158 protein-coding genes, 1 other RNA gene and 5 pseudogenes (2 of these 164 running past the window's edge) are annotated in these 230,686 nt (G+C 61.8%); 80 read left to right on the top strand and 84 right to left on the bottom strand.

All coding sequences use genetic code 11. The features are described 5' to 3' along the window. On the top strand, positions 1-292 hold the 3' end of the coding sequence (locus QMK55_RS23420; protein ID WP_320330053.1) for an AAA family ATPase. Its footprint begins 1,076 nt before the window's first position; the window shows 292 of its 1,368 coding nt (coding positions 1,077-1,368); its start codon lies beyond the left edge, outside the window; it ends in the stop codon at positions 290-292. Beyond that, a complete protein-coding gene (locus QMK55_RS23415; RefSeq protein ID WP_102355810.1) occupies positions 285-905 on the top strand; it encodes a retron system putative HNH endonuclease in 621 nt (206 codons plus the stop codon). Before QMK55_RS23420 ends, QMK55_RS23415 begins: the two co-directional genes overlap by 8 nt. A gap of 86 nt (positions 906-991) precedes the next feature. Here QMK55_RS23415 and QMK55_RS23410 read toward each other — a convergent pair whose 3' ends face one another. Then, on the bottom strand, positions 992-1,564 hold the full coding sequence (locus tag QMK55_RS23410) for a DUF4174 domain-containing protein (protein WP_320330052.1): 573 nt from the start codon (positions 1,562-1,564) through the stop codon (positions 992-994). A gap of 208 nt (positions 1,565-1,772) precedes the next feature. On the opposite strand from QMK55_RS23410, the gene QMK55_RS23405 reads away from it, so the two are divergent. After that, positions 1,773-2,237: a GNAT family N-acetyltransferase gene (locus tag QMK55_RS23405; RefSeq protein ID WP_320330051.1), complete on the top strand. Its 465-nt coding sequence runs from the start codon at positions 1,773-1,775 to the stop codon at positions 2,235-2,237. 16 nt (positions 2,238-2,253) lie between these two features. On the opposite strand, the gene QMK55_RS23400 is transcribed toward QMK55_RS23405, so the two are convergent. From QMK55_RS23400 to QMK55_RS23385, 4 genes are all read right to left on the bottom strand, one after another. Beyond that, on the bottom strand, positions 2,254-2,568 hold the full coding sequence (locus QMK55_RS23400; protein ID WP_320330050.1) for a hypothetical protein: 315 nt from the start codon (positions 2,566-2,568) through the stop codon (positions 2,254-2,256). Positions 2,569-2,577: 9 nt separating this feature from the next. After that, the gene (locus QMK55_RS23395; RefSeq protein ID WP_320330049.1) at positions 2,578-3,363 is read right to left on the bottom strand and encodes a sulfite exporter TauE/SafE family protein; all 786 of its coding nucleotides are present in this window, start codon (positions 3,361-3,363) and stop codon (positions 2,578-2,580) included. A 229-nt stretch (positions 3,364-3,592) separates the two neighbouring features. Beyond that, positions 3,593-4,807: an MFS transporter gene (locus tag QMK55_RS23390; RefSeq protein ID WP_320330048.1), complete on the bottom strand. Its 1,215-nt coding sequence runs from the start codon at positions 4,805-4,807 to the stop codon at positions 3,593-3,595. Positions 4,808-4,886: 79 nt separating this feature from the next. Beyond that, positions 4,887-5,636 (bottom strand): hypothetical protein, encoded by a 750-nt coding sequence (locus QMK55_RS23385; RefSeq protein ID WP_102355805.1) that lies wholly within the window; start codon positions 5,634-5,636, stop codon positions 4,887-4,889. A gap of 280 nt (positions 5,637-5,916) precedes the next feature. On the opposite strand from QMK55_RS23385, the gene QMK55_RS23380 reads away from it, so the two are divergent. From QMK55_RS23380 to QMK55_RS23370, 3 genes are all read left to right on the top strand, one after another. Continuing rightward, positions 5,917-7,065, top strand: a complete 1,149-nt coding sequence (locus tag QMK55_RS23380) for an aldose epimerase family protein (protein WP_102355804.1) — start codon at positions 5,917-5,919, stop codon at positions 7,063-7,065. 206 nt (positions 7,066-7,271) lie between these two features. Beyond that, positions 7,272-8,093, top strand: a complete 822-nt coding sequence (locus QMK55_RS23375; protein ID WP_102355803.1) for an aldo/keto reductase — start codon at positions 7,272-7,274, stop codon at positions 8,091-8,093. Positions 8,094-8,121: 28 nt separating this feature from the next. Beyond that, positions 8,122-8,592: a DUF1810 domain-containing protein gene (locus QMK55_RS23370; RefSeq protein ID WP_320330047.1), complete on the top strand. Its 471-nt coding sequence runs from the start codon at positions 8,122-8,124 to the stop codon at positions 8,590-8,592. On the opposite strand, the gene QMK55_RS23365 is transcribed toward QMK55_RS23370, so the two are convergent. After that, complete coding sequence (locus tag QMK55_RS23365) at positions 8,557-10,917, bottom strand: DNA polymerase II (protein ID WP_320330046.1); 2,361 nt, start codon at positions 10,915-10,917, stop codon at positions 8,557-8,559. The genes QMK55_RS23370 and QMK55_RS23365 overlap by 36 nt on opposite strands. A 221-nt stretch (positions 10,918-11,138) precedes the next feature. Between QMK55_RS23365 and QMK55_RS23360 the strand changes: the two genes are divergently transcribed. After that, a complete protein-coding gene (locus QMK55_RS23360; RefSeq protein WP_102355800.1) occupies positions 11,139-11,579 on the top strand; it encodes a CBS domain-containing protein in 441 nt (146 codons plus the stop codon). Between the two features lie 123 nt (positions 11,580-11,702). Here QMK55_RS23360 and QMK55_RS23355 read toward each other — a convergent pair whose 3' ends face one another. Further along, positions 11,703-12,326: a glutathione S-transferase N-terminal domain-containing protein gene (locus QMK55_RS23355; RefSeq protein WP_102355799.1), complete on the bottom strand. Its 624-nt coding sequence runs from the start codon at positions 12,324-12,326 to the stop codon at positions 11,703-11,705. 70 nt (positions 12,327-12,396) lie between these two features. Continuing rightward, a complete protein-coding gene (locus tag QMK55_RS23350; RefSeq protein ID WP_320330045.1) occupies positions 12,397-13,485 on the bottom strand; it encodes a DUF1615 domain-containing protein in 1,089 nt (362 codons plus the stop codon). Between the two features lie 337 nt (positions 13,486-13,822). On the opposite strand from QMK55_RS23350, the gene QMK55_RS23345 reads away from it, so the two are divergent. Next, positions 13,823-15,358: an FAD-dependent oxidoreductase gene (locus tag QMK55_RS23345; protein WP_320330044.1), complete on the top strand. Its 1,536-nt coding sequence runs from the start codon at positions 13,823-13,825 to the stop codon at positions 15,356-15,358. Between the two features lie 122 nt (positions 15,359-15,480). On the opposite strand, the gene hemB is transcribed toward QMK55_RS23345, so the two are convergent. Together hemB and QMK55_RS23335 are read right to left on the bottom strand one after the other, a co-directional pair. Continuing rightward, a complete protein-coding gene (hemB, locus tag QMK55_RS23340; protein WP_003223551.1) occupies positions 15,481-16,455 on the bottom strand; it encodes a porphobilinogen synthase in 975 nt (324 codons plus the stop codon). 246 nt (positions 16,456-16,701) lie between these two features. Continuing rightward, positions 16,702-17,400 (bottom strand): glutathione binding-like protein, encoded by a 699-nt coding sequence (locus QMK55_RS23335; protein ID WP_102355796.1) that lies wholly within the window; start codon positions 17,398-17,400, stop codon positions 16,702-16,704. 318 nt (positions 17,401-17,718) lie between these two features. On the opposite strand from QMK55_RS23335, the gene QMK55_RS23330 reads away from it, so the two are divergent. Further along, entirely contained in the window at positions 17,719-18,393 is a 675-nt protein-coding gene (locus QMK55_RS23330) for a histidine phosphatase family protein (RefSeq protein WP_102355795.1), read from the top strand. A 463-nt stretch (positions 18,394-18,856) separates the two neighbouring features. Here the strand turns inward: QMK55_RS23330 and mnmH are convergent, their stop codons facing one another. The 3 genes from mnmH to QMK55_RS23315 all read right to left on the bottom strand — a co-directional run bounded on the left by mnmH (position 18,857) and on the right by QMK55_RS23315 (position 31,786). Next, on the bottom strand, positions 18,857-19,960 hold the full coding sequence (gene mnmH, locus QMK55_RS23325) for a tRNA 2-selenouridine(34) synthase MnmH (protein ID WP_102355794.1): 1,104 nt from the start codon (positions 19,958-19,960) through the stop codon (positions 18,857-18,859). Continuing rightward, positions 19,960-20,994 carry a selenide, water dikinase SelD gene (gene selD / locus QMK55_RS23320; RefSeq protein WP_320330043.1) on the bottom strand — a complete coding sequence of 345 codons (1,035 nt, stop codon included), beginning with the start codon at positions 20,992-20,994 and terminating at the stop codon, positions 19,960-19,962. Before selD ends, mnmH begins: the two co-directional genes overlap by 1 nt. 268 nt (positions 20,995-21,262) lie before the next feature. Continuing rightward, positions 21,263-31,786 carry an autotransporter-associated beta strand repeat-containing protein gene (locus QMK55_RS23315; RefSeq protein ID WP_320330042.1) on the bottom strand — a complete coding sequence of 3,508 codons (10,524 nt, stop codon included), beginning with the start codon at positions 31,784-31,786 and terminating at the stop codon, positions 21,263-21,265. Between the two features lie 452 nt (positions 31,787-32,238). Between QMK55_RS23315 and QMK55_RS23310 the strand changes: the two genes are divergently transcribed. Together QMK55_RS23310 and QMK55_RS23305 are read left to right on the top strand one after the other, a co-directional pair. After that, entirely contained in the window at positions 32,239-33,198 is a 960-nt protein-coding gene (locus tag QMK55_RS23310; protein WP_102355791.1) for a nucleoside-specific channel-forming protein Tsx, read from the top strand. Between the two features lie 15 nt (positions 33,199-33,213). Continuing rightward, on the top strand, positions 33,214-34,236 hold the full coding sequence (locus tag QMK55_RS23305) for a purine nucleoside permease (protein WP_320330041.1): 1,023 nt from the start codon (positions 33,214-33,216) through the stop codon (positions 34,234-34,236). A gap of 252 nt (positions 34,237-34,488) precedes the next feature. Here the strand turns inward: QMK55_RS23305 and QMK55_RS23300 are convergent, their stop codons facing one another. The 3 genes from QMK55_RS23300 to QMK55_RS23290 all read right to left on the bottom strand — a co-directional run bounded on the left by QMK55_RS23300 (position 34,489) and on the right by QMK55_RS23290 (position 36,544). After that, on the bottom strand, positions 34,489-35,445 hold the full coding sequence (locus QMK55_RS23300) for a zinc-binding alcohol dehydrogenase family protein (protein ID WP_320330040.1): 957 nt from the start codon (positions 35,443-35,445) through the stop codon (positions 34,489-34,491). 31 nt (positions 35,446-35,476) lie between these two features. Then, entirely contained in the window at positions 35,477-35,650 is a 174-nt protein-coding gene (locus QMK55_RS23295; protein ID WP_081794837.1) for a DUF1427 family protein, read from the bottom strand. Between the two features lie 126 nt (positions 35,651-35,776). After that, complete coding sequence (locus QMK55_RS23290) at positions 35,777-36,544, bottom strand: helix-turn-helix transcriptional regulator (protein WP_320330039.1); 768 nt, start codon at positions 36,542-36,544, stop codon at positions 35,777-35,779. 145 nt (positions 36,545-36,689) lie between these two features. On the opposite strand from QMK55_RS23290, the gene QMK55_RS23285 reads away from it, so the two are divergent. Both QMK55_RS23285 and QMK55_RS23280 read left to right on the top strand, forming a co-directional pair. Continuing rightward, positions 36,690-36,917: a DUF6555 family protein gene (locus QMK55_RS23285; protein ID WP_102355787.1), complete on the top strand. Its 228-nt coding sequence runs from the start codon at positions 36,690-36,692 to the stop codon at positions 36,915-36,917. Positions 36,918-36,955: 38 nt separating this feature from the next. Continuing rightward, positions 36,956-37,221: pseudogene (locus tag QMK55_RS23280) on the top strand (hypothetical protein). A gap of 23 nt (positions 37,222-37,244) precedes the next feature. Here QMK55_RS23280 and QMK55_RS23275 read toward each other — a convergent pair. The 4 genes and pseudogenes from QMK55_RS23275 to QMK55_RS23265 form a co-directional block, all read right to left on the bottom strand. Then, the gene (locus QMK55_RS23275; protein ID WP_102355785.1) at positions 37,245-37,412 is read right to left on the bottom strand and encodes a metallothionein; all 168 of its coding nucleotides are present in this window, start codon (positions 37,410-37,412) and stop codon (positions 37,245-37,247) included. 310 nt (positions 37,413-37,722) lie between these two features. Beyond that, positions 37,723-38,316: pseudogene (locus QMK55_RS28665) on the bottom strand (methyl-accepting chemotaxis protein); the annotation flags it as partial. Positions 38,317-38,628: 312 nt separating this feature from the next. After that, positions 38,629-39,405, bottom strand: a pseudogene (locus QMK55_RS28660) (cache domain-containing protein); the annotation flags it as partial. Positions 39,406-39,605: 200 nt separating this feature from the next. Beyond that, the gene (locus tag QMK55_RS23265; RefSeq protein WP_025108857.1) at positions 39,606-40,922 is read right to left on the bottom strand and encodes a Na+/H+ antiporter family protein; all 1,317 of its coding nucleotides are present in this window, start codon (positions 40,920-40,922) and stop codon (positions 39,606-39,608) included. A 384-nt stretch (positions 40,923-41,306) separates the two neighbouring features. On the opposite strand from QMK55_RS23265, the pseudogene QMK55_RS28655 reads away from it, so the two are divergent. Then, positions 41,307-42,596 (top strand): annotated as a pseudogene (locus tag QMK55_RS28655) (HAMP domain-containing protein); the annotation flags it as partial. Between the two features lie 102 nt (positions 42,597-42,698). Continuing rightward, positions 42,699-43,454: a methyl-accepting chemotaxis protein gene (locus QMK55_RS28650; RefSeq protein WP_371859056.1), complete on the top strand. Its 756-nt coding sequence runs from the start codon at positions 42,699-42,701 to the stop codon at positions 43,452-43,454. A gap of 139 nt (positions 43,455-43,593) precedes the next feature. On the opposite strand, the gene QMK55_RS23255 is transcribed toward QMK55_RS28650, so the two are convergent. From QMK55_RS23255 to QMK55_RS23240, 4 genes are read right to left on the bottom strand one after another with little or no spacing between them, the layout of a single operon-like run. After that, on the bottom strand, positions 43,594-44,907 hold the full coding sequence (locus QMK55_RS23255; RefSeq protein ID WP_320330037.1) for a sensor histidine kinase: 1,314 nt from the start codon (positions 44,905-44,907) through the stop codon (positions 43,594-43,596). Further along, positions 44,904-45,572, bottom strand: coding sequence for a response regulator transcription factor (locus tag QMK55_RS23250; RefSeq protein ID WP_102355781.1), 669 nt, complete (start codon positions 45,570-45,572; stop codon positions 44,904-44,906). The genes QMK55_RS23255 and QMK55_RS23250 overlap by 4 nt, the downstream gene beginning before the upstream one ends. Before the next feature lie 3 nt (positions 45,573-45,575). Next, positions 45,576-45,896, bottom strand: a complete 321-nt coding sequence (locus tag QMK55_RS23245; protein ID WP_102355780.1) for a PepSY domain-containing protein — start codon at positions 45,894-45,896, stop codon at positions 45,576-45,578. Beyond that, positions 45,896-46,204, bottom strand: coding sequence for a PepSY domain-containing protein (locus tag QMK55_RS23240; protein ID WP_320330036.1), 309 nt, complete (start codon positions 46,202-46,204; stop codon positions 45,896-45,898). Before QMK55_RS23240 ends, QMK55_RS23245 begins: the two co-directional genes overlap by 1 nt. Positions 46,205-46,366: 162 nt before the next feature. Here QMK55_RS23240 and QMK55_RS23235 point away from each other — a divergent pair, with 162 nt between their 5' ends. From QMK55_RS23235 to codA, 5 genes are all read left to right on the top strand, one after another. Then, positions 46,367-47,446 carry a patatin-like phospholipase family protein gene (locus QMK55_RS23235; protein ID WP_102355778.1) on the top strand — a complete coding sequence of 360 codons (1,080 nt, stop codon included), beginning with the start codon at positions 46,367-46,369 and terminating at the stop codon, positions 47,444-47,446. A gap of 95 nt (positions 47,447-47,541) precedes the next feature. Continuing rightward, entirely contained in the window at positions 47,542-47,898 is a 357-nt protein-coding gene (gene queD, locus QMK55_RS23230; protein ID WP_007955941.1) for a 6-carboxytetrahydropterin synthase QueD, read from the top strand. Between the two features lie 204 nt (positions 47,899-48,102). Next, positions 48,103-48,915: an alpha/beta fold hydrolase gene (locus QMK55_RS23225; RefSeq protein ID WP_102355777.1), complete on the top strand. Its 813-nt coding sequence runs from the start codon at positions 48,103-48,105 to the stop codon at positions 48,913-48,915. Positions 48,916-49,158: 243 nt separating this feature from the next. Further along, a complete protein-coding gene (codB, locus tag QMK55_RS23220) occupies positions 49,159-50,430 on the top strand; it encodes a cytosine permease (protein ID WP_320330035.1) in 1,272 nt (423 codons plus the stop codon). Positions 50,431-50,444: 14 nt separating this feature from the next. After that, entirely contained in the window at positions 50,445-51,692 is a 1,248-nt protein-coding gene (gene codA / locus QMK55_RS23215) for a cytosine deaminase (RefSeq protein ID WP_320330034.1), read from the top strand. A gap of 135 nt (positions 51,693-51,827) precedes the next feature. On the opposite strand, the gene QMK55_RS23210 is transcribed toward codA, so the two are convergent. Beyond that, complete coding sequence (locus tag QMK55_RS23210) at positions 51,828-52,808, bottom strand: diaminopimelate epimerase (RefSeq protein WP_102355774.1); 981 nt, start codon at positions 52,806-52,808, stop codon at positions 51,828-51,830. A 1,313-nt stretch (positions 52,809-54,121) separates the two neighbouring features. On the opposite strand from QMK55_RS23210, the gene QMK55_RS23205 reads away from it, so the two are divergent. Next, positions 54,122-55,273 (top strand): MFS transporter, encoded by a 1,152-nt coding sequence (locus tag QMK55_RS23205; protein WP_320330033.1) that lies wholly within the window; start codon positions 54,122-54,124, stop codon positions 55,271-55,273. An 84-nt stretch (positions 55,274-55,357) separates the two neighbouring features. Here QMK55_RS23205 and QMK55_RS23200 read toward each other — a convergent pair. Both QMK55_RS23200 and QMK55_RS23195 read right to left on the bottom strand, forming a co-directional pair. Then, positions 55,358-55,683 (bottom strand): annotated as a pseudogene (locus QMK55_RS23200) (TonB-dependent siderophore receptor); the annotation flags it as partial. 40 nt (positions 55,684-55,723) lie between these two features. Then, positions 55,724-56,101, bottom strand: a complete 378-nt coding sequence (locus QMK55_RS23195) for a c-type cytochrome (protein ID WP_102355772.1) — start codon at positions 56,099-56,101, stop codon at positions 55,724-55,726. 234 nt (positions 56,102-56,335) lie between these two features. On the opposite strand from QMK55_RS23195, the gene nhaA reads away from it, so the two are divergent. After that, a complete protein-coding gene (gene nhaA, locus QMK55_RS23190) occupies positions 56,336-57,544 on the top strand; it encodes a Na+/H+ antiporter NhaA (protein WP_320330278.1) in 1,209 nt (402 codons plus the stop codon). A 139-nt stretch (positions 57,545-57,683) separates the two neighbouring features. Here the strand turns inward: nhaA and QMK55_RS23185 are convergent, their stop codons facing one another. The 3 genes from QMK55_RS23185 to QMK55_RS23175 all read right to left on the bottom strand — a co-directional run bounded on the left by QMK55_RS23185 (position 57,684) and on the right by QMK55_RS23175 (position 65,236). Continuing rightward, positions 57,684-62,153 (bottom strand): hemagglutinin repeat-containing protein, encoded by a 4,470-nt coding sequence (locus QMK55_RS23185; protein WP_320330032.1) that lies wholly within the window; start codon positions 62,151-62,153, stop codon positions 57,684-57,686. A gap of 113 nt (positions 62,154-62,266) precedes the next feature. Next, positions 62,267-63,994, bottom strand: coding sequence for a ShlB/FhaC/HecB family hemolysin secretion/activation protein (locus QMK55_RS23180; RefSeq protein WP_320330031.1), 1,728 nt, complete (start codon positions 63,992-63,994; stop codon positions 62,267-62,269). A gap of 108 nt (positions 63,995-64,102) precedes the next feature. After that, positions 64,103-65,236 carry an MFS transporter gene (locus tag QMK55_RS23175; RefSeq protein ID WP_102355768.1) on the bottom strand — a complete coding sequence of 378 codons (1,134 nt, stop codon included), beginning with the start codon at positions 65,234-65,236 and terminating at the stop codon, positions 64,103-64,105. A gap of 98 nt (positions 65,237-65,334) precedes the next feature. Here QMK55_RS23175 and QMK55_RS23170 point away from each other — a divergent pair, with 98 nt between their 5' ends. From QMK55_RS23170 to QMK55_RS23160, 3 genes are all read left to right on the top strand, one after another. Further along, positions 65,335-66,099 (top strand): AraC family transcriptional regulator, encoded by a 765-nt coding sequence (locus QMK55_RS23170; protein WP_102355767.1) that lies wholly within the window; start codon positions 65,335-65,337, stop codon positions 66,097-66,099. 96 nt (positions 66,100-66,195) lie between these two features. Then, complete coding sequence (locus tag QMK55_RS23165; RefSeq protein ID WP_102355766.1) at positions 66,196-67,317, top strand: HlyD family secretion protein; 1,122 nt, start codon at positions 66,196-66,198, stop codon at positions 67,315-67,317. After that, on the top strand, positions 67,314-68,906 hold the full coding sequence (locus QMK55_RS23160) for a DHA2 family efflux MFS transporter permease subunit (RefSeq protein ID WP_102355765.1): 1,593 nt from the start codon (positions 67,314-67,316) through the stop codon (positions 68,904-68,906). The genes QMK55_RS23165 and QMK55_RS23160 overlap by 4 nt, the downstream gene beginning before the upstream one ends. Positions 68,907-69,044: 138 nt before the next feature. On the opposite strand, the gene QMK55_RS23155 is transcribed toward QMK55_RS23160, so the two are convergent. The 5 genes from QMK55_RS23155 to QMK55_RS23135 all read right to left on the bottom strand — a co-directional run bounded on the left by QMK55_RS23155 (position 69,045) and on the right by QMK55_RS23135 (position 73,503). Continuing rightward, positions 69,045-69,485 carry a carboxymuconolactone decarboxylase family protein gene (locus tag QMK55_RS23155; RefSeq protein ID WP_102355764.1) on the bottom strand — a complete coding sequence of 147 codons (441 nt, stop codon included), beginning with the start codon at positions 69,483-69,485 and terminating at the stop codon, positions 69,045-69,047. Between the two features lie 96 nt (positions 69,486-69,581). Then, a complete protein-coding gene (locus tag QMK55_RS23150; protein ID WP_320330030.1) occupies positions 69,582-71,024 on the bottom strand; it encodes a mechanosensitive ion channel domain-containing protein in 1,443 nt (480 codons plus the stop codon). A 160-nt stretch (positions 71,025-71,184) separates the two neighbouring features. Continuing rightward, positions 71,185-71,811, bottom strand: coding sequence for an isochorismate family cysteine hydrolase YcaC (gene ycaC, locus QMK55_RS23145; RefSeq protein ID WP_320330029.1), 627 nt, complete (start codon positions 71,809-71,811; stop codon positions 71,185-71,187). A gap of 56 nt (positions 71,812-71,867) precedes the next feature. Continuing rightward, positions 71,868-72,551: an isochorismatase family protein gene (locus QMK55_RS23140; RefSeq protein WP_102355761.1), complete on the bottom strand. Its 684-nt coding sequence runs from the start codon at positions 72,549-72,551 to the stop codon at positions 71,868-71,870. An 85-nt stretch (positions 72,552-72,636) separates the two neighbouring features. Then, a complete protein-coding gene (locus QMK55_RS23135; protein WP_102355760.1) occupies positions 72,637-73,503 on the bottom strand; it encodes a pirin family protein in 867 nt (288 codons plus the stop codon). A gap of 105 nt (positions 73,504-73,608) precedes the next feature. Here QMK55_RS23135 and QMK55_RS23130 point away from each other — a divergent pair, with 105 nt between their 5' ends. Together QMK55_RS23130 and dkgB are read left to right on the top strand one after the other, a co-directional pair. Continuing rightward, a complete protein-coding gene (locus QMK55_RS23130) occupies positions 73,609-74,517 on the top strand; it encodes a LysR substrate-binding domain-containing protein (protein ID WP_102355759.1) in 909 nt (302 codons plus the stop codon). Between the two features lie 228 nt (positions 74,518-74,745). Further along, on the top strand, positions 74,746-75,549 hold the full coding sequence (dkgB, locus tag QMK55_RS23125; protein ID WP_320330028.1) for a 2,5-didehydrogluconate reductase DkgB: 804 nt from the start codon (positions 74,746-74,748) through the stop codon (positions 75,547-75,549). A 4-nt stretch (positions 75,550-75,553) separates the two neighbouring features. Here dkgB and QMK55_RS23120 read toward each other — a convergent pair whose 3' ends face one another. The 9 genes from QMK55_RS23120 to QMK55_RS23080 all read right to left on the bottom strand — a co-directional run bounded on the left by QMK55_RS23120 (position 75,554) and on the right by QMK55_RS23080 (position 88,065). Then, positions 75,554-78,772 carry a transporter substrate-binding domain-containing protein gene (locus QMK55_RS23120; protein ID WP_320330027.1) on the bottom strand — a complete coding sequence of 1,073 codons (3,219 nt, stop codon included), beginning with the start codon at positions 78,770-78,772 and terminating at the stop codon, positions 75,554-75,556. Between the two features lie 8 nt (positions 78,773-78,780). Further along, positions 78,781-79,407: a response regulator transcription factor gene (locus tag QMK55_RS23115; protein ID WP_320330026.1), complete on the bottom strand. Its 627-nt coding sequence runs from the start codon at positions 79,405-79,407 to the stop codon at positions 78,781-78,783. 143 nt (positions 79,408-79,550) lie between these two features. Continuing rightward, positions 79,551-79,985 (bottom strand): chemotaxis protein CheY, encoded by a 435-nt coding sequence (locus QMK55_RS23110; protein ID WP_102355755.1) that lies wholly within the window; start codon positions 79,983-79,985, stop codon positions 79,551-79,553. 87 nt (positions 79,986-80,072) lie between these two features. Continuing rightward, positions 80,073-81,281 carry an EAL domain-containing protein gene (locus QMK55_RS23105; RefSeq protein ID WP_102355754.1) on the bottom strand — a complete coding sequence of 403 codons (1,209 nt, stop codon included), beginning with the start codon at positions 81,279-81,281 and terminating at the stop codon, positions 80,073-80,075. Positions 81,282-81,375: 94 nt separating this feature from the next. Further along, positions 81,376-81,741, bottom strand: a complete 366-nt coding sequence (locus tag QMK55_RS23100; RefSeq protein ID WP_320330025.1) for a hypothetical protein — start codon at positions 81,739-81,741, stop codon at positions 81,376-81,378. Between the two features lie 236 nt (positions 81,742-81,977). Further along, the gene (locus QMK55_RS23095) at positions 81,978-82,694 is read right to left on the bottom strand and encodes an MgtC/SapB family protein (RefSeq protein ID WP_007968289.1); all 717 of its coding nucleotides are present in this window, start codon (positions 82,692-82,694) and stop codon (positions 81,978-81,980) included. A gap of 143 nt (positions 82,695-82,837) precedes the next feature. Next, positions 82,838-85,537, bottom strand: coding sequence for a magnesium-translocating P-type ATPase (mgtA, locus tag QMK55_RS23090; RefSeq protein ID WP_102355752.1), 2,700 nt, complete (start codon positions 85,535-85,537; stop codon positions 82,838-82,840). 573 nt (positions 85,538-86,110) lie between these two features. Continuing rightward, positions 86,111-87,448, bottom strand: a complete 1,338-nt coding sequence (locus QMK55_RS23085; RefSeq protein WP_320330024.1) for a lysine N(6)-hydroxylase/L-ornithine N(5)-oxygenase family protein — start codon at positions 87,446-87,448, stop codon at positions 86,111-86,113. Between the two features lie 134 nt (positions 87,449-87,582). Continuing rightward, positions 87,583-88,065 carry a sigma-70 family RNA polymerase sigma factor gene (locus tag QMK55_RS23080; RefSeq protein ID WP_045122005.1) on the bottom strand — a complete coding sequence of 161 codons (483 nt, stop codon included), beginning with the start codon at positions 88,063-88,065 and terminating at the stop codon, positions 87,583-87,585. Between the two features lie 323 nt (positions 88,066-88,388). On the opposite strand from QMK55_RS23080, the gene QMK55_RS23075 reads away from it, so the two are divergent. From QMK55_RS23075 to QMK55_RS23065, 3 genes are read left to right on the top strand one after another with little or no spacing between them, the layout of a single operon-like run. Next, positions 88,389-89,561: an efflux RND transporter periplasmic adaptor subunit gene (locus tag QMK55_RS23075; RefSeq protein WP_102355750.1), complete on the top strand. Its 1,173-nt coding sequence runs from the start codon at positions 88,389-88,391 to the stop codon at positions 89,559-89,561. Then, positions 89,562-91,535 carry a MacB family efflux pump subunit gene (locus QMK55_RS23070; protein ID WP_102355749.1) on the top strand — a complete coding sequence of 658 codons (1,974 nt, stop codon included), beginning with the start codon at positions 89,562-89,564 and terminating at the stop codon, positions 91,533-91,535. 7 nt (positions 91,536-91,542) lie between these two features. After that, positions 91,543-92,934: an efflux transporter outer membrane subunit gene (locus QMK55_RS23065; protein ID WP_320330023.1), complete on the top strand. Its 1,392-nt coding sequence runs from the start codon at positions 91,543-91,545 to the stop codon at positions 92,932-92,934. A 291-nt stretch (positions 92,935-93,225) separates the two neighbouring features. On the opposite strand, the gene QMK55_RS23060 is transcribed toward QMK55_RS23065, so the two are convergent. Next, on the bottom strand, positions 93,226-94,845 hold the full coding sequence (locus QMK55_RS23060) for a PvdJ/PvdD/PvdP-like protein (RefSeq protein ID WP_102355747.1): 1,620 nt from the start codon (positions 94,843-94,845) through the stop codon (positions 93,226-93,228). A gap of 317 nt (positions 94,846-95,162) precedes the next feature. On the opposite strand from QMK55_RS23060, the gene pvdM reads away from it, so the two are divergent. The 5 genes from pvdM (at position 95,163) to QMK55_RS23035 (ending at position 103,133) form a co-directional block, all read left to right on the top strand. Continuing rightward, positions 95,163-96,533 (top strand): pyoverdine-tailoring dipeptidase-like protein PvdM, encoded by a 1,371-nt coding sequence (pvdM, locus tag QMK55_RS23055; protein ID WP_102355746.1) that lies wholly within the window; start codon positions 95,163-95,165, stop codon positions 96,531-96,533. Further along, positions 96,530-97,810, top strand: coding sequence for an aminotransferase class V-fold PLP-dependent enzyme (locus QMK55_RS23050; protein WP_320330022.1), 1,281 nt, complete (start codon positions 96,530-96,532; stop codon positions 97,808-97,810). The genes pvdM and QMK55_RS23050 overlap by 4 nt, the downstream gene beginning before the upstream one ends. Positions 97,811-97,848: 38 nt before the next feature. Then, positions 97,849-98,757, top strand: coding sequence for a formylglycine-generating enzyme family protein (locus QMK55_RS23045; protein WP_102355744.1), 909 nt, complete (start codon positions 97,849-97,851; stop codon positions 98,755-98,757). A 147-nt stretch (positions 98,758-98,904) separates the two neighbouring features. Next, positions 98,905-100,554 carry a cyclic peptide export ABC transporter gene (locus QMK55_RS23040; protein WP_320330021.1) on the top strand — a complete coding sequence of 550 codons (1,650 nt, stop codon included), beginning with the start codon at positions 98,905-98,907 and terminating at the stop codon, positions 100,552-100,554. Positions 100,555-100,670: 116 nt separating this feature from the next. Beyond that, positions 100,671-103,133, top strand: coding sequence for a TonB-dependent siderophore receptor (locus QMK55_RS23035; protein ID WP_320330020.1), 2,463 nt, complete (start codon positions 100,671-100,673; stop codon positions 103,131-103,133). 903 nt (positions 103,134-104,036) lie between these two features. On the opposite strand, the gene QMK55_RS23030 is transcribed toward QMK55_RS23035, so the two are convergent. The 4 genes from QMK55_RS23030 to QMK55_RS23015 all read right to left on the bottom strand — a co-directional run bounded on the left by QMK55_RS23030 (position 104,037) and on the right by QMK55_RS23015 (position 133,350). Continuing rightward, on the bottom strand, positions 104,037-104,996 hold the full coding sequence (locus tag QMK55_RS23030; protein WP_102358289.1) for an alpha/beta hydrolase: 960 nt from the start codon (positions 104,994-104,996) through the stop codon (positions 104,037-104,039). Between the two features lie 67 nt (positions 104,997-105,063). Beyond that, complete coding sequence (locus QMK55_RS23025) at positions 105,064-120,060, bottom strand: non-ribosomal peptide synthase/polyketide synthase (protein ID WP_320330019.1); 14,997 nt, start codon at positions 120,058-120,060, stop codon at positions 105,064-105,066. Next, positions 120,060-132,380, bottom strand: a complete 12,321-nt coding sequence (locus QMK55_RS23020; protein WP_320330018.1) for a non-ribosomal peptide synthase/polyketide synthase — start codon at positions 132,378-132,380, stop codon at positions 120,060-120,062. Before QMK55_RS23020 ends, QMK55_RS23025 begins: the two co-directional genes overlap by 1 nt. 244 nt (positions 132,381-132,624) lie before the next feature. Continuing rightward, entirely contained in the window at positions 132,625-133,350 is a 726-nt protein-coding gene (locus QMK55_RS23015) for a thioesterase II family protein (RefSeq protein ID WP_320330017.1), read from the bottom strand. Positions 133,351-133,482: 132 nt separating this feature from the next. On the opposite strand from QMK55_RS23015, the gene QMK55_RS23010 reads away from it, so the two are divergent. Next, positions 133,483-134,616: a cupin-like domain-containing protein gene (locus tag QMK55_RS23010; protein WP_320330016.1), complete on the top strand. Its 1,134-nt coding sequence runs from the start codon at positions 133,483-133,485 to the stop codon at positions 134,614-134,616. Between the two features lie 191 nt (positions 134,617-134,807). Here QMK55_RS23010 and QMK55_RS23005 read toward each other — a convergent pair whose 3' ends face one another. Then, the gene (locus tag QMK55_RS23005; protein ID WP_320330015.1) at positions 134,808-135,980 is read right to left on the bottom strand and encodes an MFS transporter; all 1,173 of its coding nucleotides are present in this window, start codon (positions 135,978-135,980) and stop codon (positions 134,808-134,810) included. A 250-nt stretch (positions 135,981-136,230) separates the two neighbouring features. On the opposite strand from QMK55_RS23005, the gene QMK55_RS23000 reads away from it, so the two are divergent. From QMK55_RS23000 to QMK55_RS22990, 3 genes are all read left to right on the top strand, one after another. Continuing rightward, complete coding sequence (locus QMK55_RS23000) at positions 136,231-137,031, top strand: glucose 1-dehydrogenase (RefSeq protein ID WP_320330014.1); 801 nt, start codon at positions 136,231-136,233, stop codon at positions 137,029-137,031. Beyond that, positions 137,024-138,850, top strand: a complete 1,827-nt coding sequence (locus QMK55_RS22995) for a glycoside hydrolase family 15 protein (protein WP_320330013.1) — start codon at positions 137,024-137,026, stop codon at positions 138,848-138,850. Before QMK55_RS23000 ends, QMK55_RS22995 begins: the two co-directional genes overlap by 8 nt. 391 nt (positions 138,851-139,241) lie before the next feature. Further along, positions 139,242-139,631, top strand: a complete 390-nt coding sequence (locus QMK55_RS22990; RefSeq protein WP_102355626.1) for a hypothetical protein — start codon at positions 139,242-139,244, stop codon at positions 139,629-139,631. On the opposite strand, the gene QMK55_RS22985 is transcribed toward QMK55_RS22990, so the two are convergent. Beyond that, positions 139,607-140,599: a GlxA family transcriptional regulator gene (locus QMK55_RS22985; RefSeq protein WP_320330012.1), complete on the bottom strand. Its 993-nt coding sequence runs from the start codon at positions 140,597-140,599 to the stop codon at positions 139,607-139,609. The two genes, QMK55_RS22990 and QMK55_RS22985, sit on opposite strands and share 25 nt — an antisense overlap. Before the next feature lie 90 nt (positions 140,600-140,689). Here QMK55_RS22985 and inhA point away from each other — a divergent pair, with 90 nt between their 5' ends. From inhA to QMK55_RS22965, 4 genes are all read left to right on the top strand, one after another. Next, positions 140,690-141,376 carry an isonitrile hydratase gene (gene inhA / locus QMK55_RS22980; RefSeq protein WP_102355628.1) on the top strand — a complete coding sequence of 229 codons (687 nt, stop codon included), beginning with the start codon at positions 140,690-140,692 and terminating at the stop codon, positions 141,374-141,376. A gap of 307 nt (positions 141,377-141,683) precedes the next feature. Continuing rightward, positions 141,684-142,475: a CPBP family intramembrane glutamic endopeptidase gene (locus QMK55_RS22975; protein ID WP_102355630.1), complete on the top strand. Its 792-nt coding sequence runs from the start codon at positions 141,684-141,686 to the stop codon at positions 142,473-142,475. Between the two features lie 102 nt (positions 142,476-142,577). Further along, the gene (locus tag QMK55_RS22970) at positions 142,578-144,143 is read left to right on the top strand and encodes a methyl-accepting chemotaxis protein (RefSeq protein ID WP_097087658.1); all 1,566 of its coding nucleotides are present in this window, start codon (positions 142,578-142,580) and stop codon (positions 144,141-144,143) included. A gap of 172 nt (positions 144,144-144,315) precedes the next feature. Continuing rightward, positions 144,316-144,783 carry a hypothetical protein gene (locus QMK55_RS22965; protein WP_102355631.1) on the top strand — a complete coding sequence of 156 codons (468 nt, stop codon included), beginning with the start codon at positions 144,316-144,318 and terminating at the stop codon, positions 144,781-144,783. 290 nt (positions 144,784-145,073) lie between these two features. On the opposite strand, the gene QMK55_RS22960 is transcribed toward QMK55_RS22965, so the two are convergent. Both QMK55_RS22960 and QMK55_RS22955 read right to left on the bottom strand, forming a co-directional pair. Then, positions 145,074-145,439, bottom strand: a complete 366-nt coding sequence (locus QMK55_RS22960; protein ID WP_102355632.1) for a DUF6124 family protein — start codon at positions 145,437-145,439, stop codon at positions 145,074-145,076. A gap of 1,152 nt (positions 145,440-146,591) precedes the next feature. Beyond that, a complete protein-coding gene (locus QMK55_RS22955; RefSeq protein ID WP_102358147.1) occupies positions 146,592-147,284 on the bottom strand; it encodes an alpha/beta family hydrolase in 693 nt (230 codons plus the stop codon). Between the two features lie 95 nt (positions 147,285-147,379). On the opposite strand from QMK55_RS22955, the gene ccoN (QMK55_RS22950) reads away from it, so the two are divergent. The 8 genes from ccoN (QMK55_RS22950) to ccoP (QMK55_RS22915) all read left to right on the top strand — a co-directional run bounded on the left by ccoN (QMK55_RS22950) (position 147,380) and on the right by ccoP (QMK55_RS22915) (position 154,280). Then, positions 147,380-148,804 (top strand): cytochrome-c oxidase, cbb3-type subunit I, encoded by a 1,425-nt coding sequence (ccoN, locus tag QMK55_RS22950; protein ID WP_320330011.1) that lies wholly within the window; start codon positions 147,380-147,382, stop codon positions 148,802-148,804. Positions 148,805-148,814: 10 nt separating this feature from the next. Continuing rightward, positions 148,815-149,423, top strand: a complete 609-nt coding sequence (ccoO, locus tag QMK55_RS22945; protein ID WP_003223389.1) for a cytochrome-c oxidase, cbb3-type subunit II — start codon at positions 148,815-148,817, stop codon at positions 149,421-149,423. A gap of 5 nt (positions 149,424-149,428) precedes the next feature. After that, positions 149,429-149,626 (top strand): cbb3-type cytochrome oxidase subunit 3, encoded by a 198-nt coding sequence (locus QMK55_RS22940; protein WP_102358145.1) that lies wholly within the window; start codon positions 149,429-149,431, stop codon positions 149,624-149,626. Then, a complete protein-coding gene (ccoP, locus tag QMK55_RS22935) occupies positions 149,623-150,573 on the top strand; it encodes a cytochrome-c oxidase, cbb3-type subunit III (protein ID WP_320330010.1) in 951 nt (316 codons plus the stop codon). The genes QMK55_RS22940 and ccoP (QMK55_RS22935) overlap by 4 nt, the downstream gene beginning before the upstream one ends. A gap of 484 nt (positions 150,574-151,057) precedes the next feature. Continuing rightward, on the top strand, positions 151,058-152,500 hold the full coding sequence (ccoN, locus tag QMK55_RS22930; RefSeq protein WP_102358142.1) for a cytochrome-c oxidase, cbb3-type subunit I: 1,443 nt from the start codon (positions 151,058-151,060) through the stop codon (positions 152,498-152,500). Next, the gene (gene ccoO / locus QMK55_RS22925) at positions 152,500-153,108 is read left to right on the top strand and encodes a cytochrome-c oxidase, cbb3-type subunit II (protein ID WP_024164411.1); all 609 of its coding nucleotides are present in this window, start codon (positions 152,500-152,502) and stop codon (positions 153,106-153,108) included. The genes ccoN (QMK55_RS22930) and ccoO (QMK55_RS22925) overlap by 1 nt, the downstream gene beginning before the upstream one ends. 6 nt (positions 153,109-153,114) lie before the next feature. Then, positions 153,115-153,300, top strand: a complete 186-nt coding sequence (locus QMK55_RS22920; protein ID WP_003175465.1) for a CcoQ/FixQ family Cbb3-type cytochrome c oxidase assembly chaperone — start codon at positions 153,115-153,117, stop codon at positions 153,298-153,300. Continuing rightward, a complete protein-coding gene (gene ccoP, locus QMK55_RS22915) occupies positions 153,297-154,280 on the top strand; it encodes a cytochrome-c oxidase, cbb3-type subunit III (protein WP_102358141.1) in 984 nt (327 codons plus the stop codon). The genes QMK55_RS22920 and ccoP (QMK55_RS22915) overlap by 4 nt, the downstream gene beginning before the upstream one ends. Positions 154,281-154,334: 54 nt before the next feature. Here ccoP (QMK55_RS22915) and QMK55_RS22910 read toward each other — a convergent pair whose 3' ends face one another. Next, positions 154,335-155,339 carry a metallophosphoesterase family protein gene (locus QMK55_RS22910; protein WP_320330009.1) on the bottom strand — a complete coding sequence of 335 codons (1,005 nt, stop codon included), beginning with the start codon at positions 155,337-155,339 and terminating at the stop codon, positions 154,335-154,337. Between the two features lie 147 nt (positions 155,340-155,486). After that, positions 155,487-155,642, bottom strand: coding sequence for a hypothetical protein (locus tag QMK55_RS22905; RefSeq protein ID WP_158242607.1), 156 nt, complete (start codon positions 155,640-155,642; stop codon positions 155,487-155,489). 324 nt (positions 155,643-155,966) lie between these two features. On the opposite strand from QMK55_RS22905, the gene QMK55_RS22900 reads away from it, so the two are divergent. The 8 genes from QMK55_RS22900 (at position 155,967) to hemN (ending at position 163,965) form a co-directional block, all read left to right on the top strand. Further along, on the top strand, positions 155,967-156,221 hold the full coding sequence (locus QMK55_RS22900; protein ID WP_047599120.1) for a type II toxin-antitoxin system Phd/YefM family antitoxin: 255 nt from the start codon (positions 155,967-155,969) through the stop codon (positions 156,219-156,221). Next, entirely contained in the window at positions 156,221-156,631 is a 411-nt protein-coding gene (locus QMK55_RS22895) for a type II toxin-antitoxin system VapC family toxin (RefSeq protein WP_102358135.1), read from the top strand. Before QMK55_RS22900 ends, QMK55_RS22895 begins: the two co-directional genes overlap by 1 nt. Positions 156,632-156,853: 222 nt before the next feature. Then, a complete protein-coding gene (gene ccoG, locus QMK55_RS22890) occupies positions 156,854-158,269 on the top strand; it encodes a cytochrome c oxidase accessory protein CcoG (protein ID WP_320330008.1) in 1,416 nt (471 codons plus the stop codon). Between the two features lie 11 nt (positions 158,270-158,280). Continuing rightward, positions 158,281-158,820: a FixH family protein gene (locus QMK55_RS22885; protein WP_102358132.1), complete on the top strand. Its 540-nt coding sequence runs from the start codon at positions 158,281-158,283 to the stop codon at positions 158,818-158,820. Between the two features lie 121 nt (positions 158,821-158,941). After that, positions 158,942-161,392: a heavy metal translocating P-type ATPase gene (locus QMK55_RS22880; protein WP_320330007.1), complete on the top strand. Its 2,451-nt coding sequence runs from the start codon at positions 158,942-158,944 to the stop codon at positions 161,390-161,392. Between the two features lie 22 nt (positions 161,393-161,414). Next, positions 161,415-161,627 (top strand): cbb3-type cytochrome oxidase assembly protein CcoS, encoded by a 213-nt coding sequence (ccoS, locus tag QMK55_RS22875; RefSeq protein ID WP_025110359.1) that lies wholly within the window; start codon positions 161,415-161,417, stop codon positions 161,625-161,627. Continuing rightward, positions 161,620-162,303, top strand: coding sequence for a sulfite exporter TauE/SafE family protein (locus tag QMK55_RS22870; RefSeq protein ID WP_102358129.1), 684 nt, complete (start codon positions 161,620-161,622; stop codon positions 162,301-162,303). The genes ccoS and QMK55_RS22870 overlap by 8 nt, the downstream gene beginning before the upstream one ends. 279 nt (positions 162,304-162,582) lie before the next feature. Beyond that, positions 162,583-163,965, top strand: coding sequence for an oxygen-independent coproporphyrinogen III oxidase (gene hemN / locus QMK55_RS22865; protein WP_320330006.1), 1,383 nt, complete (start codon positions 162,583-162,585; stop codon positions 163,963-163,965). Here hemN and QMK55_RS22860 read toward each other — a convergent pair. Beyond that, a complete protein-coding gene (locus QMK55_RS22860; RefSeq protein ID WP_102358126.1) occupies positions 163,962-164,444 on the bottom strand; it encodes a hypothetical protein in 483 nt (160 codons plus the stop codon). The genes hemN and QMK55_RS22860 overlap by 4 nt on opposite strands. A 155-nt stretch (positions 164,445-164,599) precedes the next feature. On the opposite strand from QMK55_RS22860, the gene fnr reads away from it, so the two are divergent. Further along, on the top strand, positions 164,600-165,334 hold the full coding sequence (gene fnr / locus QMK55_RS22855) for a fumarate/nitrate reduction transcriptional regulator Fnr (protein ID WP_003223347.1): 735 nt from the start codon (positions 164,600-164,602) through the stop codon (positions 165,332-165,334). Between the two features lie 78 nt (positions 165,335-165,412). After that, positions 165,413-165,961 carry an adenine phosphoribosyltransferase gene (locus tag QMK55_RS22850; protein WP_102358125.1) on the top strand — a complete coding sequence of 183 codons (549 nt, stop codon included), beginning with the start codon at positions 165,413-165,415 and terminating at the stop codon, positions 165,959-165,961. Between the two features lie 111 nt (positions 165,962-166,072). On the opposite strand, the gene QMK55_RS22845 is transcribed toward QMK55_RS22850, so the two are convergent. The 5 genes from QMK55_RS22845 to dnaX form a co-directional block, all read right to left on the bottom strand. Beyond that, positions 166,073-167,221: an acyl-CoA dehydrogenase family protein gene (locus QMK55_RS22845; RefSeq protein ID WP_102358123.1), complete on the bottom strand. Its 1,149-nt coding sequence runs from the start codon at positions 167,219-167,221 to the stop codon at positions 166,073-166,075. 202 nt (positions 167,222-167,423) lie between these two features. Beyond that, a complete protein-coding gene (recR, locus tag QMK55_RS22840; RefSeq protein ID WP_095667074.1) occupies positions 167,424-168,026 on the bottom strand; it encodes a recombination mediator RecR in 603 nt (200 codons plus the stop codon). Positions 168,027-168,092: 66 nt separating this feature from the next. Then, complete coding sequence (locus tag QMK55_RS22835) at positions 168,093-169,127, bottom strand: NADP-dependent oxidoreductase (protein ID WP_102358120.1); 1,035 nt, start codon at positions 169,125-169,127, stop codon at positions 168,093-168,095. Between the two features lie 264 nt (positions 169,128-169,391). Continuing rightward, a complete protein-coding gene (locus QMK55_RS22830; RefSeq protein ID WP_102358119.1) occupies positions 169,392-169,730 on the bottom strand; it encodes a YbaB/EbfC family nucleoid-associated protein in 339 nt (112 codons plus the stop codon). Positions 169,731-169,798: 68 nt separating this feature from the next. Next, entirely contained in the window at positions 169,799-171,898 is a 2,100-nt protein-coding gene (gene dnaX, locus QMK55_RS22825; protein WP_102358117.1) for a DNA polymerase III subunit gamma/tau, read from the bottom strand. Positions 171,899-172,042: 144 nt separating this feature from the next. Between dnaX and QMK55_RS22820 the strand changes: the two genes are divergently transcribed. Further along, positions 172,043-172,792, top strand: coding sequence for a transporter substrate-binding domain-containing protein (locus QMK55_RS22820; RefSeq protein WP_320330005.1), 750 nt, complete (start codon positions 172,043-172,045; stop codon positions 172,790-172,792). 113 nt (positions 172,793-172,905) lie between these two features. Here QMK55_RS22820 and QMK55_RS22815 read toward each other — a convergent pair whose 3' ends face one another. The 7 genes from QMK55_RS22815 to QMK55_RS22785 form a co-directional block, all read right to left on the bottom strand. After that, the gene (locus QMK55_RS22815) at positions 172,906-174,855 is read right to left on the bottom strand and encodes a hypothetical protein (protein ID WP_102358114.1); all 1,950 of its coding nucleotides are present in this window, start codon (positions 174,853-174,855) and stop codon (positions 172,906-172,908) included. Positions 174,856-175,084: 229 nt separating this feature from the next. After that, positions 175,085-175,181, bottom strand: an RNA gene (ffs, locus tag QMK55_RS22810) — signal recognition particle sRNA small type. 111 nt (positions 175,182-175,292) lie between these two features. Beyond that, a complete protein-coding gene (locus QMK55_RS22805; RefSeq protein WP_102358113.1) occupies positions 175,293-176,459 on the bottom strand; it encodes a putative zinc-binding metallopeptidase in 1,167 nt (388 codons plus the stop codon). 151 nt (positions 176,460-176,610) lie between these two features. Continuing rightward, positions 176,611-178,968 (bottom strand): NAD-dependent DNA ligase LigA, encoded by a 2,358-nt coding sequence (gene ligA / locus QMK55_RS22800; RefSeq protein ID WP_320330004.1) that lies wholly within the window; start codon positions 178,966-178,968, stop codon positions 176,611-176,613. Positions 178,969-179,055: 87 nt separating this feature from the next. Beyond that, entirely contained in the window at positions 179,056-179,919 is an 864-nt protein-coding gene (gene zipA / locus QMK55_RS22795; RefSeq protein ID WP_102358971.1) for a cell division protein ZipA, read from the bottom strand. A gap of 259 nt (positions 179,920-180,178) precedes the next feature. Continuing rightward, positions 180,179-183,667: a chromosome segregation protein SMC gene (smc, locus tag QMK55_RS22790; RefSeq protein WP_320330003.1), complete on the bottom strand. Its 3,489-nt coding sequence runs from the start codon at positions 183,665-183,667 to the stop codon at positions 180,179-180,181. Positions 183,668-183,669: 2 nt separating this feature from the next. After that, positions 183,670-184,329: a GntR family transcriptional regulator gene (locus QMK55_RS22785; RefSeq protein ID WP_320330002.1), complete on the bottom strand. Its 660-nt coding sequence runs from the start codon at positions 184,327-184,329 to the stop codon at positions 183,670-183,672. A 268-nt stretch (positions 184,330-184,597) separates the two neighbouring features. Between QMK55_RS22785 and xdhA the strand changes: the two genes are divergently transcribed. From xdhA to guaD, 4 genes are all read left to right on the top strand, one after another. Then, on the top strand, positions 184,598-186,052 hold the full coding sequence (gene xdhA, locus QMK55_RS22780) for a xanthine dehydrogenase small subunit (RefSeq protein WP_320330001.1): 1,455 nt from the start codon (positions 184,598-184,600) through the stop codon (positions 186,050-186,052). Beyond that, the gene (xdhB, locus tag QMK55_RS22775) at positions 186,045-188,438 is read left to right on the top strand and encodes a xanthine dehydrogenase molybdopterin binding subunit (RefSeq protein ID WP_102358967.1); all 2,394 of its coding nucleotides are present in this window, start codon (positions 186,045-186,047) and stop codon (positions 188,436-188,438) included. Before xdhA ends, xdhB begins: the two co-directional genes overlap by 8 nt. A gap of 126 nt (positions 188,439-188,564) precedes the next feature. Beyond that, positions 188,565-189,422, top strand: coding sequence for a xanthine dehydrogenase accessory protein XdhC (gene xdhC / locus QMK55_RS22770; RefSeq protein ID WP_320330000.1), 858 nt, complete (start codon positions 188,565-188,567; stop codon positions 189,420-189,422). Between the two features lie 13 nt (positions 189,423-189,435). After that, the gene (gene guaD / locus QMK55_RS22765) at positions 189,436-190,740 is read left to right on the top strand and encodes a guanine deaminase (RefSeq protein WP_320329999.1); all 1,305 of its coding nucleotides are present in this window, start codon (positions 189,436-189,438) and stop codon (positions 190,738-190,740) included. A 107-nt stretch (positions 190,741-190,847) separates the two neighbouring features. Here the strand turns inward: guaD and QMK55_RS22760 are convergent, their stop codons facing one another. Beyond that, complete coding sequence (locus QMK55_RS22760) at positions 190,848-191,612, bottom strand: GntR family transcriptional regulator (RefSeq protein ID WP_007961054.1); 765 nt, start codon at positions 191,610-191,612, stop codon at positions 190,848-190,850. Between the two features lie 356 nt (positions 191,613-191,968). Between QMK55_RS22760 and QMK55_RS22755 the strand changes: the two genes are divergently transcribed. After that, the gene (locus QMK55_RS22755) at positions 191,969-193,159 is read left to right on the top strand and encodes a benzoate/H(+) symporter BenE family transporter (RefSeq protein ID WP_320329998.1); all 1,191 of its coding nucleotides are present in this window, start codon (positions 191,969-191,971) and stop codon (positions 193,157-193,159) included. Between the two features lie 256 nt (positions 193,160-193,415). On the opposite strand, the gene QMK55_RS22750 is transcribed toward QMK55_RS22755, so the two are convergent. Continuing rightward, positions 193,416-193,760: a YggL family protein gene (locus tag QMK55_RS22750; RefSeq protein WP_003223308.1), complete on the bottom strand. Its 345-nt coding sequence runs from the start codon at positions 193,758-193,760 to the stop codon at positions 193,416-193,418. A gap of 234 nt (positions 193,761-193,994) precedes the next feature. Here QMK55_RS22750 and dacB point away from each other — a divergent pair, with 234 nt between their 5' ends. Beyond that, positions 193,995-195,455 carry a D-alanyl-D-alanine carboxypeptidase/D-alanyl-D-alanine-endopeptidase gene (gene dacB, locus QMK55_RS22745; RefSeq protein WP_025110337.1) on the top strand — a complete coding sequence of 487 codons (1,461 nt, stop codon included), beginning with the start codon at positions 193,995-193,997 and terminating at the stop codon, positions 195,453-195,455. Between the two features lie 125 nt (positions 195,456-195,580). Here the strand turns inward: dacB and QMK55_RS22740 are convergent, their stop codons facing one another. Both QMK55_RS22740 and rlmKL read right to left on the bottom strand, forming a co-directional pair. Further along, on the bottom strand, positions 195,581-197,968 hold the full coding sequence (locus QMK55_RS22740; RefSeq protein ID WP_102358959.1) for a diguanylate cyclase: 2,388 nt from the start codon (positions 197,966-197,968) through the stop codon (positions 195,581-195,583). A gap of 145 nt (positions 197,969-198,113) precedes the next feature. Beyond that, entirely contained in the window at positions 198,114-200,384 is a 2,271-nt protein-coding gene (gene rlmKL, locus QMK55_RS22735) for a bifunctional 23S rRNA (guanine(2069)-N(7))-methyltransferase RlmK/23S rRNA (guanine(2445)-N(2))-methyltransferase RlmL (RefSeq protein ID WP_102358960.1), read from the bottom strand. A 530-nt stretch (positions 200,385-200,914) separates the two neighbouring features. Between rlmKL and rmf the strand changes: the two genes are divergently transcribed. Then, the gene (gene rmf, locus QMK55_RS22730) at positions 200,915-201,130 is read left to right on the top strand and encodes a ribosome modulation factor (RefSeq protein WP_003223300.1); all 216 of its coding nucleotides are present in this window, start codon (positions 200,915-200,917) and stop codon (positions 201,128-201,130) included. 309 nt (positions 201,131-201,439) lie between these two features. Here the strand turns inward: rmf and QMK55_RS22725 are convergent, their stop codons facing one another. After that, the gene (locus QMK55_RS22725) at positions 201,440-202,462 is read right to left on the bottom strand and encodes a quinone-dependent dihydroorotate dehydrogenase (RefSeq protein WP_320329997.1); all 1,023 of its coding nucleotides are present in this window, start codon (positions 202,460-202,462) and stop codon (positions 201,440-201,442) included. Between the two features lie 223 nt (positions 202,463-202,685). On the opposite strand from QMK55_RS22725, the gene QMK55_RS22720 reads away from it, so the two are divergent. The 8 genes from QMK55_RS22720 to cobA all read left to right on the top strand — a co-directional run bounded on the left by QMK55_RS22720 (position 202,686) and on the right by cobA (position 214,459). Beyond that, positions 202,686-203,897 (top strand): CmpA/NrtA family ABC transporter substrate-binding protein, encoded by a 1,212-nt coding sequence (locus QMK55_RS22720; protein ID WP_102358962.1) that lies wholly within the window; start codon positions 202,686-202,688, stop codon positions 203,895-203,897. Positions 203,898-203,912: 15 nt separating this feature from the next. Further along, positions 203,913-204,488, top strand: a complete 576-nt coding sequence (locus QMK55_RS22715) for an ANTAR domain-containing response regulator (protein WP_027613283.1) — start codon at positions 203,913-203,915, stop codon at positions 204,486-204,488. A gap of 397 nt (positions 204,489-204,885) precedes the next feature. Continuing rightward, complete coding sequence (locus QMK55_RS22710; protein WP_102358963.1) at positions 204,886-206,097, top strand: nitrate/nitrite transporter; 1,212 nt, start codon at positions 204,886-204,888, stop codon at positions 206,095-206,097. A 7-nt stretch (positions 206,098-206,104) separates the two neighbouring features. Then, on the top strand, positions 206,105-207,775 hold the full coding sequence (locus QMK55_RS22705; RefSeq protein WP_320329996.1) for a bifunctional protein-serine/threonine kinase/phosphatase: 1,671 nt from the start codon (positions 206,105-206,107) through the stop codon (positions 207,773-207,775). Between the two features lie 421 nt (positions 207,776-208,196). Then, positions 208,197-210,650, top strand: a complete 2,454-nt coding sequence (gene nirB, locus QMK55_RS22700) for a nitrite reductase large subunit NirB (protein WP_102357814.1) — start codon at positions 208,197-208,199, stop codon at positions 210,648-210,650. Continuing rightward, positions 210,647-210,964, top strand: coding sequence for a nitrite reductase small subunit NirD (nirD, locus tag QMK55_RS22695; protein ID WP_027613287.1), 318 nt, complete (start codon positions 210,647-210,649; stop codon positions 210,962-210,964). Before nirB ends, nirD begins: the two co-directional genes overlap by 4 nt. Beyond that, entirely contained in the window at positions 210,964-213,678 is a 2,715-nt protein-coding gene (locus tag QMK55_RS22690) for a molybdopterin-dependent oxidoreductase (RefSeq protein ID WP_320329995.1), read from the top strand. The genes nirD and QMK55_RS22690 overlap by 1 nt, the downstream gene beginning before the upstream one ends. A 13-nt stretch (positions 213,679-213,691) precedes the next feature. After that, positions 213,692-214,459 (top strand): uroporphyrinogen-III C-methyltransferase, encoded by a 768-nt coding sequence (cobA, locus tag QMK55_RS22685; protein WP_320329994.1) that lies wholly within the window; start codon positions 213,692-213,694, stop codon positions 214,457-214,459. Positions 214,460-214,556: 97 nt separating this feature from the next. On the opposite strand, the gene QMK55_RS22680 is transcribed toward cobA, so the two are convergent. From QMK55_RS22680 to ppsA, 8 genes are all read right to left on the bottom strand, one after another. Beyond that, the gene (locus tag QMK55_RS22680; RefSeq protein ID WP_320329993.1) at positions 214,557-215,606 is read right to left on the bottom strand and encodes an OmpA family protein; all 1,050 of its coding nucleotides are present in this window, start codon (positions 215,604-215,606) and stop codon (positions 214,557-214,559) included. 107 nt (positions 215,607-215,713) lie between these two features. After that, a complete protein-coding gene (gene sigX, locus QMK55_RS22675; protein ID WP_064116922.1) occupies positions 215,714-216,304 on the bottom strand; it encodes an RNA polymerase sigma factor SigX in 591 nt (196 codons plus the stop codon). 87 nt (positions 216,305-216,391) lie between these two features. Further along, a complete protein-coding gene (locus QMK55_RS22670) occupies positions 216,392-217,216 on the bottom strand; it encodes a mechanosensitive ion channel family protein (RefSeq protein ID WP_007916401.1) in 825 nt (274 codons plus the stop codon). A gap of 2 nt (positions 217,217-217,218) precedes the next feature. After that, entirely contained in the window at positions 217,219-217,467 is a 249-nt protein-coding gene (locus tag QMK55_RS22665; RefSeq protein ID WP_003223293.1) for a hypothetical protein, read from the bottom strand. A gap of 63 nt (positions 217,468-217,530) precedes the next feature. Further along, positions 217,531-218,526 carry a zinc transporter ZntB gene (locus QMK55_RS22660; protein ID WP_025110332.1) on the bottom strand — a complete coding sequence of 332 codons (996 nt, stop codon included), beginning with the start codon at positions 218,524-218,526 and terminating at the stop codon, positions 217,531-217,533. 22 nt (positions 218,527-218,548) lie between these two features. Beyond that, positions 218,549-219,040 (bottom strand): ribonuclease E activity regulator RraA, encoded by a 492-nt coding sequence (rraA, locus tag QMK55_RS22655; protein ID WP_077571828.1) that lies wholly within the window; start codon positions 219,038-219,040, stop codon positions 218,549-218,551. 225 nt (positions 219,041-219,265) lie between these two features. After that, positions 219,266-220,255, bottom strand: a complete 990-nt coding sequence (locus QMK55_RS22650; protein WP_102357822.1) for an alpha/beta fold hydrolase — start codon at positions 220,253-220,255, stop codon at positions 219,266-219,268. A gap of 185 nt (positions 220,256-220,440) precedes the next feature. Then, positions 220,441-222,816: a phosphoenolpyruvate synthase gene (gene ppsA / locus QMK55_RS22645; protein ID WP_102357823.1), complete on the bottom strand. Its 2,376-nt coding sequence runs from the start codon at positions 222,814-222,816 to the stop codon at positions 220,441-220,443. Positions 222,817-222,990: 174 nt separating this feature from the next. Here ppsA and QMK55_RS22640 point away from each other — a divergent pair, with 174 nt between their 5' ends. After that, a complete protein-coding gene (locus tag QMK55_RS22640) occupies positions 222,991-223,809 on the top strand; it encodes a pyruvate, water dikinase regulatory protein (protein WP_025110328.1) in 819 nt (272 codons plus the stop codon). Between the two features lie 114 nt (positions 223,810-223,923). Here the strand turns inward: QMK55_RS22640 and QMK55_RS22635 are convergent, their stop codons facing one another. After that, on the bottom strand, positions 223,924-225,333 hold the full coding sequence (locus QMK55_RS22635) for a PLP-dependent aminotransferase family protein (RefSeq protein ID WP_320329992.1): 1,410 nt from the start codon (positions 225,331-225,333) through the stop codon (positions 223,924-223,926). Between the two features lie 90 nt (positions 225,334-225,423). On the opposite strand from QMK55_RS22635, the gene QMK55_RS22630 reads away from it, so the two are divergent. After that, a complete protein-coding gene (locus QMK55_RS22630; RefSeq protein WP_102357826.1) occupies positions 225,424-226,344 on the top strand; it encodes a DMT family transporter in 921 nt (306 codons plus the stop codon). Between the two features lie 57 nt (positions 226,345-226,401). Further along, positions 226,402-227,124 (top strand): alanyl-tRNA editing protein, encoded by a 723-nt coding sequence (locus QMK55_RS22625; protein WP_102357828.1) that lies wholly within the window; start codon positions 226,402-226,404, stop codon positions 227,122-227,124. Positions 227,125-227,133: 9 nt separating this feature from the next. On the opposite strand, the gene prpD is transcribed toward QMK55_RS22625, so the two are convergent. Together prpD and prpF are read right to left on the bottom strand one after the other, a co-directional pair. Beyond that, on the bottom strand, positions 227,134-228,618 hold the full coding sequence (gene prpD, locus QMK55_RS22620) for a 2-methylcitrate dehydratase (protein WP_320329991.1): 1,485 nt from the start codon (positions 228,616-228,618) through the stop codon (positions 227,134-227,136). A gap of 910 nt (positions 228,619-229,528) precedes the next feature. Continuing rightward, positions 229,529-230,686, bottom strand: partial view of a 2-methylaconitate cis-trans isomerase PrpF gene (gene prpF, locus QMK55_RS22615; RefSeq protein WP_102357831.1) — the 3' portion only. The gene runs 33 nt beyond the window's last position; the window shows 1,158 of its 1,191 coding nt (coding positions 34-1,191); its start codon lies beyond the right edge, outside the window; it ends in the stop codon at positions 229,529-229,531.

Raw genomic sequence — 230,686 nt, 5'->3', positions numbered from 1 at the left:
CAGCGACGCCAAGGATGTGCTGGTTTACGTACTCAATGACGGCGAAATCCACGAACACAACGGCTTGTACGGTCTGGATGCCAATCAGGTGTTGCTGGAAGTCATGGACACCGACATCCGTAACAGCGAAGTACAAAAACGCTTGAACGCACTGCTCGAACGCTTGCAGGACGGTGATCTGGAAACCGCACAGAAGCTATTCGCCGAATTGGCAGAAGAACTTCCAGACGGTCATATCGAACTGGCGAAAGCAGCGCTGTTGCTGCGCAAGCTGGAGCTGCGCCGTGCGTAAGATCACCAAGGGCGCCGAGCCGGAACAACTCATCAGATGGAAACGCGCCAACACAACATTACGTTACCGGGACCTGCCCAGCGAAGAACGCGTGAGCGTGCGCACGGCCTGTATAACGGAACAGTTCAGCCTTTGCGCCTATTGCTGCCAAACCATTGCAGGCGACAACTCACATAACGAGCACGTTGAGGCCCAGGATAAAGCCCCCAATCGCACATTGGAGTTCACCAACATCGTTGCCAGTTGCCAGCGCCAGAATCAATGTGGACATCATCGAGGCACGCGCCCACTAGAGCTGACGCCCTTGATGGAGGAATGCGAGTCGGAATTGAAGTTTTATCTGTCCGGTAGAGTGACCGGCAAAACTGAACGCGCAAATTCCGCTCTGGAAATTTTGAATCTCGGCCATACCGAAGAAAGCAATCGCGGACTCATAGGGGCACGGAAACAGCTGGTTGATCAGTTGATCTTTACAGGAGGCATGCAACCCGATGACCTTGAAGATGAAGAGCTTCTGGGCATTCTCCTTGATGACATGCTGACTCCCAAGAATGGCCAGCTTGCGGCTTTTTCTCCGGTTCTGGTCAATGTCATCCGTCAGCTCCTGCCCTGATGTTCAAAGTATCGTGGTCATTCCAGCGGACAAAAAAATGGCGAACGTTCAAACGTTCGCCATTTTTTATTCAGAGCCTGTCTCAATCAATCATCCGGCATTTCCGGTGGCTTGCTCGGTTTGGCAGGTTTGGTCGCTTTCGCGCCCTTCTCGCCTTTCTTGGCTGCCGGTTCGGCGGCAGCGGCGGCGGTTTCGGCCACTGTCGGAGCGCTGATGTCTTTCTCGCTCGCCGGCAGTGCATCAACGGTATCGAAGATTTTCTTCAGGTCCACGGACTTCGCTTCATCGCCCGAGGCCGACAGCTTGGTCTCGCCGTCCTTGCCCAACAGGAACACTTTCGGGTACGCCCCGGCGCCCAGCTTCAGCGAGCGCAACAGGGCCATGGTGTCCTGCTGGCCGAGGTCCTTGCCGTCGAGCTGACCGGCCATATTGAGGATGGTGTAGACCTTGATGTTGCGATCGGTGACGCCTTTCTTGTTCGCCGGATCTTCCAGCGACTTTTTCAGGCCTACCCACACCGGATCGACGGTGCTTTGTGCGATGACGATCAGCGGTCTGGATCGGCCCATGTCCCCGGCGATGGGCGAATCGTTTTCTGCGGCGAACAAGGGGCCGGCAATCGCCAGCAAGAGTGTCAGGGTCAATGACCTGATGAGCATGCGCATCTCCTTTTGATATCCACGCTCTAATGATTGCGCATCGTGGCGATTGTTCCGGGCATGCCCGGCAAATATGTTTCGCCTTGTCAGAAGCTTAGGTCAGCCCCGTCATTGCGCAACATCATCGGTGTGATCGCAATGGGGATTTGATTACCTTTTATAACCACTTTAGGGTGACTGCTCTGCCGACGAAATGGGGTTCACCCGCATGCACATCGATTACCTGTGTGATCACCCGCCATTGATCGAAGAACTGGCCGCACTCCACTTCAAGGAGTGGGGCCAATTTCGCCCCGGGCAAACGGTCGAGAACCGCATCGAGCACATGCGCGCATCCTGTGGCAAAGGCGCGATTCCCAGCGTGGTAGTGGCGCTGGATGGTTCGCGTTTGCTTGGTGGCGCACTGCTGCTCGAAAACGATCTGAAACTGCGCCCGAACCTCACACCCTGGCTGGCCGGGGTGTATGTAATCGCGCAGGAGCGCGGGCGCGGAGTCGCATCGCAACTGGTCAAACGGGTGGTTGAAGAAGCGGCAACGCTGGGTGTGCGCGAGTTGTATCTGTATACCGATGCTTCGCAAGCGCTGTATGCGCGACTGGGTTGGGAGGTGGTCGAGGATCTGCTATACGACGATCTGCCGGTGACGGTGATGAAGTTTGTCATCCAGCGTTGATCCTGTGAGGGCGGATTCAGCCCAGCGCGGACTCCAGCATTGAAGCATCGACAAGGCGCCCGGCAATTCTGAGCTGCCCGTCCTCCAGGCTGACACTCAGCGTTACCGCAGGGCGATCCCCCGGATACTTGCGCAGCAGCAGATCAATGCCAGTGGCCGTTTCGTCGGCCGTGGACAGCAGGTCCCACAGGCTGTCACTCAGATCCAGCAACACCCGCCCACTTTGGCGATCGACCACCCGCGGCGCATACAGCCAATGGCTCATGCGCATTTCCCGGGGTTCGACGGTGATGGCCAGACGCTCGTTGCAATGCAGGATGGTTTCGCTCATGGCTATCGATCAGAACGCCAGTTTGTAGCCGATCAACAGCAACATGGTCGCCAGACACGGGCGCAGCAACTCATCGGAAATGCGCCCGGTGAGGTGGCTGCCGAGCCAGATGCCCGGCAGCGAACCCACCAGCAGGAAACCCAGCACGCCCCAATCCATGTTGCCCATGCTCGCATGGCCGAGGCCGGCGACCAGGGTCAGCGGCACGGCGTGGGCGATTTCGGTGCCGACCAGGCGGCGGGTCGGCAGCAGCGGATAGAGGATGAACAACGCGACTGTGCCCAGAGCGCCGGCACCGATCGAGGTCAGAGCAACCATGGTGCCGAGAATCAGACCGGTGATCACGATCATCACGTTCAGGCGCACGCCGCTCGGGTTGTAATTACCACCGGCGCGCTTGTGGGCAAATTCCAGCAGGCGCTTCTTGAACAGAATCGCCAGCGCAGTGGCGAACAGCACGAAACCCAGGGCTTGCTTGATGATCGCGTTCATCGCCTCGGGCGCGGTGTGCAGAGTGCTGAGGAACCACAAGGTCATGGCAACCGCCGGCACACTGCCCAGGGTCAGCCAGCCGGTGATGGCCCAGTCGATGTTGTTGTTCTTTTTGTGAACCAGCACGCCACTGGATTTGGTAATGGCCGCGTACAACAGGTCAGTGCCCACTGCGGTTGCCGGGTTGATGCCGAACCACAGCAGGATCGGCGTCATCAACGAACCGCCGCCGACACCGGTCATGCCGACAATAAAACCCACCACCAGCCCGGCAATGACCAGGCCGAAATTTGCCAATTCCATTAAGACGTCCAGAAAAACGACAGGAAAAATCTGGCCCGCAGCATAGCGATTTTTCATATAACCACATATATCGATGCGGTCTATCGTTATGCCTTCCAGCTACACCATCTATCCCCTGTGAGAGCGGGCTTGCTCGCGAAGGGGGCGTATCAGTCGATGCACGAGTTGACTGACAAGCCGCTTTCGCGAGCAAGCCCGCTCCCACAGGGGTTGTGTGGTGTCAGGTAGATCAGTGTGCACGCCGGCCCGGCTTGAAGCTGTAATGACGGTTGATCCACACCGTCGCCAGTGCGATCAGCGACAAGATCAGCAGTGCCCACGGAAACGACATCGCCCCTGCCCGGTCCAGCAGCAACCCACCGAACAAACCACCGCCGGCAATGGCCACGTTCCAGGAGGTGGTGAGCATCGCCTGCACCACGTCCACATGCTCCCCGGCCGAATCCGCCGCAGCCGTCAGCAGCAACGTCGCCGAACCGCCAAACGACAAGCCCCACACGGCCATGCAGACGTAGATCAGCCACGGCGACGGTGACACCAGCGCCAGCACCAGTGCGGTCACGGCAAACACCGCGAGGCTGATCAGGGTCAGCCAGCGCAGCCAGCGATCCACCAGCAAGCCGATAATCCAGATCCCCACCAGCGAACACAGTCCGAACGCCAGCAACACCAGATCGACGCGCTCGGCCAGTCCGGCCTGCATCAGGAACGGCGCAATGTAGGTGTAGAGAATGTTGTGCCCGAGCATCCAGGTCAGCACCACGAACAGCACTGGCCGCACGCCCGGCAGGCGCAGCGATTGCAGAAGTGGCAGGCGTTCGGCGCTGGCCTGGCCCGGACGGTCCGGCACCGCAATGACGATCCACGCCGCCAGCACCAGGGCCAGCGCCGACATGATCCCGAACGACGCACGCCAACCGATCAGGTTGCCCAGCCAGGTGCCCGCCGGGGTGCCCAGCGACAGCGCCACCGGCGTGCCGAGCATGGCGATTGCCAGCGCTCGCCCCTGCTGATGCACCGGCACGATCCCCCGGGCATAACCGGCCATGATCCCCCACGACAACCCCGCCGCCATCCCGGCGAGGAACCGCGAAGCCAGGGTCAGGCCGTAATGACTGGAGAACGTGGTCACCGTGTTGAACAGCAGGAAGCCGCCGACCGTCATCAGCAGCACCCGCCGCCGTGGCCAGCCTCGGGTGGCCACGGTCAGCGGGATCGCCGCGACAATCGAACCCAGCGCATACAGCGTCACCAGTTGCCCGGCGAGTACTTCACTGACCTCAAGCCCGGCGCCGATTTGCGGCAGCAGCCCGGCCGGCAGAGTCTCGGTGAGAATGGCGATGAAGCCGGTCATGGCGAACGCCAGCAACGCCGCATACGGCAGTTTTTCGCTGCGGGCGGCGTGATCGATGCGGGTGAATTCGGTGCTTGCGGAGTCGGTCATGACAGGTGCAGCTCCCTTGGAGTCAAGATAACGGAAGATTGTATACAAACCATCCGACCGCCACTCTACCCGACTCGGTTCACTGCACCGGCAAAAAATTCAGGAACAGCAGACTCTGCGCGTAATTCAGGCCAATGCGCCGGTAGCGCTCGTCGAGCATCTGGGTCAGCAAGTCGAGCCGCGCGACGATCTTGCCGAACTCGGTGGCAAAACTGAGGTTGCTGCCCTCCTCCGAGATCTCGTTGGAGAACAGCAGCGGCTGGCCTTCCTTGTTCTGGCGCTGGGCCAGAATCCAGGTGGCTTTCTCGATGTTGCGCGCGGCGTTGTGGACGAAGGTCGGGTTGATCGCATCGGTCATGTAGAACTCGATGCGATTGCCATGGGCGGTGACCAGCATGCTGCCGATGGCATAGATGAACGCGCCGACCCGGTCACCGAGAAACTCCGGACTCATCGCGTAACTGAGCGCCGCCAGATCCTTGCGCCCGCCCAGCACCGGCAACGGTTGCTGCTGCTCGACTGCCATACGCACCTGTTTCACCGCCGTGTTGATGTCGAGGAAACCCGACTTGCGCAGTTCTTCCGGGTTGCGCAAATACAGCTTGCCCATCAACCGGTAAAGACTGTTGAGGTTGTCGCGCATCGCCAGCGTGGCCATGCGGTCGACACTGGTCTGCAAGAATTCTTGCGGCTGACCTTCACGCATCTGGGCGAAGAAACCGTTGCCGTCCTGGTGGCTGCAACCGCTGAACATCAACGACGACAGACACGCCAGCAACAGGCACGGGCGGCGAACAACAGCAGCGATCAGGGCACAAACTCTCGGCATGAATTCTCGAACGGGCACATTCCTGCGCGGCGGGCGTCGCCGCATCCTGGCCATGGATAGAGCCGGCAATTGCGAAAAAGTGCAGTGGCGGGGTTGCCCAGTTGATTTTTGGCGAACGAACGACAAGCAAATTAGTCAGTCTTTATATTTGAAATAAACGACTAATCAGCTATAAATTTTTACTTGACGAGCATTTAGTATGACTACTTGCGACATCATCCTCTCTGTTTTACCGATGGAACGTCGCGTGCGAAAACAACAACAAAAAGGAAGGTCAACCATGCATCATTCCCGTCACCTGCTTTGCGGCCTAGGACTGTCCCTGATGATCGCCACTGCCAGCGCCCACGCCAGCGGCCTGACCGCTGAACACAAAGCCTTCGGCAAAACCAATGACGGCACGCCCGTCGAGCAATACGTCCTGCGCAACAGCCACGGCATGCAGGCAACCGTCATCACCTACGGCGCGACCCTGCAATCGCTGCTGGTGCCGGACAAACACGGCAAGTCCGCCGATGTGGTGCTGGGTTTCGATGATGTTCAGGGCTACCAAAAGGGCACGGCGTATTTCGGTGCGACCATCGGCCGTTTCGGCAATCGCCTGGCCGACGGCGCGTTCGAACTCGACGGCAAGCGCTATCAGGTACCGCAGAACGACAAGTCCAACGCCTTGCACGGCGGCACGCTGGGTTTTGACAAAAAGGTCTGGAAAGCCGAGCCGGTCAAAGACAAGGACTCGGTCGGTGTGACCCTGACCTATCTATCGGCGGACGGCGAGATGGGCTTCCCCGGCAACCTCACCACGCAAGTGACCTATCGCCTGACTGACAGCAACGAGCTGCGCATCGACTACCAGGCCAGCACCGATAAACCAACGGTGCTGAACCTGACCAACCACAGCTACTTCAACCTCGCCGGCGCCGGCAATGGCGATGTGCTGAAACAGATCACCACCCTGCACGCCAGCCGCTACACGCCGGTGACCGGCAAACTGATCCCGACCGGCGAACTGGCCCCCGTGGCCGGCACGCCGATGGATTTCACCAGGCCCACCGCCATCGGCGCGCACATCAAGGCTGATCACCCGCAACTGAAATTTGCCGAACCGAAACAGGGCGGCTTCGATTTCAACTGGGTGCTGGATAGCAACGGTGACGTGAACAAAGTCGCCGCCGAGGTCAGTGATCCGCAGTCCGGGCGGCATTTGCAGTTGTTCACCAGCGAGCCGGGCGTGCAGTTCTACACCAGCAACTTCCTCGATGGCACGGTCAAGGGCAAGAGTGGCAAGGTCTATCCGCACTGGGGCGCGTTTACCCTGGAGACGCAGCACTATCCGGATGCGCCGAATCAGCCGAGTTTCCCGAGCACGCGACTGGATCCGGGGCAGACTTACAGCCATAGCGTGGTGTTGAAGTTTTCCGCGAAATAACACCGACCGGTGGTGTAGGGATTTAGCGAAACGTCGCACCGACCCGATGGGCTGCGCTGCAACCCTGCTTCTTGGGGGCGCTGCGCGCCCATCGGGGATAAATTCCCTCGCCACAACCCCGATCCACTTCCTTTCTGGAGGCCATTGGAACCCCTGCGCTATCCTGCTGCCCACTAAGGTATCGACCATCAGCACAGGAGGTTTGAATGCGTACCCTCGAACTGGCAGACGTGCAGGTTCCGGTGATTGGCCAGGGCACTTGGCGCATGGGCGAAGATCGCTCGGCGCATCAGCGTGAAGTGGCCGCGTTGCGCCAAGGCATCGAACTGGGCATGACTCTGATCGACACGGCGGAAATGTACGCCGAGGGCGGTGCCGAAACCGTGGTCGGCGAAGCCATCGCCGGCCTGCGCGACCAGGTGTTTCTGGTGAGCAAGGTCTATCCGCACAACGCCAGCCGCCAAGGCATTGCGCAAGCGTGCGAGCGCAGCCTGCGCCGGCTCGACACCGATTACATCGACCTCTATCTGCTGCACTGGCGCGGCCAGTATCCACTGCAAGAAACCGTCGAAGCCTTCGAACGCCTGCGCGAAGACGGCAAGATCGGCCGTTGGGGCGTGTCGAACTTCGACGTCGACGACCTCGAAGAGCTGGCCTCCCCGGCCTGCGCCACCAATCAAGTGCTGTACAACCTGGAAGAGCGCGGCGTCGAATTCGATCTGCTGCCGTGGTGCCAACAGCAGCGCATGCCGTTAATGGCGTACTGCCCGATCGGTCAGGGCGGTGCGATGCTGGCTGAACCGCTGCTGAACACGATTGCCGCTCGTCACAACGTGACCCCGGCGCAGGTTTCGCTGGCGTGGATTCTGCGTCAGGATGGTGTCATTGCGATTCCCAAGGCTGTGCGACCGGAACACGTGCAACTCAATGCACAAGCGGCGCAGTTGCAACTGGATGCCGGGGATCTGGCGGCGCTGGATCAGGTATTCAAAGCGCCACAACGCAAGCAGCGGCTGGCGATGGTCTGAGTCGCTGGCCGCTGGTGAGGGCTTCGCCATGAGAAGCACTGATCAGTACGACCCGTTCAACCTGCAGCGTTTCATCCAGGCCCAGGACCCGGTCTTCGAACGGGTCCTGCGGGAGCTCGACGAGGGGCGCAAGCGCAGCCACTGGATGTGGTTTGTGTTCCCGCAGTTCGCCGGGCTGGGTGGCAGCGAGATGTCCCGGCGCTTCGCCATTCAGTCTGCCGCGGAGGCCCGGGCCTATCTGGCCCACGACCTGCTCGGCGCGCGGCTGCGCATCTGCACGCAGTTGGTGTTGAACATCCGCCAGCGTTCGATTGCCGAGATTTTCGGCCATCCCGATGACCTGAAATTCCACTCCTCAATGACCCTGTTTGCGCAGTTCAGCGCCGACGACTGCCCGTTCACTCAAGCACTGGAGCGCTACTTCCACGGCATCCTCGACGAATGGACCCTGCAACTGCTGGACTCAAAACAGGCCCAGTTGCCCCCCGATCAGGGTTGAGAAATCGTCGTCGACGAACGGCAGAATCGCATCCGCCACCGGTTGCAGCTGGCGGCTGATGTAGTGGTCGTAGTCGATCGCGGCACGGCGCACTTCCAGTGGTTCCGGCCCGGCCAGGGTGATGACGTAACTGATCCAGCCACCGTTCTGGTACTGCCGCGGACGACCGTGCTGCACGTTGTAATCGTCGGCCAGCCGCGCCGCACGAACATGCGGCGGTACGTTGCGTTCGTAGTCGTCGAGGGTACGGCGCAGGCGCTTGCGGTACACCAGGCGCTCATCGAATTCCCCGGCGAGGGTCTTGCGCACGTAATCACGCACGTAATCCTGATACGGCTTGCGCTGGAAGATCCGCTCGTAGAGCTCCTGCTGGAACTGCCGTGCCAGCAGCGACCAGTCGGTACGCACGGTTTCCAGGCCCTTGTAGACCATTTCTTCGCTGCCGTCGGCGCGGGTCACCAGCCCGGCGTAACGCTTCTTGCTGCCCTCTTCCGCACCACGAATGGTCGGCATCAGAAAGCGTTTGTAGTGGGTTTCGTACTGTAATTCGAGGGCGCTTTGCAGGCCGTATTCCTCGCGCACATGCTCGCACCACCAGTCGTTGACATGCTTGACCAGCGCCCGCCCGATCTGCGCCGCTTCCTCCTGCCCATGCGGGCGGCGCAGCCAGACAAAGGTCGAGTCGGTGTCGCCGTAGATCACCGCATGGCCCTGCGCTTCGATGAGCTGGCGCGTGCGCAACATGATCTCGTGGCCGCGCAGGGTGATCGACGACGCCAGGCGCGTATCGAAAAACCGGCAACCGCTGGAGCCGAGCACGCCGTAGAAGGCGTTCATGATGATCTTCAGCGCCTGCGAGAGTGGCGCGTTGTGCTCGCGCTTGGCGGTCTCGCGGCCTTCGGCGACCCGCGCGACAATCGATGGCAGGCAATGCCGGGTGCGCGAGAAACGCGCGCCGCGAAACCCCGGCACCGAATCGGCATCGTCCGGATGCAGCAGACCTTCGATCAGCCCCACCGGGTCGATCAGAAAGGTGCGGATGATCGACGGGTAAAGACTCTTGTAGTCGAGCACCAACACCGACTCGTACAACCCCGGCTGCGAATCCATGACAAAGCCGCCAGGGCTGGCCTGTGGCGGATTGGTCCCCAGATTCGGCGCAACAAAGCCCTGACGGTGCATCAGCGGCATATACAAATGGGTGAACGCCGCCACCGAGCCGCCGCTGCGATCCGCCGGCAGGCCGGTGACGCTGGCGCGTTCGAGCAAAAACGTCAGCAGTTCGGTCTTGGCGAAGATCCGCGTGACCAGTTCACAGTCCTTGAGGTTGTACTTGGCGAGCGCCGGTTTGTCCTCGGCGAACATGCGGTTGATTTCGTCCATGCGCTGGTACGGGTTGTCGATCGACTTGCCCTCGCCGAGCAGGGTCTGAGCGACGTTTTCCAGGCTGAACGAAGGGAAACTCCAGGTCGCCGAACGCAACGATTCGATGCCGTCGATGATCAGCCGCCCCGCTGCCGAAGCAAAGTAATGGGTGCGGCTGCCGTGTTCGCGCCACTGCATTTCGTCTCCACCACGGCCGATTTTCAGCGGTACACCGAGGCGTCGCGCGTGTTCGTGGAGAATACGCAGGTCAAACTGCACCAGGTTCCAGCCGATGATCGCGTCCGGGTCGTGGCGGGCGAACCATTCGTTGAGTTTCTTCAGGATCACGGTGCGCGAATCGCAATACTCCAGATCGAAGTCGACGATGCTCGCGTCACCGTTGGGCGCGCCGAGCATGTACACCTGACGCTGGCCGCAGCCTTCGAGGGCTATGGAATACAGCTCGCCGGTTTCGGTGGTTTCGATGTCCAGCGAGACCAGCCGTAGTTGCGGTCGGTACTTGGGATCCGGTTTGAGCTGGGCGTTGAGCAATGCGCCGTCGGCATCAGGCGTACCGCCGAACAGCACCGGCGCGGTGATGAAACGCTCCATGAGGTAGCGCTCCGGCGGGCGCACGTCGGCCTCGAAGACGTCGACGCCGGCGCGGCTGAGTGCGGTTTCCAGACGCATCAACTGGCCGTGTTGCTGGCAATACAGCCCGAGCACCGGGCGATGCTCGAAATCCTGCAGGGCCAACGGGCGCAGTTCGACGTTTTTTTCGTCGTGCAGCAGACGCCCGGCCGCCTCGCGCTGTACGGCGGGGATAAACGCCACCGACGTCTGCGGCGCCAACCGCACACGGCGCGGCCCGGCGTCGGTCGCCAGCCAGAACTCGACTTCGGTGCCGGCCGGGGTATCGCGCCAATGCCGGGTCAGGACGAAGCCCTGCTGTAAATCCACCGCTGCAACCTCAGGAATTGAATCAGAGGGGCATTCTACGCTGCCCTTCAAGGGATAACCCCATCCCCTCACCACAGAGTTCACCCACCACAGAGCTGTGGTGATCGGGAAATAGTTGGGCAAATGACGTTTTTTGCGTGCTATCTGCCGCTTTGCCACCTTGCCCTGCGCGCAAGGGTCTACGATGCTTGGAGAACAACGACAACACCTGAGTAACTGCCATGAAGACCGTCGCCCAACTGCTCAAGCTCAAAGATCAGAAAAATCAGGAAGTGCACCAGATAAAGCCCGGTCACATGGTGCTCGAAGCACTGATGAAGATGGCCGAGAAAAACGTCGGCGCCTTGCTGGTGGTGGAGAACGACGAAGTGCTGGGCATCATCAGCGAACGCGACTACGCGCGCAAACTGGTGTTGCACGGGCGTTCGTCGGTAGGCACGCCGGTGCGCGACATCATGGTTTCGCCGGTGATCACCGTGGACACCCACCAGACTGTCGACACCTGCCTGGGCATCATGTCCGACAAACGCCTGCGCCACTTGCCGGTGGTGGAGAACGGCAAGCTGATCGGCCTGCTGTCGATCGGCGACCTGGTGAAAGAGGCGATTGCCGAACAGGCGGAGCTGATCAAACAGCTGGAGCAATACATTCGCGGGGAGTGACCTGCAAAATCCCCCCTGTAGGAGTGAGCCTGCTCGCGATAGCGGTCTGTCAGTCACAACATTTCTGACTGATACATCGCTATCGCGAGCAGGCTCACTCCTACAGTTGGTTCTGCGCGGTGTTCAGGACGGCCAATGCCGGGCAAACACCGGTGCCAGCACCGGATGCCGGTCGATGCGCTGCAACCACGCATAAAACCCCGGACGGGTCTGGCGCAAGTGCTCACGGCTGCCCGCCCAGCGCGTCACCACCGCTGCCAGCACATCCAGTGCTCCCGGCGTTTCGTCGTCCAGGTACAGTTCGGCGGAAAACTGGTCGGCAAACACTTCCCAACCCCAGTGCAAGTGCTCGCGGGCGCCGGCCACCAGGTTTTGCCGCGAGGCTTCGTCGGGCATCACCAGCCAGCGCTCGGGGTAATCGATGACGCCAATGGCCGCGTAACAATTGCTGGCGATGTAGACCATGCCGCGAATCGCCTGATCGCGATCAGCCGCCGTGGTCGGCAACAGGCCAGACTTGGGAAAGCTCAGACCCAGATGAATCAGAATCGCCACGCTTTCGGTGATTGCACTACCGTCGGGCAATTGCAGGGTCGGCACCTGTTTCAGTGGATTGAGGCGTGCCAGCGCCTCGGCGGCTTCGCTCGACGCTTCGATATCAATGAAGCGGTACGCGATCTGGCACAACTCCAGCGCCGCTTCGATGGCCGCTGCGCCCGAGTTTCTGTGCCCGTAAAGTTGATACATGACGCCCCCCTTTCACTTGTGTGCGCGGTCTTCAGGGTCAACTGTAGCTGCTTCGCCGCCAACGGCAGGCTCAACCCTTGGCCATGCAGCGCTTGTAGCGCTCATCCACCCGTTTGGCAAACCACGCGGTGGTCAGTTTGCGGGTGATTTTCGGGCTCTGCAGCACGATCCCCGGCAACACCGCGCGCGGCAAGGTCTTGCCTTCGGCCTGCTCGGCCAGTTCGAACACCCGTCGATAAAGTCTGGTTTCTTCGAATTCCAGGGTCTTGCCCTGTTCCAGTTGATCGCGGATGGTCGGGTTGCGCATGCCCAGCGACTTGCCGAGGGTGCGCACCGCCAGCTCGGTGCTGCCGGGCATGATCGAGTCGTAGCGAATCAAGTCGCCATCCAGCGCCAACGGGATTCCCGAGGCACGGCTGACCGCGTTCTGAAACGCCGCATTGCGGCTGGCGTACCAACCGGCATTGAAGTCGGCAAAACGGTACAGCGGTTCGCGGTAACTCACCGGATAGCCGAGCAAATGGGCAATGCCGAAGTACATGCCGCCACGACGGGTGAACACTTCGTGGCGGATCGTACCGTTGAGCGGATACGGGTAAGCCTTGGCATGCTGCTCGGCAAATTCGATGCTGACCTGCATTGGGCCGGCGGTGTGCACCGGGTTGAAGCCACCGAACAAGGTGCGCCCCATCGGCACCATGCCAATGAAATCGTCGAAGATCGCACTCAACTCTTTCTCGCTGCGCGCAGCGCTCAGGCGTTCGCTGTAGGTTTTGCCGGTGGGCGAACGCACGGCCAGGGCGGCGCTGACCAGCATTCCGGGGATGTGCGCCTTGCCGGCGCGGCGGTCGATTTCGTCGCGGGCGATCTTGCCCAGGCCCGGCACCGTCGGGTCGACCTGAAACGTCGATTCCTGCTCGGCCACGGCCAGCACCGAACACAGGTTTTGCGTGGTCGGACTGATGTCCTGCGCGGCGAACGCGGCGTAGATATCAGTGGCCCAGCCCTGACGGTCAGGCACTTTTGCCGGCATCAGCCGCACGATCTCCGCCTTCACTTCGGCGGGTGTGCGCGGCGCTGGCTCTTGATTGCGCTGGCCGGCGCAACCGGCGAGCACCAGCAGCGCGGCGAGGGTGATCAGTAATCGAGGGGTGTGCATAGCGCTCCTTGGCATGCGGTGAGCCGGGTTCACCATACGATCAAAGGTGTGGCGCAGGCTAGGACTGCAGCAACGAAACACTGTTCCCATGAAGACCGGGATCTTTGTAGCAAGGGAGCTTGCTCCCGCAGAGTCGCGAAGCGGCCCCCGCTTCCTGGATAGAAGCGGATTGCCAGGCAGTCCAGCGGGAGCAAGCTCCCTCGCCACAGAATCTCAGCCAAAAATGAAAAAGGCCCCGCAGCTCCACCGCTGCGGGGCCTTTTTCCGTCTGGCTGACAAACTGGCCGCCCCGCCCTGCTGATCCATACTTGCTGCACAGCAAACGGAGGACAGGCCCATGAACCGCAGCGACGTACTGATCATCGGCGCCGGCCCGACCGGTCTGGTGCTGGCTCTGTGGCTGAGCAAACTGGGCGTGCGCGTGCGCATCCTCGACAAGACCTCCGCCCCCGGCACCACCTCGCGGGCGCTGGCGGTGCAGGCGCGGACCCTGGAGTTGTACCGGCAGCTGGACCTGGCTGACACCGTGGTGCGCAACGGTCACAAGGTCGCCGCAGCGAATTTCTGGGTCAAGGGCAAACCGGTCGCACAGTTGCCGCTCACGCGCATCGGCGAAGGCCTGACGCCCTACTCGTTCATCGAAATATTCCCTCAGGACCAACACGAACGGCTGCTGCTCGAACGCCTCGAAGACTATGGCGTGGTGGTTGAGCGCAACACCGAACTTGAGAGCTTCGAAGAAACCGCTGACGGCCTCACGGCGCATCTGCGTTTACCGGACGGGCAACAGGAAGTCTGCCAGGCGTGCTTTCTGGCTGGCTGCGACGGCGCGCGCTCGGTGGTGCGCAAAACCCTCGACACCGGTTTTCCCGGCGGCACCTATCAGCAGATTTTCTACGTCGCGGATGTCCAGGCCAGCGGCCCGGCGCTCAATGGTGAACTGCACCTGGATCTGGACGAAGCGGATTTTCTCGCGGTATTCCCGCTAGCCGGCGAAGGCCGGGCACGGCTGATCGGCACGGTGCGCGACGAACGCGCCGATCACGCCGAAACCCTGCAGTTTGCCGACGTCAGCAGCCGCGCCATCGAACACCTGAAAGTGCACATCGACGAGGTCAACTGGTTCTCCACCTACCGCGTGCATCACCGCGTGGCCGAGCACTTTCGCAGTGGCCGGGCGTTTCTGCTCGGCGATGCCGCGCACGTGCACAGCCCCGCCGGTGGCCAGGGCATGAACACCGGCATCGGCGATGCGATCAACCTGGCGTGGAAACTCGCCGCCGTGCTCGACGGCAGCGCCACGGCGCAACTGCTCGACAGCTACGAAACCGAACGCATCGCCTTCGCCCGCCGACTGGTCTCGACCACCGACAAGGTGTTCACCTTCGTCACCGCCGAGGGGCGCATCGCCGACCTGCTGCGCACGCGCCTGGCACCGTTTCTGATCCCGAAAATGGCCACGTTCGAGGCCAGCCGCGAGTTCCTGTTTCGCACCGTCTCGCAAGTCACCCTCAACTATCGCGGCATGCCGCTGAGCCAGGGCAGCGCCGGCCACGTGCACGGCGGCGACCGCTTGCCGTGGGCGCATGATGGTGAGGGCGATAATTACGAGCCGCTGCGGCAGCCCTGCTGGCAGGTGCATGTGTACGGCGACACCAGCGACGAGATGATCGCCTGGTGCAATGAACACCATCTGCCGCTGCACGTGTTCGACTGGCGACCGGCGTTTGAAACGGCGGGGTTGGGGCGTAACGGGTTTTATTTGTTGCGCCCGGATACTTATGTGGCAATTGCCGATAACAGTGCTGATCCGAAGGTGATCGAACGGTATTTCCGCGATCACGGGATCCGACCCTACTTCAACTGCCCCTGACACAGCACAAAAAACTGTAGGAGTGAGCCTGCTCGCGATAGCGGTGTGTCAGTCAAAAATGCTGTGACTGATACACCGCTATCGCGAGCAGGCTCACTCCTACAGGGGCTATGCGCTGGGGTTCAGATCCCGGCCAATGCCAGATCCATCGCAAAATAGGTGAAGATCAGGTCCGCACCCGCGCGCTTGATCGCGCCCAGGCTTTCACGCACCACACGATCCTCGTCGATCGCACCGGCCTGCGCGCCGAACTTGATCATCGCGTACTCACCGCTGACCTGGTACGCCGACAGCGGCAGGTTCGAGGCTTCACGAATGTCGCGGATGATGTCGAGGTACGCACCGGCCGGTTTGACCATCAGCGCGTCGGCACCTTCCTGCTCATCCAGCAGCGATTCACGCAAGGCTTCGCGGCGGTTCATCGGGTTCATCTGATAGCTTTTGCGGTCGCCCTTGAGCGCGCTGCCGCCGGCTTCGCGGAACGGGCCATACAGCGCCGAGGCGAACTTGGTCGAATAGGCCATGATCGGAATCTGCGTGAAACCTGCGTCATCCAGCGCCCGGCGAATCGCCCGCACCTGGCCGTCCATCGCCGCCGATGGCGCGATCACATCAGCACCGGCACGGGCAGCGGCTACTGCCTGTTTGCCGAGGTTGATCAGGGTCTGGTCGTTGTCGACTTCATGGTTGTGCATCACGCCGCAATGGCCGTGATCGGTGTATTCGCAGAAGCAGGTGTCGGACATCACGATCATTTCCGGCACCGCGTCCTTGGCAATGCGCGACATGCGCGAGACCAGGCCGTTTTCGCGCCAGGTGTCGCTGCCGTTGGCGTCCAGGTGATGGGACACGCCGAAGGTCATCACCGACTTGATGCCGGCACGGGCATAGCGCTCGATCTCGCTGGCCAGCTTGCGCTCGGGAATACGCATCACCCCCGGCATGCTCTTGATCGGCACGAAGTCGTCGATTTCTTCTTCGACGAAAATCGGCAGCACCAGATCATTCAGGCTGAACTCGGTTTCCTGGAACAGACTGCGCAGGCTCGCATTGCGGCGCAGACGGCGGGGACGTGCTTCGGGGAACTGGCTGGACATGGTGCTTCCTGAAAACGGCAGATGAGACAAAAGTCGTAGGGGGCGAAGCTTATGCCTTCGGTGGGCGCAGGTACAAACCTGGATCAATCAAGAGTGCATTACCGGGAGCGCAATAATCTTTCAGCCAGCACACGTTTTCCTGTAGGAGTGAGCCTGCTCGCGATGACGGTGTATCAGTCGACATCCATGTTGGCTGACACGACGCCATCGCGAGCAGGCTCATTCCTACAGGGGGTCATGCGCAAATCAGGAAGGAATGGTCAGGCCTCGAATGACCGCCGGGCGCGCCACAAAGCGCTCCAGCACCCGGGTGACGTTGGGGAAATCATTGATCCCGACCAGATCCCCGGCCTCGTAGAACCCGATCAGGTTGCGCACCCACGGGAACGTGGCGATGTCGGCGATGGTGTAGCGCTCGCCCATGATCCAGTCGCGACCTTCCAGGCGTTTGTCGAGCACGTTGAGCAGGCGTTTGCTCTCCTCGACGTAGCGGTCACGCGGACGCTTGTCCTCGTAGTCCTTGCCGGCGAATTTGTTGAAGAAACCGAGCTGACCGAACATCGGGCCGATACCGCCCATCTGCCACATCAGCCACTGAATGGTTTCGTAACGCAGCGCACCTTCCTGCGCCAGCAACTGGCCGCTCTTGTCGGCGAGGTAGATCAGGATTGCGCCGGACTCGAACAGCGGCAGCGGTTGGTCCTCGGGGCCGTGGGGGTCGAGGATCGCCGGAATCTTGTTGTTGGGGTTCAGCGACAGGAACTCGGGGGACATCTGGTCCTGCGTGTCGAAGCCCACGCGGTGCGGCTCGTACGGCAGGCCGATCTCTTCGAGCATGATCGAGACCTTGACGCCGTTGGGGGTCGGCAGGGAATAGAGCTGAATCCAGTCAGGGTACTGCGCCGGCCATTTGTGGGTGATCGGGAACGCGGACAGATCGGTCATGGGAAGCATCCAGTCACAAATTAAAGGCCTGAGCATAATCCATGACCGGCCGCTCCAGCTCGGGTTCTTTGCTGGCCGGAAACGTCCCGTACTTAAATCCGCAACATCCTGTGGTTAACCTCTGCCACCAGTCGCTCATCGTTGCCGTTAGAGTGCGGCGCACCGGCGCGAATCGAACCAAATCGGCCTCAGGGGACTCTGAGCTATGCCTTTCGCAAAGGAAGCGCGACACACGACATGGAGAACGCCCGGTGCTGGGAGCCCGAGGCGCAAGGGTTTGTCAGCCTTAACCAAATTTGCTGAAGAACCTTTTATTCAATGACGAACCTCATGAGATTCGCCAAACGCTTCAAACATCGCGCCTATGTGGCCTTGCCCTCCCTGCTGGCGGTGAGTGCGCTGACGTTGTCGCTGGAATCGAGCCAGATTCGCGCACAACCGGTGGACGGCACCCAGACCCTGATCTTTCTGCGCCACGCGGAAAAACCTGCCGGTGGGCTCGGCCAGCTCAACTGCCAAGGGCTGAACCGCGCGATCGAACTCTCGACCCTGCTGCCGGAAAAATTCGGCAAGGCCGATTATGTGTTCGCCGCCAACCCGACGCGTAATGTCGAGGAAGGTGAGCTGGACAATTCCTACAGCTACATCCGCCCGCTGATGACCATCAGCCCCGCCGCGATCAAGCTCGGCCTGCCGGTGAACATCGAGTACTCCGCCAACGACACCAGCGACCTGGCGCGTGAACTGACCGAAGACAAATACCACAACTCAACGATCTACACCGCGTGGTCCCACGGTTATCTGCCGGAGCTGATCAACAAGGTCGCGGGCAACGCGGTTGGCGAGAAGCAATCCATCACCGAAGACTGGGCGGCCGGCGACTTCGATTCGCTGTACGTACTGACCCTGACCTGGCACAACGGCAAGGCCAGTTTGCAGAGCCACAGCTACAAGCAGGGGCTGGATAACGGCAAAGTGACTTGCCCGACTTGATGTCTGCGGTGCCTGTGCCGGCCCTTTCGCGAGCAAGCCCGCTCCCACAGGGGATCTGCGTCAGGCACACAATGTCAGCCCCGTGAAGATCCGATGTGGGAGTTTGCAGAGCTACTGCTACAAGCAGGGGCTGGATAACGGCAAAGTGACTTGCCCGACTTGATGTCTGCGGTGCCTGTGCCGGCCCTTTCGCGAGCAAGCCCGCTCCCACAGGGGATCTGCGTCAGGCACACAATGTCAGCCCCGTGAAGATCCGATGTGGGAGTTTGCAGAGCTACTGCTACAAGCAGGGGCTGGATAACGGCAAGGTGACTTGCCCGACTTGATGTCTGCGGTGCCTGTGCCGGCCCTTTCGGGAGCAAGCCCGCTCCCACAGGGGATCTGCGTCAGGCACACAATGTCAGCCGAGTGAAGATCCAATGTGGGAGCGGGCTTGCTCGCGAATAGGCCCGCAAGATCACCCTCAAACCCGCTGATTCAGCCGCTCGCGCAGGTACTCAAGCACCGCCTCGCGCTCCCCGGCAAACTCGATCCGCCCACCCTTCTTCTCGCGCTGGAACGCATACATCGGGTCGTAATACTCGCGCAGCAACACACTGATCCAGTCACGGAACATCTCGACCGAACCGCTACGCGCCTGCTCGGCCAGGGCCTCTTCCATCTGCAGGAACATCCGCTGATGGCGTTCGCCACCCAGCCGGCGTTGAATATTGTTCAAACTCGCAATCAAGCGTTCGGCATACAGCGCATAGCCCTGCTCGCCATGCACGGTGACGAACTCGGCGTGCAGGTCGATCACATAATCCTGCAGGATCCGCTCGACTCGACGCTCCAGGCTGTCTTCCAGCCAGACCATCGGGGCCACTTGCATTGCGCGGTACAGTGGCAATGGCAAGGCGCAACTGCCGACCACCCGACTCTCGTCTTCCAGCACAAACTGTTGGATGCCGCCGGCGCGTTTTTTCAGCACATCAACGGCGAGACGGTTCTCAAAATCGATGTTGCCCGGTTGGCCGGTCGCACGTTTGCCGAAACTCGATCCCCGATGATTGGCGTGCCCCTCCAGATCCAGGCCATTGCTCAACTGCACCAGCACTTCGGTCTTGCCGGTACCGGTCATGCCACCCAGCAAGACCAGGTCGCACTCGGCCACAGCCTGATCAACGGTTTCCAGCAGGAACGTACGCATGGCTTTGTAGCCACCGCCGACTCGCGGGTAATCAATCCCGCCCTCTTCCTTGATCCACTGCTGAACGATCTGCGAGCGCAGGCCGCCACGAAAGCAATACAGGTAGCCGTCAGGATGGGCACGAGCAAACTCGACCCAGCCTTGAATGCGCTGTTCCCTGACCTCGGCAGACACCAGCCGCTCACCCAGAGCGATGGCAGCTTGTTGCCCATGCTGCTTGTAGCAGGTCCCTACCTGCTCACGCTCGCGGTCGTTCATCAGCGGCAAGTTGACCACGCCGGGAAATGCGCCGTGGGCAAACTCGACCGGCGCACGGGCATCCATCAGCGGCCGTTCGTTGAGGAAAATATCGCGGTAGTCAATGCAGTCGCGTGACATCAAATCACCTCGACTGCGTGGGTCTGTCGCTCGACCAGCTCGCCGATCGGCGCCAGGTTCAGGCCCAGTTCGGCGGCCACCGCGAGGAACTCGGCGTTGCCTTCCGGGGTGACCGCGATCAGCAGGCCGCCGCTGGTCTGCGGATCGCACAGCACACGCTTGTGCAGCTCCTGCAAACGGCCAAGCTTGCTTGAATAGCTGTCGAAGTTGCGCAAGGTACCGCCGGGCACGCAGCCCTGTTCGAGGTAATACTCGACGCTGTCCAGACGCGGCACGTGGTTGTAGCCGATACGCGCGGTCAGATGGCTGCCGTCGGCCATTTCCACCAGATGCCCGAGCAGGCCGAAACCGGTGACGTCGGTCATCGCGGTAACACCGGTGAGTTTGCCGAAGCGGCTGCCGGGTTTGTTCAGGGTGCACATCCAGTCGCGGGCCACGCCGACATCGTCGGGGCGCAATTTGCCCTTCTTCTCGGCGGTGGTGAGAATGCCGATACCCAGTGGCTTGGTCAGGTACAGCAGGCAACCGGCCGTGGCGGTGTCGTTACGCTTCATGTGGAGCTTTTCGACCAGTCCGGTCACGGCCAGACCGAAGATTGGCTCCGGCGCATCGATCGAGTGTCCACCGGCCAGCGGAATGCCGGCAGCGTCACACACCGCACGTCCGCCACGAATCACTTCCCGCGCCACTTCCGGCGCCAGCACATTGACCGGCCAGCCGAGGATCGCAATCGCCATCAACGGATCACCGCCCATCGCATAGATGTCGCTGATTGCGTTGGTCGCGGCAATCCGGCCGAAGTCGTACGGATCGTCGACAATTGGCATGAAGAAGTCCGTGGTCGACACCACACCGCGCTCGGCATCGATTTCGTATACCGCCGCGTCATCACGCGAGGCATTGCCGACCCACAGTTTCGGATCGAGGTTTTGCGCACCGCTACCGGCCAGAATCACTTCCAGCACCTGCGGGGAAATCTTGCAGCCACAACCGGCACCGTGGCTGTATTGGGTCAGACGAATCGGCTCGCTCATGGGAGAGTCTCTGGCAGTTGATGGGGCGGATTCTAGCAGAGCGCAAGGCGGCTGTTTTTTGCGCAGAATGTCCGGCCCCCTTCGCGAGCAAGCCCGCTCCCACATTTGATCGCAGCCATTCACAAATCCTGCTTTCACTGAAGATCCCCTGTGGGAGCGGGCTTGCTCGCGAAAGCTTTCGACTGGTCGCCGCGGCTTCACGGCCGGAGACTCTGCGCAGGCACAAAAAAACCGCCCTTTCGGGCGGCTAAAGTGCTTCGACCATGATTCAGAAGCTTTGACTGAAGCTGATGTTGAACGCGCTGTCGTTGTTGTCGCTCGACACCTGGCCCGAGTAACCGATGCCCAGCTTGCCGGTCGGGGTGACCTGGAAGTCGATGCCGGCTTCGAGCAGTGCGCTGTCCTTGGCAATCGGCACGCCCTGGGTGCTGAACGAGGCGCCGCCGTCGATGAAGGTCAGATCAGCGTCTGGTTTGGTGTCGCCGTAGGCATGACGCCAGCCGATGGCGGCACGTGGCGTCAGTTGGCTGCCGTTGGCCAGGGTCACCAACTTGCCGACGCGTACCCCGAGGGTCGAATAGGTGATGTCCTGATCGGCGTCGGCCTTCAGGCGCCCCACTCCGCCTTTTTCCTTGGCGGTGTCGCTGTCGTAGTTGACGTAGGCAAGCCCTGCGAACGGTTCGATGGCAACCCCGGCGGCGCTGATCGCGTAGCCCACTTCACCGAACACCTGAGCACTGCGCGCGTCGTAATCGGCCTTCAGGCGATCGTTGTAGCTGCCGACGCTGACATCGCGTTTGGTCTCGATGCTGTGCCAGCTGTAAGCCGCGCCGAGGCGCACGGCCAGTGCATCGAACTGCGAGTTCAGATAACCCGCCAGGTGGTAGGTGTCGACCTTGGCATCGGAGTTGCGGTCATGTGCGTTGAGGTTGCTGCGGGTGTAGCCGGCCGCCATCCCTGCGCGCCAGGTGTCATCAAGCGCCTTGTCGGTACCGAGCATGAAACCGCCGAGGTTGCGATCGACTTTCGCCGTGTTGCTGTCGCCACCCATGTCACCCCAGGCACCGATGGCCCGAATCCAGCCGACCATTTCATCGTGGCAACCGTTGCTGCTCAGTTGCGTGTCGCTCGGCGCCAGCGTTCTGCGTGGGTCGTCCGAGGCGCTGCACGATGGTTGGCGCATGCGGTCATTGACCGCTTCACGGATGAAGCGCGAATCCTCAAGCATGGCGCTGGCGGTGCTGGCGTGGATTTCGCCGGACAGGCTGTCGAAAGCATTACGCGCACCGGCCACGCTGAGGTTGACGATCTGGTTCTGCAGCGCCGCGCCGGCCGCTCCGTTGTTGGTCAGAGCCGTGGCGGTGCCGCGCTGGTTACCGGTGGCCGCGACGTCGGCGAACGAGTTGCCGTTGCGACTCACGGCCAGGGTGACCGAATCGGCAGCGTAGACCAGCGAGCTGTCGAGGAACGCGTACTGCGGCAGATCGGCCGCACTGAAGGTGCCGGACACACCGCCACCCGCGGTGATCAACGAGTAAGTGGTGTTGCCGGTGAACGGCGCAAGGCTGTTGACCGCCAGACCACCGCCCAGGGCGGCCGTGCCACCCACTGCCAGCGGCGTGGCGGTTGGCGAACTGACTGTCAGCGCCAGCACACCATCACTGGCGTTGGTCAGGTTACCGGCCACGCTCAAGGTCCCGTCGGTGCCACCGGAAGCCACCACACCGTGGTTGACCACCGAACCGACGCTGCCGTTGCCGCTGAGGCCTGCGCCGTTGGCGACGGTGACCTGCCCACCCAGCGAAGCCCGGGCTGCACGGCTGCCGACTTGCAGCACGCCTTGATCGACGGACACGGTGCCGCTGAACGGCTGATTACCGGTCAGCAACAAGCTGCCCGCACCGCGTTTGGCCAGCGCGCCGATACCGCTGAGGACGCCATTGAACTGGCCATTGGCATTCTGCTGGAACACCAGCGAGGCGTTGTCGGCGATGTTGCCTTGCAGGCTGGTGGTGTTACCGATCAGCGTACCGCCGCTGACTGTGGTGCCACCGCTGTAGGTGTTGGCGCCTGTGAGGATCAGGGTGCCGGAGTCAAGTTTCTCGATACCACCGGTGCCGATCAGCGGCACATCGATTTCGGCGCTGGCGCCGGCATTCACCCGCACCGGTGCAAGCGTACCGTCCGCACCATTGACCGGCGTCAGCGTACCGCCCGCCCCCGGCACCAGGCTGTAACCACCGGCGAGGAACTGCAGGCCGGTGAAGTTCTGATTGCTCTGCACGGTAACGACACCTGGCTGGCCGCCGAACACCGCGAACTGACCATTGGACGCCAACGCCTGAGTGCCGCTCGGATCGGTCCAGTTGGTCCCCGGGCCCCACACGCCACTGCCGCCGCCGATGCTGCCGTCAGGGTTGGTGGTGCCGCCGTTCCAGAACTGCACTTCGCCCGGAGTGCCCTGTACCAACAGGTTGATCTGATTGGCAATCGCGGTTTGCAGGGTCAGGTTGGCCGCCGACACCGGCAGGCTACCGTAGACCAGACCGTTGTCGGTCAGGCTGCCGCCGTAACGGAACAGTTGATAGACCCCGGTACCGAAGCCGCCGGCGTTGCTGATGTTCAGCGTACCGTCGAGGGTCAGGTTGCCGGCGACATTGACCACCGTGGTAGAGCTGGCGGCCGAGCCGAGGCTGAAGTCCAGATTGGTGCCCGAGGACAGTGCCAGCGCACCGACCGACAACGGTGTGGCCGCGCCGCCACCCGTCAGCGTTGCACCGCTGGCCAGTTGCACGTTGCCGCCCAGTTGCCCGCTGCCGCCGACTTTCGCGCCGCTGGCGACGTTGACGTTGGCGCTGTTGAGCACGCCGTTGACGATCAGGTTGCCGGCCTGCACCGAGGTGTCGCCGGTGAAGGTGTTGTTGCCAGTCAGCAACAGCTGGCCGGTGCTGGTTTTGTTCAGCGTGCCCGCGCCGGTGAGGTTACCGGTGTAGCTGCCATCGGCGTTCTGCGCGAAGGTCAGCGCCGCATTGTTGACGATGGCGCCTTGCAGGCTGCTGGTGTCGCCAGTGGTACTGCCGCCGTTCAGCGTGGTCCCGCCGCTGTAAGCGTTGGCGCCGCTGAGCAGCAGATCGCCGCTACCGTTTTTCACCAGGCTGCCGGTGCCAGTGACGGCGCCGAGCAGCGTGGTGTTCTGGTTGCCGGCCAGGGTCAGTTGCGCACCGAGGTTGACGGCATTCGCCAGTTGCAGCGTCGAAGTGCTGTCGAGGGTGCCGTTGCCGGTCACGCTCAGTGCGCCGCTGCTGATTGCGCTGTTGTTACCCAGCACCAGCGTGCCGCCAGCGAGCTGAGTGCCGCCGCTGTAGGTGTTGCTGCCGTTGAGGGTCAGGCTCGATGCGCCAGTCTTGATCAGGCTGCCCGCTCCGCTGACTACGCCGTCGAGGGTCAAGGCGTTGCTGCCGGCGACGCTCAGGCCACCATTGAGCACCACATTGTTGGCGAGGCTGACCGCCGCGTTGCTGTCCAGCGCCGTGCCGTCCGCAGCGGTCAACACGCCGGTACCGAGCGCCGAGTTATTGCCCACGATGATCTTGCCGCCGTTGAGTGCGGTGCCGCCGGTGTAGCCGTTGGCGGCGTTGAGCACCAGCGTGCCGCTGTCGTATTTGCCCAGGGTACCGGCGCCGTTGAGCGCTACGCCGAGGGTTGCGGTGGCGTTCGGATCGACCCGCACCGTAGCGTTGCCCAGCGAGCCATTGACCAGGTTCAGCGCTCCCGCCGTGCCGTTCTGCAGGCTGTAGCCATCGGTGACGAACTGCAGGCCGGTGATGGTTTGTGCACCGTTGACGGTGACCGTGCCCGGCGCGCCCTGGAACACCGCGAAGTTGTTGGTCCAGGCCTGATTGGTGGTGCCGTTGACGTCGGTCCAGTTGGTGGTGCCGGTGCCCCAGGTGCCACTGCCGCCATCGACCGAACCGTTGGCCACCAGTTGGTTGCCATCCCAGAACTGCACGGTGACGCCCGGTGCGGTGACCAGCAGGTTGATCTCGTTGGCCAGCGCGGTTTGCAGGGTCAGATCGCCCGGAGTGACGCTGCCCGGCACCGTGCCGATCAGCATGCCGTTGTCGGTCAGGCCACCGGTGTAGTTGATCAGGCGATACACGCCGCTGCCAAAACCACCGATGTCGCTGACGTTGAGAGTGCCGTCGAGGGTCAGGTTGCCGCCGACATTGACCAGCGCATTACCGCCACCGGAGACCGGAGCGCCGAGGCCGACATCGAAGTTCGAGTTGCCGTTAAGCACCAGCGAATCCACCGACAGAGTACTGCCGGTCGCGCCCGCCAGATGCCCGCCATCGGCCACCGTCACCGCACCGGTCAAGGTGCCGCTGCCGCCGAGGGTGCCGCCACTGTTGACCAACACGTTACCGCTGGCCAGTGAACCATTGACCTGCAAGGTGCCGGCGTTGACGTTGGTGTCGCCGGTCAGGTCGCTGGTACCGCTGAGGGTCAGGGTGCCCGTGCCGAGTTTGCTCAGCCCGCCGTCACCGCTGAGGATGCCGGCGAAGGTGCTGCTGACATTGTTGCCGCCCAGGGTCAGGGTGTTGCCGGTACCGACCAGCGCGGTACCGCTGCCAGTCAGGCTGGCGAGGCTGCCCGAAGCGCCGAGGTTCAGTGCCGCGCCGCCAGCGAGATTGACGGTGGCGTCGTTGCCCAGTGCCGTGCCGCTGAGGGTGGTCAGGCTGCCGGAGAGCACATCGAAGGTACCGCTGAAAGTGTTGTTGCCGCTCAGGGTGACGTCGGCCAGACCGTTTTTGGTCAGAATGCCCGCCCCGGCAATCACGCCGCCGAGGGTCAGGTTGTTGTTGCCGGCCAGACTCAGGTTGGCATTTAGGTTGAGGTTGTTCGCCAGCACCAGCGGCGCGCTGTTGTCGAGGCTCGATGCCCCGGCCACGGTCAGCGCACCGCTGCCCACAGAGGCGCCAGTGCCGAGGGTCAGCGTACCGGCGTTGAGGGTGGTGCCACCGGTATAGGTGTTGATACCGTTGAGGGTCAGGTTCGATGCGCCGTTCTTGAGCAAACCACCCGTACCACTGATCACGCCCGCGAGGGTCAGGTTGTTGCTGCCGGTGTTGCTCAGGTTGGCGTTGAGCACCACGTTGTTGCCCAGACTCAGCGCACTGTTGCTGTCCAGCGCCGAAGCGCCGGCCACGGTCAGGTTGCCCAGGCCCAGCGCCGAGTTGCTGCCTGCGGTCAGGGTGCCGGCGTTCAGAGTCACGCCGCCGAGGAAGTTGTTGTTGCCGCTCAGGGTCAGGTTGGCCGCGCCGTTTTTACTCAGGCTGCCAGCACCATTGACCGTGCCGGCCAGCGTCAGATCCGCCGTGCCGCCGATGCCAAGATTGCCGGCGAGGTTGACTGCGTTGTTCAGCGAAACCGCGGTGGCGGCATCCAGCGTGGTGCCCCCTGCTGCGTTCAGCGTGCCTGAGCCCAGCGCCGAGTTCGACGCCAGAATCAGCCCGCCGGCGTTCAGGACCACCGGGCCGAGGAAGGCGTTATTGCCGCCGAGGGTCAGGTTCGCCGCGCCATTTTTGATCAGCCCGCCGGTACCACTGATCACGCCGTTGAGGGTCAGCGCATTGCTGCCGACCACGGTCAGGTTGCCGTTGAGCGTGGCGGCGTTGCCGAGGGTCACGGCGGTGTTGCTGTCCAGTTGTGTACCAGCGTTGGCGGTCAGTGCACCACTGCCCAGCGCAGTGTTGCTGCCGACAATGATCTGGCCGCCGTCCAGTTGCGTGCCGCCGCTGTAGGTGTTGGCGCCATTGAGCACCAGGGTGCCGGCGTCGAGTTTATTGAGGATGCCGCTGCCATCGATGTTGACGCCGATGGTGCCGGTCACGCCCGGATCAACCCGCACCGCCGTGGTCCCGCCGGTGCCGTTGACCGCCGTCAGTTGCCCTGCCGCACCGTTGACCAGGTTGTAGCCGTCGGTGACGAACTGCAGGCCGGTGAACAGTTGCGTGCCATTCACCGTCACGGTGCCGGCGGCGCCCTGGAATACCGCGAAGTCACCGGCCCATGGCTGGTTGACCAGACCGTTGGCATCGGTCCAGTTGGTGCCGACCGCGTTCCAGGTACCGCTGCCACCATCGACCACGCCGTTGGCGATGGTCTGGCTGCCGTCCCAGTAACGGATGTTGCTGTTCGGCGCTGACACTTGAATGTTGATCTGGTTGGCCACGCCGGTTTGCACCACCAGATCGCCCAGCGCGTAACCGACCGGCACGCTGGCGACGTCCAGCCCCAGGTCGGTCAGGCTGCCGGTGTAGTTGAACAGGCGATACACACCGACACCGAAACCACCGGCATCAGTGACGTTGAGATTACCGTTGAGCGTGAGGTTGCCACCGATGTTCATCAGCGAGGTGGTCGACGGTGTCGCCAGCGCCACATCGACGTTGCTGCCCGCACCGAGGGTCAGCACACTCGCCGACAAGGTGTTGCCCGCCGACAGCGCCAGATGGCCGCCACTGTTGATATTCACCGCACCGATCGCCGAGCCGGTACCGGTCAGGGTACCGCCGGTATTGACGTTGAGCTGCGCGCTGGCCAGCGAACCGCTGAGGTCCACCGTACCGCCGTTGATTGCGGTGTTGCCGGTGATGCCGTTGATTCCGGTGAGATTCAACGTGCCGGTGCCAACTTTGACCAGGCCGCCGCTGCCACTGAGATCACCGTCAAACGTGCTGGTGACGTTGCCGCCACCGACGGTCAACGTGTTGCTGCCGGTCAATTGCACACTGCCGCTGCCGGTCAGCGCGCCGAGGCTGGCATCGCTGCCCAGATTCAGGCCGGCACCGGCACTGATATTGACGCCGGAAGTCGCGCCCAGCGCATTGGTGTTGAGGGTGGTGACGCTGCCGGAAACGATGTTCAGTGCACCGGTAAAGGTGTTGTTACCGGCCAGGGTCAGGTCCGACAGACCGTTTTTGGTCAGGCTGCCAGCGCCGTCGATGATGCCGTTGAGGCTCAGGTCGTTGTTGCCTGCGACGGTCAGCCCGGCATTCAGCGTAATCGCGTTACCGATGCCGAACGAGGCGCTGTTATCCAGCGTCGCCGCGCCGCCGACGATCAAGCTGCCACTGCCAAGGCCATTGGCATTGCCCAGGGTCAGCGTACCGGCATTGAGGGTAGTGCCGCCGCTGAACGTGTTGTTGGCGTTGAGAGACAAATTGGCCGCGCCGTTTTTGATCAGGCTGCCAGCGCCACTGACCACATTGCCAAGCGCAAGGTCCTGCGTGCCGCCGACGGTGAGTGCGGCATTAAGGGTCAGCGCATTGCCGAGGTTCACCAGTGGCGAGTTACTGTCCAGCGTGGCTGCTCCGCCAACGGTCAGCGCTCCGTTACCCAGTGCCAGACTGTTGCCGACGGTCAGGGTGCCGGCGTTCAGCGTGGTGCCACCGAGGTAGTTGTTGGCCGCGTTGAGAATCAGATTGGCCGTGCCGTTTTTCACCAGGCTGCCAGCGCCGCTGACCAGACCGCTCAGGGTCAGGTCCGCCGTGCCGCCGACGTTCAGCGCCCCGGCCAGGCCCACCGCGTTGTTCAGGCTGACCGCCGTGTTGGCGTCCAGCGTAGTGTTGGCCGCCGCGTTCAGCGTACCGGCGCCCAGCGCGGTGTTGCTGCCGACGATCAATTTGCCGGTGTTCAGTGCGGTGTTGCCGAAATAGCTGTTGGCGCCGTTGAGGGTCAGGTCGGCGGCACCGTTCTTGATCAGGCCACCAATGCCGGCGACCACGCCGCCGAGGGTCAGCGCATTCGTGCCGCCGACGGTCAGGGTGCCGCCGAGGTTGACGTTGTTGGCCAGTGTCGCGGCTGCACCGGCATCCAGCGTGGTGCCGTTCGAGGCGTTCAGGGCGCCAGTCCCCAGCGCGGTGTTGGAGCCAACGATCAACGAACCAGCCGTCAGCGCCGTGGTACCGGTGTAAGTGTTATTGCCGTTCAGAGTCAGGCTCGACGCGCCGGTCTTGACCAGGCCGTTGACGCCACTGATCACGCCGCCGAGGGTCAGCGCATTGGCGCCGCCAACGGTGAGGTTGGCATTGAGAATCACGTTGTTGTTCAGGCTCACGGCCGAGCTGCTGTTGAGCGTGCCCGCGCCTTCCACCGACAAGTCGCCGGTGCCCAGTGCGGCGCCGTTGCCCATGGTCAGGCTGCCGGCATTCAGCGTGGTGCCGCCGCTGTAGGTGTTGCTGCCGTTGAGCGTGAGATTGGCGTTGCCGTTTTTCACCAGTTGGCTGGTGCCGCTGATCACCCCGCCGAGGGTCAGCGCGTTGCTGCCGCCAATCCCCAGACTGTTATTGAGGATGATGTCGTTATTCAGGGTCACCGCGGCATTGCTGTCGAGGGTCGCCACGCCGCCAACGGTGATGGTGCCGCTGCCGAGCGCCGCATTCGCGCCCGCGGTGATGGTGCCAGCGTTCAGCGCGATGGCGCCGAGGAAGGTGTTGGCGCCATTGAGAATCAGGTTGGCCGCACCGTTCTTGGTCAGCCCGCCACTGCCGCTGACAACGCCGCCGAGGGTCAGGTTGGCGCTGCCGCCGATGTTCAGGTTGCCGCCGAGGGACAGCCCGTTGGTCAGCGACACCGCAGTGCTGGCGTCGAGGGTGGTGCCTGCCGCAGTGGTCAAGGCGCCGGTGCCCAGCGCGGTGTTGGAGCCGACAATCAGCGTACCGGCGTTGAGCGAGGTGCCGCCGGCGAAGGTGTTGTTACCGCTGAGGCTCAGGCTCGCGCTGCCGTTCTTGATCAGGTTGCCAGCGCCGCTGACGACCCCGCTCAGGCCCAATGCCTGGGTACCGCCGAGGGTCAGATCCGCCGCCAGCCCGATGGCATTGGCCAGGGTCACCGCCGTGGTTGCATCCAGTGTGGTACCGGCCGCCGCGCTCAACGCGCCAGTCCCCAGCGCGGTGTTGCTGCCGACGAACAGGCTGCCGCCATTGAGGATCGTGTTGCCAGCGTTGGTGTTGTTGCCGCTCAGGGTCAGGCTGGCGCTGCCGGATTTGGTAATCCCGCCAGTGCCGGACAACACGCCGCCCAGGGTCAGGGCATTGCTGCCGAGCACGTTGAGTGCGCCGGTCATTGCGATGTTATTGGCCAGCGAGACGTTGGCCGTGCTGTCGAGGCTGGTGCCGACGGCGGTGTTCAGCGCGCCGCTGCCCAGCGAGTTGTTGTTGGTCACCAACAGGCTGCCGGCACTCAGGGTGGTGGTGCCGGTGTAACCGCTGTTGGCGCCGCTGAGGGTCAGGCTGCCGCTGCCGTTCTTGGTCAGGCCACTGCTGCCGGTGATCAAGCCGCCGAGGGTCAGCGCGCCCGTGCCGCCAGCCGTCAGTGTGCCGCCGAGGCTGATGGCATTGTTCAGGCTGATCGTGCCGGGCGCGCTCAAGGTTGTCGCGCCGGTGACGTTGAGGGTACCGGTGCTCAGCGCCAGGTTGTTGCCCAATTGCACGGTGCCGCCGTTGAGCGTGGTGTTGCCCAGGTAGGTGTTGGCGGCGCTGAGGTTGAGTTGTCCGGAACCGACCTTGGTCAGGCCACCGCTGCCGGAAATGACCCCGCTCAGGGTGGTGGCGTTGGTACCTTGCACGGTCACGCCACCGGCACCGAGGGAAATCAGGTTGCTGATGTTCAACCCGGCGTTGCTGGCTTGCAGAATCCCGCCGTTGGAGGTGAGGACACCGCTGCCGAACGTGGCGTTGTTGTTGAACTGGGCGACACCGCCATTGAGCGTGGTCGCGCCGCTGACCAATGGCCCCTGCAAGGTCCAGGTGCCGCTGTTGATGGTCAGGTTGTTGAAGTTGACGTAGGTCGCGCTGGACGCCGTGCCGACCCCCGTAGTGCCACCACCGACCCCGATCGGGTTCTGCAGGATCAGGCTGTTGGTGCCGCCCGCGCCGCCGTCGACGGTGCCGGTCGGGGCGAAAGTCAGGTTGATGCCGATCAAGCCGCCGAGGCCGACGCTGATCTGCACGCCGTCACCGACCTGCACCGAAGAACCGGTCACCGCGGTGAAGGTGTTGGTACTGCTCGCACCCATCGACACGCCACCGGTGATCGCGCCGGCGTTGGTGAAGGTGTTGCCCGCCGCCGACGTCTCGAACGCGATCCGGCCGTTGATGACGCCGGTGCTGCTGTTGGTCATGTTGACTTGCGAGCCGCCGTAGACGCCGACCACCGGAGTATCGGCCAGGGTGATGCCGCCGACCGAGAGGCCGGTCGAGGTGATGGTGCCGTTGTTGGTGATGCTGGTGGTGCCGGCCGCCGCGTTGTTCACCGCAATACCCAGGCCGTCAACGCTGGTCAGGTTGAGCCCGAGCAGCATGCCGGTGCCACGAATGATCCCGCTGGCATTGTTGAGCACGCTGACGGTACTCGTTGCGCCGGTGCCGATGAAGGCACCGCCGCTCAGCACCGAGACCAGTCCCAGCAGCGCCGGGTCGAGGGTGCCGGAGTTGTTCAGGCTGATGTTCACCCCGGTCAGGTCCATCACGTGGCCGCCGAGGGTCGCGTTCATCTGCGCGCCGGAGTTGACGTTGACCGTCAGGCCGCTGGTGGCGCTGGAAAAATTATTGAGAAACAGCGGCAGACTCGGCACACCGGTACAGGTCACCGTGGAACCGGCCGTGGAGCACGTGGCCAGTGCAGGTGCGCTGACGCCGCCAAACAACAGTCCGGCAACGCTCAAGTGCACAGCAAGGGAAAGAGGGGAAAAACGCGAAACGAGGGCGACACCAAACCTTGCTTCCACGGGCTACTCCTTGTCGTGGCCAAACTCTTCCTTGAAGGCGTGCAAACCGGGCTTATTCCACACGCGAATCAAGACTGCGACGGTCATCACAAAACCGCGTCATGGTGGACAAGCTAGTAGACGCCCCGACATGGAGCACGGATTAAATGGTGTTAATACTTTAAGACTAGGCCCGTCTAGAACAGGGGTTTCGGCCAGCAAACACAGAATTTTGACCTCATGATGCCCCCCCTGTGGGAGCGGGCTTGCTCGCGAAAGCGGTGTATCTATGAAAGATGTGTCAGTTGACCCGACGCCGTCGCGAACAAGCCCGCTCCCACAGTGAAATAGGTGTACATGGAAAACTGGTACGCCTTGTGCAAACGTTTGCGACCTGCCTATAACGGCTTTTTCGTAACAAAACCGTACAGACCCGCAGAACCCGGGCCTCGATCTGCAAAAAAGGACTTTGAATGCACGCCGCTTCCCTTCTTCGTGCCCCATTTGCGCGCACGTTTGCTGTTTCCTTGCTACTGACCGGCGTTACCGGAGTTCTCAGCCACAGCGCGCTGGCGCAACCGGCCGCGCCCGAAGAATCCGCCCAGGGCGAGAGCCTCAGCCCCGAAGCCAGCCCGCCGAAACAAGGCGCCTATCTGTCGGACTGGTACAACCAGGACCTGACGCTGATCGGCAGCAAGGACATCAGCTTCGGCCCGCAACCGGCCGACGATATCTATCTGGAATACGAGTACTTCGGGCGCAAGGGCCCGTTCGAGCTGTACGGCTACGTCGACATTCCGAAGATTTTCAACATCGGCAACAGCCACGACAAAGGCGTGTGGGACCACGGCTCACCGGTGTTCATGGAGCACGAACCACGGATCTCCATCGACTACCTCGCCGGCCGCAGCCTGGCCATCGGCCCGTTCAAGGAATGGTACGTGGCGTTCGACTGGATCTACGATCACGGCAGCCGCAAGGAGAACCGCGCCAACACCCTGTACAGCGGTTTGGGCACCGACATCGACACCCACTCGCGGGTCAACCTGTCGGCCAACCTGTACGGGCGCTACCAGTGGGAAAACTACGGTGCGAGCAATGAATACTCGTGGGACGGCTACCGCGCGCAGCTCAAGTACATCGTGCCCATCGACAAGTTCAGCAACGGCGCGTCGCTGACCTACATCGGCTTCACCAACTTCGATTTCGGCTCGGACCTGCACAAGGACAACCCGGCGCGTACCGCCAACGCCACGGTGGCGACCAACGTGCTGCTGTACTCGTTCACCCACTTGCGCTTCACCCTGGTCGGCCGTTATTTCCACAACGGCGGCAACTGGGAGGATGGCAGTGAGCTGAACTTTGGCGACGGCAATTTCCGCGCGCGCTCCAACGGTTGGGGTTACTACGCCGGCATCGGCTACCAGTTCTGAATTCAGGAGATTCTCATGCAAGCAATGACGCGTCGGACCCTGGCCGCTGCGGCCCTGCTCTCTTCCACCACGTGGGCGGCTGAAGCGCCGATCCAGCCGAAAGTGCTGCTGATCACCATGTTCGCCCCCGAGGCACAAAACTGGATCGAACGCCTGGAGCTCAAGCAGGAAATCCGCGTGCCGGGCCTGTCCGCCGAATACCCGACCATCCGCTGCAACACCCAGCAGGTGTGCCTGCTGACCACCGGCATGGGCCAGACCAACGCCGCAGCCTCGACGCTGGCCTTGGCCCTGTCGCCGAAATTCGATCTGCGCAAAAGTTACTTCCTGATCGCCGGGATCGCCGGCATCAGCCCGAAGCACGGAACCATCGGCACCGCCGCGTGGGCACATTACCTGGTGGAATTCGGTACGCAATGGGAGCTGGATTCGCGCGACGCACCGTCGAGCTGGCCGACCGGTTACCTGGGTATCAACACCAAGGGCCCGAATGAAAAACCGCCGCTGGACTACAAGACCGAAGTCTTCGAACTCAACCCGAAATTGCAGGCAAAAGCCTTCGCCCTGAGCCACCAGATCGAGCTGAGCGAAAGCAAGGAATCCGCCGCGTGGCGCCTGAAGTACCCGTCAGCCCCGGCCAATCAGCCGCCAGTCGTCACCCGTTGTGACACGCTGGCCGGCAACACCTGGTTCTCCGGCACACGCCTGAGCGAACGCGCCGAGGTCTGGACCAAACTGCTGACCGACAACAAGGGCGAATACTGCACCACGCAACAGGAAGACAACTCCACCTACGAGGCCTTGTTGCGCGCCAGTCGTGAAGGCCTGGTGGACGTGCAACGGCTGGCGGTAGTGCGTGCTGGCTCCGACTTCGACCGCCCTGCTCCGGGCGGCAGCGAAGTCGATAACCTGCTCAAATACGCCGATCAAGGCGGCTTCGTGCCGGCGCTGGAGAATCTCTATCGCACGGGTAATCCGCTGGTGCAGGACATCCTGAAAAACTGGTCGGCGTGGGAGAACGGCGTCCCGCAATCCTGAAGCCTGTGCAGCAAAAAATGTGGGCGCGGGCTTGCGTTCTAACTGTGGCAGGGGGCTTGCTCCCGAAGGCGGTGGGGCAGGCAGTTTTTGGTTGAATGAAATACCGCTTTCGCGAGCAAACCCGCTCCCACAGGGGCATGCATTTCAAATGTGGCAGGGGGCTTGCTCCCGAAGGCGGTGGGTCAGGCAGTCTTTGGTTGAATGGCGAGCTGCTTTGGCGAGCAGGCTCGCTCCCACAGTTGTTTTGTGGCGTTAAGGGATAAGGATAGTTTTGTCGCCACTGCCCTGATTCATCTCTGCATAGCGCTGCAACCCTTCCGCCAGCGGCACCTCCACCAAACCTTGCGGCAATGGCAGCCGATCCTCATCGAAGAACCGTCCGAACTGCTCGAGCATCGCCGCGCAGGCCTGCACGCCATACAGCAGCGAATTGATCCCGACCACCGAACCGCCCTTGCGGTACAGCGCCAACGCTGGCAACTGCACATGGCCGTCGACCGGAGCGGCGATGATCGCGATACGCCCGAACGGTGCCAATGCCGCCACTGAGGCCGGCAGCCAGAAACCGGTGGTGTCGAAGATCACATCGGCACCACCGCTGTACACCGCGTTGACCTGCGCGCCGAGGTCTTCGGGCTTATCCAGCTGAACCGTCCGGAAGCCCTGCGCCTGCAAGTCCTTGACCTGCTCCGACCGCCGCGCCGCTGCCATTATCTGCGCACCACGAACCTTGGCCAGCGCTAACGCCGCCGTCGCCACCGCACCGCCGCCGATCACCAGCAGCCGGGTTTGCGCGCTGACCAGGCTGCGTTCCAGCGCATCCCACGCCGTGGTGTACGGCACGCCGAGGCTGGCAGCCTGGGCGAAACTCAGGTGCGACGGTTTGTGCGCTACGCCATTGGCCGGCAGTTTGACGAACTGCGCGTGCGAGCCATCGGCGAAAAAGCCCAGCTCACGCCCGGTGCCCCACACCTCCTGACCGATCAAGGCTTGCGGCCCGGCAACCACTACGCCAGAAAAATCGCGCCCGGGAATCCGCGGCAATGTGGTGTAGGGGAAACGCCCAAGCACGTTCTTCACGTCGCTGGGGTTCAAACCGGCCGCCTTGATCTCGACCAGCACGTCGTCAGCGCCGGGCACCGGAGTGGCTACGTCGACCAAACGCAGGGAGGACAGGTCGCCGGTTTTATCGAATTGCAGTGCTTTCATGAGGACATCCACCGAAGGGAGAAAGGAAAGTTCACGAGAACCAGCCAGCGACCAGTTGCCGCCCCAGCGGCCACAACTGCTCACCGGCGAGCATGCCGAGCAACCCCACCAGGGCGATGGCCGGTGGCGCCGGCGAACGAAAATGCAGCGCACCATAGAGCAGGCCGACACCCAGACCGATGGCCAGCGAAATCAGGTAGTTCATGGGGGAGCTCCGCCGCGTGAAAACAATGGGCAGAGTCTAGGGAAGGATCGGCAGCGGCGCCGGCCAAGGACTTCTGAATTTCGGCCAATTGCGTGAGTTCACTGCAGTCCCCCACAGGAATTGCGCTCAGGTGGTCATAAATTGCGAGGGCGCCACGCCCAGTTCCCGGCGGAACATGTCACTGAAACTGCTCGGCGAATAACCCAGCTCGCGGGCAATCGCGCTCACGGCCACGCCCTGAATCAACTCCGCCACCGCCGTCGCCAGCTGCACCTGCCGCCGCCATTCGGCGAAACCCATGCCGAGGCTGTCCTTGAACAATCGCGCCAGCGTGCGCACGCTGGCTCCGGCGTTTTCCGCGTGCTGTTCGAACGGGATCTCCAGCGACGGCGCCGCCATCACCGCCTGACACAAGTTCATCAGACGCCGGTCGGAATCGTCGGGCAGCGGGATCTTCAATTGCGAGCGCCGGGCACGCTTGAGCTCCAGCAGCGCCAGCCCGACCAATGCGTCGTAATAGGCCGGCTCACCGCTGTCGCCCTGCTCCACCAGCCCGACGATCAACTCACGCAGCAACCCACCGACCTCGATCACCTGCACCGTCGCCTCCAGCGTCGCCGCCAGCGCCGGGCGCAGGTAGATATTGCGCATCTGCAAGTCCGAAACCACCCGAATCCCGTGCGGCACCCCGGGTGGCAACCACACCGCCCGTTGCGGCGGCACCACCAGCGCCTCATGCGGGGTCTCGACCCACATCACCCCGCTCATCGCATACAGCAACTGCCCCCAGACATGCTCGTGCGGCTCAATGAACAACCCACGCGGATAAGTACGCGCCAGCGGTTGCACCGGCACATCGGTATCACTCAGATCGGGGGGCGCGGCGAGGGCCATGGCGAGCATTCATTGGGGTTGGCGGAGCGGCCATGGTAACCAGTGCGCCTATGTGTCGCCAACGATAGATACCGTCGGACAATCCGAGTGAATTTTCCCGACGCGCCGCGATCCTTCTAATACCACAGGGAGGAATACGGGCTTTATGAACAACGCAAAACTGTTTGTCATCGACTACACCCTTCACGGCACGCCTAAATCGTTCATTATCCGTTCGGACAGAATGGACAACGCCGAGGCGTGGCACTGGGCAAGCTGCGACGCCGGCGTGGGTCGCATCCCGCGTTTCGGCCGGGAAAAAGTGCAAAAGACCAGCAAACCGATGGCGGAAAAATTCGGCGTGGAAAACGTCAAATGGCGACCGGCGAGCTAGACTCTCGCCAGGCAACGGGGACTTTTCGGGGGATACACATGAGCAACCTCTTCAGCCCGGCGCACCTGGACTACGGCCTCGACACCCTGTTCGGCCGCATTCCCAAAAGCGTCGACTGTCAGCTGGGCCTGGAACCCGTCGAAGATGATCCGTATCGCTTTGCCGTGCGCGTACCGGCGCCGTTCCCGGACGACCTCGACCAGGCGAAAACCGTGGTGGTGCGGGTTGACGGCTGCAAGGCACGGTCCGCCATATCGAACGGCTGGAAGATGAAAGCCTGAAACTGGAAGTGGAGCCTGATTAGGCTCCACTTTTTTATGCGCGCGGTTATTTGGGGTGAGCGCAATGGCAGCCTTTGCTTGAACACTCCTCGCCACCCTTGTGGTGGTGTGCGCAGGCTTCACAGCAGTAGTGTTTGCCGTGTACGGCGTAGGCGTGGTCGCCTTCCTTGATGGTGCATTTGCAGGTGGGGCAATCGCATTTTCTATCGGGCATGGCACAGACTCCTTTGGTGGTGGTTGTCTGGGGCTTTTGGGGCAAGCCGTAGAGGACAGTGTAGGAGGTGTCGGGGATCTTGTTTTTTCGGTTGGGTGTATATCCGTTTCTGCGGGTGTTGCCGCTGGCGGTTTCCCATTTTTCGTGTTCCCGCCCGCGATACGCAAAGTACCGGGACAGACCTTGAGCCCTGCACAAAACCAATACGGGAGTGAGCCTGCTCGCGATAGCGCCGGCACATTCAACATCAATGTGTCGGATAAACCGCTATCGCGAGCAGGCTCACTCCTGCAGGGGATCTGTGTGCGGATCAGATACGGAACTGCCCGACCAGTTTGCCCAGCCGCTGGCCCAGATCCGCCAGACTGCGTGACGTCTGCGCGCCCAACTGGGTCTCATCCGCCACGCTGTCCACCGCCACGGCGATCTGGTGCACGCTGCGGTTGATCTCTTCGGCCACGGCGGTCTGCTCTTCCGCGGCACTGGCGATCTGCGCGTTCATCGAGTTGATCGTCGCGATCAGCTCCGCCATGGCATCCAGCGACGCCCCGGCCTGATTGGCCTGCGCCGAAGTACCGTCCCCCGCCTCGCTGGACCGGCGCATCGCCTCGACCGCCGACTGCGTACCTGCCTGCAAGCGATCGATCATGCCCTGAATTTCCTGGGTGCTGATCTGCGTACGACTGGCCAGCGCCCGCACTTCATCGGCCACCACCGCAAAGCCGCGTCCGGCCTCGCCGGCACGTGCGGCTTCAATCGCGGCGTTCAGCGCCAGCAGGTTGGTCTGCTCGGCAATCGAGCGGATCACCCCGAGCACGCCGACGATCGACGACACGTCCTGCTGCAGGCTGTCGAGGGACACGCCGCTGCTGCGAATATCATCCACCAACGCATGAATCTGTTTGATGCTTCCCGCCACGACGCGCTTGGCGCTCTGCCCTTCTTCATCGGTCTGCTGCGCGGCAACCGCTGCGTTCTGCGCGCTCCTGGCGACTTCCTGGGCAGCGGCGGACATCTCGTTGATCGCCGTGGCAACCTGATCGGTCTCGTGGCGCTGACGCTCCATCGCCTGATCCGAGCGCTGGGCCTGATCCGACACCTGGGTCACCAGGCCAGTCAGTTGCGTGGTCATCTCGGTGATCTGCCGCACCAGCCCGTGGATCTTGTCGACGAAGCGGTTGAACGAGCCGGCCAGTTCGCCGAGTTCATCCTGGCTGGTGATGTTCAGCCGACGCGTCAGGTCGCCCTCGCCCGCCGCGATGTCATCGAGGTTGGCTTTCATCAGGGTCAGCGGCCGCAAAATGGCGTTGGCCAGCAGCATCCCCGCCGCAGCGATCACCAACAGCACCACCACGGCCACGCCGACGATGCTGAGGATCACGCCTTCCATACGCTCCTGCACCTGGCCTTCGACCACCGCCACCTGCGCTTCGATGCCGTCGAGGTTGACCGAGGTACCCACCGCCATGTCCCACTTCGCGAGGTACTCGGTGTAGCCAAGTTTTGGCACCAGCACATTGGCGTTGCCCGGCAGCGGCGAGCTGTATTGCAGATAGTGGGTGCCGTCCTTCGCCACGCTCACCAGACCGCGGTTGACATAAACGCCGTTGGGGTCGCGATTGTCCTTGAAGCTTTTGCCCACGCCTTCAGGGTCGTTGGCCTTGAACAGCCGCACGGTCTCTGAGTCGTAGCCGAAGAAGTAGCCGTCCTTGCCGTAGCGGATCCCCGACAGCAGCTTGATCGCCTGCGCCCGCGCCTCGGTGTCACCGGGGGCGGCCGCGTCGTACAGCGGCTTGATCGTGGTCATCGCCACGGCGACATAACTTTGCAGCGTGGCCTTGGCGTCGGCGAGCAAGCGCTCGCGAGTCTGCTCGACCTCGGTGTGCGCCTGTTGCTTGAGGATGAACAGCGTGGTCAAGCTGATGACCAGCGCAAAGAGCAACACCGGCAGGACGGCAAGGGACAGGACTTTGGCCTTGAGACTCAAGCGCATGGGAGGAGCTCACTCTTTTGGTTTTATTGGCGTGGTTAAAGGCGTTAACGGCACGCGCAAGCAAAAGTTGAGCTTCGGGGTCACCCCGCCCTCTGTAGGAGTGAGCCTGCTCGCGATAGCGGTGTGTCAGTCAACAATTGTGTTTCTGATACACCGCCTTCGCGAGCAAGCCCGCTCCCACAGTTTGGGATTCGTGGTGCTCAGAGGACCATCGCGGCCACCCAGCCGAACGCCAGCAACGGCAGGTTGTAATGCAGGAAGGTCGGGACCACGGTGTCCCAGATATGGTGATGCTGGCCGTCGATGTTCAGACCGGAGGTCGGCCCGAGGGTCGAATCCGAAGCCGGCGAACCAGCGTCGCCCAAGGCCCCGGCAGTGCCGACGATGCAGACGATTGCCAGCGGGCTGAAGCCCAGTTGCACGCACAGCGGCACGAAAATCGCCGCAAGGATCGGCACGGTGGAGAACGACGAACCGATACCCATGGTCACCAGCAGCCCGACCAGCAACATCAACAGTGCGCCGACGCCCTTGCTGTGATTGATCCACGACGCCGACGATTCGACCAGGGTCTGCACCTGCCCGGTAGCCTTCATCACTTCGGCGAACCCGGACGCGGCGATCATGATGAAACCGATCATCGCCATCATCTTCATGCCTTCGGTGAACAGGTCATCGGTCTCGCGCCACTTGACGATGCCCGACACCGAGAAGATCAGAAAACCGACCAGCGCCCCGATAATCATCGAGTCCAGCAGCAGTTGCACAATGAACGCCGCTGCAATCGCCACACCGGCGATCATCAGGCTCAGCGGGTTGTACTGCACCGCCACCTGCTCGACCTGCTCGATTTTCGCCAAGTCGTAGACGCGCTTCTTGCGGTAACTGATGAATGCCATGGCCAGGCCGAACACCATGCCCAGCGCCGGAATGCCCATGGCGTGGGTGACGTTGATGCCACTGATGTCGACGCCACTGCGCGCGACGTTGGCCAGCAGGATTTCATTGAGGAAGATGTTGCCGAAGCCCACCGGCAGGAACATGTACGGGGTGATCAGGCCGAAGGTCATGACGCAGGCGATCAGGCGACGATCGAGTTGCAGCTTGGTCAGCACATATAAAAGCGGCGGCACCAGCAGCGGAATGAACGCAATGTGGATCGGCAGGATATTCTGCGAGGCAATCGCCACCACCCAGAGCAGGCCGATCAGCAGCCATTTGACGCTGCCGCCACCGGTCGCGTGTTGCCGGTCAACCATCGCCAGGGCCTTGTCGGCCAACGCATGGGCCAGACCGGACTTGGCAATCGCTACGGCAAAAGCACCGAGCAACGCGTAGGACAACGCCACGGTCGCCCCGCCGCCCAGGCCGCTGTTGAACGCCTTGAGCGTGGCGTCGATGCCCAGACCACCGGTCAGGCCACCGACCAGCGCACCGACGATCAGGGCGATCACCACGTGCACACGGGACAGGCTGAGGATCAGCATGATGCCGACCGCAGCAATCACTGCATTCATTTCACTACCTCAAAAACACTGCGATGAAATCATCACCGCCAGACAGGATGAGTCCGCCAACGGTTAACCGGCGGATTTGCAAAGAGGGTCTTATTAGAAGGGCGCGCACTGTGCCGCAGAGTGGCCGCAGTGTCAAAACAAGCGAATGTAACAATCGATGAACAACCCGTACCTGTAGGAGTGAGCCTGCTCGCGATAGCGGTTTAACTTTCAACATTTTCGTTGACTGCCCCACTGCTATCGCGAGCAGGCTCACTCCTACAGGGAATCGGCGGAATTCGGCTGCTGCGGCAATTGGTCATATTGTGTTTCAACAATAAAGAAAGCCGAAGCGCGGCCGCTACAGTGCAAAGTCTCAGATATTTATCGAATAAGGACGTCTCCATGTCGCTCAGACAACTTTCCATTCAATGGAAAATCACCCTGCTCGCCGGGCTCTGCCTGGCGGGCATCGTGACCCTGCTGGTGGGTCTTTCGCTGTACCGCATGGAGCACAGCTCCGAGCTGGTGAAGGCTTCGAGCATGGAGATGCTGACCGAGTCGGCCCAGGCGCGCATTGAATCGCAAGGCGAAGTGCAGGCTGCCGGCATTCGCCAACAGTTCATGGACGCCTATCAATACGGCCACGGCTTCTCGCGTCAGGTGCTGTTTTTGCGTGAGCAGGCAGAAAAGCGCTTCCTCGACGCCTTCGATCTGCGCGAAGACATGACCCGTCAGGTCAAATCCGCGCTGCAGGCCAATCCGGAACTGCTCGGCCTGTCGTTGGTGTTCGAAGCCAACGCGCTGGACGACAAGGATGAACTGTTCGCAGGTCAGGCTGAACTCGGCAGCAACGACAAGGGCCGCTTCGCCCTGTACTGGTCGCAACCGACCCCGGGCAAAGTCACCTCGATGGCCCTGCCGGAAAGCGACATGGCCGACACCAGCACCGGCCCCGGCGGTCAGGCCGCCAACGCCTGGTTCACCTGCCCGCGCACCACGCTCAAGCCGTGTGTGATCGAACCGTACTTCTACGTGATCGACGGCCAGAACGTGCTGATGACCAGCATTGTGTTTCCGCTGATGGTCAACGGCAAAGTCATCGCCTCGCTGTCGGTGGACATCAACCTCAACAGCCTGCAAGCGATCAGCCAGGGCGCGAGCAAAAAGCTCTACAGCGGGCAGACCGCCGTGAGCATCATCAGCCCTACCGGCCTGCTCGCCGGTTACAGCCCTGACGCGAGCAAGCTGAGCAAGCGTCTGGATGCCGTGGACACCGTCAGCGGCGCCGAACTGCTGCGTCAACTCGGCGCCAGCAGCAGCGTCAGCAGCCTGCACAGCAACGGCCAGTTGAAAGTGCTGTCGCCGTTCCAGCCGATCCCCGGCGGCCCGTCGTGGGGCGTGTTGCTCGACGTGCCGGAAAAGGTTCTGGTCAGCCGCGCCGAAGCGCTCAAGCAGCAACTGGACGCAAGCAACAACTCAGGCACCCTGATCGAACTGAGCCTCGGCGTGCTCGCTGCCCTGGTCGGCCTGCTGCTGGTGTGGCTGATGGCGCGCAGCGTGACCAAACCGATCCTCGGCGTGGCCCACATGCTCGAAGACATCGCCAGTGGCGAAGGTGATCTGACCCGCCGTCTGGCCTACGACAAGAAAGATGAACTCGGTCAACTGGCTGGCTGGTTCAACAAGTTCCTCGACAAGTTGCAACCGATCATTGCCGAAGTGAAACGCTCGGTGCAGGACGCGCGCAACACTGCCGACCAGTCCTCGGCCATCGCCACTCAGACCAGCGCCGGCATGGAGCAGCAATACCGTCAGGTCGATCAGGTCGCCACCGCGTCCCACGAAATGAGTGCCACCGCTCAGGACGTTGCGCGCAGTGCCGCGCAAGCCGCCGAAGCGGCCAAGGACGCCGACCGCGCCACCCGTCAGGGCCTGACGGTGATCGATCGCACCACCGCGAGCATTGACACCCTCGCCGCCGACATGAACGCGGCGATGGTCCAGGTCGAAGGCCTGGCCGCCAACAGCGAGAAGATCGGCACCGTGCTGGAAACCATCCGCGCCATCGCCGAACAAACCAACCTGCTGGCCCTCAACGCGGCGATCGAAGCGGCGCGCGCCGGTGAAGCCGGTCGTGGTTTTGCCGTGGTCGCCGACGAAGTGCGCAACCTCGCCCGCCGCACGCAGGAGTCGGTGGAAGAAACCCGTCAGGTGATCGAGCAGTTGCAGACCGGTACCCAGGAGGTGGTCGGTTCGATGGGCAACAGCCATCGTCAGGCCCAGGGCAGTGTCGAGCAGGTCGGGCAAGCGGTGACCGCATTGCGCCAGATCGGCGATGCGGTGACGGTGATCAGCGACATGAACCTGCAGATCGCCAGCGCGGCAGAAGAACAGAGCGCGGTGGCCGAGGAGATCAACAACAACGTGGCGACCATTCGCGACGTGACCGAATCGCTGTCCGGGCAGGCCAACGAATCGGCGCGGGTGAGCCAGTCGCTGAACAGCCTGGCGAATCAGCAGCAGAGTCTGATGGATCAGTTCCGCGTCTGACGCGGACTTGCATCCAGCTGAATTCCAATGTGGGAGCGGGCTTGCTCGCGATAGCGGTTTGTCAGACACATTGATACTGAATGTACCGACGCTATCGCGAGCAGGCTCACTCCTGCACTGGGCTGTGGTGTTTGGGGGATCAGCGTTTTGGCAACTCGATCACCACCTTCAACCCGCCCCACTGACTCTCGCCCAGCACCAGCAACCCGCCCCACGTCTCAACGATATCGCGGACAATCCCCAGCCCCAGACCATGCCCGTGGGTCTGCTCATCCAGCCGTGTGCCCCGGCTGAACACCTGACTGCGCTGCTCTTCGGGAATCCCCGGCCCGTCATCTTCCACGCTGAAGGCAAAACCATCGGTACGCTCGATCACACTCAGGCGCACCTCGGCGTCCGCCCATTTGCAGGCGTTGTCCAGCAGGTTGCCGAACAGCTCCAGCAGATCCTCACGATCCCACGGCAGTTGCAGCCCCGGCGGCGCGACGTAGCTCAAATGCAGATGCTCGCCATGGATCATGTTCAGCGTCGCCAGCAGCCCCGGCAGTTCCGCATCACAGTCGAACAGCGCACCAGGCAGCGCATCGCCGGACAGGCGTGCGCGATTCAGTTCGCGATTGAGCCGCTGCTGCACCTGTTCCAGTTGTTCCTTGAGGATCTTGCGCAACTCGGGATGAGCATCCAGTTTTTCGTTCGAGGCCAGACTCAACAGTACCGCCAGCGGCGTCTTCAAGGCATGGCCCAGATTGCCCAGCGCGTTGCGTGAGCGCTTGAGGCTGTCTTCAGTGTGGGCAAGCAAATGGTTGATCTGCGCCACCAGCGGCTCCAGCTCCACCGGCACCTGATCGTCGAGTTGCGAACGCTGGCCCTGCTGCAACTGGGCGATCTGCTCGCGGGCCCGCTCCAGCGGACGCAAGGCGCGGCGCACGGTGAGGCGTTGCAGCAGCAGAATCAGCAGCAAACCGGCCAGCCCGAGACCAAGCCCGATCTGACGCATGCGCTGAAAACTCTCACGCACCGGGGTGTAATCCTGCGCGACGCTGATCGAGATCGACTGCCCCAGGCGCCGATAGTCCGAGCGCAACACCAGCAACTGCTGGCCATCCGGGCCCAGTTGCAGGTTGCTGTGCAGCCCGGGATGATCAAGCAGCGGCAAGTCCTGATCCCACAGCGAACGCGAACGCCAGTGGCTGTCGGCAAAATCGATGCGGAAGTAATGCCCGGAAAACGGACGCTGATACGCCGGCGACAGGTGCCGCTCATCCAGTTGCAGCCCTTGCGGGCCACGCACCAGCGCCACCAGCAGGCTTTCGCTGTCGTTGCGCAACCCGGCTTCGAAATAACGCTGCAGCCCCACTTCGAACAACCACAGGCTGGTTTGCGCCAGCACCAGGCCGACGACCACCATCACGCTGATCAAGCCCAGGCTCAAGCGGCGCTGGATCGACCTCACGAAGCTTGCCCGCCGAACAGGTAACCCTGGCCACGACGGGTTTCGATCACGGCTTTGCCCAGCTTGCGCCGCAGGTGATTGACGTGGACTTCGAGAACGTTGGAGTCACGCTCGGTCTCGCCGTCGTAGAGGTGTTCAGCGAGGTGGGTTTTCGACAGGATCTGTTCCGGGTGCAGCATGAAATAGCGCAGCAGGCGGAACTCGGCGGCGGTCAGTTGAATCTCGCTGCCGTCGCGCATCACGCACTGGCGACCTTCATCCAGATGCAACCCTGCCGCCTTGAGCGTCGGCTGATTGGCCTGACCCTTGGAGCGGCGCAACAGCGACTGCACCCGCAGGTGCAACTCTTCCGGGTGAAACGGTTTGGTCAGGTAATCGTCGGCACCGGCCTTCAGGCCTTCGATGCGCTCGGCCCAGGAATCGCGGGCGGTAAGGATCAGCACCGGGGTCGAGAGGCCACCGGTGCGCCATTGCGCCAGCACCTCCAACCCGGGAATGCCGGGCAAGCCGAGGTCGAGAATGATCAAGTCATAAGGCTCGCTGCTGCCCTGATAGACCGCATCGCGGCCGTCCGCCAGCCAGTCCACCGCATACCCCTGACGCTGCAGGCCGGCGAGCAGTTCGTCGGCCAGCGGCACGTGGTCTTCCACCAGAAGCAAACGCATCGGTCAATCTTCCTTGTCTTTCATCAATTCGCCGCTATCGGCCTTCAGGTGCAGCTCGCGCGCCACGCCCTCGACCGTCAGCAACTCGACTTCATACACATAGACGTCGTGCTTTTCCTCCAGCTCGACTTCCAGCAGTTTGGCCCCCGGATAGCGATCCAGCGCCTTTTGCAGCACTTGCTCCAGTGGCAGGATCACGCCCTGCTGACGCAAACGCAGGGCTTCGTCCTGGTCCAGGTCGCGAGCCGCCGCCACCGAGCAGAATGCCAATAGCACCAGGGCCAGTCGGCTCCCGGTGCGTGGCTGTAACAAATACGGCTTCATTAAGTATCCTGATGATCCCTGAGCACTTGCCCGCTGACCGCGTCCAATTCCAGGTCCCACTCCAGCCCTTGCGGGTCACGCATTTCGATCTGGTAGATGTACTTACCGTACTGTTCTTCCAGCTCGGTATCGGTGATGGTCGAACCCGGGTGTTTGGCCAGCGCCGTGGCGTTGAGCTTCTCGAAAGAGACGATAGTACCAGCGTCGCGCAGGCGCAGGGCTTCATCCGGGCCAAGATCGCGGGCGTGAGCGAGGCTGGCGGTCAGGCCGATGATCGAGGCAATGGTCAGGGCAGTCAGGGTTTTCATGGGTGTCTCCGTTTTTTTATGTGTCGCTACGGTGGGCACCTTAGCGGGATCAACTTAACTGAAACTGAATGGCCATCATTGCCCCAGAGCAACACCTTCCCCTCCTACAAGGTTTTGCAACATGTGCTTATAATTGTTCGCTTGCTAACGATCGAGACCGGTATGACCGCCATCCACATCAAGTTCCCCGCCCTCACCCTCAAGGCCGGCCCTCGGGCCATGGCGCGCATTCGTGCCCAGGGCCTGAACGCCGCGGACGTCGGCACCCTGCCCGGTGCCGCCGGAGGGCCGAAGGCGCTGGGGATTCAGGGGCTGGATCTGGCGTTGTTCGGTGAATGGCTACCCAGCGCGCCGCGTGAGCGCTCGCTGATCGGCGCGTCGGTCGGCTCCTGGCGCTTCGCCAGCGCCTGCCTGCCGGACGCCGCCGAAGGCATCCGCCGTCTCGGTCAGCTGTACGCCGAGCAGAATTTCAACAAGGGCGTGAGCATGGCCGAGATCAGTCAGAGCTCGCAGCGCATGCTCAATGACCTGCTCGACGGCCGCGACGCCAGCATCCTCAACAACGCCGACTACCGCCTGAACATCATGGTGGTCAAAAGCCACGGGCGCCTGGCCGATGACCATCGCGGCCGCCTCGGCCTCGCGCTGGGTTCGGTGATCGCCGATAACCTGCGCGGGCGGGCGCGGCTGTCGCGGCACTTCGAACGCCTGATCATTCACGACCCGCGCCTCGCCCCGCCGGTCAATGCATTGAACGACTTCCCGTCGCGTTTCGTCACCCTCAATGCAGGCAACCTGCGCCAGGCGCTGCTGGCCTCCGGTTCGATCCCGATGGTCATGGAAGGCGTGCGCGACCTGCCGGGCGCCGGTGCCGGCACGTTCCGCGACGGCGGTCTGCTCGACTATCACCTCGACCTGCCCTACAGCGGCGACGGCATCGTGCTCTATCCACACTTCACCGACCGGGTGATCCCCGGCTGGTTCGACAAGACCCTGCCCTGGCGCCGCGCCTCGGTCGAGCGCTTGCAGGACGTGCTGTTGCTCGCGCCGTCGAAGGAATACCTGGCGCGCCTGCCCTACGGCAAACTGCCCGATCGAAATGACTTCAAGCGTTTCATGGGCGATGCGCCGAGCCGGCAGAAATACTGGCACGCGGCAATGGACGAGAGCCGCCGCCTGGGCGACGAGTTTCTTGAGCTGAACGCCAGCGGTCGCCTCGCCGAGCGCTTGCTGACCCTTTAGTCAGTGTTTTCCCGCATCGCCAAACACAAGCTGGTAAACTCGCCGCCTGCCCGAATCGCTGCGGCGAACGCCACCTGAACAGAGCCGAAAATACTGTGGAAATCTTCAAGGAATTTACATTCGAATCCGCCCACCGCCTGCCGCACGTACCGGACGGCCACAAGTGCGGCCGCTTGCACGGTCACTCGTTCAAAGTGGCGATTCACCTCAGCGGCGACCTCGATCCGCACACCGGCTGGATCCGCGACTTCTCGGAAATCAAGGCGATCTTCAAGCCGCTGTACGAGCGTCTGGACCACAATTACCTGAACGATATTCCCGGCCTGGAAAACCCGACCAGCGAAGTGCTGGCCAAATTCATCTGGAATGAATTGAAGCCACTGCTGCCGGAACTGAGCGCGATCCGGATTCACGAGACCTGCACCAGCGGTTGCATTTATCGCGGTGAGTGATACAAAACAAATCCCCCTTGTAGGAGTGAGCCTGCTCGCGATAGCAGATTGGCATTCAACATAGATGTCGACTGATACACCGCTATCGCGAGCAGGCTTACTCCTACAAAGGATCGGTGTTTGTCAGGAAAACAGAGAACAGCCCCCGAGGCTGTTTTTTTATGCCTATGCTTTTTGGCTCAAACCCGCCAAGAGGACAGGCCGATGACGGACTGGCTGCTGGATCAGGTCTTTGACTTCAACGGGCATCAAATACGCCATGCCGTGCGCGGTGACGGCCCGCCGCTGGTGTTCGTGCATGGCACACCGTTTTCGTCCTGTGTGTGGCACCGCATCGCGCCGCATTTCTTCGCCAGCCACCGGGTGCATTATTTCGACCTCCTGGGCTACGGACGTTCCGCTAAACCTCACGCCGATGTTTCCCTCGGCGTGCAGAATCAACTTCTCTCGCGGTTGCTCGATCACTGGAATATCCAGCGCCCGGACGTGGTCGCCCACGACTTCGGCGGCGCCACCGCGTTGCGCACGCATTTGCTCAACGGCAAGGACTACCGCAGCCTCACGCTGATCGATCCGGTGGCGCTGACGCCGTGGGGTTCGCCGTTCGTGCAGCACGTCCGCCAGCATGAAGCGGCGTTCAGCGGCCTGCCGGACTACATCCAGCGCGCCATCGTCCCGACCTACATTCGCGGGGCGATTCACCGCGACATCCCCGACGCTGAACTGGCGCCCTACGTACAACCGTGGCTCGGCGATCCGGGGCAAGCGGCGTTCTACCGACAGATTGCGCAGATGGACGAGCGCTATACCCAAGAAGCCGAAAGTTTGTACCCGATGATCCGCTGCCCGGTGCAGATTCTCTGGGGGGAAGAGGATCAGTGGATCCCCATCGAACGTGGCCGAGCATTGCACGCGATGATCCCCGGTTCGCAATTCCACGCCATCCGCAACGCCGGCCACCTCGTCCAGGAAGACGCCCCCGAAGCCATCGTCGCCGCGTTATTGAGATTTCTCTGACCCACACCCAATCCCTTGTGGGAGCGAGCCTGCTCGCGAATACGGTATGTCAGTCACTGCAGAGGTCGCCTGACACTCCGCTTTCGCGAGCAGGCTCGCTCCCACATTGGGCTTCGGTGCATCCAGTTGCACTGCTTTCGCGCCAATCCACACGACTCGTCTATACATAACCCGCGCCAATCAGGAACTGGCACGACCACTGCAACCTGCTTCGCGTCTCCCCAATCCAGCAAGGAACGCCCCATGTCGCAGAACGACCCAGGCAACGACTACCCCCTCAGCGAAGTCCCGATGCACGCGCGCAAAGGCCTGGCCTCGACGGCGATGGTGCTGCTGGGCTTCACGTTTTTCACCGCGACCATGTTTGCCGGCGGCAAGCTCGGTGTGGCGTTCAGTTTCAGCGAGATGCTGGTGGTGATCATCGTCGGCAATCTGCTGCTCGGGCTGTACGCGGCAGGCCTGGGTTACATCGCCTTCAAGAGCGGCCTCAATTCAGTGTTGATGGGGCGCTTCTGTTTCGGTGAGGTCGGCAGTAAGCTCAGCGACCTGATCCTCGGTTTTACCCAGATCGGCTGGTACGCCTGGGGCACCGCAACGGCGGCGGTGGTGCTGGGCAAATACTTCGCACTGGACCAGGGCACGGTGCTCGGCCTGATGGTGCTGTTCGGGCTGATGTTCTGCGCCACGGCGTATGTCGGTTATCGCGGCCTGGAGATCCTCTCGTACATCGCGGTGCCGGCGATGATGTTGCTGCTGATGCTGTCAATGTGGGTCGCCACGATGAAGGTTGGCGGTCTCGACGGTTTGCTCAGCGTGGTGCCGACGGGTTCGCTGGACTGGTCGACCGCCATCACCCTGGTGTTCGGCACCTTCGTCAGCGGCGCGACCCAGGCCACCAACTGGACTCGTTTCTCGCGTTCGGCGCGGGTGGCGGTACTGGCCAGCCTGATCGGTTTTTTCATCGGCAACGGATTTATGGTGCTGATCGGCGCCTACGGTGCGATCGTCTATCAGCAGCCGGACGTGGTTGAAGTGTTGCTGTTGCAAGGCTTCGCCATGGCCGCGATGGCGATGCTGTTGCTCAATATCTGGAGCACTCAGGACAACACCATCTACAACTTCGCCGTCGCCGGTTGCAACCTGCTGCGCACCGGCCGGCGCAAGACCGTGACCCTGGCGGGTGCGGTGATCGGCACCCTGCTCGCCCTGCTGGGCATGTACGACATGCTGGTGCCGTACCTGATTCTGCTGGGCACGGTGATCCCGCCGATTGGCGGGGTGATCATGGCCGACTTTTTCTTCCGCTGGCGCGGGCGCTATCCGCGCCTGGCCGACGCACGGCTGCCAGCGTTCAACTGGCCGGGGCTGGGGGCTTACGCGGTCGGCACGCTCGCCGCGTTCCACTCGCCGTGGGTCGCGCCGCTGGTAGGGATTGCCGCCGCCGCGCTAACGTATGTCATCGTCTCCGGCCTGCTCGGCGCCCGTCGCGCCACTGCGCCACTACAAGACCTATAAGAAGGATTCGCCTGATGCACATCATCAACGCCCGACTGCGCAACCAGGAAGGTTTGCACGAATTGCACCTGGAGGACGGTCTGATCCGCAGCATCGGCCGCCAGACCGAAGCCCCGACCCTCAACCCCGGCGACCTCGACGCCGGCGGCAATCTGGTGGTACCGCCCTTCGTCGAACCGCACATCCACCTCGACGCTACCCTCACGGCCGGCGAGCCGCGCTGGAACATGAGCGGCACGCTGTTCGAGGGCATCGAGTGCTGGGGCGAACGCAAGGTCACCATCACCGAAGAAGACACCAAGACCCGCGCCAAGAAGACCATTCAGACACTGGCCGCCCACGGCATCCAGCACGTGCGCACCCACGTCGATGTCACCGACCCGCAGCTCACGGCGCTCAAGGCGATGCTCGAAGTGCGCGAGGAAAGCCGTCATCTCATCGACCTGCAAATCGTCGCCTTCCCGCAGGAAGGCATCGAGTCGTTCCGCAACGGCCGGGAACTGATGGAAGAAGCAATTCGCATGGGCGCCGATGTGGTGGGCGGCATTCCGCATTTCGAGTACACCCGCGATCAGGGCGTCAGTTCTGTGAAGTTTCTGATGGACCTGGCCGAACGCACCGGTTGCCTGGTGGACGTGCACTGCGACGAAACCGATGACCCGCATTCGCGCTTCCTCGAAGTGCTCGCCGAAGAGGCACGCAGCCGCGACATGGGTGCCCTGGTCACCGCCAGCCACACCACGGCGATGGGTTCCTACGACAACGCCTACTGCGCCAAACTGTTCCGCCTGCTCGGGCATTCCGGGATCAGCTTTGTCTCGTGTCCGACCGAAAGCATTCATCTGCAGGGGCGCTTCGACAATTTCCCCAAACGCCGTGGCGTGACCCGGGTCAACGAGCTGCTCGAAGCCGGCATGAACGTGTGCTTCGGCCAGGACTCCATCGTCGATCCGTGGTACCCGCTGGGCAACGGCAACATCCTGCGCGTGCTCGAAGCCGGGCTGCACATCTGCCATATGCTCGGTTACCGCAACTTGCAGAACGCGCTGGATCTGGTCACCGACAACAGCGCCAGGGCCATGCACCTGGGTGAGCGTTACGGGTTGGAACCGGGGCGACCGGCCAACCTGCTGATTCTGTCGGCAGACAGCGATTACGAAGTGATCCGCAGCCAGGGTCTGCCGCTGTATTCGATTCGAGGCGGCAACGTGCTGATGAAACGGCAGATGCCGGTGGTGGAGTTCAGTGCCGATCTGAGCTGAATCGACTGGCCCCTTCGCGAGCAGGCTCGCTCCCACATGGGGCTGCATTCCCCTGTAGGAGTGAGCCTGCTCGCGATCACGCACGGGGCTGCATTCCCTTTGGGAGCGAGCCTGCTCGCGAAGGCGATTGCCGCTTCAACCCATCGATCGAGCCGTACCAAACAGCCTCACCCGCATCAATTCACCCTGCTCTTGTTCAAGCAAAACAGGCGCGGTCCCGCCCGGCATGACCACGTGCACTTCACCGCTCACCACCCAGCCCACCGCCCATGCGGCACAGGCCACGGCACTGGCACTGGTGCCGGAAGACGCCGTCGGCCCTTCCCCGCGCTCGAACACCCGGGCGACGATGCGTTGCGCTGATTCATGCGCAGCCCATTGCAGATTGACGCCCGCCGGGCACGGTTGGCCGGCGCCGGTGGGCATGGCGTAGGCGATACAGGTCAGGCCTTCGGCCCATGGCGATTCGCCCATTTGCCGGTTGCTCGGCAAGGCGGCAACGTCGGTCAGCAACGTCACGCAATGCGGGTTGCCGATGCGCACGAACTGGCTGTGCTGCCACGCGGGGTCGAGCTGGGCCAATGGCGCTACGTGGCTCACTTCCCGACCGTTGAATGCGCGGTTTTCAACCTTCTGCGCTCCGACTGCAGCAGGCCCGAAGCCCGGTTGACCGAGGTCCAGCCAGAAGCCGCTCACGCCTTCGACTTCTGCCGGTTTCACCGAGGTTTCCACGGCGTCACCCTTGTCGTGATAAACCCGCAGCAACGCGCCCTCCGCTGGCATCAGCCCCTGTTCAAGCAACGATTGGGAAAAGATCGTCAGGCCGTTGCCGCTGCGTTCGGCCAGGGTGCCGTCGGTGTTGACGATGAGCACATCGAACGGCGGCGTCGATTGGAACGGACCGATCAGCAGGCCGTCGCTGCGGTGGGATTTGCTGCCGGCCGGACGCTGCCCCTCAGGCCAGTCACAACACAGCGCAATGGCTGTCTGACTCCACGCCGGTCTCGACACAGCACACTGCGCGGCATCGATCGGCAAATCGACCCCCTCCTCGCGAAGTGCCTGGGGCGAAATCACCCCGTAAATATTGCCCCGTGCATCATAGAACTGCGTCATCACCGGCCCTTACTGTTCAATCCCCAGAAGCTGCCACTGTAAAACGCAATCCCCGGTGGGAGCGAGCCTGCACGCGAAGACGGTCTACCTGGCGCCATATTCTTCGCCTGAACCAGCGCTTTCGCGAGCAAGCCCGCTCCCACATTGGATGACCGGCGCCCACAAATGCCCGGTTCTGCACAGGTCCCGGTGGGAGCGGGCTTGCTCGCGAAGGCGGTCTACCTGGCGCCATATTCTTCGCCTGAACCAGCGCTTTCGCGAGCAAGCCCGCTCCCACATTGGATGACCGGCGCCCATAAATGCCCGGTTCTGCACAGGTCCCGGTGGGAGCGGGCTTGCTCGCGAAGGCGGTCTACCTGGCGCCATATTCTTCGCCTGAACCAGCGCTTTCGCGAGCAAGCCCGCTCCCACATTGGATGACCGGCGCCCACAAATGTCCGGTTCTGCACAGATCCCAGTGGGAGCGGGCTTGCTCGCGAAGACGGTGTGTCAGTCGCTGCATTCTTCGCCTGAACCAGCGCTTTCGCGAGCAAGCCCGCTCCCACATTGGATGACCGGCGCCCACAAATGCCCGGTTCTGCACAGATCCCGGTGGGAGCGGGCTTGCTCGCGAAGGCGGTCTACCTGGCGCCATATTCTTCGCCTGAACCAGCGCTTTCGCGAGCAAGCCCGCTCCAACATTGGATGACCGGCGCCCACAAATGCCCGATTCTGCGCAGGTCCCGGTGGGAGCGGGCTTGCTCGCGAAGACGGTGTGTCAGTCGCTGCATTCTTCGCCTGAACCAGCGCTTTCGCGAGCAAGCCCGCTCCCACATTGGATGACCGGCGCCCACAAATGCCCGGTTCTGCACAGATCCCGGTGGGAGCGGGCTTGCTCGCGAAGGCGGTGTGTCAGTCGCTGCATTCTTCGCCTGAACCAGCGCTTTCGCGAGCAAGCCCGCTCCCACATTGGATGACCGGCGCCCACAAATGCCCGATTCTGCGCAGGTCCCGGTGGGAGCGGGCTTGCTCGCGAAGGCGGTCTACCTGGCGCCATATTCTTCGCCTGAACCAGCGCTTTCGCGAGCAAGCCCGCTCCCACATTGGATGACCGGCGCCCACAAATGCCCGGTTCTGCACAGGTCCCGGTGGGAGCGGGCTTGCTCGCGAAGGCGGCGCATCAGTCGATATGTTTTTGACTGACACTGCGCTATCGCGAGCAGGCGAACGCCTACAGGTTAGGATGTCGGCTGCACTTTCCCCAGGCTTGCGATCGAACCTCGACGCGCGAGCACTGTCATTCGGGGACGCGACGTTTTTTGCCAAGGATCGATATGACCAGCCTCAACCCCCAAGACACCTTCGTCCCCGGACGCCTGCAACAGATGTCGACGCGCATCGCCTTTTTCATCGCCGGGCTCGGCATTGCCGCGTGGGCGCCGCTGGTGCCGTACGCCAAGGCCCGAGCCGGACTCGATGAAGGTACGTTGGGCCTGCTGTTGCTGTGCCTGGGGGTCGGTTCGATTCTGGCGATGCCGCTGGCGGGGATTCTCGCCACACGGTTCGGCTGCCGCAAAGTGGCCACCGGCGGCACCCTGCTGATTTGCGCGGCGTTGCCGTTGCTGGCGACGGTGTCGTCGATTCCGGCGCTGATCGCCACGCTGTTCATGTTCGGCGCCGGTTTGGGCACGGTGGATTCAACCGTCAACCTGCAAGCGGTGATCGTCGAACGCGCGAGTGGCAAGAACATGATGTCGGGCTTTCACGGCCTGTTCAGCCTCGGCGGGATTGTCGGCGCAGCGGGCGTCAGCGCCCTGCTCGGCCTCGGGCTGACGCCGCTGGCGGCAATGCTGGTGGTGGTGACCGTATTGATCGCCGCGCTGTTCAAAGCGGTGCCGCACATGCTGCCGTACGGCAGTGAAAGCTCGGGACCGGCGTTCGCCATTCCCCACGGCATCGTGCTGTTCATCGGCGGCATGTGCTTCATCGTGTTCCTCACCGAGGGCGCGGCGCTGGACTGGAGCGCGGTGTTCCTCGCGCAGGAACGCGGGATCGACACGGCGTACGCGGGATTGGGTTACGCAGCATTTGCCCTGACCATGACGGCCGGACGCTTGATGGGTGACCGAATCGTGCGCAGTGTCGGTGCCACGCGGATCATTCTGTTCGGCGGTCTGTTGGCGGCGGCCGGCCTGTTTCTGGCGACCTTCGCCCCGAGCTGGGAAGCGGCGCTGCTGGGCTATGCGCTGGTTGGCGCCGGTTGCTCGAACATCGTGCCGGTGCTGTACACCGCCGTGGGCAAGCAGACGGTGATGCCGGAAAGCATCGCGGTACCAGCCATTACCACATTGGGTTATGCCGGGATTCTGGCGGGGCCGGCGGTGATCGGTTTTGTCGCCCATGCCAGCAGTTTGAGTTTTGCTTTCGGATTGATGGCAGTGCTGCTCGTGGCAGTGGCCATCGGCGGCAAAACACTCAAAGTCTAAAAACATCGCGAGCGGCTCACTCCTGCAAGGATCACACTAAATCTGTAGGAGTGAGCCTGCTCGCGATGGGGACGACACGGTTTATCAGAAACCTACGCTGGCCTGCACAAAGAACGTCCTCGGCGCCCCCACATACATCCCCGAGTTGTTGTCGCTGGAACGGGTGAAGTACTGCTTGTCAAAGATGTTTTTCACCCCGGCGCCGAGCTCCAGATTCGACACTTGCGGGCCGAAGTCATAACCGCCACGCACATTCCAGGTCACATAACCCGGGATATCGCCGTACTGACCGTCCGCCGTGCCTTCGGTGATGTAGTTGCCGTTGAAGCTGCCATCGGCGTTGACCCCGGTGCCCGGCGAGCGCTGTTTCGATTGGGAAAACCGTCGAGGTTGTACGTCCAGCGGTTGATGTTGATTCCTTGGACGCCGAGCACGCCGCTGATCCCGGGATCAGCGTGATTTTGCAATCACCTCACTCATGTATTGATGCAGATCGCGAAAATCCTGAACGCTCCAGGCGTGCGGCGCGATCTTTACGCCGTTCTCCTGCAAGGTTTTGGGAATCAGGTTGCCGTTGGGGCGAAGGATGATCGAGGACACGATAACGCCCGGATAATCATTCAGGCGCTTCTTGAACGCGGAGGTTGTCAGGTCAGGTGTCGGCGGTTTGCTTTTGTTGGCCAATGGCCCTGTCGCCTTGATATCTGCGCCGTGGCACACGGCACAGCGCTGTGTATAGAGATTCTTGCCATTGGCATTTTCCGCGAAGGACAGGGATGTTTGAATGACGGATACAAAGCCGAGTAAAACGATGAAGGGTATTTTCATTTTTATAGAGGGTCAGAGGCTGAAACGAACGGCGTACAGCTAAGCACACTTCTGGAAGCCCGTTTCTTCATATCGAGAAATTGTTGGCCGACGACACACAGCGCCGAAACTGCACCCGCGTTCCCCCAAGCCCCCGCCTATTGTGTAAAATGCCGCCCGGGTGCCACCGCAACAACGCGGCAGGGCAGGTTTAATTCAGCGCAGGTCGGGCCGCCGCGCGGAGTTGCCGTGCCTATGAGCCACGATCCGTCACGCCTGCATGCTACCCAAGCCCGTCAGGGCTCGCCGTCTGCGATGGCCTTTCTCTCCCGTTTTTTCGCTGCCGAATCTGCCGGTGGCCTGATCCTGATGGCGGCTGCGCTCGCCGCACTGCTGATCGCCAATTCGCCTTGGGCGGCCACGTATTTCTCGACCCTGCACATCAAGATCGCCGGCTTGTCGATCGAGCATTGGGTGAATGATGGCCTGATGGCGATCTTCTTCATGCTGGTGGGCCTGGAAATCAAACGCGAAATGCTCGCCGGTCAGTTGTCGACCTGGGGCCAGCGCGCGCTGCCGGGCTTCGCCGCGCTGGGCGGGATGCTGGTGCCGGCGCTGATCTATGTCGCCATCAACTGGGGCAATCCAGAGACCCTGAGCGGTTGGGCGATTCCCGCCGCCACCGACATTGCTTTCGCCCTGGGCGTGCTGTCGCTGCTGGGCAAACGGGTGCCCGTTTCGCTGAAAATCTTCCTGTCGGCGCTGGCCATCCTCGATGATCTGGGTGCGGTGGTTATCATCGCGATTTTCTACACCAGCGGCCTGTCGGTGAGCATGCTACTGGCCTCGTTGGCGGTGATTGCATTGCTGGTGATCCTCAACCGCTGCGGGGTCAGAAAGCTTTGGCCGTACCTGATCGCCGGTGCCTTCCTGTGGTTCTTCATGCTGCAATCGGGGATCCACGCGACCCTCGCCGGGGTGATTCTGGCGCTGTGCATTCCGTTGGGTAATCCGGAGGACGAGCACAACTCGCCGCTGCTGTATCTCGAAGAAAAAATGCATCCGTGGGTGGCCTTCGCCGTGGTGCCGATTTTCGGCTTCGCCAACGCTGGCGTGTCGTTGACCGGCATTTCCCCGAGCAACCTGCTGGAGCCGGTACCGCTGGGCGTCGCGCTGGGCCTGTTGTTCGGCAAGCAGATCGGCATCCTCGGCCTTGGCGCACTGGCGATTCGCAGTGGTCTGGCGCAACTGCCGCAAGGCGCGAGCTGGCTGCAACTGTACGGCGTCGCCCTGCTCTGCGGGATCGGCTTCACCATGAGCCTGTTCATCGGCGCGCTGGCGTTCCCGGGCGCACCGCATCTGGTCGACTCGGTGAAGGTTGGGGTGTTGCTGGGCTCGATCCTGTCCGCGCTGCTGGCGGTGATCGTGCTGATGAATGCGGGTAAGGCGAAGGCTTCGAACTAATAGTCGGATCTGGTCGAGACAGAAAACTAATGTGGGAGCGGGCTTGCTCGCGAAGGCGTCAATTCAGTCAGCTGATTTATCGACTGAATCATCGCCTTCGCGAGCAAGCCCGCTCCCACAGTTTTTACAGCGGTGTGGTTTAGCCTTTTTCGTCGATCCCGGCTTGCAGGGTCTGGCTGTCCAGATTGCCGCTCAGGGTCACCGGACCGACTTTCAGATTACCGTTATCGAACGACACCTTCGGTGTGTTCTCCTCGGTTTTCTGCGGCAGGTCCAGCCCGGCTTTCACGCCATACTCACGGTTGACCAGGTCGCTGCTACCGACCTTCGAACCGCCCAGATCGACCTTGCCGTCACTCGCCGATATCCGCGCGCCGGTCAGTTGGGTGCCACCACCAACGTTCAACTTCACACCTTGATTGCCACTGATGCCGGACGCCTGCGCCACGCTGTCCTTGTGCGTGTATTCGCCTTGCGCCTTCAGCGTCGGCTTGTAGTCGGTGCCAGCGAGTTTTTCCTTGTCGCTCGGTGGATTTTTCTTCGCGGTCAGACCCAGATCGACATCGACCTTGGCTAGCGTTTTCGAGTCCTGACGGCTGTCGACGGTCAGATCACCGGCAACCTTGCCGCTGACCGTATTCGCGTCGATCCGCACCCCCGACAGCTGTGCATCACCGGCACTGTTCAGCACCACAGTGTCAGCCTTGATCTGGCTGTTCTGCTGGCTGGTGCCTTGCAGGTAATCGACGCCAACCTTGGCCCCGGCGTTGAAGCCGTGATCGCTGCTGGCCTTTTCATCGGCAGCGGTCGGAGTCTTGCTGCTCAGGTTGCCGCCGGCATTCAGCGCGACGCTCCAGTTGTTGCGACTCTCGGTGGACTGCGCCGATTCCTGGACGAAACCGCCCTTCTGCGCATCGATGTTGACGTTCGGCGCACCGACTTGCGTGCCTTGCAGGTGCACCGCGTCAGCGCTCAACGCGACATTGCTCTGGCTGTTGAGCTGGCCGCCGGTCAATGTCTGCGAGTTTTCGTTGACCCGACCGATGTTGAAGTTACCGCTCAGATTGCCGCCCTGATCGCGACTCTTCTCGCTGCTGGATTTGCTGCCGCCGCCCTTCAAACCGCCGCCGAGATTGCTCCCGGTCGCCGTGTGTGTATCGGTGGCCGCTTGCAGATCGAGCTTGCCGTCAGCGTGCAGATCGATGGCGCCGGCGCTGTCGATCTTCGTGCCTTGCTGGACCTGATTGCCGCCGCTGCTCAGTTGCACCGCACCGTTGCCGCTGATGCTCGCAACGTGGGCCTGAGTGTCAGTGGTTTGCTTGCCGGTGTGGTCAAGCTGGAACCCGGCGCCGAGGTCGACGTTGGTGCCGTCGGTACCCGGCAAGGTGCCGACCGTCAGCGAGCCGTTGCCGCGCAGGCTGGAGTCGCTGCTGCTCTGGCGGTCATTGGCCTGATTCAGCGCCAGATCACCGCCCGTCTTGATGTTCACACCGCCGTGCCCGCCATCGAAACGGCTGCCGGCGAACTGCGCGTCACCCCCGACATTGATGTTCACGCCCTGGTTGCCGGCATAGCCGCCAACCACCGCCGTGCTGCTGTCCTTGCTGCTGTAGCTGTTGCCACCGGCGCCGCTGCCGGCGACATTCACGTCTTCGCCGGTCTTGGTGTAGACCCGCACGTCGACCTTGGCGTCCACTGAGTTATCGGTACTGCTGTGAGTGTTGCTCGCTGCATCGGCAACCAGTTTGTCAGTGCTGATGTTGACCTTGCCGTTGCTGGCGCTGTACTGCGTGCCCTGGTCGTGCAGGATGCCGGCGGTTTTTACATCGACGCTGCCACCGTCGAAACGGCTGACCACGGCGGTGCTGTTCTGCTCGGTCTTGTCGGCGCTGCCGTGACCGATCGCCACGTCGATGCCGACGTTCGGCTGGCCGAGATTGCTCAGGGCTTCCTTGTCCGGCACCTTGCCGTTGAGCACATCCTTGACCGCACCGGCAATCGGGCGGGCGATGTCCTTGTACTCGACGTTGGCGCCGATGTCCGCCGACCAGTTGCTCTGGTTGTGCGTGCTGCTTTCAGTGTTGCTGGCGGCGCGGTTATCGATCTCGTTGGCCGCGACGTTCAGACCGTTGCCGGCCTTGACCTGCGCGCCTTCGGTCAGCAGTTTGTCGGCGTTGATGTTCAGGGCGCCGCTGCTCTGCACAGCGGTGGTTTGCGCGGTGGTCTTGCTGCTGGTGTCTTGTGTGGTGCCGTGGGCGAAATCGACGCCACTGCCGGCGCGGTCGAGGCCGCCGGTGTAGTAGAAACCACCGCCGGTGCTGGAGGTATCGGTCGAGGTTTTGTGGCTATCCTGTTCGGCCAGCAACGACACGTTCTTGCCGCTCAGCGTGGTGTCGCCCGCAGTGGATTTGACCTCACTGCCCTTGATGGTCAGATCGCCGCCGGCGTTCACCTGCACGCTGCCACCGCTGAGGCTTGAGCCTTGCTGGTTGACGTCGTTGCGGGTGACGGTCTGCTGTTTGTCTTCGTAATGCACCCCGGCGCGGTATTGCTCCGGCGTTTGCTCTTTGGCGTAGGCATCGAAGCCACGGGTCTCGGTGGTCGAGCTGCTGTCGTGACTGTTCTGCGTGGCATGCACGTTCACATCACCTGCCGCGTCCGCCGTCAGCACGCCGCCGGCCTTGACCGTGGAACCGGCCACTTCGATGTCCTTGGCGCTTTTGAGCTTGAGGTTGCTGTCGGAAACCAACTCGCTGCGCACCGTGGTGCTGTCCTTGGAGTTCTGCCGCGTCTCGTCCTTGGTGATGCCGAAAAACTTGCTGTCCTTGTCGTGGTTGTTGCTGTGCGCGGTGTCCTGCACGCCGTCGATCACCAGCGAACCCTGGTCGCTGATCACGCTGGCCTCGGTGCCGCCACGGACCTGGCTGCCGCTGATGCGCACGTCGTCAGCCTTGACGATCAGTTTGCCCGCCGCGTTGATTTTACTGCCCTGATGCTGGGTCTGGCCCTTGTCGGCGTCACCGGTCTTGCCGAAGAAACCACCGCCGACCAGGTCGCCGGAGTAGCTGTTGTTGTTGCTGCGGTTGGTGCGAGTGGCCGTGGTGACGTCCACTTGCTTGCCCGCCAGTTTCACATCGCCAGCGCTGTTCAGTTCAGCGCCTTCGGAACGCAACAAGGCAGCGGTTTGCAGGGCGATATTGCCACCCTTCAACTGGCTGCCGATGCTGCGCTGTTCTTCGCTGCTGCTGTTCCAGTCGGCCTTCCACAGGTGCTTGCGGTGGTTGCCCTGATCGGTCTGCGTGCGGCTTTCGGTGGCTGCGGTCAGGCGCAGATCGCCGCCGCTCTGCACATCGAGATTCTTCGCCGCTTCGACCTTGGCGGCTTTGAGTTCAGTGTCTTTGCCGGAGGACAATTTCGCGTCGCGGCTGGCGACGATCTGGCTGCCGTGCTGGCGCGAATCACTGTCGGTCTGGGTGCGGTCGTAGGTTTCCCAAGTGATGCCGATGGTGCTGTTGTTCCAGTTTTCGCGTTTTTCCTGGAGCCTGCGGCTTTCGACGGTGCTCAGGGTCAGGTTGCGCTTGGCATCGACGCTGACGTCGCGACCGCTGACATCGGCAGCGGCCAGCGTCAGATCCTTGCCGCTGTGCAAGCCGACATCGCCCTGACTGCTGCGGATACCGGCACGGGTCACTTCAAGGCTGTTGGGAATGGCTTCACCGCTGACGCTGAGATCGCCGGCAGAACGAATCTGCACGCCGTCACGTCCGGCCACTTGCACCGCACCCACCCGCACGCCCGCGCCTTCGGCGGTGCTGACGATATTGATGCGCCCGGCCTGCATCGCACCGAACAGGCTGGCGTCGATGCGTTGGTCAGAGGTAGTGCCCGCCGGGTCCGCGGTTTTCACCTGACCGCTGGCGTAATCCAGCTGATTGCGCCCGACCGTGAGGTTCAGTTGATCGCGCGCATTGATCGCGCCCTGGCTGTCGATACGCGGGGCGATCAGGTTGATCGAACCCTCACCGTTGCGCAGGCCACCGCCCTGGATCTGCAACTGGCCGCTGGCATCACGAGTATTCAGAGCCTGCAGTTTGCCGTCGTGCAGCTCCGGACGACCGACCACCAGATTGGCGTTCGGCGTGTTGATGAAACTGCCGCCGTTCACCGAAATGCCGTTGGGGTTGGCCAGCACGTAATCGGCGGCGCGGCCGAAGATTTCCTGGGCACCATTGATCGCCGAAGGGTTGCGGCTGATCACCTCGTTGAGGATCACGCTCGCCGCCTGCCCCTGCAGTTGCGGGTTGGCCGCCAGTTGCCCGGCGAGCTGCGATTGGCCGGCCTGCAAGGCGTTGTTCAGCACCAGGCCCTGACGGTCGACGTTGTAGTCAAGGAACTGGTTATGCGACAGGCCCGAGCCGTTGGGCGCGACGATGTTGACGATGGGCACGCCGCCCTGGGTCTGCAATTGCGCGGTGCCGCCGGGGCCGGGAGCGACCACCACACCGCCGGCAATGGCGCTGGGCAGGTGCACGGCGAAGAACAGGCTGGCGATCGCCCAGCGCAATTTGCCCCGAGGAGAAAGATGGAATGCAAAGGTGTGTGCTGGCATAAAAACGTCTCCATGTAAGTACGGCATCACGGCGCGCGATTGAGTATTGGCCGTGGCTGTCGCGCTCAGATCCGACGGCTGTTTGTTCACTGTTTGATGAGTCTCGGTGGTGCTCATATCTGCAACCCCACGCGCATCAGCCAGGTCTCTGGCTCGTGCTGCAAGCCGTTGGGGGTGTTGAGGGCGCGTTGGTAATCGACGTCCACTTGCAGATTCTTCCAGCCCAGGTTCAAGCCGACGCTGGCGCCGCTCAGGCGTTGGCCCGGCGCGCCGTGGTCGGCCTTGAGCCAGCCGTTGTCCAGGCCAACACGCGGGGTGATCTGCACCGGCCAGTCGGTGCGCAGCGGCAGGCGCAACGTGTTGCGCCAGATCGCGCCGCTGGCCCCGGATGCACTGTTGACCCGATAGCCGCGCACTGCTGAATCGTCGGTGCCGAGTAGTTGTTCGATGGCCGGCAACGGGTCAGGGCTGTATTGCAGATTGAGCTGGCTCTGCCACTGCCAGGCCTGCGCGCCGAACTGGCCGTTGCGCCACTGGCTGAGGCCGGCGCGGTACTTGCGAAATTGCGCTTTGGGCAAGTTGTCGATTTGATGATTGGCGTCGTCATCGGCGCCGAGCCAGCGCAAGCCTTGCGAGTAGGTGAAGTCGAGGTTCCACACCGCCCGGTCGAGCCAGAACAGGTTGAGTCCGGCTTCGGCCACGGTCAGGGTCGGGCTTTGAATGCCCAGACGGGCATCTTCCAGATAACTGTCGACGTCCTTGTGTGCCAGTTGCAGGTTGGCACTGAGCTGGCGGCTCTGGTCGCGCCACAACACGCGGTCGGCGCGCAGGCTCAATTGATCGGTGATGCCGGTGCTGTGAAACGTCACGCTGGGCAGTTTGAACGGCGCGCGGTATTCGGCGTGGCTGGCAAACACACTGTAGGTCCAGTAGCCGTAGGGAATCGCGTAATACAGGCTGGCGTTGCGGTTGTAGCGATCCCCCTGATTCAAGGTGTCGCTGGCGCTGAGGCTCAACAGATCGTTGAGTTGCAACGGGCTGTCGACGCTCAGACTGACGCTGTTGCGATCACGCCCAGTGCTGGCGCTGCCGAGGTTGTCGATTCCCAGCCCCAACGCCCAGCGCGACTGCCCGGCCGTGCGCGAGCGCAGGATAATCCGCGACGCGCCGGGCTGGCTGCCCGGGGCGATGTCGGCGGTCAGGTCGATCGAGCGCAAGCGGTTCAACTGATCCAGTCCCTGCTCCAGATCGCGCAGGTTCAACGGCTGGCCGAGCATATGCGGGAACGCGCCGCCCAGCGACACCGGCAGGCTCTGGTCGGCCAGTTCGATGGACTCGATGTAGCCCTCGTCGATCATGATATCCAGCGACTGCCCCGCCGCCGGTGCGCTCAACAGGTACGGGCGGCTGGCGATGTAACCCTTTTCAACGTAGCTCGCAGTGATGGTCGCCAGCAAATGGTTGATCTGGCCGACGCCCATGCACGGCGCCAGCAACGGTTTGATCCGTGCGTTGAGTTTGTCGCTGTCGATCAGGGTGACGCCGCCAATGCGCGTGCCGCTCAGTGGCCAGCAGCGTTCATCGGGAGCAACCGTCTGCGGGATCGCCGGTGTGGCGGGCGCCGGGCCGAACGCGCCGCGCTCCAATTGACGCTTGCGTTGCTCCAACTGCAGTTGTTGCAGATCGCGCTGTTGCTGTTGCTGCTGGCGCAGCACTTCCTGGCCCGGCGCGACAGGGTCAGCCGCTTGAATGGAGGAGGCACACACACTCAACACAACGGCCGACAACAGCGGGCAACGCGTGGAACGACGACGAAAAACAGCGCGAAGCGAATACGGCACGCAACATCCTTGCAATCATAAAATGGCGTAATGCCACCTCATCAATGCGAGTGATAGTCAGAGCCTTCCTACACAAATGCAAGACGCTTCCTACAACGCTTACATTTCTTAAACAATTGATTTATCAGCCTTGAAGGTCAGCAGCAAAGCCACGCCGCTGCAGGCTATCAGGGTTTCCCCGAGGGCTTGCACCCAGCCGGCGAGCATCAGTCCGGCACCGATCAACAGGTAATAAAGCAGCCCCAGAAGTGCCCCGGCGGTGCCCAGGCGATCGGCGTAATTGACCAGCGCCGAACCGAGAACATTCGGGATGGCCATGCCGAAGGCCAATACCACCAGCAACATCGGCAATACGAATGCGCCGCTGTCCTGCAGCCGCCACACGCCCAGACCACCGAGCAAACTGCAGATGGCGGCGAGGCGAATCAGTTGCAGTGCGTTGCAGCCGCGCCGCAACAACCGTTGGTTGAGCCATGCTCCAAACCCTGAGCCCAGAGCGAGGATCACCCCGCTGTAGCCGAACGCTGCACTACTCAGGCCGAGTCGCTCGAACAGGAACGGTGCGAGACTGTAGTAACTGAACAGCGCCACATTGAACGCGGCGATCCACAGCGCCGAGCGCCAGATACCGGCATCTCCCAGCATGCGCACGAGGGTGTCCAGCAGCCCCATGCTGGTCCGTGCGCACGGGCGGGTTTCCGGCAAGGCGCACCAGCTCCATAGCCACAACGCCAACGCGATCAACAGCAAGGCCGCGAGCACCCCACGATACCCAAAACCATGCACCAGCCCTGCGCCACTGAACAGGCCAATCGCCGGACTGGCCGCCAGTGCCATGCCCACGAGCGAAAACACCTGCGCCAGTTCCGCACCCTGGAAGCGGTCGCGCAACAGAGTCTGGGTGACCACCGAACCGACCGCAGCACCAAATGCCGCGAGGGCCTGGACCAGCAACAAGCCGTTGAAACTGCGCACACTCAAACCGATGACGCAGGCCACGATGCAGATCGCCAGACCGGCCAACATCGCCGGGCGCCGACCGATCCGGTCACACACTCGCCCCCACGTCACCACTCCGAAGGCGAACGCCAGAAAATACACCGACAAGGTCTGCGCCGCCGCTTGCGGCCCGACGCCGAACGCTCGGCCGATATCGCCGAGCGCCGGGCTGTAGAGGGTCTGGGCTATCTGCGGAAACATCAGCAGGGCAATCGCCAGCAGCAATAGAGATCTGTTGTTCATCGACGTTTCTCTTCAAGTGAAAGCGCCGAAGAGTTTAAAAACTATCGACTGGCGTATTATCCAAACCCTGACAAATTATCGTTGAAACCGGACAATCCATGGCTTGGCTCGACGCCCACGCAACCTTCGACCCTGATCACTTCAGCGCACCGGTCATCGGCATCGCCTCCACCCTTGGCGATCACGACTCAGGCCTGCATTGCCATCAGCGCGGGCAATTGCTCTACACCCGGCAAGGCTGCACGCGCATCACGCTGGCGCAGCAGTTGTGCCTGTTGCCGCCGTCGCGGGCAGCATGGATTCCCGGGGGTGTCAGCCATCGTGCGGTGATGCAACAGAGCGTCGATTACCGCTCGATCTGGCTGCTGCCTGAACTGTGCCGCGAGCTGCCGCAACAGGTGTGCGTGATTGAGGTCAGCCCATTGTTGCGGGCAGTACTGGAGCCGATGGCCCAGGCCGATTTCGCCAGTAATTGGCAGCATGGCAAACTGTTTCATCTGCTCGGTCTGTGCCTGAGTGAGATTCGGGAAGCCGCACAACAGCCGATGCTGCTTCCCCTGCCCCGGGACAAACGCCTGGCGCCGCTGCTGTCGACCCCCGAACAACTGCCTCCGGAACTGCAACTGCTGGAACAACAGATCGGCGCCAGCAGCCGCACCATCGGGCGGATCTTCCAGCGTGAAACCGGCATGAGCTATCAGCAATGGCGCCAGCAGTGGCGCTTGATGCGCGCCATGGAGTTACTCGCCACCGGACGCAGCCTCAGTTACTGCGGATACGAACTGGGGTTTGCCAGCGACAGCGCATTCATTGCGTTCTTCAAGGCCATGAGCGGCACCACCCCCGGCCACTGGCTGAAATAAGCAACTGACGACCGGAATGAAAATTCAATTGCCACAAAATATTACTCGCGTCATATTACGTCCGTAATAACGATCCATTTGCGCAGGTATTACGCCATGACCAGTATGCCCACCCTCAAGCCCGATCTGTCTGCAGTGGTGACCAACACCAAACCGCCACTGCGCAAACGTCTGCTGCTGACCGGCGCCGGCCTGATCACGCTGGTGGTGGTCGGCGTGTACGCCGCGCACTGGTGGGGCACCGGGCGTTTTCTGCAAGAGACCGACGATGCCTACATCGGTGGCGACGTCACGGTGATCGGCCCGAAGGTCGCCGGGTACATCGAAGAAGTGCTGGTCAGCGACAACCAATCGGTGAAGGCTGGCGACGTGCTGATCCGCCTCGACGCGCGGGACTACCGCGCCAACCTCGCCAAAGCCGAAGGCGCCGTGGCTGCCGAAGAAGCGTTGCTGGCCAACCTCGACGCCACCGAACAGTTGCAGCAAGCGGTTATCGGCCAGGCCCGCGCCGGCATCGATGCGGCAGGTGCCGAAACCGCTCGCTCGCGGGACGACAACACCCGCTACAAACGGCTGGTGAGCACCAATGCCGTGTCGGTGGAAAGTGCCCAGCGCGCCGACGCCACGTTCAAGACAGCGCAAGCCCTGAGCGCCAGAGCCCAGGCCGAACTGCTCGCGGCTCAACGCCAACTGGCGGTAATCGATACCCAGAAACAACAGGCCCGCGCCGCCCTGCAACAAGCCCGGGCCGAGCGTGATCTGACGCAGTTGAACCTCGGCTACACCGAGCTGCGCGCGCCGGTCGACGGAGTGATCGGCAACCGCCGCGCGCGGGTCGGCGCCTATGCCCAGGCCGGTTCGCAACAGTTGTCGGTGGTGCCAGCCAGTGGGCTGTGGGTCGATGCCAATTTCAAGGAAGATCAACTGGCACGGATGAAACCCGGACAGCGGGTGAGCATCCGCGCCGACGTCCTCTCCGGCCAGGAATTCCACGGCCGCCTCGACAGCCTCGCCCCCGCCACCGGTTCGCAGTTCAGCGTGCTGCCGCCGGAGAACGCCACCGGCAACTTCACCAAAATCGTCCAGCGGGTGCCGGTGCGAATCCTCCTCGACCCGGCCGATGGCGTGCTCGGCCATCTGCGGCCGGGGCTGTCAGTCACTGCTGAAGTCGATACCCGCGCACAAGCTGAAACCAGCGCCGTGGCGGTCGCACCGTGAGCACCGCCCTTGCTGCCCCGGCGCAACCGTTCAACGCAGCGGACATGGCCACCGCGACCAAGGTGTTCGCCTTCGCCACGATGTGCATCGGCATGTTCATTGCCCTGCTCGACATCCAGATTGTTTCGGCGTCGCTGCGTGACATCGGTGGCGGACTCTCGGCCGGCACCGACGAAACCGCGTGGGTGCAGACCAGTTACCTGATCGCCGAAATCATCGTGATTCCGTTGTCGGGCTGGCTGTCGCGGGTGTTCTCCACGCGCTGGCTGTTCTGCGCTTCGGCGGTTGGCTTCACCCTGGCCAGCCTGCTCTGCGGGGTGGCCTGGAACATCCAGAGCATGATCGCCTTTCGCGCGCTGCAAGGTTTTCTCGGCGGCTCGATGATCCCGCTGGTGTTCACCACGGCGTTCTTTTTCTTCACCGGCAAACAACGGGTGATCGCCGCGGCAACCATCGGCGCGGTGGCGTCACTGGCGCCGACATTGGGTCCGGTTATCGGCGGCTGGATCACCGATATTTCCTCGTGGCACTGGCTGTTCTACATCAACCTGGTGCCGGGCATTTTCGTCGCCGTGGCGGTGCCGATGCTGGTGAAGATCGACCAGCCGGAACTGTCGCTGCTCAAGGGCGCGGACTACCTGAGCATGGTGTTTCTCGCGCTGTTTCTCGGCTGCCTGGAATACACCCTCGAAGAAGGCCCGCGCTGGAACTGGTTCAGCGATCAGACGATTCTGACCACGGCATGGATCAGCGGCCTTGCGGGTCTGGCCTTTATCGGTCGCACCTTGCATGTGGCCAATCCGATCGTCGACCTGCGCGCCCTCAAGGACCGTAACTTCGCCCTCGGCTGCTTCTTTTCCTTTGTCACCGGGATTGGTCTGTTCGCGACGATTTACCTGACGCCGCTGTTTCTCGGGCGGGTGCGCGGTTACAGCGCGCTGGACATTGGACTGGCGGTTTTTTCCACCGGGGTGTTCCAGATCATGGCAATTCCGCTGTACGCCTTTCTCGCCAATCGCATGGATCTGCGCTGGATCATGATGATCGGGCTAGGCTTGTTTGCCGTGTCGATGTGGGAGTTCAGTCCGATCACCCACGACTGGGGTGCCGCTCAGTTGATGCTACCGCAAGCGCTGCGCGGGATCGCCCAGCAACTGGCGGTGCCGCCGGCGGTGACACTGACGCTGGGAGGACTGGCACCGGCACGCTTGAAGCACGCTTCGGGGCTGTTCAACCTGATGCGCAACCTCGGCGGCGCCATTGGTATTGCGGCGTGCGCGACCATTCTCAACGACCGCACCAACCTGCACTTCACCCGCTTGGCCGAGCATCTGAACAGTAGCAACGAGGCGATGAATCAATGGTTGTCGCAGGTCTCCGGCAACCTCGCGACGCTGGGCCAGAGCGGTGACGTCGGGATCACCGCCGGCCTGCATCAACTGTGGCTGCTGACGTACCGTGAGGCGCAGACCCAGACCTACGGCGACACCTTCCTGATGATCATGCTGTGCTTCATCATCGCCACGGTGATGGTGCCCTTGATGCGCAAGGTACAACCACCGGCCGCGCCGAGTGCGGATGCGCATTGATCACCCTTCTGAGGGGTATGCACTTTCCACTGTGGGAGCGGGCTTGCTCGCGAAAGCGGTGTGTCAGATAACCACTAATGTGACTGACACGACGCCTTCGCGAGCAAGCCCGCTCCCACAGTTATCGACCGTGAACTGTCAGAGCTGTGGGGTTTTGCGGAAGCCCACTGCCAGGCGGTTCCAGCTGTTGATGGTGTTGATCGCCACGCTGAGATCGACCATTTCCTTGGGCGTGAATTGCGCGGCGACGATGTCGTAGTCTTCGTCCGGGGCGTGGGTCAGGCTCAGTTGGGTCAGCGATTCGGTCCACAGCAGCGCAGCGCGTTCACGCTCGGTGAAGAACGGCGCTTCACGCCATGCCGTCACCGCGAACAACCGGCGTGGGGTTTCGCCGCCCTTGATCGCATCGGCAGTGTGCATGTCGATGCAGAACGCACAGCCGTTGATCTGCGAAGCGCGCAGCTTGACCAGTTCGACCAGGGTCTTTTCCAGCGGCAATTTCGAGACCGCAGTTTCCAACGCGATCATCGCTTTCAGGGCGTCTGGGGAAGCGGTGTAGAAATCGGTACGAGCTTTCATGGTGAGTTTCCGGGGCCAGTGAATGTGTGCCTAAGGTAGACCCGACCCTGCCCCGGGCAAATAGCCAATCTCCCGGAAGACGAGTAGACCACCCTGTCACACCCGATTGCGCAACCACTGCAGGAACCCGGTTTTCGCCGCCACGGCCGGCACGTCCTGGGTCAGTGTCTGGGCCTTGTGCAGCCGGTAATCGAGCAAGGCTTTCATCGCCTCGTTGATGTCGTGGCGGGCATCCAGGCAGGGTTTGAGGTAGCTCTTCTCGATGCGGTACAGCGCACAGAAGGTTTTCGCCGCGAAGGTGGCCGGCACCGACGAGTCGGACAGAATCCCGGCCTCGCCGATCACCTCCCCCGGCCCCATGCGCCCGGATTCGAACGGGCTGCCATGGCGGATCAAGGTCACGCTGACCACGCCGGATTCGATGATGAACAGATGATCGCTGACCTCCCCGGCTTCAAGGATCGTCTCGCCGGCACGGAAGGTCTGCAGGGTCATGTTCTGGCTGAAGGTGTCCTTCTCCTCCTGGCGCAGGGTGGAGAAAATCGGCGAACTGTCGAGCAGCGCCCGTGGCCGCGACAGGCTGCTCGGCGCGTTCGGCTCCACACTCGACAACAGATTGACCCCGGACGCCTGCAAGTGCCGATAGGCCAGATCGAACAGTTGATTGCGCACTGGACGTTTCTGGTCCATCGACGACACGAAACCGCTGATTTCGTATTCGGCCCCGGTGCTGCCGGAGCTTTTCAGCGCGACGCTCGGAGAAGGATTGTCCAGCAGCGGACGGCAGCCCTGCATCGCCCGTTCCAGCGCGTCGATCACCGTGGTCGGGCGCGCATGCGGGCTGACCTGCACACTGACGGCCAGGCCGAACATGTTGCTCGGCCGGCTGAAGTTGATGATCTTGGCCTTGGCCGCCAGTGAGTTGGGAATCACCGCCATGCTGCCCTGGCTGGTTTGCAGCCGCGTGGCGCGCCAGTCGATGTCGATGACCCGACCTTCGGTGCCGTCGATGGATATCCAGTCATCGATCTGATACGGCTTGGTGGTGTTGAGCACGATCCCGGAAAACACATCGCTCAGGGTGCTCTGCAACGCCAGACCGACGATGATCGCCAAGGCCCCGGACGTCGCCAGCACGCCTTTGACCGGCAAATCCAGCACGTAGGCCAGCGCCGCGATGATCGCGATCAGGAAAATCACCGCACCGAGCAAGTCCTGCAACAGCCGCCCGGTGTGCCCGACTCGCTGCATCATCACCGCACCGATCAGCACGGTCAGGGTGCGCGCACCAAACAGCCACCAGCCGATCTGCAACCCGGTCGCCGCCAGGTGCAGCGGCACGTTGTCGGCCCACGGCGCCGGCTCCATCGGGTTGAGGCCTTCGTTGAACAATACCGCGCTGAACAGGCCGAAAATCAGCACCCGCACCAGCAGCTTCCACTCGCTGCCTCGGGAGCTGATCAGGCGCCACAGGCCCAGATCGAGGAGGATCAGGATCAACGCGCAAAACAACGGATGTTCAGTCAAAAAAGACAACATCAAAGCACTCCGGCACGGGCCAATCGCGAGAAGATCGCACAGATTGGGCAAGTGTAGGAGTAATTGATTTCAGCGGATGAACGCCCACACAAAAACACCCAAAAAACCCTGTGGGAGCGAGCAAGCTCGCTCCCACAGGGGGGGATGGAGGTGTTGCTGATTACTTGGCGTTAGTCAGGGTGGTGTAGCTGGTGAACAGGTTGCGGTAGTCCGGGATGTGGTTGGAGAACAGCGTGCCGAGGCCTTCGATGTCGTTGCGCCAGTCACGGTGAAGCTCGCAGGCCAGGCCAAACCAGGTCATCAACTGCGCGCCGGCGCTGGACATGCGGTTCCAGGCCGATTCGCGGGTCAGCTCATTGAAGGTGCCCGACGCATCGGTGACCACGAACACATCAAAGCCCTCTTCCAGCGCCGACAGCGCCGGGAATGCCACGCAGACTTCGGTCACCACGCCGGCGATGATCAGTTGCTTCTTGCCGGTGGCCTTGATCGCCTTGACGAAATCTTCGTTGTCCCAGGCATTGATCTGACCCGGGCGGGCGATGTACGGCGCCTCCGGGAACAGCGCTTTCAGCTCGGGCACCAGCGGGCCATTGGGGCCGGTTTCAAAACTGGTGGTCAGGATGGTCGGCAGCTTGAAGTACTTGGCCAGATCGGCCAGCGCCAGCACGTTGTTCTTGAACTTGTCCGGGTCAATGTCACGCACCAGCGACAGCAGGCCGGCCTGGTGATCGACCAGCAAAACAGCGGCGTTGTTTTTGTCCAGACGTTTGTATTGAGTGGTCATTGCAATAATCCTCGCGGGTTGTCAAAGCCGACCGGCGGTCGGCGTGGATGAAACGATCAGCGCTGCGAATCCAGCACTTCGTGTTCGTTCGCGACTTGCTGAGCCTTGAGGTAACTCTCGATCAGCAACTGATAATGCGGCATGGCCTGGGCGTAGACGGCCGCCCACTGCTCGGCATCGGGACGGTTCCACGAGCCTTGCAGCTCGGAAAGCGTAGCCATGATGTCGATCGGCACCACCCCGGCCTGGGCCAGACGGGCAACGGTCAGATCAGTGGCCATTTTCGAGTGGTTGCCCGAGGCATCGACCACGGCAAACACCTTGTAGCCTTCGTGCACGGCGGCGATAGACGGGAACGCCAGGCACACGCTGGTCAGGGTGCCGGCGATCACCAGGGTTTTCTTGCCGGTGGCTTTGACTGCCGCGTGAAACTCGGCGTTATCCCAGGCGTTGATTTCACCTTTGCGGGCCACGTATTGCGCATGCGGCGCGGCCTCATGAATTTCCGGGATCAACGGCCCGTTCGGCCCCTGCGGCACGGACGCGGTGGTGATCACCGGCATCTTCAGCAAGGTCGCCGCCTTGGCCAGTGCCACGGCATTGGCGCGCAGTTGCGGCACATCCATGTCCTTGACGATCTGGAACAGACCGCTCTGGTGGTCAATCAACAACATCGCGGTGTCGTCGGGATCGATGGTCGGTTTCAGGCCATTGAAGTTCGCTGCATAGACAGTGCTCATGGGCGTTTCCTCTTTCTTTGGGCAACAGCCATCCCTGGCCTTCGAACCGGCCTACGCGTCCTGTGTAGAGCGGAGTGGTTTTGCGTTAAGCGTGCATCTGGCCGAAGCGGCCGGACTGGAAGTCGGCGAATGCCTGGTGAATTTCCTGCTCGGTGTTCATCACGAACGGGCCGTGGCCGACGATCGGTTCGTCGATCGGCTCGCCGCTGAGCAGCAACACCATCGCGTCCTGGCTGGCTTCGAGTGTCAACTGATGGCCGTCACGCTCGAACAGCGCCAACTGCCCTTCGCGCACCGATTCCAGACCGTTGACCTGCACCGAACCTTTGAGCACCACCAGCGCGGTGTTACGGCCTTCGTGCAGATCGAGCGTCAGCAATTTGCCTGCGTTCAGGCGCAAGTCCCACACGTCGATCGGGGTGAAAGTGCGTGATGGACCGGTGTGGCCATCGAACTCACCGGCGATCAGGCGCAGGCTGCCGGCGTTGTCCTTGAGTGCGATACTCGGGATGTCGCTGTCGAGAATCGTCTGGTAGCCCGGCGCAGCCATTTTGTCCTTGGCTGGGAGGTTGACCCACAGCTGCACCATTTCCAGTTTGCCGCCGGTTTTGGCGAAGTTGTCCGAATGGAATTCCTCGTGGAGGATCCCGGAAGCCGCGGTCATCCATTGCACATCGCCAGGGCCGATGACCCCGCCACTGCCAGTGGAATCGCGGTGCTGCACTTCGCCCTCATACACGATAGTCACGGTTTCGAAACCACGGTGCGGATGCTGACCAACGCCACGCCGCTCGGTGGTCGGGGTGAAGTGCGCCGGGCCGGCGTGATCGAGCAGCAGGAACGGGCTGATGTGTTTGCCCAGGTTGTCGTAGGAAAACAGTGTGCGAACCGGGAAACCATCGCCGACCCAATGGCCGCGCGGGCTGGTGTAGATACCGATGATGTTTTTCATGGTTGTCTCCAATTGGGGTGAGTGATGCGATGGATTAAGCTTAAATCCATGATCATTAATGCACTAGACTGCAAAAATCAGCCTTAGCGTTCTATCTGGAGAACGATGGTGGAAGACCTCAACACCCTCTACTACTTCACTCAAGTGGTGGAACACCACGGATTCGCCGCCGCCGGGCGGGCGCTGGACATGCCCAAGTCGAAACTCAGCCGGCGCATTTCCGAGCTCGAAGAACGCCTCGGCGTGCGCCTGTTGCACCGCACCAGCCGCCATTGTTCGCTGACCGAAATCGGCCAGGCGTACTACCAGCGCTGTCTGGCGATGCGCGTCGAAGCCGAAAGCGCGGCCGAACTGATCGAACGCAACCGCTCCGAGCCGCAAGGACTGGTGCGTCTCAGTTGCCCGACGGCGCTGCTCAACTCCTGGGTCGGGCCGATGCTCACCCGCTACATGCTCAAATATCCGTTGGTCGAGTTGTTCATCGAGAGCACCAACCGCCGGGTCGATCTATTGCACGAAGGCTTCGACATTGCGCTGCGGGTACGTTTTCCGCCACTGGAAAACACCGACATGGTGATGAAGGTGCTGGGCAACAGCACCCAGTCGGTGGTCGGCAGCCCGATGTTTGTCGAACGCCTGTCCTCACCGCCCTCGCCGGCCGATCTCAACGGCCTGCCGAGCCTGCATTGGGGTGCGGCGCAGCGCGAATACCAATGGGAGCTGCTCGGGCCGAATGACAATACGGCGGTGATTCGGCATACGCCGCGCCTGGTCACCGATGACCTGATTGCCTTGCGCCAGGCGGTCATCGCCGGGGTCGGCGTAGCGCACCTGCCGAGCGTGGTGGTGCGTGAGGACATTGCCGCCGGACGCGTGGTGGAACTGGTACCGGGCTGGGCGCCGAAATGCGGGGTGGTACACGCGATTTTCCCGTCGCGCCGGGGACTGCTGCCGTCGGTGCGCACGTTGATTGATTTTCTTGGGGAAGAGTTTGCGCAGAGCGATATAGCCTGAATCGGTGGTGCGCCCTTCGCGAGCAGGCTCGCTCCCACAGGGGATTTGTGAACACCGCAGATCTCCTGTGGGAGCGAGCCTGCTCGCGAAGGGGCCAGACCAGACAACACAAACTCCATATTGGATTCATGACTTCTGCTCAACAGTGCTTTGCCCCACCAGCGGTTTTTCTCAAGGAAGCAGACGCGGATACTCCTGCCCATTCCCACTGCAACCCTGGAGTCATCAATGTCTGTTCCCGCTTTTGGTCTGGGTACGTTTCGCCTGCAAGGTCAGGTGGTCATCGATTCGGTGAGCACCGCGCTTGAACTCGGTTACCGGGCCATCGACACCGCGCAGATCTACGAGAACGAAGCCGAGGTCGGCCACGCCATCGCCGCCAGCGGCATCGCCCGCGACGAGCTGTTTATCACCAGCAAGATCTGGGTCGCCAACTTCGCCAAGGAGCGCCTGATCGACAGCCTCAAGGAAAGCCTGCACAAGCTGCAAACCGATTACCTGGACCTGACGCTGATCCACTGGCCCTCGCCGGAAGACCAGGTGCCGGTCGCCGAGTTCATGGGCGCGCTGCTGGAAGCCAAGCGTCTGGGCCTGACCCGGCAGATCGGTATTTCCAACTTCACCATCGAGCTGATGCAACAAGCGATCGCCGCAGTCGGCGCCGACAACATCGCCACCCATCAGATCGAACTGCACCCGTACCTGCAAAACCGCAAAGTGGTCGAGTTCGCCCAGAGCCAGGGCATCCAGATCACCTCGTACATGACCCTCGCCTACGGCGAAGTGCTCAAGGACCCGCTGATCCAGCAGATCGCCGCACGCCTGCAGGCCACCCCGGCACAAGTCACCCTGGCCTGGGCGATGCAGTCAGGATACGCAGTGATTCCGTCGTCGACCCAACGCGCCAACCTGCAAAGCAACCTCGGCGCGACAACGCTGACCCTGAGTGAAGCCGACATGGCGCTGATCGCCACGCTGGAACGCGGCCAGCGCCTGACCAGCCCGAAAGGCATCGCCCCGCAGTGGGATTGATCGTTCAGGCCTGAAGACGTTGCGCGAGGCCGAGCATGGCCACGCGCAGCGCATCGGCCGAGCGCTCGACCGCTTGGCTTTCGGTGTCTCGACACGCCTGTTCGAGATCCGCACAAGCTGCCGCCACTCGTGCGGCACCGACCATCTGCGCGCCGCCCTTGATGTGATGCGCCAGCGTGCGCAATTCGCTCAGGTTCTGGGGGTGGCGCACAGCGTCCAGCCGTTGCAGGTCATCCTGCAGACTGCGCAACACTTGCTCCCGCAATCGTTGAATCACCGCGTGATCGTCACCGGCCATCTGTTCCAGCGCGCTCAGATCGAGCTCAGTCAGCGACAGCACCGGGTTTGGCTCGTACTCACTGTCGTGGTGACTGGCGCCCTGCAACGCCAGCGCCAGATCAGCCAGGCGGATCGGTTTGAACAGGCAATCATCCATGCCGGCCTCCAGACAGCGGACCTTCTCTTCGATCTGCGCATTGGCGGTAAAACCGAGGATCAAGCACCGCACCCTGCCACTCGCGGCCTCGTCGTCACGGATCGCCCGAGCCAACTCGTAGCCGTTGCGCCGTGGCATGTTGCAGTCAGTGATCAGCACATCGAACGCTTGTGCCCGCCAGCGCTCCAGGCCCTGCTCACCGTCCTCGATGTCGACCGTGCGATGGCCCAGTTCACTCAGTTGCCAGCACAGCAGCAGACGGTTGACCGGGTGATCATCCACCACCAGCACGCTGAGTGAGCACGTGGGCTTATCCGCGACCTCAGGGCTTGCCAGCTCAGGCTCACGCGCGGCCAGCCGTGGCAATTGCAGGCTGACTTCAACCCGGGTTCCCTGCCCGGGCGTACTGTCCAGGTGCAGGGTGCCGCCCATCATTTCGCAGAGGCTGCGGCTGATCACCAACCCCAGTCCCGAGCCGCTGCGCGCTGACTGGCCAGGGTTGCCGGCCTGGACAAACGGGCTGAACAGGCGCTGCTGGTCTTCGGCGCTGATGCCGATGCCGCTGTCGGCAATCTCGACTGTCACGGCCAACAGCCCCAGCGGTGTCGCGCTCACCGACAATTGCAGGCTCACCTGGCCGTGCCCGGTGAACTTGATCGCATTGCTCAACAGGTTCGACAGCACTTGCTTGAAGCGTGTCGGGTCGATCATCACGTCGACGTCACTCTGCGCATCCAGCTCGATGTACCACGCCAGGCGCTTCTGTCGCGCCAGCCCTTCGAACACCCGGCACACCGAGCTCACCAGTTCGCGCAGGTTGGCCCGCTCCGGCGCGAGGGAAAGATGCCCCGACTCAATGCGCGCGATGTCGAGAATGTCGCCGATCAGTGCAAGCAACTGCTGGCCGGCGCCGGACGCGACCTGAATCGCCAGGCGGTCGGTCACGCCCTCCTCGGCACGTTTGAGTGCAAGTTCGAGCATGCCGATCAAGGCGTTCATCGGGGTGCGGATTTCGTGGCTCATGGTCGCCAGAAAGGTGGTCTTGGCCCGATTGGCGTCGTCAGCCACATCCTTGGCCTGCTGCAACTGACGCAACCATTGCTGACGCTGACGCAACTGCCAGCGCTGAAAGCCGATCCAGGCCAGTGCCAGCACCAGCAACCCCGCCGCAGCGGCAAACCCCAGGAAAATCTCGCGGCGATGGCGCAGCCAATAGCTCTCCTCCACCACCACATCATGGCTCCAGCGCTCGACCAACTCGTCCATCTGCTGGGGCGCGATGCTCAGCAGCGCCTTGTTCAGGATCGTGTGCAGCGCCGAGCCTTGCGGGGCGGTAGCCAGGGCGATGCGGGCTGGTTGATCGCCAATGGTGTTGGTGATGCGCAGCCGCTCACGGTAATGACGAGCAATCAGAAAGCGCGCCACCAGCAATGAACTGACGGTCGCATCGGCCTGACCTTTGACAATCAGTTCCATGCCCTCGGCGGGGCTGCTGACCTCGACCAGACGCACCCGGGGCAGGCGCCGCAGAATGTAGTCGCGCAACGGATGACCGCGATAGATCGCCAGCCGCTTGCCCTGCAGATCGTCGAGGCTGCGCGGGCTGCGGGGCGCTGTCGATCCGACCAGCACAAACGGGTTGTTCAGGTATGCACGGGTGAACTGCAGCTCGGCTTCACGCTCACTGCTGGGCGTCACCACCGGCAATACATCGAGTTCGCCGGCCTTGAGCTGTTCGATCTGGCGGTCCAGCGACCGCCCACGGACCACCTCGAATTGCAGCCCGGTGCGCTGACTGATGAGGTTGAGCAGCTGCGCCGACAGCCCGCTGAAACGCCCGTCGGCATCAAAAAACGTCAGCGGTGCGAAGTCTTCGATCACTCCCACTCGTACCACCGGGTGCTGCTCCAGCCACTCCTGCTCGCTGGCGCTGAGGCGTACCCGAGACTGTGCGGCCACTTGCGCGCGCCCCGCACTCCAGCGTTGCTCGATCAACTGACGACGTTCCATGGGAATCGCCGCCAGCGCCTTGTCGATGAGGCGCTTGAGGCGGAGTTCGCTGCGCAGCAGGGCGAAACCGAAGGCGTTAGCGTCCAGTCCCGATGGCCCGGCCAGTTGCAGGTCATTGCGGTAGTTGGTGTTGATCAGGTAATTGCTGCTGATCAGGTCACCCAGGTACCCGTCATCGACCCCGAACGCCACCGCACCGAGTGCATCCATCGCCGAGGGGTAGCGCTGCACGTTCGCCCGGGGATAGAACGCCTGCACGCTGGCCAATGGCAGATAGTCCTCGACCATGGCGATGCGCTTGCCCGCCAGATCCGCTGGCAAGGTTTCGTCGAGTCGGGTCACCAGCATCGGCTGGTCTTCGGCGTAGGGGCGCGACAGGATGAAGTCCGGGTCGACGAGTTCGAAGCTGTTGGAGGTCCCCAGCAAGTCCAGTTCGCCGCGCTTGAGCGCTGCCATCACCGCGTCACGGTTGGCGAAGCGTTGCACGTCGATGCGCACACCGAGCAGTTGCGCCAGCAGTTCGGCGTAATCGGCAGTCAGTCCTTCCAGCTCCTGCCGATTGCGGGTGATTTCGAACGGCGGGTAATCCGCTCCGGAGATGCCCATGCGTATTTCCGGGTGCTGGTGTAGCCATTGTCGGTCCTGCTCGTCGAACGCGAGCTGGATATTCCCCAGCCCCGCCTGAGTCAACAGCTCAAGGCGCTGCGGCGGTTCACTGGCCCAGCAGAGGGTCGAGATGCCCAACCACAGCACATACAGCCAGCAAACCGGTCTCATCGGGACATTCAAATCAGATGATTGCGCTTGGCGAAATCGCGCAAGTGCACCGCTGAGTTCGTACCGAGCTTTTTCATCAAGCGGGTTTTATAGGTGCTGACGGTTTTATGGCTCAGGTGCATGTCTTCAGCAATTGCCTTGTTGGCCTTGCCCTGCGCCAGTTGCTCAAGGATGTTCAGCTCACGGTTGGACAGATCGTCGATCAGCTGTTTTTCGCTGCGGTGCAACGGGCTCGACGAATAGTCCTTGTCAGACGGCGCCGCGAAATAGGAATAGCCCGACATCAGCGCCTGGATTGCCTTGTGCAATTGCACCAGCTGGTTGGTTTTGGCTACGAAGCCCAAGGCTCCGGCACGCAGACAGCGGCCCTGATAATACCGCGGGTCCTGGGAGCTGAAGATCAGCACCTTGCACTTGGGGTCGATGGCCTTGAGCCGTTCCAGTACCTCCAGGCCACCGATTCCCGGCAGTTTGAGATCGAGCACCACCAGTTGGGGTTTGTACTTGCGGTTCAGCTCCATGGCTTCGCTGGCGCTCGCTGCTTCGTGAATCTCCTTGAACCGCTCGGTTTCGAGTACGAGCCTCACGGCCGCCCGCACCACCGGATGATCGTCGACGATCAGCGCTGACTTCATGACCGCTCCCAGTGCGAAAACAAGACGATGACGCCACCGGCGTCGGCTGCGCCTGACACGATGGCTGCGCAAAGACTGTTACACGGGAATCCGGCGGGATCTACCTGTCAGATCTGACAGTTGCGATCAGCGGTTATCCGTGCTCAAGCCCGACGCTGCAGGGCCGCGACCGGGTTCCAGACGTTCGATGCGCACACCGGGAGAACATCGACGTGCGCCATCAGGTGCTTGATCGCGGCGGCATTGGGCAGTGCGGCATGGCTGATCAGCACGTTCTCCTGAGCGAAGCCTGCCGCTGTCTGCTCCGGGGCCGATGGCTCGTTGTAGATCAGGGCGTGACGCACATGCGGGTTGTTCAGGAAAAAGCCGAGCAGATCCAGAGACCCGCCTGCCAGCTCGGCGTTGATGACCACAGCGTCGAACGGTTCAGTGCCGTACTCCACCAGCGTCAGCAGTTCCAGCAGGCTCTGTACCGGGGCAACACGGAAGTATTCGAGGCCATTGAACAGGCGCTCGATCTTCATCCGGTGAAAATGCTGCGCGTCGGCAATCAGGATACGCAGGGTTTTATTGATCATGCTCGTTCTCCTGGAGGTCGAGGGGGGATGTACCAAGACTACGCACGGCACTGGAACAGCTCTGTAGGACCTTTCCTAAAAAACCGGTCACTCGTCCGAGCCCTTCGCGTGGCTGCGCCGTTGCAACCAATTCAACAAATCGGCCCCGGCCATCGGCCTCGCGTACCAGTAGCCCTGCCCCTGCGTGCAGCCCAGCGCCAGCAGTTCGCGACGTTGCGCATCGGTCTCGATGCCTTCGATCACCACCGCCATGCCCAGCGTTTCACCCAACGCCAGGGTGCTGCTGATCGCCGCACGGCAACGTGGCTCATACTCGAGGCTGCGGATGAACTCGGCGTCGAGCTTGATTTCGTTGAACGGCAACTGGCACAGACGCTGCAACGAAGAAAACCCCGCACCGAAGTCATCGATGGACAGACGACAGCCCATCATCCGCAACCGCACCAGACTCTCCAGGCTGGTGGCGGGCGCTTCCAGCAGGCCGCTTTCAGTCAGTTCGAAAGTCAGGCTCGATCCCGCCACGGCATGCCGCGCCAGGGTGGCTTTAAGGGTATTGGCCAACTCCGGATTGGCCAATTGCACGGTTTGCAGATTGAACGCCATATTCAGCGCGAAGCCCTGGGCCCGAGCGCTCTGGTGCAGGCCCAGCGCCTGTTCCAGCTGGGAAAACAGCAGGTCGTCGAGCAAGCCACAGCGCTCCAGCACCGACATGAACTGCGCCGGGGCGATAATCCCCCGGGTCGGATGCAGCCAGCGGCAGAGCACCTCGACACCGCAGACTTCTCCGGTGTGCAGGTTGAATTTGGGTTGATACCAGGCATGCAGTTGCTGATCGGCCAACGCCTGACGCACTGACGCTTCACTGGCCAGCTCCACTGCCCCGGCCGTGCTATCAGCGATGACCGGTCTGTCGACGAACGAGTCCAACAGCCCTGCCAGCACCTGCGCATGCATCGGTTTGCCGACATCGCCCAACAGTTCCAGACCGAGCAATGTCACCATCTGATGCACCGCCCGACGCAGATCCGCCGACAACGAACTGCAGATGATGACCGCCTTCACTTGCCCGGAGGCCCCCACCCGCTGCAGGAATTGAAGACCGTCCATGCCCTCCATCTGCAAGTCGCACAGGGCAATATCGACCCTGCCGACCTCATCGAGCAGCGCCAGCGCCTGCGCCCCGTCACTGGCTTCGAACACCTGGTGGCAACCCAGGCTCTGCAGCATGCTGACCGCCACCGAACGCTGGAACGGGTGGTCTTCAAGCACCAGGATACGAAGCGGCGGATTGGACATGGTTTTGGGCTCGTGGTGAGTGAAAGACCTATGAGCGTCCGCTACCTGAGCGTTGAACTCACGGGGAAAGGTCGGAAACGGCGTGGGAAATTGCCTAAACATCGAGGTACGCCAGCACCGTGCCAAGGCTCTGTCGGTCCAGCGTACGCAGCATGAACAGCTGCCGTCGACCGGTCGCAAATATCGCCTCAGCCTGCGGCAGACCCCGCCGGGCATCGTGGATCACGCCATGCCGAATCTGTGGATTGCTCTGAAAGAACCGCACCGGATCAACCCCCGTCATGGCAATCAACTCGCCATTGATGATCATCAGATCGTATTGCTCGAACGGGTCATGGGCGTAATGCGTCAAAGCCAGCAGTTCACGAAACGAACGTATCGGCGTGAGATCGCGATAGCCCAGTTCGTTGCAGACTCGGGCGATTCTGGACTGCAGGGCGGGCTGTTCTTCGACGATCACGATTCGCCTGCACTTGTAGGACATAGAATTCAACGGCGTAGGAAATGTGCTGAACACGCTAACCAGAACGCTTCAAAATCTATGTAGGAAAAGTCCTAAAAACAGGCAGAATTCTCTGGAAAACCGAAAAAATCGCCGCACAGGTCCGATCCGACGCGGCGATTTTCTTGCCGGAGGTAGCGATAACCCGGGGTTACGCTGAAGGGCTGTTCAATTGGCGGCTCGATACGATTGCCTTACTCCGTGGTACTCGGACTCCAGAACGCCTGCACCACCAGCGCCGACGTGGAAATCCGCGCCACCAGCGCGTCCAGTTCGTCGCCGTCTACCGAGGTGGTCGCCAGCGTGGCTTCGATCTCGATTTCGTCGGCGCCAAAGGCATGCACGTCGACGTCACTGGCCGGGTAGTTGCTGCGCTCCAGCTCGGCTTCGAGCAGGGCGAACACGGCTTTCTGCTGCGAACGCCGGGCAATGACATAAACGATGTTGGTGACTTCCGCCGAGACCACGTCCAGTGGCTGGCGGTTGATGTTGTTGACGATCGGCCGCAGCAAGGTGTTGGCGGCGAGGATGAATAGCGTGCCGAGCACCGCTTCGGCCAACAGGTCGGCACCGGCGCAGGCGCCGACGGCGGCTGAGGTCCACAGGGTGGCGGCGGTGTTGAGACCGCGCACGTTGCCCTCTTCGCGCATGATCACCCCGGCACCGAGAAAACCGATGCCGGAGACCACGTAGGCGACCACCCGCACCGCGCCTTCAGCGCCGCCGAGGCGGTTGGCCATGTCGACAAAAATTGCCGCGCCGACGGCCACCAGCACATTGGTGCGCAGGCCGGCGGTGCGTTGCCGGTACTGGCGCTCGAAACCGATCAGGCCACCGAGGATGAACGCCGCGCTGAGGCTGACGAGGGTGTCGAGCAGCGAGGTGAGGTTGAGGTTGTTGATGGCTTGCATGATGAAGCTCCTTGAATAAACCACGGTCCCCTGTGGGAGCGGGCTTGCTCGCGAAGGCGGTGTGTCAGCCACTACAACTGTGACTGAACAACCGCCTTCGCGAGCAAGCCCGCTCCCACAGGGGAACAGTGTTGTCCGAACCTTTATTGCCAGCCGAATCGGCGGATATAGAAGCCTTTCACCGCCTGGGTCAGCGCCATGTACGCCAGCAGGATCACCGGCAAGAACACGAAATACATCGACGGCAGCGCCTGCAGTTTGAAGTAGTTCGCCAGCGGCCCCATCGGCAGGAAGATCCCGACGGCCATGATGATTCCGGTCATCACCAGCAGCGGCATGGCTGCACGGCTTTGCAGGAACGGAATCTTCGGCGTGCGGATCATGTGCACGATCAGCGTCTGGGTCAGCAGCCCCACCACGAACCAGCCGGACTGGAACAGGGTCTGGTGATCCGGGGTGTTGGCATCGAACACATACCACATCAAGGCGAACGTCAGGATGTCAAAGATCGAACTGATCGGGCCGAAGAACAGCATGAAGCGACCGACATCACCCGGCTGCCAGCGCTGTGGCTTTTTCAGCATTTCCTCGTCGACGTTGTCGAACGGAATCGCAATCTGCGAAATGTCGTAGAGCAGGTTCTGTACCAGCAGGTGCATCGGCAGCATCGGCAGGAACGGGATGAACGCACTGGCCACCAGCACCGAGAACACGTTGCCGAAGTTGGAACTGGCGGTCATCTTGATGTACTTGAGCATGTTGGCGAAGGTGCGGCGCCCTTCGAGCACGCCCTCCTCCAGCACCATCAGGCTCTTTTCCAGAAGGATGATGTCGGCGGCTTCCTTGGCAATGTCCACCGCGCTGTCTACCGAGATACCGATGTCGGCAGTGCGCAGCGCCGGGGCGTCGTTGATCCCGTCGCCCATGAAACCGACCACGTGCCCATTGCCCTTGAGGATGCGCACGATGCGCTCCTTGTGCGATGGCGTAAGCTTGGCGAACACGTTGGTTTTCTCAACCGCCACGGCCAGTTCGGCATCGCTCATGCGCTCGACATCGTTACCCAGCAGCAAGCCCTGTTGCGCGAGGCCGACTTCGCGGCAGATCTTCGCAGTCACCAGCTCGTTGTCGCCGGTCAGTACTTTGACCGCCACGCCATGCTCGGCCAGGGCCTTGAGCGCCGGTGCGGTGCTTTCCTTCGGTGGATCGAGGAACGCCACGTAACCGATCAGCGTCAGTTCCTGCTCGTCCGCCAGACTGTAGGTGTCGCGACCTTCGGGCATCGAGCGGGCAGCCACCGCCACCACGCGCAAGCCTTCAGCGTTGAATGCTGCGGTGACCTGACGTATCCGGGTCAGCAATTCATCGCTCAAGGCTTCCTCGACATCACCGTGCTGCACACGGCTGCACACCGCCAGCACTTCTTCCACCGCGCCTTTGCAGATCAGCAGATGTGGCTCGCCACGCCCTTCGACCACCACCGACATGCGCCGACGATTGAAGTCGAACGGGATCTCGTCGACCTTGCGAAACGCCGTGCCGACTTTAAGTTCACGGTGGATTTCCACGTGTTCCAGCACCGCCACGTCGAGCAGGTTTTTCAGCCCTGTCTGGTAGTAGCTGTTGAGATAAGCCATTTCCAGCACGTCATCGGAGTCGTTCCCCCAGACGTCGACGTTGCGCGCGAGGAAGATCTTGTCCTGAGTCAGGGTGCCGGTCTTGTCGGTGCACAGCACGTCCATCGCGCCGAAGTTCTGAATCGCGTCCAGGCGCTTGACGATGACTTTCTTGCGCGACAGGAACACCGCGCCCTTGGCCAGCGTCGAGGTGACGATCATCGGCAGCATTTCCGGGGTCAGACCGACGGCGATCGACAGTGCGAACAGCAGTGCTTCAGTCCAGTCGCCCTTGGTGAAACCGTTGATGAACAGCACCAGCGGCGCCATGACGAACATGAAGCGGATCAGCAGCCAGCTGACTTTGTTCACGCCCATCTGGAACGAGGTCACGGCCCGGTCAGTCGCACCGACCCGTTGTGCCAGCGCGCCGAAATAGGTGCTGTTGCCGGTGGTGAGAATCACCGCCACGGCCGTGCCGGACACCACGTTGGTGCCCATGAACAAAATGTTTTCCAGTTCCAGCGGATTGCGCGTGTCGCGATCGGCCTGACGCGGGAATTTCTCCACCGGCATCGATTCACCGGTCATCGCTGCCTGGCTGACGAACAGATCCTTGGCGCTGAGCACCCGGCAGTCGGCCGGAATCATGTCGCCGGCCGACAGTACGATCAGGTCACCCGGCACCAATTGCTTGATCGGCAGCTCAATGCGCGGCTCATCGCGACGCATCACCGTGGCGGTGTTGCTGACCATCGCCTTGAGCGCGTCGGCGGCCTGGTTGGATTTGCTTTCCTGCCAGAAGCGCAACAGCGTCGACAGCACCACCATCGAGAAGATCACGGTGGCGGCTTTCAGGTCTTCGGTCAGCCAGGAGATGACCGCCAACAGGGTCAGCAGCAGGTTGAACGGGTTTTTGTAGCAGTGCCACAGGTGGGTCCACCACGGCAGCGGCTGCTCGTGTTCGACTTCGTTGAGGCCGTACTGCGCGCGCAGTGCGTCGACTTCAAAGTCGGTCAGACCGTCGGTGTGGGTGCCCAGCGACGACAGCAGTTCGCCGCTGTCGCGATGAGCCGCATCGACCAGGGTGTTGGCCAGGGTGGGCGGTACTTCACGGCTGACCGTGGTGTCGTTGATCGATTCCAGCAACGCCAGACGACGGAAGTGCCGGGCGATGTGGCGTGTGCGCAGGAAGCCTGCGAAAAATTCCTTGAGCGTAAGTTTCATGGCTGTTGCCCCTATGGTCAGCCGGGAAACCGTCAAGCAGGTACAGCCGCGCCTCGTCCACCGGAAAAACCGGTACGGCAAGGCTTGGCGCGCCAGGCAGAAAAGACTGGCGTGTCGATAGAGTTGCGATGACGACCCTAAAGGTCGAAACCACACTTTTTCAGTGTCGATGAGAAGGACGTCGGGACATGACCTTACTGGTCATGCTCAGGATGCCGCTGCTCGCTTTACGGCGAGACAACGGCAGAGAAAGGCTGCGCGTTATCTTGCCGAGAATCTGCCGGTTACCGAGACCGGCCGACAACTGTCACTCGAACAAGTACCCACTGTGGGTCTCCGCTATTGATGAAAACGCGCGAAGCTTACGCCTCGATGATTGGAGAGTAAACCCGCGAAAGGAAGTGTGTCGGGGAATGTCAGGAATGTTCAGGAAGGGTTCAGGATGATCGTTCCCATGCTCTGCGTGGGAATGCAGCCCGGGACGCTCCGCGTCCCTATCGAAGGCCGAACGCGGAGCGTACGTTGAGGCGTTCCCACGCAGAGCGTGGGAACGATCTGGCCTGGAAATCGGCGTTAGCTGGCAGTCGCCAACAACAGATCCGCCATCGAACGGCTGTGCCCACGGTTCTTGCCGTGCTCATACAGCGAACCGGCGATCTCGTCGGCCCGCACCGGCAACACCGACAGCAGTGTGTCGCTCAGACCATGGCTGGCCTGGCAGAAGCCCTGCATGTACAGGCCGGCCTTGCAGCGTTCGTCGGTGATCAGTTTGTAGTTGCGATCGACCTCGAAGTCGCCCAGGTATTCCTGCAGCGGCGCCAGCAGTTTGCGGTGCATCTGACGCTCGTAACCGGTGGCCAGCACCACCGCGTCGTAGATGCGCACGGTGACTTCGCCGGTGGCGTTGTTGCGCACCGCCAGTTCGATACCGCGCTCGGTGGCGGTGGCGCTCTCGACGGTGGTCAGGGTGCGGAACGCATGACGGGCGATGCCCGAGACTTTCTGGCGATAGAAGATGCCGTAGATGCGCTCGATCAGATCGATGTCCACCACCGAGTAGTTGGTGTTGTGGTACTCGTTGACCAGGCGTTCACGCTCGGCGCTGTTCTGCTGGAACACCAGGTCGGTGAACTCCGGCGAAAACACTTCGTTGACGAACGGGCTGTCGTCCGCAGGCTTGAGGGCCGAGCCGCGCAGGATCATGTCGACCTGCACCGAGGGGAACGAATCATTGAGGTCGATGAACGCTTCCGCCGCGCTCTGTCCACCGCCGATGATCGCGATGCTCATCGGTTGATTGTTCACGCACGGCTGTTTGGCCATCTGCGACAGGTATTGCGAGTGATGGAACACACGGCTGTCGCCCTTGAGCGCCTTGAACGCCTCGGGAATACGCGGCGTGCCGCCGGCGCTGACCACCACCGAACGTGCGGTGCGCACGAACTGCTGGCCGGCGGTATCGCGGGAGATCACGCGCAGCGCTTCAACCTGATGGTTGTGCAGCACCGGCTCGATGGCCAGCACTTCTTCACCATAACAGCTCTGCTCGGTGAACTGCCCGGCGACCCAGCGCAGGTAGTCGTTGTACTCCATGCGGCACGGGTAGAAGGTGCCGAGGTTGATGAAGTCGACCAGGCGGCCGTGGGCCTTCAGGTAGTTGACGAACGAGTACGGGCTGGTCGGGTTGCGCAGGGTCACCAGATCCTTGAGAAAGGAAATCTGCAACTCGCTTTGGGTCGACAGGGTATTGCCGTGCCAGCTGTAGTCGGCCTGCTTGTCGAGGAACAGCACATCCAGCTCGCCGTGGGTCGGGCCGCGCTCTTGCAGAGCGATGGCCAGCGCCAGGTTCGAAGGGCCGAAACCGACGCCGATCAGGTCGTGAACGATGGGCGATGCAATTGCCTGAGTCATTTCCAGTGTCCTCTGGATGAACCCCTCAACAAGGGGAAAGGAGAGCCTAAGTGACCTGACCGGCCTTGAGCAGGACAGCAGGTCGTCTGTTGAGTAGGAACGAGGACAGTGAAATAAAATTTAACGATGTCGGCTCAATGGGCATCCCATTGCTTGATGCGCAGGCGGCAATGCTTCATCGCATTGACGATGTGCTTTTCCACCAGCGCCTTGGAAATGCCCAGGTGTTCGGCGATCTGTGGGTGCGACAGGCCTTCGATCTTGCGCAGCAGAAAACTGTCGCGGCACAGCGGCGACAGCTCTGCCAGTGCGCGCTGCAGCATCTCCAGACGCTGGCCGTGATCGAGGGTGCCGTGGGGCGACGGGGTGAAATAGCGCTCTTCGCTGTCGAGCACTTCCAGCGGTTCGACCTGGCGCAAGGCGTTACGCCGATGATCGTCGATGACCAGATTCAACGCCGTGCGATAAAGAAAGGCCCGGGGCTGCTCGATCGGCGTGTCGCTGGAACGCTCCAGAACCCGCACATAAGCGTCATGCACCACATCTTCGGCGACCTGACGGTTGCCGAGCTTGGCGTTCAGGAAACACACCAGCTCGCGATAGTAGTTTTCCAACATGACTCCCGGCCGCTTCGATGCGGATTCGATCCTTGAGCACACTGATCGACGGCCCCGCAAACACGGGTAGCAAGATAGTGGCAACTTGAGGCACGTAATTTATAGTAATTCTCATATAGATTTAAAGTGGCGTTTGTCGTTGCCCGCTAAATAGTGCCGTTCTATACCTGTAACATCCTGTGTCTTCGCTTAAATTCCCTTCTGCTTTCATCGTTTACAGGACAGCTCCCCGTGTCTGTCGCGCCCTGCGACAGCGTTCAGCGGCTGCCCGCCTTCTGCGTGCAGCCGAACGACGGGCCGAATTCCACTGGCCGGAACCCTGCATGAAACGTCCCCGCCCCGCCCGACGCGCCCTGCTCGTAGTCCTTTGTCTGATCCCCGTTGTTGCCTACGCCGCGTGGCAAATCATGCCGCCGGGCCGGGACCGCTTCGCCACCGTGCAAGTCACCCGTGGCGACATCGAAAGCAGCGTCACCGCGCTGGGCACCCTGCAACCGCGACGTTATGTGGATGTCGGTGCGCAGGCCTCCGGGCAGATCCAGAAAATCCACGTGGAAGTCGGTGATGTGGTCAAGGAAGGCCAGTTGCTGGTGGAAATCGATCCGTCCACGCAGAAAGCCAAACTCGATGCCGGGCGCTTCTCCATCGAAAACCTCAAGGCGCAATTGCAGGAACAACGCGCCCAGCATGAGCTGGCGCAACAGAAGTACCAGCGTCAGCAGCATCTGGCCGCCGGCGGCGCTACCCGTGACGAAGACGTGCAGACCGCACGCGCCGAACTGAAAGCCACGCAGGCGCGCATCGACATGTTCCAGGCGCAGATCCGCCAGGCTGAAGCCAGCCTGCGCAGCGATCAGGCCGAACTCGGCTACACCCGGATCTACGCGCCGATGGCCGGCACCGTGGTCGCCCTCGACGCCCGCGAAGGCCAGACCCTCAACGCGCAACAACAGACACCGCTGATCCTGCGCATCGCCAAACTGTCGCCGATGACGGTGTGGGCCGAGGTGTCCGAGGCCGACATCGGCCACGTCAAACCGGGCATGACCGCCTACTTCACCACCCTCAGCGGCGGCCAGCGACGCTGGAGCAGCACCGTGCGGCAGATTCTGCCGGTGCCGCCCAAGCCGCTGGACCAGACCAGCCAGGGCGGCGGCAGCCCGGCCAGCACCAGCAAAAGCGGCAGCGCGCGCGTGGTGTTGTACACCGTGCTGCTCGACGTCGATAACGCCGACAACGCCTTGATGGCGGAGATGACCACCCAGGTGTTTTTCGTCGCCGACCAGGCCAAAGGTGTGCTCACCGCGCCGGTCGTCGCCTTGCAGGGCAGCACCACCGCCAACCTGCAGACCGCGCAGGTAATCGCTGCCAATGGCGACATCCAGCAGCGCGAGGTGCGCACCGGGATTAGCGACCGGCTCAAGGTGCAGATTGTCGACGGCCTCAACGAAGGCGATCATCTGTTGATTGGCCCGGCCGACGGCAACGGGGGCTGAATGCAAACGCCTCTGATCGACCTGCAGGACATCCGCAAATCCTACGGTGGCGGCGACGCCCCCGAGGTTCACGTGCTGCGCGGTATCGACCTGTCGATCCACGCCGGTGAGTTCGTGGCGATTGTCGGCGCTTCCGGCTCCGGTAAATCGACCCTGATGAACATCCTCGGCTGCCTCGACCGCCCAACGTCCGGCGAGTACCGTTTTGCCGGGGAAAACGTCGCCGGCCTCGACAGCGACGAGCTGGCCTGGCTACGCCGCGAAGCCTTCGGTTTTGTGTTTCAGGGTTATCACCTGATTCCGTCCGGCTCGGCCCAGGAAAACGTCGAGATGCCGGCTATCTATGCCGGCACTCCCGCCGCCGAACGTCACGCCCGCGCTGCCGCCCTGCTCGACCGTCTCGGCCTGGCCTCGCGCACCGGCAACCGCCCGCATCAGTTGTCCGGCGGTCAGCAGCAACGGGTGTCGATTGCCCGGGCGCTGATGAACGGCGGCCACATTATTCTCGCCGACGAACCCACCGGCGCCCTCGACAGCCACAGCGGCAAAGAGGTGATGGCGCTGCTCGACGAACTGGCGAGCCAGGGCCACGTGGTGATCCTCATCACCCACGACCGCGAAGTCGCGGCCCGGGCCAAGCGCATCATCGAAATTCGCGACGGCCTGATCATCAGCGATAGCGCCCGGGACAATCCCGAAGCGCAGACCAGCGCCAACCCCGGCGCCCTGCAAGCGGTCGATCTGCGCAAGCGTCTGGCCGTGGGCGCGGAAGCCACCGGTGCCTGGAAAGGTGAATTGGTCGATGCCCTGCACGCGGCATGGCGGGTGATGTGGATCAACCGCTTTCGCACCGCACTGACCTTGCTCGGGATCATCATCGGCGTGGCGTCGGTGGTGGTCATGCTGGCGGTCGGCGAAGGCAGCAAACGCCAGGTGATGGCACAGATGGGCGCGTTCGGTTCGAACATCATTTATCTGAGTGGCTCGGCGCCCAATCCGCGTACACCGCCAGGGATCATCACGCTGGACGATGTGCATGCACTGGCCAGCCTGCCGCAAGTCCAGCGGATCATGCCGGTCAACGGTGCCGAAGCCGGCGTGCGATACGGCAATGCCGACCACCTGAGTTACGTGGGCGGTAACGACACAAACTTCCCGGCGATCTTCAACTGGCCGGTGGTGCAAGGCAGCTATTTCACTGAAGCCGACGAGCAGAATGCCGCAGCCGTCGCGGTGATCGGCCACAAAGTCCGGAGCAAACTGCTCAAGGATGTGCTCAACCCGATCGGCCAATACATCCTGATCGAGAATGTGCCGTTCCAGGTGGTCGGCGTGCTGGCGGAAAAAGGCGCCAGCTCCGGCGACTCCGACAGCGACAATCGCATCGCCATCCCTTATTCGGCAGCCAGCGTCAGGCTGTTCGGCACACGCAATCCGGAATACGTGGCCATCGCCGCCGCCGACGCGCGCAAGGTCAAGGACACCGAGCAGGCCATTGAGCAACTGATGCTGCGCCTGCACAACGGCAAGAAGGATTTCGAACTGACCAACAACGCCGCGATGATCCAGGCCGAAGCGCGCACCCAGAACACCCTGTCGCTGATGCTCGGTTCGATTGCCGCGATCTCGCTGCTGGTCGGCGGCATCGGCGTGATGAACATCATGCTCATGACCGTACGCGAGCGTACTCGCGAGATCGGCATTCGCATGGCTACCGGCGCCCGCCAACGCGACATCCTGCGCCAGTTTCTCACCGAAGCGGTGATGCTCTCGGTGGTCGGCGGCATTGCCGGGATCGCCCTGGCGCTGATCGTCGGCGGCGTGCTGATCCTCAGCGAAGTGGCCGTGGCCTTTTCCTTGATGGCGGTACTCGGCGCGTTCGGCTGCGCCCTGGTCACCGGTGTTGTCTTCGGCTTCATGCCTGCCCGCAAAGCTGCCCGGCTCGACCCGGTCACGGCTCTTACCAGTGAATGATCGACCTATGAAACCGCGTCTCAGCCTGTTGACCGTGTGCCTGTTCCTCAGCGCCTGCGGCAGTCCCGTACAGCGTCCAGACAGCGGCGTACAAGCGCCGGCCGCCTGGCAATCACCCCATGCCGCCAGCGTCGCACGCATTGATCCACAGTGGTGGACACAGTTCGGCAGCCCCGAACTCGACCGCCTGATCGAGCAGGCACGCCTGGGCAGTTTCGACCTCGCCGCTGCCGTCGCCCGCGTGCGTCAGGCCCAGGCCGCAACGGTGATTGCCGGTGGTTCGCTGCTGCCCGAGGTCAAGGCCGGCCTCAATGCCAACCGACAGAAACTGCTGCGCGGCAGCGGCTACAGCCAACTGGACACCAACAGCAGCAACAAGGCCGTGGACTATTTCGACAGCAACCTCAGTGCCACTTACGAGGTCGACTTCTGGGGCGGCAATCGCGCCGCTCGCGACAGCGCGCAATTCAGCCTGCAAGCCAGTGAATTCGATCGGGCGACCGTCGAACTGACGCTGTTCAGCGGGGTCGCCAACAGCTATGCGCAAACCTTGTCCCTGCGTGAACAAAGGCGCATCGCCGAATTGAATCTGGCCAACGCGCAGAGCGTATTGAAACTGGTGCAGACCCGCTTCGAGGCAGGCTCGGCCACCGCCCTGGAACTGGCCCAGCAGAAAAGCCTGGTCGCCGCCCAGCAATGGCAATTGCCACGGGTGCAGCAACAGGCCGAGGACGCGTTGATCGGCCTCGCCGCCCTGCTCGGCCGACCGGTGCAGCAGGTGTCGCCGCAGGCTTCCTTCGCGCAACTGCAGTGGCCACCGATCGATGCCGGCGTGCCCAGTGAGTTGCTCAGCCGCCGTCCGGACATCGCCCGCGCCGAGGCGCAACTGGCCGCCGCCGAAGCGGACGTCAAGGTCGCCCGTGCCGCCATGCTGCCGAAGCTGACCCTGACCGCCCAGCTCGGCTCGGGTGCCAACCAGTTCGATGACCTGCTGCGCAACCCGTTCTACAACCTCACGGCCGGTCTGGTTGCACCGATTTTCAACAATGGCCGCCTGAGCGCCGAACGCGACAAGGCCAAGGCTCGTCAGGAGGAACTGCTGGAGACCTATCGCGGCGCGATCATCAATGGTTTCGCCGACGTGGAAAAAGCCCTGAACAGCATTCGCGGGCTGGATCGCCAGCGTCAGTGGCAGAGCGAAGAACTGAATCAGGCGCAGACCGCATTCGACATCGCCCAAAGCCGTTACCAGGCCGGTGCAGAAGACTTGCTGAGCGTCCTCGAAACCCAGCGCACACTGTATGCGGCGCAGGACCAGAGCGTGCAACTGCGCCTGGCGCGGATGCAAGCCAGCATCGCCTTGTACAAGGCACTTGGCGGTGGGTGGCAGACTTTGTAATGGCTGCGCCCGACGGATCGCTTTCGCAAGCAGGCTCGCCCCCACATTTGATCGCGTTCCCTCAGAAGGAATGCGCTCTCATGTAGGAGTGAGCCTGCTCGCGGTGGCGGCGGCTCGGGCAAGATGATGTCGACTGATCGGGCGCTTTCGCGAGCAGGCTCGCTCCCACATTTGATCGCGTTCCCTCAGAAGGAATGCGCTCCTACAGGAGGTTGTGGTCAGCTCAGACATTGTGGTCTGACATCAAACCTGTGGGAGCGGGCTTGCTCGCGAAGAACGATAACGCGGTGCTTAAGCCGGACTGGACTTGGCTTTCAGATTGCGCGCATACCATGGCCGCTGCGGCACGCGACGGAACAGACCGGCGAGTTTTTCCTCGTCGGTGATAAAGGTGATGCGCAGCGCCAGCTTCATGGTTTCCGGATCCATCTCCACCGTCTTGCCCATCTGCAGCCCCGGCGTGGTGCTGCAGCCATGGGTGATCGGCCCAAGCCACGGGTCATCGACTTCTACCCAGCGCCCCGGGGCAAACCATGGCACGCCACTGACCTGCAGCCGCGTGACTTCACCCGGATGGAACCGCTCGTGAGCGCGGAACCAGTCCTCGATGCGATCATCGATCCAGCCATGGAAATGCCAGAACGTCGGGTTGACGTGGGAAGAAAACGGATCGCCAAGGAAGTCGTTTTCGGCGTTGTACCAGCGGGCAGCGAAGTCCGCCGGATCGCGGGCAAACGGCACCGGCTGACCGCTGGAGGGATCACGCGGCACTGAGGCCCAGCGCATGTGCAGCCAGTCATGCAGGCCCAACTCGACTTCGGAGCCGAACTGGCCGAGGGTGAGCCGGGCCAGGTACGCCGGATCGCGGTACTGCGACTCCCAGACCTGGAAGTTGCTTTCGTAGGTCTCGGCAGTCTTGATGTCGCTGACCCACTGACTGAATTCGTCATCGCCCGTAGCTGTCCAGGTCGGCGGCAAGGCCGTGCCATCGTGATTGTCGAAATAGCGGGCAAAGCCGACGCGGTCGCGGATCAGCTCCGGCTGCGGCAGCGGGAAAAACGCCCAGGACGGCAGATCCTGCATCGAGCGCGCCGTCCCGAGCATGTGCCGGTGCATGAAGAAAAAGTCCACGCCCGAGCCATTGCGATCCTTGCGTGGGCCACGCGCATCGCGCTCCTTGTCGCGCGGGCCGGGCTGCCAGCCAATGCCACGCAAGGCCTCGCGCTTGTCTTCGGGCAATTTGTGCCACTTGTCCCGGGTCGCATGCCACAACTGGTGAAACAGTCGATGCTCGGGGGAGATCAGCCACGCCAGCAACGTCGGGTTGAGCGGCGTGCGCTCGCGGGCTTCGGGAAACAGCCGCTTGACGGCGACGAAGTGGTTGTCCTGCGCCGGCAAAGCCAGTGACCGATCCAGGCGTAACGCCTTGCCGCTGAGCGTGCCACTGCCGGCATTGCCGAAATCGGCCCAGACCTCATCAAGGATCATCTCCAGCTCATAGCTGATCTGGCCATCGGCGCCGATCAGGCGCCAGCTCAGTTTCGCCGCATCGGCTGCCGCGAGGTCACCTAGAATTCGGTACCGCGGTGTTTCGCCGGAACGCAGGCGCTCGGGCGTGTCGAGAAAACCGCACACGCCGCGCCCCTTCTGGCCGATGTCGAGAAACACTTGCAGGCCCTTGAGCGGCAGACCTTCGAGGCCTGCATCACGACCTTCGAAACGGATATCCCACACCCCGCGCAACGCATTGGCCAAGCGCTGCCCGGCCCTGTCGGCGACGTCGAAAGACGCTTCGCCCGGGGTGATCGTCGGATCCGGCTTCGTCCATTCACGATGCCCAAAATACGCCGCAGGCACGGCAGCGCCGGTCAGCGCCAGGCCCGCCATGAACCATCGTCGAGAAATCTTCATTGCCCTACCTGTGTCAGCCATGAAGCAGGCTTTATCCAAGCTAGAACGTTTGTTGCCCCGGCAAATTTAACTCACCCGACGATGATGACCTGTGGCGAGGGGATTCATCCCCGATGAGTTGCAAAGCGACTCCAATCCGACGCTGGCGGCTACGCCAGAAGGGACAGCGCTCGCAGGCATTGCGAGCGCTCGCTCGATCGGGGATAAACCCCCTCGCCACAGTGCCAGGCTTAAATTTTGCGGCCAATCACTCGTTCTTCCCAGATAGCGAAGGCCCCCGCGCCTGCACCTCGATGGCGAACCTGACTGAGATGGCAATGACAAAACCACGTTCGAAAAAGGCTCTATTCATCGGCCTGCCGTTGGCCCTGGCGATCAGCGCCGGCGCAGGCTTTGCCGTTTGGCACCACTGGTTCAAGGGCGACCTCGGCTACCCGGTCAAAGTCATGAAGCAGGCCGATGAGCTGCACGAACGCATGCTCTCCTTCGACAGCCATGTCAGCCTGACGCAAAATTTCGGCACCGACGGTCACGAAGCCGACAAGGACGGCGACGGTCAGTTCGACCTGGCCAAGGCCAACCGTGGGCGCCTGTCAGGCGCTGCGCTGACCATCTTCGGCTGGCCGGAAATGTGGAACGGCCCGAACGCCCCGCACAAGCCGACGCCCGGCTTCGTCGACGAGGCGCGCAACCAGCAGGAAATCCGTTTCAAGATCATCTCCGGCATGGTCCGCGACTACCCCAATCAGGTCGCCATCGCCTACACCCCGGACGATTTCCGGCGCTTGCACGGTGAAGGCAAATTCGCGATTTTCATCAGCATGCTCAACGCCTATCCGCTGGGCCATGATCTGAACCTGCTGGACCTGTGGACGGCGCGCGGCATGCGCATGTTCGGTTTCAGCTACATCGGCAACAACGACTGGGCGGATTCGTCGCGGCCGCTGCCATTTCTCAATGACTCGCCGGACGCCCTCGACGGCCTCTCGGATCTGGGCAAACAAGCGGTCAAGCGCCTCAACGACCTGGGCGTGATCATCGACGTCTCGCAAATGTCGACCAAGGCCCTCGAGCAAGTCGCACAGCTGAGTCGCACCCCGCTGGTGGCCTCGCATTCGGCGCCGCGTGCGATGGTCGACATCCCGCGCAACCTCAGCGACAAGGAAATGCAGCTGATCAAAAACAGCGGCGGCGTGGTGCAGATCGTCGCGTTCTCGCAGTACCTGCGTCCGCTCACCCAGCAAACCCAGGACAAGCTCAACGAGATGCGCAAGGACTTCGACCTGCCGCCCCTGCCGAACCTGGCAATGGCGCTGATGCCGGGCGACCCGATCATCGCGGCGTGGTCCGAGCAGAAGTTCGGCCAGTACGCCAGTCGCCTGTACGGGATTCTCGAAGGCGAGCCGAAAGCCAGCCTCAAGGACCTGGGCGATGCCATCGATTACGCCGTGCGCAAGATCGGCATCGACCATGTCGGCATCAGCTCCGACTTCAACGAAGGTGGCGGCGTCAAAGGCTTCGAGAACGTCGGCGAAATCCGTAACGTCACCGCCGAATTGATCTCGCGCGGCTACTCGGACGCCGACATCGCCAAACTCTGGGGCGGCAACTTCCTGCGGGTCTGGGATCAGGTCGAGAAAGCCGCGAAACCGGCCTTGGCCGCCGCGCCGGGCACCGCCAAGCCATGAGCAATCGTCGTGAGTTCTTGAAGCAGGCCGGGATTCTTGCCGCGGCACTGCCACTGGGCGCGAGTCTGCCGAATGTCGCCGGTGCAGCGAGCGCCGCGCCCGTGACCGGTAACAAGTGGGCGCAGCTGCAGCAGCTGTTCGATCAGGATCCGGCGTATCTGCACTTCTCCAATTTCCTGATCACCTCGCACCCCAGGCCGGTGCGCGAAGCGATTGCACGGCACCGCGCCGCCCTCGACAAAAATCCCGGCCTGGCCATGGATTGGGACCTCGGTGTGATCGAACAGCGCGAGGAGAACGTCCGCGTCTGGGCCGGTCGCTACCTGCAAGCCGATGCCAGACAGATCGCCCTGACCGGCAGCACCACCGAAGGTCTGGCGATGATCTACGGCGGAGTGCACGTGCGCCCCGATCAGGAAATTCTCACCACCGTGCACGAGCACTACGCCACCCACACCATCCTCGCCCTGCGTACCGAACGCGACGGCACGCGGGTGCGCAAGATTCCTCTGTTCAAGGAACCGTACAGCGCCAGCAAAGCCGAAATCCTCGCCGCCATCGACAGCGCCATTCGCCCGCAAACCCGCGTTCTGGGCATGTGCTGGGTGCATTCGGGCAGCGGCGTGAAACTGCCCATCGGTGAGATCGGCGCCATCGTCGACAAGCACAACCGCGGTCGCAGCGACGCCGACCGCATCGTTTACGTGGTCGACGGGGTTCATGGCTTCGGCGTGGACAACCTGAGCTTCGCGCAGATGAACTGTGACTTTTTCATCGCCGGCACCCACAAGTGGATGTTCGGCCCTCGCGGCACCGGCATCGTCTGCAGCCGCTTCGCCGAGGTCAGGTACGTCACCCCGATCATTCCGACGTTCTCCGAAGCCACGGCGTTTTCCACCACCATGACGCCCGGCGGCTACCACTCGTTCGAGCACCGCTGGGCGCTGGACGAAGCGTTCAAATTGCATCTTGACTTGGGCAAGGCCGAGGTCGAGGCACGCATCCACGCGCTCAACAGCTACCTGAAACAACACCTGCAGCAGCGTCCGCAGATCGAACTGGTCACGCCACTGAGCCCCGAGCTGTCCGCCGGTTTCACCTTCTTCCGGGTCAAGGGCAAGGACAGCGACAAGATCGCTGCGCACCTGATGGCCAACCGCGTGGTGGCCGATGCGGTGCACCGCGACGTCGGCCCGGTAATCCGCACCGCACCGGGGCTGCTCAACGACGAACAGCAAATCGATCGCTTGCTGGCGGTACTCGACCAGGCCCTTTGAACCCGGGCGATCCCTTTTTCCTTTTAGCGAGACTCGCAATGAACAGTGAACTGCGTCGATTTTCCTTGAAGGCGCTGCCGGCGCTGATGCTCACCACCCTCGCCGCCGGCCTGCTGCCTGGCGCTGCCCATGCTGCCACCCCGCCTGCGCCGGGCAGGGTGTTCAAGGACTGCAAGGACTGCCCGGAAATGGTCGTGCTGCCCACCGGCACGTTCACCATGGGCACCCCGGACGATGAGGTCGGCCGCGAGCCGGATGAGGGACCGAGGCACCCGGTGACGTTTGCCAAACCGCTGGCGATCAGCCGTTTCCAGATACTGCGCGGCGAGTGGGACGCCTACCTCAAGGACAGCGGCTACAAAATGCCCGACGGCGACACTCGCCCCGGTCGCGCATGTAAGGCGGGCATCCCGGACTATCAGGGCAGCGACCCGCGCAAACAGTACACCGACAAGCATCCAGCGGTGTGCATGGACTTCCCGGAAGTCGAGGCCTATGTGGCCTGGCTGTCGAAAAAGACCGGCCAGCCCTATCGACTGGTCAGCGAGTCCTTGCGTGAATACGCCGCACGCGCCGGCAGCACGGGACCCTTCCCCTTCCCGTTCGACGAAGGCAAGGAATACAGCATCGCCAAACACGCCAACACCTACGGCGCCGCCGATGGCTACAACTTCACCGCCCCGGCCGGCAGTTTTCCGGCCAACGCCTTCGGCGTCTACGACATGCACGGCAATATTTATGAGTGGACCGCCGATTGCTACAACGAGAACTACGTAGGCGCGCCAAGCGATGGCAGTGCCTGGCTGAGCGGCAAGTGCGAAGTGCGGCGCATCCGTGGCAACGACTGGGGCGAGGCACCGGTGTTCTCGCGCTCGGGCAACCGCAACGCCACCTACACCGACACCCGTGGCGACTGGATCGGCTTGCGGGTCGCCCGCGATCTGTAAGGCCATCGCCCGGCTAAATTAGCCGTCCTGCCAGTCGTTTTACAGGTGGGCGCGATCCGCTATGGCGCGCCCACCGCCCTCTACGTCATCCAGGCGAACCCCACGAGCAGTGCCGGTTTTCGCCACGCCTTCAAGCAGGGAACCTCCATGAGCAAACCAACACGCGGGGTGATCAATGAATTGTTCGCCCTGCTCAAACCCTTTCGACTGATCGTCAGCGTTTCGATCCTGCTCGGCATGGTCGGCGGCCTGAGCGTCACCGCGCTGCTGGCGACCATCAACAATGTACTGCACACCGAGGGCGCACTGACCAGCACCATGGTCGCGGTGTTCGCCGGCCTGTGCCTGCTGGCGCTGACCAGCTCGATTTTTTCCGACATCGGCACCAATTTCGTCGGCCAGCACATCATCGCCAGGCTGCGCAAAGAGCTGGGCGAAAAAGTCCTCTCGGCGCCGATCGAACAGATCGAGCGCTATCGCAGCCATCGCCTGATTCCAGTGCTGACCCACGACGTCGACACCATCAGCGACTTCGCTTTCGCCTTTGCGCCGCTGGCAATTTCCCTGACGGTCACCCTCGGTTGCATGGGCTACCTGGCGATGCTGTCGTGGCCGATGTTCCTGATGATGGCGGTGGCGATCCTGATCGGCACGGTCATTCAGTACATCGCGCGCGGGCGCGGCATGCAGGGCTTTCTCAAGGCCCGGGATTACGAAGACGAGTTGCAGAAGCACTACCACGCAGTCGCCGAGGGCGCCAAGGAACTGCGCATCCACCGCCCGCGCCGGCATCGCATGTTCGTCTCGGGCATCGAAGGCACGGCCGACAAGATCTGCGATACGCAGGTACGTTCGGTGAACATTTTCGTGGTCGCCAAGACCTTGGGGTCGATGCTGTTCTTCGTGGTGATCGGCCTGGCGCTGGGCCTGCAATCGCTGTGGCCGAGCGCTGACAAAGCGGTGATGAGCGGCTTCGTGCTGGTGCTGCTGTACATGAAAGGACCGCTGGAACACATCATCGGCACCTTGCCGATCGTCAGCCGCGCGCAGATCGCGTTCCGCCGTATCGCCGACCTGTCCGAGCAGTTTTCCTCGCCCGAGCCGCACCTGCTGCTCAGCGACCAGGGCCACCAAAAGACCCCGGTGCACAGCCTGGAACTGACCGATGTCTCGTACAGCTTCCCGACCGTGGCCGGTGCCCGGCCGTTCCGGCTGGGGCCGGTGAACCTGAAAATCGAACAGGGCGACATCATTTTCATCGTCGGCGAAAACGGCTGTGGCAAGACCACGCTGATCAAGTTGCTGCTGGGCCTGTACGCGCCACAGCAAGGCGAGATCCGCCTCAACCAGCAGATCGTCGACGCCAGCAACCGCGACGATTACCGCCAATTGTTCACCACGATCTTCGCCGACTACTACCTGTTCGACGATGTGGTCCAGGGCGATACCCATATCCCGGAAGACGCCAACAAATACCTGGAGCGCCTGGAAATTGCGCACAAGGTCAGCGTGCGTGACGGCTCGTTCACCACCACCGACCTGTCCACCGGCCAGCGCAAGCGTCTGGCCCTGATCAATGCCTGGCTCGAAGAGCGTCCGGTGCTGGTGTTCGACGAGTGGGCTGCCGACCAGGACCCGACCTTCCGCCGCATTTTCTACACCGAGTTGCTGCCGGACCTGAAACGTCTGGGCAAGACCATCATCGTCATTTCCCACGACGATCGTTACTTCGATGTCGCCGACCAACTGGTGCGCATGAGCGCCGGCAAAGTGGTCACTGAGCTGCAACCCGCCTGACTGTGAAAAATCTTTAAAAAAAATGCGTTGAGCTTTCCGGTTTTCGGAAGGCTCAACGTCTTACTAACAGTTAATAGAAATAGTTCTCAGTCAACACTTTGAAGAGTAGAAGAACAATGCCCGCACCGCACGGACTCCACCCGCTCGCCAAGGCCCTGCTGATCCGCCGCTCCTTCCGTTGCACCTTGCCAGCGTTCTGCGCCATGGCCCTGACCGTGCCGATGATCGGCCAGGCCCAGGCCGCCGCCGTGGCGATCAATATTCCTGCACAGTCGCTGGGGAGCGCGTTGCAGGAATTCGGTCGCCAGACCAACCTTCAGGTACTTTACAGCCCGGATGAAGTGAGTGGCCTGCGCAGCAGCGCCGTCAACGGTAACCTGGAACCGACCGCCGCCATCGCGCAACTGCTGCAAGGTACGAACATCGCCTACAGCGTCGAAGGCAATAACGTCGCCTTGCGTTCGCGCAGCAGCGGCGGTGCCAGCCTCGATCTGGCACCGACCAACATTTCCGCCACCGCGGAATCGGCCTGGGGCCCGGTAGACGGGATCGTCGCCAAGCGCAGCGCCACTGGTTCGAAGACCGACTCGTCGCTCAAGGAAATTCCGCAGACCATCAACGTCGTCACCCAGGACGAAATCAAGATGCGCGGCTCGAAGACAGTCACCGAGGCCCTGCAATACACGCCAGGCATGACCGGCGGCGGTTTCTCGGACCGGGTGAAGATCTTCGACGAACCGACTTCCCGTGGCTTCTCCCCTACTCCGCTGTACCTCGACGGCCTGCACATGCCTTACGGCGGCGGCAGCACCGGCGGCTCGCTGCAGATCGACCCGTACACCCTGGAGCGCGTCGAAGTGCTCAAGGGCCCGGCCTCGGTGCTGTACGGCCAGAACCAGCCGGGCGGTATCGTCAACATGGTCAGCAAGCGTCCGACCGCCACCCCGCTGCACGAAGTGAAGCTCGGTGGCGGCAGCTATGACCGCAAGTACGGTGCCTTCGACCTCGGCGGCCCGATCGACGACCAGGGCGAATTCCTCTATCGCCTGACCGGTGTGGTCAACGACAGCGGCTCGGCCATCGACTACGCCAGCCAGAACCGCATGCTGCTGGCGCCAAGCCTGACCTGGCTGCCCAACGACCAGACCACCATCACCGTGTTCGGTCAGTACCAGAAAGACCACGACGTACCGGAAGCCCAGGGCCTGCCCGCCAACGGCACCGTGCATCGCAGCCAGGCCGGGCGCATCAGCCGCAGCCTGTTCCTCGGCGAGCCGGACGTGAACAAGTACCACCGCGAGCAGTTCGTCGTCGGTTACGAGATCGCCCACGAACTCAACGACGTCTGGACCCTGAAACAGAACGCCCGATACGCCGACGTCAACGACCAGTACGTGGCGCCGCTGCACGGTTATTCGTTCCCGACCAACCCGGTCACCGGCCTCAACGACGGCAGCTACCAGAGCCGTTATGCAGTGGATTGGTCGCAGCACAACAAGGTCTACGGCATCGATAACATCGCCCAGGCCAAGTTCAACACCGCAGACGTCGAACACACCGTGCTGCTGGGCGTGGACTACTACCACTTCAACTCGAAATTCCTCGGCCTGTATGACCGCACCGCTCCAGGTCTGGACCTGTACAACCCGGTGTATGGCAGCCAGATCAATTTCCGCCAGCCGTACAAATGGGACAACACCATCACCCAGACCGGCCTGTACGCTCAGGATCAGTTGCGCTGGAACCAGTGGTTCCTGACCCTCGGCGGTCGGTATGACTTCGCCGAAACCGACAACAAGCAACCGCTGAGCGGCGGCCACAGCAACCAGAAAGACGAGAAGTTCACCGGTCGTGCCGGCCTGGGCTACGAGTTCGAAAACGGCATCACGCCGTACGTCAGCTACGCCGAATCGTTCCTGCCGCAAACCGGTACCGACATGAGCGGCAGCGCCTTCGAACCGACCTCCGGCAAGCAGTACGAAGTCGGCGTCAAGTACGAGCCGAAGTCCATCGACGGTTTCATCCAGCTGTCGGCGTACCAGATCGACCAGGACAACATGCTGACCTCCGACCTCGCCAACCCGGGCTTCAGCACCCAGAGCGGCTCCGTGCGTTCGCGCGGTATCGAGCTGGAAGGCAAGGTCAACGTCACCCGCAACCTGCGCGTGCTGGCGGCAGTGTCGCGTAACCAGACCAAGTGGGAGAAAGACAACGACGGTCGCGAAGGTCGCACCCTGGCCATGCGTCCGCCACTGACCGCCTCCGCGTGGGTCAACTACGACTTCGACATCTCCACCGCCCTCGCCGGTTTCGGCATGGGGCTGGGCGCCCGCTACGTGCGCAGCAGCTACGGTTCGGACTACGAGTCGGACTCGTTCCAGATCCCGTCCTACACGGTGTATGACGCCATGGTCTCCTACGACCTGGAAAAATCGCCGCTGCACGTCAAAGGCGTGAAACTGCAAGCCAACCTGCAAAACCTCACCGACGAGAAATACGTGGCCGCGTGCAACGGCACCCTCGACTGCTACTACGGCGAAGGCCGCACCATGACTGCTGACGTGACCTATAACTGGTAACCCCCGCTCAGCGCTCGACAAACGCCGGCATTTGCCGGCGTTTTTTTGGGGGGCTTGGCGGCCTTTGGGCCGACCAGGCTCTTGGGGTTTTGGGTTTTGGGTGAATATCCGTTGCTTCGGGTGCTGCTGCTGGCGGTTTCGCTCTTACAGCGAGTCACCTTTTCCAGACGCCGAAAAGGTAACCCAAAAGGCTTTGCCCCGGCGTACGGCACTTCGCTGAGGCTCAGTGTTCCCTCGCTACGGTGTCCATCCGGGGGCATCGCCTCCGGTTTGCTTCGCTGCACCTCCTCTCGATGTATGCGGCTGCGCCGCATGGCGCTGCGCGCCTAACCCCCGGATGGACACCTACGCTCGGCCTGCCGAAGGGGCTGAAGATCAAAAGCCACATCAAGAGCCGAAGCCAAAGCCAAAGCCAAAGCCAAAGCCAAAGCCAAAGCAGATCAAAAGATCGCAGCCTTCGGCAGCTCCTGCGTGGGATCGGGTGTGTTCAGTTGGAAATTGGTCGGCTGTCAGGCCGCCATCGCCAGCAGGCTGGCTCCTACAGAAAAGCAAAAGCCGAGCGCACGCTTTTCCGCCACTCAACACGATGAGCGTTAGCTCGAGTAAAGCTTTTGATCTCAGGGCCCGTCGGAAGGCTGAGTGGAGGGGTTTATCCGGGGGTGGGAGCGCAGCGACCGTTTGGCGCAGCCAAACACAGCGAGAGGAGGTGCAGCGAAGCAAACCGTAGGCGCTGCCCCCGGATGAATCCCGGAGCGAAGGAACCCGAGCCTAAGCGAGGGCCGAACGTCAGGGCACAGACCTTTTGGTTACTGTTGGGGCGTACGTTTGCCAAAAGTGACCCGCCGTCAGGGCGGAACCCTAAGTGGCCGTTACCGCAGCAACGGATATTCCCCCCCTACCCCGTCAAGCCAAAGCAAACACCTCTACCAAGCGCCCAGCAATCAACTCCAGCGCCTCTTCAGCCTCATCAACAATCGCCCCCATGCGCATGAAGTCGTGGGTCATCCCCTCATAAACCTTCAGCTCCACCGCAACCCCCGCCGCCTGCAAATGCCGGGCATACGCCACGCCCTCATCGTGCAACGGATCACACTCGGCCAACACCATCAGCACCGGCGCGACATTGGCCGGGACTTCACCGAGCAACGGCGAAAAACGTGGATCGAGACGATCGCCGGCATCACGCTGATAGTGCTCGTAGAACCACTGCAGCGAAGCCTTCTCCAGCAGATAGCCTTCGGCAAAACGCTCGATCGAAGGCGTGCTGCGACTGGCATCGGTGACTGGATAAATCAGCACCTGCAAGCGCGGCTGCACAGCGCCATCCGTCAGTTGCGCAGCCAGCACCGTGGCCAGACTGCCACCGACGCTGTCACCGGCAATCGCCAGCCGCGCCGTGTCGAGGCCCAGATCCTGTGCACTCGCCACCAGCCAGTCCCAGGCATCCTGCGCGTCGTCGGCCGCTGTCGGGAAGCGATGTTCCGGTGCCACTCGGTAAGCCACCGACAGCACCACACAATCGGCCAGCGAGGCCAGCGCGCGGCACAGTGAATCATGCGAGTCGAGGCTGCCGACCACATAGCCGCCGCCATGGAAATACAACAGTGCCGGACGCCCGGCGCCCGCCTGCAACGCATGATTACTGTAGACCCGCGCGTTCAGCCGTGCGCCGTCACGCACCGGCAGTTGCAGCTCATCCACCACGGCCAGTTCTTCACCGCCGGCGTCCATCAGCAACGATGACTGATCGAATTGTTCACGGGCCTCGGTCGGGGTCAACTCATGCATGCCGACGCGCTTGCCACTGGCCCGGCCGTTGCCGACCAGTTGCAGAAATGCGGCGATATCAGGATTCAATGACATTCAAATCTCCAAAGCGATCGAGCGCCATCAGCGCCCGATCGGTTTTGCTTGGGTTTCACAGCAGGTTTCAGGACATGACTACTGATTCAACGATCTGGCCGAGCATTTCTTCAGCCTCGGACAGAAAAGTTTCATCACGCGGGATCTGGAAGTGCCCGCAATCAAGCCATTCGCCGCCCATGCCCGGCTGACCGAGTTGTGCCGCCAGTTCGAGTGCTTCGACTTCCCGGCCCAAGGTCCACCAGCACACCGGATTGACGGTCAGCGGCGCACAGCGCTCAAGCTGGAGCGACAACTGTTTGAGCCGGCGCGCCACGCTGAACACATGCGCCAGTTCATCGGCGCCCAGCGCCACATAGGTCGAAGCCCCACGTTCAGCACTCATGGCACGCTTGAACAGCGCACGCAGGTTGTGCGGCGTCTCTTCACCGTCGATGGACTGGCCCGGTGCGGCAACCGGCAGCGTCACGTGCAGGAAATCGCGCAGATCGGCTTGCCAGTCATCCACAGCCCCGGCGTCGACCGCCGCCGACGGCACAAAGCTGTCGACCAGCCCGACAAACTTGACCTGTTGCCCCACCTGCTCCAGTTGCGCGGCGATCAACATCGCCAGCGTACCGCCCAGCGACCAGCCCAGCAGGTGATACGGCCCTTGCGGCTGTTTCTGACGAATCTGCGCGAGGTAATCACTCGCCATCTGCTGCAACGAGGTGTCGTTGAACGCCGGATCCAGCAGCATCCGCGACTGAATCGCCAACACCTGGCGTTGACCGCTCAAGCGCCGCGCCAGCGGCTCGTAGTCGAACACCGTGCCGAAGCCGGCGTGGAGACAGAACAGCGGCGCCACACCCGGAATCTCGGCATTCATCGCCAGCAACCCGGAGGCTTTTGCCGCCGTGCCCTGAACGCTGGCCACCAGCTCGCCGATGCTCGGTTTCTGCATCAGATCACGCAGTTTCAGGCTCAGGCCCTGAGCCTTGAGTACGCGGCTGCGGGCCACCACTTGCAGGCTGAGGATCGAATCGCCACCCAGTTCGAAGAAGTTGTCGGTCAACCCGACCCGTTCGATTTTCAGCACCTCTTGCCAGATCTTCGCCAGGGCCTTTTCCAGCTCGGTGCGCGGCTCAACGTACGCCAGACGCTGTTCGGCATCCGGATTCGGCAGGGCCTTGCGGTCGAGCTTGCCGTTCGGCGTCAGCGGCATGCGTTCGAGCAACATCAGGTGCGCCGGCACCATGTAATCCGGCAGGCTGGCCTTGAGTTGCTCGCGCAGACGATCGCACAAACCGTCGGCCGGAGTGTCGGCAGCGGCCAGTACATAGCCGAGCAGTTGCTTGCCGCTGACGCCCTCGCGGGCCACCACGGCGGCGTCACGCACACCCGACTGCTGCTTGAGGCGTGCTTCGATTTCACCCAGCTCGATGCGGAAACCACGGATCTTCACCTGATGGTCGATCCGCCCGAGGTAGTCGACGGTGCCGTCGGCACGCTGGCGCACCAGGTCGCCGGTGCGATACAGACGACTGCCATCGGCGCTGAACGGGTTGGCGACGAAACGTTCGGCGGTGCCACCGGCACGCCCCAGATAACCGCGCGCCAACGCACCACCCAGGTACAACTCACCGGCGATGCCGGCCGGCAGCGGGTTGAGGTCGCTGTCGAGCACATAACCGCTGCGCTCGCCGACCACGCTGCCGATCGGCGCATAGGCCGCGCCGCATTGATCGTCGACCGCGGCCTTCCAGATCAGCGGCGTGACCACCGTTTCGGTCGGGCCGTAGCCGTTGATGATGTACTGCGGTTTCAGCGCGCGTTTGGCGAGTTCGAAACTCGCCACCGGCACCGCATCCCCGCCGAAACAGTAGATCCGTACCGGCGGCGGATTGCCGTGCTGTTCGGCATGTTCGGCCAGTTGCTGCAGGTAGACCGGCGGGAACGCGGCCACGGTCACACCATGCTGATGCAGAGCGTCGTAGGTCTGTTCGGCTGTCCACAGGCTGTCGTCGCGGATCAGCAAACGCGCGCCGTGAGTCAGGGTGGTCAGCCAACGCTCGTGCGCGCCGTCGAAGGCGAACGACATGAAATGCAATTCGCAATCGACCGCGCTCATTTCATAACGCTGGCCGATCGCCTGGCAGTGCATCGCCAGCGGCCCGTGCGCCACGCCGACACCTTTGGGCTGACCGGTAGAACCGGAGGTGTAGATCACGTAGGCCAGGTTGCCCGGCTGCACCGCGATCTGCGGCGCCGACTCTGGCTGAGCGCGCAGATCCAGTTGATCGAGTTCCAGTACATGCAGGTTGGCCTGGGTCGGCAACACCTGACGCAAACTCGAATCGCTGAGCAGCAAGGCGATGCCCGAATCGTGCATCAGATAACTCAAGCGCTCGCGTGGATAGGTCGCGTCCAGCGGCACATAGGCGCCACCGGCCTTGAGCACCGCCAACAGCGCCACAATCATGTTTTCGCTGCGTGGCAAGGCCACACCGACCCGCACTTCCGGACCGACACCCTCGGCGATCAGCGCATGTGCCAGACGATTGGCCCGCGCTTCGATCTGACCGTAGCTGAAAGCTTGCTCATTGAAGATCAGCGCAATTTGTTCGGCACGCTGCGCGGCCCACCCGGCAATGCGCTGGTGCACCAGCGTGGTCTGCGGTTGCGCGACAGGATCCTGAGCGGACGAGACCTGCCCGGTCGGCAGACCGATGCGTCCCAGCGCCTGCCCGGCGTCCTGCACCAGTGCCGTGAGCAGGCCTTCCATGTTGCTGCGGATGCCTTCCACGGTCGCCAGATCAAAGTGTTCGCGCAGGAACATGTACTCGATCACCAGCCCGTCTTCGAGAGTGACCATCAGGTCCATCGGGAAGTTGGTCAGGCCGGAGTTATTGATCTCGCCAAACTTCAACGAATCATCGCGCCACTCGCGCAGCGCCTGATCGATCGGGTGGTTCTCGAACACGATGATGCTGTCGAACAGCGACTGCCCGGCACGCCCGCCCCAACGCTGGACGTCGGTCAATGGGGTGTACTCGCGCTCGCGCATTTCCAGGTTGAAATCCTGCAACTCGCGCAACCAGGCGCCCACTGCCTGCTCGCCCGGCACTTCCTTGATCACCGGCAAGGTGTTGATGAACAGACCGAGAATCGATTCCGACGCCGGCAGGCTCGCCGGACGCCCCGCCACCGTCGCGCCGAACGCCACGCAACGCTGGCCGCTGTAACGGCTGAGCAGCACCAGCCAGGCGCCCTGCACCAAGGTGTTGAGGGTGACCTGCTGCGACTGGGCGAAGGCTTTCAACTGTTCGGTACGGGTTTCGCCCAAACGGCTGTACAGCGCCTGGTGACCGCGACCGCTGCCGCTGCGCACCACCGCGTCCGCCAGATAGGTCGGCTCGTCGAGCAGGCTCAGGTGCTGACGCCAGAAGCCTTCGCTGGCATTCGCGTCCTGTTGTTGCAGCCAATTGATGTAACCGCGGTACGGCACCGCTTCGGCCAGTGGTCGTCCGGAATACTGGCTCAGCACCTCACCGATCAACTGCGAACTGCTCCAGCCGTCGATCAGAATGTGATGGTAGGTCCAGATCAGCTGATAGCTGTCCTCGCTGACTTGCACCAGCGTCAGCCGTTGCAGCGGCGGCTGGTCAAGGTCGAAGCCCTTGGCCCGCTCGGCATCAGCCAGGCCTTGCAAGGCCTCGACCGAATGATCCTGCTCACGCCAGTCGAGCAGACTGAACGGCAGCTGCGGATCGGCGAGCACGAATTGCAGCGGCTCGGCCATGTCCTGCCAGAGGAAACCGGTGCGCAGAATGTCGTGACGACGGCTGACGGTTTCCCAGGCGGCTTGCAGGCGCAGCGGCTCAAGGCCCTGCACCGGCACGCTCAACTGGTTGACGTAGAGATCCGATTCCGGCGAATTCAGCCCGAGGAACATCATGCCCTGCTGCATCGGCGACAAGCGATAGAGCCCGTCCAGTTGCCCAGCCGGCAGTGGCAGCTGCGCGACTTGCGCCTCGCTCAAGCCGTGCAGCGGCATGTCAATCAGCGCCGTCACTGGCGCCACACGACCTTCGGCAGCCTGGACGCACAGGGCCAATTGTTGAATCGTCGGTTGCTGGAACAGGTCTTTCGGGCTCAGCTCAAGCCCTTGCTGACGGGCGCGGCTGACCACCTGAATCGAGATGATCGAGTCGCCACCCAGAGCGAAGAAACTGTCACGGGTGCTGACCTGCTCAAGGCCCAGCACCTCTTTCCAGATGTCCACCAACGCCTGCTCGGTGGCATTCACCGGTTCGACATGCAACTGCGCGGCGCTGAGTTCCAGTGCTGGCAGGCGCTTGCGATCGATCTTGCCGTTGGGGGTCAGCGGCAACTGCGCCAGCCACAGGCGGTGGGTCGGCACCATGTAATCCGGCAGGGTTGCGCCCAGCCAGTTGCCGAGGGTTTGCTGCAGTTCTGCCTGTAGTTCGGCACCGGCGTCGATGATCGCCGTATCGCTCGGCACCAGATAGGCAATCAGTTGCTGACTGCCCGACACTTCGCTGGCCACGACCACCGCTTCACGCACGGCGGCATGCACCACCAGTCGTGCTTCGATTTCGCCCAGTTCGATACGCAAGCCGCGAATTTTTACCTGATGGTCGATGCGGCCCATGTACTCCAGTTCCCCCGCTTCACGCTCACGTATCAGGTCGCCGGTGCGATACATGCGCTCGCCGTTGCTGACGAAAGGATTCGGTACGAAGCGCTCGGCGGTCATCGCCGCCCGCCCCAGATAACCGCGCGTGATGCCGGCGCCGGACAGGTACAGCTCGGCCGAAACGCCCTGCGGCACCGCGTGCAGATCGGCATCCAGCAGATGGCTGGCGCTGTGCTCGAGCGCGCGCCCGATCCGCGCCTGACCACCGGCACTGCGGCGGGTCCAGGTCGAATAGGTGGTGTCTTCCGACGGGCCGTACAGGTCGTAGACGTGCTCGACGGTCGACGGTTGATACAGCGCCTCCACCAGGGCTTGTTTCAGCGGTTCACCCGCCAGGTTGATGATGCGCACGCCCGGCGGAATCTGCCCGGCGCGCTGCAATGCGGCAATCGCCGAAGGCACGGTATTGATCAGGCGCACCTGATCGCGAGCCGGCAGTTGCGGCAGCTCCAGTGCATTGCGCGCGATGATCAGCGAGCCACCGTTGGCCAAGGTGACAAACAGCTCCCACACCGACAGGTCGAAGCACACCGAAGTCGAGGCCAGTACGCCTTGAATGTCATCGCGGCTGTAGACCTTGGCCGACCAGTCGATCAGCGCCATGACGTTGCGATGGGCAATCGCCACGCCCTTTGGTTTGCCGGTAGAACCGGAGGTGTAGATCACGTAAGCGAGGTTGTCTGGCGCGACCGATGTTTGCGGCTGGCTGCTCGGATAACCGCTCAGCGACAGCTGATCCAACAGCAGCACTTGCGTATCGCCCGGCACGCTCAGGGTCGCGGCAACAGCCTGCTCGGTGAGCAGCACCCGCGCCCGACTGTCTTCCAGCATGTAAGCGACGCGATCCGCCGGGTAGTCCGGGTCCAGCGGCACATAGGCGCCACCGGCCTTGAGCACCGCGAGCAAGGCGACCAGCAACTGCTCGGAGCGCGGCATCGCCACGCCCACTCGCACTTCCGGGCCGACACCCAGCTCGATCAGCGTGTGCGCCAGACGGTTGGCCTGCGCGTCCAGTTCGGCGTAGGTCAGTTGTGTATCGGCGAAGGTCACCGCCAAGGCATCCGGAGTCGCCGCCACTTGATGGGCGATGACCTGATGGATGCACCACTCGGTGGCGAAATCGCTGTTCACCTGCGGGCTGTGTTCGATCAGGTTCAGCTCGCTGAGCGAACGTTCACCCGACTCGCTCATCTGCCCGAGCAAGCGCTGCAAGTACGCCCCCAACTGCACCACGCTGTGCGCGGCAAAGCTTTCGCACTGGTAGCTGAAGTGCATCGACAGCTCGTCGCTCAGGTGCACCAGCAGAGTCAGCGGGTAGTTGGTCTGCTCATGATTGTGGATTTCGCCGAAGCGCAGTTCTTGTGGTGCGCCCTGCGCCAGTGCTTCGGATACCGGGTAGTTTTCGAACACCAGAATATTGTCGAACAGCGCTTCACCATTGCGCGCCGCCCAGCGCTGAATGTCGAACAGCGGGGTGTGCTCATGCTCACGCAAGGCCAGGTTCTGCGCCTGCACACGCTGCAACCACTCGCCAACGCTTGAAGGCGAGTGCGGGCTGGCGATGACTGGCAAGGTGTTGATGAACAGACCGATCTGCTGCTCGACCCCTTTGAGCTCGGCTGGACGCCCCGCGACCGTGGCGCCGAACGCCACGCACTGCTGACCGGTCAGGCGCTGCAACAGCAGCAACCATGCCGCCTGAATCAGAGTGTTGAGGGTAACTTTCTGCTGCCGCGCGAACTCGCCCAGACGGCGGGTCTGTTCGGCATCAAGCACGCAGAAATGTTCACCGTGGCCGTCGCGCGGTGCATCGCCGTGTTGCGCCTGCAACGCTTGCGCCAGCAGGGTCGGCGCTTGCAGGTCAGCCAGTTGCGCGGTCCAGTAACGCTCGCTGGCCTGCACGTCCTGACGCTGCAGCCATTCGATGTAATCGCGATAACGCCCGGCCAGTGGCGGCTGGGCAACCCCGCTGTAACGCTGCAGAACTTCGCCGAGCAACTGCGAGTTGCTCCAGCCGTCCATCAGGATGTGGTGGTTGGTGTAGATCAAGTGGCAGCGCTGCTCGTCCAGACGCACCACGACCATGCGCAATAGCGGCCCCTGGCTCAGGTCGAAACCTTGCGCCTGTTCGGCAGCCGCCAGTGCATTCAGATCACTCTGACAATCGTCACGATTGCGCCAGTCGAGTACGCGGAACGGCATGTCCAGTTGCTTGTGCACCACCTGCACCGGACGCGCCAGTTCACCCTGCCAGACAAAACTGCTGCGCAGGATGTCGTGGTTGTCCACCGCCGCTTGCCAGGCTTGCTGGAAGCGTTGCGGGTCGAGGCCTTCGACATCGAGCCGGACCTGGTTGATGTAATCGCCGGTGGCCTGCTCGTAGAGGCTGTGGAACAACATGCCCTGCTGCATCGCCGACAGCGGATACACATCGGCGACCTGCCGCGGCGGCAGCGGGAACTGATCGAGCTGAGCCTGCGTCAGGCCGGCCAACGGGAAGTCCGAAGGGGTCAGGCCTTCGACGCCCGGGGTCAGGCAATGGCTGATCAACGCCGCCAGTTCCTCGGCGTAATCTTCGGCCAGGGCTTCGATCACCGCGCCGTCGAAGCGCTCGCTGCTGAACGTCCAGCCCACCCGCAGCTCACCGCCATACACCTGACCGTTGAGGGTCAACCAGTTGCCCAGCGGCGCGTCCGGGCTCTGATCGAGGCCGGCATTGTCCGGCGACGGCACGAACAGCGCAGCCTCGTCACCGGCGAAACTGCCGTCGAACTGCCCGAGGTAGTTGAAGGTGATGCGCGGGCTCGGCAAGGCCCGCAGGCTCTGCTGTGCCTGGGCATCGCCAAGGTGGCGCAAGGCGCCGAAACCGATGCCCTTGTTGGGGATCGAGCGCAGTTGTTCCTTGATCTGCTTGATCGACTCGCCCAGCGTTTGCGCCGGCATCAGGCGCACCGGGAACAGGCTGGTGAACCAGCCCACCGTGCGGGTCAGATCGACACCGTCGAACAGTTCTTCGCGACCATGGCCTTCGAGCTGAATCAGCGTCGACGCCTGCCCGCTCCAACGCCCAATGACCCGCGCCAGCGCCGTCAGCAGCAGATCGTTGACCTGCGTGCGGTAAGCCGCCGGGGCCTCTTGCAGCAGCTGTCGAGTCAGCTCGGCGCCGAGTCGGGTCTGCACGGTGCGGGCCAGACGATTGTCCTGGCTGGCGTCAACGCGCTGGCACGGCAGATCGGTACTCACATCGCTCAGGCTGGCCTGCCACCAGGCCAGCTCTGCCTGCAACGCCGGGCTGTTGGCGTAACGCTGCAAGTGCTCGCCCCAGTCCTTGAAGGCACTGGTTCTGGACGGCAGGCTCAACGGCTGATCGTCGAGCAGTTGCTGATAAGCGTTTTGCAGGTCTTCCAGCAGAATCCGCCACGACACGCCGTCCACCGCCAGGTGGTGAATCACCAACTGCAGGCGCTGCGTGCCATCGGCCAGATTCGCCAGCACCGCACGCAGCAACGGCCCGTCTTGCAGGTCGAGGCTGCACTGAGCGCGGTTACCCAGGGCTTCAAGGGCGGCGGCATCGGCGACGTTTTCCTGCCAGAGCAAGTTCTGCGGCGACTCTTCGACCGCGCGGTGCTCGGCCTGCCACACACCGTCGCGCTGAGTGAAGCTCAGGCGCAGGGCATCGTGATGGGCCACCAGTGCGCGCAACACCTGCTCGACCTTGTCGGCGTCCAGCGCCTGACGCGGTTGCAGCAGCACCGACTGGTTCCAGTGGTGACGTTGAGGAATCTCGTCGGCGAAGAACTGCTGCTGGATCGGCAGCAGCAACGCTGCACCGCTCGCGGCTTGCTGATCAATCGTCGACTCGTCGCCACCCAGTTGCGCGACCAGCGCCAGGCGCTGCACGGTCTGGTGCTGGAACAGGTCTTTGGGATTGAGGCGAATACCGGCCTGACGGGCGCGGCTGACCACCTGAATCGAGATGATCGAGTCGCCGCCCAATTCAAAGAAGTTGTCGTTGATGCCGACTTGCGGCAGCTTCAGCACCTCTTGCCAGATTGCGACCAGACGCTGCTCCATCACGCTTTGCGGCGCCTGATAGGCCTGCTGGGCCTGGCTGGCGTCCGGCGACGGCAAGGCGTTGCGGTTGAGTTTGCCGTTGGCGGTCAACGGCAATTGCGCCAGCAGCAACAGGTGTGCCGGGACCATGTGATCCGGCAGGTTGGCCTTGAGTTCAGCGCGCACGCTGTCGCGCCACAACGCTTGTTCGGCCGGGCTTGCGTCGAGCAGCGCGGCATCGTTCGGGACCAGATACGCCACCAGTTGCTGACCGCTGAGACCCGGTTGCGCCAGCACTGCGGCCTGGCGCACCGCTGCCTGCTCCAACAGTTGCGCTTCGATCTCACCGAGTTCGATACGGAAACCGCGAATCTTCACCTGATGGTCGATGCGCCCGATGTATTCGATCACGCCGTCGGCGCAGTAGCGCGCCAGGTCACCGGTACGGTACAGACGCCCGCCATCGGCGGCGAACGGGTCGGGAATGAAACGCAGGGTGGTCAGATCCGCGCGGTTCAGATAACCGCGAGCCAGGCCGGCGCGACCGACGTACAACTCACCGATGCAACCTTTGGCGACCGGATTCAGATCGCCGTCGAGCAAGTACCAGGACAGGTCGGGGATTGGCTCGCCGATCGGACTGCTGGCCTCACGCTGCAAATCGGCCATCGACAACGGCCGGTAGGTCACGTGTACGGTGGTTTCGGTGATGCCGTACATGTTGATCAGTTGCGGTGCCTGATCGCCGAAACGTTCGAACCACGGACGCAGGCTCTTGACCTCCAGCGCCTCGCCGCCGAACACCACGTAGCGCAGCGCCAGTTGTTGCGCCGCTTGCTGCGGGGCACACGCCACTTGCATCAATTGCTTGAACGCCGACGGCGTCTGGTTGAGCACGGTGATGCCTTCGCGGCAAAGCAAGGCGAAGAAATCTTCCGGCGCACGGCTGACCTCGTAAGGCACCACCACCAGTTTGCCGCCGTACAGCAGCGCACCGAAAATCTCCCACACCGAGAAGTCGAAGGCGTAGGAATGGAACAGGCTCCAGACATCCGTCGCGCTGAAACCGAACCACGCGTCGGTGGCCTCGAACAGGCGCAACACGTTGCGATGGGCCAGCAACGTGCCCTTCGGCTGCCCGGTGGAGCCGGAGGTGTAAATCACGTAAGCCAGGTTGTCCGGGCTCATGCACACTTGCGGATTACTGTCGCTGTAGCCTTCGAGGCCGTCACGCTCCTGATCGAGCATCAGGCTGCGCAGCGAATCCGGCACCGGCAGACGCCCGAGCAGATGGCTCTGGGTCAGCAGCAGCGCGATGCCGCTGTCGCCAATCATGTAGCTCAGGCGTTCTTCCGGGTACGTCGGGTCCAGCGGCACATAGGCGCCGCCGGCCTTGAGAATCGCCAGCAGGCCGACCAGCATGTCGAGGCTGCGCTCCACCGCCAGACCGACGCGCACGTCCGGGCCGACACCGCTGGCAATCAGCTTGTGGGCCAACTGATTGGCGCGGCTGTTGAGTTCGCCGTAGCTCAGGGTCTGCCCGGCATAGCCCACGGCAATCGCTCGCGGTGCGCGGGCGGCTTGTTGTTCGATCCGTTGATGCAGGCACTGCTCGCTCGGGAAATCGCTGATGGCCGGGTTCCATTGCCGCAGCGTCGCCGCGCGTTCGGCGGCGTCGTGCAGCGGCAGTTCGGCGATGCGCTGAGCGCTGTCGGCGACGATGCCTTGCAGCAGATTCGTCCAGTGCTGCGACAGCCGTTCGATGGTCGGGGTGTCGAACAGGTCAGTGGCATACGTCAGCTCGGCCCAGACATTGTCAGTCGACTCAAAGGTGTTCAGGGTCAGGTCGAACTGCGCGGTACTGGACGCCCAAGGCAAGCCTTCAATCGCCAGTTTCGGCAGACGCGTGGCACCTTGTGCCTGACGCACCTGGCTCTGGTGATTGTGCATCACCTGGAACAGCGGGCTGTGGCTGAGGCTGCGTTCCGGTTGCAGCGCGTCGACCAATTGCTCGAACGGCAGATCCTGATGGGCCTGGGCGCCGAGCACGGTGCCTTGCACTTGCTGCAGCAGGCTGCGGAATGTCTGCTGACTGTCGAACTCGGCCTTCAACACCTGGGTGTTGACGAAGAAACCGATCAGGCCTTCGGTCTCGACCCGGTTGCGGTTGGCCACCGGCACACCGACACGGATGTCGGCCTGACCGCTGTAACGGTGCAGCAAGGTCTGGAACGACGCCAGCAACAGCGCAAACAGCGTGACGTTCTCGCGCTGCGCCAGTTGCTTGAGCGCGGTGGCCAGTTCGAGGCTCAGCGGAATATCACGACGGGCACCACGATAGCTTTGCTCGGGTGGGCGCGGACGATCCGTCGGTAACTCCAGCAACGGTTGATCGCCATCGCCGAGTTGTGCGGTCCAGTAGCTCAGCTGACGCTCGCGTTCCCCCGCCGCCATCCAGTGCTTTTGCCACACCGCGTAGTCGGCGTATTGCACCGGCAGCGCCGGCAATTGCACGCTCTGGCCCTGGCTGTACGCGGCATACAACGCCACCAGCTCATCAACCATGACATTCATCGACCAGCCATCGGCGACGATGTGGTGCAGGGTGATGACCAGCGCGTGGTCATCGGCCGCCAGACGCAGCAGCTTGACCCGCAACAGCGGGCCTTGCTGCAGATTGAACAGGTGCAGGGTTTCTGCGCCGACCAGCGCTTGCAACGCGGTCTCGCCGAGATCTGCCGCCACGTCCTGCACTTGCAGATCGAGCGTGCCGTGAGCCTGAATCACTTGCAGAGTCTGGCCCTGCTGTTCGACGAAGCAGGTGCGCAGGGATTCGTGGCGCTCGATCAGCGCGTCGAAGCTGCGCTGCAGCGCCGGCAGATCCAGCTCACCGCGCAGACGCAACGCCGCCGGTACGTGATAAGCGGTACTGGTCGGTTCCAGTTGCCAGAGGAACCATTGGCGTTCCTGGGCATAGGACAGCGCCAGCGGTTGCAGGCGTGGCAACGCGACAATCGGTGGCTCCTGAGGCGCCTGCTCAACACCCAGCGCGGCGACAAAGTCTTCCAGCGTGCTGTGTTCGAACAACGTGCGCAGCGGCACCTGAACGTTCAGCGCCTGACGCACGCGCGAGACCACTTGCGTGACCAGCAACGAGTGCCCGCCCAGTTCAAAGAAGTTATCGCTCAGGCCCACGCGATCGAGCTTGAGCACCGCTTGCCAGATCTCGGCAACGCTGTGCTGAGTGGCGGTTTGCGGCGCGAGGTAAGTTGATTGCAGCTGGCTGGCGTCGGGTGCCGGCAAAGCTTTGCGGTCGACTTTGCCGTTGGGCGTCAGCGGCAGTTGCGCGAGGAACAACAAGTGCGCCGGCACCATGTATTCCGGCAGCTCGGCCTTGAGACTGGCTTTCAATGCGGCGCGCAGTTCGACTTCATCAATATCGTCGGCGGTCGCTACCACATAGCCAACCAGTTGCGGGCCAGTCGGGCCATCCTGCGCAACCACCACAGTTTCGCGCACGCTAGCGAGGGCGAGCAAACGCGCTTCGATCTCACCGAGTTCAATCCGCAAACCACGGATTTTCACCTGATGGTCGATCCGCCCGATGTACTCGATCACGCCTTCGGCACGGTAGCGGGTCAGGTCGCCGGTGCGGTACAGCCGTGCGCCGGTGTTCGAGAATGGATCCGGGACAAAACGTTCAGCCGTCAGGCCTGGACGCTGGAAGTAACCCCGGGCCAGGCCGTCACCACCGATCAGCAGCTCCCCCGGGGCGCCGAGCGGATTGAGCTCAAGGTCGCTGCCGAGGATGTACAACGCGGTGTTGTCGATGGGCGTGCCGAGGAATGGACGACTGTTGTCTGCACTCAAGGCGTGCTGCGCCGACCAGATGGTGGTTTCGGTCGGGCCGTAGAGGTTCCACACGCTCGACGTCAGTGCCAGCATGCGATTGGCCAGTTCTTGCGGCAACGCTTCACCGCCACAAAGGAACGTGCGGCCATTGAGAATCGCCGCGTGCTCGTTGTCCAGCAGCATGCGCCAGGTCGATGGCGTAGCTTGCAGCACAGTCACGGCATGCCGCTCGATCAGTTCGAGCACCGCTTGCGGGTCTTGATGCACATCCTTGCCGGTCAGCACCACACAGGCGCCGGCCAGCAATGGGCCGTAGATTTCCAGGCCGAAAATATCGAACGAGAACGTGGTCAGCGACAACACACGATCGGTGGCCACGATGCCCGGCTGCTTGATCATGCTCGCGACAAAGTTGCTCAGCGCCGCGTGGCGCACCATCACGCCTTTGGGTTTGCCGGTGGAACCGGAGGTGTAGATCGTGTACGCCAGATGCTCACCGTTGACGGCAACGTCCGGCGCGGTCGGTGGATAAGCCGCCAGCCAGTCGTGAGGTTGATCGAGCAACAGGCTTTGCACGCCCGCCGGAATCGGCAGCTGCGCCTGCAAATGGCTCTGGGTCAGCAGCAATTGCAGGCCGCTGTCCTCGATCATGTAGGCCAGGCGATCTTGCGGATACGCCGGGTCCAGCGGCACATAAGCACCACCGGCCTTGAGGATCGCCAGCAGGCCGACGATCATTTCCACGCTGCGCTCGACGGCGATGCCGACCCGTTGATCCGGGCCGACACCGGCCTCGATCAGCTTGTGCGCCAGTTGACTGGAGCGCTCATCCAGCTCGCCGTAGCTGAGCACGTCTTCGCCGATGATCAGTGCAGTGGCCTGCGGTGTTTGCTGCGCACGCCTGGAGAAATCCTGCTGCACGCATTCGGCTTGCGCAGTGCGCTCGGCGATGCGCAACCAGTCCTGCAACAGCACGCCGTGTTCGGCGCTTTCCAGCAACGGCAATTCGCCGACGCGCTGGCTCGGTGCGGTGACGATGCCGCGCAGCAGGTTCTGCCAGTGACGCGCCAGGCGCTCGACGGTTTCAGCTTTGAAAAGATCGGTGGCGTAGGTCAGCTCGGCGGCAAAGCCGTCGCTGGATTCGTAGGTATTGAGCGTCAGGTCGAACTGCGCGGTGCGCCCTTCCCACTGCACATCCTCGACACTCAGCTGCGGCAACTGCGCCGCGCTGCGCCCCTGATCACGGCTGGTCTGGTGGTTGAACATCACCTGGAACACCGGGCTGTGGCTCAGGCTGCGCTCAGGTTGCAGGGCTTCGATCAGTTGCTCGAACGGCAGATCCTGATGCGCCTGCGCGGCCATCGCCGCCTGCTTGACCTGAGCCAGCAACTGGTTGAACGGCAGTTGCCCGCTGACCTCGGCATTCAGCACTTGAGTGTTGACGAAGAAGCCGATCAGGCCTTCGGTCTCGACCCGGTTGCGGTTGGCCGTCGGCACCCCGACGCGAATCTGCGCCTGACCGCTGTAGCGATGCAGCAACGCCTGGAACGACGCCAGCAACAGCATGAACAGGCTCGCACCTTCGCGCTGCGCCAGTTGTTTGAGGGCGTCACCGAGGTCTGCCGGCAGGTTCAGTTCCAGCCGCGCACCGCGCAGGCTTTGCACCGCCGGGCGCGGGAAATCGATCGGCAGCTCCAGCACCGACTGCTCGCCGCCCAGGGTCTTGACCCAGTAGGCCAACTGGCGCTCACGCTCGCCCGCTTCCAGCCAGTGCCGCTGCCAGATCGCGTAGTCGGCGTATTGCACCTCCAGCTCCGGCAGGCTCAGCGGCTGCCCGGCGGTGTCGGCGGCGTAATGCTGGATCAGCTCGTTGACCAGGACTTTGATCGACCAGCCATCAGAGATGATGTGGTGCTGGATCAGCACCAACACATGATCGTCATCCGCGACGTTGAGCAGCGCCACCCGCAGCAGCGGGCCCTGCTGCAAATTGAACGGGCGCGTCGTTTCGCTTTCGACGAACGCCTTGATCGCGGCGTCTTCACCGGTGGCATCGAGGCCCGCCGGCAGCGATGCCAAGGTGATGGTCAGCGGCAACTGCGGGTGAATCACCTGGCAAAAGCTTTCACCCTGCTCAGCGAAAGTGGTGCGCAGGCTTTCATGGCGCGCCGCCACCGCGTTGAAGCTGCGTTCCAGCGCTGGCGCATCCAGCCATCCCTTGAGACGCAAGGCGCTGGGGATGTGATACGCGGTGCTGTGCGGGTCCATTTGCCAGAGGAACAGTTGACGTTCCTGAGCGTACGACAGAGGAATCGCCGCAAACCCGGAGCGTGTTTCCGGGATCGGCAGGTTAGCCGGAGAGACACCCTCTTCGAGCATCTTTTCCAGGTACAGCTTACGTTTGTCCAGCGGCAGAGTGATAAAGCGCTTGGCTACCCTCAAAGCAACACTCTTGTCCATCAGACTTCCTCCATATCGTCAAGCAGGGCTTCCAGCTTGCTCAGTTTCTGTTCGTTGATTGCCCCGCCTCCTGTATCGAGTCGAGCGACAAAGTCGCTCAGGACGGGGTGCTGGAATAACAGTTGCGGGGTCAGCGTCAGGCCCAGTTCAAGGGCCATGCGCGACACCACGTTGACCGCCAGCAGCGAGTGCCCGCCGAGTTCGAAGAAGTGATCGTTGAGACCGATGCGTTGCACTTCGAGCACTTGCTGCCAGATCGCCGCGACCTGCTGCTCAAGCTCACTGTGCGGCGCGACATACGCGGCCTGCATCTGGCTGGCATCGACCGCCGGCAGGGCCTTGCGGTCGAGTTTGCCGTTGGGGGTCAGTGGCAACTGCTCAAGGAACAGCAGGTGCGCGGGAATCATGTAGTCAGGTAACGAAGACTTGAGGCCAGTCTTTAGTCCGTCGCGCAGTTGGCGCTGCGCGTCGCCGTCGTGCATGTCCAGTTGCGGAGCGACCACATACGCCACCAGTTGCGCGCCGGTGTCGCTTTCGACGGCCAGCACCGCCGCTTCGGTGACTGCCGGTTGAGCGAGCAATCGCGCCTCGATCTCCCCCAGTTCGATGCGGAATCCACGAATTTTCACCTGATGGTCGATCCGGCCCATGTACTCCAGTTCCCCCGCTTCACGCTCACGAATCAGGTCGCCGGTGCGGTACATGCGCTCGCCGTTGCCGACGAAAGGATTCGGTACGAAGCGCTCGGCGGTCATCGCCGCCCGCCCCAGATAACCGCGCGTGATGCCGGCGCCGGACAGGTACAGCTCGGCCGAAACGCCCTGCGGCACCGCGTGCAGATCGGCATCCAGCAGATGGCTGGCGCTGTGCTCGAGCGCGCGCCCGATCCGCGCCTGACCACCGGCACTGCGGCGGGTCCAGGTCGAATAGGTGGTGTCTTCCGACGGGCCGTACAGGTCGTAGACGTGCTCGACGGTCGACGGTTGATACAGCGCCTCCACCAGGGCTTGTTTCAGCGGTTCACCCGCCAGGTTGATGATGCGCACGCCCGGCGGAATCTGCCCGGTGCGCTGCAGTGCGGCAATCGCCGACGGCACGGTATTGATCAGGCGCACCTGGTCGCGGGCCGGCAGTTGCGGCAGCTCCAGTGCATTGCGCGCGATGATCAGCGAGCCACCGTTGGCCAAGGTGACAAACAGCTCCCACACCGACAGGTCGAAGCACACCGAAGTCGAGGCCAGTACGCCTTGAATGTCATCGCGGCTGTAGACCTTGGCCGACCAGTCGATCAGCGCCATGACGTTGCGATGGGCAATCGCCACGCCCTTTGGTTTGCCGGTAGAACCGGAGGTGTAGATCACGTAAGCGAGGTTGTCTGGCGCGACCGATGTTTGCGGCTGGCTGCTCGGATAACCGCTCAGCGACAGCTGATCCAACAGCAGCACTTGCGTATCGCCCGGCACGCTCAGGGTCGCGGCAACAGCCTGCTCGGTGAGCAGCACCCGCGCCCGACTGTCTTCCAGCATGTAAGCGACGCGATCCGCCGGGTAGTCCGGGTCCAGCGGCACATAGGCGCCACCGGCCTTGAGCACCGCGAGCAAGGCGACCAGCAACTGCTCGGAGCGCGGCATCGCCACGCCCACTCGCACTTCCGGGCCGACACCCAGCTCGATCAGCGTGTGCGCCAAACGGTTGGCCTGCGCGTCCAGTTCGGCGTAGGTCAGTTGTGTATCGGCGAAGGTCACCGCCAAGGCATCCGGAGTTGCCGCCACTTGATGGGCGATGGCCTGATGGATGCACCACTCGGTGGCGAAATCGCTGTTCACCTGCGGGCTGTGTTCGATCAGGTTCAGCTCGCTCAGCGTGCGCTCGCCGGCATCCGCCATCTGGCTCAGCAGACGCTGCAGGTGCGCGCCCAACTGCGCCACGCTGGCCGACGCGAAGCTGTCACGCTGATAACTGAAATGCACCGACAGTTGCGTGCCCATGTTGACCAGCAGGGTCAGCGGATAGTTGGTCTGCTCCTGATTGGCCACCGCGCCGAAGCGCAGACCTTGCGGTGCACCGCGCTCCAGTGCTTCGCCAATCGGGTAGTTCTCGAACACCATCAGGCTGTCGAACAGCGCGTCACCGCCCTGCCCGGCCCAGCGCTGAATGTCCGCCAGCGGCGTGTGTTCAAACTCACGCGAGGCGAGGTTCTGCGCCTGCACCGCTTGCAGCCAGGCGACCACGCTCTGCTGCGCGGGCGGCGCGGCAACCACCGGCAGCGTGTTGATGAACAGGCCGATCTGCGCCTCGGCACCCGGCAGATCCGCCGGGCGCCCGGCGACGGTGGCGCCGAACGCCACGCAATCCTTACCGGTATAGCGCTGCAACAGCAGTAGCCACGCCGCTTGCACCACGGTGTTGACGGTGACTTTCGCGGCCCGGGCAAACTCGCCCAGGCGCTGGCTCAGCTTGGCGTCCAGCACCTGGTAATGATCGCCATAACCCACGCTCGGCAAACCGGCGTGCGGCCGCGCGATGGCATTGGCCAGGCGCGTCGGTTCTTGCAGATTGCCCAGCGTCGCCAGCCAGTAGGCTTCAGCCGCCGCGCCATCCTGACGCTGCAGCCAAGCGATGTAATCACGGTAGCGACCCGCGCCACGGGCGACCGCTTCGCCGCTGTAGTGCTGCAACACTTCGCCGAGCAACTGCGCGCTGCTCCAGCCGTCCATCAGGATGTGATGGTTGGTGTAGATCAAGTGATGACGATCGGCTGCGGTGCGCACCAGCACCAGACGCATCAGCGGCGCGCAGCTCAGGTCCAGACCCAGTGCGCGCTCCTCATCGGCGAGGGTTTGCAGGGCGGCATCAAGATCAGTCCTGCCGTGCCAGTCGAGCACGCTGAACGGCACCTCGACCTGACGTTGCACCACTTGCACCGGTTGCGGCAGGTCACCCTGCCAGAAGAACCCGGTACGCAGAATGTCGTGGGCATCCACCACCGCTTGCCACGCGGCGCGGAAGCGCTGCGGCTCGACGCCCTCGACGTCCAGACGCATCTGGTTGATGTAGTCGCCATTGCCATGTTCGAGCAGGGTATGGAAAAGCATGCCCTGCTGCATCGGCGACAGCGGGTAGATGTCATCGATGCCTTGCGGCTCCAGCACCAGCGCATCCAGTTGCGGCTGCGACAGTTGCGCCAGCGGGAAGTCCGACGGCGTCACACCACGGTTGGCACTGTCGCAACAGTGACCGATCAGTGCAGTCAGTTCCTGCAGATAGTCGTCGGCCAGTCGCTGGATGGTGGCGGCGTCGAACATCGCGCCGCTGTAGGTCCAGCTCAGGTCCAGCTCGCCGCCGAAGACCTTGCCGTTGAGCGCCAGCGGGTTGCCCAGCGGGCCTTGCATATTGACCTCTGCGCCGCCGGACTCGCCGGTCGGCACGAACAAGGCGTCGCTGGCGGCGTCGAAACTGCCGTCGAACTGGCCGAGGTAGTTGAAGGTCAGGCGCGGCGCCGGCAAGGCTTGCAGGGTGGCACGCGCCGGCTCATCACCAAGGTGTGCGAGCGCGCCGAAGCCGATGCCTTTGTTGGGGATCGCCCGCAGCTGTTCCTTGATCTGCTTGAGCGACGCGCCGAGTTCGGCGGCCGGTGCCAGCCGAGCCGGGAATACGCTGGTGAACCAGCCCACTGTGCGGGTCAGGTCGAGGTGTTCGAACAGGTCTTCACGACCATGGCCCTCAAGCAACACCAGTGCATTGTCGTCCCCGGTCCAGCGCACCAGCACCCGCGCCAGCGCGGTCAGCAACAGGTCGTTGACCTGCGTACGATAAGCCTGTGGCGCATCCTGCAAGAGTTGACGGGTCAGGGCCTTGTCCAGTTTGCTACGGATCGTCAGCGCCTGATCGTGTTGCTGCCCACCGTTCGGATGGTCGTAAGGCAAGGCCGCCGAAGCGCCCTGCAACTGCTGCTGCCAGAAGCCCAGTTCGGCCTGCAACGCAGGCGTGGTGGCGTAGTCCTGCAACGCAGCCGCCCAAGCTTTGACCGCACTGGTTTTCGCCGGCAATTGCACGGGCTTACCTGCGAGGAGCTGGCGATAGGCGTTCTGCAGATCTTCGAACAGAATCCGCCACGACACGCCATCGACCACCAGGTGATGGACGATCAGCAGCAGACGCTGACTGCCATCAGCCAGGTTCGCCAGCACCGCACGGATCAGCGAACCGCCGCTCAGTTGCAGGCTGCGCTGAGCCTTGTCGCCCAGCGTTTCAAGGGCTGCGAGGTCAGCGACCTCGACCTGCCAGAGGATGGTTTCCCCCGCTTGGGTGTCGACGTCGCGGTAGTGCGCCGACCAACCAGTGGCCTGCTTGACAAAGTCCAGACGCAAACTGTCGTGCTGAACGACCAACGCATCCAGCGCTTGCTCCAGTACCTGAGCGTCCAACGCCTGCATCGGCTTGAGCATCACCGACTGGTTCCAGTGGTGACGGTCGGGAATCGCCTCGGCGAAAAATGCCTGATGAATCGGCAGCAGCGCGGTTTCGCCGGTTTGCGCTTGCTGATCGATTGGCTGCACCGCCTCGCCGGTCTGCGCGACTGCGGCCAGTGCCTGAATGGTCTGGTGCTGGAACAGGTCTTTAGGCGTGAAGCGAATCCCGGCCTGACGTGCCCGGCTGACCACCTGAATCGAGATGATCGAGTCGCCGCCCAGCTCGAAGAAGTTATCGCTGACGCCGACTTGCTCAAGTTTGAGCACGTCTTGCCAGATCGCCGCCAGTTGCTGCTGCAGCGCAGTCAGTGGCGCGACGTAGGCCTGTTGCAGTTGGCTGACGTCCGGTTTCGGCAGGTTCTTGCGATCGAGCTTGCCGTTCGGCGTCAGCGGCATGCGCTCCAGACGCAGGACATACGCCGGCACCATGTGCGCCGGCAAGCTGGCCTTGAGCTGCGCGCGCAGGTCTTCGGTGAAGTCGGCACGGGCCGAATCGCCGACCACGTACGCCACCAGACGCTTGCCACTGCCGGCGCTGCCTTCCTGCGCCACGACCACCGCTTCACGCACGCCGTCGAGGGCTTGCAGCGCCGCTTCGACTTCGCCCAGTTCAATACGGAAACCGCGGATTTTCACCTGATTGTCGATGCGATCCAGATAGTCGAACGTGCCGTCGACGCGCTGGCGCACCAGGTCGCCCGTGCGATAGAGCAAGCCGCCGTGCGCGCTGAACGGGTCGGCGACAAAGCGCTCGGCGGTCAGCCCCGGACGGTTCAGATAACCCCGAGCCAGACCGGTACCACCGAGGTACAACTCACCGGCCATGCCTTGCGGCAACAGGTTCAGATCGGCGTCGAGTACATAGGCGCTGCGGTCACCGATGCGGCTGCCGATTGGCGCGTAGGCGGCGCCGCATGGCACCTCGCGACCGGCCTTCCAGATCAGCGGAGTGACCACGGTTTCGGTCGGGCCGTAACCATTGATGATGTAGTCCGGGTCCAGCGCGCGTTTGACCCGCTCGAAACTGGCATTCGGCACCGCATCACCGCCGAAGCAATAGATCCGCACTTTCGGCGGATTGCCAACGCGTTCGGCGTGTTCGGCCAGTTGTTGCAGGTACACCGGCGGGAATGCGACGACGGTCACTCCGTGTTCGATCATGGCGTTGCAGGTCTGCTCCGGCGTCCACAGCGTGTCGTCACGAATCAGCAGCGAAGCACCGTGAGTCAGACTGGTCAGCCAGCGTTCGTGGGCGCCGTCGAAGGCGAACGACATGAAGTGGAATTCGCAGTCGCTGTCGCGCATTTCGTAGCGCTGACCGATGGCCTGGCAATGCATCGCCAACGGGCCGTGGGCAACGCTGACGCCTTTCGGATTACCGGTGGAACCGGAGGTGTAGATCACGTACGCGAGGTTGTGCGGATCGAGTTGCACCTGTGGCGCCTTGATCGGCAACTCGCGCAGGTCGAGACGATCCAGTTCCAGCAACGGCACCGACTCGGCCACCGGCAATTGCGCCGACACCGATGAATCGCAGAGCAACAGCGCCAGCCCCGAATCCTCGATCAGATAGGCCAGGCGTTCACGCGGGTAACTGGTGTCCAGCGGCACATAGGCACCGCCGGCCTTGAGCACCGCCAGCAGCGCGACGATCACCGCTTCGCTGCGCGGCAGGGCCACGCCGACCCGGGTCTCGGCGCCGACGCCACGGGCGATCAGCGCGTGGGCCAGTTGATTGGCACGCTGCTCGATCTCGCCATAACTGAAGTGCTGACCGTTGAAAATCACCGCTGTGCGCTGCGGACGTTCGGCCGCCAGCGCGGCAATGCGCTGATGCACAGCGATGTTCACCGGGTACGGCTGCGGATGGTTTTCAGCTTGCTGGCGGGCATGCTCTTGCGCACTGGCCAGAGCGATTTCACCAAGGTTGCGCTCGGCCGACAGCGCAAACTGCTCAAGCAATTGCAGCAGGTGGGCACTGATGCCTTCGATCACTTCACCGGCAAACTGGCTGCGGTCGAAGCTGTAGTGCAGCGCCAGTTGCTGACCGAGGGTGACCGCCACGCTCAGGGCGTAGTGGGTCTGTTCAAGGTTGCCGACATCACCGAATGTCAGGCCTTGCCCGGCCTGGCTCAGCGCCTGGGCAATCGGGTAGTTTTCGAACACCAGAATGTTGTCGAACAGCGCTTCACCGCCCTGCCCGGCCCAGCGCTGGATGTCCGCCAGCGGCGTGTGTTCGAAGTCGCGCAGGCTGAGGTTTTGCGCCTGTACCGCTTGCAGCCATTGGCCAACGCTTTGGTCCGGACGCGGCGCGCCGATGACCGGCAAGGTGTTGATGAACAGGCCGACTTGCTGCTCGATGCCCGGCAGATCCGCCGGACGCCCGGCCACGGTCGCACCGAACGCCACCGCGTCATGACCGGTGTAGCGTTGCAGCAACAGCAGCCACGCGGCTTGGACGAGGGTGTTGACGGTAACTTTCTGCTGCCGGGCAAACGCTTCCAGTGCTTGGGTGCGCGGCACGTCCAGTGTCAGGTAATGGTCGCCGTGGCCGCTGTCGCGTTCACCGCCCGTAGCCGCGCGAGCCAGTCGGGTCGGCTCCTGCAGCGCGGCCAACTGACCGTTCCAGAAGTCCTGACTGAGTTGAGTGTCCTGGCGTTGCAGCCAGGCGATGTAATCGCGGTAACGTCCGCCGCCATTGGCCGGCGTGCGACCGCTGTAGCGCTGCAACACTTCGCCAAGCAGCTGCGAGTTGCTCCAGCCGTCCATCAGAATGTGATGATGGGTGTAGATCAGGTGCCATTGCTCGGCAGCGGTTTGCACCAGCACCAGACGCAGCAACGGAGCATTGCTCAGGTCAAATCCTTGCTGGCGCTCGGCATCGGCCAACGCCGCGAGGGCTGCCGGCTGATCGTCACGCTGACGCCAGTCCAGCGTGGTGAACGGCAATTGCACCTGCTTGTGGACGATCTGCAGCGGCTGCGCCAGTTCGCCCTGCCAGACGAACCCGCTGCGCAGAATGTCCTGCGCATCGACGGTGGCCTGCCAGGCAGCGCGGAACCGCTCAGGGTCAAGGCCTTGCACGTCAACGCGCAACTGGTTGATGTACTCACCCGCGGCTTGTTCGTAGAGGGTGTGGAACAGCAAACCCTGCTGCATCGGCGACAGTGGATAGACATCATCCAGCTGACCGGCCGGCACCGGCAGCGCATCCAGTTGCGCCTGGGTCACGCGGGCCAGCGGGAAGTCCGACGGCGTCGCCTGCGCAGTTGCCAAGGTGCAGCAGTGTTCGATCAGCGCCTGCAGTTCAATGGCGTATTGATCGACCAGTTGCTGCACCGTGGCACTGTCGAACATTTCGCGGCTGAAGCCCCAGCTCATCGACAGCTCGCTGCCGTATACCTGACATTCCACGGTCAGCCAGTTGCCCAAAGGCGCCGCCGGGTCCTGCGCCACACCGCTGGTTTCGACGGACGGCACGAACAGCGCCGCCTCGTCGAACTGGCGGTCGAACTGGCCCAGATAGTTGAAGGTGATGCGCGGCTGCGGCAACGCGGCCAGTTCGGCCCGTACCGACGGCGCGGCCAGATGCCGTAGCACGCCGTAACCCAGACCTTTGTCCGGCACTGCGCGCAGTTGCTCCTTGATCGTCTTGATTGACCCGTCGAGATCATCACGGGCCGTCAGGTTGACCGCGAACAGGCTGGTGAACCAGCCCACGGTGCGGGTCAGGTCGATGCCATCGAACAGGTCTTCGCGGCCATGCCCTTCCAGTTCGATCAGCGTGCCCGGCTGCTGGCTCCAGCCGCTGATGGTGCGCGCCAGTGCGGTGAGCAACAGATCATTGACCTGCGTGCGGTACGCAGCAGGTGCCTGTTGCAGCAACTGGCGGGTACGCTCGGTGTCGAGGCGCCATTCGATTTTCTCGCCATGCAGGTTGTGCAGGCTGCCATCGGCACGGTCGCACGGCAGATCCTTGGCGCCCTGATGCTGGGCTTTCCAATAGCCCAATTGGTCATCGAAGCGCGACGCTTCATTCGCCAGACGCGCGGTCCAGCTCTGGAACGCGGTGGTCTTGGCCGGCAACTGAATACCGCCACCCGCCGCGAGTTGCTCGTAAGCTTGCTGCAGATCTTCCAGCAGCACCCGCCAGGAAACACCATCGACCGCCAGGTGATGAATGATCAGCGCCAGTCGTTGCGAGCCGTCGGCCAAGTTCACCAGCAAGGCACGTAGCAACGGGCCGTTTTGCAGGTCGAGGCTGTGCTGAGCTTCGTTGCACAGCGCATTCAACTGCTCGGCAGACTCGGCGTCGCGTTGCCACAGCTCAGCGCCTGCCAGCAGCGGGCCGTGGCTTTGCTGCCAGCCTTCGGCACTCTCGACAAAGCGCAGACGCAAGGCGTCGTGGTGATTGATCAGGTGCGTCAGCGCGGCATCGAGCCACTGCGCGTGCAATGCCTCACGCGGGGTCAGCAGCAACGATTGGTTCCAGTGCTCACGCACCGGCATGCCCCGGCTGAAGAAATCTTGCTGGATCGGCCCGAGCACGGCGTCGCCGGTCACCGGCCCCTGATCCACCGAGGAAAGATTATCGTGGCTCGCGACCAGCGCCAGACTGCGCACGGTCTGGTACTGGAACAGGTCACGCGGGCTGATACGGATCCCGGCCTGCCGCGCACGGCTGACCACTTGAATCGAAATGATCGAATCGCCGCCCAGCTCGAAGAAGTTGTCCTCGAGGCCGACGCGTTCGAGGCCGAGCACAGCTTCCCAGATCGCCGCGAGGGCTTTCTGCATTGCATCCTGTGGCGCCACGAACGCCTGTTGTGGCGCGGCATCCGGTTGCGGCAATGCCTTGCGGTCGAGTTTGCCGTTGGCGGTGACCGGCAATTTGTCGAGGGTGATCAGGTAGGTCGGCACCATGAACTCCGGCAGGCTGCCGAGCAGCCACGCCTTGACGTCCTGCTGCCACTGTTCGTCTGCCTGCGGGTTTTCCAGGACCAGATAAGCCACCAGATGCTTGCCGCCTTGCACCAGCACCACCGCCTCACGCACCAGCGAGTGCTGCATCAGGCGGGTCTCGATTTCACCCAGCTCGATGCGCAGGCCGCGCAACTTCACCTGGTGGTCGAGACGACCGAGGTATTCGATCACCCCGTCGGCGCGCTGACGCACACGGTCGCCGGTGCGGTACAGGCGCGCGCCGTCATGGAACGGGCACGGCACAAAACGTTCGGCCGTCAGCGCCGGGCGCTGGTGATAACTGCGCGCCAGCCCGGCGCCGCCCAGATACAGTTCACCGGCCACGCCGCTCGGTACCGGCAGCAACTCGGCATCCAACACCAGGGTGCGCAGATTGGCGATTGGCCGGCCGATCGGCACGCTGTCCGCGCCTTCATCGACACAGGTCCAGTGGGTGACGTCGATGGCCGCCTCGGTGGGGCCGTACAAGTTGTAGAGGCCGGCGTTCGGCAGTTTGGCGAAGACTTGCAGCTGTGCATCCAGCGGCAATGCTTCACCGCTGCAGACAATGCGCTTGAGACCGCTGCAGCTTTCCACGCCCGTCTCGTGGATGAACGCCTGCAGCATCGACGGCACGAAGTGCAGCGTGCTGATGCCGTGGCGGTTGATGCTATCAATCAGTTGCAGCGGATCACGGTGTGCGCCCGGCGCGGCCACCACCAGCCGCGCGCCGGTCAGCAGCGGCCAGAAGAACTCCCACACCGACACGTCGAAACTGAACGGGGTTTTCTGCAACACCGAATCACTGGCATCCAGCGCATAAGCGTCCTGCATCCAGCACAGACGGTTGACCAGCGCCGCGTGACTGTTGCCGGCGCCCTTGGGTTTACCGGTGGAGCCCGAGGTGTAAATCACGTAGGCCAGGTTCAGCGAATCGACGCTGACGTCGGGACGGCTGTCGCTGTAACTGTCGAGCAGACCTGGCTGGTCCAGGGTGATGAGCTGCACGCCCTCAGTCGGCAGCGTTGCCAGCAGCGCCTGTTGCGTCAGCAACAAGCTGATGCCGCTGTCCTCGATCATGTAGGCCAGGCGTTCCTGCGGATACTCCGGGTCCAGCGGCACGTAGGCGCCGCCGGCCTTGAGAATCGCCAGCAGCGCGACGACCATTTCCACCGAACGCAGGGCGCAAACGCCGACCAGACTGTCCGCCTGCACACCCTGTTCGCGCAGCAGATGCGCCAGGCGATTGGCTCGGGCATCCAGTTCGGCGTAACTCAGGGTCTGCTCGCCGAACACCAGTGCCGGTGCCTGCGGCGTACGCGCGACCTGCGCTTCGATCAGTTGATGAATCGGCGTGTCGCTCGGGTACTGCGCGTGGACGTTGTTCCAGGCATGCACCAGCGTGTGCTGCTCGTCCGCCTCCAGCAGCGGCAACTCACCGATCCGCTGCGACTGATCAGCGACCATCGCAGACAACAGGCGCAGCCAGTGCCGCGCCATGCGCTCGATGGTCGGTGCATCGAACAGGTCGCTGGCGTAGGTCAGTGCGGCGTGCAGCTTGCCGCCCTTCTCCCAGGTGTCCAGCGTCAGGTCGAACTGGGTGGTGCGGCTCTGCCAGTCGAGGCTGTCGAGCAGCAGGCCGGATGCGGTGCTGATCGTGGCGATATCGGCCACTTGCGGCTGATGGTTGTACATCACCTGGAACAGCGGCGTGTGGCTGAGGCTGCGCTCCAGCTTCAGGGCCTCGACCAGTTGCTCGAACGGCAGATCCTGATGGGCCTGGGCACCCAGCGCGGTTTCCTTGATCGCGCGCAGCAGTTGGTCGACCCGGGTCTGGCCGTGCAGCTGCGTGCGCAGCACCTGGGTGTTGACGAAGAAACCGATCAGGCCCTCGATCTCGCCGCGATTGCGGTTGGCGATCGGCACGCCGACGCGCAGGTCGGTCTGCCCGGTATAACGGTGCAGCAGCGCATTGAAGGCACCGAGCAGGAGCATGAACACGGTGACCTGATGCTGTTGCGCAGTGCTGCGCAGTTGCTCGGCCAGTTGGCCGTCGACCGCGAACTCGTAACGGGTGCCGCGATAGCTCGGCATCGCCGGGCGCGAATGATCCAGTGGCAGCTCCAGCACCGGGTGCTCGTCGCCGAGTTGCGCCTGCCAGTAATCGAGCTGGCGCGCCTGCTCACCGGCTTCCAGCCAGCGCCGTTGCCACAGCGCATAGTCGCTGTACTGGATCGGCAGTGGCGGCAATTGCGGCGCCTGCCCTGCGTCGAAGGCGTCGTAGCAGCGAATGAATTCGTCGATCAAGACGTTCATCGACCAGCCATCGGACACGATGTGGTGCAGGGTCAGCAGCAGCACGTGTTCCTGCTCGGCGAGCTTGAGCAAGGTGACGCGCAACAACGGGCCGACCGCCAGATCAAATGGCAGCACCGACTGCTGTTCGGCCGCGTGAATCACCGCCTGTTCGCGCTCACTGGCCGACAGTGCGCTGAAGTCCTCCCGGGTAATCACCAACGGCGCCGTGGCCGGCACTTGCAGCAGGCTGTCATCGGCCTGGCGCTGGAACACCGTACGCAAGGTTTCGTGACGCGCCACCAGGCTGGCGAAGGCTTGCTCCAGTGCCACCAGGTTCAGTCGACCGTTGAGCCGCACCGCGCCGGGCAGATTGTAGGCGCCGCTCTGCGGATCAAGCTGCCACAAGAACCACATGCGTCGCTGTGCGTAAGACAGCGCCTGACGATCCTCGGCTTCGATGCCGGCAGGTATCGGGAAACGCGCGAAATCCACGCCCTCCTTTTGCAGGGCCGCGAGGAACATCTGGCGCTTTTCCAGGGGCAACCCGATAAACCGGCGAGCAAGTTTCAAGGAGTCTTCAGCATTCATTTCTCAGCATCCGGATCAGTAGGCAGGAAGCACAAAGGCACGTCGTCCCTATAAAACGAATGCAGACCGGAAAAATTAGCGAATGAGAACAACTGTCAGGCGGGCGGTAGAGCGGCTTTTTCCATTAACACAGATCAAATGTGGGAGCGGGCTTGCTCGCGAAAGCGGTGTGTCAGTCAACGATGCAATAACTGAAGTACCGCTTTCGCGAGCAAGCCCGCTCCCACATCAGGTCATGCGGTGGTCAGGCCATGGTGTGGCGCCGGTGATGCACTTCCAGTTGATCCTTGATCACCTTGAGCACTTTGGCTTCATGCTCATGAATGAAAAAGTGCCCGCCGGCGAGCATGTCCACCGAAAAGCTGCCTCGGGTTTCCTTGCTCCAGCCGATCAGTTGCTCGGTGGTCGCGCGGTCAGCCTTGCCGCCAAGCACATGCACCGGGCAGTTGAGCAACGGCCGCTGCAACGGCTCGAATTTGCCGCAGAGCAGGAAATCCGCACGCAGGATCGGCAGGGTCAGGCTCATCAGCTCGGCATTGGCCAACACCTCTTCGCTGGTGCCGTTGAGTGTGCGCAATTGATCGATCAGCTCGGCGTCGGTTTTCGGCTCGGCAAAACCGCGATCGTAATCGGCGCGCATCGTCGGCGCCGCCGTGCCGGAGGCAAACAGCGCCACCGGCTCCGGACACCCCAGAACGCGCAGGGCGTGAGCGATTTCACAGGCCAGCAACGCGCCCAGACTATGACCGAACAACGCATACGGCGCCTTGAGCTTCGGGCGTAATTCCTTGGCCAATTGCATCGCCAGCGCACGCATATCAGTGTGCAGCGGCTCGTCGAAACGTGCGCCGCGCCCCGGCAGTTCCACCGGTTGCAATTGCAGCCATTGCGGCAGCTTTGGCCGCCAGCGGCTGTAGACCATGGCGCTGGCGCCGGAGTACGGCAGGCACAGCAGGGTCAGCTTGTTCACCCGGCCTTCCTCGAAAATTTTGTCTGTAGAGAGAAACGGATTACGCGCCCGGCAAATTAGTCGCGCGCCGGTAAATCCCCCAAACAGGCGCTCGTTAACCGTTCAGGCCAAAACCAATAATGAGGATTCACCGTGGACCTGCAGAGCATCCTGGGCAAGTTGTTCGCCAACGCCGGTGCCGTCGGCATCGAAGGCGTTTTCCAATTCGTGTTTGGTCCGCAGCTGGCCTACTGGTCGGAGGTCAAGGCCAGCAGTCGCACCGCGCCCGGGCGCCACGCCAGCCCCGACGTGACCATTGAAGTGGCCGAGGGCGATTTTCTCGGGATCATGGGCGGCAGGCTCAATGTCGAAGAACTGTTCGCCAGCGGGCGCCTGAAGATCGGCGGCAACATGGGCCTGGCGACGCTGCTGCCGCAGATCATCGAGCATGCGATGCGCGGTGGCGCGGTGGCGCAAAAGGTCGACATGAACAAGCGCTACCCGACCCCGCCACGCTTCAGTGAACAACTCACCGCCGGCCTGCCGACCCAGACCCGCGTCGAGCGCCACGCGCGCGGCGAACTGTCGGTTGGCGAATTCAAAAGCAGGTATTTGCCCAATGGCATTCCGGTGGTGATCAGCAATGCACTGCACGACTGGCCGCTGTTCAAGCTCAGTCGCGAAGAATCACTGGTGCATTTCGCCGAACTGCAGGGCATCACCCGCCACGGCGATTACGTGAAAAAAACCTTTTCCACCGAACGTGATTTCCGCTCGACGTCGATGGCCGAATTCATTGCCTCTCTGGATCAACCGGCAGTCAAACGTGCTGACGGCGAACCGCCGGCCTACATGGGCAACAACATCCTGCCGACGCAATTGCTGCAGCAGATCAAGTACCCGCCCTACTTCGATGCTTCGTTGTTCATTGCGCCACGGATCTGGATCGGTCCCAAAGGCACGCTGACCCCACTGCACCGCGACGACACCGATAATCTGTTTGCCCAGGTCTGGGGCCGGAAGCAGTTCACCCTCGCCGCCCCGCATCACCGCGAGGCGCTGGGCACGTGGTCGACGGCGCCAAAGGGTGGCCTGGATGGCTGCGATTTCAACCCCGACGCGCCGGACTACCAGCGTTTTCCTGCGGCACGCGATGTGACATTTCTGCGCGTGACGCTGGAGGCCGGGGACCTGCTGTTTTTGCCGGAGGGCTGGTTCCATCAGGTGGAGTCGGTGTCGACGTCGCTGTCGGTGAATTTCTGGGTGAATTCGGGCCGGGGTTGGTAACCCGCCTGATGTCTGTGTGGATGATTCTGTGGCGAGGGGATTTATCCCCGATCGACTGCGCAGCCCTCGCAAACTCACCCGGCTCGGTACTGCTGAAGGAAAGAGTTGGCCGGGTTTGGGGCCGCTTCGCGGCTCATCGGGGATAAATCCCCTCGCCACAAAGGTTTTTCATCAGATAGAAAGTGCCAGGGTTATTTCAGGTGGCGATAGCTCTGCACCGCCGAACCCAACACCACCGCCCCGGCGGCAATCGCCAGCCAGAATCCGCTGCGGGCGCCGAAGACATCCACCAGCCAACCGGAGCCTGCAGCACCGATCGCCACGCCGATACTCAACCCCGTCACCAGCCACGTCAGGCCTTCAGTGAGTTTGGCTGGCGGCACGATACGTTCGATCAGGGCCATGGCGACAATCAGTGTCGGCGAGAAAAACAGTCCTGCGACAAACACCGCCAGCGACAAGCCGACAATATTGCTCGCCAGCAACAGCGGTAGCGTGGTCACCGCCGTCGCCACCCCGCCGTAGAGAAACAGCCGCGGCAACGGCAGTTTCGAACGCATCGCGCCAAAAGCGATACCGGCCAGACACGAGCCGATCGCATACACCGACAACACAATACTCGCCGCTGCCGGTTGGCCCTGCTGCTGCGCGAAGGCGACGCTGACCACATCCACCACACCGACGATGATGCCCATGGCGATCATCAGCGCCAGCAACAGCTGCACGTCCGTCGAACCGATGATCGAGCCCTGATGATGGGTTTCGTGCGGATGTACCGCCGGCTCGGTGCTGCGCTGGGCGACAAACGCGGTGACGCCGACCGCCAGAGCCAGCAGCGCCGCCAACGGCCCGGCCTCGGGAAACACCGCCACGCATAAGCCGACCGACAGCGGCGGACCAACGATGAAACAGACTTCATCGAGTACCGATTCCAGTGCGTAGGCGGTCTGCAATTGCGGCTGACCGCGATAGATCTCGGTCCAGCGCGCGCGCACCATCGCCGACATGCTCGGCATGCACCCGGCCAGTGCGGCGAAGATGAACAGCGTCCAGGTCGGCGCCTGCAAGCGCGTGCACAACAGCAACATCAGCAACGCCCCGCCGCCAATCAACGCCGACATCGGCAGTACTTTGCCCTGACCGAAGCGATCGACCAGACGCGACACCTGCGGCGCGCAAAACGCCGTGGCCAGGGCAAACGTCGCCGCCACCGCACCCGCCAGCGCGTATCCGCCCTTGAGCTGCGAGAGCATGGTGATCACGCCGATGCCGGTCATGGAAATCGGCATGCGCGCGATCATTCCGGCGAGAACAAAATTTCGCGCACCGGGGGCGGTGAACAATTCGCGGTAGGGGTTTGCCATGGGTTGCAGCCTCATCAAGGGCCGCCAAGTTGCCATAGGGTCGGGTGGCGGGGAAGCGCGCAATTGTTGGTGGAATGTGAAGACCCTTCGCGAGCAGGCTCGCTCCCACAGGGGCAATGCATTCCAACCGTGGGAGCGAGCCTGCTCGCGAAGAGGCCGGCGAATTCAGCACAACACCGCACCACCGAATGAACTCTCATGGCCCGCGACCAGTCAGCTGAATAGACCCTGACTCAAGGCGCGACTTCGCATGCAGATCTCCCTCGCCCGACAAGTAGCCCTGATCACCGGCGCCAGCTCCGGCATCGGCCATGCCGCCGCCCGAGCGCTGGCCGCTGCCGGTGCTGCGGTGGTCATCAACTACAACCGTCAGCCAGAACCTGCGCAGGCGCTGGCCCGGCAGATCATCGCCGACGGCGGTCAGGCACTGGCCATCGCTGCCGATGTGTCGAAGGAAAACGAGGTCGAACGGCTGTTCGCCGAGACTCTCGAGGCCTTTGGTTCGCTGGACATTCTGGTGGCCAATTCCGGCCTGCAAAAGGATGCGGCGGCCGTGGACATGACCCTCGAAGACTGGAACACAGTGATCGGCGTCAACCTCACCGGCCAGTTCCTCTGCGCCCGCGCCGCACTGCGGATTTTCAACCGGCAAGGCGTGCGTGAAGGCGTGTCCCGGGCGGCCGGCAAGATCATTCACATGAGCTCGGTACACCAGCGCATTCCATGGGCTGGGCACGTCAACTACGCAGCGTCCAAGGGCGGCGTCGATCAGTTGATGCAGACCCTCGCTCAGGAAGTCAGCCATCAGCGTATCCGCGTCAACGGCATCGCGCCGGGGGCGATTCGCACGGCAATCAATAAAGAGGCCACGCAAGGCGCGGCCGGTGAAAAACTACTGGAGCTGATCCCCTACGGCCGTATCGGCGACGTCGAGGACGTGGCCAACGCGGTAGTGTTCCTCGCCTCCGACGCCGCCGACTACATCGTCGGCACCACCCTGTTCATCGACGGCGGCATGAGTCTTTATCCGGAGTTTCGCGGCAATGGCTGAGCATCACCTCGAACGACAAAGCCCGATTGACGCCCACGGCATCATCGGCGACATGCGCAGTGCGGCACTGGTCAACGACAAGGGCAGCGTGGATTTTTTCTGCTGGCCGGAGTTCGACAGCCCATCGATATTCTGTTCGCTGCTGGACACCCCCGACGCGGGGATTTTCCAGCTCGCACCGGACCTGCCCGACGCCCGCCGCGAGCAGATCTACCTACCCGACACCAACGTTTTACAGACCCGCTGGCTCAGCGAATACGCCGTGGTGGAAATCACCGACCTGCTGCCGGTGGGCGACAGCGAGGATGACCTGCCGATGCTCATGCGTCGGGTGCGGGTGGTCAGCGGCGAGGCAACCTTCCACATGCGCTGCGCGGTGCGTCACGACTACGCCCGCGCCAGCACCAGGGCGCAGACGGACCAGCAGTCGGTGATTTTCAGCGCCGAGGGCCAGCCGTCGCTGCGGTTGGTGGCGGACCAGGCGCTGCACATCGATGGCGCATCGGCAGTCGCCTCGTTCAGTTTGAAGCAGAACGAAACCGCCGAATTCATTCTCGGTGGCGCCGAAGACCCACGCTTTCGCAATGACACCGCCAAACTGTGTCTGGAGCGCACGCTGAAGTTCTGGCGTGACTGGATCGGCCAGTCCAACTATCGCGGGCGCTGGCGAGAAATGGTCAATCGCTCGGCGCTGGCGCTGAAGCTGCTGACCTCACGCAAGCATGGCGCGATCCTCGCCGCCGCCACTTTCGGCCTGCCGGAAACCCCCGGCGGCGAACGCAACTGGGATTACCGCTACACCTGGATCCGCGACGCCTCGTTCACCGTCTATGCGTTCATGCGCCTGGGCTTCGTCGGTGAGGCCAACGCCTATATGAGCTGGCTGCGCGGACGGGTCAGCGATTGCCGCGGTCAGCCGATGAAGCTCAACATTCTGTATGCGGTGGATGGTCGTCAGGAGTTGCCGGAAACCGAGCTTTCGCACTTGTCCGGTCACGGCGGCGCGCAACCGGTGCGCATCGGCAACGGCGCGTATGAGCAGATTCAGCTGGATATCTTCGGCGAGCTGATGGACGCGGTGTATCTGGTCAACAAATACGGCGACGCGATTTCCCACGAAGGCTGGAAACACGTGCGTGAAGTGGTCGATCAAGTGTGTGAGACCTGGCAGACCACCGACGTAGGCATTTGGGAAATGCGTGGTGAGCAGCATCACTTCCTGCATTCGCGGCTGATGTGCTGGGTGGCGCTGGACCGGGCCATTCGCCTGGCCTCGAAACGCTCGCTGCCGGCACCGTTCGTTCAGTGGGATCAGACCCGGCAGGCGATTTACGCCGACATCTGGGACAACTTCTGGAACGAGGAGCGCGGACATTTCGTCCAGTACAAGGGCGGCACCGCGCTCGACGGCTCGATGCTGCTGATGCCGCTGGTGCGTTTCGTCAGCGCCAAGGACCCGCGCTGGCTGTCGACCCTCGAAGCCATCGAAAAACATCTGGTGCGCGACGGCATGGTTTACCGCTACCGCAATGATGACAGCAACATTGACGGCCTGGCCGGCACCGAAGGCGCGTTTGCCGCATGTTCGTTCTGGTACGTCGAGTGTCTGGCCCGCGCCGGGCAGGTGGAAAAGGCGCATCTGGAGTTCGAACAACTGCTGCGTTATGCCAACCCGCTGGGGCTGTACGCCGAAGAGTTCGACAGCCATGGCCGGCATCTTGGCAACACCCCGCAGGCACTGACGCATCTGGCGCTGATCAGTGCGGCGAGTTTTCTCGATCGGCGCTTGAGCGGGGAAAAGCGTGAGTGGCAGCCGTAATTTCGTCAGCGCGTGTAGGAAATCTGCCGCATCTCGCCTCTTTAACTGGCTAATCCCTACACAGAAATAAACAGAATCAGATCCCCTGTAGTGAGGGGATTTATCCCCGACGGGCTGCAAAGCCGCCTCGCTTCTGCCCCTCCGATTGCTCCGGCAACACCGCATTGCCTGGCTTTGCGACTGCTGCGCAGCCGATCGGGGATAAATCCCCTCGCCACAGAGGGTGTGACTTGATGCCTGCATCTGTTAAACAAATCCCACCCAATTCCCCCCCTGCAACTTGCACTTACACCCTGAAATACCTTGTTGCCAGCTGTTACATCCCCCCCTACCATCCACCGCAACGGGCACAGCGGAGCTGTCCAATAAAACCCGAATTCAAGGAACCAGAATGACCCAGCACGTCCACCGTCCCATCGCCACGCCCCTGCGCACCGGCCTGACCCGCACCCAACTCTGGGAAGCCGCCGACAAAGGCCTGATCAAATGCTGGGAAATCGGCCGCCAGCGCGCCGTACGCTTCCCCGACCTCGCGCAACGCTGCTGTGCCAATGAACTGCCGGTACTCGGCTGGAAAGGTGGCGTGAGCCGGAGCCTGAAGAAGAACGAGAAATACGGTTCGCTGAAGTATCTGGCGCAGTGGCAGGGCTTACGTGGTGAGGATCTGGATATTGATCTGGCTGAAGAACGTGCACTGACCTGTTCGCGGACGAAGATGCGGGTAACGTTTACCCCGGATCGGACGAAGTATTTCAATCAGGTGGCGGAAGCTGAGGCTTGATCTGCAACAGCACTGACCGAAAACCGCTCCCGATACGCCTGCGGCGTCACGCCAAGCGCCCGTAGAAAACTGCGCCGCAACGTCTCTTCACTGCCAAACCCGCAATTGGCCGCAATGCGCTTGACCGGCAGCCCGGTGTCACTGAGCAGACGCCGGGCGGTTTCGACGCGGATCAGTTCGATGGCGCGGGCCGGGGTCTGACCGGTGTCGGCGCGATAGTGGCGGACGAAGCTGCGTTCGCTCATGCAGGCCTGTTCGGCCAGGGTCGGCACGCCGAGGTCGCAGGTCAGGTTTTCGGCGATCCAGGCGTGCAGCTCGTCAAAACGATTGCCCTGATTTTGCAGGGCCAAGGTCACGCTGAATTGCGATTGCCCGCCCGGGCGTTTGAGGAACACCACCAGGTGCCGGGCGACGTCGAGGGCGATGTCGCGGCCGAGGTCTTGTTCGACCATCGCCAGCGCCAGATCGATGCCGGCGGTGACGCCCGCCGAGGTCCAGACCGGGCCGTCGTTGATGAAGATCGGATTGGCTTCGACTTGCAGCTTCGGATGCTGCTGCGCCAGTTGCTCGCAGCGGGTCCAGTGGGTGACCACGCGGCGGCCGTCGAGCCAGCCGCTGGCTGCCAATAGAAAGGCGCCGGTGCACACCGAGGCCACGCGGCGGCAACTGGCGGCGTGTTCGCGCACCCAGTCCACCAGGGCCTCATCCTCGGCCGCCGGGTAAATGCCCCAGCCTCCGGCAATGATCAAGGTATCGCTGGCCTCCTGCGGCAACGGCTCGGCCAGTACCGCCAGCCCTGCCGAAGACATCACCGACCCGCCCTCGCGGGCAATCACCGACGGCGCATACGGTACGGGCAAGCCGCGCTGGCGGGCGATGTCGTTGGCCGAGGCGAAGACTTGCAGCGGCCCGGTGACGTCGAGGATCTGCATGTTGGCGAACGCGAGTACGTGAATGGCTTTGGGCATTTTGGCGTAATTGGTGGGGTTATTGGCGTATACGCCAGAACCTACGCGCCTACAGTGAAGCCGTCCACCCCTCAAATGGAGAAATACCCCATGACGTTGCAGATCGGTTTTCTGTTGTTTCCACAGGTGCAGCAACTGGACCTGACCGGCCCTTATGACGTACTGGCCTCGCTGCCGGACGTAAAGATGCACCTGATCTGGAAGGATCTGGTGCCGGTCACTGCCAGCACCGGCCTGCTGCTGAAACCGACCATCAGCTTCGACGACTGTCCGGACCTGGATGTGATCTGCGTGCCCGGAGGCGCCGGGGTCGGCGCGTTGATGGAAGATGAGCAGACGCTGGGGTTCATCAAGCGTCAGGCGGCGCAGGCTAGGTATGTGACGTCGGTGTGCACCGGCTCCTTGGTGCTGGGCGCGGCGGGACTGCTGCAGGGCAAACGCGCGACCACCCACTGGGCCTATCACGAACTGCTGCCGAAGCTCGGCGCGATTGCGGTGCAGGATCGGGTGGTGCGCCACGGCAATCTGTTTACCGGTGGCGGGATTACGGCGGGGATCGACTTTGCGCTGGTGCTGGCCGCCGAACTGGTGGGAGCCGAGGCGGCACAGTTGATCCAGTTGCAACTGGAATATGCGCCGGCACCGCCGTTTGAATCGGGCAGTCCGGAGACGGCACCGAGTGCTGTCGTCGAAGAGGCTCGTAATCGTGCAGCGGCGTCGTTGAAGACGCGTACGGCGATTACTGAACGCGCGGCAGCGAAACTCAATTTGAGCTGATTCCTCAGCCACACAAAGATCCCCTGTGGGAGCGGGCTCACTCCTACCGGGGACTGGGGGTTGGATCGGGATGGGTGGCTTGCCGCTGGACCATTGTAGGAGTGAGCCTGCTCGCGAAAGCGGTAGGTCAGGCAACATTGATGTCGAATGGGCCGACGCCTTCGCGAGCAAGTCCGCTCCCACAGTTGGGATCTGTGTCTGACGATAGTATTTTGTGTTGTCCCCACCTCCCGCCACACCTTTACTTGTCCCCACGCCCCCGTCCGTGTAGAAAGCCCTTCCACAAAATTCTGCACAAGGACTTTCGATGAAGGCGTTGCCATGGCTCTATTTGGCCCTTCTCAGCCTCGGTTATGGATGGGCGCTGAGCATTGGCCACCTCGGCTGGCTCGCGCTGATCTCGGTCGGATTGTTGCTGGTGGCCGGTTTCGCCGTGCGCCAACAGCAGGTACCGGTGGCGCGTCTGCTCGGGCACGCTCTGTTCATCTTCCTCGCCCTGTCGCTGGCGTTGCACTGGTTGCCGGGGTTCGACAACGGTCGGGCCATCGCCCGGCTGCGTTTCACCGACGACGCCGTGCCGTTCGCGATGTACCTGAACCTGGACAAGCCCTTGATCGGCTTCTGGCTGCTGCTGGCCTGCCCGTGGATTGTCGCGGCACGTTCGCTGCGCCTGACAGCGTACGCCAGCGTCCTCGCCCTGACGTTGAGCGCAGTCCTGGCGCTGGGCGGCGCGCTGTTGTTCGGGATGATTGCCTGGGCACCGAAGTGGCCCGATCAGGCATGGCTGTGGCTGCTGAACAATCTGCTGCTGGTGACCCTGGTCGAGGAGGCGCTGTTTCGCGGCTACATACAGGGAGGCTTGAGCCGGCTCTTCAAGCGCCTGCCCCATGGCGACAACCTCGCGCTGCTGCTGGCTTCGCTGATCTTTGCCCTGGCGCATTTCGGCGCGGGATGGCAGTGGATGCTGCTGGCGGGGCTGGCGGGGGTTGGCTATGGTCTGGCCTACCGTTTTGGCGGCCTCGGTGCGGCGATCGCCACGCATTTCGGGCTGAATCTGCTGCATTTTGGCCTGTTCACCTATCCGATGCTCGCCGGCTGAAGCAAGCGCCGTTTTGCGACGCTGTGCTGATTATTGAAAAAAAATTTCAATAAAAAGCTGTCACCGCCGACAACCTTTCAAAGCCTTGCGGATTGAAAAACCATGCGTAATAACCAGCCCATTACACAACGCGAACGGACTTTCCCGGCTCAGCAGCGGTTGATTTCCACAACCGACGCCAAGGGCGTGATCACCTACTGCAACGACGCTTTCGTCGAAATCAGCGGGTTTTCGCGTGAGGAACTGATCCGTGCGCCGCACAACCTGGTCCGTCACCCCGACGTGCCGGCTGCGGTGTTTTCGCACATGTGGGGCACACTGAAACAAGGCTTGCCATGGATGGGCATTGTCAAGAATCGCTGCAAATCCGGTGACCACTACTGGGTGAACGCCTATGTAACACCGGTGTTCGACGGCAATCAGGTGGTCGGTTACGAGTCGGTGCGGATCAAACCCACCGCCGAACAGATCCGCCGTGCCGAAGCGCTCTACCAACGCATCAACCAGGGCAAGTCGGCGATCCCTTCCAGCGATAAATGGCTGCCGGTGCTGCAGGACTGGCTGCCGTTCATTCTGGTCAGCCAACTGAGCTTCGTGATCGGCGCGACCCTGAACTCGCAATGGGGCTTCGCTCTGGCCGCCGGTTTGTCAGTACCGCTGGGCCTGATGGGCCTGCAATGGCAACAACGCGGGCTCAAACGCCTGCTGCGCCTGGCCGAGCAAACCACCTCCGACCCGCTGATCGCGCAGATGTACACCGACAGCCGTGGCGCCCAGGCGCGTCTGGAAATGTCGATCCTCAGCCAGGAAGCCCGCCTGAAAACCTGCCTGACCCGTCTGCAGGATACTGCCGAACACCTGACCGATCAGGCCAAGCAGTCCGACGCCCTGGCGCACAACAGCTCCAGCGGTCTGGAACGTCAGCGCGTGGAAACCGAACAGGTCGCCACCGCCGTCAACCAGATGGCCGCCACCACCCAGGAAGTGGCAAGCCACGTACAGCGCACTGCTGACGCGACTCAGGAAGCCAATCGCCTGACCGGTCGCGGTCGTGACATCGCCGGCGAAACCCGCGAAGCCATTCAGCGTCTGTCCGTAGTCGTCGGCGAAACCGGCCTGACCGTGACCCAACTGGCCAAGGACAGCGACGAAATCGGCGGCGTGGTCGACGTGATCAAAGGCATCGCCGACCAGACCAACCTGCTCGCCCTCAACGCTGCGATCGAAGCCGCGCGTGCCGGTGAAATGGGCCGTGGTTTTGCCGTGGTAGCTGACGAAGTGCGTCAACTGGCGCAACGCACCAGCGAATCGACCGGGCAGATTCACGCCCTGATCGCCAAGTTGCAGCAAACGGCTTCGAGTGCCGTGCAAACCATGGAAGCCGGGCATCGTCAGGCTGAAGAAGGTGTGGCGCGGGTACTGGAAGCGGATCAGGCGTTGGTCGGGATCAGTGAAGCGGTGGCCAACATCACCGACATGACCACGCAGATCGCCGCTGCGACCGAAGAGCAAAGTGCGGTGGCTGAAGAGATCAGCCGCAACATCAGCAATATTTCGGAGTTGGCGGATCAGACGTCGGAACAGGCGCATAACTCGGCGTTGCTGAGTGAAGAGCTGACGAAGACGGCGAATACGCAGTACTCGTTGGTGGAGCGGTTTAACCGCTGATTGAGCTGGCGATAACAAAAACCCCGGACAGCGAAAGCTTCCGGGGTTTTTATTGCCTGCACTACCTGTCAGATCTGACAGTAGACGCACATCTGTTCGAGCGGGTATCAAGAGAAACCGTAATTGCAGTCGGTTGTAACACCTCCTCTTACTCGAAAAGGCAGGTTTGACAATGACCACTCAAGTTATTTTTCTCCCGAAAAAGCCACTGGTGCGCGATGACAAATTTCAATGGAAATTGGGCGGTAAACAGAAAACAGCCAAATTCAGATCTTTCTATCGGGGCGAGTTTTTTGGTGAGCCGTATTGGGCCATTAGTGGTGGAACGGGAAATTTCGACGATGAAAGCTATTTTGCTTTCTCCATGACGCTGCTCTACCAATCCGATGAGGCACTCACAGGCGTCTATAACCTCAGCGACGGGCTGACATTTGGACATAGCCATTGGATCCCTGCGCCGCCGGGATTTACCGGAATGGCTACGGTAGACGCGGACTCGGCGACTCTCAGCATCAAATATGACCCTGAAACGGACATCGCTACGGGATCATTCGAGGCCGTGTTCAAAAGTCATCGCTATCGTCTGAATCCCAAGGGAACTTTCACCATGACCAGGCTGAGACCACCTGAAGCCGACTGACACTGGCAGAGTTGATCGCTGCCACTTCGGGCAAGTCCCCATCGAGGTACATCGAAAGATGACACCGTGCAGGAGCTGCCGCAGGCTGCGATCTTTTGATCTTGGAAGCCCGAACGGCGAAAGCTGTCCGGGCTTTTTCTTTTTGATCTGGAATTTGTGGAGTCTGGCAGGCCTCATCGCGAGCAGGCTCACTCCTACAGGGGATCGTTGTCGGGCTCACAATCTGTGATCACCGCAGATCCAATGTAGGAGTGAGCCTGCTCGCGAAGAGGCCATAACAGCCAGCGAAATTACTGAGGCAACTTCAGCTTATCCAGCAGCCGATTGACCAACAGCTCGTTGAGCATGATCACCTGTTGCAGCGCCAGCAGCGGTTTGCGCTCCGGACCGCCTATTGAATTGGCGATATTACCGGCCATGGCATGGGCGTATGAAAGCGACTCGCTCGCCTCGACCAGCAGGGTTTCGTCATCCAGCGTGGGGTCGACGAGATAGACCGGGCGAAATTTTGGCGAGCTTGGTGGAGCCCCCAGGGCTTCGGGTCGGAGGTAGTAGTCGAGGGCGCGATCGGTTGCGTCTTTGATCTTTTGCGGGCTGAGCGCTGGGTCGTGGGGGATTGGATCGGTAACGGGCGGGTTTGGTGTGATTTTGAACATAGGTGTAACTCCAGTTTCGAATATTAGGAGCCATCACCCTCGCTACCAAACGAGTGGGTGGTGGCCATACGTGGGTTGGTAGACCGGTCGAAACGGGAAACCCGGCGCTCACGAATGAGCCCCACGCATGTCCACCATAAAAATCTGAGCCCCCAGAAAGGGGCTGCATACGGTGACACAATACGGTTTCGAAGCGGGCTACCAAACCCGATCACTGTTTTTCAGTGACAGGGACACGATACAACCCACCTCATAGCCGCGTAAGCAGGCGGATTCTGGCGTACGCGTAGGTAACGGCGCAAGGTGTTGTAGGCCCCGTGGCGTAACGGGTTGTGTAATTTAAACGTGCTCACAAAATCATGTTTGTGCACGGGAAATGCCGGACAGTGAGCGCTTCCAGTTCTTTATCGTGTCAGCGAAATTGCCCCTCACCCTAACCCTCTCCCAGAGGGAGAGGGGACTGACCGAAGTGTTTGGGAGAGCTACGCCGACGTGAAATACCGAGCTGAACTCAGATTCTGAAACAGATCAAAAGCCCCTCACCAACCCTCTCCCATAGGGAGAGGGGACTGAGCGAAGTGTTTGGGAGAGCTACGCCGACGTGCGATACCGAGTTGAACCCAGATTCTGAAAGGCTCACAAATCGGCTCCCTCTCCCTCTGGGAGAGGGCTGGGGTGAGGGGCGAATCCACCACAAATCCAAAGCCGACCACGCTGTGCTTCTCACCACTCAACAGGATGAGCGTTAGCTCGGCTGCCGCTCTTGATCTTGATCCACGAGCGACGTCGGAAGGCTGAGTGGAGGGATTGATCCGGGCGTGGGAGCGCAGCGACCGTTTGGCGCAGCCAAACACAGCGAGAGGAGGTGCAGCGAAGCAAACCGTAGGCGCTGCGCCCGGATCGATCCCGCAGCGAAGGAACCCCGAGCCTTAGCGAGCGGGCCGTACGTAGGAGCAAGCGTTTTTTTGCTTACTTTTTTTAGGCGTTTGTAAAAAAAGTGAGTCGCCGTCAGGGCGAAACCCTAAGTGGCCGTTACGGCAGCAATGGATATGTACTCAGATTGAAAAATGTGTCGCGTTCAAGATCTACCCCCTCACCCCAGCCCTCTCCCCCAAGGGGGCGAGGGGGAAAGGGAGCCGATCTCTATGGAGTTCAGAATTTTGGTGAACCCTTGAGAGTTTCGGCTACCCTCTGCGCGGCGGCAGCCAAATGCTGCTCATGCGTAAACCCGGAAACCCTAAGCGGCTTCAAATCATGATCCCCCGCCGCCAACCAAAACACCTCAATACTCGGCGATAGATCGTAAGCCTCGACAGCGCCCCGACTCCCCAACGCATCCCGCTCGCCCTGAACAATCAACGTCCGCGTCCGCAAAGAAGCCAAATGCTCAACCCGAGGCTTCTCCGGCTTCCCAACCGCATAAAACGGATAACCCAGGCAAACCAACGCATCCGCGCCAAGCTCATCGGCAAGCAGACTCGCCATCCGCCCACCCATAGACTTCCCGCCCACGGCCAAAACCCCAGTGACATGACGTCGCACCTCGGCATACACCTCACGCCAGCATTCCTGCAATTTCGCAGCAGGATTCGGCGGCCGCTTCACCCCATCAACCCGCCGCTGCGCCATATACGCAAACTCAAACCGCAACACGTTCACACCCAGTGCAGCAAGGCGCCGAGCCATATCGTTCATCCAGTCACTGTCCATCGGCGCACCAGCACCGTGGGCAAGGATCAACGTCGCAGAAGCCTCACCACTGGCGGCGTTCCAAAGCCACCCACGATCCCGCACGCACTGCGCCCATTGATCCCCGTCAATACTGGCCTTGTGCTGTTTGTCCATGCTTGCCTCGCTTTTAGTCTGCCTATAACTCCAGACGAAGGATTCGCCGCGTGTCTTGCGCGCGCTCACTTCGGCTGAACCGTGGATGGGGAACCATGAACACTTCTATCAGTACCGCCTACAACTACAAGGTGGTCCGCCAATTCGCCATTATGACGGTGGTGTGGGGCATCGTCGGCATGGGCCTCGGGGTTTTTCTCGCGGCCCAATTGGTCTGGCCCGAACTCAACTTCAATTTGCCCTGGACCAGTTTCGGCCGTCTGCGCCCGCTGCACACCAACGCGGTGATCTTCGCGTTCGGTGGCTGTGCGCTGTTCGCCAGTTCGTTCTACTCGGTGCAACGCACCTGCCAGACGCAATTGTTTGCGCCGAAAATCGCCGCGTTCTGCTTCTGGGGCTGGCAACTGGTGATCCTGCTAGCGGCCATCAGCCTGCCACTGGGTTACACCAGCTCCAAGGAGTACGCCGAGCTGGAATGGCCGATCGACATCCTGATCACCATCGTCTGGGTCGCCTACGCCGTCGTGTTCTTCGGCACGATCATGCAGCGCAAGACCAAGCACATCTATGTGGGCAACTGGTTCTTCGGCGCGTTCATCATCACCGTGGCGATTCTGCACATCGTCAACAACCTTGAGTTGCCGGTGAGCTTCACCAAGTCCTACTCGGTGTACGCCGGTGCAACCGACGCGATGGTGCAATGGTGGTACGGCCACAACGCCGTAGGCTTTTTCCTCACCGCCGGTTTCCTCGGGATGATGTACTACTTCGTGCCGAAACAGGCCGAACGTCCGGTGTACTCGTATCGCCTGTCGATCGTGCACTTCTGGGCACTTATCACCTTGTACATCTGGGCCGGCCCGCACCACTTGCACTACACCGCGCTGCCGGACTGGGCACAGTCGCTGGGCATGGTGATGTCGCTGATTCTGCTGGCTCCGAGCTGGGGCGGCATGATCAACGGCATGATGACCCTCTCGGGCGCCTGGCATAAGTTGCGCAGCGACCCGATCCTGCGCTTCCTCGTGGTCTCGCTGGCGTTCTACGGCATGTCGACCTTCGAAGGTCCGATGATGGCGATCAAAACGGTCAACGCCCTCTCCCATTACACCGACTGGACCATCGGCCACGTACACGCCGGCGCCCTCGGTTGGGTAGCAATGATTTCCATCGGTGCGCTGTACCACATGATCCCGAAAATCTTCGGCAAAGCGCAGATGCACAGCGTCGGCTTGATCAACGCGCACTTCTGGCTCGCGACCATCGGCACCGTGCTCTACATCGCGTCGATGTGGGTCAACGGCATTGCCCAGGGCCTGATGTGGCGCGCGGTGAACGAGGACGGCACGCTGACCTACTCCTTCGTCGAAACCCTGGTGGCCAGCCACCCAGGCTTCGTCGTGCGGTTGGTGGGTGGGGCGATCTTCCTCAGCGGCATGTTCCTGATGGCTTACAACACCTGGCGCACCGTGCGGGCCTCGCAGCCTGCTGACGTCGTTGCTGCCGCGCAGATGGCCTGAGGAGTCCGCCATGAAACACGAAACGATTGAAAAGAACGTCGGCCTGTTGATGTTGCTCATGGTGTTTGCCGTGAGCATCGGCGGCCTGACCCAGATCGTCCCGCTGTTCTTCCAGGACGTCACCAACAAACCGGTGGAAGGCATGAAGCCCTACACCGCGCTGCAACTGGAAGGCCGCGACATCTATATCCGCGAAGGCTGCGTCGGCTGCCACTCGCAGATGATCCGGCCGTTCCGCGCCGAAACCGAACGCTACGGGCACTACTCGGTGGCCGGTGAAAGCGTGTGGGATCACCCGTTCCTGTGGGGTTCCAAGCGTACCGGTCCGGACCTGGCCCGGGTCGGCGCGCGCTACTCGGATGACTGGCACCGCGCGCACTTGTACAACCCGCGCAACGTCGTGCCGGAATCGAAAATGCCGGCCTACCCGTGGCTGGTCACGCAAGCGGTCGACAGCAGCCACACCGAAACCAAGCTCAAGACCATGCGCACCCTCGGCGTGCCGTACACCGACGACGACATCAGCGGCGCGGTCGCCAGCCTCAAGGGCAAGACCGAAATGGACGCCCTCGTCTCCTACCTGCAAGTGCTCGGCACTGCGATCAAGAGCAAGAGGTGAGCACGATGGTCATTGAAATGAGTGCAGGCCTGATTCGTGGCCTCGGCACGGTCGTGGTGTTCGTGGCCTTCGTCGGCCTGACCTTGTGGGTGTTCAACCGCAAGCGCACCCCGGAGTTCGCCGAAGCACGTCTGCTGCCGTTCGCTGATGAACCGCAACCCGACACTACCCCCGCATCTGAAACAAGGAGTACCCGGCCATGACCACCTTCTGGAGTACGTGGATCTGCGTACTGACCATCGGCAGCCTGATCGGCCTGACGTGGCTGCTGATCGGCACCCGCCGGGGCGAGACCAAGGGCAGCGTCGACCAGACCATGGGCCACAGCTTCGACGGCATCGAGGAGTACGACAACCCGCTGCCGCAGTGGTGGTTCATGCTGTTCGCCGGCACGCTGGTGTTTTCCGTGGGCTATCTGATCCTTTATCCGGGCCTGGGCAACTGGAAAGGCATCCTGCCCGGTTACGAGGATGGCTGGACCGGCGTCCACGAGTGGGAAAAAGAGATGAACAAGGCCGACGCCAAGTTCGGGCCGATTTTCGCCAAGTTCGCCGCCATGCCGCTGGAAGAAGTGGCGAAGGATCCGCAGGCGCTGAAAATGGGTGGCCGCCTGTTCGCCTCCAACTGCTCGGTGTGCCACGGCTCCGACGCCAAGGGCGCCTTCGGCTTCCCTAATCTCGCCGACAGCGACTGGCGTTGGGGCGGCGACGCCGAGACCATCAAGACCACCATCATGGGTGGCCGGATGGCGGCGATGCCAGCCTGGGGCGAAGTGCTCGGCGAGGCCGGGGTGAAAAACGTGGCCGCTTATGTGCGTCATGAACTGGCCGGTCTGCCATTGTCCGCCGACAGCAAGGCTGACCTGCAAGCCGGACAGCAGGCGTTCAGCACCACCTGCGTAGCCTGTCATGGGGCAACCGGCCACGGCACTGAAGCCATGGGGGCGCCGAATCTGACGCACCCGGCCGGATTTATCTATGGCACCAGCCTGACGCAGCTTGAGCAGACCATTCGCCATGGTCGCCAGGGCCACATGCCGGCGCAGAACGAACTGCTGGGCAACGATAAAGTGCAATTGCTTGCCGCTTATGTGTACAGTCTGTCGCACGGATTGAATACAGATAAACTGATTACTGAAGACAAAAAATAGAAAATATTGAACACACCTCTGCCGCACCATTCTCGGTGCGGCAGCATCCAGCCCCTTTGCGACGCATTGTCGCACCCCGTCACACCCTCTCCTTTCGAATCCCCCGATTCGGGTCTACGCTTGCTCGATGCGGACTGGCCCGTGCCGGTTCCAGGTCGACCTTGAGCGATGTGTTCGACAAATCGCCTGACTGACAGGGCGCAAAGCCCGGTAGATACCGGCTGTCGCGCCAATGACCGTCCGTCACCCGATCACTACGTTCGAACACACCCCGTTACAAGTGACCTGAACCCCTCGCTTTTTTCGTCCGCTGCGACATTTTGTCCGAGGCCAATTTTGTCCTTACGCGGCGTATGGAAAGGCCGCAGAATCAGCGTTGGAAAGCATTGACCCAGGTCATGGCGCGTTGCAATGACCCCCTGCTCTCTGCATACTTGCGGCCGATTTTAATCCTAATAAAACACCCAAACCGTGGAACCTTAGAATGAGCACAGCAATCAGTCCGACTGCTTATAACTATAAGGTAGTCCGCCAGTTCGCCATCATGACGGTGGTCTGGGGGATCCTTGGCATGGGGCTCGGTGTCTTCATTGCCTCGCAACTGGTCTGGCCGGAGTTGAACTTCGGTCTGCCGTGGACGAGCTTTGGACGCCTGCGCCCGTTGCACACAAACCTGGTGATTTTCGCCTTCGGTGGTTGTGCACTGTTTGCCACTTCCTACTATGTCGTGCAGCGAACCTGCCAGACGCGACTGATTTCCGACAGCCTCGCGGCCTTCACCTTCTGGGGCTGGCAAGCGGTCATCGTCGGCGCGATCATTACCTTGCCGCTGGGTTACACCACTACCAAGGAATACGCGGAGCTGGAATGGCCACTCGCCATTCTGCTGGCGATTGTCTGGGTCTCCTATGGGCTGGTGTTCTTCGGCACTATTACCAAGCGCAAAACCAAGCACATCTATGTCGGTAACTGGTTCTACGGCGCGTTCATCGTCGTCACGGCGATGCTGCACATCGTCAACCACGCTTCCCTGCCGGTGAGCTTCTTCAAGTCCTACTCGGCCTATGCCGGTGCGACAGACGCGATGATCCAGTGGTGGTACGGCCACAACGCCGTGGGCTTCTTCCTGACCACCGGTTTCCTGGGGATGATGTACTACTTCGTGCCGAAACAGGCCGAACGTCCGATCTACTCCTATCGCCTGTCGATCGTGCACTTCTGGGCACTGATCACCCTGTACATCTGGGCCGGCCCGCACCACCTGCACTACACCGCACTGCCGGACTGGGCACAATCGCTGGGCATGGCGATGTCGATCATCCTCCTGGCACCAAGCTGGGGCGGCATGATCAACGGCATGATGACCCTGTCGGGCGCCTGGCATAAGCTGCGCACCGACCCGATCCTGCGCTTCCTCGTGGTCTCCCTGGCGTTCTACGGCATGTCGACCTTCGAAGGGCCGATGATGGCAATCAAGACCGTCAACTCGCTCTCGCACTACACCGACTGGACCATCGGCCACGTTCACGCCGGCGCTCTCGGTTGGGTAGCAATGATTTCGATCGGCGCGATCTACCACATGATCCCGAAACTGTTCGGTCGGGCGCAGATGCACAGCGTCGGTCTGATCAACGCACACTTCTGGCTCGCGACCATCGGTACCGTGCTGTACATCGCCTCGATGTGGGTCAACGGCATCACCCAGGGCCTGATGTGGCGTGCAATCAACGATGACGGCACCCTCACCTACTCGTTCGTCGAAGCGCTGCAGGCCAGCCACCCGGGCTACATCGTCCGTGCCCTGGGCGGCGCATTCTTCGCCAGCGGCATGTTCCTGATGGCTTACAACGTCTGGCGCACCGTGCGCGCCTCGAACCCGGCTGAAGCCGAAGCCGCCGCCCAGATCGCTGTCGTTGGAGCTCACTGATGAAGCATGAAGCTGTCGAGAAGAACATTGGCCTGCTGGCCTTCTTCATGGTCATTGCCGTCAGCATTGGCGGCCTGACCCAGATCGTTCCGCTGTTTTTCCAGGACGTCACCAACAAGCCGGTCGAAGGCATGAAGCCGCGTTCGGCGCTGGAGCTGGAAGGCCGCGACGTCTATATCGCCAACGGCTGTGTCGGCTGCCACTCGCAGATGATCCGTCCGTTCCGCGCCGAAACCGAACGCTACGGCCACTACTCGGTCGCCGGTGAAAGCGTCTGGGACCACCCGTTCCTGTGGGGTTCCAAGCGTACCGGTCCGGACCTGGCCCGTGTTGGCGGTCGTTACTCCGATGACTGGCAGCGTGCGCACTTGTACAACCCGCGCAACGTGGTACCTGAGTCGAAAATGCCGGCTTACCCGTTCCTCGTGGAAAACAAGCTCGACGGCAAAGACACGGCCAAGAAGATGGAAGTGTTGCGCACGCTCGGCGTCCCTTACACCGACGAAGACATCGCCGGGGCAAAAGACGCCGTGAAGGGCAAAACCGAAATGGACGCGCTGGTGGCCTACCTGCAAGGCCTGGGCACCATCATCAAAAGCAAACGGTGATTCTTAATGGATATCGGGATGATTCGTGGCCTGGGCACCGTCGTTGTGATGGTGGCCTTCATCGGTCTGGCGCTGTGGGTGTTCAGCCCCAAGCGCAAGTCGGAGTTCGAAGACGCGACCTTGTTGCCTTTTGCGGATGATCCCGAAGCCATCAAGCACGTCGAGCAAGCTTCTAGGAGTAACAAAGAATGACTACATTCTGGAGTCTGTACGTCACAGTCCTCAGTCTCGGTACGATCTTCGCCCTGACCTGGCTGCTGCTGTCGACCCGCAAGGGCCAGCGCAGCGAGCAGACGGAAGAGACCGTGGGCCACTCCTTCGACGGGATCGAGGAGTACGACAACCCACTGCCGAAATGGTGGTTCATGCTGTTCGTGGGCACCATCGTGTTCGCATTGGGTTATCTGGTGCTGTACCCGGGCCTGGGCAACTGGAAAGGCCTGCTGCCGGGCTACAACTACCTCGATAACGACAAGCAGACCGCGTTCGCCAATGGCAAGACCGGCTGGACCGGCGTGCACGAGTGGGAAAAGGAAATGGCTCGCTCGGACGCCAGGTTCGGTCCGATCTTCGCCAAGTTCGCGGCGATGCCGATCGAAGAAGTCGCCAAGGATCCGCAAGCACTGAAAATGGGTGGCCGTCTGTTCGCCTCCAACTGCTCGGTCTGCCACGGTTCCGACGCCAAGGGCGCTTACGGTTTCCCTAACCTGACCGACGCCGACTGGCGCTGGGGCGGCGAGCCGGAAACCATCAAGACCACTATCATGGGCGGTCGTCACGCGGTGATGCCGGCCTGGGCCGAAGTCATTGGCGAGCAAGGCGTAGCCGACGTGGCTGCCTTTGTCGTGAGCAACCTCGATGGCCGCAAGCTGCCGGAAGGCACCAAGGCTGACGTTGCCAACGGCCAGAAACTGTTCGCCGCCAACTGCGTGGCCTGCCACGGTCCGGAAGGCAAAGGCACCCCAGCCATGGGCGCGCCCAACCTGACCCACCCGGCCGCGTTCATCTACGGTTCGAGCTTCGCGCAACTGCAGCAGACCATCCGTTACGGCCGTCAGGGCCAGATGCCTGCGCAGGAACAACTGCAAGGCAATGACAAGGTGCACCTGCTGGCAGCGTATGTTTACAGCCTGTCCCACGGTGATAAACCAGCGGAAGCCGAGGCTCAGTAAGGCCAACGTCTGATGCACGGAAAAGCCCCCGTCAGTGATCTGTCGGGGGCTTTTTCATGGTCGACTGGCAAAGCTCGACTTCACCGGCACCGTGGCGACCGGCGTGCGTTTGCGCCACTGGTTGCCCTCGACCAGACTCACCTCCAGTTGCTTGCGATCCTTGGAAAAACTGGCGGTCAGGTACGTCTCCTGTGAAGCCGCACCGCTGAGGAACATCGGCACGCTGCCGATGTAAGTCTTGCTGCCGCCGTCGGTATGGAAATGGCCGGCGAACATCGCCGTCACCTGATACTTTTCGATCATTTCGCGAAAGCGCTTTTCCTGATCCCAACTGCCCGCCCAGTGATAAGGTTTGTGCATGTTGATAATGATCGCGTAGCCCTGAATCCGTGCCGCTCGCAAATCATTCTCCAGCCAATCCAGCGACTGCCTGATATCGAACGTGGTCGGATTCAAGGCGTGGGAAATCTTCACCTGGTAAGTCGGCTCATTGTTCAGCTGTACCAGATGTACCTCGCCAATGTTTTTTGAATAAGCCAGGCTGCCCAAGTAGTGCTTATTAAAAAGACTGCCGGTCACTTCAAGATCGAACTCATCGACTTTATCAACGTGATGATCACGATAATCGACAATACTGCCTGCCGCGCAACTTTCACTAAAACAGTCGTTCACATTATTCTGATAATCATGATTACCCAGTCCATAGAGAACGTTGTCACCAAAATACTTGTTCAACATCGACCTGATATATGAGCGCTGCCAGCCATGCCCGAACGCGGTCATGTCGCCATTGATCATTAATGGCACGGCAGCCTGCCCGCCCATCTCGCTGCGAAACTGCGCAATACTCTCGAACTGGCTTTCCACCAGCCATTTCGAGCGTTTTTCGAAGCTCGCGCTCGATTCATCTTCACCACTGTCCGATTTTTCCGTCCACGGGTATTGCGGGTCCGAGGCAAATACCATGTGCTGCGGAACACCTTCATTGGCAGCGGCAAATGAGCTCAACGATAACAGGCACAGACAAGCGAAAAGCTTTTTAACTTCCTTGTTCTTCATAACATTCCATTATTCGGTTAATTATCAAAACATGAACCTGCAACCGATGCGTTGCAGAACAGACATCAAGCTATTCGAAAACACTAAAAAACCAAAACCATTGAATTAACTAATGATATTTCTACAACATGGGTACAGCCGTTGAAATTAATACTTTGAGACACATGCCTGATGGACTCGACTCACCATGCTCTGTAGGGTCTTCCACAGCCCGATGATCTGCATCGGAACAACTTCAAGGATGAAGCCGCCATGCTGAATGACGACAAGACCCGACTGCCAGATGAGCAGAATCTCGCTCATGCCGATCACACGTGCGAGTCATGGGAGCCCCCCTTGGAATCCGTCGCACTGGCCCTGGGCGCATCGCTGCAAGCCGATTCCGCAAGCCCCCCAAAACCCCACAGAAACACCGGCAGTCTCGACAGCCTCGGTGGCGGCAGGCTGCCCTGAGCCTTGAAATCAGTTCTGTGTCAACCCGAGATGGCACCAGCCCTCTGTGAGGCCGTCTCGGCTCATGCCAGTGATGGACCGACTAACGGAGGGCGGGGCCCCGTCCTCCCCGATTGCCGCGCCGAAGGCAAAGTAGTAACGTTGCTACATCTGTATTGCGAGAGGTCCACCATGATGGCAATCACCACCATCTCCAGCCGTGAATTCAATCAGGACACCAGCAGCGCCAAAAAGGCTGCGCGTCTGGGTCCAGTGATCATCACCGACCGTGGCAAGGCCTCTCATGTCCTGTTGAGCATCGAGGAATATCAGAAACTGAGCGGCGCAAACACGAGCATCGTCGATTTGCTGGTCATGCCGGAGGCTGCCGACATCGATTTCGAAACCGAGCGCGCAGTCATCATTCATCGTCCCGTGGATCTGTCCTGATGTATTTACTCGACACCAATGTGATATCCGAACTTCGCAAGCCGCAAGCAGATGCCAATGTCGTCAGTTGGGCCAAAAGCGTCATCGCACCACGCCTGTACATTTCCGCCATTACCTTGAAAGAACTGGAAACCGGAGTGCTGCGAATGGAGCGGCGTGATCCCGCTCAGGGAAAACTGCTACGCAGCTGGCTGACGCGCCACGTCATGCCGGCATTCGAAGCACGAATCCTGCCGGTTGATGCCGCAGTGGCACTGCGTTGTGCCAGCCTGCATGTGCCCGACCAGGCCAATCAAAGCGATGCGTTGATCGCCGCCACAGCCCTGGTGCACGGGCTCACGGTCGTCACTCGCAATGTCGGTGACTTCCAGTCGAGCGGCGTCGCCCTGATCAACCCGTGGGAACAATGAGTGAGCGAGCGCGCCAAAACTGTCCATACTCAACAAGTCAATTGATCTACATCAGGCTTTGCTGCATTCGCTACACCAATAACGTTTTTTCCCCAACGCGACCAAAGGTCGCACCCTTGAGCCAGAGCGACCGGCGTATCATTGCGCCACTGCAACACCCCTTTCTGACCGCGGTCGGCACGTATCGACCGAGGCATTTTTCCACTGCCGTGGGATGCAATGATGAGCAACCAGATTCCGGTACACGACGTCACTCCACCCAGCAAAAACGCGAACAACAGCGTCGACCTTTACGCCTCTCGAGAAAAAATCTACACCCGCGCTTTCACCGGTCTGTTCCGCAATCTGCGGATGATGGGCGGCGCCGCGCTGTTCCTGTTGTATTTCGGTACGGTCTGGCTCAACTGGGGTGGCCATCAAGCGGTGTGGTGGAACCTGCCGGAACGCAAGTTCTTCATCTTCGGCGCGACTTTCTGGCCGCAGGACTTCATCCTGCTCTCGGGCCTGCTGATCATTGCTGCGTTCGGCCTGTTCTTCATCACCGTGTATGCCGGGCGGGTCTGGTGCGGCTACACCTGTCCGCAAAGCGTGTGGACGTGGATTTTCATGTGGTGCGAAAAAGTCACCGAAGGCGACCGCAACCAGCGCATCAAGCTCGACAAGGCGCCAATGAGCGCCAACAAATTCCTGCGCAAAGCCGCCAAGCATTCGTTGTGGCTGCTGATCGGCTTGGTCACCGGCATGACCTTCGTCGGTTACTTCTCGCCAATCCGCGAACTGGTGTTCGAGTTCTTCACCGGCCAGGCCGATGGCTGGTCGTACTTCTGGGTCGGTTTCTTCACGCTCGCCACCTACGGCAATGCCGGCTGGCTGCGCGAACAGGTGTGCATCTACATGTGCCCGTACGCACGCTTCCAGAGCGTGATGTTCGACAAGGACACCCTGATCGTTTCCTACGATCCGCGTCGCGGCGAAAGCCGTGGCCCGCGCAAGAAAGGCGTCGATTACAAAGCTCAGGGCCTGGGCGACTGCATCGACTGCACCATGTGCGTCCAGGTGTGCCCGACCGGCATCGACATTCGTGACGGCCTGCAGATCGAGTGCATCGGCTGCGCCGCCTGCATCGATGCCTGCGACGCGATCATGGACAAGATGGATTACCCGCGCGGGCTGATCAGCTACACCACCGAACACAACCTCTCGGGCCAGAAAACCCATAAACTTCGGCCACGTCTGATCGGCTATGCAGTGGTGCTGCTGGCGATGATCAGCCTGTTGGTAACCGCGTTCTTCATGCGCTCGCTGGTCGGTTTCGACGTCAGCAAGGACCGCGTACTGTACCGCGAGAACGCCGAGGGCCGGATCGAAAACGTCTACAGCCTGAAGATCATGAACAAGGATCAGCGCGACCACACCTACGTGCTGGAAGCCTCCGGCCTGCCGGACCTGCGCCTGCAGGGCAAGCGCGAGATCAAGGTCCCGGCCGGTGAGATCTTCAGCATGCCAGTGGAGTTGTCGAGCGCGCCGGAACAATTGCCGTCGAGCACCAACGAGGTGAAATTCCTCCTCAAGGATGCCGACGATGACAGCGTCCACGTTGAAGCCAAGAGCCGATTCATCGGCCCACAAACCCGTTGAGAGAACTGAACATGCCCGCAGCAAACGCCGCAAGCCCTTGGTACAAGCACCTTTGGCCATGGATCATCATCGGCATTCTGGCCTGTTCGGTGACCCTGACCCTGTCGATGGTGACCATTGCGGTGAACAACCCGGACAATCTGGTCAACGACAACTACTACGAAGCCGGCAAGGGCATCAACCGCTCACTGGATCGCGAGCTGCTGGCGCAGAACCTGAAGATGCGCGCCAACGTGCACCTGGATGACGTCACTGGCGAAGTCGACCTGCGCCTGAGCGGCGACAGTCAGCCGAAGACTCTGGAGCTGAACCTGATCTCGCCGACCCAGCCGGAGAAGGATCGCAAGATCGTCCTGACCCGCAGCGAAACCGAAACCGGCCGCTACATCGGCCAGTTGGGCGACAAGGTTGAAGGCCGCCGCTTTGTCGAGCTGCTGGGCACTCAGGATGACCACGTATGGCGCATGTTCGAAGAAGAACAGGTCAGCCATGACAAGGATCTGCTGCTGGGTGATGAACCGCTGCAGGGCGCGGAAGACCTGGATAAATAAAACCCGCGCTTCGCGCATTCGCGAGCAGGCTCGCTCCCACAGGTTGTGTGAACAGCGCAAATCAAATGTGGGAGCGAGCCTGCTCGCGAAGAGGCCCTTGCCGACAACATAGATGTCTCTGATGACCACCCCACTCCCCTGCTACCACTGCGCCCTGCCCGTCCCGTCCGGCAGCCGCTTCACCGCTGTCGTACTCGGGCAATCCCGCGAGTTCTGCTGCCCGGGCTGCCAGGCCGTGGCCGAAGCCATTGTCGCCGGTGGCCTGGAAAGCTATTACCAACACCGCAGCGAAGCCTCGGCCAACCCCGAAGCACTGCCGGTGCAACTGACCGATGAACTGGCGCTGTACGATCGCGCCGACGTGCAAAAGCCGTTCGTGCGTCACGAAGGTGAGCTGGCCGAAACCACTCTGCTGATGGAAGGCATCAGTTGCGCCGCCTGCGGCTGGCTGATCGAGAAACACCTTCGCACCCTGCCGGCGGTGGCCGAGGCGCGCTTGAACCTGTCCAACCATCGCCTGCACGTGCGTTGGGCCGACGCGCAATTGCCGCTGAGCCAGATCCTCGCCGAGCTACGCCACATCGGTTACGCCGCCCACCCGTATCAGGCCGACCGCGCCAGCGAACAACTGGCCAGCGAAAACCGTCTGGCCCTGCGTCAGCTCGGCGTCGCCGGATTGCTGTGGTTCCAGGCGATGATGGCGACCATGGCCACCTGGCCGGAATTCAACATCGACCTCAGCCCCGAGCTGCACACGATCCTGCGCTGGGTCGCGCTATTCCTCACCACGCCGATCGTGTTCTACAGCTGCGCACCGTTTTTCAAAGGCGCGATGCGCGACCTGCGCACCCGTCACCTGACCATGGACGTTTCGGTGTCGCTGGCGATCGGCAGCGCCTACATCGCCGGGATCTGGACCTCGATTACCGGCGTCGGCGAGCTGTATTTCGATGCGGTCGGCATGTTTGCGCTGTTCCTGCTCGCCGGGCGTTATCTGGAGCGCCGCGCTCGCGAGCGTACCGCCGCCGCGACAGCACAACTGGTCAATCTGCTGCCGGCCTCATGCCTGCGACTGGATGCCGACGGCCAGAGCGAACGCATTCTGCTCAGCGAATTGCGCCTCGGCGACCGGGTGCTGGTGCAGCCCGGTGCGATTCTGCCAGCGGATGGCAAGATCCTCGACGGCCAGTCAAGCATCGACGAATCGCTGCTCACCGGCGAATACCTGCCACAGCCACGTATCACTGGTGACGCGGTGACCGCCGGCACATTGAATGTCGAAGGCGCGCTGACCGTCGAAGTCCAGGCACTGGGTCAGGACACACGCCTGTCGGCCATCGTCCGCCTGCTCGATCGCGCCCAGGCCGAAAAACCCCGGCTGGCGGAAATTGCCGACCGTGCCGCGCAATGGTTCCTGCTGTTGTCGCTGATTGTGGCGGCAGCCATTGGCCTGCTGTGGTGGGAACTGGATTCGTCACGCGCCTTCTGGATCGTGCTGGCGATGCTGGTGGCGACCTGCCCCTGTGCACTGTCACTCGCCACGCCGACCGCCCTCACCGCCGCCACCGGCACCTTGCACAAACTCGGCCTGCTGTTGACACGCGGCCATGTGCTGGAAGGCCTGAACCAGATCGACACGGTGATTTTCGACAAGACCGGCACCCTCACCGAGGGACGCCTGGTGCTGCGTTCGATTCGCCCGCTGGGCACGTTGAACAGTGATCAATGCCTGAGCCTCGCCGCCGCGCTGGAAAACCGTTCCGAACACCCGATTGCCCGCGCCTTCGGCCGCGCACCGCTGGCCGCCGAAGAGGTGCACAGCACGCCGGGGCTTGGCCTCGAAGGACTGGTCGGCGTGCAGCGCTTGCGCATCGGTCAGGCAGAATTCGTCTGCGACCTCAGCGGTTCACCTGTGCCGGCGATGCCGAATGAGCCGGGCCAATGGCTGCTGCTCGGAAACGATCACGGGCCATTGGCGTGGTTCATCCTCGACGACCGCCTGCGCGACGATGCCCCTGCCCTGCTCGCCGCGTGCAAGGCCCGTGGCTGGCGCACATTACTGTTGTCCGGCGACAGCTCGCCGATGGTTGCCAGTGTTGCCGCCGAACTGGGCATTGATGAGGCCCGTGGCGGTCTGCGTCCGGATGACAAACTGCACGTGCTGCAACAACTGCACGCCCAAGGGCGCAAAGTGCTGATGCTCGGCGACGGCGTGAACGACGTGCCGGTGCTGGCCGCTGCCGACATCAGCGTAGCCATGGGTTCGGCCACCGACCTGGCGAAAACCAGTGCCGATGCGGTGCTGCTGTCCAATCGCCTCGACGCACTGGTGCAGGCCTTCACACTGGCACGGCGCACCCGCCGGGTAATCATCGAGAACCTGCTGTGGGCGGGGCTGTACAATGGCCTCATGTTGCCGTTCGCCGCCCTCGGCTGGATCACCCCGGTATGGGCCGCAGTCGGCATGTCGATCAGTTCGTTGACCGTGGTGCTCAACGCCCTGCGCCTGACTCGTCTGCCGAGTGCGCCGGTCGTAGGCATCCGTTCAGAAACCCGCCCGTTGCCGGCTTGAGCCGCGCGAGCCTGGAGTACCGATGCCAGCCCTTTACGTGATGATCCCCGCTGCCCTGCTGATCGTGGCCATCGCCGTGTACATCTTCTTCTGGGCGGTGGACAGCGGTCAGTACGACGACCTCGACGGCCCGGCCCACAGCATCCTGTTCGATGATCAGGACCCGAACCACACCGCTGCCGTGGACGAAGCCAAGTCCGACAAACCGCAGGACAAGGCGCCACCCCATGCTTGAGCTGGCGCCCCTGCTGGTTTCGGCCCTGATCCTCGGCCTGCTCGGCGGCGGTCATTGTCTGGGCATGTGCGGCGGTCTGATGGGCGCGCTGACCCTGGCGATTCCCAAGGAGCAGCGCAGCCGGCGTTTTCGCTTGCTGCTGGCGTACAACCTCGGACGCATCCTCAGTTACGCCGCTGCCGGCCTGCTGATCGGCCTGGCCGGCTGGGCGGTGGCGAACAGCCCGGCAGCGATGTTCATGCGCATCCTCGCCGGGTTGCTGCTGATCGCCATGGGCCTGTATCTGGCAGGCTGGTGGAGCGGCCTGACCCGCATCGAAAGCCTCGGCCGTGGCTTGTGGCGTTACATCCAGCCGGTGGCCAACCGTTTGCTGCCGGTGTCGAGTCTGCCGCGCGCCCTGTTGCTCGGCGCGCTGTGGGGCTGGCTGCCGTGCGGACTGGTTTACAGCACGCTGCTGTGGTCGGCGAGCCAGGGCAATGCGCTGGACAGTGCGTTGTTGATGCTCGCGTTCGGCTTGGGGACCTGGCCGGTTTTGCTCGCCACCGGCCTTGCCGCCGAGCGGGTGACCGCGCTGTTGCGCAAGCGCAGCGTGCGCATGGCCGGTGGCTTGCTGGTGATTCTGTTCGGGATCTGGACCTTGCCCGGCCCGCATCAGCATTGGTTGATGGGTCACTGACCCGATCAAAGCCCTGAGAAGATCCATTGTGGTGAGGGGATTTATCCCCGATGGGGTGCGAAGCGCTCCCCTGCATTCCTCCATTCATACAGTGCAAACAGGTTTACGACTGCTTCGCAGTCGATCGGGGCGGTGCGACGTTTCGCTAAATCCCCTCACCACAATAAATCCCCTCACCACAAAGCAGTCACTACCCGCAGCCGTTGATGCAAATCAAGATGCCCCCGCGCGCCCTCCCCTAGACTCGCCACACTGCCAGCCTATCCGGGGAATGCCCGCATGCTCGACGCCATTCGTTGGGACACTGATCTGATCCGCCGCTACGACCTGGCGGGGCCGCGCTACACCTCGTACCCGACGGCCATGCAATTCAACAGTCAGGTCGGCACCTTCGACCTGTTCCATGCCCTGCGCGACAGCCGCAAAGCGCTGCGCCCCTTATCGCTGTATGTGCACGTGCCGTTCTGCGCGAACATTTGCTACTACTGCGCCTGCAACAAAGTCATCACCAAGGATCGCGGCCGTGCACAGCCGTATCTGCAACGGCTGGAGCAGGAAATCCAGTTGATTGCCTACCACCTGGAACCGGCGCAGAAGGTCGAGCAACTGCACTTCGGCGGTGGCACCCCAACCTTCCTCAGCCACGACGAATTGCGGCAGTTGATGGCGCACCTGCGCAAGCACTTCAATCTGCTGGATGACGATTCCGGTGACTACGGCATCGAGATCGACCCGCGCGAGGCCGACTGGTCGACCATGGGCCTGTTGCGCGAGCTGGGGTTCAACCGGGTCAGCATCGGCCTGCAGGACCTCGATCCGGCGGTGCAACGCGCAGTCAATCGCCTGCAAAGTCTGGAAGAAACCCGCGCGGTGATCGACGCGGCGCGCACCCTGCAATTTCGATCGATCAACATCGACCTGATCTACGGCCTGCCGAAGCAGACGCCGGAGAACTTCGCGCACACCGTCGACGAAGTCATCAGCCTGCAACCGGACCGGCTCTCAGTGTTCAACTATGCGCACCTGCCAGAGCGCTTCATGCCACAGCGGCGGATCAACAGCAACGAGCTGCCGAGCCCGGCGCAAAAACTGGAAATGCTCCAGCGCACCATCGAACAACTGACCGCCGCCGGTTACCGCTACATCGGCATGGATCACTTCGCCCTGCCCGACGATGAGCTGGCGATTGCTCAGGAAGAACAGACCCTGCAACGCAACTTTCAAGGCTATACCACGCACGGGCATTGCGACTTGATTGGGCTTGGGGTGTCGGCGATCAGCCAGATCGGTGACCTGTACTGCCAGAACAGCAGTGACCTCAACCAATACCAGAACACCCTCGCCGCCGCGCAACTGGCGACCAGTCGGGGCCTGGTGTGCAACGCCGACGACCGCCTGCGCCGCGCGGTGATCCAGCAACTGATCTGCACTTTCAGCCTCGAGTTCGCCGCGATCGAGCAAGCGTTCAACATCGATTTTCAGGGTTATTTCGGCGCGCTGTGGCCACAACTGCAAGGCATGGCCAACGATGGCCTGATCACGCTGGATCGCGAAAGAATTGAAGTACTGCCGGCCGGACGCCTGCTGGTACGTTCGGTGTGCATGGTGTTTGACGCGTATCTGGAACAGCAGAACCGTCAGCGTTTCTCGCGGGTGATCTAGTTCTTTGTCAGCAGTGAGCCAAGCTTGAGGTTTTGCTCGGTGGAAAGACCGGACTGATCCATGACTTTGGACAGGGCAAGATTGGCGCTGATCAGGCCTGTGTTCAACGCGGCGATGGCACCGCGCAGCGCGGCGAGCATGTTGACCTTTTCTTCGTTGGACAGCCGCCTGTCGGCCATGACCGCGGCCATCCGGGCTTTCTTCTCGGCGATCTCTTTTTGCAGTTTGCGGATCATCTTCAGCAATTGCTGGACGTTCTCGGGCAAGCCGCTGTCTTCGATGTCGCTGTTCTCGCCCCCGGCGCTGAAGGCTTTTTCGATGGAGGCATTGGACAGCGACACTTTGACGCCCTCGACCAAGGTCGGGGTTGCCAACAGCGACGTGTCGGCATTGTGCTCAGCGCCGGTGCCAGCCTTGGCGGTGTTCGGCACAGACGCAACGCCACTGTTACCGGGGTTCAGCGTGTCAATGGCGGCCATCGAAGCGGTTCCTTGCATACGTGGTGATACCCCTTTATCGGCCACTTGCACTGCGGCTTTACGCCCGTGGGACAAAGTCGCCATGGACTGGCCTGAATGTCCTCCCGTGGGTTACCCTTACGTCTTATGTGTGTTTTCCCACAAGGATTTAAGAAATGTCCGAGCCAGTCAAACTGCGCGCTCATAACCAGGCCCATTGCAAGGATTGCAGCCTGGCCCCTCTCTGCCTGCCACTTTCTCTGAATCTGGAAGACATGGATGCGCTGGACGAAATCGTTAAACGTGGCCGCCCGCTGAAAAAAGGCGAGTTCCTGTTCCGCCAGGGTGACACCTTCGATTCCGTTTATGCAGTACGCTCCGGCGCCCTCAAGACCTTCAGCCTGAGCGATTCCGGCGAAGAGCAGCTCACCGGGTTCCACCTGCCGAGCGAACTGGTCGGTCTGTCTGGCATGGACACCGAAAAACACCCGGTATCGGCCCAGGCCCTGGAAACCACTTCGGTCTGCGAAATTCCGTTCGAACGCCTCGACGAACTGGCCCTGCAACTGCCACAGTTGCGCCGTCAGTTGATGCGCGTGATGAGCCGCGAAATCCGTGACGACCAGCAAATGATGCTGCTGTTGTCGAAGAAAACCGCCGATGAGCGCATCGCCACGTTCCTGGTCAACCTGTCGGCCCGTTTCCGCGCTCGCGGGTTCTCGGCCAACCAGTTCCGCCTGAGCATGTCGCGTAACGAAATCGGCAACTACCTGGGCCTCGCGGTGGAAACCGTGTCCCGGGTGTTCACGCGCTTCCAGCAGAACGAACTGATTGCCGCCGAGGGCAAGGAGATCCACATCCTCGATCCGATCCAGCTCTGCGCCCTGGCCGGCGGCTCACTCGAAGGCTGATCTCGATCCGCGGTTGAGCGAAGCGATTCAGCCGCGGGTATACTGCGCCGTTTGCAGCCCTGCCAGGACACCTCGACGATGGTCTTCGACTCCTTCGACATCAAATCCCTGATCCGCCCCGTGATCGACTTCCCGAAACCGGGCGTGATCTTTCGCGACATCACCCCGTTGTTTCAATCGCCGAAGGCCATGCGCCTGGTGATGGACAGCTTCGCCCACCGCTATGTGGAAGCCGACTTCACCCACATCGGCGCGATGGATGCGCGCGGTTTCCTGATCGGTTCGGTGCTGGCCTACCAGTTGAACAAGCCACTCGTACTGTTCCGCAAGCAAGGCAAACTGCCGGCGGACGTGCTGGCCGAGGGTTACGCGACCGAGTACGGCGAAGCGTTCCTGGAAGTGCACGCCGACAGCCTGTGTGAAGGCGATTCGGTAGTGATGTTCGATGATTTGATCGCCACTGGCGGTACGCTGATCGCAGCCGCCAACCTGATCCGCCGCATGGGTGCGCGGGTGCATGAGGCAGCGGCGATCATTGATCTGCCGGAGCTGGGTGGGTCGCAGCGTCTTGAAGACATGGGCATCCCGACGTTCTGCCTGACGCAGTTTTCTCTCGCAGAACAATAAGCGTCGTCCTTCAGGCCGCCATCGCGAGCAGGCTCACTCCTACCGTTTGGAATGCGTTCCCCTGTAGGAGTGAGCCTGCTCACGATGAGGCCAGTAGCCTCACTGCAAAACCTAAAGCCCCATCTGCTTGCTGATGATCTCGTTCATCACTTCCCGCGTCCCGCCGCCAATCGACAGAATGCGATTATCCCGATACAGCCGCTCCACCAGACTCTCGCGCATGTAACCCAGCCCACCGAGAATCTGCACCGCATCGCTGGTGATCCGGTCCGAGGTGTCTGTGGCAACGTTCTTGGCCATTGAAATCTCCTTGATCACGCTCTGCCCCGCCGCCATCTTCGCCGCCTGCCGGTAGGTGAACTCCCGCGACACTTCCAGCGCCGTGGCCATTTCGGCCAGCCGATGCTTGATCACCTGGAATTTGCCGATCGGTTTGCCGAACGCCTCACGCTCGCGCGCCCAGTTCAGGGCCTCTTCAAGCGCCAGCTGTGAGGTCATGTTGGCCATTAGCGCCAGCGCCAGCCGTTCGCTCTGGAAATTGCCCATGATGCAGGCGAAGCCCATGTTTTCGGCACCGATCAGATTGCCCACAGGCACCCGGCAGTCGTCGAAGAACAGTTCAGCGGTGTCCGAGGCCCACCAGCCCATCTTCTTCAACTGGCGGCCTACGCTGAAGCCCGGGGTGCCCTTCTCGATCAGCAACAGACTGATGCCGCCGAAACCCGGCGCGCCAGTGCGCACCGCGACGGTGTAGAAGTCGGCGCGCACGCCGCTGGTGATGAAGGTCTTGCTGCCGCTGACCCGATAGACATCGCCGTCACGCACAGCGCGGGTTTGCAGGTTGGCGACGTCCGAGCCGCCGCCGGGTTCGGTGACCGCCAGGGCGCTGATTTTCTCGCCGCTGAGTACTGGCGGGACGACACGCTCGCGCACTTCGGGCCGTGCCCATTTGACGATCGGTGGCAGACCGATATCCAGCGAACCCAACCCGGCCACCAGGCCGCCGGAGCCGCAGCGCATCAACTCTTCACTGGCGGCGATCTTGGCGAACAGATCACCTTCGTGGCTGCCGCCCAGCGCTTGGGGATAACCGATGCCGAGAATCCCCGCTGCCCCGGCTTTCAGGTACAGCTCGCGAGGGAAGCTTTCGGCTTCTTCCCACCCATCGATGTCCGGCAGGATCTCGCGTTCGACGAAGCGCCTGACGCTGTCGCGGACCATTTGGTGGCTGGGATCGAAGTATTCCTGGAAGGCAGGCATGGGCGAGCTCCATCGAAGGGTTCGCCGACGTTAACCGAGCGCTTGCTTGGTTTTCAATACAATTGTGCGAATCAGATGAACCGAGGGAGGCCCATTCGCGAGCAAGCCCGCTCCCACATTGGACCGCATTCAATCTGAATGAACGCGATCAACTGTGGGAGCGGGCTTGCTCGCGAAGGCGTCTGTTCAGACACCCTATAACTCAGAGGGAAATCGGTTTACGCCCGGCAAACGAATGCGCCAGCGTCCCGCCATCCACCAGCTCCAGCTCACCGCCCAGCGGCACGCCGTGGGCAATACGCGAGGCGATCAGGCCTTTGTTGGCGAGAAGCTGAGCGATGTAATGCGCCGTGGCCTCACCTTCCACCGTCGGATTGGTGGCGAGGATGACTTCGGTAAAGGTGCCCGCCTCTTCAATCCGCGTCATCAACTGCGGAATACCAATCGCCTCAGGCCCCAGACCGTCGAGCGGCGACAGATGGCCCTTGAGCACGAAGTAGCGGCCACGGAAACCGGTCTGCTCCACCGCATACACGTCCATCGGCCCTTCCACCACGCACAGCAGCGTGTCGTCGCGGCGGGTATCGGCGCATTGCGGGCACAGATCGTCTTCGGTCAGCGTGCGGCACTGACGGCAATGACCGACCCCTTCCATGGCCTGGCTCAAGGCTTGCGCCAGGCGCGTGCCGCCGCTGCGATCACGCTCGAGCAACTGCAACGCCATGCGCTGGGCGGTTTTCTGACCCACGCCCGGCAAGGTTCGCAGGGCGTCGATCAGTTGGCGAATCAAAGGGCTGAAGCTCATGGGTAAAAAGTCCGACAAAACAACGAGACGCGGTTTATACCCGCGCCTCCGGCCAGCGTCAAATGCTCAGTCCTGGGCGACCTTCACCACCAGTTTGCCGAAGTTGCGCCCCTCCAGCAGACCGATAAACGCCTCGGGGGCCTGCTCCAGGCCTTCCACCACGTCCTCGCGGAACTTCACCTTGCCATCGCGCACCCACGGCACCATGTGACTGATGAACTCCGGCTGACGATCACCATAGTCATCAAACACGATGAAGCCCTGAATGCGCACGCGCTTGGTCAGCAGCGTGCGTTGCAGCATCGGCAGACGATCCGGGCCTTTCGGCGCTTCAGAAGCGTTGTAGCCGGCAATCAGCCCACACAGTGGAATCCGTGCCTTGGGGTTGAGCAGCGGCACCACGGCATCGAATACGTGCCCGCCGACGTTCTCGAAATAGATGTCGATGCCTTTCGGGCAAGCCTTGGCCAGTTGTTCGGCAAAGTCCGGCGCCTTGTGATCGATGCAGGCATCAAAACCCAGCGCCTCGACCACGTATTGGCATTTGTCGGCGCCGCCGGCCACACCGACGGCGCGCAGGCCCTTGATTTTCGCCACCTGACCGACCACCGAGCCAACCGCGCCGGACGCAGCGGCAACGACGAGAGTTTCGCCCTCCTTCGGCTGACCAATGTCGATCAGGCCCATGTACGCAGTCATCCCCGGCATGCCCAGCACACCGAGGGCCATTGACGGGCTCGGCAGGCCGGACGGGATCGGAATGATGTTGCGCCCGTCGCTGATGCTGTGGCTCTGCCAACCGGTGAGGCCGACCACCAGATCACCCTGGTGGAATTTTGGATGACGCGAATCTTCGACACGGCTGACAGCTCCACCGGTCATCACTTCGCCGATCTGTACCGGCGCGGCGTAGGATGGCGCGTCACTCATGCGCCCGCGCATATACGGGTCGAGCGACAGGTACAGGGTTTTCAGCAACACCTGACCGTCTTCGAGGTCCGGCAACGCTTCGCGCTCCAGACGGAAATTTTCCGGGGTCGGCGCACCAACCGGGCGCGAGGCCAGGACGAAGCGTTGATTGAGGGTCAGAGGGTCGGACATGTCAGCGTCTCCTGTGAATGGGGGAATTCAGCGGTATAGGGAGCAGACCTTTGTGGCGGTAGCGGGTTCGATGTTTCTTCAGGTGGACCGAGTTGGATTGATCGCGAGCAGGCTCACTCCTACAGAGGAACGCATTTCAACTGTAGGAGTGAGCCTGCTCGCGATAGCAATCTGTCAAACACCGCAGGAGCCCAATGCCAAAAACAAAAATGCCAGGCGTGATGCCTGGCATTTTGTGTAGCTCATCTGCCGCGCAATGGCGAATCAGAATGGCAGTTTCATACCCGCTGGCAGGTTCATGCCGGCGGTCATGCTGCCCATTTTTTCCTGACTGTTGGCTTCGATCTTGCGCACGGCGTCGTTGACGGCGGCGGCGACCACGGCTTCCAGCATTTCCTTGTCGTCTTCGCTCAGGCCTTCAACCAGGCTTGGGTCGATGCTGACGCTTTTCACGTCGTGACGACCGGTCATCACCACGGTGACCATATCGCCACCGGCCTTGCCGATGACTTCGGCGTTGGCCAGTTCTTCCTGCATCTTGGCCATTTTTTCCTGCATCTGCTGCGCCTGCTTCATCAGGCCGGCCATGCCACCTTTCATCATGGGAATCACCTCAAAAGTACTTGGATCAAAACAGCGCCCGGCGATTGCACGCCGAGCGCCTTCAGTTATTAGCCCTGAGCGACCAGAGCGTCGACAGGTTCAATAGTATCGTGTCGCACGACCGCACCGAACTGCTGAACCATCTGCTGGATGAACGGATCACCGTGGATCGATTCCTCCGCTTCGCGCTGACGGTTGGCCCGACGGCGGGACGCGGCCTGCGCCGGGGTTTCCTGCTCGGGCTTGATCAGCTCGATGGTCAAGGTCAGCGGACGGCCGTGGAACTGGTTCAGCGCATCGTTCAGGCGCCGCTGTTGCGTGGCGTTGAACAGTGCACTGTGCGCCGGGTCCAGGTGCATCAGCCAATGATCGCCATCGACCGCGATCAGCGTGCAGTTGGCGGCGATGCTGCCGGTCATGCCGGAGATCGGCAGTTGCGGGAACATTTCCAGCCATTGCAACGCCAGACCGGTAGCCGGTGCGGCGGCAGGCTCCGGTTCGGGTTCCGGGGCCGGCTCGGCGGTGTGTTCACTGGCCAGGTCGTCGAGGTAGCTGTAAGCCGAATCCATGTCCGGCTCAATGTAGTCTTCGTCCAGCGGTGGCTCGTCGTCCAGGTCCATGCCCGGTGTGGCGGCATCGACGTCGGCGACCGACGGCTCGGGAATCGGCGCAGCGGCCCACTCAGGTGCCTCCGGGACGACGCTGTCCGGGGTTGGCAGCGGCATCGGCGGCAACTCGGGCTGCTCGGCGGTGGTTTCCAGCACCGGTTCGACGGCCGGTTGCTGCGCGGATTCTGGCTCGGGTTCGACCGGATCGTTCCACGGCAGATCGACGACCTCTTCGGCGACGACCGGCTCGGGCTCTGGCTGCGGTTCTGGCGCAGGCGCGGACTCAGCTACCACGGCAGGCACGGGTTCCGGGGTCGCCACTGGCGCTGGGGCAACAACCGGTGCAGGCGTCAGCGCAATAGCCGCAGCGACTACCGGCGCAACCTTCGGCGCGGCAGCCACTGAGTTTGCGGAATCAACTGTGGCCTGGCTGATCCCCACTGGCTTTAGCGGTTGCCTCGGGGCGTCCGCGGTGTCCGCCGGCCGGAAGGCCAGCATCCGTAGCAGGACCATTTCGAAACCGCCACGGGGATCCGGCGCCAGCGGCAAGTCGCGGCGGCCGATCAGGCCCATCTGGTAATAGAACTGCACATCTTCGGCCGGCAGCGCCTGAGCCAGCGCCAACACCCGATCACGGTCGCCATGGCCGTTGTCGACGCCTTCCGGCAGCGCTTGGGCGATGGCGACACGGTGCAACACGTTGAGAATTTCCGAGAGCACGCCGTTCCAGTCCGGGCCTTGCTCGGCCAGGTGGCGCACGGCTTCGAGCAACGCTTTGGCATCGCCTTCGATCAACGCATGCAGCACGTCATAGACCTGACCGTGATCCAGCGTGCCGAGCATCGCCCGCACGTCGGTGGCCATAACCTTGCCTTCACCGAAGGCGATGGCCTGATCGGTCAGACTCATGGCGTCCCGCATCGAACCGTCAGCGGCGCGACCGAGCAGCCACAGCGCGTCGTCTTCGAACGGCACGCTTTCGGCCGTCAGCACGTGGGTCAAATGCTCGACCACGCGCTCCGGCGTCATGTTCTTCAGGGAGAACTGCAGGCAGCGCGACAAAATCGTTGCCGGAAGTTTCTGCGGATCCGTCGTCGCCAGGATGAACTTGACGTACGGCGGCGGCTCTTCAAGGGTTTTCAGCAGCGCATTGAAGGAATGGCTGGAGAGCATGTGCACTTCGTCGATCAGGTAGACCTTGAAGCGCCCACGGCTCGGGGCGTACTGCACGTTGTCGAGCAGTTCGCGGGTGTCTTCGACCTTGGTCCGGCTCGCGGCGTCGATCTCGATCAGGTCAACGAACCGGCCCTCATCGATTTCACGACACACCGAACACTCGCCGCAGGGGCTGGAAGTGATACCTGTTTCACAGTTCAGGCATTTGGCAATGATCCGCGCAATGGTGGTCTTACCGACCCCGCGCGTACCGGTGAACAGGTAGGCGTGGTGCAGCCGCTGGCTGTCCAAGGCATTGATCAGAGCCTTGAGCACATGGGTCTGGCCGACCATTTCGCGGAACGAGCGCGGACGCCATTTACGTGCAAGAACCTGATAACTCATCGAAAACCGTCGCAACGAAGGAAGCTGAAGCGGCTAATGCTAGCGGAGCAAGGGCAAAATTGCATCCGGTGTGCTCGTCTAATCTGGCTAAGCTGCTGTTGGCGGGGAAATATCAGCTCGGGATCGGGACTCATCGGAGCATTTATGCGTTGGGCCTTGGGAGCAATATTGGCGATCAGTCTGAGCGTGAACGCGTCCGAACCGCCGCTGCGCTTCGTCGTGGCCGACAGCTGGGCGATGCCGATGGTGCAGCTGGAACGCGGCCGACCCACCCAGGGCATCCTCCACGACATGATGCTCAGCCTGGCGACCCAGGTCGGCGTACCGGCGGAATTTCACGTGCTGCCACGCGCCCGGGTACAGAACGCCATGGAGCGCGGTGAAGTCGATGTGCGCTGCTATGCCGCACAATCATGGCTGCCGAATCAGTCCGGGGATTACCTCTGGAGCATTCCGCTGCTGTTCCAGCGCGACCTGCTGATCAGCCGCCAGGATCAATCGCCCGATGTCGATCCCGCCGACCTCTCCCGCCAATCGATCGGCACCGTGCTCGGCTACATTTACCCGACCCTGCAACCGCTGTTCGACGCCGACAAACTACTGCGCGAAGACGCACGCAATCAGGATCAGGTACTGGAAAAACTGCTGGCCGGCCGTTACCGCTACGCCGTAAGCAATCAATGGACGCTGGACTGGTTCAACCAGCGCCTGCTGTCCGGACAGCAGTTGCACGGGGTGGCGGTGCTGCAGGAGCAGCATGTCGGCTGTTACGTGAGGAATGACCCGCAGGTGCCGGTGCAGCGGATCTTGCGTACGTTGCTGCGGATGAAAATGTCGGGGGAGATTGATGACATTATTCGGTTGTATACCGGATCCTCTGAAAACACCCCATAACCCCTGTAGGAGTGAGCCTGCTCGCGATAGCGGTGGTTCAGCCGACATTGATGTCAACTGATATGACGCCATCGCGAGCAGGCTCACTCCTACAGGGGATTGTCGCCAGGCAATCAGTAGCCGTGCGACTCGCGGAATTTCTGGTAGTCGTGAAACTCGATCCATTCGACCACGTCGTACGGCAGATAAAGCTGTTGTCGGGCGCGGGAGATGGCGATGTACACGGCGCAGATCCGCTCATCGAACGCATAGGCGTCCTTGAACTTGACGTTGGTCAGCAGCTCGGGCGTCAGCAGCACCCGGTCGAACTCCATGCCGCCCGCGTCCTGCGCTTGCATCAGCAGACAGCTTTTGCCGGGGCCACCGATCATCCGGTTCAGGCGGGTCAGATCCGCCACCTTGAAGCCCTTTTGCAACTCGGCCTCGACCCACAGAAACGCCTCGTCGAACTGATTGGCATCGCGCACCTGATGCCAGTCGGGCAAGTCGCTGAAATACCGATGCGGCCCCTTCTCGCTGTGCTCGGCACTGTAGAAGTCGACCCTGAACAGCTCGATGGCGGTGGTCATGAAGTGTTCGAGGTCGCGCTGCGCTTGCATGTCGGCAAAGCTGAACAAGCAATTGGCATCGTGCAATTGCATGGCCCACTGCATCGTGTCCCACGCTGACGCCGTCAGCACCACGCAACCTTCAGGCGGCACAAAGCCCTGTGGATAAAACTCGATACCGACGTCCGCCTCGCGCGCGCCTTCGAAAGGCACCTTGGTCTTTTCCGAGTGCCGGGAAATCAGCGGATTGACCAGACGCTCGACGTTACGCCCCGAGCGGACCGAATAGGTGATATCGCTCTGGCGCACTTCGCGCTTTCTTCTGACCAGATCGCGGCTGGCGTGCTGGTACTCATCGCCCAAGGTGATCAGCACCTGGCGGCCGCGTTCGATGATCTGCAGCAGCGAGGCGGGAATGTCCTGACTCTCGTCGATCAGCACGTGAGTATAGCGAGGCGGCACCACGCAGCCGGCCAGACCCGCGCGCTTGATCAACAACAATGCTTCGAAGCCAGTCTGTCGGCCCCATGCCGGGTTGGCCTCGAGGTAAGTCCAGACGCGGCTGGAATATTCCAGCAGCACCTTGGATTCGAGACTGGACAACGACAGCTGGAAATACGGCAGATGCTGGGCGCTCAGGCTGTAGTCCCGGGACTGACAGTAGCGCTCGAGGGTTTCCAGGCAAACGTTGAAGGTGCGTTGCCCATCATGGCCGCGAAAGCCGAGGATATTCAGCTCCTGCGCCACCTTCTGCTTGCTCGCCAATCTGCCGCCCGCGCCTGCCGGCTGCGGTTTGCGGCCGTGAATCAGCCCGCGCGCGAAGGCTTCGAAGGTGATGCCGGGCTTGCGGTCAGCGGTCACGCCCATGCGCTGGCAGAGGGTCGCGAGTTTTTCCGGGGTGCGCGCCAGCAGCAGGGTTTTCCTGGGGTCCAGGCACTCGGTCAAGGCCCCGAGCAGATGGCTCTTGCCGATCCCGGCGTAGCCCTGCACGTGCAGGTCTTCGTCCAGATTGGCGCGGAAGGTCCTGACCAGTTTGTCTTGAGCAGCGCTCAGCCAGCGCTCGCGCTGGATGGGGCTGATCATCTGTTGGCTGAACGGATTGTTGGCGGCGTGGTGGCGCGTCTTGAACTCGTTATCCCATTTGCCATCGGGCAGCAGATAATCCTGCGCCGAGACTTCGTCGGCCAACAGCAGCCGCAGGTTCAGTCGCCGGATGGCGTTCAGCCCGAAGTACAACTGGCGGGGATCGAACAGTCGCTGCGCCTCGGACAATAACCCTGCCCGGCCATCGACCGCCCACGCGATCAGCCTGGCCAGGACCTTCTCCGCCGCTGCGGCGTTGAGATCCTTTTCGGCCGCCTGGGCCAGATTCTGGATGACCAGCACCGCGGCCAGTTGCGCATCCGTCAGCTCGCCGAGGGTTTTCGCGCCCTCGGGCTGCAACAGGCTCGTGCAGGTTTCATCCGTCACGGGCAAATAAACGGCGGTGGATAAATCGTGATGTTCCGGGTGCATACAACCTCGTAGCCAGGGCGCGAACTTGTCAACGACGCGCGCAGCAAGACGGTGGAGTATGCCACTGTTGCGCAACGATGGCCGAACAGGCATTGGGGATGCAGCCTTCGCGAGCAGGCTCGCTCCCACAGGGGCTGGCGCGAAGCCTCAAATCGCAGGCATAAAAAAACCGCAGTGGGCGAAACCCATGCAGTTCTGTTGAAGCCTTCGATGTTCGTTAAGGTGGTAACCCCACCAGCCACACCCCGGCACACAATGTTCCCGCTGTGGCTGCTGCCTTCCGGCTCTGACCAGGTTCACGGGTAATCGTTGCGGGGGGACCGATGGGGTCACCATAACGACACTCACCTGTCGGCGAGCCGCGCCATTGTACCTATCTGAAGCGAAGTTACAACCGTTGGTTTCAGATAAAAAATATGAAGGGCTTCAAGCACTTGCTATTGCGCCTGGAGCACCTCGTCTGCCCTGCCGCCCGCCTGCTGGATCACCAGATGGATGAAGTGCAGCTTGGCAATCGCCGCCGCCGGCAGCACGAACGGGTAGAAATCCGGCTGGCCCATGCTGCGCGATAACTCGTTGAGCATGCCCGCCAGCTCGATCCACGCGTTGACGAACGACAGGAATGCCGCGCCGCCGGGGTGCTGTGGGTCGTACAGGGTGCTGGGCGGAAACGGCTGGTAGTCGAAATCCATTTCCCGCGCACTCATGCCGAAGCCCAACGCTGTGTCCACTGCGTCCATCATGTGCAGGTAATGCGCCCAGGTTTCCGCCCAGTCTTCCCACGGGTGCATGGTCGCGTAGGCGCTGACGTAATGCTGCGGCCAGTCTAGCGGCGCGCCCTGCTGGTAGTGACGGTCGAGCGCTTCGGCGTAGCTGGCGCGTTCATCGCCAAACAGGCTGCGAAAGGCTTCGAGCCACGGCCCGTTGGCAATCAGCCGATCCCAATAGTAATGCCCGACCTCATGCCGGAAATGCCCGAGCAGCGTGCGATAGGGTTCATGCATCGCCGCCCGCACCTGCTCACGGTGGGCGTCGTCGGCTTCTTTGATGTCGAGGGTGATCAGGCCGTTGGCGTGACCGGTCATCGGCGCGTTGCCTTCAAGGTCGACGCCGATGAAGTCGAAGGCCAGGCCGGTGTCTTCATCCACGCTTTTCGGGATGACCGGCAGGCCGAGGGTGATCAATTGCGCGACGAGGCGCCGCTTGGCGATTTCGACTTTGCGCCAGCGCTCGGGATTTTCCGGGGCGGACAGATCGGGAATAGTGCGATTGAGGCTGCAGGCGACGCACAAGGCATCATCAACATGGGCGGCAAGCAGCCAATTGCAGGCGGCGGGGGTGTCGAGGTTGGCACAGCGGCGAAAGAGTCCGGCATCAGGATCGGCATCCAGCGTCCAGGTGCCCTCCTCCAGACCGGGCGACAATGAAGTGATGCGACTTTCTTCAGGCTGATAGCCCAGCGCCGCATTGCAGGCCAGGCACTGGCTGTTGCGAAAGAACAGTGACTGGCCGCAGCGGCACGGCCAGATTTTACTGTTGCGTGAAGATTCGCCCATGAACGGCGCGACGATGCGAGAACTGAGTTGCTCGAAAAAGCGGTACATGGCGATCTCTCCCTGGGGCTTGCCAAGACTAGATCATTCCCGCGGGCTGATCGTTCCAACGCTCTGCGTGGGAGTACATCCAGTGACGCTCTGCGTCACAGCGGACGCGAAGCGTCCGGGGCGGCATTCCCACGCGGGAGCGTGGGAACGATCAAACGTTCAGGCCGTGGGTTTTGAGGAAGGCGATGAAGGTTTCTTCGTCCATCACTTTTACACCCAGCTCATTGGCCTTGGTCAGCTTGGAACCGGCGCCGGGGCCCGCGACCACACAATGAGTCTTCGCCGACACCGAACCAGCGACCTTGGCGCCGAGGCTTTCCAGATGCTCCTTGGCGACATCACGGCTCATCAACTCAACCTTGCCGGTCAGCACCCAGGTCTCGCCGGACAGCGGCAAACCTTCGACGACTTTCTTCTCGCTCTGCCAGTGCATGCCGAAATCACGCAGTTGTTTCTCGGACTCTTCAGCTAATTGACGATGTTCAGGAGCAGCAAAAAACTCGCGCACCGAATTCGCCTGCTTCTCCGGCAAGGCCTGACGCATATCCAGCCAGTCAGCATTCATCACCGCTTCCAGCGAGCCAAACTTGTCCGCCAGTTTCTGCGCGCCACCCGGGCCAACCGAAGGAATGTGCAGCTTGTCGAGGAAGCCACCCAGCGTGGTGCTGGCCGCGAACTCGGCACCCAACTCGCCCTGATCCTGAATCTGCAGACCGTGCCCCAGCAGCTCGGCGATCACCTGCTGGTTGTGCGCATCTTCAAAGAAGCTGTGAATCTCATGAGCCACTTCCAACCCGACGTCCGGCAGGTAGGTCAAGACTTGCGGCAACGCCTGCTGCACACGCTCCAGCGAACCGAGCGAGCGCGCCAGGACCTTGGCCGTCTCTTCGCCGACATCGGGAATGCCGAGGGCGTAGATGAAACGCGCCAGCCCCGGCTTCTTGCTGTCTTCGATCGCCGCCAGCAGTTTGTTGCTGGACACCTCGGCGAAGCCTTCCAGATCGACAATATCGTCGAATTTCAGCGCATACAGATCGGCCGGCGAACTGACCAGACCTTCGTCAACCAGTTGCTCGACGCTCTTGTCGCCGAGACCTTCGATGTCCATGGCGCGGCGCGACACGAAGTGGATGATCGCCTGTTTCAGTTGCGCACCACAGGCCAGACGGCCGACGCAGCGGTACACCGCACCTTCGCTGATGGTTTCCTTGCCTTTGCTGCGCTTGACCAGTTGCGTGCGCTCGACGTGGGAACCACAGACCGGGCAGCTCTCGGGAATCTGCACGGACCGTGCGTTCTCGGGACGACGGTCCATGACCACTTGTACCACTTGCGGAATCACGTCACCGGCGCGGCGGATGATCACGGTGTCGCCAATCATCAGGCCCAGACGCGCCACTTCATCCATGTTGTGCAGCGTGGCGTTGGCCACGGTGACGCCAGCGACCTTGACCGGTTTCAGCCGCGCCACGGGAGTCACGGCGCCGGTGCGGCCGACCTGGAATTCCACGTCGAGCAACTCGGTGAGCTCTTCCATCGCCGGGAATTTGTGCGCGATCGCCCAGCGCGGTTCGCGGGCGCGGAAGCCCAGCTCGCGTTGATCGGCGATGCGGTTGACCTTGAACACCACGCCGTCGATTTCGTAGGCCAGCGCGTTACGTCGTTCGCCGATGTCGCGGTAATAATCCAGGCATTCGCCGATGCCTTTGGCCAGTTTCAGCTCATGGCTGATCGGCATGCCCCACGCCTGCAATTGCTTGAGGTTGCCGATGTGGGTGTCGGAAATATCGTGGGAGACCTGGCCTATGCCGTAGCAGCAGAATTCCAGCGGACGGTTGGCGGTGATCTTCGAATCCAGCTGACGCAGGCTGCCGGCCGCGGCGTTGCGCGGGTTGGCGAAGGTCTTGCCGCCGACCTCCAACTGCGAGGCGTTGAGGCGCTCGAAACCGGCCTTGGACATGAACACCTCGCCGCGCACTTCCAGGGTCGCGGGCCAGCCTTCGCCATGCAGCTTCAGCGGGATGTTGCGCACGGTGCGCACGTTGACGCTGATGTCTTCACCGGTAGTGCCGTCGCCGCGCGTGGCGCCGCGTACCAATACGCCGTCCTGATACAGCAGGCTGACCGCCAGGCCATCGAGCTTCGGTTCGCAGCTGTACTCCACCGCCGCACCGCCACCGAACAGATCACCGGCCGGCAGATCCAGCCCTTCAGTCACCCGGCGGTCGAACTCGCGCATGTCGGTTTCTTCGAAGGCATTGCCGAGGCTGAGCATCGGCACTTCGTGACGCACTTGGGTGAACGCGGTCAGGGCCACGCTGCCGACGCGCTGGGTCGGTGAGTCGCTGGTGATCAGTTCCGGATTGGCCGCTTCCAGCGCCTTGAGCTCGTGGAACAACCGGTCGTACTCGGCGTCCGGAATGCTCGGCTCGTCGAGGACGTGGTAACGGTAGTTGTGCTGATCGAGTTCAGCGCGCAGTTCTAGGATGCGGTTTTTGGCGGCGGTCATGGGTGTTCTCTCATAAAGCAAAAGAGCAGCCGAGGCTGCTCAATCTATATTGCCGACTGCCTCTTGGGGATGAGGCAATCTTTTCAATCAGCGTTTCTGGGTCAACGCGCGGCGTTCGAATTCGACGATACGCTGACGGTAATGCTCAATGGTTTGCGCGGTCAGAACGCTGCGCTGGTCATCTTTCAACTCGCCGTTCAGTTCCTGGGACAGCTTGCGGGCTGCCGCCACCATCACGTCGAAGGCCTGCTTCGGATGACGCGGGCCTGGCAGGCCGAGGAAGAAGCTCACTGCCGGGGTGCTGAAATGGTCGATGTCGTCCAGATCGAAGATACCCGGCTTGACCGCATTGGCCATGGAGAACAGCACTTCGCCGTTGCCGGCCATGCTTTCGTGGCGGTGGAAAATGTCCATCTCGCCAAAACGCAGACCGCTTTCCAGAATGTTCTGCAACAGCGCCGGGCCTTTGAAGCCGGCAGCGTCACGGCAGATCACGCTGATCACCAGCACTTCTTCGGCTTGCGGCTGGTCTTTGTCGACCACGGCAGGCGCAGGCTTGGTGTCTTCAACGAAATCGTCGTCACGGCTGCTGAAGCTCGGGCCGTCGTCCAGATCCAGATCCAGGTTCAAGTCGCCCTGCGCCGAACCTTTGCTGCCACGCTTGCCACGTTTCGAGCCGGATTCGCGAGGCTCGCGTGCTTCGCGGGCCGGCATGCTCACCGACGGCAGATCGTGTTCGTCCAGTTGTGGCTCTTTATGCGTGTCCAGAACACGGGCCGGGCCCAACAGCTCAGCGCTGGTGTCCTCGTCCGGCAGGTTGGACAGACTTCGGTCAAGACGGAATTTCAGTTTTCCCTTGCCGCCGCGCATACGGCGCCAGCCATCGAAAAGAATACCGGCTATCACAATGATGCCGATGACGATCAGCCACTCGCGCAGACCGATTTCCATGTAATCCCGTGCCTCTATAAAAAATGCTGAAAAATAAGGGGTTTACACTGTGCAAACCGCTTTAAAACGTGGCGCCAACTCTATGTTCTGACAGGCGTTTTGCCCACGTATACGAAAAATTGACATTAAACTAGCACGACCAAAGACAACTTTACACCGTCTGTCTCATTGGCTTGCGCGAATATGTCGATTGGCCAGCAAGTCGAACCCGGTAAAAAAGTCCTACAACACCAAATTACCTTTCCGACACCACGCTGACTCAGGCGTCCACCATCGCCATCGCCTCCTCGACATCCACTGCAACCAGTCGCGAACAACCCGGCTCGTGCATCGTCACCCCCATCAGTTGATCAGCCATTTCCATGGCGATCTTGTTGTGGGTGATATAGATGAACTGCACGGTCTGCGACATTTCTTTAACCAATCGTGCGTAGCGTCCAACGTTAGCGTCATCCAGTGGCGCGTCAACCTCATCGAGCATGCAGAACGGCGCCGGGTTCAACTTGAAGATGGCAAAAACCAGTGCCAGCGCGGTCAGGGCTTTTTCCCCGCCGGAGAGCAAATGGATGGTGCTGTTCTTCTTCCCTGGCGGCTGCGCCATGATCGTTACCCCTGTATCGAGTAGATCTTCGCCCGTCAGTTCCAAATACGCGCGCCCGCCACCGAAAACTTTTGGAAAAAGTGCCTGTAAACCGCCATTGATCTGATCAAAGGTATCTTTGAAGCGGTTACGGGTTTCCTTGTCGATCTTGCGAATGACGTTTTCCAGGGTCTCCAGCGCTTCGACCAGATCGGCGTCCTGCGCATCCAGATAACGTTTACGCTCGGATTGTTGCGTGTACTCGTCGATGGCCGCGAGGTTGATCGCGCCCAGGCGCTGAATCCGCGCATTGATCCGTTCGAGTTCATCTTCGGCGGCGCGTTCACTGGCCTCGGGGGTCAATGTCGCGAGCACACCATTGAGATCGTAGCCGTCTTCGAGCAGTTGATCCTGCAAGGCCTTGCGCCGCACGGTCAGCGCTTGCCATTCCATGCGTTGCTGTTCGAGCTGGCCGCGGATCAGTTGCGATTGCTGCTCGGCCTGGGTCCGGCGTTTTTCCGCCTCGCGCAATTCGCGGTCGGCGTCTTCCAGAGCGATTTGTGCGGTCTTGAGTTCTTCGTCGACGCTCATGCGCTTGTCGAGCAGTTCTTCGAGTTTGAGGCGCAACTCTTCCAGCGGCGCTTCGCCCTCCTCCAGATTCAGACTCAACTGTTCGCGCTTTTCGGTCAGGCGCTCGGCCTGCATTTCCAGACGCTCCAGCGCCTGACGCGTAGAGTCATGCTGCGCGCGCAACGAGCCGAGGCGCACCGCCAATTGATGGGCGTGATCCTTGTGCTGCCGCGCTTCCTGGCGCACGCGGTCGAGGCGTTCGCGCAGGCTGTCGCGCTGGGCCAGCAGCAATTCGCGCTGCTCGGTGTCCAGCGCCATGGCATCCAGCGCTTCCTGCAATTGCATGCGCGCTTCGCCAACCTGTTCGTGCTCAAGCTCGCGTTGTTCACCGAGTTCGACCAACTCTTCATCAAGACGCGTGCGGCGCAAAGTCAACTGCTCGGCCTTGGCTTTGCCGGCGGACAACTGGGCTTTCAACTCACCTTGCGAACGGGCTTCGTCTTGCAGCAAACGGCGCAAATGCTCGCGGCCGTTTTCCTGCTGACGCTGCTGCGCACGCAGGGTTTGCAGACGGGTTTCCATGGCCTCGACCGTGGCTTCTTTCTCCTCGCGTTCGAGGTGCAGCGCTTCGATTTCCTGACCACGAGCGAGCATGCCGCTTTCCGCTTCGCTGGCCCGACGCACACGCAGGAAGTGCCGACCGATCCAGTAACCGTCGCGGCTGATCAGGCTCTCGCCGGCGCTCAATTGCCCACGCAAGGACAATGCCTGCTCGAGGCTGTCGACCGGTTTGACCTGACCGAGCCACGGCGACAGATCGATCTGCGCGTCGACTTTATCCAGCAAGCTGCCCGCCGCTCGCACACCATCATTGCCGGGGCTGAGCAGGCGCAGATCGCCCTGAGTGAAACCGGATAAATCGAAACCACTGAAATCGTCGACCAGCACCGCTTGCAGATCGGCGCCGAGCACGGTTTCCACCGCCAGTTCCCAACCGGCTTCGACCTTCAGGCCTTCGGCCAGACGCGGGCGCTCGGTGAGGTTGTGTTCCTTCAGCCATTCGGCGGTGCCGGTGCCCGGATCCAGCGCGGCTTGCTGCAAGGCTTCAAGAGACGCGAGACGACCGTTGAGGCGCTGCAAATCGCCCTGCGCCTGTTGCTGCGCGGTCAGCGCCTGCTGCAATTCCTGACGCAGTTGTTCGAGTTTTTCGACTTGGGCTTCTTCGCTGGTCTGCAAATCTTCGAGGGTCGCTTCGGACTCGGCGAGCTGCTCGTTGAGCTCCATGATCGCCGCGTCTTCCGGATCAGCCGAGAGCAACGCGCGCTCTTCGCCGAGGCGTTTCTGCCGGTCAGCGAGGCGCTCCATGCTGGTTTCCAGCTGCTGGATACGCGACTGCTGCACTTCGGCCTGACGCCGCGGTTCGGCGGCGGTCAGGTTGAACGTGTCCCACTGCTCCTGCCAACCGTGCATGACGCTTTCGGAATCTTCCAGCGCAGCGGCGGCTTCTTCGGCAGCGGCGCTGGTGACCTCCTGCTCGGGCACGAGCATGTCCAGCTCTTCGCCGAGGGTCAGCAGCAACGTACGGTCGTGGCCCAGGTGCGATTCGGTTTCCAGGCGCGCGCGTTCGGCTTCTTTCAGATCGTCCTGCAACTGGCGCAGGCGTTGCTGGCCGTGCTGAATGCTCTGCTCGACCCGGGCGATGTCGCCGCCGACCGAGTAGAAGCGCCCTTGCACCAGATTGAAGCGTTCGGACAGTTCATGGTGTCCGTCGCGCAGGCGCTCGATGGCCGCATCGGCATTGCGCTGCTCGGCGACCAGCGCCTCGAAACTGACTTCCTGGGTGCCGATGATCGACTCGCGCTGGCCGACCTGTTCGTTGAGATCCTGCCAGCGCAAGGCCGACAGTTGCGCTTTGAGCTGACGCTCCTCGGCTTTGAATTCCTGATACTTCTTGGCGGACTCGGCCTGACGGTGCAAGCGTTCGAGCTGGCGTTCGAGCTCTTCGCGCAGGTCGGTCAGACGCGCGAGGTTTTCGTGGGTACGGCGGATGCGGTTTTCGGTCTCGCGCCGGCGCTCCTTGTACTTGGAGATACCCGCTGCTTCTTCGATGAAGTTGCGCAGGTCTTCGGGCTTGGACTCGATCAGCTTGGAGATCATCCCCTGCTCGATGATCGAATAGCTGCGCGGACCGAGGCCGGTGCCGAGGAAGATATCGGTGATGTCGCGACGACGGCATTTGGTGCCGTTGAGGTAATAAGTGGTCTGGCTGTCGCGGGTCACCTTGCGGCGGATGGAAATCTCCGCGTAGGCCGCGTATTCGCCCAGAAGCGTGCCGTCGGAGTTGTCGAACACCAGTTCGATACTCGCCTGGCTCACGGGTTTGCGACTGGTCGAGCCATTGAAGATGACGTCGGTCATCGACTCGCCACGCAGGTTTTTCGCCGAGCTTTCGCCCATCACCCAGCGTACGGCGTCGATGATGTTCGACTTGCCGCAACCGTTCGGCCCGACGACCGCCGCCATGTTACTGGGGAAGTTCACCGTGGTCGGGTCGACGAAGGACTTGAACCCCGCCAGTTTGATGCACTTTAGCCGCACGCTCAGGCAACCGTCAGGGCGGAAACCACCAGATCGCAGCTGCGCTGGGCGTAAGCCGTCAGCACGGTGCGGATCTGCGGCAAATCACGGGCGAGGACAGCGGCCAGCAGGCGTTCGAACAGCTCGAGGAACTCGCTCATTTCGGCCTTGCGCTGTTCGAGGGCGAGAAAGTACGCACGGCTCATGGCCGGCTGCAGGTTCTCGACGGTCTCTTGCAGGTACGCGTTGTTGGCGAATGGGTACGCAGCGCGCATCACGCTGAAGCTGTCGTCGACGAAGGTGCGGATGTCCTGACGCTCGTAACTGGCAGTCAGACGCTGTTGGATCTGCACGAACGGCGCCATGTCGGCCTGGGTCTGCCAGCCATTGGCGACCGCGTTGCCGAGCAGGATGTACAGCTCGCTCATCAGCGTGCACAGGCTCTGCACCTTGTGCGCGGTGAGTTCGGTGACATGGGCGCCACGTCGCGGCAGAATCGCGATCAGGTGGCGGCGTTCGAGGATCAGCAGGGCTTCGCGGACCGATCCGCGGCTGACATTGAGGGCCAGCGTGACCTTCTGTTCCTGAATGCGCTCTCCCGGCTTCATTTCGCCACGAATGATGCGTTCGGCGAGGTGGTGAGCGATTTGCTCGGCGAGGCTGTCCGGCGCCTTGAACGTCATGGTTGTCCTTCAAACTCTTCGATCTGCACAAGCGGCGCAGTGTAGCGCAAATGCAGGCTCATGGCGGAGTGCCCGCAGGACGGTTTTTGGCACGATTCAAGCAAAAAAAGCAGTGGATCCGCTCAGGGTCAATACTCAATAGAGCACACGTTAATCGACAAAACCGTTTTTCCTGACCTTTAAGTCAGAAAACCATTGACCGAAAAGTCAGACCTGCTAAATTCGGCTCAAGTCGGTTAACAACAATAATGAGTCTGCGAGGCCTTCCGTGATCCAGTTTTTACTTAACCAGGAACTCCGTAGCGAGCACGCCCTGGACCCGAATCTGACCGTGCTCAATTACCTGCGCGAACATGTAGGCAAGTCCGGCACCAAAGAAGGCTGCGCCAGCGGCGACTGTGGCGCCTGCACCGTGGTGGTCGGCGAGTTGCAAACGGATGACGACGGCCGCGAACACATTCGCTATCGCAGCCTCAATTCGTGCCTGACCTTTGTTTCGTCGCTGCACGGAAAACAACTGATCAGCGTTGAAGACCTCAAACACAAAGGCGAATTGCACAGCGTGCAGAAAGCCATGGTCGAGTGCCACGGCTCGCAGTGCGGTTTCTGCACCCCAGGTTTCGTCATGTCGCTGTTCGCCCTGCAGAAGAACAGCGATGCACCGGATCATGCCAAGGCCCACGAAGCGCTGGCCGGCAACCTCTGCCGCTGCACCGGCTACCGGCCGATCCTCGCCGCGGCCGAGCAGTCGTGCTGTGGCAAGCAACCGGATCAGTTCGATGCCCGCGAAGCCGAGACCATCGCCCGCCTCAAAACCATCGCCCCGACCGATATCGGCGAACTCAACAGCGGCGACAAGCGCTGCCTGGTGCCGCTGACCGTGGCTGATCTGGCAGATCTCTATGACGCTTATCCACAAGCGCGGCTGCTGGCCGGCGGCACCGATCTGGCGCTGGAAGTCACGCAGTTCCACCGCACCTTGCCGGTGATGATCTACGTCGGCAATGTCGCGGAAATGAAGCGCATCGAAATCTTCGATGACCGCATCGAAATCGGCGCCGCCACCGCCCTCTCCGACTGCTACGAAGCGCTGAACACCGAGTACCCGGACTTCGGCGAACTGCTACACCGCTTCGCCTCCCTGCAGATCCGCAACCAGGGCACCCTCGGCGGCAACATCGGCAACGCCTCGCCGATCGGTGATTCGCCACCGCTGCTGATCGCCCTCGGCGCACAGGTCGTGCTGTGCAAAGGTGAAACCCGCCGCACCTTGAACCTGGAAGATTACTTCATCGACTACAAGGTCACCGCGCGCCAGGAAAGTGAGTTCATCGAAAAGATCATCGTGCCGCGCGCCAGCGCCGAGCAGTTGTTCCGTGCCTACAAAGTCTCCAAGCGTCTGGACGACGACATCTCCGCCGTCTGCGCCGCGTTCAATCTGCGCGTCGAGAACGGTGTAATCACCGATGCGCGCATGGCGTTCGGCGGCATGGCCGCGATCCCGAAACGTGCCGCCCACTGCGAAGCCGTGTTGATCGGTGCGCCGTTCAACAACGCCGTGGTCGAACGTGCCTGCGCCGCACTGGCCGAAGACTTCACACCACTCTCGGACTTCCGCGCCAGCAAGGAATATCGCCTGCTCAGCGCGCAGAACCTGCTGCGCAAATACTTCATCGAACTGCAAACACCGCACATCGAGACTCGGGTGACCGCTTATGTCTAACCATCACGGCGTAGAGAAAACTCAAGCTGAACTGGCTGAACTGTTCGCCAGGGACCTGACCACCGGCGTTGGCCGCAGCGTCAAGCACGACAGCGCCGCCAAGCACGTGTCCGGTGAGGCGCAGTACATCGATGATCGTCTGGAATTTCCGAACCAGCTGCACCTTTATGCACGCATGTCGGACCGCGCCCACGCGAAAATCATCAGCATCGACACCTCGCCCTGCTACGCCTTCGAAGGCGTGCGCATCGCCATTACCCACGAAGACGTGCCGGGTCTGAAAGACATCGGCCCATTGATGCCGGGCGACCCGCTGCTGGCCATCGACGACGTGCAATTCGTCGGCCAACCGGTGCTCGCCGTTGCCGCGAAAGACTTGGAAACCGCACGCAAAGCGGCGATGGCCGCGATCATCGAATACGAAGATCTGGAGCCGGTACTCGATGTGGTCGAGGCCCTGCGCAAACGCCACTTCGTGCTCGACAGCCACACCCATCAGCGCGGCGATTCGGTGTCCGCACTGGCGACCGCTGAACACCGCATTCAAGGCACGCTGCACATCGGCGGCCAGGAACACTTCTACCTCGAAACCCAGATCTCCTCGGTGATGCCCACCGAAGACGGCGGCATGATCGTCTACTGCTCGACGCAGAACCCGACCGAAGTGCAGAAACTGGTCGCCGAAGTGCTCGACGTGTCGATGAACAAAATCGTCGTCGACATGCGTCGCATGGGCGGTGGTTTCGGCGGCAAGGAAACCCAGGCTGCCAGCCCGGCGTGCCTGTGCGCAGTCGTCGCGCACCTCACTGGCCAGCCGACCAAGATGCGCCTGCCGCGCGTCGAAGACATGCTGATGACCGGCAAGCGCCACCCGTTCTACGTCGAGTACGACGTCGGCTTCGACAGCACCGGGCGCCTGCACGGGATCAACATGGACCTGGCCGGCAACTGCGGCTGCTCGCCGGACTTGTCCGCGTCGATCGTTGACCGCGCGATGTTCCACTCGGACAACTCGTACTACCTGGGCGATGCGACGATCAATGGTCACCGCTGCAAGACCAATACCGCATCGAATACCGCCTACCGGGGTTTCGGCGGCCCGCAAGGCATGGTCGCGATCGAAGAAGTGATGGACGCGATTGCCCGTCACCTCAACCTCGATCCACTCGCTGTGCGCAAGGCCAACTACTACGGCAAGACCGAGCGCAACGTCACCCACTACTACCAGACCGTCGAGCACAACATGCTCGAGGAAATGACCGCCGAGCTTGAAGAAAGCAGCCAGTATCACGAACGCCGCGAAGCGATCCGCCGCTACAACGCCAACAGCCCGATCCTGAAAAAAGGCCTGGCGCTGACCCCGGTGAAATTCGGCATTTCGTTTACCGCAAGCTTCCTCAATCAGGCCGGCGCACTGGTGCACGTCTACACCGACGGCAGCATTCACCTGAACCATGGCGGCACGGAAATGGGCCAGGGCCTGAACACCAAGGTCGCGCAAGTCGTAGCCGAAGTGTTCCAGGTGGAAATGGATCGCGTGCAGATCACCGCGACCAACACCGACAAGGTGCCGAACACCTCGCCCACCGCCGCCTCCAGCGGTGCCGACCTCAACGGCAAGGCCGCGCAGAACGCCGCCGAGATCATCAAGCAGCGGCTGGTGGAATTTGCTGCGCGGCACTACAAGGTCAGCGAAGAAGACGTCGAATTCCACAACGGCCACGTGCGCGTGCGTGACCACATCCTGACCTTCGAAGCGCTGATCCAGCTGGCGTATTTCAATCAGGTGTCGCTGTCGAGCACCGGCTTCTACAAGACCCCGAAAATCTACTACGACCGCAGCCAGGCCCGGGGTCGGCCGTTCTACTACTTCGCCTTCGGCGCGGCGTGCTGCGAAGTGATCGTCGACACCCTGACCGGCGAGTACAAGATGTTGCGCACCGACATCCTCCACGACGTCGGTGCCTCGCTGAACCCGGCGATCGACATCGGTCAGGTCGAGGGCGGTTTCATCCAGGGCATGGGCTGGCTGACCATGGAAGAGCTGGTCTGGAACAACAAGGGCAAGCTGATGACCAACGGCCCGGCCAGCTACAAGATCCCGGCCGTGGCGGACATGCCGCTCGACCTGCGGGTGAAACTGGTGGAAAACCGCAAGAACCCGGAAGACACGGTGTTCCATTCCAAGGCTGTCGGCGAGCCGCCGTTCATGCTCGGGATTGCGTCGTGGTGCGCGATCAAGGACGCAGTGGCGAGCCTCGGTGACTACAAGCATCAGCCGCAGATTGATGCCCCGGCGACGCCGGAGCGGGTGTTGTGGGGTTGCGAGCAGATGCGTCAGCTCAAAGCGGTGAAAGCCGTCGAAGCTGAAACCGAGGTTGTTTGATGATCGTTCCCACGCTCTGCGTGGGAATGCAGCCCGCGACGCTCTGCGTCGCATCCTGAACAGCGGACGCGGAGCGTCCAGTGATGCATTCCCACGCAGAGCGTGGGAACGATCTGAGAGGTGTGTATGTACAACTGGATCGACGCCCTCGCCGACCTGCAGAACCAGGGCGAACCCTGCGTTCTGGTGACGATCATCGAAGAACTCGGCTCGACCCCACGCAATGCCGGGTCGAAAATGGTCGTCAGCGCGAATCAGACCTTCGACACCATCGGTGGCGGGCATCTGGAATACAAAGCCATGCAGATCGCCCGCGAGATGCTCGCCAGCGGTAAGCAGGACACCCATCTCGAGCGTTTCAGCCTCGGCGCCAGCCTTGGCCAGTGCTGCGGCGGCGCCACCGTGTTGCTGTTCGAACCGATGGGCCAGGTACAGGCGCAAATCGCCGTGTTCGGTGCCGGCCACGTCGGCCGCGCCTTGGTGCCGCTGCTCGCCAGCCTGCCCTGCCGGGTGCGCTGGATCGATTCGCGCGATGCCGAATTCCCCGAACACATCCCCCACGGCGTGCGTAAAATCGTGTCCGAAGAGCCTGTGGATGAAATCGATGAGCTGCCCGCCGGCAGCTATTGCATCGTCATGACCCACAACCATCAGCTCGACCTTGAACTCACTGCCGCGATTCTCAAGCGCAACGACTTCGCCTACTTCGGCCTGATCGGTTCGAAGACCAAACGCGCGAAGTTCGAACACCGTTTACGTGATCGCGGCTTCGACAGCGGCGTCGTGCAGCGCATGCGCTGCCCGATGGGCATCGGCGAAGTCAAAGGCAAACTGCCTGTGGAAATCGCCATCTCCATCGCCGGCGAAATCATCGCCACCTATAACGCCAACTTCGGCCAGCAGACTGCCAGCGCCGAACCGATTGCCAAGCTGCTGCCGGTTTCGCGGCGCAGTCAGGCCGCCAAACTCAAAGCCTCAAACTGATTAGAGAACCCTCATGCCTCTGACTCGCAAAGCCTACCGCGCCGCCATCCTGCACAGCATCGCCGATCCCGCCGAAGTCGGGATCGAAGCCTCCTACGAATATTTCGAGGATGGCCTGCTGGTGGTCGATGGCGGCAAGATCAGCGCCCTCGGCCACGCCAGCGAACTGCTGCCGACCCTGCCGGCGGACATCGAGATCGAGCACTACAAAGACGCGCTGATCACCCCGGGCTTCATCGACACGCACATCCACCTCCCGCAAACCGGCATGGTCGGTGCCTACGGCGAGCAACTGCTCGACTGGCTCAACACCTACACCTTCCCGTGCGAAAGCCAGTTCGGTGACAAGGCCCACGCCGACGATGTCGCGGACATTTTCATCAAGGAACTGCTGCGCAACGGCACCACCACCGCACTGGTGTTCGGCAGCGTGCACCCGCAGTCGGTGAACTCGTTTTTCGAAAAGGCTGAGCAGTTAGATCTGCGGATGATCGCCGGCAAGGTGATGATGGACCGCAACGCGCCGGACTACCTGACCGACACCGCCGAATCGAGCTACGTCGAGAGCAAGGCGCTGATCGAACGCTGGCACGGCAAGGGCCGCCTGCACTACGCAGTCACCCCGCGTTTCGCCCCGACCAGCACCCCGGAACAGCTGACCCTCGCCGGCCAGTTGCTCACCGAGTACCCGGATCTGTACATGCAGACCCACATCAGTGAGAACCTCAAGGAAATCGAGTGGGTCAAGGAGCTGTTCCCGGAGCGCAAGGGCTACCTCGACGTTTACGATCACTACCAGTTGCTCGGCGAGCGTTCGGTATTTGCTCACGGCGTGCACTTGTGCGACGACGAATGCGCGCGTCTGGCCGAGACCGGCTCGGCGATCTCGTTCTGCCCGACCTCGAACTTCTTCCTTGGCAGCGGCCTGTTCAACCTGCCGATGGCCGAAAAACACAAACTGAATGTCGGCCTGGGCACTGACGTCGGCGGCGGCACCAGTTTCTCGCTGCTGCAAACCCTGAACGAAGCCTACAAAGTCATGCAGTTGCAGGGTGCGCGCCTGAGCCCGTTCAAGTCGCTGTACCTGGCGACCCTCGGCGGTGCGCGGGCGCTACGCCTGGAAGACAAGATCGGCAACCTGCAACCGGGTTCCGACGCCGACTTCCTGGTGCTGGATTACCACGCCACGCCGCTGCTCAGTTACCGCCTGAAGCAGGCCAACAACATTGCCGAGACGTTGTTTGTGTTGATGACGCTGGGGGATGACCGCACGGTGCAGCAGACGTATGCGGCGGGTGCGCTGGTGCATCAGCGCTAATTTTCCCCCGCCCCATGATCGTTCCCACGCTCTGCGTGGGAACGATCAGACAGGCAAAAAAAATCCCCCGCAATTTTTCAGCTGCGGGGGATTTTTCTATTGGTCAGTCAGAGCTTGGCCGCCGGACGCCCAGGCTTCTTGGTCTGCAACAGATGCGAGAACACCGCGTGCAGGTCATCTGACGCACTTTCCTCGTCAAGGTTGAGCTTGCTGTCGATGTGGTCCATGTGGTGCATCATCAGGTCTACCGCCAGCTCACCGTTGCGCGCTTCGATGGCGTCGATCAACTGGGTGTGCTCGTCGTAGGAGCAATGCGAGCGGTTGCCGCTTTCGTACTGGGCGATAATCAGCGATGTCTGCGACACCAGACTGCGCTGGAAGCTGATCAACGGTGCGTTTTTCGCCGCTTCCGCCAGTTTCAGGTGGAATTCGCCCGACAGACGGATACCGGCACCGCGATCGCCACGGGAAAAGCTGTCGCGCTCGTCGTTGACCATCTGGCGCAATTCGGCGATCTGCTCGGCGGTGGCGTGCTGCACGGCCAGCTCGGTGATCGCGCGCTCCACCAGACGGCGGGCCATGAACACCTGACGCGCTTCTTCAACGCTCGGGCTGGCAACCACGGCGCCACGGTTCGGCCGCAACAGCACCACGCCTTCATGGGCCAGACGCGACAGCGCGCGGCGAATGATGGTGCGGCTGACCCCGAAGATTTCCCCCAACGCTTCTTCGCTCAATTTTGTGCCGGGCGCCAGACGCTGTTCGAGGATGGCCTCGAAGATATGCGCATAGACAATATCGTCCTGGGTTCCGCTGCGGCCGGCTTTGCCTGCTCGCGGTTGTTTCTTGAGGGGTTGCAACTGTTCGTTCATGGGCACTCGAGTCGGGAGAACTGCGGCGAATAGACCGTGACTGTAATACGGCACAGTAGGTCGCTGGCAAGTATCGCGTAAAAAACAGCGCGATTGTACACAATGGATGGTGGCAACACGACTGTATGGCTGTTTGTGACCACGGCTGTATTGCAACGATCCGTTACGATTGAGTTTAGGCTTGATCGCAGAATCCGCCTTTTACACACAATCCACTGTAGGAGTGAGCCTGCTCGCGATAGCGGTGTGTCATTCAGCAATGATTCGACTGATATACCGCAATCGCGAGCAGGCTCACTCCTACAAGGGTTTATGTTGTGGCGGGGATCTTCATCTGTATAAGGAACACCGCCGTCATGAATGACGCCACTTACACCCGGCTACGCCCGCTCGCCGACACTTCGCCCTCAGCCATCGTCGCCGGGTTCATCGCAATGATGACTGGCTACACCAGCTCACTGGTGCTGATGTTTCAGGCCGGACAAGCGGCGGGCCTGAGCAGCGGGCAGATTTCCTCGTGGATCTGGGCAATCTCGATCGGCATGGCGGTGTGCTCGATCGGCCTGTCGCTGCGCTACCGCACGCCGATCACCATCGCCTGGTCGACACCGGGCGCGGCCCTGCTGATCACCAGTCTGGGTGGTGTCAGTTATGGCGAGGCCATCGGCGCCTACATCACCTGCGCGGTGCTGGTAACGATCTGTGGCCTGACCGGCAGCTTCGAACGCCTGGTGAAGAAGATCCCGGCCTCGCTGGCGGCCGCGTTGCTGGCGGGGATTCTGTTCAAGATCGGCAGCGAAATCTTCGTCGCTGCGCAACACCGCACCGGGCTGGTGCTGGGGATGTTCTTCACCTACCTGGTGGTCAAACGCCTGTCACCGCGTTACGCCGTGCTGGCGGCACTGCTGATCGGCACCGCACTCTCCGGTTTCATGGGCCTGCTGGATTTCAGCGGCTTTCATCTGGAAGTGGCGACGCCGGTGTGGACCACCCCGCACTTCTCGCTGGCCGCAACCATCAGCATCGGCATCCCGCTGTTCGTCGTGGCCATGACCTCGCAGAACATGCCCGGCATCGCCGTGCTGCGCGCCGACGGCTACAACGTCCCAGCCTCGCCACTGATCACCACCACCGGCATCGCCTCATTGTTACTGGCGCCGTTTGGCTCCCACGGCATCAACCTGGCAGCGATCAGCGCGGCGATCTGCACCGGGCCGCACGCCCATGAAGATCGCAACAAACGCTACACCGCCGCCGTGTGGTGCGGAATTTTCTACGGGATTGCCGGGGTGTTTGGCGCAACGTTGGCGGCGTTGTTTGCCGCACTGCCGAAAGAACTGGTGCTGTCGATTGCCGCGCTGGCGCTGTTCGGCTCGATCATCAATGGCTTGAGCATTGCCATGACCGAAGTGAAGGAGCGCGAAGCGGCGCTGATTACCTTTATGGTCACGGCGTCGGGGTTGACGCTGTTTTCCATTGGTTCGGCGTTTTGGGGGATTGTGGCGGGGGTTTTGACGGTGGTGATTCTGAATTGGCGCAAAGCTTAAGATCAAAAGCCCCTCATCGGAACGCCGCCCGCCTAGCCCTCTCCCGGAGGGAGAGGGGACTGACCGAGGTGCTTGGAAGACATACGCCGAAGTGGGATACCGAGTCGAACTCAAATTTTGAAAAGCCTACATATCGGCTCCCTCTCCTTCGGGAGAGGGCTGGGGTGAGGGGCAGACTCACCACAAATCCCAAGCCGAACACCCAAACCCCAGACGAAAAAAAACGGCGACCCTCAGGTCGCCGTTTTTTTCAGTATCACTTAGCCGCGTTGATCGGCTTTTCCGGATACCAGACGTCCAGCAGCGGGCTGACGGTCATGCCGGTCAGTTCGCTACGGTTTTTCAGCCAGGCTTCAACGGCAGCGCGCTGCTCTTCGTTGACCGAGCCACGCTTCTGCAGGCACACCAGACCGAAGTCGTCGCCGCCGACATAGCCCAGACCGTTGGCTTCCATGGCTTCTTTGATGAATGCTTCGAGGAAAGCGTCAATGGCTTCTTCGGACAAGTCTTCTTTGAAGTCCAGGTTCAGTTCGAAACCCAGCTCTTGGAATTCATCAACGCACAGTTTTTTGCGCAGACGCTGGGAACGGTTAGTCGCCATTGGAACAATCCTCTTAAGTAATAACGGCCGGCACTTTACCAGTTTAAGCGGTCAATTGCCCGACTCTCTGGGCGCTGTGACCAACCGCCTGTAAAAAAAATAACGAAATGGCCGCCCCGGGCAAGGCACAAGCTGTTACACCTTGGGGCATAATGCCGACACTTTCATGACCACTGAGGGCTTTTTCATCCATGCCCTCGTTATTTTCCCCTCTTCTGCAGGGTTTTATTTCATATGATCAAATCGTTGCGTCCACTGTTTCTCGCCGGCCTTCTTCTGCCTCTGGCCCTGCCGGTTTCTGCGGCCACCATCAACACTGCCCTCACGCCTAACGTCGAAAAAGCCCTCAAGGCCAGCAAACTGCAGCCCACTGCGCTGTCGCTGGTCATGATCCCGCTCGACGGCCCAGGCAATCCGACCGTGTACAACGCCGACGTCTCGGTCAACCCGGCCTCGACCATGAAACTGGTCACCACCTACGCCTCGCTGGAAATGCTCGGCCCCAACCATCAGTGGAAAACCGAGTTCTACACCGACGGCGACCTGAGCGGCGGCATCCTCAACGGCAACCTGTACCTCAAGGGCGGCGGCGATCCGAAGCTGAACATGGAAAAACTCTGGCTGCTGATGCGCGATCTGCGCGCCAACGGCGTGACTCAGGTCACCGGCGACCTGATCCTCGACCGCAGCTTCTTCATCCAGCCGCAACTGCCCGAGTTCAATGACGACGGCAACGACGAGAACAAGCCGTTCCTGGTCAAGCCGGACTCGCTGCTGGTCAACCTCAAGGCCCTGCGCTTCGTCGCGCGCAATGACGGTGGCCGGGTGCTGATCTCGGTGGAACCGCCGATTGCCAGCGTGCACATTGAAAACACGGTCAAGGCGCTCAATTCCAAACAGTGCACCGGTGGCGTGCGCTACAACCCGGTGACCCAGCCTGACGGCAGCGTGACCGTGACCGTCGCCGGCCAACTGGGCGATGGCTGCAGCTCGCAGACTTACCTGTCACTGCTCGACCACGCGACCTACACCGCCGGCGCCGTGCGCGCGATCTGGAAAGAACTGGGCGGCAGCATCCAGGGCAAGGATCGCCTCGCCGCGACCCCGAGCAGCGCCAAACTGCTGGCCCGCGCCTACTCGCCGGATCTGGCGGAAATCATCCGCGACATCAACAAATACAGTAACAACACCATGGCCCAGCAGCTGTTCCTGAGCCTGGGCCAGAAATACCGCAACGAAGCTGACGGTGACGACGCCAAGGCCGCGCAGCGCGTAGTCCGCCAGTGGCTGGCGAAGAAAGGCATTACCGCGCCGCACCTGGTGATGGAGAACGGCTCCGGGCTGTCGCGCGCCGAACGCGTCAGCGCCCGCGAGATGGCCAACATGTTGCAAGCTGCCTGGCACAGCCCGTACGCCGCCGAGTACATCAGCTCGCTGCCGATTGCCGGCACTGACGGCACCATGCGCAAACGCCTGAAAACCACCGCGATGCGCGGCGAAGCCCACGTCAAGACCGGCACCCTGAACACCGTGCGCGCGATCGCCGGCTTCAGCCGCGACGTCAACGGCAATACCTGGGCGGTGGTGGCGATCCTCAACGACAAGGCCCCGTTCGGCGCGTCGTCGGTGCTGGATCAGGTGCTGCTGGATCTGTACAAGCAGCCGCGGTTGCCGCAGACCGCTTCGGCGCTGTAAAAACACAGCCGATCTAATGTGGGAGCGGGCTTGCTCGCGAAGGCGTCAGTTCAGTCAGTATTTTTGGTGACTGACACGCCGCCTTCGCGAGCAAGCCCGCTCCCACAGGGGATTGGCGTAACAGGCTAGCTCATCTGCTCAACCCGATCCCGTCCGGCCTGCTTCGCCGCGTACACGCCCGAATCCGCTCGCAACAACAGCGCATCCGCGCCCTCCCCCGGTCGCCAGCTGGCGATGCCGAAACTGGCTGTCACCACCCCGACCACGTCCACCGGCGCACTGCGCAAGCCTTGCCACAGCTCCATGGCAAGGATGTAGGCGTGCTCGCCGTCGATGTCCGGGCACAGCACCATGAATTCCTCGCCGCCCAGACGGCAGAACACATCCGTGCGCCGCAAGCGATGGCCGATGCGTTCGCACACCGCCTGCAACACACGGTCGCCCACGGCATGGCCGTACTGGTCGTTGATCCGTTTGAAGTGGTCGATGTCGAGCATGATCACCGACAGTTCGCCGCCGCCGCGCTCGACCCGGGCCATTTCGGTGGTCAGGCGCTCCTGAAAATAGCGGCGGTTGTGGATGCCAGTCAGTGAGTCGGTGACCGACAGCGCCCGCAGTTCCTCTTCCACCCGCTTCAGGTCGGAAATGTCCGAGATGTAGCCGTGCCACAGCACACCGCCGCCCGGCAGCTCTTCCGGCGTCGCCTCGCCGCGCACCCAGCGCAGGCCGCGCTCGGGCAGTTGCACGCGGTATTCCTCGCGCCAGGGACTGAGGTTTTCCGCCGAGGCGCGAATCGAGGTGCGTACACGGGTGATGTCTTGCGGATGAATGCGGGAAAAGATCGCTTCGGCATCGAGCAGCAGCACGTCCGGCGCCAGCTCGTAGATCTCGCGGATGCCGTCACTGGCATAGATCACGCTGAAGCGCCCGTCGAATTCCATCTTGAATTGGTAGATGCCGCCGGGCACGTGAGCGCTGAGCTTTTTCAGCAGCACATCCCGCGCCGCCAGCGCCTCGTGCACGCGCTTGCGTTCGGTGATGTCGATGCAGATCGCCAGATGCCCGACCCACAGTCCCTGCTCATCGAGCACCGGGGTGGCGAGCATGTTCACCGGCAGATGGCTGCCATCGCTGCGCACCAGCGTCCACTCGCGCGCTTCATGACCACCGACCTCGCCGCCCTCGACCAGCATCGCGTGGCAGGTTGGAATGCTCTTGCCGTAGCGCGCGCCCAACTCCGCCGAACGCGCTGCCAGTTCGCGCGGCAGGTGCAGGTTTTCCAGGGTCATGTGGCCGACGACATCGGCGCTGCTGTAGCCGAGCATCTGTTCCGCGCCGGGGTTGAAGGTGTTGATCACCCCACGCAGATCGGTGGCGATGATCGCCACTTGTGTTGCCGCGTTCAGCACTCCGCGCAACTGGCCATGGGTGCCGCGTAATTCCTGCTCGCGGTCATGCAGTTCCTGGGTGCGCAACTCAACCATGCGCAAGGCGCGCTGACGCTGACTGACCAGCACATACAGCAACGCGCTGAGCAACAGACTCAGCAGCGCACCCAGCACCACCAGGCTGCTGATCGACGAATGGTTGGCCTGCAGAAAGGCTTCGCTGGGCTGCATGTCCACTTGATAGTCGTGGTCAGCCAGACGCAACAAGCGCGTGGCAGAAAGATCACTGGCCCCCGCTTTGTTGGCCGACTCGTACAGCACCTCATGCTGATCCTCGGTGGACAGATCGAGGATGCGTACGCTGAGGAAGTCCTGGCTGTCCTCGGGCAAGCCGTCGGCCAGCAACTGATGCATGCTGATCACCGCCATCACATAGCCTTCCGGCGGCCCTTTCGGTGCTCCTTCACGGGTGACTGGCGCCAGCAGCAACACGCCCCGGGCATACGCCGGATCGATGCCCACCAGGTGCAACGGCTGTGAAACCGCCATGTGCCCGGTGCGGTCGGCACGCTCCAGTGTTGCCCGACGCAACGGTTGCGCGAGCAAGTCGTAACCCAGGGGCGTCGGCAGGTGACTCTGGCTCTGGGTGTAGATCACGGGCACGTATTCAGGGCGATCTCCGGCCGCCTGCAACTGGTCTTCGGCGTTCAGCTCACGAAAGGTGAAGGTGCTGAAACCCTCGTCGCGCACGGCTTGTTCGACCGCCGGACGCTCGGCACGGCTCACCCGCGGCGCATAGGAATAGGCCTGGGTACGCAATAACAGGGGTTTGGCATAACCGTCGAATTCGGCACGAGACACCGAACGGGAGTTGGCGAAGAAACGGCGCAGGCCATCGAGGCGCTGTTCCTGATCCTGAAAACGTTCTTCGATACGGCTGTAACGCTCATTGGCCAACAGCTGGAAGCGTTGCCGCAATTGATGATGAAACTGGTTGAGGGTGGCCCAGGCGAGCAGCCCCGTGAGAATCCCGCCGGCGAGCAATACCAGCAGCGCGACCAGCCAGGCCGAGACTTCTTCGCTGATAAAACCCAGAATCCTTGGGCGCACGGGGTGCAACGACATAAGGGCAGCTCACTACGCCAGTATTTGCGGGAAAACCCCATTGACCGTGTGTGAGTTATAGCTATTAGCCACTAATTTAGCTAGCGCAGGAGGATCCACGGAGCCTTTAAAAATCAAGGCTCTGTGGATCCAATTGCGCAAAGCGTCAACGAGCCGTGATTTTCCAGGCGCGGTGGATTTTGGTGTTGCGGGCGAAATCCGGGTCGATGGTCTGGGCGCTGATTTCCTCGACCGCGTAGCGCTCGGCGAGGTTCTCCTCCAACTGGAACTTGCGGAAGTTGTTGGAGAAATACAGCACGCCACCCGGCGCCAGACGGGCCATGGCCAGGTCGATCAACTGCACCTGGTCACGCTGCACGTCGAAGATGCCCTCCATGCGCTTGGAGTTGGAGAAGGTCGGCGGATCGATGAAGATCAGGTCGTACTCGTCCCGGCTGCTTTCCAGCCATGCCATCACATCGCCCTGTTCCAGACGGTTCTTGTCGGAGAAACCGTTCAGCGACAGGTTGCGGCGCGCCCAGTCGAGGTAGGTTTTCGACAGGTCGACGCTGGTGGTGCTGCGCGCACCGCCCTTGGCCGCGTGCACGCTGGCCGTCGCGGTATAGCAGAACAGATTGAGGAAGCGCTTGCCGGCCGCCTCTTTCTGAATGCGCATGCGGATTGGACGGTGATCGAGGAACAGCCCGGTGTCGAGGTAGTCGGTGAGGTTCACCAGCAGCTTGACGCCGCCTTCGCTGACCTCATTGAACTTGCCCTGCGCGGCCTGACGCTCGTACTGTTTGGTGCCGCTCTGGCGCTCGCGGCGTTTGACCACCACGCGGCTTTTGTCGACGTTCAGCGCCTGCGGAATGGCGGCCAGGGCGTCGAACATGCGTGCCGAGGCCTTTTCCGGATCGATCGATTTCGGCGCAGCGTATTCCTGCACATGCACCCAATCGTGGTACAGGTCGATGGCCATCGCATATTCCGGCATGTCGGCATCGTAGACGCGGTAGCAATCAATGCCTTCGCGCTTGACCCACTTGCCCATGGCCTTGAGATTCTTTTGCAGACGGTTGGCAAACATCTGCCCGCCTTCGCTCAAGCGCGGCTGCTCGATCACCGGAGCCGGTGCTGGCGCCGGCTTGATCGGGTTGCCGTTCTTGTTGAACTTGCGCTCTTGCGGCTCGTCCGGGGTCTGGTCATAAGCGGCTTGCTCGCGCTCGGCCTGACGTTGTTCCGGGGTGCGGCGCTCGCCAGTGACGAACTGATCCGGCAGCACTTTGATCAACAGCAGCTTGCACGGCAACGCGCCGTTCCAGAACGAATACTGTTTGTGGCTGCGAATGCCCATGCGCTTGCCCAGATCCGGCGCACCGGTGAACACCGCTGCTTCCCAGTTCAGGCAGGCCTGACGCAGACGCTCACCGAGGTTCTGGTAGAGGTACAGCAAGCTGGCTTCGTCACCCAGACGCTCGCCGTATGGCGGGTTGCAGATCACCAGACCTTTCTGGTTCTGATCCGGACGCGGCTCGAAGGTCGCGACTTCGCCCTGGTAGATCTTGATCCACTCGCTCAGGCCAGCACGCTCGACGTTGTTGCGGCCTGGCTGAATCAGACGCGGGTCAGCTTCATAACCACGAATCCACAGCGGTGGCTTGGCCAGACCGGCAGCGGCACGCTCAACAGCTTCTTCATGGAGTTTTTTCCACAGCGCCGGGACGTGACCCAGCCATGCGGTGAAGCCCCACTGCTCGCGGCGCAGGTTCGGCGCCATGTCGGCGGCGATCATGCCGGCTTCAACGAGGAACGTACCGACACCACACATCGGGTCAGCCAGCGCGCCGCCTTCGGCCGCAATGCGCGGCCAGCCGGAGCGGATCAGGATCGCCGCCGCGAGGTTTTCCTTCAGCGGCGCAGCGCCCTGCTGCAGGCGGTAACCGCGCTGGTGCAGGCTGTGGCCGGAGAGATCGAGGGACAGGATCGCTTCGCCGCGATCCAGACGCAGGTGAATGCGCAGGTCCGGGTTGAGCTTGTCGATCGACGGGCGGTCGCCTTGCGGGGTGCGCAGTTTGTCGACGATGGCGTCCTTGACCTTCAAGGCGCCGAAGTGGGTGTTGTCGATCCCCGAGCCGTGGCCGCTGAATTCAACGGCCAGGGTGCCGTCGCTGAGCATGTGATCCTGCCACTCGACGTCGAGTACGCCGTGGTACAGGTCTTCGGCGTCCTTCATCGGGAAGCGCTTGAGCACCAGCAATACACGGTTGGCCAGACGCGACCAGAGGCACAGGCGGTAAGCGGTTTCCATGGTCGCCATGCCACGCACGGCGGAGGTGTGCTCGCGGGCGTCTTCAAGGCCAAGCCCGACGGCTTCCTCGATGAGCAGGCCTTCAAGGCCTTTGGGGCAAGTGAGGAAGAGTTCGAAACGATCGGACATGGTATTTCCAGAGCCTTTGGCTAGTGAATCGGCAACGCATTGCCGATCCGGTTTTCAATCAGGCGCTTTTCTAAAAGAGCGCCCGCGTGGCACGAAGGTGTGCCGTTCCATCCCCACTGCTCGGGTTAAAAGAGCTTAGATGCAAGGACAGATAAAAAAGTTGATGAAACAAAAAGTCTTAAAGCGACCCTTCGTCGCTTAGTACCCCAGCGCAAACGTGGGTCATTCTCACTAAAGGATTAACCCCATCATCCAGCGCGGGGCCGATCATACCGGGGTTTGCTGAAAAAACGTTCATGAAACCCGTCGTTACTTATGGCTGTAGCACTATTTTCGTTACGTCCTTATGACAAAACGATCATTCCCTCGGTGTGACTCATTGGTTAGAACTGAACACAGGTTGACGTCGCAACGGCGTCAACACCTTGGCTCGCCACGCCGGCAGCGAGCCGCCCCCGGCAGAGTTTTTCTGCCAGACCTCGGTTGAGGTCAACGCGACACAAACAGTCAACAAGTGAGGGAAACACCCTATGAGAAGACTTAAGCGTGATCCGTTGGAAAGAGCATTTTTGCGCGGATATCAATATGGCGTTGGTGGCAAATCCCGTGAGCTTTGCCCATTTACTCTACCGTCGGTACGTCAAGCCTGGATCAACGGCTGGCGAGAAGGACGCGGCGACAACTGGGACGGTATGACCGGCACTGCGGGAATCCACAGACTCAACGAACTTCACGCCGTCGGCTGACACAGGGCATTTATTCCGACACGACAATCTGAATTTGTAACGACTTACCATGCACGTCCTTCCCGGACGGCGGGCTGCGGCCCAGGGGCTCCTTCGAGGAGCCCTTTTTTATGCCAGTTCAGCCGCAAAGTGATCCTTGTGACTTCAGAGACTTCCGGATCCTGTGGCGAGGGGATTTATCCCCGATTGGCTGCGCAGCAGTCGCAAATACTGATATCCCGATTTACCTGACACAGTGAGGTGAATGGTTTTGGGGCCGCTTCGCAGCCCATCGGGGATAAATCCCCTCGCCACAAAAGCCCCTCACAGTTATTTGCGCAGGGCGGCGATCGCGTCCACGGACTCACGAATCAGCGCCGGGCCTTTGTAGATGAACCCGGAATAGATCTGCACCAGGCTTGCACCCGCAAGAATCTTCTCGGCCGCATGCTTGCCTTCAGTGATGCCACCGGCAGCAATGATCGGCAAACGTCCAGCCAACTCGCCCGCCAGCACCTTCACGGTATTCGTGCTCTTCTCACGCACCGGAGCGCCGGACAGACCGCCCGCCTCGTCACCATGCTCCATGCCTTCGACGCCAATACGGCTCAGGGTGGTGTTGGTGGCGATCACCGCGTCCATACCGGTTTCGATCAGCGCTTGAGCCACTTGCGCGGTCTCTTCGTCGGTCATGTCCGGAGCGATCTTGATCGCCAGCGGTACGTGCTTGCCGTGACGCAGGGCCAGTTCGGCGCGGCGCGTGGCCAGGTCCGCCAGCAACTGCTTGAGCGAATCACCGAACTGCAGGCTGCGCAGGCCCGGGGTGTTCGGCGAGCTGACGTTGACGGTGATGTAGCTGGCGTGGGTGTAAATCTTGTCCAGGCAGATCAGATAATCATCCACCGCGCGCTCGACCGGGGTGTCGAAGTTCTTGCCGATGTTGATCCCCAGCACGCCCTTGTATTTGGCCGCCGCGACCCGCGCCAGCAGGTTATCGACACCGAGGTTGTTGAAACCCATGCGGTTGATGATCGCCTCGGCTTCCGGCAGACGGAAGATCCGTGGTTTCGGGTTGCCCGGCTGCGGACGCGGGGTCACGGTGCCGATTTCGACAAAACCGAAGCCCAGTTGCGAAAAGCCGTCGATGGCCGCGCCGTTCTTGTCCAGACCGGCCGCCAGACCCACCGGGTTCGGAAAATCCAGGCCCATGACGGTCACCGGCACGTTCGCCGGCTTCTTGCACAGCATGCCGTTGAGGCCCAAACGCCCACCCGCGCCGATCAGATCCAGCGACAGATCGTGGGAGGTTTCCGGGGAAAGTTTGAACAACAGCTGACGGGCCAGGGTGTACATGGGCGGCGATGACTCGGGCGGCGAAAAGAGGCGGCGATTATAGCCGGGCAACGCCCCCCGGCGCGAGGCGCACACGCAAATCAGCCCGACTGGCATATGCCTTGCACCTTCCGGGTTATCAGCCCACAGGCCAATGGCGGCGTGCGGGCACGGACAACGGCGTCGTTCTTCGGTTTTGCCTGGGCAAAGCCTGGGACGACGTTTTTTTTGAAGGTGGCTTTATATGAGTGATTCCTCCGTCGGGCCGCTGGCCTGGGTCAACGGCAGTGATGCCCCGGAAAAAAGCGTGATCAACCTCGGCTTCATGGCCTTGAGCGATTGCGCCTCGGTGGTCGTGGCCGCAACGCAGGGCTTCGCCCAACCTTACGGCCTGACGATCAACCTCAAGCGCCAGGCGTCATGGGCCACGCTGCGCGACAAACTGGTCAGCGGCGAGCTGGACGTCGCCCACAGCCTGTACGGGCTGATTTACGCCGTGCATCTGGGCATCGGCGGCGTGGCCCCGAGCGACATGGCGGTATTGATGGGGCTGAACCAGAACGGTCAGAGCCTCAACCTGTCCCACGGCTTGCAGCAGTTGGGCGTGACCAGTCCCGATGCGCTGGATCGCCACGCGCACCAAACCCGCGCAAAACTGACCTTCGCCCAGACCTTCCCCACCGGCACCCATGCGATGTGGCTTTATTACTGGCTGGCGAGCCAAGGCATTCATCCGTTGCTGGATGTCGACAGCGTGGTGGTGCCGCCGCCGCAAATGGTCGCGCACCTGCAAGCCGGGCGCATCGATGGGTTTTGCGTCGGTGAGCCGTGGGCGGCCAGCGCCGTGCAGCAGAATCTGGGGTTCACCCTCGCCACCAGTCAGACCATCTGGCCCGATCACCCGGAAAAGGTCCTTGGCTGCACCCGCGCGTTCGTCGAGCAATACCCCAACACCGCCAGGGCGCTGGTGATGGCGATCCTCCAGGCGAGCCGTTTCATTGAGCAAAGCCTGGAAAACCGCCGCAGCACCGCGCAACTGCTGAGCGCGGCGGAATATCTCGACGCCCCGCTCGCCTGCATCGAACCACGCTTTCTCGGCGACTACGCCGACGGCCTCGGCAATCGCTGGCAAGACCCGCACGCCTTGCGTTTTCACGGCAACGGCGAAGTGAATCTGCCGTATCTGTCCGACGGCATGTGGTTCATGACCCAGTTCCGCCGCTGGGGCTTGCTGCGCGAGGATCCGGATTACCTTGCCGTCGCCCGTCAGGTTCAACAACTCGATCTGTATCGCGAAGCCGCCGCTGCGGTTGGTGTCGCCGCGAGGGGCACCGACATGCGCAGCAGTCAGTTGCTCGATGGCAAAGTCTGGGACGGCAGCGATCCGGCGGGTTACGCCCGCAGTTTCAAACTGCACGCCCTGAGCGATGCCGCTCCCCTATTCGCCCGCCGCTGACAGGAGATCGCCGACATGTTGCGCATTCTGCTGATCAACGACACCGCGAAAAAAGTCGGGCGCCTGAAAGCTGCGCTGACCGAGGCCGGTTTCGAGGTCATTGACGAGTCCGGGCTGACCATCGACCTGCCGGCACGCGTCGAAACGGTGCGCCCGGACGTGATCCTGATCGATACCGAGTCACCGAGCCGCGATGTGATGGAGCAAGTGGTGCTGGTGAGCCGCGACCAGCCACGGCCGATCGTGATGTTCACCGACGAACATGACCCGGGAGTGATGCGTCAGGCGATCAAGTCCGGGGTCAGTGCCTACATCGTCGAAGGCATTCACGCTCAGCGCCTGCAGCCGATTCTCGATGTGGCAATGGCGCGCTTCGAAAGCGATCAGGCCCTGCGCGCGCAACTGCTGGCCCGCGACCAGCAACTGGCCGAGCGCAAGCGCATCGAACTGGCCAAAGGGCTACTGATGAAGATGAAGGACTGCAATGAAGAAGAGGCCTACACCTTGATGCGGCGCCAGGCCATGAGCCGCCAGCAGAAACTGATTCAAGTGGCGGAGCAGATCATTGCCATGAGTGAGCTGCTCGGCTGAAGTTCTGCGGTGGCTTTCCGGACCCCTTCGCGAGCAAGTCCTCCCACATTTGGAATGCATTCACCTGTGAAATTGGCTTGGTGCCCCCTCCTTCCCAGCAGGTTGGTCGGGTTTCCACTTTGAAATGCATTCCCTGTGGGAGCGGGCTTGCTCGCGAAGGCCGCGACGCGGTTTCACTTATTGGCACAAATCTGGCTAAGCATTCAGCACAGGTAACCAACGGCGGTTGCCCCACCCACGACAAAGACGTCGCTCACCCCGTTCGCCCCTTCGGCGAATCAGGTAGCGGCGTTTTTGCGTTTTGGCCCCACAGACCGGGGCCGGTGGTGCGGCCGTGGCGGCGCCCCACCTGCTGTTGCATGACTCCTTTCGAGACTCTTTTCAGCTGAGGTGCGCGATGAATTCAAGCTTCTGGAAATCCGGCCACACCCCGACCCTGTTCGCGGCCTTCCTCTATTTCGACCTGAGCTTCATGGTCTGGTATCTGCTCGGCCCACTGGCGGTGCAGATCGCTGCTGACCTGCACCTGACCACGCAACAACGTGGCCTCGTCGTCGCCACGCCGATCCTTGCTGGCGCCGTGTTGCGCTTCATCATGGGCATGCTCGCCGATCGGCTGTCACCGAAAACTGCTGGGCTGATCGGTCAAGTCATCGTGATTTGCGCGCTGTTCGGTGCCTGGAAAATCGGCATTCATAGCTACGAGCAGGCGTTGATTCTCGGCCTGTTCCTCGGCATGGCCGGCGCATCGTTTGCGGTCGCCCTGCCCTTGGCCTCGCAATGGTATCCACCGCAGCATCAGGGCAAAGCCATGGGCATTGCCGGTGCGGGCAACTCCGGGACGGTATTCGCCGCGCTGCTCGCGCCGGTACTCGCCGCCGCGTTCGGCTGGAGCAATGTTTTCGGTTTCGCCCTGATTCCATTGATCCTGACGCTGGTGCTGTTCGTCTGGCTGGCGAAAAACGCGCCTGAGCGGCCGAAAGCCAAAGCCATGGCCGACTACTTCAAGGCGCTGGGCGACCGTGACAGCTGGTGGTTCATGTTTTTCTACAGCGTGACCTTCGGCGGCTTCATCGGCCTGGCCAGCGCCCTGCCCGGCTACTTCAACGACCAGTACGGCCTGAACCCGGTGATTGCTGGTTACTACACCGCCGCCTGTGTGTTCGGCGGCAGCCTGATGCGCCCGCTGGGTGGCGCGCTAGCGGATCGCTTCGGCGGTATCCGCACGTTGCTGGCGATGTACACCGTGGCAGCGATCTGCATCGCGGCCGTCGGCTTCAACCTGCCAAGTTCCTACGCCGCACTGGCGCTTTTCGTCTGCACCATGCTTGGTCTGGGGGCAGGAAACGGCGCGGTGTTCCAGTTGGTGCCGCAACGTTTCCGCCTGGAGATCGGCGTGATGACCGGGCTGATCGGCATGGCCGGCGGCATCGGCGGTTTTGCCCTGGCGGCGGGCATGGGCGCGATCAAGCAAAGCACCGGCAGCTATCAACTGGCGCTGTGGTTGTTCGCCAGCCTCGGTGTGCTGGCGTGGTTCGGTCTGCACGGGGTCAAACGCCGCTGGAGAACCACCTGGGGTTCGGCCGCCGTGACCGCTGCGCGAGTCTGAACAGTCAATGCCTCTGCAACTGAGTTTCGCCGAAGCCAGCGCCACCGGACCACGCGCGGAAAACCAGGACGCCTTGCGCCTGGTAACGCCCGCCCCGGCGCTGGCCGCCAGCAAGGGTTATCTGTTTGCCATCGCCGACGGTGTCAGCCAATGCGCCGACGGCGGCCTGGCCGCGCGCTCGACCCTGCAAGCGCTGGCACTCGACTACTACGCCACGCCGCAAACCTGGAGCGTGGCGCAGGCACTGGATCGCCTGCTGCTCGCACAAAACCGCTGGTTGCAGGCCAACGGCGGTGGGCAACCGTTGCTGACCACGGTCAGCGCGCTGGTCCTGCGCGGCCAGCGCTTCACCTTGGCCCACGTCGGTGATTGCCGGGTCTATCGCTGGCAGGCCGACCACTTGCTGCGTATTTCGCAAGATCATGTCTGGGATCAACCGGGCATGCAGCACGTGCTCAAGCGTGCGCTTGGGCTGGATCAGCATCTGGTGCTGGATTTTCTCGACGGCGAGTTGCGCGCAGACGAATGTTTCGTGCTGCTCAGCGATGGCGTGTGGTCGAGCTTGGGCGACACCGCGATTGCGGCAATTCTGCGCGATCAGCCAGATCTCGACAGCGCGGCACAGACGCTGGTCAACGCCGCGCACCTGGCAGGCAGTCAGGATAACGCCAGTGCGCTGCTGGTGCGAGTCGATGCCGTCGGTGAGGCGAGCATCGGCGATGCGCTGATTCACTTGCAGCAATGGCCACTGCCGCCGCCGCTGAAAACCGGTCAGGTGTTCGAAGGCTGGAAGGTGCAGGGGATTGTCGGCCAGAGCCAGCAATCGCTGCTGTATCGAGTCATGGATGGGCAAGGTCGGGGCTGGCTGTTGAAAACCCTGCCGGCGCGGCTGGCGGATGATCCCCAGGCCGGGCAGGCCTTGCTCTCGGAAGAATGGTTCCTCAAGCGTGTGGCCGGGCGGCATTTTCCTGAAGTCCATGCCAGCAGTCAGCGTCAGCATGTGTACTACGTGATGCGCGAATATTCCGGGAAGACTCTGGCGCAGGTGTTTCAACACAGCAGTCCGCTGCCGTTGGTGCAATGGCAGGACCTGGCCGAACGCCTGCTGCGGGCCGTGGGCCTGCTGCATCGACGGCAGATTCTGCACCGCGACATCAAGCCGGAAAATCTGCACCTGGGCGACGACGGTGAGCTGCGGCTGCTGGATTTCGGCCTGGCGTACTGCCCGGGACTTTCGCAAGACACACCGGCAACACTGCCCGGAACGCCGAGTTTCATCGCCCCGGAAGCCTTTCGCGGCGAGCCGCCCAGTGCGCAACAGGATCTGTACGCGGTGGGTGTGAGCCTGTATTTCCTGCTGACCGGGCACTTTCCCTATGGCGAGATCGAAGCGTTCCAGCGGCCACGATTTGGCGTACCGGTGAGCGCCAGTCGTTATCGCCCGGACTTGCCGGACTGGGTCGCGCAGAGTCTGGAGCGTGGCGTGGCGGCGGACCCGCAACAGCGATTTGAAACGGCTGAAGAATGGTTGCTGGTGTTGGAGCAAGGGGAGCGGCGCAGTTTGAGCGTGCGGCCCAGGCCTTTATTGGAGCGTGAGCCGTTGAAAGTTTGGCGGACGATGGCGTTGATCGCCTTGCTGGGGAATCTGGTGCTGCTGATTTTATTGTTTCACCGCTGACACCGCGTCGCGCCATTCGCGAGCAAGCCCGCTCCCACAGGGGATTTTTGAACGACTCCGATCCACTGTGGGAGTGAGCCTGCTCGCGATGACGCCAGCCCACTCACCACAAACCCATCTGCCTGAATGCCCCACGAACGAGCAATCCGCTTCGATACAGTGCAAAAAACCACCATCAATAACCGCCTCGCCCCAATAAACCCGCCACCTCCCCACTTGGCACAACCACTGCATTACCCTTTTCACCATACATAAAGCCCACCCTTCAACGACGAAGGTCGGGCTTCCCGAGAGAACGGGACCAGGACAAAGGCGTCCTCGCTAGGCAACTAGCGGGACGCCTTTTTTTGTTTGCGAAAAAATTCTCGAGCCAGGCCTGACTGCCCACAAGAGGCCAGCCGCAGCTCCTCCGGAGAACCTGATGAAAAAACTCAAACTGGTGATGATCGGCAATGGCATGGCCGGGGTTCGCACCCTGGAAGAACTGCTCAAGTTGAGCAACGAGCTGTACGACATCACGGTCTTCGGCGCCGAACCGCACACCAACTACAACCGCATCCTGCTGTCACCGGTGCTGGCCGGCGAGCAGACCTTCGAAGAGATCGTGCTCAATGACCTCGACTGGTACCTCGAAAACAACATCAAGTTGCTGCTCAACCGCAAGGTGGTGCAGATCGACCGGGTCAAACGCCGGGTAATCGCCGAAGACGGCACCGAGGCCGAATACGATCGCCTGCTGATCGCCACCGGCTCGACCCCATTCATCCTGCCAATCCCTGGCAACACGTTGCAGGGCGTGATCGGCTACCGCGACATCGCCGACACCCAGGCGATGATCGACACCGCGAAAACCCACAAGCACGCGGTGGTCATCGGTGGCGGCCTGCTGGGCCTCGAAGCCGCCAACGGCCTGATGCTGCGCGGCATGCACGTCACCGTGGTGCACATCGGCGAATGGCTGCTGGAGCGGCAACTGGACAAGACCAGTGGGCAACTGCTGCAAAGCGCCCTCGAATCCCGTGGCCTGCACTTTCGCCTGTGCGAACAGACCCAGGCCCTGCACGATGCGGGCAATGGCCGAGTCGGCTCGGTGCAATTCAACAACGGCGAGATCATCCCTGCCGATCTGGTGGTGATGGCCGCCGGCATTCGCCCCAACACCGAACTGGCGGAACGCGCCGGCATCCCGTGCAACCGTGGGATTCTGGTCAACGACACCCTGCAGACCTACGATCCGCGTATTTATGCCATCGGCGAGTGCGCCAGCCATCGCGGAATTGCCTACGGCCTGGTGGCGCCGTTGTTCGAACAGGCCAAGGTCTGCGCCAACCACCTCGCGCAACTGGGTTTCGCCCGTTATCAGGGCTCGGTGACCTCGACCAAACTCAAAGTCACCGGCATCGACCTGTTTTCCGCCGGCGACTTCATGGGCGGCGAAGGCACCGAAACCATCACCCTCTCCGACCCGATCGGCGGCGTGTACAAAAAACTGGTGATCAAGGATGACGTGCTGGTCGGCGCCTGTCTGTACGGCGATACGGCAGATGGCGGTTGGTATTTCCGACAGATTCGTGAGAATCACGCCATCGGCGAGATCCGCGATCATTTGATGTTTGGTGAAAATTCTATCGGCGACGTAGGACATCAGGGCCAGGACAAAGCCATGAGCATGGCCGACACCGCCGAAGTCTGCGGCTGCAACGGCGTGTGCAAAGGCACCATCGTCAAGGCGATTCAGGAACATGGCCTGTTCAGCGTCGATGAGGTGAAAAAGCACACCAAGGCTGCCAGCTCCTGCGGCTCCTGCGCCGGGCTGGTCGAGCAGATCCTGATCAACACCGTCGGCGGCGCGGCCGACGTCAAACCGAAAAGCGAAAAAGCCATCTGCGGTTGCAGCGACCTCAACCACGGGCAGATTCGCCAAGCCATTCGCGAACAGCACCTGCTGACCATCGCCGGGACCATGAGCTACCTCAACTGGCGCACCCCCAACGGCTGTGCTACCTGCCGGCCAGCGCTGAACTACTACCTGATTTCGACCTGGCCCGGCGAAGCCAAGGACGATCCGCAATCGCGCCTGATCAACGAACGCGCCCACGCCAACATCCAGAAGGATGGCACCTACTCGGTGGTGCCGCGGATGTGGGGCGGCGTGACCAATCCTTCGGAACTGCGGCGGATTGCCGACGTAGCCGACAAGTACAAAGTGCCCATGGTCAAGGTCACCGGCGGTCAGCGCATCGACCTGCTGGGGATCAAGAAGCAGGACCTGCCCGGCGTCTGGAAAGACCTCGACATGCCCTCCGGCCACGCCTACGGCAAATCCATCCGCACCGTGAAAACCTGCGTCGGCAGCGAGTTCTGCCGCTTCGGCACGCAGAATTCGACGCAGTTGGGCATTGAGCTGGAACACGACCTGTTCAACATGTGGTCGCCACACAAAGTGAAACTCGCTGTCTCCGGATGCCCACGCAACTGCTCGGAAGCGGGGATCAAGGACGTAGGCATTATCGGCGTCGATTCCGGCTGGGAGATGTATATCGGCGGCAACGGCGGGATCAAAACCGAGGTCGCCGAATTCTTCGTCAAGCTGAAAACTGCCGAGGAAGTCCGCGAATACAACGGCGCGTTCCTGCAGCTGTATCGCGAAGAAGCCTTCTACCTCGAACGCACGGTGCATTACCTGCAACGGGTCGGCATGGAGCACATCAAAAAAGCCGTGCTCGAAGATCCGGAGCGTCGCAAAGCCCTGAACGAACGCCTGCAATTCTCCCTGTCGTTCGAACAGGACCCGTGGAAAGAACGCCTGGCGCAGCCGCAACTGAAGAAAGAGTTCGACGTGATCCCCGTGAAAAACCTGGAGGTGTCGGCATGAACTGGCTCGATATCTGTGCCCTGGAAGAGATCAACGCCCTCGGTTCGCGGATCATTGCCGGGCCCAAAGGCGACATCGCGATTTTTCGTACAAGCGACGACGAAGTTTTCGCCCTCGACGACCGCTGCCCGCACAAGGGCGGGCCATTGTCCCAGGGGTTGATCTACGGCAAACGCGTGGCCTGCCCCCTGCACAACTGGCAGATCGATCTGCAGACCGGCGAAGCCCAGGCGCCGGACATCGGCTGCGCGCATCATCATCCGGCGCGGGTCGAGAATGGCCGGGTACAACTGGCGCTACGGGATGCCGTCTGATGAGCCGCCAGACAACCGCCTCGACCTGCTGCTACTGCGGCGTCGGCTGCGGCGTGCTGATCGAGCATGACGGCGAGCGCATCCTCGGCGTCAGCGGCGATCCGGCGCATCCGGCCAACTTCGGCAAGCTGTGCAGCAAAGGCTCGACCTTGCACCTGACCGGCGACCTTGCGGCCCGTGCGCTATACCCGCAACTGCGCCTGGGCAAAGGGCTGGCGCGCAGCCGCACCGATTGGCACACCGCACTGGAACACGCCGCCAACGTGTTCGCCGAGACCATCGCCGAGCACGGCCCGGACAGCGTGGCGTTCTACATCTCCGGGCAACTGCTGACCGAGGATTACTACGCCTTCAACAAACTGGCGCGGGCGCTGGTCGGCACCAACAACATCGACAGCAATTCACGGCTGTGCATGTCGTCGGCGGTGGTTGGCTACAAACGCAGCCTGGGCGCCGACGCACCGCCGTGCAGCTACGAAGACCTGGAGCTCAGTGATTGCGTGATGATCGTCGGCAGTAACATGGCCTACGCCCACCCGGTGCTTTTTCGTCGGCTGGAAGAAGCAAAATCCCGCCGTCCCCAGATGAAAGTCATCGTCATCGACCCCCGGCGCACCGACACCTGTGATCTCGCGGACCTGCATCTGGCGATTCTACCCGGCACCGATGTCGCTCTGTTCCATGGGATTTTGCACCTGTTGTTGTGGGAAGACTGGATCGACCGTGACTTCATCCAGGCGCACACCGAGGGCTTGCCTGAGCTGAAGGACCTGGTGCGTGATTACACCCCGCAGATGGTTTCGCAGTTGTGCGGGATCAGCCTCGAGCAATTGCAACAATGCGCTGAATGGGTGGGGACCTCACCGAGCTTCCTGTCTTTGTGGTGCATGGGCCTGAATCAGTCCACCGCCGGCAGCGCAAAGAACAGCGCGCTGATCAATCTGCACCTGGCCACCGGGCAAATCGGGCGCCCGGGCGCAGGACCTTTCTCATTGACCGGTCAGCCGAATGCCATGGGCGGGCGCGAAACCGGCAGCCTGTCGAATTTGCTGCCCGGCCACCGTGACGCAGCCAATCCTGAACACCGCGCCGAAGTGGCGGCGTATTGGGGCGTTGATCGGTTGCCGGAGAATACCGGGCTCAGCGCCATTGAGCTGTTCGAGCAGGTTCGCAGCGGCCAGATCAAGGCGCTGTGGATTGCCTGCACCAACCCTGCTCAGTCGATGCCTGATCAACACGCCGTTCGCGAAGCGCTGCAGGCCTGCCCGTTCGTGGTGCTGCAGGAAGCCTTTCGCACCACTGAAACCGCGGCGTTCGCCGACCTGCTGTTGCCCGCCGCCAGTTGGGGTGAAAAGGAAGGTTCGGTGACCAATTCCGAGCGGCGTATTTCCCACGTTCGCAAAGCCATTCTCCCACCCGGAGAAGCACGGCCGGACTGGGCGATCACGGTGGATTTCGCACAGCGACTGGAGAAACGTCTGCGCCCGCAGCTACCCGCTCTATTTGCCTTCGAACAGCCTTCGCAGCTGTTCGATGAATTCAAAGGGCTGACACGCGGACGTGATCTGGATTTGTCCGGGATCAGCCGCGCCTTGATCGACGAGATCGGGCCGCAGCAATGGCCCTTCCCCACCGGCGCCCGCAAAGGCACATCCCGCCTGTATGAGGACGGTATTTTTCCTACAATCAATGGTCGCGCGCAATTCATCGCTGAGCCCTATCGCGCCGCCAAAGAACAACGGGATGCGCGGTTTCCGCTGACCCTGATCACCGGACGCCTGCGCGATCAATGGCACGGTATGAGCCGCACCGGCACCTCCGCGCAACTGTTCGGCCATGTCAGTGAGGCAGTGTTGAGCCTGCACCCGGACGAACTGCGTCGGCATCGCTTGCAGCCGGGCGATCTGGTCAATCTGAAGAGTCGGCGCGGTGCGCTCATCGTGGCAGTCGACAACGACGACAGCGTGCGCCCGGGTCAGGCCTTTCTACCGATGCACTGGGGCGACCGGTTTCTCAAGGGCGGGGTAAACAGCCTGACCTTGCCGGCCTTCGACCCTTTGTCGAAACAGCCCGAACTCAAACACAGCGGCGTACGTCTGGAGCCGGTGAGTTTGCCATGGCACTTGTTCGCACTCATCGAGGGCGATGTTCAACGGCATTTTGAGAGCCTACGACCGCTCTGTGAGGCATTTTCCTACGTAAGTCTCAGCCTTGTCGGACGTGAACGATCGGCGTTGCTGATACGCGCTGCCAGCAGCGAGGCGCCGGATCCGCAGTTGCTGGGTGACATCGACCGTTGTCTGTCGCTGATCGACGGCCCGGTGTTGGCCTATGACGACCCGCGTCGGGCCATCGGCAAGCGTGTACGCATTGAAAACGGCCGGATCACCGCAATTCGACTGGCCGGCGAAACCCTCGCACAGCATTGGCTGCAAGGGCTTTGGCTGGAAGGCCGAGCAGACCAGCAACTGCGGCGCTGGCTACTGGCGCCGATGAGCGCACCACCGGGTAGCGCCGGAGCGCAGATCGTTGTGGATAAAACGTTGTGCAACTGCAAAAACGTCAGCCTCAACGCCGTCTGCACCGGCATTCGCCAGGGCCTGGACTTGCAGGGTTTGAAAGACACGCTGGGCTGCGGCACGCAATGCGGCTCCTGCGTCCCGGAAATAAAACGCCTGCTGGCTGCCGACGTGCAAGCAACCGCCGTCATCTGATGAGGAAAACCGCATGAATGCAAAAGTCTGGCTGGTTGGCGCAGGCCCCGGCGACCCGGAACTGTTGACCCTCAAAGCGGTGCGCGCATTGCGTGAGGCCGATGTGGTGCTGATCGATGATCTGGTCAACGACGCGGTGCTGGAGCACTGCCCTGGCGCCCGTATCATCGCGGTGGGTAAGCGCGGCGGCTGCCGCTCGACACCGCAGGCGTTTATCCACCGCTTGATGTTGCGATATGCGCGTCAGGGTAAATGCGTGGTGCGGCTCAAGGGCGGCGACCCGTGCATTTTCGGCCGTGGCGGTGAAGAGGCGCAGTGGTTGCGCGAGCGTGGGGTTGAGGTGGAGCTGGTCAATGGCATTACCGCTGGACTCGCCGGCGCGACACAGTGCGATATTCCACTGACGTTGCGTGGTGTGGCGCGCGGCGTGACGCTGGTGACGGCGCACACCCAGGACGACAGCCAGTTGAATTGGCAGGCGTTGGCGCAGGGCGGGACGACACTGGTGATTTACATGGGAGTGGCCAAGCTTGGCGAGATTCGCGATCAGTTGTTGGCGGGCGGGATGGCGGCGGAAACGCCGGTGGCGATGATTGAAAATGCGTCACTGCCTGAGCAACGTGAATGCCGAAGCGATCTCGCAACGATGAGTGACGATGCCTGCCGGTTTGAGCTCAAGAGCCCGGCCATTCTCGTGATCGGCGCAGTAGCTGCTGTTGTTGAAGAACAAAAGATTGCAGCCTGCGGCAGCTCCTGCATGGGGTCTGCACACGTCATGTAGGAGCTGCCGCAGGCTGCGATCTTTTAAGCTTCAAAGCCAAATCGCAGGCAAAGAAAAGCCCGGCCTGAGCCGGGCTTTTCTCAAAGCGGCGAGCTAATTACTTAGCTTGAGCTTCAACCTGCGCTTCTACGCGACGGTTAACAGCGCGACCAGCTTCAGTTTTGTTGTCAGCAACTGGGCGGGATTCGCCGTAGCCGATCGACTGAACGCGGGACGATTCAACACCGTACTGGTTGGTCAGAACTTGCTTAACGGCGTTTGCACGACGCTCAGACAGTTTCTGGTTGTAAGCGTCAGGACCGACGGAGTCAGTGTGACCTTCAACAGTGGTGTGAGTGGCTGGGTACTGCTTCATGAAGTCAGCCAGGTTCTTGATGTCAGCGTAGCTGTTTGGCTTGACGACCGACTTGTCGAAGTCGAACTTAACGTCCAGCTCAACACGAACAACTTCTGCAACTGCTGGGCAGCCATCAGCGTCAACAGTTACGTTGGCTGGGGTGTCCGGGCACTTGTCAACGTTGTCGCAAACGCCATCGTTGTCGCTGTCGGAGCAGACTTCAGCTGGAGCTGGAACTGGAGCAGCAGCTGGCTTGCCGCCGCCACCGAAGTTCACACCCAGGCCAACAACTGGAGCGTAGTTCCAGCGACCGTTGTCCAGTTTGTAGTCAGCGTCTACACCAGCACGGGCGTAGAAGTTTTCAGCGAAGTAGTACTTAACGCCAGCGCCAGCAGTCAGGTAGGTCGACTGATCGCGACCAGTGTGGCCGTCAGCAGCAACGTTGGTCAGGCTGCCGTGCTTAACACCACCGGAAACGTAAGGACGCAGAGCGTCGCCAGCGTTGTTGAAGTGGTACTGAGCGTTCAGGCCGAAGTTGTCGCCGTGCAGTTTCTGGCTGCCGGTGCCGTCGTTCGAACGGGTGTGGTTGTTCTTGTCGTAGGTCAGGTTCAACGACACGTCGTCGGTCAAGAAGTAACCGATAGAGGCGCCTGGGTTGAAGCCGTCTTCGACGTGGTTAACGCTGTCGTTGTACTGCTTCTTGTAGAACAGTTCGCCTTCAACTGCGCCTTGGCCTTGTGCCAGTGCGCCGAACGAAGTAGCGGCAATCAAAGAACCAATGGCCAAGCCCAAGGTGTTTTTCAGTTTCATCCGTTAAATCCCCATCTGGTGATTGTGAAGCAGTCCCGCAAACCGGGGGACAACTCGGCGGCAAGTCTATCAGAACTTGCCTACACGTAAGAGATATTTGCGCTGAACTAAGTTTCAGCAATGCCTGCAAATTTCTCACGCAATTTGTCTAGAGCACGTTTGTACCGCATTTTTGTCGCACTCAAACCCATGTGCATGATGTCTGCGATCTCCTGAAACTCCAGCTCTGCGACAAATCGTAGCACCAGAATTTCACGGTCAATCGGGTTCACATACACCAGCCAGCGATCGAGTCCGCCCTTCTCCTCGGGTTTCGGCGCCTTTTCTTCCGACGCTTCTTCCAGGGGGTCCAGACTCAAGGCGTCCATCAAGCGACGCTTTCGCCGTTCCTTCCGATACTGCGTGATGCATTCGTTGTAAGTGATGCTGTACAGCCACGTTTTGAACTTCGATTTCCCCTCGAAGTTCTTCAGGCCGTACAGCACCTTCAGCATCACTTCCTGACAGACATCGTCTGCGTCGCGATCGTTCCCAAGATATCTCGCACAAACGTTAAATAATGTTCGCTGGTAACGCCGCATCAGTTCTTCATAGGCGCGCGTCACGTGAAACAGCTCGGTATGCGCGCGCGCGACCAACTCCTCATCAGAGAGCTCACGGGGGTCATAGCGCGTGGATAGCGTTTGGGCTTTATTCAAAACAAGTCGTGCCGACAGTCAGGTCAATGTCCGCCGCTACCCTCTCAGGGCATTTTGCGGCGGCATACATTAGCAGGGTTTGCCGGGTTAGCGGCTACTCACATGCTGTTCCAGCAGGATCCGATTGGAAAGTGAGACTAGCTCACCCTCATCGGTCAGCAATGTGGTTTTAACCGTGCCGATCTCTTCGATCTGGCCTTCGACCTCACCAACACGCACTTGTTGCCCAACCTGATACAACTCACGCACATAGATTCCCGCAAGAATCTGACCGGCAATTTCCCGGCTTCCCAACCCCATTGCCAGCGCAACCGCCAGACCAACGGTAATCAATACGATGACGATCACATGGTTCAGCAGGTCGGTTTTGACCTCAAGCTGACTGATCGCAACCGAGATGCTGATGATGATCACCAGCCCCTGAGCAATTCGACCCAAACCTGAAGCGTAGTCCAGCCCTACGCCTTCTGCCGCACCGCGCACCAGCCCGTTGGCCAGTTGTGCGAGCAAAACACCCACCAGCAACACCAGCGCGGCGCCGAAAACTTTCGGCAAATACAACGCCAGCATGTCCAGCGTAGCTGAAACTCGCTCAAGTCCAAGGGACTCTGCTGCTGAAACCAGGAAAATCAGTAGAACGAACCAGTAAACGATTTTACCGATCAGGGTCGAGATCGGCACTTGCAGCCCGGCACGCGACATCAATTTGGTCAGCCCGGTGCCGCCCATCAGGCGATCGAGGCCCAGCTTGGCGAGCAATTTGGACAGCAAGGTATCGAGCAGTTTAGCCACCACGAAACCCAACAGCAGCACCACCAGTGCGCCGAACAGGTTCGGGATGAAATTAGCGACTTTGGTCCACAACGCAGTCATTGCAGTGACGAGGCTCTGAGTCCAGAGATCAAGTTCCATATTCAATCAGCCTTATCAGCAGTGCGAGCGGTGGTTTTACGAAGACGGGAAACCGGCGAGACGTGGGCCGAGCCGTTATTCAGGGCAATCATCAGCGCGGGCAGCCAGCGGCCCAGCAGGCTGAACAGATCACCGGCGCCGACCTGGCGGTTGGCGGTTTTGAGTACGCGACCCAGGCAGGCATCGTCGTCGCGGCTGGACGGCGAGGCGTTGAGCATGTCGCGCAAAGACTGTTCAAACGGATCGTGCATACGCACCTCTCGTGATGTCTGTGAAAGACGCGGGCAAATTTGGTCGGGTCACATGTTGCATTTTCATACCCAGCGCAAACGGCGGAATAACCACCATTGACCAAACGCCATCGCCAGCACCGTCAGACAGGCGATGAGGAACCCATAAGGGCTGCTCGAGAACGGAATGCCGCCCACGTTGATGCCTAACAGACCGGTGAGAAAACTCATCGGCAGGAAGATGCAGGTGATGATGCCGAAGCGGTACATCGTGCGATTCATGCGCACGTTCAAACGCCGGTCTTCGGCCTCCAGCACAAGCCCCATGCGCTCTCGGGTCAATTCCAGCTCTTCGAGATAGCGGGTCAGGCTGTTGTTCAATTCGTTCCAGTAGTCGGCGTCATCGTCGACGAACCACGGCAGTTTTATCCGCGTCAGCTGTCCGAAAATATCCCGCTGCGGCGCCAGAAAACGCTTCAGTCCGGCAGCCCGGCGACGGATGTGCAAAATCGAGCCATGCTCGGGGGTATACCGTTCGTCGGCATCCAGTTTTTCTTCCTCTTCATCGACCAGTTCCGACAGGCACGTGACCAGATCCTGCACCTTGTTGGTGAGGAATTGCGCCAGATAAAGGATCAGTTCGGAGGAAGTTTTCGGACCCTTGCCCTCGCTCAACAGCGCCAACAGTTCATCGGTGGCGCGCAGCGGGCGCAGACGTAACGAGATAACGCGCTGGGCGGAGGCGAAAATCCGCACCGAGACCATGTCTTCCGGCTCGGCACCGGGGTTGAGATTGACCCCGCGCAGAAACAGCAACAGCTCGGCATCCGGCAACGGCAACAGGCGCGGGCGGGTGTTTTCTTCCAGCAACAGGTCGCAGCTGAACTCATTCAGGCCGCTGGACTTGCGCAGCCAGGTCTGGGTTTGCGGATGACTGCGATCCCAGTGCAGCCACAGGCTCTCATGGGCCTGCAACTGCAGATCGTCGAGCTCAGTCCGGGCAATCGAACGCGCACCGCCTTTACCGTCCAGTACCAGAGCATGCACCAGCCCCCACTGCGCGTTTTCTTCCTCGAACATCCGCATCCCTTTGTCGAAAACTTTATTCAGGCATCTGCAGCGGGCTCGGCGAAACGATCACGCCGTTGTTGTCCGCATAAATGTATTGGCCCGGGTGGAACGTCACACCGGCAAAGGTCACCGGCACGTTGAGGTCGCCAATGCCGCGTTTTTCGGTCTTCATCGGATGGCTGGCCAGGGCCTGCACGCCGAGATCGGTCTGGGCGATAACGTCAACGTCACGGATACAACCGTAGATGACCAGCCCTTCCCAGCCGTTTTTCGCGGCTTTCTCGGCGATCATGTCGCCCAGCAGCGCACGACGCAGCGAACCACCACCATCGACCACCAGCACCTTGCCGTTGCCCTTGAGTTCGGCTTGCTCTTTGACCAGCGAGTTATCTTCGAAGCATTTGATGGTCACGATTTCGCCGCCGAAGGAATCACGGCCGCCGAAATTGCTGAACATCGGTTCCAGCACCTGCACCAGCTCCGGATAGGCGTCGCACAGGTCAGGCGTGAGGTAATGGTTCATCGAAAAACTCCTGTAACAAGGAAGACGATCAAGGATGTCGCACTCTGTTGAAACGAGTCCCGGCGGTCGCTGTTTACCTTAGTTCATGCAATGGTCGCTGAACGAACCTGAACAAACGCTGAAACGTAATAGCTAAACAGCCACCAAATATGACCAGAATTGCACAATGCGTCATATCTTAGCCGCAAGCCGATCCGAACGAAATGCCCTTTTCAGAGCCTTCGCTCAAACCGCCGCTGCCAGGTCCGGCTTCTCACCCAACAGCGGTGTGTGCTGATCCTGCAGCCAGCGCGCCACCAGCGGCCAGACCTCGGCCTGCGCCGCCTTGCTCACCAGCATATCGACATGCCCGAAATTGTCGCTGAAGCCTTGTTCACGCCCCAGATTGACGAACTGCTTGTGCTCGGAACCGATCTGCTCGAACAGTTTGCGACAGGCCCACGCCGGATCCTGATGATCCCCCGCCGCCGTCACCGCCAACACCGGCACCTGAACCTCGGCAAGACCAGCCCACCAATCCTTGTCCTTGTCGCCAAAGCGGCCGAACAGGCCGTACCAGCGCATGCTTTCCAGCGCCAGCCCGATCGGTTCGTCCTCCGGACCGCGCTTGAGGCGTGAGCCGGACAATTGTGCGAAACGCTTGAGAATGAAGCGCCCGCTCCATTCCACCGGTGGAATCTTCAGTGGCCAGTATGTGCGGCTGACCTGGGTGCCGAAAAACGCCGCTGAAGCCATCGCCGGCTCGCCGAGGTACTCGCCACCCAGCGCCGCCGCCAGGGTGATGCCGCCCAGCGAATGGCCGATCCAGTGCGGCACCTGACCGCTCTGCTCGCGCACGAACGCGGCAATCGCCGGCAGATCGTAACGGGCGTAGTCGGCCACGCGATTGCGGCGGTAGTCCTCGTTGCGCTGCGACAGGCCATGGCCGCGCATCTCCGGGATCCACACATCGAAGCCCAGACGCGCCAGGTACGCGCCCAGCCCCAAACCTTTGGGGGAAAACCAGAAGCGTCGGTTGGAAAAACTGCCGTGCAGCAAAATCACCGGCACGCCACGGGTCGCAGGCTCATCGGCCATGCCCAGACGGGTCACGGCGATCTCCACGGACCAATCGGGACTGTTGCCGGGTTTCAATCGATAGACGTCTTCGCTCAGATCACCGCGTCGTTCGGCGCTGATCAGGGCGACAGGAAACAGGTTGCTGCTGCTTTGCATAATGCTCTTGCACAAAAAAGGGCGGCATCTACAGGAGCCCGCCCTACTCAGATCTCAAAACCCGCCTCCTGTGGGAGCGAGCCTGCTCGCGAAGGCGGAGTGTCAGCCAACATCACTGTTGAATGTTTCTCCGTCTTCGCGAGCAGGCTCGCTCCCACAGAGGGAACGGGCCGTTCACATACTTATCAGGCCTGCGCTTGGCCTTCCGCCAGGAAGAACCAGGTTTCCAGTACGGAATCCGGGTTCAGCGACACGCTTTCGATGCCCTGTTCCATCAGCCACTTGGCCAGGTCCGGATGGTCCGAAGGGCCCTGACCGCAGATGCCGATGTACTTGCCGGCCTTGTTGCATGCGGCAATCGCGTTGGCCAACAGCTTCTTGACCGCCGGATTACGCTCATCGAACAGGTGCGCGATGATCCCGGAGTCACGGTCCAGACCCAATGTCAGTTGGGTCAGGTCGTTGGAACCGATCGAGAAACCGTCGAAGAATTCGAGGAATTCTTCAGCGAGAATCGCGTTGGATGGCAGTTCGCACATCATGATGATGCGCAGACCGTTTTCGCCGCGAGCCAGACCGTTTTCGGCGAGCAGATCGATTACCTGGCTGGCCTCGCCCAAGGTACGCACGAACGGCACCATGATTTCGACGTTGGTCAGGCCCATTTCGTTGCGCACACGCTTCAGCGCGCGGCACTCGAGTTCGAAGCAGTCACGGAACGATTCGCTGATGTAACGCGAAGCGCCACGGAAGCCCAGCATCGGGTTTTCTTCTTCCGGCTCGTAGAGCTTGCCGCCGATCAGGTTGGCGTATTCGTTGGACTTGAAGTCCGACAGGCGCACGATGACTTTTTTCGGCGTGAACGCCGCAGCCAGAGTGCTGATGCCTTCCACCAGTTTGTCGACGTAGAAGTCGACCGGGTCGCTGTAACCGGCGATGCGCTTGTCGACGCTGTCCTTGATTTCCTGCGGCAGGCCGTCGTAGTTCAGCAGTGCCTTGGGGTGCACGCCGATCATGCGATTGATGATGAACTCCAGACGGGCCAGGCCCACACCGGCGTTCGGCAGCTGTGCGAAGTCGAAGGCGCGGTCCGGGTTACCGACGTTCATCATGATCTTGAACGGCAATTCCGGCATTGCGTCCACGGAGTTCTTCTTGACGTCAAAGCCCAGCTCGCCTTCGAAGATGTAACCGGTGTCGCCTTCGGCGCAAGACACGGTCACACCCTGGCCATCCTTCAGCAGTTGGGTGGCGTTGCCGCAACCCACAACCGCTGGAATGCCCAGTTCACGGGCGATGATCGCCGCGTGGCAGGTACGCCCGCCACGGTTGGTGACGATGGCGCTGGCGCGTTTCATCACCGGCTCCCAGTCCGGGTCGGTCATGTCGGACACCAATACGTCGCCCGGCTGGACTTTGTCCATCTCGGACACGTCTTTGATGATGCGCACTTTACCGGCGCCGATGCGCTGGCCAATCGCACGACCTTCCACCAGCACGGTGCCGGTTTCTTTCAGCAGGTAACGCTCCATGACGTTGGCCTGGGTGCGGCTCTTCACGGTTTCCGGACGGGCCTGCACGATGTACAGCTTGCCGTCGTCACCGTCCTTGGCCCACTCGATGTCCATCGGGCAGCCGTAGTGCTTCTCGATGATCATCGCCTGCTTGGCCAGCTCGCTGACTTCTGCATCGGTCAGGCAGAAACGCGCGCGCTCGGCCTTGTCGACATCAACGGTCTTGACCGAACGACCGGCCTTGGCCTCGTCGCCGTAGATCATCTTGATCGCTTTGCTGCCCAGGTTGCGTCGCAGGATCGCCGGACGACCGGCTTCCAGGGTGCCCTTGTGCACGTAGAATTCGTCCGGGTTGACCGCGCCTTGTACAACGGTTTCGCCCAGACCGTAGGCGCCGGTGATGAACACCACGTCACGGAAACCGGATTCGGTATCGAGGGTGAACATCACACCGGCAGTGCCGGTTTCCGAACGCACCATGCGCTGCACGCCAGCCGACAGGGCGACCAGTTTGTGATCGAAGCCCTGGTGCACGCGGTAGGAAATCGCACGATCGTTGAACAGCGAGGCGAACACCTCTTTGGCGGCGCGGATAACGTTTTCCACACCACGGATGTTCAGGAAGGTTTCCTGCTGGCCGGCAAACGATGCGTCCGGCAAGTCTTCGGCAGTCGCCGAGGAGCGCACGGCCACGGCCACGTCAGGGTTACCGGCCGACAGCGCGGCGAACGCGGTGCGGATCTCGGCATTCAGTTTTTCAGGGAATTGGGCTTCCATGATCCATTGGCGGATCTGCGCGCCGGTCTTGGCCAGCGCGTTGACGTCATCGACGTCCAGGGCGTCGAGAGCCTTGTGGATCTGCTCGTTGAGGCCGCTCAGTTCGAGAAAGTCGCGATAGGCCTGCGCGGTGGTGGCGAAACCGCCGGGGACCGACACACCGGCACCCGCCAGGTTGCTGATCATCTCGCCCAGGGATGCGTTCTTGCCCCCCACATGCTCAACATCGTGTTTGCCGAGCTTATCGAGGGAAACTACGTACTCTACCAAGGTGATCTCTCCACTAACTGTGTTGGAAAAGCTCAGAAACCGGCAGCTCGGGGGAGCGTTGGCCGGCTGTATGGCCTGGACCTGGAAAATAAGTGAGAATGCGGGCCAATGGCGGCCGGCAAATCGCGCCTATCATATCCAAGAATGCTCATTAGCTTAAGGCCCAAGGTGCAAATGAAACGATCTGCTTTCTTTATCTCCGATGGCACCGGCATTACCGCCGAAACCCTGGGTCAAAGCCTTCTGGCGCAGTTCGAAAACATTACCTTCACCAAGCTCACGCGGCCGTATATCGACAACGCGGACAAAGCGCGGGCCATGGTACAACAAATCAACAAAGCCGCTGAAACCGACGGCTTGCGTCCGATTATCTTCGACACCATCGTCAATCAGGACATTCGTGAGATTCTCGCAACCTCCAATGGTTTCATGATCGACATTTTCTCGACGTTCCTGGCCCCGCTCGAACAGGAACTGACCGAGCATTCTTCCTACACCGTCGGCAAGTCGCACTCGATCGGGCACAACTCCAATTACATGGAGCGCATCGAGGCGGTGAACTTCGCCCTCGACAACGACGACGGCGCACGCACCCACTATTACGACAAGGCCGACCTGATACTAGTGGGCGTGTCGCGATGTGGTAAGACGCCGACGTGTCTGTACATGGCGATGCAATTCGGCATCCGCGCGGCCAACTACCCGCTGACCGAAGACGACATGGAGCGCCTGACCCTGCCGACCGCCCTGCGCGCCCATCAGCACAAGCTGTTCGGCCTGACCATCGACCCGGATCGCCTCACCGCGATCCGCAACGAGCGCAAGCCCAACAGCCGCTATTCGAGCTACGCCCAGTGCGAATTCGAAGTGCGCGAAGTGGAAAACCTGTTCCGCCGCGAAAACATCCCGCACATCAACTCCACGCATTTTTCGGTGGAAGAGATTTCGGCGAAGATTCTGGTGGAGAAAGGCGTGGAGCGGCGTTTCAAATAGATTTTTGGTGTCTGATCTGACGCTTTCGCGAGCAGGCTCGCTCCCACAGTTTGATCGTGTTCCTCCAGTTGGAATGCGGTCGAATCTGGGAGTGAGCCTGCTCGCGAAGAACGATTACACGGTCTCGGTGAGTGCTCGCGCCAACGCTTCGAAGCCTGCGAGCAACAACCGGTCATTCCCCACCGAATTACACACACTCGCCCGGATGAACTGTGGCACCGCGCCATGCCCGACCGCAAAGGCCTCGGCGGTGGCCACCAAGTAGTTGTTCTCCTTCAGTTCTGCAGCAATCTGCGACGCGCGCCACAGCTCGGGCACCTCGATCCAGAAGTGCGGACTGTGGACGTGCGTCCTGTACGCCAGGTCTTTCAGCGCCGCGCTGACCAACGCCTTGCGCCGGCCAATTTCACTGATTTGCTCGTTGAGCAGCTGTGTGGCAATGCCGCTTTCGATCCAGCGGCACGCCACCTCCATTGCCAACGGATTGGCCATCCAGCACGTCCCGCGAATGGCTGCACTCAAACGCCCGAGCAACGCGTGCGGCGCGTGCAGGTAACCGACACGCAGCCCGGCTGACACCGCTTTGCTCAAACTCCCGATCAGCACCGAGCGCTCCGCCGCAAACGCACTCAGGGGCAGCGGTCGCTGGCGATCCAGCAGCGCATGCGCCTCGTCCTCGAAAATCAGCAGATTGTGTTGCCGGCAGAGTTCGGCAATGGCTTCGCGGCGTGGGACCGACATCACCGCCGCGGTAGGATTCTGGAGGGTTGGCGTGCAGTACAACGCTGACACCCGATGCTGTCGGCAGACGTCCTCCAGCGCCGACGGCAACAAGCCTTCAGCGTCCATTGCGACACCAATCAGTTTGATCCCGAGCTGGCGCGCGACGCTGATCAAACCCGGGTAGGAAAGATGCTCGGTGACCACGGTATCACCGGCCTTGAGCAAGCCCATCAATGCGCACAGCAGCCCGTGCTGACCGCCGTTGACGCACAACACCTGATCGGCATCCACCTGAAATGCCCCATGGCTCAGCCAGTAAGCACCCGCCTGCCGATGCCGGGGCAAGCCGCTTTCGGCGGTGTAGCCGGTCAACTGCTGCAGGCTGTGAGAATCGTTGGCCAACGCCTGCAGCGTCAGACTCATGAAAGCGCTTTCCTGCCCGGGAATCGGCTGATTCCGACTCATGTCGAAGCAAGCACGCGGCTCTTCGCTGACGTTGCGAAACCCCTTGTCCCGCGTTCGCTCCATCCCGCGCTGACGCACGAAAGTACCGTCTCCTACACGCGCGACGACCAAACCGACCCGCTCCAACTCGCCATAGGCGCGACTGATGGTGCCGATGGTCACACCCAGGCTGTCGGCCAACAACCGGTGCGGCGGCAGCTTCGCGCCGGCAGCGATCGCACCCTCGGCAATCGCTTGTTCCACCGCATCCGCCAAGCGCTTGTATTTCACGCCGACACCATTGGCCAGGCCATCGCGCAGGATTGACACCATGGCAATACTTACTTTGACAGTCATTGTCGCCCCGAATAGCGTGCTGAAAACAGGTGCAATCAGGGATAACCCTTTTCACCAACGAGGTCAATTTCTTCGCTGCGGAGTACACACATGTCGATAGCCATCAGCACACCGTTGAACGCGAGCAAGCCCTGGCTCGCCGGTTTGCTCACCTGCACGCTGTTTCTGATCGTCTGCCTGAGCTGGGGCACCACTTGGCTTGGGATCAAGATTGCGGTGGAAAGCGTGCCGCCGCTGACGGCTGCGGGGCTGCGTTTTCTGATTGCCTTTCCGCTGTTTCTGAGTTTTGCCGTGCTGCGCAAGGAGCCGCTGCTGTTCCCACGGCAGAGCCGCTGGTTTTTCGTGTTCGTCACCCTGTCGTATTTCAGCCTGCCGTACTACTTGCTCAACTACGGTGAACTGCATGTTTCGTCGGGGCTGACCGCGCTGTTGTTCAGCTGTATGCCGGTGTTCATCCTGATGTTCTCCGCGCTGTTTCTGCGCGAGAAAATCCTTGCGACGCAGATGCTCGGCATCGCCATCGGTTTTGCCAGCCTGTTCATGATCATTCGCAGCCAGGGCCTGCATCTGGACCAGGCCGAATGGCTCGGTGTACTGGCGATTCTGTGTGCGGCGATCCTGCATGCGCTGTGCTACGTGGTGACCAAGAAACACGGCAGCGCGATCAGCGTGATCACTTACAACACCCTGCCGATCGGCATCGCCGGACTGCTGTTATTTATTGTCGGATTGAACCTGGAAACACCGGTGTTCAAGGACGTCACCGCACGTTCCTGGGGCGCCCTGCTCTACCTCGGACTGGTGGCATCGGTGGGCGGTTTTATCGTGTATTTCATTCTGCTCAAACGCCTGAGCCCGGTGCTGCTGTCGTTTGTGTTCATCATCTTCCCGGTGTTCGCCCTGCTCATCGGGGCCTGGTACGAAGGCACGCCGATCTCCCGGGACCTGATGCTGTATTCGGCGATCCTGCTCGCCGGTTTCGCGATCACCAAACTGCCGCTCAAACGCTGACCGGCGTGAGCACAAGGGCTCACACATACCACTCAACTTTGAACATCGGAGGTTCAAATGTCGGTACACACCATGGAAACCCTCAGCCTGTTTAACAGTGAACCCTACCGGCGGGACTTTGGGGCCCGGGTAATCGCCGTGGTCGATCAGGCCGTCGTGCTCGAACACACCCTGTTCTATCCCACCGGCGGCGGGCAGCCGGGCGACACGGGGTATTTCAGCCTGGTCGATGGCACCCGGATCGCGGTGACCGGCACCGTGCGCGATCCTCTGTTGCCGTCGATCATCTGGCATCAGGTGCAGGAGTGCCCGCCACAGCTGTGTACCGGCGCACTGCTCAACGCCAGCCTCGACTGGCAACGGCGTTACCAGCACATGAAGATGCACACCTGCCTGCATCTGCTGGGTGCGCTCATCGACGCACCGGTGACCGGTTGCAGTATCAGCGTCGACAAGGGCCGACTGGATTTCGATCTGCCGGAAATGACCCTCGACAAAGACAGCATCACCCGCGATCTCAATACGCTGATCGAACGCGCCTGCCCGATCAACGTGATGACCATGCAGGCCTCGGAGTATTCCGACCTGCCGAAAAAAACCGCCCGGCCACCTGTATTCCAGGACGAGCTGCGGGTCGTGGAAATCAGCGGTGTCGACATCCAGCCCTGTGGCGGCACCCATGTGCATAACACCCGGGAAATCGGTCGGGTGTACTGCGAAAAAATCGAGAAAAAGAGCAGGACCAACCGCCGCGTGATCCTGCGTTTTGAACAGGCCTGAGTGACCGGTCTAAATCACCAACAGATCGACAAAGCGCTGAACCGGGGTTGCCTCAAGCTGCGCCTGATCCTTGCACAGGGTGAAAATCTGGTGGCTGCGCTGGCCGGTGAAACGCGTCGCCAGGTTGGCTTTGAACTTGTCTTCGAGCAACGCAATGCCCTCGGCGCGACGGCGACGGTGGCCGATCGGGTATTCCACCATCACGTTCTCGGTGCTGCTGCCATCCTTGAAAAACACCTGCACCGCGTTGGCAATCGAACGTTTGTCGGCCTCAAGGTATTCGCGAGTGAAACGCGGCTCCTCGACGATGACCATTTTTTCACGCAGCACATCGATGATCGGGTGTGCGGCGTGGAAATCGTCTTCGTACTGCTCGGCCACCAGATTGCCGAACGCCAGCGGCACCGCCGTCATGTACTGGATGCAGTGGTCGCGGTCGGCGGCATTGGCCAGCGGCCCGACCTTGGAAATGATGCGAATCGCCGACTCATGGGTGGTGATGACGATGCGGTCGATTTCATGCAGCCGATTGCGCACCAGCGGGTGCAGAGTGACGGCTGCTTCGCAGGCGGTTTGTGCGTGAAACTCGGCGGGAAAACTGATCTTGAACAGCACGTTTTCCATCACGTAACTGCCGTAGGGCCGCGAGAAGCTGAAGGCACGTTTACCCTCGGGCTTGAGCGCCAGATCGTTGTTGGTGTGGCTGAACGAGACGTCGTAGAAGCCCCACTGCCTGGCAGTCAGCACCCCGGGAATGCCCATCTCGCCGCGCAAGGCGATATCGGCCAGACGCACGCCACGACTGGTCGCATCCCCCGCCGCCCAGGATTTGCGTGACCCGGCATTCGGCGCATGCCGATAGGTGCGCAGCGCCTGACCGTCGGCGAAGGCATGGGACAACGCCGACAACAGTTGCTCGCGATTGGCGCCCATCAGCTTCGCGGTGACGGCGGTCGAGGCGACCTTCACCAGCATCACGTGATCGAGCCCGACGCGATTGAAGGAGTTTTCCAGGGCGATCACGCCTTGAATCTCGTGGGCCATGATCATCGCCTCCAGCACATCGCGCACCGTCAGCGGCGTTTCAGCGTTGGCGATGCGCTTCTGCGACAGGTGATCGGCCACCGCGAGAATCGCGCCGAGGTTGTCCGACGGATGCCCCCATTCGGCGGCCAGCCAGGTGTCGTTGTAATCGAGCCAGCGCACGATGCAGCCGATGTCCCACGCGGCTTTTACCGGGTCCAGGCGATACGACGTGCCGGGCACCCGCGCCCCGAACGGCACGACGGTGCCTTCGACGATCGGGCCAAGGTGCTTGGTGCATTCGGGGAAACGCAGTGCCAGCAGGCCACAGCCCAACGTGTCCATCAGGCAGTTGCGGGCGGTGTCGAGGGCTTCGGCAGATTCGATTTTGTAAGTAAGGACATAATCGGCGATGTCCTGCAGGACACGGTCGTAGTCGGGGCGGTTGTTCAGGTCGACGTTGGCGCTCATGTTCGATTCACTCTTGCAGTGGTTCGTTGATGGGACCTCGGTTCAGGGCTGATTTTTTCTTATGGTTGAAATGCAATCCACTGTGGGAGCGAGCGTGCTCGCGATGGTGGTGTGTCAGCCAGCGAAAATGTCGACTGACACTACGCCTTCGCGAGCAAGCCCGCTCCCACAGTTTTTGCTCGGTGTAGCATCAGAAAGCGTCGCCGGGTACGCGAACGTTACGGTCCAGCACTAAATCGCCCTGCCTTGAAATGCAATCCAGTGTAGGAGTGAGCCTGCTCGCGAAAGCGGTGTGTCAGGCAACGTCGATGTTGAATGTCAGTCCGCTATCGCGAGCAGGCTCACTCCTACAGGTTTATTCGGTGTCGGGTCAGAAAGCGTCGCCGGGTACGCGAACGTTACGGTCCAGCACTAAATCGCCCTGCCTTGAAATGCAATCCAGTGTAGGAGTGAGCCTGCTCGCGAAAGCGGTGTGTCAGGCAACGTCGATGTTGAATGTCAGTCCGCTATCGCGAGCAGGCTCACTCCTACAGGTTTATTCGGTGTCGGGTCAGAAAGCGTCGCCGGGCACGTGAACGTTACGGTCCAGCACTAAATCGCCCTGCCTTGAGATGCAATCCAGTGTAGGAGTGAGCCTGCTCGCGATAGCGGTGTGTCAGGCAACGTCGATGTTGAATGTCAGTCCGCTATCGCGAGCAGGCTCACTCCTACAGGTTTATTCGGTGTCGGGTCAGAAAGCGTCGCCGGGTACGCGAACGTTACGGTCCAGCACTAAATCGCCCTGCCTTGAAATGCAATCCAGTGTAGGAGTGAGCCTGCTCGCGAAAGCGGTGTGTCAGGCAACGTCGATGTTGAATGTCAGTCCGCTATCGCGAGCAGGCTCACTCCTACAGGTTTATTCGGTGTTGGGTCAGAAAGCGTCGCCGGGTACGCGGACGTAGCCTTCCATGAGGACGCGCGCACTGCGGCTCATGATGGCTTTTTTTACCACCCATTCGCCGCTCTCCAGACTGGCCTCGGCGCCTACGCGCAACGTCCCGGACGGATGCCCGAAGCGCACGGCATCGCGTTCAACGCCACCCGCTGCGAGATTCACTAGAGTCCCGGAAATCGCCGCCGCCGTGCCAATCGCCACCGCCGCCGTGCCCATCATCGCGTGGTGCAATTTGCCCATCGACAGTGCACGCACCAGCAGGTCGACGTCACCGGCGGCAATCGCCTTGCCGCTGGACGCGACGTAATCCGCAGGCTTGGCGACGAACGCGACTTTTGGCGTGTGCTGACGCTTGGCCGCTTCGTCCAGATTCGCGATCAGGCCCATGCGCAACGCACCGTAAGCGCGGATGGTTTCGAACATCTGCAGCGCTTTCGGATCGCTGTTGATCGCGCTTTGCAGCTCGGTGCCGGTGTAGCCGATGTCTTCGGCGTTGACGAAAATCGTCGGGATCCCGGCGTTGATCATGGTCGCCTGGAACGTGCCGACGCCCGGTACTTCCAGCTGATCGATCAGGTTGCCGGTGGGGAACATCGAGCCACCGCCGCCCTCTTCTTCCGCCGCCGGGTCCATGAATTCGACCTGCACTTCGGCCGCCGGAAAGGTCACGCCGTCGAGTTCGAAATCACCGGTTTCCTGCACTTCGCCGTTGGTGATCGGTACGTGAGCGATGATGGTCTTGCCAATGTTGGCCTGCCACACACGCACCACCGCCACGCCGTTGTGCGGAATGCGGCTGGCATCAACCAGACCGTTGCTGATGGCAAACGAACCGACCGCTGCCGAGAGGTTGCCGCAGTTGCCGCTCCAGTCCACGAACGGCTTGTCGATCGACACCTGACCGAACAGGTAATCGACATCGTGATCAGCCTTGATGCTTTTCGACAGAATCACGGTTTTGCTGGTACTTGAAGTAGCGCCGCCCATGCCATCGATCTGCTTGTCGTACGGGTCGGGGCTGCCGATCACTCGCAGCAGCAAGGCATCGCGGGCCGGTCCTGGAACCTGGGCGACTTCGGGCAAATCCTGCAGGCTGAAAAACACGCCTTTGCTGGTGCCACCGCGCATGTAGGT

It is taken from the genome of Pseudomonas sp. P8_229 (assembly GCF_034008635.1).
In the GTDB taxonomy this organism is placed as follows: domain Bacteria; phylum Pseudomonadota; class Gammaproteobacteria; order Pseudomonadales; family Pseudomonadaceae; genus Aquipseudomonas.
The sequence above is the reverse complement of the archived record's forward strand: the minus strand, read 5'-3'. Positions and strand labels throughout refer to the sequence as shown.

What these genes read in the sequence shown, in the direction of transcription:
- nirB (WP_102357814.1), top strand. Translation starts at nt 208,197, where the DNA reads ATGAAAAAACTCAAACTGGTGATGATCGGCAATGGCATGGCCGGGGTT.
- QMK55_RS22820 (WP_320330005.1), top strand. Translation starts at nt 172,043, where the DNA reads ATGCGTTGGGCCTTGGGAGCAATATTGGCGATCAGTCTGAGCGTGAAC.
- QMK55_RS23185 (WP_320330032.1), bottom strand. Translation starts at nt 62,153, where the DNA reads ATGCCAGCACACACCTTTGCATTCCATCTTTCTCCTCGGGGCAAATTG.
- QMK55_RS22970 (WP_097087658.1), top strand. Translation starts at nt 142,578, where the DNA reads ATGCGTAATAACCAGCCCATTACACAACGCGAACGGACTTTCCCGGCT.
- mgtA (WP_102355752.1), bottom strand. Translation starts at nt 85,537, where the DNA reads ATGAAACTTACGCTCAAGGAATTTTTCGCAGGCTTCCTGCGCACACGC.
- QMK55_RS22710 (WP_102358963.1), top strand. Translation starts at nt 204,886, where the DNA reads ATGAATTCAAGCTTCTGGAAATCCGGCCACACCCCGACCCTGTTCGCG.
- QMK55_RS23175 (WP_102355768.1), bottom strand. Translation starts at nt 65,236, where the DNA reads ATGAACAACAGATCTCTATTGCTGCTGGCGATTGCCCTGCTGATGTTT.
- QMK55_RS22630 (WP_102357826.1), top strand. Translation starts at nt 225,424, where the DNA reads ATGTCGATAGCCATCAGCACACCGTTGAACGCGAGCAAGCCCTGGCTC.
- ycaC (WP_320330029.1), bottom strand. Translation starts at nt 71,811, where the DNA reads ATGACCACTCAATACAAACGTCTGGACAAAAACAACGCCGCTGTTTTG.
- QMK55_RS22785 (WP_320330002.1), bottom strand. Translation starts at nt 184,329, where the DNA reads ATGACGTTCAAGGCGCCGGACAGCCTCGCCGAGCAAATCGCTCACCAC.
- QMK55_RS23410 (WP_320330052.1), bottom strand. Translation starts at nt 1,564, where the DNA reads ATGCTCATCAGGTCATTGACCCTGACACTCTTGCTGGCGATTGCCGGC.
- QMK55_RS23205 (WP_320330033.1), top strand. Translation starts at nt 54,122, where the DNA reads ATGACCAGCCTCAACCCCCAAGACACCTTCGTCCCCGGACGCCTGCAA.
- QMK55_RS23120 (WP_320330027.1), bottom strand. Translation starts at nt 78,772, where the DNA reads ATGAGACCGGTTTGCTGGCTGTATGTGCTGTGGTTGGGCATCTCGACC.
- QMK55_RS23225 (WP_102355777.1), top strand. Translation starts at nt 48,103, where the DNA reads ATGACGGACTGGCTGCTGGATCAGGTCTTTGACTTCAACGGGCATCAA.
- QMK55_RS23075 (WP_102355750.1), top strand. Translation starts at nt 88,389, where the DNA reads ATGAAACGTCCCCGCCCCGCCCGACGCGCCCTGCTCGTAGTCCTTTGT.
- QMK55_RS23345 (WP_320330044.1), top strand. Translation starts at nt 13,823, where the DNA reads ATGAACCGCAGCGACGTACTGATCATCGGCGCCGGCCCGACCGGTCTG.
- QMK55_RS22720 (WP_102358962.1), top strand. Translation starts at nt 202,686, where the DNA reads ATGAGTGATTCCTCCGTCGGGCCGCTGGCCTGGGTCAACGGCAGTGAT.
- QMK55_RS23140 (WP_102355761.1), bottom strand. Translation starts at nt 72,551, where the DNA reads ATGAGCACTGTCTATGCAGCGAACTTCAATGGCCTGAAACCGACCATC.
- hemN (WP_320330006.1), top strand. Translation starts at nt 162,583, where the DNA reads ATGCTCGACGCCATTCGTTGGGACACTGATCTGATCCGCCGCTACGAC.
- QMK55_RS22715 (WP_027613283.1), top strand. Translation starts at nt 203,913, where the DNA reads ATGTTGCGCATTCTGCTGATCAACGACACCGCGAAAAAAGTCGGGCGC.
- QMK55_RS23210 (WP_102355774.1), bottom strand. Translation starts at nt 52,808, where the DNA reads ATGACGCAGTTCTATGATGCACGGGGCAATATTTACGGGGTGATTTCG.
- QMK55_RS22920 (WP_003175465.1), top strand. Translation starts at nt 153,115, where the DNA reads ATGGATATCGGGATGATTCGTGGCCTGGGCACCGTCGTTGTGATGGTG.
- ccoS (WP_025110359.1), top strand. Translation starts at nt 161,415, where the DNA reads ATGCCAGCCCTTTACGTGATGATCCCCGCTGCCCTGCTGATCGTGGCC.
- QMK55_RS22960 (WP_102355632.1), bottom strand. Translation starts at nt 145,439, where the DNA reads ATGTTCAAAATCACACCAAACCCGCCCGTTACCGATCCAATCCCCCAC.
- ligA (WP_320330004.1), bottom strand. Translation starts at nt 178,968, where the DNA reads ATGACCGCCGCCAAAAACCGCATCCTAGAACTGCGCGCTGAACTCGAT.
- QMK55_RS23030 (WP_102358289.1), bottom strand. Translation starts at nt 104,996, where the DNA reads ATGTCATTGAATCCTGATATCGCCGCATTTCTGCAACTGGTCGGCAAC.
- QMK55_RS23135 (WP_102355760.1), bottom strand. Translation starts at nt 73,503, where the DNA reads ATGAAAAACATCATCGGTATCTACACCAGCCCGCGCGGCCATTGGGTC.
- QMK55_RS22740 (WP_102358959.1), bottom strand. Translation starts at nt 197,968, where the DNA reads ATGTCGTTGCACCCCGTGCGCCCAAGGATTCTGGGTTTTATCAGCGAA.
- QMK55_RS22880 (WP_320330007.1), top strand. Translation starts at nt 158,942, where the DNA reads ATGACCACCCCACTCCCCTGCTACCACTGCGCCCTGCCCGTCCCGTCC.
- ccoN (WP_320330011.1), top strand. Translation starts at nt 147,380, where the DNA reads ATGAACACTTCTATCAGTACCGCCTACAACTACAAGGTGGTCCGCCAA.
- QMK55_RS22895 (WP_102358135.1), top strand. Translation starts at nt 156,221, where the DNA reads ATGTATTTACTCGACACCAATGTGATATCCGAACTTCGCAAGCCGCAA.
- QMK55_RS22955 (WP_102358147.1), bottom strand. Translation starts at nt 147,284, where the DNA reads ATGGACAAACAGCACAAGGCCAGTATTGACGGGGATCAATGGGCGCAG.
- QMK55_RS23045 (WP_102355744.1), top strand. Translation starts at nt 97,849, where the DNA reads ATGAACAGTGAACTGCGTCGATTTTCCTTGAAGGCGCTGCCGGCGCTG.
- rmf (WP_003223300.1), top strand. Translation starts at nt 200,915, where the DNA reads ATGAGAAGACTTAAGCGTGATCCGTTGGAAAGAGCATTTTTGCGCGGA.
- ccoO (WP_024164411.1), top strand. Translation starts at nt 152,500, where the DNA reads ATGAAGCATGAAGCTGTCGAGAAGAACATTGGCCTGCTGGCCTTCTTC.
- QMK55_RS23020 (WP_320330018.1), bottom strand. Translation starts at nt 132,380, where the DNA reads ATGAATGCTGAAGACTCCTTGAAACTTGCTCGCCGGTTTATCGGGTTG.
- QMK55_RS23085 (WP_320330024.1), bottom strand. Translation starts at nt 87,448, where the DNA reads ATGACTCAGGCAATTGCATCGCCCATCGTTCACGACCTGATCGGCGTC.
- nirD (WP_027613287.1), top strand. Translation starts at nt 210,647, where the DNA reads ATGAACTGGCTCGATATCTGTGCCCTGGAAGAGATCAACGCCCTCGGT.
- rraA (WP_077571828.1), bottom strand. Translation starts at nt 219,040, where the DNA reads ATGAACCATTACCTCACGCCTGACCTGTGCGACGCCTATCCGGAGCTG.
- guaD (WP_320329999.1), top strand. Translation starts at nt 189,436, where the DNA reads ATGCCTCTGACTCGCAAAGCCTACCGCGCCGCCATCCTGCACAGCATC.
- QMK55_RS23235 (WP_102355778.1), top strand. Translation starts at nt 46,367, where the DNA reads ATGACCGCCATCCACATCAAGTTCCCCGCCCTCACCCTCAAGGCCGGC.
- QMK55_RS23295 (WP_081794837.1), bottom strand. Translation starts at nt 35,650, where the DNA reads ATGAACTACCTGATTTCGCTGGCCATCGGTCTGGGTGTCGGCCTGCTC.
- codB (WP_320330035.1), top strand. Translation starts at nt 49,159, where the DNA reads ATGTCGCAGAACGACCCAGGCAACGACTACCCCCTCAGCGAAGTCCCG.
- QMK55_RS23290 (WP_320330039.1), bottom strand. Translation starts at nt 36,544, where the DNA reads ATGGCCCTCGCCGCGCCCCCCGATCTGAGTGATACCGATGTGCCGGTG.
- QMK55_RS22760 (WP_007961054.1), bottom strand. Translation starts at nt 191,612, where the DNA reads ATGAACGAACAGTTGCAACCCCTCAAGAAACAACCGCGAGCAGGCAAA.
- QMK55_RS23035 (WP_320330020.1), top strand. Translation starts at nt 100,671, where the DNA reads ATGCCCGCACCGCACGGACTCCACCCGCTCGCCAAGGCCCTGCTGATC.
- codA (WP_320330034.1), top strand. Translation starts at nt 50,445, where the DNA reads ATGCACATCATCAACGCCCGACTGCGCAACCAGGAAGGTTTGCACGAA.
- QMK55_RS23360 (WP_102355800.1), top strand. Translation starts at nt 11,139, where the DNA reads ATGAAGACCGTCGCCCAACTGCTCAAGCTCAAAGATCAGAAAAATCAG.
- QMK55_RS23335 (WP_102355796.1), bottom strand. Translation starts at nt 17,400, where the DNA reads ATGACCGATCTGTCCGCGTTCCCGATCACCCACAAATGGCCGGCGCAG.
- QMK55_RS23310 (WP_102355791.1), top strand. Translation starts at nt 32,239, where the DNA reads ATGCACGCCGCTTCCCTTCTTCGTGCCCCATTTGCGCGCACGTTTGCT.
- QMK55_RS22965 (WP_102355631.1), top strand. Translation starts at nt 144,316, where the DNA reads ATGACCACTCAAGTTATTTTTCTCCCGAAAAAGCCACTGGTGCGCGAT.
- dnaX (WP_102358117.1), bottom strand. Translation starts at nt 171,898, where the DNA reads ATGAGTTATCAGGTTCTTGCACGTAAATGGCGTCCGCGCTCGTTCCGC.
- QMK55_RS23150 (WP_320330030.1), bottom strand. Translation starts at nt 71,024, where the DNA reads ATGTTGTCTTTTTTGACTGAACATCCGTTGTTTTGCGCGTTGATCCTG.
- QMK55_RS23350 (WP_320330045.1), bottom strand. Translation starts at nt 13,485, where the DNA reads ATGCACACCCCTCGATTACTGATCACCCTCGCCGCGCTGCTGGTGCTC.
- QMK55_RS22985 (WP_320330012.1), bottom strand. Translation starts at nt 140,599, where the DNA reads ATGCCCAAAGCCATTCACGTACTCGCGTTCGCCAACATGCAGATCCTC.
- inhA (WP_102355628.1), top strand. Translation starts at nt 140,690, where the DNA reads ATGACGTTGCAGATCGGTTTTCTGTTGTTTCCACAGGTGCAGCAACTG.
- QMK55_RS23330 (WP_102355795.1), top strand. Translation starts at nt 17,719, where the DNA reads ATGACGAACCTCATGAGATTCGCCAAACGCTTCAAACATCGCGCCTAT.
- QMK55_RS23025 (WP_320330019.1), bottom strand. Translation starts at nt 120,060, where the DNA reads ATGGACAAGAGTGTTGCTTTGAGGGTAGCCAAGCGCTTTATCACTCTG.
- QMK55_RS22845 (WP_102358123.1), bottom strand. Translation starts at nt 167,221, where the DNA reads ATGCCTGCCTTCCAGGAATACTTCGATCCCAGCCACCAAATGGTCCGC.
- QMK55_RS22995 (WP_320330013.1), top strand. Translation starts at nt 137,024, where the DNA reads ATGGCTGAGCATCACCTCGAACGACAAAGCCCGATTGACGCCCACGGC.
- QMK55_RS22990 (WP_102355626.1), top strand. Translation starts at nt 139,242, where the DNA reads ATGACCCAGCACGTCCACCGTCCCATCGCCACGCCCCTGCGCACCGGC.
- QMK55_RS22750 (WP_003223308.1), bottom strand. Translation starts at nt 193,760, where the DNA reads ATGGCGACTAACCGTTCCCAGCGTCTGCGCAAAAAACTGTGCGTTGAT.
- hemB (WP_003223551.1), bottom strand. Translation starts at nt 16,455, where the DNA reads ATGTCCAGCCAGTTCCCCGAAGCACGTCCCCGCCGTCTGCGCCGCAAT.
- QMK55_RS22805 (WP_102358113.1), bottom strand. Translation starts at nt 176,459, where the DNA reads ATGTACCGCTTTTTCGAGCAACTCAGTTCTCGCATCGTCGCGCCGTTC.
- QMK55_RS22635 (WP_320329992.1), bottom strand. Translation starts at nt 225,333, where the DNA reads ATGACTGTCAAAGTAAGTATTGCCATGGTGTCAATCCTGCGCGATGGC.
- QMK55_RS22660 (WP_025110332.1), bottom strand. Translation starts at nt 218,526, where the DNA reads ATGTTCGAGGAAGAAAACGCGCAGTGGGGGCTGGTGCATGCTCTGGTA.
- QMK55_RS23385 (WP_102355805.1), bottom strand. Translation starts at nt 5,636, where the DNA reads ATGCCGAGAGTTTGTGCCCTGATCGCTGCTGTTGTTCGCCGCCCGTGC.
- QMK55_RS22755 (WP_320329998.1), top strand. Translation starts at nt 191,969, where the DNA reads ATGAATGACGCCACTTACACCCGGCTACGCCCGCTCGCCGACACTTCG.
- QMK55_RS23065 (WP_320330023.1), top strand. Translation starts at nt 91,543, where the DNA reads ATGAAACCGCGTCTCAGCCTGTTGACCGTGTGCCTGTTCCTCAGCGCC.
- QMK55_RS22910 (WP_320330009.1), bottom strand. Translation starts at nt 155,339, where the DNA reads ATGAAGAACAAGGAAGTTAAAAAGCTTTTCGCTTGTCTGTGCCTGTTA.
- QMK55_RS22690 (WP_320329995.1), top strand. Translation starts at nt 210,964, where the DNA reads ATGAGCCGCCAGACAACCGCCTCGACCTGCTGCTACTGCGGCGTCGGC.
- xdhC (WP_320330000.1), top strand. Translation starts at nt 188,565, where the DNA reads ATGTACAACTGGATCGACGCCCTCGCCGACCTGCAGAACCAGGGCGAA.
- QMK55_RS23380 (WP_102355804.1), top strand. Translation starts at nt 5,917, where the DNA reads ATGCATCATTCCCGTCACCTGCTTTGCGGCCTAGGACTGTCCCTGATG.
- QMK55_RS22705 (WP_320329996.1), top strand. Translation starts at nt 206,105, where the DNA reads ATGCCTCTGCAACTGAGTTTCGCCGAAGCCAGCGCCACCGGACCACGC.
- QMK55_RS23375 (WP_102355803.1), top strand. Translation starts at nt 7,272, where the DNA reads ATGCGTACCCTCGAACTGGCAGACGTGCAGGTTCCGGTGATTGGCCAG.
- QMK55_RS22625 (WP_102357828.1), top strand. Translation starts at nt 226,402, where the DNA reads ATGTCGGTACACACCATGGAAACCCTCAGCCTGTTTAACAGTGAACCC.
- ccoP (WP_320330010.1), top strand. Translation starts at nt 149,623, where the DNA reads ATGACCACCTTCTGGAGTACGTGGATCTGCGTACTGACCATCGGCAGC.
- QMK55_RS22680 (WP_320329993.1), bottom strand. Translation starts at nt 215,606, where the DNA reads ATGAAACTGAAAAACACCTTGGGCTTGGCCATTGGTTCTTTGATTGCC.
- QMK55_RS22885 (WP_102358132.1), top strand. Translation starts at nt 158,281, where the DNA reads ATGCCCGCAGCAAACGCCGCAAGCCCTTGGTACAAGCACCTTTGGCCA.
- ccoG (WP_320330008.1), top strand. Translation starts at nt 156,854, where the DNA reads ATGAGCAACCAGATTCCGGTACACGACGTCACTCCACCCAGCAAAAAC.
- cobA (WP_320329994.1), top strand. Translation starts at nt 213,692, where the DNA reads ATGAATGCAAAAGTCTGGCTGGTTGGCGCAGGCCCCGGCGACCCGGAA.
- QMK55_RS22830 (WP_102358119.1), bottom strand. Translation starts at nt 169,730, where the DNA reads ATGATGAAAGGTGGCATGGCCGGCCTGATGAAGCAGGCGCAGCAGATG.
- dkgB (WP_320330028.1), top strand. Translation starts at nt 74,746, where the DNA reads ATGTCTGTTCCCGCTTTTGGTCTGGGTACGTTTCGCCTGCAAGGTCAG.
- QMK55_RS23170 (WP_102355767.1), top strand. Translation starts at nt 65,335, where the DNA reads ATGGCTTGGCTCGACGCCCACGCAACCTTCGACCCTGATCACTTCAGC.
- fnr (WP_003223347.1), top strand. Translation starts at nt 164,600, where the DNA reads ATGTCCGAGCCAGTCAAACTGCGCGCTCATAACCAGGCCCATTGCAAG.
- QMK55_RS23285 (WP_102355787.1), top strand. Translation starts at nt 36,690, where the DNA reads ATGAACAACGCAAAACTGTTTGTCATCGACTACACCCTTCACGGCACG.
- dacB (WP_025110337.1), top strand. Translation starts at nt 193,995, where the DNA reads ATGATCAAATCGTTGCGTCCACTGTTTCTCGCCGGCCTTCTTCTGCCT.
- QMK55_RS23245 (WP_102355780.1), bottom strand. Translation starts at nt 45,896, where the DNA reads ATGAAGCCGTATTTGTTACAGCCACGCACCGGGAGCCGACTGGCCCTG.
- QMK55_RS23115 (WP_320330026.1), bottom strand. Translation starts at nt 79,407, where the DNA reads ATGAAGTCAGCGCTGATCGTCGACGATCATCCGGTGGTGCGGGCGGCC.
- QMK55_RS23275 (WP_102355785.1), bottom strand. Translation starts at nt 37,412, where the DNA reads ATGCCCGATAGAAAATGCGATTGCCCCACCTGCAAATGCACCATCAAG.
- QMK55_RS22900 (WP_047599120.1), top strand. Translation starts at nt 155,967, where the DNA reads ATGGCAATCACCACCATCTCCAGCCGTGAATTCAATCAGGACACCAGC.
- QMK55_RS22650 (WP_102357822.1), bottom strand. Translation starts at nt 220,255, where the DNA reads ATGCAAAGCAGCAGCAACCTGTTTCCTGTCGCCCTGATCAGCGCCGAA.
- zipA (WP_102358971.1), bottom strand. Translation starts at nt 179,919, where the DNA reads ATGGAAATCGGTCTGCGCGAGTGGCTGATCGTCATCGGCATCATTGTG.
- QMK55_RS23370 (WP_320330047.1), top strand. Translation starts at nt 8,122, where the DNA reads ATGAGAAGCACTGATCAGTACGACCCGTTCAACCTGCAGCGTTTCATC.
- QMK55_RS23130 (WP_102355759.1), top strand. Translation starts at nt 73,609, where the DNA reads ATGGTGGAAGACCTCAACACCCTCTACTACTTCACTCAAGTGGTGGAA.
- QMK55_RS22835 (WP_102358120.1), bottom strand. Translation starts at nt 169,127, where the DNA reads ATGTCCGACCCTCTGACCCTCAATCAACGCTTCGTCCTGGCCTCGCGC.
- QMK55_RS23405 (WP_320330051.1), top strand. Translation starts at nt 1,773, where the DNA reads ATGCACATCGATTACCTGTGTGATCACCCGCCATTGATCGAAGAACTG.
- QMK55_RS23355 (WP_102355799.1), bottom strand. Translation starts at nt 12,326, where the DNA reads ATGTATCAACTTTACGGGCACAGAAACTCGGGCGCAGCGGCCATCGAA.
- prpD (WP_320329991.1), bottom strand. Translation starts at nt 228,618, where the DNA reads ATGAGCGCCAACGTCGACCTGAACAACCGCCCCGACTACGACCGTGTC.
- QMK55_RS23395 (WP_320330049.1), bottom strand. Translation starts at nt 3,363, where the DNA reads ATGGAATTGGCAAATTTCGGCCTGGTCATTGCCGGGCTGGTGGTGGGT.
- QMK55_RS22975 (WP_102355630.1), top strand. Translation starts at nt 141,684, where the DNA reads ATGAAGGCGTTGCCATGGCTCTATTTGGCCCTTCTCAGCCTCGGTTAT.
- QMK55_RS22870 (WP_102358129.1), top strand. Translation starts at nt 161,620, where the DNA reads ATGCTTGAGCTGGCGCCCCTGCTGGTTTCGGCCCTGATCCTCGGCCTG.
- QMK55_RS22940 (WP_102358145.1), top strand. Translation starts at nt 149,429, where the DNA reads ATGGTCATTGAAATGAGTGCAGGCCTGATTCGTGGCCTCGGCACGGTC.
- QMK55_RS22670 (WP_007916401.1), bottom strand. Translation starts at nt 217,216, where the DNA reads ATGGAACTTGATCTCTGGACTCAGAGCCTCGTCACTGCAATGACTGCG.
- QMK55_RS23080 (WP_045122005.1), bottom strand. Translation starts at nt 88,065, where the DNA reads ATGTTGGAAAACTACTATCGCGAGCTGGTGTGTTTCCTGAACGCCAAG.
- QMK55_RS22815 (WP_102358114.1), bottom strand. Translation starts at nt 174,855, where the DNA reads ATGCACCCGGAACATCACGATTTATCCACCGCCGTTTATTTGCCCGTG.
- QMK55_RS23305 (WP_320330041.1), top strand. Translation starts at nt 33,214, where the DNA reads ATGCAAGCAATGACGCGTCGGACCCTGGCCGCTGCGGCCCTGCTCTCT.
- QMK55_RS22860 (WP_102358126.1), bottom strand. Translation starts at nt 164,444, where the DNA reads ATGGCCGCCATTGACACGCTGAACCCCGGTAACAGTGGCGTTGCGTCT.
- QMK55_RS23250 (WP_102355781.1), bottom strand. Translation starts at nt 45,572, where the DNA reads ATGCGTTTGCTTCTGGTGGAAGACCACGTGCCGCTGGCCGACGAACTG.
- QMK55_RS23070 (WP_102355749.1), top strand. Translation starts at nt 89,562, where the DNA reads ATGCAAACGCCTCTGATCGACCTGCAGGACATCCGCAAATCCTACGGT.
- recR (WP_095667074.1), bottom strand. Translation starts at nt 168,026, where the DNA reads ATGAGCTTCAGCCCTTTGATTCGCCAACTGATCGACGCCCTGCGAACC.
- QMK55_RS23240 (WP_320330036.1), bottom strand. Translation starts at nt 46,204, where the DNA reads ATGAAAACCCTGACTGCCCTGACCATTGCCTCGATCATCGGCCTGACC.
- QMK55_RS23000 (WP_320330014.1), top strand. Translation starts at nt 136,231, where the DNA reads ATGCAGATCTCCCTCGCCCGACAAGTAGCCCTGATCACCGGCGCCAGC.
- QMK55_RS23105 (WP_102355754.1), bottom strand. Translation starts at nt 81,281, where the DNA reads ATGTCCAATCCGCCGCTTCGTATCCTGGTGCTTGAAGACCACCCGTTC.
- QMK55_RS23095 (WP_007968289.1), bottom strand. Translation starts at nt 82,694, where the DNA reads ATGCAAGCCATCAACAACCTCAACCTCACCTCGCTGCTCGACACCCTC.
- QMK55_RS23400 (WP_320330050.1), bottom strand. Translation starts at nt 2,568, where the DNA reads ATGAGCGAAACCATCCTGCATTGCAACGAGCGTCTGGCCATCACCGTC.
- nhaA (WP_320330278.1), top strand. Translation starts at nt 56,336, where the DNA reads ATGAGCCACGATCCGTCACGCCTGCATGCTACCCAAGCCCGTCAGGGC.
- QMK55_RS23005 (WP_320330015.1), bottom strand. Translation starts at nt 135,980, where the DNA reads ATGGCAAACCCCTACCGCGAATTGTTCACCGCCCCCGGTGCGCGAAAT.
- rlmKL (WP_102358960.1), bottom strand. Translation starts at nt 200,384, where the DNA reads ATGTCCGATCGTTTCGAACTCTTCCTCACTTGCCCCAAAGGCCTTGAA.
- QMK55_RS22725 (WP_320329997.1), bottom strand. Translation starts at nt 202,462, where the DNA reads ATGTACACCCTGGCCCGTCAGCTGTTGTTCAAACTTTCCCCGGAAACC.
- pvdM (WP_102355746.1), top strand. Translation starts at nt 95,163, where the DNA reads ATGACAAAACCACGTTCGAAAAAGGCTCTATTCATCGGCCTGCCGTTG.
- QMK55_RS28650 (WP_371859056.1), top strand. Translation starts at nt 42,699, where the DNA reads ATGGAGCAGCAATACCGTCAGGTCGATCAGGTCGCCACCGCGTCCCAC.
- QMK55_RS23265 (WP_025108857.1), bottom strand. Translation starts at nt 40,922, where the DNA reads ATGAATGCAGTGATTGCTGCGGTCGGCATCATGCTGATCCTCAGCCTG.
- QMK55_RS23050 (WP_320330022.1), top strand. Translation starts at nt 96,530, where the DNA reads ATGAGCAATCGTCGTGAGTTCTTGAAGCAGGCCGGGATTCTTGCCGCG.
- QMK55_RS22850 (WP_102358125.1), top strand. Translation starts at nt 165,413, where the DNA reads ATGGTCTTCGACTCCTTCGACATCAAATCCCTGATCCGCCCCGTGATC.
- QMK55_RS22640 (WP_025110328.1), top strand. Translation starts at nt 222,991, where the DNA reads ATGAAACGATCTGCTTTCTTTATCTCCGATGGCACCGGCATTACCGCC.
- QMK55_RS23040 (WP_320330021.1), top strand. Translation starts at nt 98,905, where the DNA reads ATGAGCAAACCAACACGCGGGGTGATCAATGAATTGTTCGCCCTGCTC.
- QMK55_RS23195 (WP_102355772.1), bottom strand. Translation starts at nt 56,101, where the DNA reads ATGAAAATACCCTTCATCGTTTTACTCGGCTTTGTATCCGTCATTCAA.
- ccoN (WP_102358142.1), top strand. Translation starts at nt 151,058, where the DNA reads ATGAGCACAGCAATCAGTCCGACTGCTTATAACTATAAGGTAGTCCGC.
- QMK55_RS23155 (WP_102355764.1), bottom strand. Translation starts at nt 69,485, where the DNA reads ATGAAAGCTCGTACCGATTTCTACACCGCTTCCCCAGACGCCCTGAAA.
- QMK55_RS23300 (WP_320330040.1), bottom strand. Translation starts at nt 35,445, where the DNA reads ATGAAAGCACTGCAATTCGATAAAACCGGCGACCTGTCCTCCCTGCGT.
- xdhB (WP_102358967.1), top strand. Translation starts at nt 186,045, where the DNA reads ATGTCTAACCATCACGGCGTAGAGAAAACTCAAGCTGAACTGGCTGAA.
- QMK55_RS22665 (WP_003223293.1), bottom strand. Translation starts at nt 217,467, where the DNA reads ATGCACGATCCGTTTGAACAGTCTTTGCGCGACATGCTCAACGCCTCG.
- QMK55_RS23060 (WP_102355747.1), bottom strand. Translation starts at nt 94,845, where the DNA reads ATGAAGATTTCTCGACGATGGTTCATGGCGGGCCTGGCGCTGACCGGC.
- QMK55_RS23390 (WP_320330048.1), bottom strand. Translation starts at nt 4,807, where the DNA reads ATGACCGACTCCGCAAGCACCGAATTCACCCGCATCGATCACGCCGCC.
- mnmH (WP_102355794.1), bottom strand. Translation starts at nt 19,960, where the DNA reads ATGTCACGCGACTGCATTGACTACCGCGATATTTTCCTCAACGAACGG.
- QMK55_RS23110 (WP_102355755.1), bottom strand. Translation starts at nt 79,985, where the DNA reads ATGATCAATAAAACCCTGCGTATCCTGATTGCCGACGCGCAGCATTTT.
- ccoP (WP_102358141.1), top strand. Translation starts at nt 153,297, where the DNA reads ATGACTACATTCTGGAGTCTGTACGTCACAGTCCTCAGTCTCGGTACG.
- QMK55_RS22905 (WP_158242607.1), bottom strand. Translation starts at nt 155,642, where the DNA reads ATGAGCGAGATTCTGCTCATCTGGCAGTCGGGTCTTGTCGTCATTCAG.
- ccoO (WP_003223389.1), top strand. Translation starts at nt 148,815, where the DNA reads ATGAAACACGAAACGATTGAAAAGAACGTCGGCCTGTTGATGTTGCTC.
- QMK55_RS23165 (WP_102355766.1), top strand. Translation starts at nt 66,196, where the DNA reads ATGACCAGTATGCCCACCCTCAAGCCCGATCTGTCTGCAGTGGTGACC.
- selD (WP_320330043.1), bottom strand. Translation starts at nt 20,994, where the DNA reads ATGAGCGAGCCGATTCGTCTGACCCAATACAGCCACGGTGCCGGTTGT.